At 47.2% G+C, this 230,686-nt stretch carries 180 protein-coding genes, 1 tRNA gene, 3 CRISPR repeat arrays, 3 riboswitches and 1 other annotated feature (1 of these 188 only partly in view); of the genes, 30 read left to right on the forward strand and 151 right to left on the reverse strand.

Going from position 1 to position 230,686, the window contains the following annotated elements:
* Nucleotides 1–175: 175 nt before the first annotated feature.
* From xdh to ssnA, 6 genes are all read right to left on the reverse strand, one after another.
* Complete coding sequence (gene xdh / locus BN1938_RS14715; RefSeq protein WP_050641325.1) at nucleotides 176–2,731, reverse strand: selenium-dependent xanthine dehydrogenase; 2,556 nt, start codon at nucleotides 2,729–2,731, stop codon at nucleotides 176–178.
* Between the two features lie 63 nt (nucleotides 2,732–2,794).
* Nucleotides 2,795–4,153, reverse strand: a complete 1,359-nt coding sequence (gene yqeB, locus BN1938_RS14720) for a selenium-dependent molybdenum cofactor biosynthesis protein YqeB (RefSeq protein ID WP_050641326.1) — start codon at nucleotides 4,151–4,153, stop codon at nucleotides 2,795–2,797.
* Nucleotides 4,150–4,971, reverse strand: a complete 822-nt coding sequence (yqeC, locus tag BN1938_RS14725; protein ID WP_050641327.1) for a selenium cofactor biosynthesis protein YqeC — start codon at nucleotides 4,969–4,971, stop codon at nucleotides 4,150–4,152. Before yqeC ends, yqeB begins: the two co-directional genes overlap by 4 nt.
* Nucleotides 4,972–4,984: 13 nt before the next feature.
* Nucleotides 4,985–6,370 carry a dihydropyrimidinase gene (gene hydA / locus BN1938_RS14730; RefSeq protein ID WP_050641328.1) on the reverse strand — a complete coding sequence of 462 codons (1,386 nt, stop codon included), beginning with the start codon at nucleotides 6,368–6,370 and terminating at the stop codon, nucleotides 4,985–4,987.
* A gap of 88 nt (nucleotides 6,371–6,458) precedes the next feature.
* Nucleotides 6,459–9,452 carry a putative selenate reductase subunit YgfK gene (ygfK, locus tag BN1938_RS14735; protein WP_050641329.1) on the reverse strand — a complete coding sequence of 998 codons (2,994 nt, stop codon included), beginning with the start codon at nucleotides 9,450–9,452 and terminating at the stop codon, nucleotides 6,459–6,461.
* A 104-nt stretch (nucleotides 9,453–9,556) separates the two neighbouring features.
* Entirely contained in the window at nucleotides 9,557–10,888 is a 1,332-nt protein-coding gene (gene ssnA, locus BN1938_RS14740; protein ID WP_050641330.1) for a putative aminohydrolase SsnA, read from the reverse strand.
* A gap of 342 nt (nucleotides 10,889–11,230) precedes the next feature.
* Between ssnA and BN1938_RS14745 the strand changes: the two genes are divergently transcribed.
* The 7 genes from BN1938_RS14745 (at nucleotide 11,231) to BN1938_RS14775 (ending at nucleotide 18,628) form a co-directional block, all read left to right on the forward strand.
* The gene (locus BN1938_RS14745; RefSeq protein WP_050641331.1) at nucleotides 11,231–11,887 is read left to right on the forward strand and encodes a PAS domain-containing protein; all 657 of its coding nucleotides are present in this window, start codon (nucleotides 11,231–11,233) and stop codon (nucleotides 11,885–11,887) included.
* 84 nt (nucleotides 11,888–11,971) lie between these two features.
* Nucleotides 11,972–13,177 carry a diaminopropionate ammonia-lyase gene (gene dpaL / locus BN1938_RS14750; RefSeq protein ID WP_050641332.1) on the forward strand — a complete coding sequence of 402 codons (1,206 nt, stop codon included), beginning with the start codon at nucleotides 11,972–11,974 and terminating at the stop codon, nucleotides 13,175–13,177.
* Between the two features lie 45 nt (nucleotides 13,178–13,222).
* Nucleotides 13,223–14,533, forward strand: a complete 1,311-nt coding sequence (locus BN1938_RS14755; RefSeq protein WP_050641333.1) for a YgeY family selenium metabolism-linked hydrolase — start codon at nucleotides 13,223–13,225, stop codon at nucleotides 14,531–14,533.
* A 101-nt stretch (nucleotides 14,534–14,634) separates the two neighbouring features.
* Nucleotides 14,635–15,828, forward strand: a complete 1,194-nt coding sequence (gene ygeW, locus BN1938_RS14760) for a knotted carbamoyltransferase YgeW (RefSeq protein WP_050641334.1) — start codon at nucleotides 14,635–14,637, stop codon at nucleotides 15,826–15,828.
* A gap of 82 nt (nucleotides 15,829–15,910) precedes the next feature.
* Complete coding sequence (locus BN1938_RS14765) at nucleotides 15,911–16,294, forward strand: RidA family protein (RefSeq protein WP_050641335.1); 384 nt, start codon at nucleotides 15,911–15,913, stop codon at nucleotides 16,292–16,294.
* A gap of 1 nt (nucleotide 16,295) precedes the next feature.
* Entirely contained in the window at nucleotides 16,296–17,243 is a 948-nt protein-coding gene (gene arcC / locus BN1938_RS14770; protein ID WP_050641336.1) for a carbamate kinase, read from the forward strand.
* 14 nt (nucleotides 17,244–17,257) lie between these two features.
* Nucleotides 17,258–18,628, forward strand: coding sequence for a uracil-xanthine permease family protein (locus BN1938_RS14775; protein WP_050641337.1), 1,371 nt, complete (start codon nucleotides 17,258–17,260; stop codon nucleotides 18,626–18,628).
* Nucleotides 18,629–19,360: 732 nt separating this feature from the next.
* Here BN1938_RS14775 and xdhC read toward each other — a convergent pair.
* The 9 genes from xdhC to BN1938_RS14825 form a co-directional block, all read right to left on the reverse strand.
* Entirely contained in the window at nucleotides 19,361–19,888 is a 528-nt protein-coding gene (xdhC, locus tag BN1938_RS14785) for a xanthine dehydrogenase subunit XdhC (protein ID WP_050641339.1), read from the reverse strand.
* Nucleotides 19,881–20,768, reverse strand: coding sequence for a xanthine dehydrogenase subunit XdhB (xdhB, locus tag BN1938_RS14790; protein ID WP_050641340.1), 888 nt, complete (start codon nucleotides 20,766–20,768; stop codon nucleotides 19,881–19,883). Before xdhB ends, xdhC begins: the two co-directional genes overlap by 8 nt.
* Before the next feature lie 49 nt (nucleotides 20,769–20,817).
* Nucleotides 20,818–23,115: a xanthine dehydrogenase subunit XdhA gene (gene xdhA, locus BN1938_RS14795; protein ID WP_050641341.1), complete on the reverse strand. Its 2,298-nt coding sequence runs from the start codon at nucleotides 23,113–23,115 to the stop codon at nucleotides 20,818–20,820.
* A 48-nt stretch (nucleotides 23,116–23,163) separates the two neighbouring features.
* Nucleotides 23,164–24,444, reverse strand: a complete 1,281-nt coding sequence (locus BN1938_RS14800; RefSeq protein WP_050641342.1) for an amidohydrolase family protein — start codon at nucleotides 24,442–24,444, stop codon at nucleotides 23,164–23,166.
* 47 nt (nucleotides 24,445–24,491) lie between these two features.
* Nucleotides 24,492–24,587, reverse strand: a riboswitch (purine riboswitch).
* A 1,031-nt stretch (nucleotides 24,588–25,618) separates the two neighbouring features.
* The gene (locus BN1938_RS14805; RefSeq protein WP_050641343.1) at nucleotides 25,619–26,635 is read right to left on the reverse strand and encodes a molybdopterin-binding protein; all 1,017 of its coding nucleotides are present in this window, start codon (nucleotides 26,633–26,635) and stop codon (nucleotides 25,619–25,621) included.
* Between the two features lie 39 nt (nucleotides 26,636–26,674).
* On the reverse strand, nucleotides 26,675–28,603 hold the full coding sequence (locus tag BN1938_RS14810) for an NAD(+) synthase (protein ID WP_050641344.1): 1,929 nt from the start codon (nucleotides 28,601–28,603) through the stop codon (nucleotides 26,675–26,677).
* Nucleotides 28,604–28,647: 44 nt separating this feature from the next.
* The gene (hslO, locus tag BN1938_RS14815; protein ID WP_050641345.1) at nucleotides 28,648–29,523 is read right to left on the reverse strand and encodes an Hsp33 family molecular chaperone HslO; all 876 of its coding nucleotides are present in this window, start codon (nucleotides 29,521–29,523) and stop codon (nucleotides 28,648–28,650) included.
* Nucleotides 29,524–29,525: 2 nt separating this feature from the next.
* A complete protein-coding gene (locus BN1938_RS14820) occupies nucleotides 29,526–30,305 on the reverse strand; it encodes a class I SAM-dependent DNA methyltransferase (protein WP_050641346.1) in 780 nt (259 codons plus the stop codon).
* A 228-nt stretch (nucleotides 30,306–30,533) separates the two neighbouring features.
* A complete protein-coding gene (locus tag BN1938_RS14825) occupies nucleotides 30,534–31,205 on the reverse strand; it encodes a GntR family transcriptional regulator (RefSeq protein ID WP_050641347.1) in 672 nt (223 codons plus the stop codon).
* Nucleotides 31,206–31,417: 212 nt separating this feature from the next.
* Between BN1938_RS14825 and BN1938_RS14830 the strand changes: the two genes are divergently transcribed.
* Entirely contained in the window at nucleotides 31,418–32,263 is an 846-nt protein-coding gene (locus BN1938_RS14830; RefSeq protein WP_050641348.1) for a MurR/RpiR family transcriptional regulator, read from the forward strand.
* 64 nt (nucleotides 32,264–32,327) lie between these two features.
* On the opposite strand, the gene larA is transcribed toward BN1938_RS14830, so the two are convergent.
* The 5 genes from larA to BN1938_RS14855 all read right to left on the reverse strand — a co-directional run bounded on the left by larA (nucleotide 32,328) and on the right by BN1938_RS14855 (nucleotide 37,810).
* A complete protein-coding gene (larA, locus tag BN1938_RS14835) occupies nucleotides 32,328–33,614 on the reverse strand; it encodes a nickel-dependent lactate racemase family protein (protein ID WP_050641349.1) in 1,287 nt (428 codons plus the stop codon).
* Between the two features lie 92 nt (nucleotides 33,615–33,706).
* Nucleotides 33,707–34,249, reverse strand: a complete 543-nt coding sequence (locus BN1938_RS14840; protein WP_050641350.1) for a TRAP transporter small permease — start codon at nucleotides 34,247–34,249, stop codon at nucleotides 33,707–33,709.
* Nucleotides 34,250–34,266: 17 nt separating this feature from the next.
* Entirely contained in the window at nucleotides 34,267–35,352 is a 1,086-nt protein-coding gene (locus BN1938_RS14845) for a DctP family TRAP transporter solute-binding subunit (RefSeq protein WP_050641351.1), read from the reverse strand.
* 27 nt (nucleotides 35,353–35,379) lie between these two features.
* The gene (locus tag BN1938_RS14850) at nucleotides 35,380–36,666 is read right to left on the reverse strand and encodes a TRAP transporter large permease (RefSeq protein ID WP_070102362.1); all 1,287 of its coding nucleotides are present in this window, start codon (nucleotides 36,664–36,666) and stop codon (nucleotides 35,380–35,382) included.
* A 22-nt stretch (nucleotides 36,667–36,688) separates the two neighbouring features.
* On the reverse strand, nucleotides 36,689–37,810 hold the full coding sequence (locus tag BN1938_RS14855; RefSeq protein WP_050641352.1) for a tyramine oxidase subunit B: 1,122 nt from the start codon (nucleotides 37,808–37,810) through the stop codon (nucleotides 36,689–36,691).
* 330 nt (nucleotides 37,811–38,140) lie between these two features.
* Between BN1938_RS14855 and BN1938_RS14860 the strand changes: the two genes are divergently transcribed.
* The 4 genes from BN1938_RS14860 to mgtE all read left to right on the forward strand — a co-directional run bounded on the left by BN1938_RS14860 (nucleotide 38,141) and on the right by mgtE (nucleotide 44,783).
* Nucleotides 38,141–39,544: a glycerate kinase type-2 family protein gene (locus BN1938_RS14860; RefSeq protein ID WP_050641353.1), complete on the forward strand. Its 1,404-nt coding sequence runs from the start codon at nucleotides 38,141–38,143 to the stop codon at nucleotides 39,542–39,544.
* A 4-nt stretch (nucleotides 39,545–39,548) separates the two neighbouring features.
* On the forward strand, nucleotides 39,549–40,823 hold the full coding sequence (locus BN1938_RS14865) for a phosphopyruvate hydratase (RefSeq protein ID WP_050641354.1): 1,275 nt from the start codon (nucleotides 39,549–39,551) through the stop codon (nucleotides 40,821–40,823).
* Nucleotides 40,824–40,848: 25 nt separating this feature from the next.
* Nucleotides 40,849–42,111 (forward strand): Glu/Leu/Phe/Val family dehydrogenase, encoded by a 1,263-nt coding sequence (locus tag BN1938_RS14870; protein ID WP_050641355.1) that lies wholly within the window; start codon nucleotides 40,849–40,851, stop codon nucleotides 42,109–42,111.
* Nucleotides 42,112–43,141: 1,030 nt separating this feature from the next.
* A riboswitch (M-box (ykoK) riboswitch) is annotated at nucleotides 43,142–43,309 on the forward strand.
* Nucleotides 43,310–43,451: 142 nt separating this feature from the next.
* Nucleotides 43,452–44,783 carry a magnesium transporter gene (mgtE, locus tag BN1938_RS14880; protein WP_050642709.1) on the forward strand — a complete coding sequence of 444 codons (1,332 nt, stop codon included), beginning with the start codon at nucleotides 43,452–43,454 and terminating at the stop codon, nucleotides 44,781–44,783.
* A 235-nt stretch (nucleotides 44,784–45,018) separates the two neighbouring features.
* Here the strand turns inward: mgtE and rbsD are convergent, their stop codons facing one another.
* From rbsD to BN1938_RS14930, 10 genes are all read right to left on the reverse strand, one after another.
* Entirely contained in the window at nucleotides 45,019–45,426 is a 408-nt protein-coding gene (gene rbsD, locus BN1938_RS14885) for a D-ribose pyranase (protein ID WP_050641357.1), read from the reverse strand.
* 165 nt (nucleotides 45,427–45,591) lie between these two features.
* The gene (locus BN1938_RS14890) at nucleotides 45,592–46,620 is read right to left on the reverse strand and encodes a uroporphyrinogen decarboxylase family protein (RefSeq protein WP_050641358.1); all 1,029 of its coding nucleotides are present in this window, start codon (nucleotides 46,618–46,620) and stop codon (nucleotides 45,592–45,594) included.
* Between the two features lie 154 nt (nucleotides 46,621–46,774).
* Entirely contained in the window at nucleotides 46,775–48,037 is a 1,263-nt protein-coding gene (locus BN1938_RS14895; RefSeq protein WP_050641359.1) for a hypothetical protein, read from the reverse strand.
* 11 nt (nucleotides 48,038–48,048) lie between these two features.
* Nucleotides 48,049–48,606 (reverse strand): D-lyxose/D-mannose family sugar isomerase, encoded by a 558-nt coding sequence (locus BN1938_RS14900; protein WP_050641360.1) that lies wholly within the window; start codon nucleotides 48,604–48,606, stop codon nucleotides 48,049–48,051.
* 124 nt (nucleotides 48,607–48,730) lie between these two features.
* Nucleotides 48,731–52,027, reverse strand: a complete 3,297-nt coding sequence (gene yicI / locus BN1938_RS14905; protein WP_050641361.1) for an alpha-xylosidase — start codon at nucleotides 52,025–52,027, stop codon at nucleotides 48,731–48,733.
* Between the two features lie 2 nt (nucleotides 52,028–52,029).
* Nucleotides 52,030–53,109 carry a uroporphyrinogen decarboxylase/cobalamine-independent methonine synthase family protein gene (locus tag BN1938_RS14910; protein WP_050641362.1) on the reverse strand — a complete coding sequence of 360 codons (1,080 nt, stop codon included), beginning with the start codon at nucleotides 53,107–53,109 and terminating at the stop codon, nucleotides 52,030–52,032.
* A gap of 9 nt (nucleotides 53,110–53,118) precedes the next feature.
* Nucleotides 53,119–55,824: an alpha-mannosidase gene (locus BN1938_RS14915; protein ID WP_050641363.1), complete on the reverse strand. Its 2,706-nt coding sequence runs from the start codon at nucleotides 55,822–55,824 to the stop codon at nucleotides 53,119–53,121.
* Between the two features lie 4 nt (nucleotides 55,825–55,828).
* Nucleotides 55,829–56,665 carry a carbohydrate ABC transporter permease gene (locus BN1938_RS14920; protein ID WP_050641364.1) on the reverse strand — a complete coding sequence of 279 codons (837 nt, stop codon included), beginning with the start codon at nucleotides 56,663–56,665 and terminating at the stop codon, nucleotides 55,829–55,831.
* Nucleotides 56,662–57,537, reverse strand: a complete 876-nt coding sequence (locus BN1938_RS14925; RefSeq protein ID WP_050641365.1) for a carbohydrate ABC transporter permease — start codon at nucleotides 57,535–57,537, stop codon at nucleotides 56,662–56,664. Before BN1938_RS14925 ends, BN1938_RS14920 begins: the two co-directional genes overlap by 4 nt.
* 112 nt (nucleotides 57,538–57,649) lie before the next feature.
* Nucleotides 57,650–58,987 (reverse strand): ABC transporter substrate-binding protein, encoded by a 1,338-nt coding sequence (locus tag BN1938_RS14930; RefSeq protein WP_050641366.1) that lies wholly within the window; start codon nucleotides 58,985–58,987, stop codon nucleotides 57,650–57,652.
* Nucleotides 58,988–59,233: 246 nt separating this feature from the next.
* Between BN1938_RS14930 and BN1938_RS14935 the strand changes: the two genes are divergently transcribed.
* Genes BN1938_RS14935 through BN1938_RS14950 form a run of 4 tightly spaced genes read left to right on the forward strand, consistent with a single transcriptional unit; the run spans nucleotide 59,234 to nucleotide 63,943 of the window.
* The gene (locus BN1938_RS14935) at nucleotides 59,234–61,222 is read left to right on the forward strand and encodes a beta-galactosidase (protein ID WP_050641367.1); all 1,989 of its coding nucleotides are present in this window, start codon (nucleotides 59,234–59,236) and stop codon (nucleotides 61,220–61,222) included.
* A complete protein-coding gene (locus BN1938_RS14940; RefSeq protein ID WP_050641368.1) occupies nucleotides 61,219–61,923 on the forward strand; it encodes a hypothetical protein in 705 nt (234 codons plus the stop codon). The genes BN1938_RS14935 and BN1938_RS14940 overlap by 4 nt, the downstream gene beginning before the upstream one ends.
* A gap of 28 nt (nucleotides 61,924–61,951) precedes the next feature.
* Nucleotides 61,952–62,827, forward strand: a complete 876-nt coding sequence (locus BN1938_RS14945; RefSeq protein ID WP_050641369.1) for an aldose 1-epimerase family protein — start codon at nucleotides 61,952–61,954, stop codon at nucleotides 62,825–62,827.
* 36 nt (nucleotides 62,828–62,863) lie between these two features.
* The gene (locus tag BN1938_RS14950; RefSeq protein ID WP_050641370.1) at nucleotides 62,864–63,943 is read left to right on the forward strand and encodes a LacI family DNA-binding transcriptional regulator; all 1,080 of its coding nucleotides are present in this window, start codon (nucleotides 62,864–62,866) and stop codon (nucleotides 63,941–63,943) included.
* Between the two features lie 266 nt (nucleotides 63,944–64,209).
* Here BN1938_RS14950 and BN1938_RS14955 read toward each other — a convergent pair whose 3' ends face one another.
* The 13 genes from BN1938_RS14955 to BN1938_RS15015 all read right to left on the reverse strand — a co-directional run bounded on the left by BN1938_RS14955 (nucleotide 64,210) and on the right by BN1938_RS15015 (nucleotide 76,049).
* Nucleotides 64,210–65,271 (reverse strand): branched-chain amino acid aminotransferase, encoded by a 1,062-nt coding sequence (locus tag BN1938_RS14955; RefSeq protein ID WP_255350420.1) that lies wholly within the window; start codon nucleotides 65,269–65,271, stop codon nucleotides 64,210–64,212.
* Between the two features lie 146 nt (nucleotides 65,272–65,417).
* Entirely contained in the window at nucleotides 65,418–65,927 is a 510-nt protein-coding gene (gene ilvN / locus BN1938_RS14960) for an acetolactate synthase small subunit (RefSeq protein WP_025655305.1), read from the reverse strand.
* Between the two features lie 20 nt (nucleotides 65,928–65,947).
* Entirely contained in the window at nucleotides 65,948–67,666 is a 1,719-nt protein-coding gene (ilvB, locus tag BN1938_RS14965; RefSeq protein ID WP_050641372.1) for a biosynthetic-type acetolactate synthase large subunit, read from the reverse strand.
* A 222-nt stretch (nucleotides 67,667–67,888) separates the two neighbouring features.
* Nucleotides 67,889–68,141 (reverse strand) — a binding site (T-box leader).
* Between the two features lie 182 nt (nucleotides 68,142–68,323).
* On the reverse strand, nucleotides 68,324–68,953 hold the full coding sequence (locus BN1938_RS14970) for a lysoplasmalogenase family protein (protein ID WP_050641373.1): 630 nt from the start codon (nucleotides 68,951–68,953) through the stop codon (nucleotides 68,324–68,326).
* 21 nt (nucleotides 68,954–68,974) lie between these two features.
* A complete protein-coding gene (locus tag BN1938_RS14975) occupies nucleotides 68,975–69,802 on the reverse strand; it encodes a metal ABC transporter permease (RefSeq protein WP_050641374.1) in 828 nt (275 codons plus the stop codon).
* The gene (locus BN1938_RS14980) at nucleotides 69,792–70,505 is read right to left on the reverse strand and encodes a metal ABC transporter ATP-binding protein (RefSeq protein ID WP_050641375.1); all 714 of its coding nucleotides are present in this window, start codon (nucleotides 70,503–70,505) and stop codon (nucleotides 69,792–69,794) included. The genes BN1938_RS14975 and BN1938_RS14980 overlap by 11 nt, the downstream gene beginning before the upstream one ends.
* The gene (locus BN1938_RS14985; RefSeq protein ID WP_050641376.1) at nucleotides 70,492–71,514 is read right to left on the reverse strand and encodes a metal ABC transporter substrate-binding protein; all 1,023 of its coding nucleotides are present in this window, start codon (nucleotides 71,512–71,514) and stop codon (nucleotides 70,492–70,494) included. The genes BN1938_RS14980 and BN1938_RS14985 overlap by 14 nt, the downstream gene beginning before the upstream one ends.
* 42 nt (nucleotides 71,515–71,556) lie before the next feature.
* Nucleotides 71,557–72,048, reverse strand: coding sequence for a dihydrofolate reductase (locus tag BN1938_RS14990; RefSeq protein WP_050641377.1), 492 nt, complete (start codon nucleotides 72,046–72,048; stop codon nucleotides 71,557–71,559).
* 109 nt (nucleotides 72,049–72,157) lie between these two features.
* Nucleotides 72,158–73,006: a thymidylate synthase gene (thyA, locus tag BN1938_RS14995; protein ID WP_050641378.1), complete on the reverse strand. Its 849-nt coding sequence runs from the start codon at nucleotides 73,004–73,006 to the stop codon at nucleotides 72,158–72,160.
* A gap of 75 nt (nucleotides 73,007–73,081) precedes the next feature.
* Nucleotides 73,082–73,516, reverse strand: a complete 435-nt coding sequence (locus BN1938_RS15000; RefSeq protein ID WP_025655297.1) for a MarR family winged helix-turn-helix transcriptional regulator — start codon at nucleotides 73,514–73,516, stop codon at nucleotides 73,082–73,084.
* 115 nt (nucleotides 73,517–73,631) lie between these two features.
* Nucleotides 73,632–74,915 (reverse strand): homoserine dehydrogenase, encoded by a 1,284-nt coding sequence (locus BN1938_RS15005; RefSeq protein ID WP_187376318.1) that lies wholly within the window; start codon nucleotides 74,913–74,915, stop codon nucleotides 73,632–73,634.
* 156 nt (nucleotides 74,916–75,071) lie between these two features.
* Nucleotides 75,072–75,740 carry a hypothetical protein gene (locus BN1938_RS15010; protein ID WP_050641379.1) on the reverse strand — a complete coding sequence of 223 codons (669 nt, stop codon included), beginning with the start codon at nucleotides 75,738–75,740 and terminating at the stop codon, nucleotides 75,072–75,074.
* A gap of 236 nt (nucleotides 75,741–75,976) precedes the next feature.
* Nucleotides 75,977–76,049: transfer RNA gene (locus BN1938_RS15015), tRNA-Gly, on the reverse strand.
* A 317-nt stretch (nucleotides 76,050–76,366) separates the two neighbouring features.
* Between BN1938_RS15015 and BN1938_RS15020 the strand changes: the two genes are divergently transcribed.
* Nucleotides 76,367–76,591, forward strand: a complete 225-nt coding sequence (locus BN1938_RS15020) for a helix-turn-helix domain-containing protein (RefSeq protein WP_154253319.1) — start codon at nucleotides 76,367–76,369, stop codon at nucleotides 76,589–76,591.
* A gap of 138 nt (nucleotides 76,592–76,729) precedes the next feature.
* Here BN1938_RS15020 and BN1938_RS15025 read toward each other — a convergent pair whose 3' ends face one another.
* The 21 genes from BN1938_RS15025 to BN1938_RS15130 form a co-directional block, all read right to left on the reverse strand.
* Complete coding sequence (locus BN1938_RS15025) at nucleotides 76,730–77,482, reverse strand: copper homeostasis protein CutC (RefSeq protein WP_148487228.1); 753 nt, start codon at nucleotides 77,480–77,482, stop codon at nucleotides 76,730–76,732.
* A gap of 72 nt (nucleotides 77,483–77,554) precedes the next feature.
* Nucleotides 77,555–78,685, reverse strand: coding sequence for an N-acetylglucosamine-6-phosphate deacetylase (gene nagA, locus BN1938_RS15030; protein ID WP_050641381.1), 1,131 nt, complete (start codon nucleotides 78,683–78,685; stop codon nucleotides 77,555–77,557).
* 169 nt (nucleotides 78,686–78,854) lie between these two features.
* Nucleotides 78,855–79,559 (reverse strand): SIS domain-containing protein, encoded by a 705-nt coding sequence (locus BN1938_RS15035; RefSeq protein ID WP_050641382.1) that lies wholly within the window; start codon nucleotides 79,557–79,559, stop codon nucleotides 78,855–78,857.
* A gap of 21 nt (nucleotides 79,560–79,580) precedes the next feature.
* Nucleotides 79,581–80,393, reverse strand: a complete 813-nt coding sequence (locus tag BN1938_RS15040) for a PTS system mannose/fructose/sorbose family transporter subunit IID (RefSeq protein ID WP_050641383.1) — start codon at nucleotides 80,391–80,393, stop codon at nucleotides 79,581–79,583.
* Nucleotides 80,374–81,177 (reverse strand): PTS mannose/fructose/sorbose/N-acetylgalactosamine transporter subunit IIC, encoded by an 804-nt coding sequence (locus BN1938_RS15045; protein ID WP_050641384.1) that lies wholly within the window; start codon nucleotides 81,175–81,177, stop codon nucleotides 80,374–80,376. Before BN1938_RS15045 ends, BN1938_RS15040 begins: the two co-directional genes overlap by 20 nt.
* 18 nt (nucleotides 81,178–81,195) lie before the next feature.
* On the reverse strand, nucleotides 81,196–82,089 hold the full coding sequence (locus BN1938_RS23130) for a PTS sugar transporter subunit IIAB (RefSeq protein ID WP_082203026.1): 894 nt from the start codon (nucleotides 82,087–82,089) through the stop codon (nucleotides 81,196–81,198).
* Nucleotides 82,090–82,102: 13 nt separating this feature from the next.
* Nucleotides 82,103–83,437, reverse strand: a complete 1,335-nt coding sequence (locus BN1938_RS15055) for an alpha-L-fucosidase (protein ID WP_050642713.1) — start codon at nucleotides 83,435–83,437, stop codon at nucleotides 82,103–82,105.
* A gap of 1,017 nt (nucleotides 83,438–84,454) precedes the next feature.
* The gene (locus tag BN1938_RS15060; RefSeq protein WP_050641385.1) at nucleotides 84,455–85,273 is read right to left on the reverse strand and encodes a MurR/RpiR family transcriptional regulator; all 819 of its coding nucleotides are present in this window, start codon (nucleotides 85,271–85,273) and stop codon (nucleotides 84,455–84,457) included.
* Nucleotides 85,274–85,284: 11 nt separating this feature from the next.
* A complete protein-coding gene (gene aspS, locus BN1938_RS15065; protein ID WP_050641386.1) occupies nucleotides 85,285–87,069 on the reverse strand; it encodes an aspartate--tRNA ligase in 1,785 nt (594 codons plus the stop codon).
* A gap of 76 nt (nucleotides 87,070–87,145) precedes the next feature.
* Complete coding sequence (hisS, locus tag BN1938_RS15070) at nucleotides 87,146–88,411, reverse strand: histidine--tRNA ligase (RefSeq protein WP_050641387.1); 1,266 nt, start codon at nucleotides 88,409–88,411, stop codon at nucleotides 87,146–87,148.
* On the reverse strand, nucleotides 88,402–89,703 hold the full coding sequence (gene hemZ / locus BN1938_RS15075; protein WP_369794801.1) for a coproporphyrinogen dehydrogenase HemZ: 1,302 nt from the start codon (nucleotides 89,701–89,703) through the stop codon (nucleotides 88,402–88,404). The genes hisS and hemZ overlap by 10 nt, the downstream gene beginning before the upstream one ends.
* 5 nt (nucleotides 89,704–89,708) lie before the next feature.
* Nucleotides 89,709–89,756, reverse strand: a complete 48-nt coding sequence (locus tag BN1938_RS24255) for a hypothetical protein (protein WP_369794802.1) — start codon at nucleotides 89,754–89,756, stop codon at nucleotides 89,709–89,711.
* Between the two features lie 157 nt (nucleotides 89,757–89,913).
* Nucleotides 89,914–90,534: an MBL fold metallo-hydrolase gene (locus BN1938_RS15080; protein ID WP_050641389.1), complete on the reverse strand. Its 621-nt coding sequence runs from the start codon at nucleotides 90,532–90,534 to the stop codon at nucleotides 89,914–89,916.
* Nucleotides 90,535–90,538: 4 nt separating this feature from the next.
* Nucleotides 90,539–92,842, reverse strand: a complete 2,304-nt coding sequence (locus BN1938_RS15085; protein WP_050641390.1) for a RelA/SpoT family protein — start codon at nucleotides 92,840–92,842, stop codon at nucleotides 90,539–90,541.
* Between the two features lie 279 nt (nucleotides 92,843–93,121).
* On the reverse strand, nucleotides 93,122–94,834 hold the full coding sequence (gene recJ / locus BN1938_RS15090; protein WP_050641391.1) for a single-stranded-DNA-specific exonuclease RecJ: 1,713 nt from the start codon (nucleotides 94,832–94,834) through the stop codon (nucleotides 93,122–93,124).
* A gap of 846 nt (nucleotides 94,835–95,680) precedes the next feature.
* Entirely contained in the window at nucleotides 95,681–97,906 is a 2,226-nt protein-coding gene (locus BN1938_RS15095; protein ID WP_050641392.1) for a protein translocase subunit SecDF, read from the reverse strand.
* On the reverse strand, nucleotides 97,893–99,314 hold the full coding sequence (gene scfB / locus BN1938_RS15100) for a thioether cross-link-forming SCIFF peptide maturase (protein WP_050642714.1): 1,422 nt from the start codon (nucleotides 99,312–99,314) through the stop codon (nucleotides 97,893–97,895). The genes BN1938_RS15095 and scfB overlap by 14 nt, the downstream gene beginning before the upstream one ends.
* A gap of 189 nt (nucleotides 99,315–99,503) precedes the next feature.
* Complete coding sequence (gene scfA / locus BN1938_RS15105) at nucleotides 99,504–99,647, reverse strand: six-cysteine ranthipeptide SCIFF (protein ID WP_009002406.1); 144 nt, start codon at nucleotides 99,645–99,647, stop codon at nucleotides 99,504–99,506.
* Between the two features lie 149 nt (nucleotides 99,648–99,796).
* Nucleotides 99,797–100,183, reverse strand: a complete 387-nt coding sequence (locus tag BN1938_RS15110; protein ID WP_050641393.1) for a TIGR04086 family membrane protein — start codon at nucleotides 100,181–100,183, stop codon at nucleotides 99,797–99,799.
* Between the two features lie 1,066 nt (nucleotides 100,184–101,249).
* Nucleotides 101,250–101,795 (reverse strand): stage V sporulation protein T, encoded by a 546-nt coding sequence (gene spoVT, locus BN1938_RS15125; RefSeq protein ID WP_025655277.1) that lies wholly within the window; start codon nucleotides 101,793–101,795, stop codon nucleotides 101,250–101,252.
* 85 nt (nucleotides 101,796–101,880) lie between these two features.
* Nucleotides 101,881–103,512: a Na/Pi cotransporter family protein gene (locus BN1938_RS15130; RefSeq protein WP_050641396.1), complete on the reverse strand. Its 1,632-nt coding sequence runs from the start codon at nucleotides 103,510–103,512 to the stop codon at nucleotides 101,881–101,883.
* 313 nt (nucleotides 103,513–103,825) lie between these two features.
* Between BN1938_RS15130 and pduL the strand changes: the two genes are divergently transcribed.
* Together pduL and BN1938_RS15140 are read left to right on the forward strand one after the other, a co-directional pair.
* Nucleotides 103,826–104,473 carry a phosphate propanoyltransferase gene (pduL, locus tag BN1938_RS15135; RefSeq protein ID WP_025655276.1) on the forward strand — a complete coding sequence of 216 codons (648 nt, stop codon included), beginning with the start codon at nucleotides 103,826–103,828 and terminating at the stop codon, nucleotides 104,471–104,473.
* Between the two features lie 75 nt (nucleotides 104,474–104,548).
* Complete coding sequence (locus BN1938_RS15140) at nucleotides 104,549–104,995, forward strand: GatB/YqeY domain-containing protein (RefSeq protein ID WP_050641397.1); 447 nt, start codon at nucleotides 104,549–104,551, stop codon at nucleotides 104,993–104,995.
* A gap of 362 nt (nucleotides 104,996–105,357) precedes the next feature.
* Here the strand turns inward: BN1938_RS15140 and BN1938_RS15145 are convergent, their stop codons facing one another.
* From BN1938_RS15145 to rhmD, 6 genes are all read right to left on the reverse strand, one after another.
* Complete coding sequence (locus BN1938_RS15145) at nucleotides 105,358–106,509, reverse strand: zinc-binding dehydrogenase (RefSeq protein ID WP_050641398.1); 1,152 nt, start codon at nucleotides 106,507–106,509, stop codon at nucleotides 105,358–105,360.
* A gap of 13 nt (nucleotides 106,510–106,522) precedes the next feature.
* On the reverse strand, nucleotides 106,523–107,029 hold the full coding sequence (locus BN1938_RS15150) for a NanQ anomerase/TabA/YiaL family protein (protein ID WP_050641399.1): 507 nt from the start codon (nucleotides 107,027–107,029) through the stop codon (nucleotides 106,523–106,525).
* A 40-nt stretch (nucleotides 107,030–107,069) separates the two neighbouring features.
* Entirely contained in the window at nucleotides 107,070–107,966 is an 897-nt protein-coding gene (locus tag BN1938_RS15155; RefSeq protein ID WP_025655273.1) for a dihydrodipicolinate synthase family protein, read from the reverse strand.
* A 4-nt stretch (nucleotides 107,967–107,970) separates the two neighbouring features.
* Entirely contained in the window at nucleotides 107,971–108,726 is a 756-nt protein-coding gene (locus tag BN1938_RS15160; protein WP_050641400.1) for an IclR family transcriptional regulator, read from the reverse strand.
* A 246-nt stretch (nucleotides 108,727–108,972) separates the two neighbouring features.
* On the reverse strand, nucleotides 108,973–110,355 hold the full coding sequence (locus tag BN1938_RS15165) for a GntP family permease (RefSeq protein WP_050641401.1): 1,383 nt from the start codon (nucleotides 110,353–110,355) through the stop codon (nucleotides 108,973–108,975).
* Nucleotides 110,356–110,381: 26 nt separating this feature from the next.
* Complete coding sequence (rhmD, locus tag BN1938_RS15170) at nucleotides 110,382–111,575, reverse strand: L-rhamnonate dehydratase (protein ID WP_025655270.1); 1,194 nt, start codon at nucleotides 111,573–111,575, stop codon at nucleotides 110,382–110,384.
* A 359-nt stretch (nucleotides 111,576–111,934) separates the two neighbouring features.
* On the opposite strand from rhmD, the gene BN1938_RS15175 reads away from it, so the two are divergent.
* From BN1938_RS15175 to BN1938_RS23135, 3 genes are all read left to right on the forward strand, one after another.
* Entirely contained in the window at nucleotides 111,935–112,855 is a 921-nt protein-coding gene (locus BN1938_RS15175; RefSeq protein WP_050641402.1) for an AEC family transporter, read from the forward strand.
* 65 nt (nucleotides 112,856–112,920) lie between these two features.
* Nucleotides 112,921–114,051: an MGDG synthase family glycosyltransferase gene (locus tag BN1938_RS15180; protein ID WP_050641403.1), complete on the forward strand. Its 1,131-nt coding sequence runs from the start codon at nucleotides 112,921–112,923 to the stop codon at nucleotides 114,049–114,051.
* Complete coding sequence (locus tag BN1938_RS23135; RefSeq protein ID WP_082203028.1) at nucleotides 114,051–114,656, forward strand: glycerol-3-phosphate acyltransferase; 606 nt, start codon at nucleotides 114,051–114,053, stop codon at nucleotides 114,654–114,656. The genes BN1938_RS15180 and BN1938_RS23135 overlap by 1 nt, the downstream gene beginning before the upstream one ends.
* A 398-nt stretch (nucleotides 114,657–115,054) precedes the next feature.
* On the opposite strand, the gene BN1938_RS15190 is transcribed toward BN1938_RS23135, so the two are convergent.
* From BN1938_RS15190 to BN1938_RS15265, 16 genes are all read right to left on the reverse strand, one after another.
* Complete coding sequence (locus BN1938_RS15190) at nucleotides 115,055–115,888, reverse strand: carbohydrate ABC transporter permease (RefSeq protein WP_050641405.1); 834 nt, start codon at nucleotides 115,886–115,888, stop codon at nucleotides 115,055–115,057.
* Nucleotides 115,885–116,751: a carbohydrate ABC transporter permease gene (locus BN1938_RS15195; protein WP_154253423.1), complete on the reverse strand. Its 867-nt coding sequence runs from the start codon at nucleotides 116,749–116,751 to the stop codon at nucleotides 115,885–115,887. Before BN1938_RS15195 ends, BN1938_RS15190 begins: the two co-directional genes overlap by 4 nt.
* Before the next feature lie 2 nt (nucleotides 116,752–116,753).
* On the reverse strand, nucleotides 116,754–118,034 hold the full coding sequence (locus BN1938_RS15200; protein ID WP_050641407.1) for a sugar ABC transporter substrate-binding protein: 1,281 nt from the start codon (nucleotides 118,032–118,034) through the stop codon (nucleotides 116,754–116,756).
* A gap of 264 nt (nucleotides 118,035–118,298) precedes the next feature.
* Nucleotides 118,299–119,294: a DnaJ C-terminal domain-containing protein gene (locus BN1938_RS15205; RefSeq protein ID WP_369794774.1), complete on the reverse strand. Its 996-nt coding sequence runs from the start codon at nucleotides 119,292–119,294 to the stop codon at nucleotides 118,299–118,301.
* 1,136 nt (nucleotides 119,295–120,430) lie between these two features.
* Nucleotides 120,431–122,122, reverse strand: coding sequence for a histidine kinase (locus BN1938_RS15210; RefSeq protein ID WP_050641408.1), 1,692 nt, complete (start codon nucleotides 122,120–122,122; stop codon nucleotides 120,431–120,433).
* Entirely contained in the window at nucleotides 122,119–123,657 is a 1,539-nt protein-coding gene (locus tag BN1938_RS15215; RefSeq protein WP_050641409.1) for a response regulator transcription factor, read from the reverse strand. The genes BN1938_RS15210 and BN1938_RS15215 overlap by 4 nt, the downstream gene beginning before the upstream one ends.
* A gap of 74 nt (nucleotides 123,658–123,731) precedes the next feature.
* Nucleotides 123,732–124,559, reverse strand: a complete 828-nt coding sequence (locus BN1938_RS15220) for a carbohydrate ABC transporter permease (protein WP_050641410.1) — start codon at nucleotides 124,557–124,559, stop codon at nucleotides 123,732–123,734.
* Nucleotides 124,552–125,418 (reverse strand): carbohydrate ABC transporter permease, encoded by an 867-nt coding sequence (locus BN1938_RS15225; protein ID WP_050641411.1) that lies wholly within the window; start codon nucleotides 125,416–125,418, stop codon nucleotides 124,552–124,554. Before BN1938_RS15225 ends, BN1938_RS15220 begins: the two co-directional genes overlap by 8 nt.
* A 23-nt stretch (nucleotides 125,419–125,441) precedes the next feature.
* Entirely contained in the window at nucleotides 125,442–126,737 is a 1,296-nt protein-coding gene (locus BN1938_RS15230; protein WP_197278221.1) for an ABC transporter substrate-binding protein, read from the reverse strand.
* An 11-nt stretch (nucleotides 126,738–126,748) separates the two neighbouring features.
* Complete coding sequence (locus BN1938_RS15235) at nucleotides 126,749–128,899, reverse strand: hypothetical protein (protein ID WP_050641413.1); 2,151 nt, start codon at nucleotides 128,897–128,899, stop codon at nucleotides 126,749–126,751.
* A 510-nt stretch (nucleotides 128,900–129,409) separates the two neighbouring features.
* Nucleotides 129,410–130,213, reverse strand: coding sequence for a type II toxin-antitoxin system HipA family toxin (locus BN1938_RS15240; protein ID WP_050641414.1), 804 nt, complete (start codon nucleotides 130,211–130,213; stop codon nucleotides 129,410–129,412).
* A 115-nt stretch (nucleotides 130,214–130,328) separates the two neighbouring features.
* Nucleotides 130,329–131,465 (reverse strand): ComEC/Rec2 family competence protein, encoded by a 1,137-nt coding sequence (locus BN1938_RS15245; protein WP_050641415.1) that lies wholly within the window; start codon nucleotides 131,463–131,465, stop codon nucleotides 130,329–130,331.
* Nucleotides 131,466–131,605: 140 nt separating this feature from the next.
* The gene (locus tag BN1938_RS15250; RefSeq protein ID WP_050641416.1) at nucleotides 131,606–131,923 is read right to left on the reverse strand and encodes a YbjQ family protein; all 318 of its coding nucleotides are present in this window, start codon (nucleotides 131,921–131,923) and stop codon (nucleotides 131,606–131,608) included.
* On the reverse strand, nucleotides 131,904–132,131 hold the full coding sequence (locus BN1938_RS15255; RefSeq protein ID WP_153920964.1) for a hypothetical protein: 228 nt from the start codon (nucleotides 132,129–132,131) through the stop codon (nucleotides 131,904–131,906). The genes BN1938_RS15250 and BN1938_RS15255 overlap by 20 nt, the downstream gene beginning before the upstream one ends.
* Nucleotides 132,131–132,763, reverse strand: coding sequence for a cytidylate kinase-like family protein (locus BN1938_RS15260; RefSeq protein ID WP_050641418.1), 633 nt, complete (start codon nucleotides 132,761–132,763; stop codon nucleotides 132,131–132,133). The genes BN1938_RS15255 and BN1938_RS15260 overlap by 1 nt, the downstream gene beginning before the upstream one ends.
* 258 nt (nucleotides 132,764–133,021) lie before the next feature.
* A complete protein-coding gene (locus tag BN1938_RS15265) occupies nucleotides 133,022–134,932 on the reverse strand; it encodes a GGDEF domain-containing phosphodiesterase (protein WP_050641419.1) in 1,911 nt (636 codons plus the stop codon).
* Between the two features lie 354 nt (nucleotides 134,933–135,286).
* Between BN1938_RS15265 and BN1938_RS15270 the strand changes: the two genes are divergently transcribed.
* The gene (locus tag BN1938_RS15270; RefSeq protein WP_050641420.1) at nucleotides 135,287–136,183 is read left to right on the forward strand and encodes a YitT family protein; all 897 of its coding nucleotides are present in this window, start codon (nucleotides 135,287–135,289) and stop codon (nucleotides 136,181–136,183) included.
* A gap of 164 nt (nucleotides 136,184–136,347) precedes the next feature.
* Here BN1938_RS15270 and BN1938_RS15275 read toward each other — a convergent pair whose 3' ends face one another.
* The 5 genes from BN1938_RS15275 to BN1938_RS15295 form a co-directional block, all read right to left on the reverse strand.
* The gene (locus BN1938_RS15275; RefSeq protein WP_050641421.1) at nucleotides 136,348–137,733 is read right to left on the reverse strand and encodes an MATE family efflux transporter; all 1,386 of its coding nucleotides are present in this window, start codon (nucleotides 137,731–137,733) and stop codon (nucleotides 136,348–136,350) included.
* Between the two features lie 267 nt (nucleotides 137,734–138,000).
* The gene (locus tag BN1938_RS15280; protein ID WP_050641422.1) at nucleotides 138,001–138,921 is read right to left on the reverse strand and encodes a class II fructose-bisphosphate aldolase; all 921 of its coding nucleotides are present in this window, start codon (nucleotides 138,919–138,921) and stop codon (nucleotides 138,001–138,003) included.
* Nucleotides 138,922–138,953: 32 nt separating this feature from the next.
* Nucleotides 138,954–139,925 (reverse strand): aldose 1-epimerase family protein, encoded by a 972-nt coding sequence (locus BN1938_RS15285; RefSeq protein ID WP_050641423.1) that lies wholly within the window; start codon nucleotides 139,923–139,925, stop codon nucleotides 138,954–138,956.
* 89 nt (nucleotides 139,926–140,014) lie between these two features.
* Nucleotides 140,015–141,547 carry an FGGY-family carbohydrate kinase gene (locus BN1938_RS15290; RefSeq protein WP_050641424.1) on the reverse strand — a complete coding sequence of 511 codons (1,533 nt, stop codon included), beginning with the start codon at nucleotides 141,545–141,547 and terminating at the stop codon, nucleotides 140,015–140,017.
* 144 nt (nucleotides 141,548–141,691) lie between these two features.
* Nucleotides 141,692–143,092, reverse strand: coding sequence for an L-fucose/L-arabinose isomerase family protein (locus tag BN1938_RS15295; RefSeq protein ID WP_242843868.1), 1,401 nt, complete (start codon nucleotides 143,090–143,092; stop codon nucleotides 141,692–141,694).
* A gap of 425 nt (nucleotides 143,093–143,517) precedes the next feature.
* Between BN1938_RS15295 and BN1938_RS15300 the strand changes: the two genes are divergently transcribed.
* Entirely contained in the window at nucleotides 143,518–144,366 is an 849-nt protein-coding gene (locus tag BN1938_RS15300) for a PocR ligand-binding domain-containing protein (RefSeq protein ID WP_050641425.1), read from the forward strand.
* Nucleotides 144,367–145,339: 973 nt separating this feature from the next.
* Entirely contained in the window at nucleotides 145,340–146,194 is an 855-nt protein-coding gene (locus tag BN1938_RS15305) for an AraC family transcriptional regulator (protein ID WP_050641426.1), read from the forward strand.
* Nucleotides 146,195–146,219: 25 nt separating this feature from the next.
* On the opposite strand, the gene treC is transcribed toward BN1938_RS15305, so the two are convergent.
* The 11 genes from treC to BN1938_RS15360 form a co-directional block, all read right to left on the reverse strand.
* Nucleotides 146,220–147,863 carry an alpha,alpha-phosphotrehalase gene (treC, locus tag BN1938_RS15310; protein WP_050641427.1) on the reverse strand — a complete coding sequence of 548 codons (1,644 nt, stop codon included), beginning with the start codon at nucleotides 147,861–147,863 and terminating at the stop codon, nucleotides 146,220–146,222.
* Between the two features lie 95 nt (nucleotides 147,864–147,958).
* The gene (gene treP, locus BN1938_RS15315) at nucleotides 147,959–149,392 is read right to left on the reverse strand and encodes a PTS system trehalose-specific EIIBC component (RefSeq protein WP_050641428.1); all 1,434 of its coding nucleotides are present in this window, start codon (nucleotides 149,390–149,392) and stop codon (nucleotides 147,959–147,961) included.
* Between the two features lie 149 nt (nucleotides 149,393–149,541).
* Complete coding sequence (gene treR, locus BN1938_RS15320) at nucleotides 149,542–150,255, reverse strand: trehalose operon repressor (protein ID WP_050641429.1); 714 nt, start codon at nucleotides 150,253–150,255, stop codon at nucleotides 149,542–149,544.
* A gap of 458 nt (nucleotides 150,256–150,713) precedes the next feature.
* Nucleotides 150,714–151,916 carry a glycine C-acetyltransferase gene (locus BN1938_RS15325; RefSeq protein WP_050641430.1) on the reverse strand — a complete coding sequence of 401 codons (1,203 nt, stop codon included), beginning with the start codon at nucleotides 151,914–151,916 and terminating at the stop codon, nucleotides 150,714–150,716.
* Between the two features lie 143 nt (nucleotides 151,917–152,059).
* Nucleotides 152,060–153,094, reverse strand: coding sequence for an L-threonine 3-dehydrogenase (gene tdh, locus BN1938_RS15330; RefSeq protein ID WP_197278224.1), 1,035 nt, complete (start codon nucleotides 153,092–153,094; stop codon nucleotides 152,060–152,062).
* Between the two features lie 232 nt (nucleotides 153,095–153,326).
* A complete protein-coding gene (locus BN1938_RS15335; protein WP_242843869.1) occupies nucleotides 153,327–156,050 on the reverse strand; it encodes a glycosyl hydrolase in 2,724 nt (907 codons plus the stop codon).
* A complete protein-coding gene (locus tag BN1938_RS15340) occupies nucleotides 156,047–157,117 on the reverse strand; it encodes a uroporphyrinogen decarboxylase family protein (RefSeq protein ID WP_050641432.1) in 1,071 nt (356 codons plus the stop codon). The genes BN1938_RS15335 and BN1938_RS15340 overlap by 4 nt, the downstream gene beginning before the upstream one ends.
* A gap of 21 nt (nucleotides 157,118–157,138) precedes the next feature.
* Nucleotides 157,139–158,308 (reverse strand): trans-sulfuration enzyme family protein, encoded by a 1,170-nt coding sequence (locus BN1938_RS15345; RefSeq protein WP_050641433.1) that lies wholly within the window; start codon nucleotides 158,306–158,308, stop codon nucleotides 157,139–157,141.
* Between the two features lie 9 nt (nucleotides 158,309–158,317).
* Nucleotides 158,318–159,160 carry a carbohydrate ABC transporter permease gene (locus BN1938_RS15350; protein ID WP_050641434.1) on the reverse strand — a complete coding sequence of 281 codons (843 nt, stop codon included), beginning with the start codon at nucleotides 159,158–159,160 and terminating at the stop codon, nucleotides 158,318–158,320.
* Nucleotides 159,161–160,039 carry a carbohydrate ABC transporter permease gene (locus BN1938_RS15355; RefSeq protein ID WP_050641435.1) on the reverse strand — a complete coding sequence of 293 codons (879 nt, stop codon included), beginning with the start codon at nucleotides 160,037–160,039 and terminating at the stop codon, nucleotides 159,161–159,163.
* A gap of 222 nt (nucleotides 160,040–160,261) precedes the next feature.
* Nucleotides 160,262–161,635, reverse strand: coding sequence for an ABC transporter substrate-binding protein (locus BN1938_RS15360; protein WP_050641436.1), 1,374 nt, complete (start codon nucleotides 161,633–161,635; stop codon nucleotides 160,262–160,264).
* Nucleotides 161,636–162,036: 401 nt separating this feature from the next.
* Between BN1938_RS15360 and BN1938_RS15365 the strand changes: the two genes are divergently transcribed.
* Nucleotides 162,037–164,127 carry an alpha-amylase family protein gene (locus tag BN1938_RS15365; protein WP_050641437.1) on the forward strand — a complete coding sequence of 697 codons (2,091 nt, stop codon included), beginning with the start codon at nucleotides 162,037–162,039 and terminating at the stop codon, nucleotides 164,125–164,127.
* Nucleotides 164,128–164,910: 783 nt separating this feature from the next.
* On the opposite strand, the gene BN1938_RS15370 is transcribed toward BN1938_RS15365, so the two are convergent.
* On the reverse strand, nucleotides 164,911–165,771 hold the full coding sequence (locus tag BN1938_RS15370) for an AraC family transcriptional regulator (RefSeq protein ID WP_050641438.1): 861 nt from the start codon (nucleotides 165,769–165,771) through the stop codon (nucleotides 164,911–164,913).
* A 124-nt stretch (nucleotides 165,772–165,895) separates the two neighbouring features.
* On the opposite strand from BN1938_RS15370, the gene BN1938_RS15375 reads away from it, so the two are divergent.
* A complete protein-coding gene (locus BN1938_RS15375; protein WP_050641439.1) occupies nucleotides 165,896–167,008 on the forward strand; it encodes a uroporphyrinogen decarboxylase family protein in 1,113 nt (370 codons plus the stop codon).
* A gap of 172 nt (nucleotides 167,009–167,180) precedes the next feature.
* On the opposite strand, the gene BN1938_RS15380 is transcribed toward BN1938_RS15375, so the two are convergent.
* The 4 genes from BN1938_RS15380 to BN1938_RS15395 form a co-directional block, all read right to left on the reverse strand.
* Nucleotides 167,181–167,888, reverse strand: coding sequence for a FadR/GntR family transcriptional regulator (locus BN1938_RS15380; protein WP_050641440.1), 708 nt, complete (start codon nucleotides 167,886–167,888; stop codon nucleotides 167,181–167,183).
* Between the two features lie 264 nt (nucleotides 167,889–168,152).
* The gene (locus tag BN1938_RS15385; RefSeq protein WP_242843870.1) at nucleotides 168,153–169,112 is read right to left on the reverse strand and encodes an indoleacetate decarboxylase activase; all 960 of its coding nucleotides are present in this window, start codon (nucleotides 169,110–169,112) and stop codon (nucleotides 168,153–168,155) included.
* 214 nt (nucleotides 169,113–169,326) lie between these two features.
* The gene (locus BN1938_RS15390; RefSeq protein WP_242843871.1) at nucleotides 169,327–170,640 is read right to left on the reverse strand and encodes an MFS transporter; all 1,314 of its coding nucleotides are present in this window, start codon (nucleotides 170,638–170,640) and stop codon (nucleotides 169,327–169,329) included.
* Between the two features lie 97 nt (nucleotides 170,641–170,737).
* Nucleotides 170,738–173,380, reverse strand: a complete 2,643-nt coding sequence (locus BN1938_RS15395; protein ID WP_050641442.1) for an indoleacetate decarboxylase — start codon at nucleotides 173,378–173,380, stop codon at nucleotides 170,738–170,740.
* A 438-nt stretch (nucleotides 173,381–173,818) separates the two neighbouring features.
* Here BN1938_RS15395 and BN1938_RS15400 point away from each other — a divergent pair, with 438 nt between their 5' ends.
* Nucleotides 173,819–174,541: a LuxR C-terminal-related transcriptional regulator gene (locus BN1938_RS15400; protein ID WP_050641443.1), complete on the forward strand. Its 723-nt coding sequence runs from the start codon at nucleotides 173,819–173,821 to the stop codon at nucleotides 174,539–174,541.
* A gap of 25 nt (nucleotides 174,542–174,566) precedes the next feature.
* A complete protein-coding gene (locus BN1938_RS15405) occupies nucleotides 174,567–176,522 on the forward strand; it encodes an ATP-binding protein (RefSeq protein ID WP_050641444.1) in 1,956 nt (651 codons plus the stop codon).
* A 100-nt stretch (nucleotides 176,523–176,622) separates the two neighbouring features.
* On the opposite strand, the gene BN1938_RS15410 is transcribed toward BN1938_RS15405, so the two are convergent.
* The gene (locus tag BN1938_RS15410) at nucleotides 176,623–176,817 is read right to left on the reverse strand and encodes a helix-turn-helix domain-containing protein (protein ID WP_330377684.1); all 195 of its coding nucleotides are present in this window, start codon (nucleotides 176,815–176,817) and stop codon (nucleotides 176,623–176,625) included.
* 181 nt (nucleotides 176,818–176,998) lie between these two features.
* On the opposite strand from BN1938_RS15410, the gene BN1938_RS15415 reads away from it, so the two are divergent.
* A complete protein-coding gene (locus BN1938_RS15415; protein WP_050641446.1) occupies nucleotides 176,999–177,895 on the forward strand; it encodes a response regulator in 897 nt (298 codons plus the stop codon).
* A 117-nt stretch (nucleotides 177,896–178,012) separates the two neighbouring features.
* Here BN1938_RS15415 and BN1938_RS15420 read toward each other — a convergent pair whose 3' ends face one another.
* The 43 genes from BN1938_RS15420 to BN1938_RS15635 form a co-directional block, all read right to left on the reverse strand.
* Nucleotides 178,013–179,323 carry a hypothetical protein gene (locus BN1938_RS15420; protein WP_050641447.1) on the reverse strand — a complete coding sequence of 437 codons (1,311 nt, stop codon included), beginning with the start codon at nucleotides 179,321–179,323 and terminating at the stop codon, nucleotides 178,013–178,015.
* Nucleotides 179,324–179,505: 182 nt separating this feature from the next.
* Entirely contained in the window at nucleotides 179,506–180,519 is a 1,014-nt protein-coding gene (locus tag BN1938_RS15425) for an SIS domain-containing protein (RefSeq protein WP_050641448.1), read from the reverse strand.
* An 88-nt stretch (nucleotides 180,520–180,607) separates the two neighbouring features.
* Nucleotides 180,608–181,243 carry an HAD family hydrolase gene (locus BN1938_RS15430; RefSeq protein ID WP_050641449.1) on the reverse strand — a complete coding sequence of 212 codons (636 nt, stop codon included), beginning with the start codon at nucleotides 181,241–181,243 and terminating at the stop codon, nucleotides 180,608–180,610.
* The gene (locus tag BN1938_RS15435; protein WP_050641450.1) at nucleotides 181,240–182,109 is read right to left on the reverse strand and encodes a PfkB family carbohydrate kinase; all 870 of its coding nucleotides are present in this window, start codon (nucleotides 182,107–182,109) and stop codon (nucleotides 181,240–181,242) included. The genes BN1938_RS15430 and BN1938_RS15435 overlap by 4 nt, the downstream gene beginning before the upstream one ends.
* A gap of 62 nt (nucleotides 182,110–182,171) precedes the next feature.
* A complete protein-coding gene (locus BN1938_RS15440) occupies nucleotides 182,172–183,170 on the reverse strand; it encodes an SIS domain-containing protein (RefSeq protein WP_050641451.1) in 999 nt (332 codons plus the stop codon).
* Between the two features lie 30 nt (nucleotides 183,171–183,200).
* Nucleotides 183,201–184,022, reverse strand: coding sequence for a PTS system mannose/fructose/sorbose family transporter subunit IID (locus tag BN1938_RS15445; protein ID WP_050641452.1), 822 nt, complete (start codon nucleotides 184,020–184,022; stop codon nucleotides 183,201–183,203).
* On the reverse strand, nucleotides 184,009–184,776 hold the full coding sequence (locus tag BN1938_RS15450; protein WP_050641453.1) for a PTS mannose/fructose/sorbose/N-acetylgalactosamine transporter subunit IIC: 768 nt from the start codon (nucleotides 184,774–184,776) through the stop codon (nucleotides 184,009–184,011). Before BN1938_RS15450 ends, BN1938_RS15445 begins: the two co-directional genes overlap by 14 nt.
* A gap of 10 nt (nucleotides 184,777–184,786) precedes the next feature.
* Nucleotides 184,787–185,260, reverse strand: a complete 474-nt coding sequence (locus BN1938_RS15455; RefSeq protein ID WP_050641454.1) for a PTS sugar transporter subunit IIB — start codon at nucleotides 185,258–185,260, stop codon at nucleotides 184,787–184,789.
* 12 nt (nucleotides 185,261–185,272) lie between these two features.
* Entirely contained in the window at nucleotides 185,273–185,689 is a 417-nt protein-coding gene (locus tag BN1938_RS15460) for a PTS sugar transporter subunit IIA (protein WP_050641455.1), read from the reverse strand.
* Between the two features lie 157 nt (nucleotides 185,690–185,846).
* The gene (locus BN1938_RS15465) at nucleotides 185,847–186,569 is read right to left on the reverse strand and encodes a GntR family transcriptional regulator (RefSeq protein WP_050641456.1); all 723 of its coding nucleotides are present in this window, start codon (nucleotides 186,567–186,569) and stop codon (nucleotides 185,847–185,849) included.
* Between the two features lie 65 nt (nucleotides 186,570–186,634).
* Entirely contained in the window at nucleotides 186,635–187,420 is a 786-nt protein-coding gene (locus BN1938_RS15470) for a GntR family transcriptional regulator (protein ID WP_242843872.1), read from the reverse strand.
* Between the two features lie 504 nt (nucleotides 187,421–187,924).
* Nucleotides 187,925–188,220: direct repeats of the CRISPR family, unit length 32 nt; unit sequence ATTTCAATCCACACTCCCGCACAGGGAGTGAC.
* 481 nt (nucleotides 188,221–188,701) lie between these two features.
* Entirely contained in the window at nucleotides 188,702–189,550 is an 849-nt protein-coding gene (locus BN1938_RS15475) for an aldo/keto reductase (RefSeq protein WP_050642719.1), read from the reverse strand.
* A 59-nt stretch (nucleotides 189,551–189,609) separates the two neighbouring features.
* The gene (gene cas2, locus BN1938_RS15480) at nucleotides 189,610–189,900 is read right to left on the reverse strand and encodes a CRISPR-associated endonuclease Cas2 (RefSeq protein WP_050641458.1); all 291 of its coding nucleotides are present in this window, start codon (nucleotides 189,898–189,900) and stop codon (nucleotides 189,610–189,612) included.
* Nucleotides 189,901–189,911: 11 nt separating this feature from the next.
* The gene (gene cas1c, locus BN1938_RS15485; protein ID WP_050641459.1) at nucleotides 189,912–190,943 is read right to left on the reverse strand and encodes a type I-C CRISPR-associated endonuclease Cas1c; all 1,032 of its coding nucleotides are present in this window, start codon (nucleotides 190,941–190,943) and stop codon (nucleotides 189,912–189,914) included.
* Nucleotides 190,940–191,605, reverse strand: coding sequence for a CRISPR-associated protein Cas4 (gene cas4 / locus BN1938_RS15490; protein WP_050641460.1), 666 nt, complete (start codon nucleotides 191,603–191,605; stop codon nucleotides 190,940–190,942). Before cas4 ends, cas1c begins: the two co-directional genes overlap by 4 nt.
* On the reverse strand, nucleotides 191,605–192,495 hold the full coding sequence (gene cas7c / locus BN1938_RS15495; protein WP_050641461.1) for a type I-C CRISPR-associated protein Cas7/Csd2: 891 nt from the start codon (nucleotides 192,493–192,495) through the stop codon (nucleotides 191,605–191,607). The genes cas4 and cas7c overlap by 1 nt, the downstream gene beginning before the upstream one ends.
* Complete coding sequence (gene cas8c / locus BN1938_RS15500) at nucleotides 192,496–194,226, reverse strand: type I-C CRISPR-associated protein Cas8c/Csd1 (RefSeq protein ID WP_050641462.1); 1,731 nt, start codon at nucleotides 194,224–194,226, stop codon at nucleotides 192,496–192,498.
* Nucleotides 194,223–194,885, reverse strand: a complete 663-nt coding sequence (cas5c, locus tag BN1938_RS15505) for a type I-C CRISPR-associated protein Cas5c (RefSeq protein ID WP_050641463.1) — start codon at nucleotides 194,883–194,885, stop codon at nucleotides 194,223–194,225. Before cas5c ends, cas8c begins: the two co-directional genes overlap by 4 nt.
* Nucleotides 194,886–195,083: 198 nt before the next feature.
* The gene (locus BN1938_RS15510; RefSeq protein ID WP_050641464.1) at nucleotides 195,084–195,527 is read right to left on the reverse strand and encodes a hypothetical protein; all 444 of its coding nucleotides are present in this window, start codon (nucleotides 195,525–195,527) and stop codon (nucleotides 195,084–195,086) included.
* On the reverse strand, nucleotides 195,511–195,747 hold the full coding sequence (locus tag BN1938_RS15515) for a DUF3990 domain-containing protein (protein ID WP_330581604.1): 237 nt from the start codon (nucleotides 195,745–195,747) through the stop codon (nucleotides 195,511–195,513). Before BN1938_RS15515 ends, BN1938_RS15510 begins: the two co-directional genes overlap by 17 nt.
* A gap of 26 nt (nucleotides 195,748–195,773) precedes the next feature.
* Entirely contained in the window at nucleotides 195,774–197,915 is a 2,142-nt protein-coding gene (locus tag BN1938_RS15520; RefSeq protein ID WP_050641465.1) for a CRISPR-associated helicase/endonuclease Cas3, read from the reverse strand.
* 107 nt (nucleotides 197,916–198,022) lie between these two features.
* Nucleotides 198,023–198,847: a CRISPR direct-repeat array (repeat unit 32 nt; unit sequence ATTTCAATCCACACTCCCACGCAGGGAGTGAC).
* 536 nt (nucleotides 198,848–199,383) lie between these two features.
* Nucleotides 199,384–199,701, reverse strand: coding sequence for a type II toxin-antitoxin system RelE/ParE family toxin (locus BN1938_RS15525; protein ID WP_050641466.1), 318 nt, complete (start codon nucleotides 199,699–199,701; stop codon nucleotides 199,384–199,386).
* Complete coding sequence (locus BN1938_RS15530) at nucleotides 199,685–199,972, reverse strand: type II toxin-antitoxin system Phd/YefM family antitoxin (RefSeq protein WP_050641467.1); 288 nt, start codon at nucleotides 199,970–199,972, stop codon at nucleotides 199,685–199,687. Before BN1938_RS15530 ends, BN1938_RS15525 begins: the two co-directional genes overlap by 17 nt.
* Nucleotides 199,973–200,301: 329 nt before the next feature.
* A CRISPR array of direct repeats spans nucleotides 200,302–201,717; the repeat unit is 32 nt; unit sequence ATTTCAATCCACACTCCCACGCAGGGAGTGAC.
* A gap of 1,433 nt (nucleotides 201,718–203,150) precedes the next feature.
* Nucleotides 203,151–205,781, reverse strand: a complete 2,631-nt coding sequence (gene ppdK / locus BN1938_RS15540) for a pyruvate, phosphate dikinase (protein WP_050641469.1) — start codon at nucleotides 205,779–205,781, stop codon at nucleotides 203,151–203,153.
* 274 nt (nucleotides 205,782–206,055) lie between these two features.
* Nucleotides 206,056–207,498 carry an aminopeptidase gene (locus BN1938_RS15545; protein WP_050641470.1) on the reverse strand — a complete coding sequence of 481 codons (1,443 nt, stop codon included), beginning with the start codon at nucleotides 207,496–207,498 and terminating at the stop codon, nucleotides 206,056–206,058.
* A 240-nt stretch (nucleotides 207,499–207,738) separates the two neighbouring features.
* Nucleotides 207,739–209,106, reverse strand: a complete 1,368-nt coding sequence (locus BN1938_RS15550; protein ID WP_050641471.1) for an aminopeptidase — start codon at nucleotides 209,104–209,106, stop codon at nucleotides 207,739–207,741.
* 212 nt (nucleotides 209,107–209,318) lie between these two features.
* The gene (locus BN1938_RS15555) at nucleotides 209,319–210,710 is read right to left on the reverse strand and encodes a glycine--tRNA ligase (protein WP_050641472.1); all 1,392 of its coding nucleotides are present in this window, start codon (nucleotides 210,708–210,710) and stop codon (nucleotides 209,319–209,321) included.
* A 1,022-nt stretch (nucleotides 210,711–211,732) separates the two neighbouring features.
* On the reverse strand, nucleotides 211,733–212,473 hold the full coding sequence (gene recO, locus BN1938_RS15560) for a DNA repair protein RecO (RefSeq protein WP_242843873.1): 741 nt from the start codon (nucleotides 212,471–212,473) through the stop codon (nucleotides 211,733–211,735).
* On the reverse strand, nucleotides 212,415–212,600 hold the full coding sequence (locus tag BN1938_RS15565) for a hypothetical protein (protein ID WP_050641474.1): 186 nt from the start codon (nucleotides 212,598–212,600) through the stop codon (nucleotides 212,415–212,417). Before BN1938_RS15565 ends, recO begins: the two co-directional genes overlap by 59 nt.
* 256 nt (nucleotides 212,601–212,856) lie before the next feature.
* The gene (gene era, locus BN1938_RS15570; RefSeq protein ID WP_050642720.1) at nucleotides 212,857–213,756 is read right to left on the reverse strand and encodes a GTPase Era; all 900 of its coding nucleotides are present in this window, start codon (nucleotides 213,754–213,756) and stop codon (nucleotides 212,857–212,859) included.
* Between the two features lie 204 nt (nucleotides 213,757–213,960).
* Nucleotides 213,961–216,888: an insulinase family protein gene (locus BN1938_RS15575; protein ID WP_050641475.1), complete on the reverse strand. Its 2,928-nt coding sequence runs from the start codon at nucleotides 216,886–216,888 to the stop codon at nucleotides 213,961–213,963.
* Between the two features lie 492 nt (nucleotides 216,889–217,380).
* Nucleotides 217,381–218,139, reverse strand: a complete 759-nt coding sequence (locus BN1938_RS15580; RefSeq protein ID WP_050641476.1) for an ABC transporter ATP-binding protein — start codon at nucleotides 218,137–218,139, stop codon at nucleotides 217,381–217,383.
* A 15-nt stretch (nucleotides 218,140–218,154) separates the two neighbouring features.
* Nucleotides 218,155–219,213, reverse strand: coding sequence for a FecCD family ABC transporter permease (locus BN1938_RS15585; RefSeq protein WP_242843874.1), 1,059 nt, complete (start codon nucleotides 219,211–219,213; stop codon nucleotides 218,155–218,157).
* Between the two features lie 30 nt (nucleotides 219,214–219,243).
* A complete protein-coding gene (locus BN1938_RS15590) occupies nucleotides 219,244–220,263 on the reverse strand; it encodes an ABC transporter substrate-binding protein (protein ID WP_050641478.1) in 1,020 nt (339 codons plus the stop codon).
* Between the two features lie 338 nt (nucleotides 220,264–220,601).
* Nucleotides 220,602–220,790, reverse strand: a riboswitch (cobalamin riboswitch).
* Nucleotides 220,791–220,998: 208 nt separating this feature from the next.
* Nucleotides 220,999–222,714, reverse strand: coding sequence for a putative 2-aminoethylphosphonate ABC transporter permease subunit (locus BN1938_RS15595; RefSeq protein WP_050641479.1), 1,716 nt, complete (start codon nucleotides 222,712–222,714; stop codon nucleotides 220,999–221,001).
* 124 nt (nucleotides 222,715–222,838) lie between these two features.
* Nucleotides 222,839–223,861: an ABC transporter ATP-binding protein gene (locus BN1938_RS15600; RefSeq protein ID WP_050641480.1), complete on the reverse strand. Its 1,023-nt coding sequence runs from the start codon at nucleotides 223,859–223,861 to the stop codon at nucleotides 222,839–222,841.
* Nucleotides 223,862–223,872: 11 nt separating this feature from the next.
* Nucleotides 223,873–224,955: a putative 2-aminoethylphosphonate ABC transporter substrate-binding protein gene (locus BN1938_RS15605; protein ID WP_050641481.1), complete on the reverse strand. Its 1,083-nt coding sequence runs from the start codon at nucleotides 224,953–224,955 to the stop codon at nucleotides 223,873–223,875.
* Between the two features lie 973 nt (nucleotides 224,956–225,928).
* Nucleotides 225,929–226,741 carry a PHP domain-containing protein gene (locus BN1938_RS15610; RefSeq protein ID WP_050641482.1) on the reverse strand — a complete coding sequence of 271 codons (813 nt, stop codon included), beginning with the start codon at nucleotides 226,739–226,741 and terminating at the stop codon, nucleotides 225,929–225,931.
* Nucleotides 226,741–227,451 carry a phosphonate C-P lyase system protein PhnL gene (locus BN1938_RS15615; protein ID WP_050641483.1) on the reverse strand — a complete coding sequence of 237 codons (711 nt, stop codon included), beginning with the start codon at nucleotides 227,449–227,451 and terminating at the stop codon, nucleotides 226,741–226,743. The genes BN1938_RS15610 and BN1938_RS15615 overlap by 1 nt, the downstream gene beginning before the upstream one ends.
* 8 nt (nucleotides 227,452–227,459) lie before the next feature.
* Nucleotides 227,460–228,647 carry a phosphonate metabolism protein PhnM gene (gene phnM, locus BN1938_RS15620; RefSeq protein WP_050641484.1) on the reverse strand — a complete coding sequence of 396 codons (1,188 nt, stop codon included), beginning with the start codon at nucleotides 228,645–228,647 and terminating at the stop codon, nucleotides 227,460–227,462.
* A gap of 169 nt (nucleotides 228,648–228,816) precedes the next feature.
* Entirely contained in the window at nucleotides 228,817–229,647 is an 831-nt protein-coding gene (locus BN1938_RS15625; protein ID WP_050641485.1) for an ATP-binding cassette domain-containing protein, read from the reverse strand.
* A complete protein-coding gene (locus BN1938_RS15630; protein WP_050641486.1) occupies nucleotides 229,647–230,492 on the reverse strand; it encodes an alpha-D-ribose 1-methylphosphonate 5-phosphate C-P-lyase PhnJ in 846 nt (281 codons plus the stop codon). The genes BN1938_RS15625 and BN1938_RS15630 overlap by 1 nt, the downstream gene beginning before the upstream one ends.
* On the reverse strand, nucleotides 230,493–230,686 hold the end of the coding sequence (locus tag BN1938_RS15635; protein ID WP_050641487.1) for a carbon-phosphorus lyase complex subunit PhnI. It continues 985 nt past the right edge of the window; only the last 194 of its 1,179 coding nucleotides appear in the window; the start codon falls outside the window, past its right edge; it ends in the stop codon at nucleotides 230,493–230,495.

Below are 230,686 nucleotides of genomic sequence, written 5' to 3' on the forward strand. Positions count from 1 at the left end.
TTTCTGGTGATGTGTCAGTAGTGCTCCTTTTTCGGGGCTGTTTCCCGCCTAGAATTTCTTAGGTCCGCGGCCGCATTTTTGAAAGGACATGGATGTTCTCCGGGAGGTTTTCGGCTATCCCTTCATGGAGCGTCCCCATCCGCGCCGAGACTATAGCTCGTCACTAACTCCCGATTTACTTCTTTTTGGTATATGGAGTTCCCTCCAGCGGCAATACAGTCTGAAACTCTCCATTCCATTTATAATAAGCCCCTGCAACAGCCGGCGCCGTTGGTATGGATGTGATCTCTCCAATTCCAATAGCCCCATACCCCACGTCCACGCCTGGTTTTTCCACAATAAGGGATACCAATTCCGGCACCTTATCCGCCTTAAACAGCCCCAGCGTACCAAATCTGGATACCGGATACCCTTCCTTGATCTCATATCTTTCCGTCAGTGCGTATCCCATTCCCATCACAACGCCGCCTTCTATCTGGCCTTCCACGCTGACCGGGTTCACGGCTTTGCCCACATCGTGGGCCGCCACCATTTTCTTGACCGTTCCATCCTCATTCAGGACACATACCTGAGTAGCATAACCATAGGCCACATGAGACACCGGATTTGGCACATCGCTGCCCATCCTGTCGGTCTTGGCGAGATACTCACCGTAATACTCTTTTCCTTCCAGAGCTGCCAGTGTCTGCCCTGCCAGCTCTTCTCTCAGATCTTCCGACGCCCGCTTCGCGGCCTCCCCGGTAATCAGTGTCTGCCGTGAACCGGAGGTAGTTCCGGAATCGGGGGAATCCGCGGTATTGGGCGGACAGTACTTGATACAGTTAACCGGCAGGCCGGTCGTCTCGGATACCACCTGTGTCAGAACCGTTCCAAGCCCCTGCCCGATGCAGGACGCACCCGCATGGATCTGTATTTTTCCGTCCTTTACCAGCAGGCGGCAGCGGCCCCAGTCGGGCAGTCCCACGCCTACGCCCGCATTTTTCATGGCACAGGCAATCCCTGCATAGGGTTCGCTCTCATAGATGTCTTTTACGGCTTCCAATGTTTCCGCAACACCCGTGGAATCATCGGCAATCTGTCCATTCGGCAGCACCTGTCCCGAACGGATGGCATTACGGTAACGGATCTCCCAGGGAGAAATGCCGGCCATCTCTGCCAGCAGGTCCAGATTCCGCTCGGATCCAAAGCAGGTCTGGGTTACTCCGAAGCCTCTGTATGCACCGGCAGGCGGATTATTCGTGTACACCGCCTTTCCGTCTATATCGATTACCTGGAAATTATACGGCCCCGCGGCATGTGTACAGGCACGCTGCAGCACAGGCCCGCCCAGGGATGCGTAGGCCCCTGTGTCCGATACGACTACCGCCTTCATCGCGGTCAGTATGCCGTTCTCGTCACAGGCTGTTGTGATATCCATCCACATTGGATGACGTTTAGGATGGATGACAATGCTTTCCTGCCTGGATAGCTTTACTTTTACGATCCGTTTGGTCAGGTACGCCAGAAGCGCTGCGTGATGCTGGACGCTGACATCCTCTTTTCCGCCAAATCCGCCGCCGACCAGTTTGTTTTCCACAATCACCTTCTCCGGAGGGAGTCCCAGCATGATACAGCATTCGTGCCGGGTATCGTATGTACCCTGATCTGTGGAATAAATAAATACCCCGTCGTCAAAAGGCATGGCGACCGCGCACTCCGGCTCCAGAAATGCATGCTCGGTCCATGGTGTTTCGTAATGCTTTGTTACTTTATATTTCGAATTGGCAATGACCTCGTCGGCATTTCCCCGGACCAGATGCTCATGTGCCAGAATATTTCCGGATGCATGGACAAGCGGCGCATCCTCTTTCATGGCGTCAAAGGGGCTGAGCACCGGTTCCAGCACTTCGTAATCCACCTTCACAAGGCTCTTAGCCCGTTCAAGTATCTCCGGTGTTTCCGCCGCCACAAGACAGATCGCATCCCCGAGGTAATGCGTGGTTTTCCCGACCGGAATCATGGTATCCCAGTCCTGCTTCAGGTGGCCCACCTTTACCTGCCCCGGAATGTCCTCTGCGGTATAGACTCCGATCACGCCTTCCAGCGCCTGAGCCTCCTCCGCGTGGATCGCCAGTACTTTTGCCCTGGGATATTCGGAACGCACTGCGCTGCCGTAGATCATGCCGTCGAGATAGATATCGTCCGGATATTCTCCGGTTCCCAACACCTTTTCTCTGGCATCGATCCTCTGGATTGCATCGCCTACCAGTGCAATGCCGCTGTTGTCCGCCACAGGGAGATTTTCCCGGAATATTCTGGCGCTGAGAAGGATTCCGTCGATAATCTTCTTATACCCTGTGCACCGGCAGATGTTATTGCGGATCGCGGCTATCACTTCCAGGCGGGTCGGATCCGGGTTGACATCAATCAGGCCTTTTGCGCTCATGACCATGCCGGGAATACAGAAGCCGCACTGAACGGCGCCGGCCGTGGCAAAAGCATAAGCATACACTTCTTTTTCTCTTTCGCTTAATCCCTCAACTGTTACAATGGATTTGCCCTCCATCTTAGAAATCATGGGAATGCACGCACGTGTTGTCTTTCCGTCTACCAGAACCGTGCAGGTGCCGCATGCGCCCTGGCTGCACCCGTCTTTCACGGATGTCAGACGGAGGTCGTCACGCAGAAACCGCATCAGCTTTTTGTCCTGCTCTGCCTGATAATCTTTCCCATTTACATGTACTGTGAACATATAATACCCTCCTTTTCCCGGTAACAGTTCAGGCAAGCCTGAACTGTTACGTTTCCCGGAACTTTATTCTGAAAGATCTGACCGGAAGTCAATATCTTTTAATTCTTCTTCCTGTGCTTCCACATATCTTACTTTGTCCTGCAGACCGGACATAATCTGCCGCCCTCCGTTGTCTCCGGAAAGCCGCCTGAGATCGTGGAAGAACTTTTTGTCCCAGAGAACCGGATTGCCCGGCCGGCCCTTATGGCAGGCGCTGATAATCTTTCCCCTGTGGAGCCCTGCTGCATTGAGTATCCGCTGGATCGTGGCCGCATGCAAAGCGGGCTGATCACACACGGAAAAAAGAATGCCCTGAATATCAGGAAACTGCTCTGTACAGGCTTCCACTCCCAGCCTGACGGAACGGGAAATCCCCCGTCCAGGCTCATCGTTTCTCACAACCCGTATCCCCTTTCGCCTTGCTTTTTTTTCAATCTCTTCATATCCCGTCACAATATATGTGGGAAAGGCTCCGAACGCGCTGATTTTGTCCAGCATGTATTCAAACATCTGTCTGCCGGAGATCTGTGCCAGGAGCTTGTTTTCCCCAAACCGTGTGCTTTTTCCTGCCGCAAGCAAGACAAGGGCATATTTCCCCTTCATGTGTTCATGCCGGGTTACCGCTTCCAGTACGCCTCCGCCCACGGCCCTTGCTTTGTCAGAAATGGTGAAGCAGTGGGACTTTTCGCAGCGCGCATCGATATCCCCTATTTTCAGTCCTTCACTTACACGGACGCCGGACTGAAGCATTCCCCGGATCACACCGCTCATCCGGGCATATACTTCTTTTCCACCGGTAACGGCAACCGCCTGGCCTTTTTCTACGATATCCCCAATGGCTGCCAACGGCTGCATCTCCCCCTCTGCTGCGGCGCGGATCAGGCGTTCTGTCGTATAACCTCCCACATCCCCCGGAATTCCGGTGTTTGGAAGCGCACTGCCAGAATAAAAGATATTCCCCAGTGTGTGCCCTCTTTTTGTCTCCACAACACAATTGCAGTCAATTCCCGCAGTAAATCCCGGGCCCACCCCAATCACAAAGGGGGCGTCTGTTATTCTTGTCCCGGTATTTCTTTTCGCCAGTATTGCATCCACAATGACATCCGGCTGAAGTCCAGCGGCTATTTTAGCGTTTGCGTCCACAATCACCGCGATATTCCCGTCCGCCAGAACCTGTTCTGCTTCCTTTTCCGAATATACAAGAACGCCTTTCATATCCTCTACGACGGCCGTCCCCTCATAGACAGCTCTGGAAAGCGCCGCCATTCTGCGCACCGTCAGAGGAACTGCGATCTCTGTCATAACAATCTGGTGCCCGCTGTGATAGAGGCGCGAAGCGATTCCTGTTGCCAGATCCCCCGCGCCTTTAATTAGTATTTTCATCTCTGTATCTGTCTTCCTCCTGCTGTTACTGTGATCTGTGCGAATCCCCTTTTTTCTGCCAACCTGCAGATTTCCAGGGCCTGTGCCTCTTCCTTCGCGCCGTCGGCTTTGTTCAAAACCAGATGGTAAGACATTTGGGGCATTACATGCTTTTTTCCGGCCCGGCTGTCCAGCGCCAGATCTACAATATCTTCCTGCGTGACCGGATCCGTTTTTTGTTTATGAAGCAGTCCGGCAGCAATTTCAGGCCGGAAACAGACTTCTTCCATGGGCTTTCCAAGGCTGTCCAGTCCGCAGACATTGATCACATGTGTCGTCTCGGGGAGCAGCACCGGCTCATGGGAAGCCGGCGCTTTGACCGGGAACCTCTTCGCACCGTCTGCCTCGATCAGCAGCGGGTATCCCTTTTTCAAAACCTGCTGCAGAAACCCGCGGGGCGGAGCCTGCATTTTCCCATCACCGGCGGGCAGGCCCAGCCATACCATGCCTTCGTCAGCCAGGATTCTTTCCATCTTCTCTGCCGAGGGTTCCAAAAGAAACCACGGGTAATCCCAGGCCATCATGTGGGTAGTCGTTGTCACGACAACTCTGGTTCCCCTTCGCAGATACTCGCCTGCCATCCGTGTAATCAGTGTTGTCTTGCCTCCCGCTCCTGTGAATGAGAGAACGGGAGCCGTTGAATTTTCTATATTTAATGCCTCCAGAAGAGAGGGGAACTGTACCAGTTTTCCCTCCCGGTATACCCAAAGGGCATCCCGTAACGCATGCCCTTCGGGCGGATCCGCAGTAAACTGCGGATTAAGGTATGCTTTTATCATGTGCCGCCCTTCTTTAATTGTCAGCTTCCTTCGTGACTCCATGCTTTATATACTGCCCTGCATTTTCTATTTTAATTTCCCCGTTTTCCGCTATCAGCCGGCCCCGCAGAAATACCTTTTCTGCCCTGCCTTTAATCTTGGTGCCTTCCATTGGGCAATAGTCGATGTTGGTCTGCTGTGACTCTTTTGACAGAATCCACTCGGTATCGGGATTCCATACTACGATATCTGCATCGCTTCCCGGAGAAAGCGTTCCTTTCTGTGGATACATGTGGTATAACTTTGCTGGATTCTCGGACAGATATTTGCACATCTGTTCTATAGTGATGCGTCCCTCGTTTACGCCAAACTGGTAAATCAGGCCAGGACGCTCTTCTGCGCCTGGCATTCCGCACGGTGTCAGAGAGAAGTCTTCGATCCCCGCGCTTTTTTGTTCCAGATTAAAGCTGCAGTGGTCTGTACAGATTGTCTGGATCCTGCCCTCCGTAAGCGCCTTCCACAGCACCTCCTGATTCTTCTTTCTGCGCAGCGGCGGCGCGATCATGTATTTCCTGCCTTCCCCATCCGGCAGGGAGTACTTGCTGTCATCCATAAGGAGGTACTGGGGACAGGTTTCCACATAGACCGTCTGCCCTTCTTCCCTGGCCCGCTGGATTTCCCGGTAGCCTTCTGCCGAACTCAAATGCACCACAATGACGGGTGTATCCACACACTTCGCTATCTTAAGCAGCCGGTTGATGGCCTCCGCTTCTGCTGCCGGCGGCCTCGTTCCCGGATAATCAGAGACATCCCTGCGGTTTCCTTTTTTTTGCAGAACTTCTTCCAGCCTTGCATCTATGATTCCCTTATTTTCACAATGTACTCCTGCGATTCCGCCGAGTTCTTTCAAACGGGACAGGATTTCATACATGGTCTTGTCATCCACGACCATATTGTCGTATGTCATATACAGTTTGAAAGAAGAGATTCCTTCCGCCACAACCTGCTCCAGTTCACGGCTGACGTTCTCGTTCCAGTCGGATAGCGCCAGATGGAACGCATAGTCGCATGAGGAGTGTCCGTCTGCTTTTTGGTGCCAGTTATCCAGCGCCCGGGCAAGTGTCTCTCCTTTGTTCTGTGTGGCAAAATCTATGATGCAGGTGGTTCCTCCCGCAATCTCCGCCTTGGTTCCCGTGTCAAATTTGTCTGCAGTTATGGTGTTGCTGACTTCCAGAGCCATATGGGTATGTGCATCAATAAATCCCGGGAAAAGGTACTTGCCCCGGACGTCTTCTATCTCGGCGTCCCTGAATTCCAGATTTTCACCGACTGCCAGAATCTTTTCGCCTTTTACCAGGATGTCCAGCTTCTTTTGTCCTTCGCCGCTGACGATGATTCCGCCTTTAAACAAACGTTTCATAACCATTCCTTCTTTCTGTCTTTCTGTGCATGGGCGCTTATTGGATACTATTCACGGGGCCGTGCCCCGCCTTTTATGCTGTGCTCTTTTATCCCAGGAGGTAGGGGTAATCTTGAACGACTGTTTCAATCAGCTGCTGCAGTCCCGCGGGCAGCTTTGTCTCTTCCCCCTTTGTCCAGGTAAAAGTATCTCCAAGGTATCTCACCCTGCATACTCCCTTTTCCCTATCCACTACCGTAAATCCCTGGTTTCTGCTGTCTTCCATATCTTTTTCTCCGGCAAAGAGCGTGAACTTATCCAGATAAGGGGCGCTCTCATATGGGCAGAAGCTCTTGCAGTTACCGCACTCATTGCACATATAGTCTATATGGATAATCTGATGTTTTGCCATACCCGGCACCCGGATGGCGATGTTTGCACGGTTTGGACATACTTCCACACAGTTTTCACAGATACTGGAGCATCCCAGGCAGCGCTCTGTCTCTGCCTTCCCGTTCTCCATATCCCGCAGGATGCCGCGGCGGCTGTAGACCTTAGCCTCGTCCGCCTGCCTGTCGAAATCTTTCGCCAGGCTCCGTCCAATCACTGCTTCTGCCGCCTTCCGGCCGTCTCTTATGCCCTCTACTACCGTTGCCGGACCGCCCAGGCCGTCTCCGATTACATAGACGCCTTCCAGGTTTGTCTCGCAGGTTTCCGCGTTAACCATTGCTTTCCCGCGCTCATTTACATGGATACCATTCGCCTCGTACAGCTCTGTCGGAACCTTTTCACCCACGGCGGCAATCACGGTGTCTGCCAAAACTTCCCGGATCTCTTCGGTTTCAATCACACTTCTTCTGCCGGAATCATCGAAATCGCCAAGCTGCATTACTCTGCAGACCAGTCTGCCATTTTCCAGTTTGACAGGGGAAAGCAGTTCCTGAAATTCCACACCGTCCTCAATTGCCAGCAGCAGTTCCTCCTCATCCGCCGGCATATAGCGTTTGGTTCTTCTGTAGACCAGAGAAACCGTCTCGACGCCTTTGGTCCGTTTTGCGGCTCTGGCCGTGTCCATTGCGGTGTTTCCCCCGCCGATGACAACGACATGTTTCCCGATGTCCAGGCTGCCTTCTGTTTCTTTAAACGCCCCGAGGAACTCCAGCGCATTCATCGTCTCGCCGGCCTCCAGTTTCAGCATACCCGATTTGTATGCGCCCACTGCAAATATGACCGCACCATACCCTTGTTCTTTTAACTGCTGCACGCTTTCTACTTTTGTATTGTATTGAACATCAACGCCTGCTGCCTTAAGAATTTCTGCGTCTTTGTCAATGGAGCTTCCCGGGATCCTGAATTCCGGGATCACGTGGCGCACCACTCCGCCCAGGGAGCCGGTCTGCTCAAAGAGGGTAACTTCCATGCCGCCGCGTCTCAGAAAATATGCCGCTGCCATACCGGCAGGGCCGCCTCCGATGACGGCAGCTTTCCCTTTCTCTGTCAGGGGCTTTGGCGACACATCTGCCAGCCACGCCTCATAGCCATTTTTTGCAGCCTCCAGCTTCATAGCGCGGATATGTACCGGTTCTTCGTAGAAATTTCTGGTACATTTGCTCATGCAGTTATGTGCACAGATCGTTCCGGTAATAAACGGCAGTGGGTTCTTCTCTGTAATGACCTCCATTGCCTCCTCATATTTTCCGGCATTCACAAGCTGCAGGTATGTGGTGATATCCTGGTGGATCGGGCAGCCTTCTTTACATGGCGCCACGAAACAGTCCAAAAGCGGTACCTCCTTGTTCATCTTGCGGGATGGTAGCGGTTTGACCGCCTTCACATGATGGGGACTCACGATTGCGGCTTCTGCCAGTGCTTTTGATCCTTCGATGCTTACGCCTTCAAATACAGCGCCCTCTGTCTCCAGGATACGGGCGATCTGGCACATTCTCTGGTATCCGCCCGGCTTCAGCAGTGTAGTGGCAACGGTGACCGGCCAGATACCTGCGTCCACGATGCCCTTTATATTGTAGAAATCGGCTCCGCCGGAAAATGAGATCCTGAGTTTACCGCCGAACTCTTTTGCCAGCTTTGCGGCCAGAGAGATGGAGAGCGGATACAGGGATTTTCCGGACATATACATTTCTTCGCTGGGAAGCTCGTTCTGTTTGACATCTACGGGGAACGTGTTGGTGATCTTCACGCCGAATTCCAGGTTACGCTCCTCACACACTTTCATCAGCCTGGTGAGCATCGGAACGGCATCCACGTACTGCAGGTCATCCCTGAAGTGGAAGTCCCCGAATGCCACATAATCGTATCCCATCTCATCCATGGTCTTTCTGGCAAATTCGTATCCTAATAAGGTAGGATTACATTTGATAAAGGTGTGGAAGCCCTTTTCCGTAACCAGGTACATTGCAATCTTTTCAATCTCCTGCGGAGGACATCCGTGCAGTGTGGAGATTGTGACGGAGTTGCAGATCTCTGATGAGATACTCTCAATATCTTCCTCTGTTACTTTTTGGAATCTGTCCGCATGCTCCAGGAGATATGCTTTGCAATCCCTGAAGATTTCAGAATCTCCGGCATCCTTCATGGTGTTCAGAAAACGGTCTATCTTTGGAGACTGAATCCCCTCCAGGTCATACCCCACGCTGATGTTAAACTGGAATCCGTCCATGCTGCCAAGCTCAAACTCCTTTGCCATCACCTTGAGCAGGAACCACGCCTTAATGTATTCCTCCATTGCCTGCGGCACGTAGAGTTCCGTAGACCACTCACAGTTATAACATTCATCGTCAGCCTTGATGCACGGCTTACTCACGCATGCCGCCAATTCGGCGCCGTCCATCACCTGCACGGTCTTCAGTTCAAAGAAACGGCTTCCGGTATAATAAGCGGCTGCAATATTCTGTGCCAGCTGCGTGTGCGGACCGGCTGCCGGGCCGACCGGAGTCTCCAGCGGGCGTCCGAAAATTGTCCTGTTATATCTGGAATCGGCCTGATAAGGTGCATGCTCTCCGAACACAGTGCCTGACTTCTCACGCTCCGTCATCATCCAATCTACTAAATGCCCGAAAGACATCGGGGTCATAATATCACTCATTTGCGTAAACCTCCTAAATAATTTGAATATTCTGAAAACGGTAGTACAAGGGGGTCAGACCCCTCTGCAGAGGGGTCTGACCCCCTTGCAACACTTTTCCGCTTTTACTTGTTAATCCGTCCCCAAAGTTCTGCCGCAGCCTGTCTGCAGTCCGCCATCACCTTTGCTTCGTCGATATGCTGCAATTCTCTGTCCTTCATCAGGATTTTCCCGTTAGCCACCGTAGTTACTACATTCCGCCCGTTCATACCAAACAGGATATGCCCGTTGCAGTTCTCTGCTCCGAAGGGGGTCAGCGGATCGTAATCTACGATGATGACATCCCCTGCCGCGCCCTCTTCCAGAACGCCGAGTTTCTGTTCAAAGTATCTGCCTGCGATCTGAGCGTTGCCGTCAAAGAGCATCTGCGGTACCTCGCCCCATGCCGCCGTCGCATCGCACAGGTGGTGTTTGTGCAAAACATTGGCTACTTTATAAGACTCCGTCATGTCGTGGGTATATCCGTCCGTCCCCAGACCGGTCAGGATGCCTCTGTGCACCAGTTCCATCGTCGGCGGGCAGCCGCAGGCGTTGCCCATGTTGGATTCAGGATTATGTACAACCATGGTATTAGTGTCTTTAATCAGCTCCATCTCGTGTCCGTTAATGTATATACAGTGGCCCAGTAAGGTCTTCTCCCCCAGAATATTCCAGTCCATCAGCCTGTCAACGATACGCTTCCCATAGTGTTTCAGGCAGTGGTGCAGATCCTCAATCCCTTCGGCCACATGGATATGGTAACCCACACCGTCCGGCTTATTTGCTGCTGCCAGTTCCATGGTTTCATCTGATATGGTAAACTGTGCGTGCATCCCCATCATTCCGGCTATCATCCCGCTTCCGTCCTGCCGGGCATAGCGGATAAATTCTGCATTTTCCATCACAGATTCCCTTGCCTTCTCCCTGCCGTCCCGGTCGGATATCTCATAGCACAGACAGGAACGCACCCCTGTTTCCTTAGCTGCTTTTTCTATATGGAATAAGGACTCCCGGATTGATCCAAAACTGGCATGGTGGTCAAATATGGTCGTCACTCCGTTCTTAATACAATCAATATACGTAGCCATAGCGCTCAGATATGTGTCCTGCAGTGTGAGATTCCTGTCTATGGTCCACCACATGCCGTTCAGAATATCCAAAAATCCCTTCGGGTCATATCCCTTTACAGAAAGCCCTCTTGCAAAGGCACTGTAAATATGTTCGTGCGCATTAATAAATGCCGGCATAATTACTTTTCCTCCGGCATCAATAAATTCCGCCTCCGGATATGCCGCTCTGACTTCACCTGAGGATCCCACCTTTTGGATGGTGCTTCCCTCGATTGCCACAGCGCCGTTTTCCAGATACGGATTCATCTCGTCACGCGTGATTACCCTGCCGTTTCCTAAAATAAGCATACTATTCGTCTCCTTTTCTTAATGAAATGTCCTAAAGGTTTCCGGTGCATGTCACCGCGTATACAAATTCTACAAGGGGGTTGGTTTCCTTGCACGTCGCACTATATTTTGTATATCCTTTTGTAAAAACAGGCCTTTCTTTTTCGCACAGATTTTTAAGGACTGCTTTTGTTGTATATAGAATACCATTTATATAAGATAATTGCAATACAGAATCTCAAAAAAATTTAGGTAACCTAAAAAATTTTTAGAAAAAGTATTGATTTAATTTTTTTTTATGCTATGATGAGTTTAGAAGCAAAAAGTTTTCGGGATCATTTCCCATACTCACACGCGAAAGGAATGGTAACTTTGAGCCAGAAATTAGACTTATTAAAGCAGATCGCCCACGGCCTTGCCGTACAGTTTGGCAGTTCCTGTGAGATTGTTATCCACGATCTGAGAAAGAAAGAACTGGACAGCTCCATTGTCTATATCGAGAATGGGCATGTATCCAACAGGAAGCTTGGCGACGGACCGTCCAGCGTGGTTCTGGAGACACTGAGCCGGAAACCGTCACAGATTCAGGACCGTCTTTCCTATCTCACCAAGACAGAAGACGGTAGGATTCTCAAATCCAGCACCATGTATATCAGGGATGATGATGACAGCATCGCTTACATATTTTCTCTTAACTATGACATCACCTCACTGCTCACTGTCGAATCCGCCATCCATTCATTCATCAGCACGGAACAAAAAAAGGAACAGGAAACCGATAACAACCAGCCCCCAAAAATCACCCACAATGTAAACGAGCTGCTGGATACCCTGATCGAACAGGCTCTTGCACTCGTTGGCAAACCGGTTGCTATCATGAATAAGGATGACAAAGTCGCAGTCGTTCAGTACCTGAACAACGCCGGCGCTTTTCTGATCACTAAATCCGGAGACAAAATTGCTTCTCTTTTGGGAATTTCAAAATTCACACTTTATAGTTACATGGACGCAGGCAAATAGAGTACTCGCGGAAAATCAGCCGCAAAGATGGGTGCAAGATAGTTCCCGTGAGTGCTCAAATAGTTAGAAGGAGGTTTTTCACACATGGAATCAATCAAATGGGCAGTGAACCATATGCCTAAAACAGACGATGCACAACTGAAGGTTATGGCGCTTAGCCAGGTTGAAAAAGCACGGGCTTTTCATGAAAGCTTTCCACAGTACAGTATCACCCCGCTTGCCAGGCTGGATCAGATGGCCAAACGGCTGGGCTTAAAGGAAGTATACGTAAAGGATGAATCTTACCGGTTTGGCCTCAATGCTTTCAAGGTGCTGGGCGGCTCATTCGCAATGGCGCGCTATATCGCCAAACAGGTGGGTAAAGATGTTTCTGAGCTTCCTTATCAGGTGCTGACTTCCGAAGAACTGAAAAAGGAATTCGGCCAGGCAACCTTCTTCACGGCTACGGACGGCAACCACGGACGCGGCGTTGCATGGGCGGCCAATAAGCTGGGGCAGAAAGCCGTCGTGCTGATGCCCAAGGGCACCACACAGACCCGCCTCAATAACATTCTCGCCGAAGGCGCACAGGCAACGATCGAGGAATACAACTATGATGAGTGTGTGCGCATGGCTGCGGACATGGCATCGAAGACTGAAAACGGCATTATGGTGCAGGATACTGCATGGGACGGCTACGAGGAGATTCCGGCCTGGATCATGCAGGGATACGGAACCATGGCAATGGAGGCGAATGAACAGCTGAAGGAATATGGCTGCGGCAGACCAACACACGTATTTATCCAGGCTGGCGTGGGATCTCTTGCAGGAGCTGTGCAGGGATATTTTGCCAACCGTTATCCGGAGAATCCTCCGAAAGTTATCGTAGTGGAGGCCGAAGCCGCTGCCTGCCTCTACAAGGGCGCTGCCCTGGGGGACGGAAGCATCCAGATTGTGGATGGAGATATGGTAACGATCATGGCCGGGCTGGCCTGCGGAGAGCCGAACACGATCTCCTGGGATATCCTGAAGAACCATGTGGATACATTCATCGCAGCGCCTGACTGGGTAGCCGCAAAAGGCATGCGTATGCTGGCAGCGCCGGTAAAGGGAGATGCACCTGTTACTTCCGGGGAATCCGGAGCCGCACCGTTCGGCGCGCTGGCGTGCATCATGTGTATGGATGAATATAAAGACTTAAGAGAGCATCTTGGACTGAATGAAGAGTCAAGAGTCCTTCTCTTCTCCACCGAAGGAGATACAGATCCGGAGAGATACGAATCCATCGTGTGGGGCGGAAATGACCGTTAAACGAAGCAATTTCAATATAATAAATTCTAAAAAGGAGAAGTAATCATGGATTTTAACAAAATCAAAGAAGCTGCACAAGGTTATCAGGCTGACATGACCAAATTTTTAAGGGACATTGTAAAATTCCCGGGCGAGAGCTGTGATGAGAAAGCACATATTGAACGGATCGCCGAAGAGATGAGAAACCTGGGTTTTGATAAAGTGGAAATCGATCCCCAGGGAAATGTTCTCGGCTACATGGGAACAGGCGAAAAGATCATCGGATTTGACGCCCACATCGACACTGTAGGTATCGGTAACATTGAGAACTGGACTTTTGATCCGTACGAAGGATATGAAAACGACGAAGAGATCGGCGGCCGCGGTGTATCCGACCAGTGCGGCGGTATTGTTTCTGCCGTATACGGGGCAAAGATTATGAAAGACCTGGGACTGCTGAGCGACAAATACACCGTTCTCGTAACCGGAACTGTCCAGGAGGAAGACTGTGACGGTCTCTGCTGGCAGTACATTATCAATGAAGATAAGGTACGCCCGGAATTCGTTGTATCTACAGAGCCGACAGACGGCGGAATCTACCGCGGACAGCGCGGACGCATGGAGATCCGTGTGGATGTCAAAGGCGTTTCCTGCCACGGTTCAGCACCGGAACGCGGTGACAATGCAATCTATAAGATGGCCGATATCCTGCAGGATATCCGTGCTTTAAATGAAAATGACGCTGAGGAAGGCACGGAGATCAAAGGCCTCGTCAAGATGCTGGAGGAAAAGTTCAATCCGGAATGGAAAGAAGCGCGTTTCCTGGGCAGAGGAACTGTCACGACATCCGAGATCTTCTTTACCTCTCCCAGCCGCTGTGCAGTTGCAGACTCCTGTTCCGTATCTCTGGACCGCCGCATGACGGCAGGCGAGACCTGGGAGAGCTGCCTGGATGAGATCCGCGCACTTCCAAGCGTGAAAAAATACGGTGATGACGTAAAGGTTTCCATGTACAACTACGACAGGCCCTCCTACACAGGACTTACCTATCCGATCGAGTGCTACTTCCCGACATGGGTCATCCCGGAGGATCACGCCGTAACAAAAGCACTTGAGGAAGCATACACAAGCCTCTACGGCGACACCAGAATCGGAACCGCAGAGACAGAGGCAATGAGAAAAGCCCGTCCGTTAACCGACAAATGGACCTTCTCGACAAACGGCGTATCCATTATGGGAAGAAATGGAATCCCGTGCATCGGATTTGGACCTGGCGCAGAGGCGCAGGCTCATGCTCCGAACGAGAAAACATGGAAAGCAGATTTGGTAGTATGCGCTGCTGTATACGCTGCACTGCCGACACTTTATTGCAAATAATTTAACAAACAGGTGCAAGGGGGTCAGACCCCTCTGCCGAGGGGTCTGACCCCCTTGCACACCATATTCAGAATATTCACAAAATTTAGGAGGATTTTACGATGAAAACATTACAGGATTACATTGATAAGCTGAACGCACTGAACTTTAAGGAAATGTACAACGGAGACTTTTTCCTGACATGGGAGAAGACAGATGATGAACTGGAGGCAGTATTCACTCTTGCCGACGCGCTCCGTTTCATGAGAGAAAACAATATCTCCACAAAAGTATTTGAGAGCGGACTTGGCATCTCACTTTTCCGCGATAATTCTACACGTACCCGTTTTTCTTTTGCTTCCGCCTGCAACCTGCTGGGACTCGAAGTTCAGGATCTGGACGAAGGGAAATCTCAGGTAGCCCACGGCGAGACCGTCCGCGAGACAGCAAATATGATCTCTTTCATGGCTGACGTTATCGGTATCCGCGATGATATGTACATCGGCAAGGGAAATGCCTATATGCATGAAGTGGTTGACTCTGTAACACAGGGCAATAAAGACGGCATTCTGGAACAGAAACCGACACTTGTGAATCTGCAGTGCGACATCGACCACCCGACACAGGCGATGGCAGATATGCTTCATATCATCCACCAGTTCGGCGGCGTTGAGAATCTGAAGGGCAAAAAACTGGCCATGACATGGGCTTACTCTCCGTCTTACGGAAAACCTCTGTCCGTTCCCCAGGGTATCATCGGTCTGATGACACGTTTTGGGATGGATGTTGTCCTGGCTCATCCGGAGGGATACGAAGTATTCCCGGAAGTAGAAGCCGTTGCTGCGGACAATGCTAAAAAATCCGGCGGTACCTTCACAAAAACAAACGATATGGCAGAGGCTTTCAAAGACGCAGATATCGTATATCCGAAGAGCTGGGCTCCTTTCGCTGCCATGGAAAAACGTACAGAGCTCTATGGAAACGGTGACTTCGACGGCATCTCTAAACTGGAAAAGGAACTTCTTGCACAAAATGCTGAGCATAAAGACTGGGCCTGCACAGAAGAACTTATGGCAACTACCAAAGACGGAAAGGCACTCTACATGCACTGCCTGCCGGCTGACATCACAGGCGTAAGCTGCGAGACCGGAGAAGTGGACGCCAGCGTATTCGACCGCTACAGAGATCCTCTCTACAAAGAGGCAAGCTACAAACCATACATCATCGCAGCCATGATCTTCCTCGCAAAATTCGCAGATCCTGCCGATGTTTTAAAGAAACTGGAAGAAAAAGGAACTCCAAGAGTTTTTGAATAAACCCTTGCCGTACCGTAAACATAAAAAGCAGCACACACAGTAACTGGTATAATAAGAAGAAAAACATTAGGAGGTATTTGACATGTTAAAATATGTTGATACAAAAAACGCACCAGCAGCAATCGGACCATACTCACAGGGCATAATCGTAAATGATATCGCTTTCTTTTCAGGGCAGATCCCGCTTTCACCTGAATCCGGCGAAGTAGTGGGCACAACAATCCAGGAACAGACCGAACAGGTAATGAAAAATGTAGCCGCCCTTCTGGAAAGTCAGGGTGCAGACTTCAAAGACGTTGTGAAAACCACCTGTTTCCTCGCGGATATGGGCGACTTTGCAGCATTCAATGAGATATACGCAAAGTATTTTGTAGGAAAACCGGCGCGTTCCTGTGTTGCCGTAAAGGATCTGCCAAAAGGAGTTCTTTGTGAAGTAGAAACCATCGCATATGTCGGAGGAAAATAAAATGGCAAAAAAGAAACGCATCGTCATCGCGCTGGGCGGAAACGCCCTTGGCAATACCCTGCCCGAGCAGATGACGGCGGTAAAGATTACTGCACGTGCCATTGTAGACCTGATTGAAGAGGGCTGTGAGGTCGTGGTCGCACACGGCAACGGCCCACAGGTTGGAATGGTAAACAACGCAATGCTGGCACTGACCCACGAAGACCCGCAGCAGCCCAATACGCCGCTGTCTGTCTGCGTGGCAATGAGCCAGGCATACATAGGCTACGACCTGCAGAATGCCCTGCGCGAAGAACTGCTGAACCGCGGTATCAATGATATCCCGGTGGCAACCATGATCACACAGGTGCGCGTTGACGCGGACGACCCTGCATTTGGCAATCCCGCCAAGCCGATCGGACGTTTCCTAACAAAAGAACAGGCCGATGATATGGCAGAAAAATATGACTATGTCATGAAAGAAGATGCAGGCCGCGGTTACCGCCGTGTGGTAGCATCCCCGAGACCGCAGGAGATCATTGAGATCGGAACGATCCGTACCATGGTAGAATCTGGCGATCTTGTCATTGCATGCGGCGGCGGAGGTATTCCAGTTACCCGCCAGGGAAACCACCTAAAAGGCGCCAGCGCCGTGATCGATAAAGATTTTGCAAGCAGCCTGCTCGCACGGGAACTGGATGCAGATTTTCTGATCATCCTGACCGCTGTGGAAAAAGTGGCAATTAACTATGGAAAGCCGAACGAGAAATGGCTCGATAATATCACTGCAAAGGAAGCAAAACAGTACATGTCTGAGGGACATTTTGCCCCCGGATCTATGCTGCCTAAGGTACAGGCTGCCGTAGAATTCGCGGAATCCGCGCCGGGACGCCAGGCTCTGATTACCCTTCTTGAAAAAGCCAAAGACGGAATCAAGGGAACCACAGGCACCAGAATCAGTCAGGCTTAAAGGGGGATAAACGCATGAAAAAAGAAGTGACCCGTTCCACTATATTTGACCTTAACGGTGTGCCTAATTTCAAACAGGCCTTTCCTCTTGCCCTCCAGCACGTTGTTGCGATGATTGTGGGTTGCGTAACGCCCGCAATCATCGTTGCTGGAGTCGGCGGCCTGTCTGAAAGCGACTCCGTAATACTGATCCAGGCAGCGCTGATCGTATCCGCACTGTCCACATTACTCCAGCTGTTTCCATTTATCAAAACAAAGTGGATTGCTATCGGCTCGGGACTTCCTGTCATCATGGGCATCAGCTTTGCCTACCTGCCCAGCATGCAGTCTATCGCCTCAGACTTTGATATCCCCACCATACTCGGGGCACAGATTGTCGGCGGCTGCGTGGCAATTCTGGTAGGTATATTTATTAAAAAAATCCGCAGGTTTTTCCCGCCTCTGATCGCCGGGACTGTGGTATTCACAATCGGCCTTTCCCTGTACCCTACCGCCATCAACTATATGGCCGGCGGAACAGGCAGCCCGGATTATGGTTCCTGGCAGAACTGGCTGGTTGCGATCATAACACTCGCAATCGTAACCGTATTAAACCACTACGGAAAAGGAATCTGGAAACTGGCCTCCATCCTGATCGGAATCATTGGAGGATACATCGTAGCCCTGTGCTTCGGAATGGTAGACTTTACCCCCATCGGCCAGGCCTCCGCTTTCCAGCTCCCCATGCCGCTTCACTTTGGAATCAAATTTGAGATCTCCTCCTGCGTAGCGATCGGACTGTTATTCGCCATCAACGCCATCCAGGCCATCGGAGATTTTTCAGCCACCACAAGCGGCGGATTAAACCGTATGCCATCCAGCAATGAACTGCAGGGCGGGATCGTCGGCTACGGAATCACGAACATCATCGGCGCTCTCCTGGGCGGCCTTCCCACGGCAACCTACAGCCAGAACGTCGGGATCGTTGCTACAACAAAGGTAGTCAACCGCTGCGTCCTCGGCCTGGCCGCGGTCATCCTGCTGGTAGCAGGCCTGATTCCCAAGTTTTCATCCCTGCTGACCACCATACCATACAGTGTCCTTGGCGGTGCAACCGTATCTGTATTCGCCTCCATTGCCATGACAGGTATGAAGCTGATCAACACAGAAAATATGTCCTACCGCAACACATCCATCGTAGGGCTCGCCGCCGCACTGGGAATGGGGATCTCACAAGCAAGCGGCGCGCTGGCAGCATTTCCGGACTGGTTTGTCACAATCTTCGGAAAATCACCGGTCGTAATCGCAACACTCATAGCGGTCCTGCTAAACATCATCCTGCCAAGAGACAAAGAGGTTCCGCTGGAAGCGGCTCCGGATGATGCAGGTAGTGGAGACGCTAAGTAAAAGGTGAGGCAGACTCCCGGGGGAGCTGTCCATGCCATTTCAATATCCTGTCCGTTTGCGGAGAATCCGTTAGAGAAAAAACAGGGAACTTGGAGGGTGCTTGCCGCAGTTGGCCCGAATGCCGATGCATTCGCGCCGCCGGCGGCAACAGAATTTGTTTTGGAAAACAAATTCTGCCCTCCAAGTTCCCTGTTTTTTCTCTAACGGATTCTAACCGCGCTCTCTATGGACTTTGAAATGGCATGGACAGCTCCCCCGGGAGTCTGCCTCGCCTTTTACTTAGCTTTGTCCGCACCGGACAGTAATAGGGAAGCCGCTTTAGAATGGCGGTGTGACGGGGGGCAGCGTATTGAACTGGCAAAACGACCCGTGTTCGACCCAGTAGTTTTAGGTTGGGAATGTGGGGGATATGCAAAGGGGGACTGTTTGGCAGGCTCGTGTACGGGCAACTTGACAGTGCCCGCTCTCGCGGTTCGATGAATTGCTGGAAGGGTTTATGTGCTGGGTAGGCGGTTTAATACGCTGGCCCCGCCTGGCGGTTCCTTCTGGGCTGCCGGCCCTCCGATTGGAGGCACCTAGCCTGTCTGAGACGGGGAGCGTGCTGCCGCCGGGATAAAAGTGTATGGGGGCTGGGAGTTTAGAACGCATGGTTTAGAAGTACTTACGTAAAAGGCGGCGTCTTTTGCGTTAGTACTTCTCCATAAGTGGGTTACTCCCAGCCCCCATACACTTTTATCCCGGCGGCAGCACGCTCCCCGTTTCAGACAGGCGACCTCCACCCCCTCTCTCCCGCATTGTTTTCTCTACCGCGTTGAGGATGTTTTCGTAGCCGGTGCATCTGCATAAATGGCCGGACAGTAATTTTCTTAGTTCTTCTCTTGTGTATTGTTTTTGGGATTCGAGGATTTCTACAGCGCTCATGATGATTCCCGGGGTGCAGAAGCCGCATTGTACTGCTGCTTCGTCTATGAAGGCCTGCTGGATGTCGGAGAGTTCTCCTTCGGGGCCCATGAGACCTTCCAGGGTTCGGATTTCTTTTCCGTCCGCCCATACGGCCAGGTAGATACAGGAGTTGTAGCATTCTCCGTCTATGATGACGTTGCAGGCTCCGCATTCTCCTACTTCACAGCCTTTTTTTACGCTGGTCAGACGGTAGTCGTTACGGAGCATGTCAGTCAGGGATGCCCTTACATCTACCATGGTTTCCCGCTTTTCTCCGTTGATTGTGCATTTTATAAGCTTATATTGCTTTTCACTCATGATAAACACCTCCTGCCAGACGGATCGACTCTTTCAGGGCCCGTTTGCACAGGACCTTTGAGATGTGTTCCCGGAAGGCCTTGCTGGCTCTCCAGCTGTCTCTTGGGGTTACGTCTTCCAATACGGTGTCACCGATTAATTCTATAGTAGAATCTTCGATCTGCCGGCCTTTGCCGGCCTGTTCTGCGTGGACGGCACGCATGGGAATCGGGCCGGCTACACCGTAGGCGATCCTTACATCTTCTATTTGCTTTTTGTCTTCCGAAAGCTTTACGTTAACCGAACAGCCGAGGGTTGCTATGTCCATGGCTCCCCGCATGGCGTACTTGATGTAATGCCCGCAGTATCCCTCGTACGACTTACGGGGGATGAGGATTCCTGTCTGTATTTCTGCCGGCCTTAAATCGACTTTCCCGGCTTTGATGTAGAATTCCCGGATCGGCAGCTTCCGGATCCCTTCCGGACCGGTCAGCTCGATGATGGCATCCCATGCAAAAAGTGTGGATGCGGAGTCTGCAGAGGTAACGCCGTTGCAGGTATTGCCTCCTATGGTACCGATGTTGCGGATCTGGGGGCCTCCTACCTTGTCTACGGCCTCCCCCAGTACGTTGATATATTTTTGTATAATTGAATCTTTTGTTATATGGGAAAAGCTGGTCAGGGAACCGATGCGGATGGTTTTGTCCTCCTCCAGTTTTACCCCGCGCAGTTCATCCAGGCCAAACAGGCTTACCAGTTCTGCTCCTGCGCGCTTGCCCTCTCTCATCTGTACCAGAACGTCGCTTCCGCCGGCAATGATCTGGGCCTGCGGATGCTCCTGAAGCAGCGCAATGGCATGGGCCACGCTCTCTGCCTCGTACAGCGCTTTCATATCATACATATCTCGTATCCTCCCTTCACGAACAAGTATAGCGGACTATACTGCTGTACTAGATCAGTCCTTCTTCTTTAAACCGCCTGAAAAGTATATGCGGTGTCAGCGGAATCTCATCTATGGCCACCCCGGTCGCCTGCAGCACGGCATTTCGGATTGCCGGAGCAACGGAACAGACCGGCGGCTCTCCAAGCGCTTTCGTACCATATGCACTGGTGGGCTCATAATTTTCTACAAAATGGCCTTCCAGGTGCGGATGATCCATAAAGGTAGATAACTTGTAGTCAAGAAGGTTATTATTCAGCGGTTTTCCTGTTTTTTCATCAAAAATCAGTCTTTCCGACAGTCCGTACCCGATCCCCATGCTCATGCCCCCGTGCACCTGGGCCTCGGCCAGGGCCGGATTGATCAGCTTCCCGCAGTCATGCACGTTGACGATATTCGTCAGTACCGCCCTGCAGGCCGGGATATCTACTTCTACCTCCGCAAAGGTACATCCAAAGGAATACGCATTTGTCTTCGCCTGATAGGTACTCTCCGCGGTCAGATGCCCGTTGTTCGTCAGGCTGTACAGCTTTTCTGTGGCCAGCTCCGCCAGGCTCATGAGAATCTCCCCGTCTCCTTTCCGGATAATATTGCCGTCTATAAGGTCCAGGCTTTCTTTTGTATGCCGGGTCAGTTCCTGGGCCGTGTCCAGAATATGGCTCTTCAAAAGCGCCGCCGTCTGGTTGATTGAGAAGCCTGCCATATAGGTCTGCCTGGATGCATATGCCCCGGTTCCAAACGGAGTGATATCCGTATCCTGCACGGTCATGACATGGACTTGTTCGAATGGTATTCCCAGCGTCTCCGCCGCCATCTGACCGAATGCCGTATCCGCACCCTGGCCAATCTCCGTCTCCCCCACCTGTACCTGTATGGAACCGTCCTGGTTGAGCACCATCCGGCAGGAAGAGGTTTCCAGGGAGATGGGCCACACGCCCGTATTATACCAGAAAGCCGCCACACCGATGCCTTTTCTGATCTCTCCTGTCTGTCCGCTGTATTCTTGAAGCTTCCTGTCGTAATCTATGTATGCTTTTCCTTTTCCCATACACTGATGGAAGGTATCATAATAGTTCTTATTTTTAGAAAATCCGTCCGTAAATCCTTTTGGCATCAGATATTTCCACCGGAATTCATAGGGCGGGATTCCCAGCGCCTTTGCCACATCGTCCGTATGGCTCTCCACCGCAAACATTGCCTGCGGGATGCCGTAACCTCTCATGGCTCCGGACACCGGCTTATTCGTAAATACTGTGTATGCGTCCCCCTCCACATTCGGACAGGGATAAAGCTGCGGAAATGCACCCAGCCCCTTTGCCGCAATGCTGTGCCCGTGGGAAGCATAAGCCCCCTGATCTGAGAAACACTCGATCTTCCGGGCCGCAAAACTGCCGTCGGGCCTCACGTAGGAAATGATATGGGTGCGTATGGCGTGCCTTACCCGGTTGGATACAAACGTCTCCTCCCTGGATACATCCAGCTTTACAAGACGTCCCCCAACAACTGTACTCAGATATGCACAGAGCGGTTCATATAAGATATCCTGCTTATTGCCGAACCCGCCGCCTATGTATGGCTTGATCACTCTCACCTGCCCCCAGGGGATCCCCAGAGCCTGCCCTACGACTCTGCGGCAGATATGCGGGATCTGTGTGGAGGAGACGAGCACAATCCGCCCCTGTTCCATATAGGCATAGCAGATAAAATTCTCAATGTGGCAGTGCTGTACCGTAGGTGTGTTATACCAGCCCTCCACACGGATCAGGCCCGGTTCTTTCTTCGCTTCCTCATAATTGCCGTTCCTGATCGCCGTGTGCTTCAGAATATTCCCCGGATACTCCTCGTGGATCAGCGGGGCATCCGCCTCCATCGCCTTCTGGACATCCAGCACAAACGGCAGTTCCTCGTATTCTACCTTGATCGCACGCACGGCCTGCACCGCGGCCACTTCGTTCTCAGCCACCACAGCCGCCACATCATCCCCGTAAAACCGCACATGGTCCGTCAGGATCAGACGGTCCTGCACGTCCTGGTGTGCGGGATCTGTGGACCACGGATGTCCCGCCGTTGGAAAATAATTCTTTGGAACGTCAAAACATGTCACAATCTTTACAACACCCGAAATCCGCTCCGCCTCTTTTGTATCAACGGATTTCACAATACCGTGTGCAACCGTGGAATGCAGTATCTTAGCCACATAAGAGCTCTTATCGCACAAGTCGTCCGTGTACTTGGCGCGTCCTGTCACCTTCTCAAAGGCATCCACCCGCTTAACACTTTTCCCTACAATGTGTTCCCTTTCCTCCATATTTCCACCTCCGCATCCTATCATTCACATGACAGACTGTTACCTACGTTAAAACAGCCTGCTGCCTTCTACATATTTTGCATAGATCTCTCTGTCATCCGAGAAATAAATCATCCGCTCCAGTCGTTTTTTCACATCCAGCGGCTGGGGATGTTCCAGCCTTGTATCATCCAGCACAACCGCGTCCATCTCATAGCCTTCTTCAAAGCTTCCAACCCTGCCGAAGAACTCTCCGCCGCCTTTTGTGGCCATATAAAATGCCTCTTCCACGGTCAGCGGCTTTAAGGAATCGTCCAGCAGCCGCCAGCGGAGCTTGGATGCCTGGATGGCGTGGGCCATAGCCGTAAAAATGCTCTCCGTAGAACCTCCGGCCACATCGCTTCCCATCCCCACATGAAGTCCCTCAGCCAGGAACCTTCTCACGGGAGCCACACCGGAGGCAATGTTCATATTGGATTCCGGACAGTGCGCAATATATACGCCGTTCTCCTTCATCCTGGTTATTTCTTTCTCATCCGAATATACGCAGTGTGCCATGATCGTCCGGCAGTCCGAACCAAAAAGGCCGAACTTGTCATAAGCATCCCCATAGAACTCTGACCATGGGCAGAGCTCCTTCACCCAGGAAATCTCCCCCGGATTCTCCGACAAATGTGACTGCAGGGGAAGTTCATAGCGCATCTGAATCATTTTCAGCCGCTCCATCAGGTCATCCGTACAGCTCGGCGTAAAACGGGGCGTCAGGATCGGCCTTGTATGCTTATATTTCTTATGCAGCACATCCTTGATCCATTCCACAGTCTCCGCGGCAGATACTTCCGCCGACTCTTCCCGCAGGTAATCCGGGCAGTTTCTGTCCATATTCACCTTGCCGACCATCGTACTTAATCCGGCTTCCTCCAGCATATCCATCAAAAGAAGGGTTGCCTCTCTGTGCACAGTGGCAAAGATACATGCTCTGGTGGTAGCACTTCTGCGCATACGATCCACGAAAATGCGGTATGCCTTCTTCGCGTACTCCGTCTCCCGGAACTTCGCCTCCTCCGGAAATGTATTCGTCTCCAGCCACTCCAGAAGCTCCATGTCCATTCCCAGTCCCCGGTACGAATACTGCGGTGCATGCACATGCAGATCCACCAGACCCGGTATAATCAGCCGGTCCTCATAATCGGTAATCGGAATTCCTCCATACACAAAGGGCAGAGTCTGGTACACCCCCTTCACCCGTCCGTTTTCACAGACCAGATAGCCGTGTTCGCATATCTCCAGTTCCTCTGCACTCCTGCTGTATACAATATTTCCTTTTAATATAAAAATAGATTCATTCATCTGCTGACGCCTCCTTCCCGCATCCCTGCCGCACAAGTAACTGCAGAGATGCCTCCGCAGATACTTATAGTCAACTATTACGGTAGTTGGTAGAAACGTCCATCCGATTATGAACCTATATAAGTATTCTCTCATTTTATTATTCTATATATATAATCCTAACACCTCAGAAATTTACTGTCAATATAAACTTTGCAGTTGGCAAGCTTTAGACTTGGCGACGGATGGGGGCGCGAAATAAAGGGATCGCCGCAAGTCTTCCAAATGCGTATATGCCGTTGCGTTGTGCGGACACGGACCCAAGAAATTCTAGGAAACCGACAGACAAAAAAGCAGGGCACAGGCGGCACATCACGAGAAATCCGATGATTTCTCGCGCTGGGCCGCCTGATTTTGTGATTTGGTGATCACAAAATCTCCCTGCTTTTTCGTCTGTCGGTTTCCAAGAATTTCTAAGGCCCGCTTTAGCACTACGCAACGGCATATACGCATTTGGAAGACTTGCGGCGATCCCTTCATTTCGCTGGGTTCATCCAATCGGGAGTAAAGCGCGTCAACAGGGGAGGCGCTATAACGGGGCCAGCGTATTGATTCGCTTGGTGGTATAAAATAGCTCCAGTAGGTAAAGAAGATAGCATGTTCTTTAGACAATAGGATTAGCGCAATAGTCTTATACTGAAATTACATATATACACTCTATATATAGCAGCAGTTATAAAAAAGGTAACATAATCCACAATAACATACCGGGCCTTACACATTCCGCCAATCGAATCAATACGCCGCCCCCGTTTTAGATCCCCTCCTGTGGGCGGGTTTTTCCCAGCGACCGGATGTACCAGCTGAAAAACCGGGAATCCTGCCCCATGCCGGGAGCATCTATGCCATTTTAAAAGTCCTAGAGTTTACGTTAGAGGCCCTTAAGGAAAAAACACAGAAAATGGTGGGCAGAATTTGACGTCTCACGTCAAATCCTGAAGCGGCCTAAGGCCCGAAATTATCAAATTTCGGGCTGCATGCCGCTGGACCGCCATTTTCTGTGTTTTTTCCTTTAGGGCCTCTTACGTAAACGGAGCGGATTTTTAAAATGGCATAGATGCTCCCGGTATGGGGCAGGATTCCCGGTTTTTCAGCGTCCCCCACCCATCGCACCCCCAAAACCGGCCCCAAATCTCTATTTCCCAAACCCACAATTCGGAAACATGCACTGCGGGCATGACAGGCACAGCCCGCCCTGCCCCAGCACCGTAAAGTCTTCTTCCGTCAGCCTTTCCCCCGCCACGATCCGCGGCAGAACCAAATCAAAGATGGTTCGTTTGGCATACATGACGCATCCCGGCAGCCCCATCACGGGCACATCCCCGGCATAGGCAAGCATGAACATCGCGCCCGGCAGAACCGGCGCCCCATATGTGATGACTTCATCCGCGGCATTGCGGATAGAAAGGGGGGTCCTGTCGTCCGGATCCACGCTCATACCGCCGGTACAGACCACCATGTCCGCCTCCTGCCCGAGCCACTCCCGGACGGCTTCGGTCACCATCTCCGAATCGTCATTGCACACGGTGTTTCCAAGAACCTCGATCCCGTACTCCTCAAGCTTTTCAATCACCACAGGGGTAAACTTATCCTGGATTCTCCCATAATATACTTCACTTCCTGTTGTCACAATTCCTGCTTTCATATTCCGGAAAGGCAGAATCTGAAAAATAGGGCCGGCTCCGCATGCCTGCCTCACCTGCTCCATCTTCTCTTCCTCAATCACCAGCGGCACAACACGCATGCCGGCTATCTTATCCCCTTTTCTGACCGGAAAATTCCCGTGCCGGGAAGCCACCACAATCTGCCCCATGCCGTTGATCCGGTTCAGTTTATCACGATCGACTTTCAGAAGACCGTCACAGGCAGCTGTCAGCTCGATTTTTCCTTCCTTTACCTCCGAGGGTTCCATATAGCTCCCCTGGCATACCTGGCGCAGGATCTCGGCAGCATCGTTTTCGTGGAGCATCCCCTCCTGTTTTTCCCACACAAACAGATTCTCCTTGCCCACGGACAGCAGCACCGGAATATCCTCCTTTGTCACGATATGCCCTTTCCGAAATACCGCATCTTTTGTAACTCCAGGGATAATCTGTGTGATATCATGGCACAGCACACATCCCTCTGCCTCCTCTGTTCTGATCAGCTTCATCCTGCAATTCCTCCTTATCCCCAACCGTACTTTTTATTTCTACAGCGTATCCATCAGCGAAATATTTTCCAGATCCTTCAGCCACACAGCCACACACGCATCGCTTGGCATCCTCCAGTCTCCCCGCGGGGAAAGTGCCACGGTTCCCACCTTCGGCCCGTCCGGCAGACAAGAGCGCTTGAACTGTTGGGAGAAAAATCTCCTGCAGAATGTCTCCAGCCACTTCAATATCGTAACATTGTCGTAGCTGTCCTCAAAAGTTTCCACAGCCAGGCGGAAGATCTTGCTCGGCTCATAGCCAAAACGCACAAAATAATACAGGAAGAAATCATGCAGTTCATAGGGTCCTACCAGATCCTCTGTCTTCTGCGCGATATCCCCGTCCTTCGGCGGAAGCAGTTCCGGGCTCACAGGCGTATCGAGAACATCATATAATACTTCCTTTAGCTGACCGTCTCTGGTCACATCTGCCGCGTACTTCACAAGATGGCGCACCAGCGTCTTCGGCACGGACGCATTGACTCCGTACATGGACATATGGTCTCCGTTATAAGTCGCCCAGCCCAGCGCCAGTTCCGACATATCGCCGGTTCCGATAACCATACCGCCCATCTCATTTGCAAGATCCATCAGCACCTGGGTCCGCTCCCTGGCCTGCGCATTTTCATACGTTACGCTGTGATCCTCCGGATCGTGCCCGATATCCCGGAAATGAACGCTTACTGCATCGGCAATCCGCACCTCCTGCAATCTGGCCCCCAGCTGAACCGCCATCTTGCAGGCATTCTGATAGGTTCTGTCCGTGGTTCCGTAACACGGCATTGTCACGGCGATGATCTCCTTTTTGTCTCTTCCCAGCATTTCAAAAGCCCGTGCAGTTACAAGCAGCGCAAGCGTGGAATCCAGCCCGCCGGAGATTCCCACGACAGCGCATTTTGCATGGGTATGTGCCAGCCGCTTCTTCAGCCCCATGGACTGAATCGTCAGAATCTCGTCACACCTTCTTGCCCGCTCCTTCTCATTAGAAGGAACAAAGGGCTGCTTCGGGAAATGCCTGGTGAGAGCCGTTTTCTCTATATCCATATAGAACGGCACCCGGATAAGGCTGCGCTCACCGGTTGTCTTAAATGTAGTATTCTTTCTCCGCTCTCCTGTCAGCCGGTGAATATCCAGCTCAGAATAAATAATATCATTGCAGTAACGCTTCGCCTCTTTTAAAACAGCCCCGTTCTCGGCAATCAAATTGTGTCCTCCGAATACAAGGTCTGTGGTGGATTCCCCCTCCCCTGCATTGGCATAGATATAGCCCGCGATCAGCCTGGCTGACTGCCCCTGGATCAGTTCTCTGCGGTAGCGTCCCTTTCCGATTGTCTCATCGCTGGCGGAACAGTTCACGATCACTACGGCTCCCTCCATAGCCGCGTGAATGCTCGGCGGGATCGGAGACCATACGTCCTCACAGATCTCGGCCGATACGATCAGTTCCTCCATCGTTGTTGCCTGGAATAGAATCTGAGGGCCAAAGGGAACGAGGCTCCCGTCAAACAGGATCTCTCTGGCGGTATCCGGTCCGGGAGTAAACTGGCGCATCTCATAGAATTCACCGTAATTTGGCAGGAACATCTTGGTCGTCAGCCCCAGCACTTCGCCTCGGTTCAGCGCTGCCGCTACGTTATAAAGCTTTCCGTCTACACAAAGAGGAAGACCCACAAAGACCAGAATATCTTTATCCGCCGTAAATGCTGCGATTTTCAAAAGTGCAGCTTTTGCGTCCCGCAGCAGCACTTCCTGGGTAAATAAATCCCCGCATGTATATCCGGTGATGCACAGCTCCGGAAATACCAGGATCTTAGCCCGTTCCTGCGCCGCTTCCCCGATTGCCTCACAGATTTTCTTCATATTATATGGCACATCTGCAACCCTGATATCCGGTGTTGCCGCTGCAACCTTCACAAATCCTTGTTTCATTGACTTCCTCCTTTTTTAATGCAGAGTGCTCATTTACCGCGTCTCTATCTGCTCTTTTTTAGCAGTTCCTTCAATTCATCCACCGTATAGTTATAAGCGGTATTGCAGAAATGGCATTTTACCTCGATATCCTTTCCGTCATCAATCATGGACTGGATATCCTTTTTCCCGATGCTGATAATCGCTTTCTCAATCCGCTCTTTGGAACAATTGCAGGAAAAATGTGCCGGAAGTGTATCCACGATCTCCAGCTCCAGTCCCTCCAGAACCTTTGCCAGCATGTCCTCAGGCGTATGACCGTTGTCCAGCATTGCTGTAACGGACTGGATATTCTGAATATTCTTTTCCAGACGTTCCAGCACCTCATCCTCAATAAACGGCATCACCTGTACGATAAATCCTCCTGCACATTTGACGGTATTGTCCTTTTCCATCAGGACTCCCAGCCCCACGGATGAGGGCACTTGTTCAGAAGTTGCAAAATAATAGGTCAGATCCTCCGCAATTTCCCCTGTCTGAAGTACAGTCTGCCCGGAATATGGCTCTTTCAGCCCCATATCTTTGATTACATTTAAAAAACCTGCCCCCAGAGCTCCTCCGACGTCAAGTTTCCCGTTTTTTGGGGGTAGAAGCACATCCGGATTATTTACATATCCTTTTACATTCCCCTGACTGTCTGCTGTTACGGTAAGTCCGCCTATGGGTCCTGCGCACTTCACCTGCAGCGTCAGGATATCGGTAGGATTCTTCATCATGCTCCCCATCATCACGCCTCCCGTCAGAAGCCGTCCCAGCGCTGCACTCGCCACCGGACTTGTATTGTGGCGCTGTCTTGCCTGCTCCACCAGTTCTGTTGTCGATGCGGCAAATGCACGTATCTGCGCGTTCGCAGCGGTTGCTCTTACAATATAATCTTCCATTCCTATTCTCCTGTTCTCTGTCCTTTTCCTGCAATCACATAAATTCTCTCGCTCTCAGTGTTCGGAGCCTCTTTGGTAAATGCGTCATACACAGCTAAAAGCTTAAGCCCGGACGTCTTCACAAGCTCCCGCATCTCCTCCAGGGTATAGCCCCGCTGGAAATGCGTCTCCTGGTATCTCCGGTAGATCTCAGCACCACCCGTTGAGGATTCCTGATCCTTTATAAACAGACTCAGCTCATATTCGTTGATCTGCTCCTCTTCATAATAATAATTATCCCAGATAAAGCTGCACTCCTCCCGGTTCTCTGCAATGGTCGTATCACCCAGTACCTCCCGGTACTTATATTCTGTGTTAAAATCAAAAATAAAAACCCCATCCGTGTCCAGATAATTATTCACCCAAAAGAACACGCGGCGCAGCTCGTCCGGCTCCGTAATATAATTCACCGAATCGCAGATACTGATGATCGCGCGAACCGTCCCGTAAAGCTCAAATCCCCGCATATCCTGCAGCAGATACAGGATATCGTGCCCGGACTCCACCTTTTTTTCCAATGCAATCTCCAGCATATCCGCAGAGTTGTCCACCCCGATCATATCATATCCCAGATCCGCCAGCAGCTCCGTCATCGTCCCCGTCCCGCAGCCCAGATCCAGCACCAGGCCGTCATTGATCCCATATTCTTTTAAAAGACCGTGCAGATATTCTCCCCATTCCTCATAGGGCACATCGTCCATAAATGTATCGTACACGGACGCAAAACTCGTATAAGCCTCCACCTGTAAGCCTCCCGATATTTCAGAAAAATCCTTTTGTCATAACTTATATAGTATATCACAAACATTCGGCACAAGACAACTGTTTCCCCTGTCTTCAGCGTGGATTCAGCGTGGAGTATGCGTTACTGTACACGCCCGCAGGTTGTAAACAGTCACGAGTATGACAAATGGTGAATAGAAGAAAACGGATCCTAAATAAAACAGATCCGTTCCTCTACACCCAATCTCCTACACATTTTTATTCAACTCACGGATCGACAATGCCGTCCTGTCCCAATGTTCCTTTGCAAGTACAGAAGCCAGATAACTGTCTTTCATTTCCAGCACCTTAATCATCCTTTCATGCTCCTCCACAGATGCTTCCAAAGGAGTGTCCCGGAAGAAGCTGTATTCCAGTCTCTGAATATGTATCCACAGCACATCGCAAAAATCCGTAATGTATTCATTTCCAGCTGCCTCCAATATACAGCTATGGAAAGCTTTATCCGCTTTTAATATAGGCATGGGCTTTTCCTGTTCTTTTATGCACTCTTTGAACACATCACTCAGCTTTTTGAGATGATTTATATGGGCCGGTGTAATCTTCTCTACAGCGAGTGTGATCGCCAGCTGTTGCAGCATGGCCATCGGCAGATACCATTTTTCAATATCGTCTTTCTCTAATTCTGTTACAATTGTCGCTTTCCCCGGGTAAGATTTCACCAATTTCTGCGCTTCCAAAAGCTGCAGCGCCTCACGTACCGGAGTCCTGCTGACTTTAAAATAATCTGCGATCTCAATATCCGAAACCTTTTCCCCAGGTTTAAACTGCCCTTCAATAATCCAGTCTTTTACGGTCTCGTATACCCTCTGTTTCGCTGATGTCCTTTCAAACGCTAACTCTTTGTTTGGCAATGGCATACACAGCACCTCTCTTTCTTTTTTCAATCATACCAGAAATCAATTCTACATTCCAGATTTTTATATTATTTCCTCACAACGCAGGAATAACATTGTTACTGTTCTCACGCTTCGGGCGTGAACAGCAGCAAGACGTTTTCACTTCATTCGTTGACACCCCTTTCAACAAATGATAGAATCTACATATATTACACATAGGCAGGGGATATGGTATGTCAAATTTTTTACAAGCCTTAAATAATAACTATAATGATTTTACACGCTCTCAAAAAGTAATCGCAGATTATCTATCCAATAACCTAAACTCCATTGCATTCTGTACGTTAGAAGAACTTGCAGACCGTATTGGCGTCAGTACTACGACCGTCATACGTTTTTCAAGAGCGCTTGGATACACTGGTTATTCAGAAATGCAAAAAGATATTCAAAACGGGTTCCAGACAAAAGTCAGCCTTCCAGAACGATTATTACTGCACAAAGACTATCCGTCGAACACGCTATTGGCTGATTCTTTCCAAAACGATATCCATAACATTCAGTCTACACTGGAGGCACAAAATGTAGAAGATCTGCAAAAGGCGATCGATCTGATCTCTACCGCGCCTACGGTGTATGTTTTGGGAATGAGAAGTTCCTTCTCCATATCCTACTACACAGCTTCCCGTTTAAGTGAAATTCGGGAAAACATTCATCTGATTCAATCCGTAGGAATGTTGTATCCGGAAGAAATCGTAAGTGCAAAGCCAGGAGATGTCTGTGTTGCTTATCTGTTTCCCCGATACTCAAAGCTAAGCACCACTGTACTTTCATGGCTGAAAAACGAGGGGGTCACTATCATACTTTTTACCAGTCAAAACTATAGTGCTGTTCAGGGATATGGCGATGTCATCCTGCCTTGTTCCATTTCCAGTCTTTCCTACAAAAATTCTTACGCAGCTCCTTTGAGCCTTTCCAATTATCTCATTGCCGCCATCGCTCAGAAGAACTATGCAGAGTCACAAAGAGTTCTCGAACGGACAGAATCTATTCTAAACCAGGGATTTTACCTGGGGTTATAAAAACGCTGCAGTTCCTGGAATATTTTCAGTCCAAGCACTGCAGCGCCTAAAATAGAATGAATCCCTATTCCAAAACCGGCAACCCGGTCTGAGGTCTCGGATAAAACAGAATCTCGCCTTCCTTCTTCTCTGTAAGCTTGACTGCCTCGTCAACCGCATCTTGGAGCGTCTTACAAGGAGTCATGAACATTTCCCTGATTTCTTCATCAAAAACATTTTTACAGCATACAAAAATATCAACATTTTTCTTCAAAACCTTTGAAAGCAGCAAAACATGATCCATTTGAATTTTATAGTTTTCTTTCGTATAAGAAATTACTTGTTCAAGACTCTCTCCACTTCTAAAAGCTCCCAGCATATCTTCCGAATTCACTCCTTCCGGACATTCGCAGTACAATACCACTTTCGTTTTTTTATCGAGAACTTCTGTAAGAGCTATCAGTGCCTTTACTGCCTGATAAAAATCAATATCCAATGGCTGCCCCGGTGTAGTTACCAAAATGTCCGGAGCCTTCATTTTGACGCCAAGATATTTTTTGATATATTCTATCGCTGCCAAATGGCACCTCGTCATATCCCCTGCAAAAACCGCGGAAAGTTCCAGCCGATTGTTGATAATACAGTTAACTCCGAAGTCAATCCTGAATATTTCCGCACTCTCCACCATGTCCTCATGAACCGGATTTCCTTCCAGCACCCCTATGACTGCATTTTCCGATAGGATCATTTTCGGCCTGTGATTGATCAAGATTGTTTCTTCCCCACTGACGCCCGGTAAAACAGATTTTCGCCCACCTGAAAATCCCGCAAATTCATGGGGTTCTACCTTTCCGATCTGAATATGCAGATCACAATTATATGCTTTCCGGTTAACCCAGACAGGTGTACCATGACTTGTCTCGCCTAAAAAGATCAAATTAGACTTGTCAAAAGGCGTATGATTTTCAATGGATATCCTGCCATAAAGATCTCCAAGAAAACTTTTCATCTCCATTTCCGTTGCTTCCCGATGGACACCAATTGCCACAAAAACGTAAATCTGATTATAAGGAATACCTGCGTTGAGCAGCTCTTCTGCCACATATTTCAGCATTCGCGCGGTGGGAACAGCTCTCGTCGCATCCGATACTAAAATACATGCAGATTTTGCATTTTTTTCAACAACCAGATTTTTTACCGATTTTCCATAAACAGGGCATTTGATCGCCTTCTTTACTGCTTCCTCATCTTGCAGTGCCGGCAGCCTGGGCGTCTCCAATTTGACCGCGTTCCAGCCTGAAGGTACTGTGACCATCATATCAAGTTCCCGGTCTGTATAAATCCACTGATCCTTTTTTTCTAAATGATACATCTTCCACATTCCTCCATACAAAAACTGGCACAGCGTTTCTCTGCTATCCGCATAAAAACCGCTGTACCAGCAACATAAGAATCCGCTTCTGTTTAATCCAGCTTCATATCACTGCCGCCTGTCAAATCTTCTTCTTTTTTTTCAATTGCGGCATAATTACCTTTGCCGGTCAGATCTACGATCAGATTACGAAGTTCAAAAATCGTTACAAAGACAAAAGATACCGGAATTGATGCATATGCATATCCATATGGCAGACGAAGTGCAGGTGTGGGACGATGTCCGGCTGCAAGTACATATTGTATGCCGACGTAAATGACGATCAGACAGATCACAACTGTAATAATCTGTGTCAGCTTAGTAAGGGCTACGGACATTTTCTTGGGCATATGCTCTTTAAAAATCACGATCGATACATGCTCTCTTCGAACAGCTAAGATCGCCACACTCATCATCCCGAACCATACAAGCAGGATTTTTAACAGTTCTTCTGACCAGGTCAGAGAATTGTTCAGAACATAACGGAAAATAATATGAGCCATCAATACACCAACCATTGTAAGCAGGACAACACATAAAATCACCTTTATAATTTTATAAAGAACCGTTATTACTTTGTCAAATGCTTCAATCATTTCTAACCCTCTCCCGATTAATAATCGCTAATTTCATTAAGTACCTTCTCAACATCAGCAAGATATGCATCTACCTTATCCTGGCCGATATCCTTTGCAACTGATTTCATTGCCGCTGGCTGTGCAACAGCTTTCATCTCTTCGCGTGCCGCATCATCCAGTTCATTTACTTTCATTCCGAGATTGGTCACTTCATCTAAGATTAGTTCTTCCCTCTCTGCGTTACAGAACCGGCTGTATTCCATACCAAGTACGGCCCCTGTTTTCACGATGCCCTGATATTTTCCAGGCAGGCTTTCAAAAAACTTAAGATTGCAGACTAATGGCATTGCGTCATAGATATGTTTTGTCAGCGATAAATACTTCTGTACCTCGTAAAGTTTCTTATCTGTAACGTTTGCGATCGGGTTCTCCTGAGCATCTACCGTATTTTGAGAGAGTGACATATAAAGTTCAGAAAAAGCTACCGGAGTCGGGTTTGCACCTAGCGCTGCAAAGAATTCCATATGGTTATTATTCTGCATCGTACGAATCTTCAGACTATTCAGATCAGCTATGCCGGTAATCGGAGCCTTGCTGCTCGTCACTTGTCTGAAACCGTTCTCCATAAATGCAAGGCCGATCATGTCACATTCTTTTAAAGAATCCAGCATATCTGTTCCAATGTGGCTGTCTAATACCATCCATGCCTCTTCATATGTATTATATACAAACGGAATATCCATAACTTCAAATTCCGGATCATAGGTCACCACAGGAGCAAAAGATGCAACTGCCATTTCCAAAGAGCCCTGAGCTACCTGCTCCAGAGTTTCTTCCTCTCCTCCCAGCTGACCGCTTGCATAAATATTTACCTCAACATTACCATCTGTCTCTTTTTCAATATATTCCTTCATGACCTCAAGTCCAAGAGTCGCAGGATAGGTTTCTGAGTTCTCACACGCGATACGGATCACGTAATTTCCGGAAACATCCTCCTCTGCAGCCCCTCCGTCCGATGAACCGCCGGAGCTGTTCGTGGTCTTCATCTGGCACCCGGCTGCTGAAACACTGAAACAGAGGACAAGAGCTGCTGCTAAAAATCGTTTTATATTTTTCTTCATAATCTTTCTCTCCTTAATATTCTATTCTTATCCTGTATATCCCATCAGACTCGGCAGCCAAAGTGCCACCTGAGGCACAAACGTGATTAACAGTAATACTCCAATCGTCACTGCCAAAAATGGCAGGGACTCTCTGGCCGTTTCCTCCAATTTTACCCCTGCTACAGGGCTTGTAACGAATAAGGTGATTCCAAATGGCGGAGTCGCAAGTCCCACAACCAGATTGACACAAAATACCACTCCGATATGTAACGGATTGATTCCAAGAGCCCATGCAATCGGTCCAATAATAGGTGCAAGTATGACCGTAGATGCATAATCATCCATGAACATCCCGCAGATCAGCATTACTATATTCACAATCAGCAAGAACACCCACGGCGGAAGAGCTGACATTGGTCCGATCAGCATATCCATCACTCGTTCATTGGCAATTCCCCATGCCATTGCAGTTCCCGCACCTGCCAAGATCAATACCAGGCCGGATGTTGAAGCCGCTTCGATTATCATATCCGGTATATCTTTTAACTTCACACTCTTGTTCACAAAGAAAGCAAGAATAGCACTATAAACAACTGCTACGCCAGATGCCTCAGTGATAGAGAAAATGCCGCTGAATATACCGCCCAGAATAATCACTGGCAGCACCAGTGCCGGAATCGCTGACTTTGTGGCATGCATCTTCTCCGACAAGGTCGTCTTACCATAAGACGCATAATCCCTTTTCTTGGCAACACGGTGCGCCACCATACATTGCAGCAGAGCAATCAGTATGGCTGGTGTTACGGCGGCCATAAAAATACCAGTAATGGAAGTCTTTCCCACTGCCGTACAGTAAAGGATCATCAAAACACTTGGTGGCATAATTGGTCCGAGCAAGGAAGCTGAAGACATGACAGCTGCTGAAAACGGTGCTGAATACCCCTCTTTTTTCATCATTGGAATCAAAAATGCTCCCAGAGATGCCGCCGATGCCACTGCAAGCCCCACGATCGATCCCATCAACAGAGATGCCCCGATCGTAACGATCGCAATCGCCCCTTTAAACCGTCCGAACCATGCATTTACAAACTTAATCAGCCGCTCCAGCAATCCGCCCCTGAGCATGAGCTGTCCTGTTAATACAAAAAACGGAACCGCCAAAAAGGAAAAGCTGTTCATTCCTCCATACATTTTGATTGCCATCTGGATTGGATCAAATCCCGCGACCATTGTATAAACGAGTGTCGTGACGATCAGATTATATGCGATGGGCAGGCCAATTACCATTAGCAGTAAAAAGCATATGATCATAATAAGTAAAGATAAAGACACTTTTCATTACTCCCTTCGCACATTATTTTTGATACGGATCATCCCATAACGTTAATTTCGTTCCGATACCTTCCTTTAATGCGGTCTGGTATAGATCATACCCCAGACCTACATCAAATGTAGCCATACCACAAGCAACAAATGTAATTCTTTCTTTCTCATCCGTTCTGCCTGGCTTGCTTCCCATGATCACTTCTCCGATACTGGCAGACTCCTCCAGAGACGGCATCTTGCCGTCATCAATCAAAGTATAAATAGGACCTCCAATCACCCCTTTATAATAACCTGCTTTATCCCCGGATTCGATTGCTTCCTGCACGTAAGCCTCATGAAGTCTTACATTATCATAGATCAGTTTTGTATTGATCCAATAAGAATCATCTGTCTGCATTGGTCCTGTGATCAGCAAAGTAACGCCATCTTTCATCCACTCGTCTTTCACATATAATGGTTTTAGTCTTGAGGCAGCGACTGTGATCACATCTGCATCTTTCAATGCTGCTTCCAGATCCAGTTCCACAACACCGTCAACTCCCAGCTCTTCCTTCTCCCACTCCAGGAACTTCTGTGCTGCAGCTTCAAAAATGTCAAAACACACAACTTTCTTAACATTGGGCAGCTGTGTTAAGATCGAACGTAAGCATGAGCGATTGATCTGACCACATCCAAGTACTGTTATCACTTCTGAATCTTTCCTCGCCAGATGCCTTGCAGCTACACCAGGAACAGCTCCCGTTCTGGCGGCACTCAAGAGATTGGCTGACATAAAAGAAAGCGGTTCGCCTGTATCCTTATCATTAAGGGTTACAGTCAAAACAGATCTCGGCAGTCCCTTCTTTGGATTCTCGGCATTCGATCCATACCACTTATTTCCGCATACATCAAAACGTCCGCCCAAATAAGCAGGCATTGCTACAAATCTTCTGTCCGGCCCCGCAACCGGCATATTCGGAAATGGAGTTTCTTTTGGAAATACAATACCCAATCCGTGACTGTTATGATTACTGCCTCCCATCAAATAATCCCCTTGGCTTAATAAAGTAAAGACCTCCTCTGCATTGTCGATACATTTTTCCGCATCAAGAACCCCTGCCGCAATAGTGTCGCTTTCTGATAAATATAGAAATTCTGTTTTGTGTGACATGTTTTTTCTCCTTCCATACTAAAACAATTTGTCTTTCATTTCGTTCCCTTAAAATGTTTTATTTAATACATCCATTTTATATTGATATATTGCATATGTCAATCGAATTATCTTATTTTTTGTTCACTTTTCCATTTTTACCAAATTATACGCTCATTTTTTATGCATTAACACCAATATGATTTTATTTTTCAGAATTAACATTGACATATTTGATATATCGCAATATACTTTAAGTATAATTTGATACATTCCTTCATTTTTATCCTGTTTTTTGTTTTATTTAATATTTTAACCAGCTAGTTGTTAGATTTAAAGGAGATTCTATCTATGAAAAAAATCAAGAATTACGACAAACTGATTGACCACGGAGATGTGGAGTCGAGGAAGGTAGTCCTCGAAATCACAGATAAGACATTACAGCGTCTCGATGCGTATTACCGCATAAAAAGTATTATGAAACTCAACGGCGATATATTGCATATCGGTTCCAAATCATGGGACTTATCTAAAAAGAAACATATTTATCTGCTCGGAGCAGGGAAAGCCTGCAATCATATGGCAATGGCTGTAGATGAAGTTCTTGGTGATAAATTGACCAAAGGGATCGCAATTGTAAAAGTTGCGGAAGAAACAGACCATTTTCAAAACACAGATGTATATGTAGGCGGCCATCCATTGCCAAATCAAGCCGGCTACAAAGCCTGCCTAAAAATCCTAGATCTGGTAGATCATGCCGGACCGGATGACTTATTTATCGTTGTGATCAGCGGCGGCAGTTCTGCTCTTATGAGCTGTCCTATCGAAGGAATCACTTTGGAAGATGAAATCAAAACTACAGACGTCATGCTGAAATCCGGTGCGGGAATCTATGAGATCAATGCCATCCGGCGTCATATTTCCGCCATGAACGGCGGGATGCTCGCAAAACGGATCCAGTCTGTCGGGGCAGAATTGATTGGATTTGGTATCAGCGATGCTGTGGGCAATCCAGCAACCGGTGATATCGGCGTGCCCTACGAAAAGTATGCAAGTACTCCAATGGGACCTGACAAGACCACTTTAGAAGATGCCAGGAGAGTCATACGGGACTACAACGTTGCCGAACGTCTTCCTAAAAATGTCGTAGATTATCTCATGAACGTCGGACCAGAAGGAGAAACACCAAAGGCTTTTCCGGACAACACCTATTTTCTGCTGAACACACTGCCTGATTCCTGCATTTATGCAAAGGAGATCGCAGAAGAGATGGGGATACCAGCTATCATACTTTCTTCCTTTTTAGAAGGGGAAAGTAAAGACGCCGGTTCCTTCTTCGCTTCCATCGCCAGAGAAGCACAGGCATATGGTAATCCAATCAAACCGCCTTGTGTCATTTTAAGTTCCGGCGAAACTACAACACAAATTCTGGACAACAGTACAATCACCGGACATGGCGGTCCGGGACAGGAACTGACTTTAAGTTTTTCTATTCTTGCAGCAAAGACAAAAGGGGCCTGCATGCTGTCCATTGATTCCGAAGGAACAGACGGAACTACTCCTGTAGCCGGAGGTATTTGTGACTCCAGAAGCTATCAGCAGGCGCTTGATAAAGACGTCGATGTATACGCCGCCCTTCGGGGCCATGCCTGCTATGAGGCATTAGAAGCAATAGGAGATACTGTATTTACCGGCAATACAGGAACAAATCTCTGTGACTTTAACGTACTATATATTCCGAAAGTTGAGGGTTAAGGCTATGAATTCAAATATTAAATCAATCCATGCCCGGCAAATTGTAGATTGTAAATGCAGACCTATGGTAGAAGTGGATGTCGTAACTGAGGACGGATGTCTCGGCAGAGGGTGCGCCCCCACCGGTTCTTCGGTAGGCATGTCTGAATCCTATGTTCTGCGGGATAACAATCCCGACGAATACCATGGTTTGAGTGTACATAAAGCGGTTGACAATGTGAACAATCTGATTGCGCCTGCATTATGCGGTATGGATGTCACCAGGCAAAAAGAAATCGATCAGATCATGATCGATCTGGACGGCACACCAGAAAAAAAGAGTCTGGGCGGAAACGCAATTTACTCCACTTCCATCGCAGTATTTCGTGCTGCTGCCGAGGCATCCCGCCAGACATTATATCAGTATATCGCCGGTGATACCATCCAAACAGTCCCGGTTCCAAGTTTTAATGTAATAAATGGCGGTCATTACGCAGACTTAACACAGCCATTCAATGAGTTTATCATCATGCCATACGGTGCATCGGATATTTACGAAGCAGTTGAAATGGGCATCAATACATTCCAAGAGCTGGAAAAAGTAATTGAAAGGTATTTGGGACATAAACCAGTGGTTGCACCTTCCTATGGATATGCATCACCGTCTGCCGATCCGGAAGTGAATTTGAATCTGATCTCTGAAGCAGTAGAAAAATGCGGTTACACAGGAAAAATCGGTTTTGCCTTCGATTGTGCCTCCAGTGAAATGTACGACCGGAAGAACAATACATACCTTTTAAAGGGAGAGCGCGTGACTGCCGAAACCCTGATCGATTATGTGAAGATGCTGACTCAGAAATTCAATTTTGTATTTATCGAAGATCTGCTGGACGAAGAAGATTGGGAGTCTTATCCAAAAGCACATAAGGAAATTACCAGAACGAATATCATCGGAGATGATTTTATTGTAACAAACTTAGATCGTTTGAAAAGAGCTTATGAACTGAATGCTCTGGACGGTTTTATCCTAAAACCAAATCAGGTCGGCACCATCACAGAGGCTATGAATGCCTATAACTTTGCAAAGGAACATGGTCTGCTTGCAATTCCTTCCGGAAGAGCCGGAGGCGTTATTGGAGATGTAGTGATGGATTTCGCCGTAGGACTTCAGGTTGGCTTCATCAAAAACGGAGCTCCCCGCTCCGGTGAACGGATCGATAAGCTGAACTTTCTAATGCGTGCATGTGATTTAAACCCCGGATGCCAGCTTGCAGACATCTCGTCCCTGCTGAAATTTTAAAGCAAACAGAAAGGAGATAATTAAAATGGAAGCAAAATATAACCCCTACGAAAACATGCTCTCTGTTGTAAGCAATGCAGCCGAAATACTCGGCTATACACCCAGCGACTATGAGGCTGTGAAATACCCGGAACGAGAACTGAAGGTTGCCGTACCGGTCCGGATGGACGATGGCAGCGTAAAAGTCTTTGAGGGGTTCCGCGTCCAGCACTCAACATCACGCGGCCCTGCAAAAGGCGGCATCCGCTATCACCAGAATGTTGACCTCGACGAAGTCAAGGCACTGGCAGCCTGGATGACCTTCAAGTGTGCCGTTGTTAATATCCCTTATGGCGGCGGAAAAGGGGGTATTATCTGCGATCCCACAAAGCTCTCGGAAACCGAGCTTCGAAGCCTGACAAGACGCTTCACAGCCATGATTGCCCCCATCATAGGGCCAGACCAGGATATTCCCGCACCTGATGTCGGCACAAATGCGAATGTCATGGGCTGGATCATGGATACGTACAGCATGCTGAAAGGCCACTGCGTCCCCGGTGTTGTCACCGGTAAACCAATTGAACTCGGCGGAGCACTGGGAAGAAACGAGGCAACAGGGCGCGGCGTCATGATTACAACCCTGAACATTCTAAAGGCTCTGGGGATGAATCCGGAAAATACAAAAGCCGCCATTCAAGGCATGGGAAATGTAGGCAGTGTGTCCGCAAAGCTCCTCTCTGAAAAAGGCTTAAAAATCGTCGCTGTCAGCGACGTATCCTGCGCCCTGTACAACCCGGACGGACTGGATATTCCTTCCATCCTGGAGTACCTTTCCCAGAAGCGTGGCAACCTTCTGGAAGGATATCACGACGGAAACGCCATCCATCTTTCCAACGCAGAATTACTGGAACTCGATGTAGACGTACTGATCCCTGCCGCACTGGAAAACCAGATCAACACTTCCAACGCCGATAAGATACAGGCCCGGGTTATCGTAGAAGCCGCCAACGGCCCCACAACCATTGACGCCGATGAGATACTCGATAAAAAAGGAATCGCCGTTGTTCCCGATATTCTCTCCAATGCAGGCGGCGTTGTCGTCTCTTACTTCGAGTGGGTCCAGAATATCCAGTCCATTTCATGGAGCGAGGAGCATGTAAACGAGCAGCTGAAGCAGATTATGGATCAGGCATTCCAGTCCGTATGGGATATCGCCAGGGAAAAGAAAGTCTCCCTGCGTACAGGGGCATATCTAATCTCAGTTAAGCGCGTCATTGACGCCAAAAATATGCGGGGAATCTGGCCTTAGAACATGGGAGGGGGGGCGCGAAATAAAGGAATTGCCGCAGGCCGCCCAAATGCACATATGCCGTTGAGAAATGCGGACACGAACCTAAGAAATTCTAGGAAGCCAACAGCCAAAAAAGCAGGGCACAGGCGGCACATCACGAGAAATCCGATGATTTCTCGCGCTGGGCCGCCTGATTTTGTGATTCGGTGATCACAAAATCTCCCTGCTTTTTCGGCCGCCGGCTTCCAAGAATTTCTAAGGCCCGCTTTAGCATTTCTCAACGGCATATGTGCATTTGGGCGGCCTGCGGCAATCCCTTCATTTCGCTAGGCGCATCCAATCGGCAGTTAAGCTCGTCGACCAGAAGCGGTTCCGTAAGGGGGACAGCGTATTGATTCGTCTGGTGGAACAGAAAGGCTCCATTAATTGAAGGTAAGAGTATAAACTTACAGAAACGGGAATAGTTGCACTGAAAGCACATGAAAGTTCTCCTTGGCATAGTTCACATTTAATGTTCAATATTTTCGCACCACCTGAACAGAAAACGCACAGTGTACCGGAGCAATCCAATACCGCCAAACGAATCAATACGCTGCCCCCGATTTGGAGTCACTCCCAGTTGACGATCTTTACTACCGATTGGATGTGCCCAGCGATATGAAGGGATAGCCGCAAGCCGCCCAAATGCACATATGCCCTTTGCGGAATGCTAAAGCGGACCTTAGAAATTCTTGGAAGCCGGCAGCCGTGAAAGCGGAGAGATTTTGTGATCACCGAATCACAAAATCGGCTGACCCAGCGCGAAAAATCATCAGATTTTTCGTGATGTGTCATGCCCGTGCTCCACTTTCACGGCTGCCGGCTTCCTAGAATTTCTTAGGTTCGTGTCCGCATTCCGCAACGGCATATGTGCACTTGGGCGGCTTGCGGCTATCCCTTCATATCGCGCCCCCCAACCATCGCCCCCCCCTAAAGCCCGTCAACTAATCTCCAGTTTTTTCTTGACACATCTCTGTTGTTGATCTACAATGGGTAAGGATAATTAAATAAAACATTTCGGTAGGTGAGGCTACCACAGGGATTTGGATTTTCCTGAGATTGCTGCCGCGAGATTGTGGAGACACAACGAGCTGGTTAGCAGGCTATGTCGTGAAGGCATAACCTAATGCAATTGATATGCCCTGTGATGCTAAAGCTTGAACGGTGGATTTTTATATACGGGTATGCTATGCTTCCGTCACTGTTCAGGCAGTGACGGTTTTTTTCATTATAGAAAGGTGGTGAGGTTATGGACGCTGGTGCCAGTTATCATTCGTGTAAGAAACTAGAATTGAATACAGATTGGAGATGTTATTATGATGGACAAAGTTATATTTGTAGAACTCCTTACGCAGCACCACTACAAAGCTGTAAGGAGCATTTTGGATGTCATGAACGAAGTGGACATAGCCTCCCTTCTTTCGGACTTAGACGACAGGGAACTGGCACTTGCTTTCCGCCTGATTCCCAAGGATAAAGCGGCAGAAGTATTTGCCAATATGAACAATTCCATGCAGACTTATCTGGTGGAAATGTTTACAGAAAAAGAATTAAAAGAGCTGTTAGATGACTTATATATGGATGATACCGTGGATCTGCTGGAGGAACTTCCGGCTAATCTCGTCACCAGGATTCTGGATACAGTAAGCCAGTCAGAGAGAAACATGATCAATCTTCTCCTGAATTATCCGGATGACAGCGCAGGAAGCATCATGACGACGGAATATGTGGGTCTGCGCCAGTCAATGACTGTGGAGGAATCCATGGCCCATATTAAAAGAACAGGAATTCACAAAGAGACGATCTACACCTGTTATGTAACTGATAAGAGAAAACTGATCGGCATTGTGACAGCCAAGGAACTGATGACCTCGGATGACAACCTGCTGATCCGGGATTTGATGGAAACAGAAATCATCTCTGTCTCCACACACACCGACAAGGAGGAAGTGGCTCAGCTCTTCCGCAGATATGACCTGCTCGCTCTCCCGGTACTGGATGCCGAGGGACTGATGGTGGGAATCGTCACGTTCGACGATGCAATGGATGTCATGGTGGAGGAGGCTACCGAGGATATCACAAAGATGGCCGCCATGAGCCCAAGCGAACAGTCCTACTTCGAGACCTCCGTGTTCAGCCACGCAAAACACCGTATCGCATGGCTTCTGATCCTGATGTTCTCTGCGACAATCACGGGGACTATTATTACAAAGTATGAGGATGCGTTTGCTGCTATCCCTCTGCTCGTTTCTTTTATACCTATGCTGATGGATACCGGCGGAAACTGCGGATCCCAGAGTGCTACGCTGATTATTCGGGGAATTGCGCTGAATGAGATTCAGTTCCGGGATATTTTCAAAGTAATATTCAAAGAATTCAGGGTATCCCTCATCGTCGGGGTTGCACTGGCAGTGGCCAACGGAATTCGGATCCTGATTATGTACCATGATTCGATGCTGGCTCTGGTTATCGGGTGTTCCCTTGTTATCACGATCATCCTGTCCAAGCTGATCGGGTGTATCCTGCCGCTGCTGGCCAGAAAGGTGAACCTGGATCCGGCGATTATGGCTTCACCGCTTATTACTACTATGGTAGACACCTGCTCTATACTGGTATACTTCAGTATTGCAACCAGGGTATTTAACTTATGACATTGCTTTTTTATATATCTACGTGTATGAATTACAAAGTACCCTTTGTTACATTGAATTACCGAACGAATTTGTCCAAAAGAATGAAATCCTAATGATTAGATATAAAGAATGTTTGAAATGCACCCGGATATTTCCCATCCGGGTGCATTTAATTTAGCATAATCTTCCTGCGAATTCAAGAAAAATTCTATTAAATTTGTTTACTAGACCTTGCTGCGATACCTGCACCTATTTAAAACCTGCATCCGGACTGCAGAATGATATTTGAATAAGGTGTCGCTTCCCCTGTACGGATCACCGCCCTGCATGTCTTAAGCCGAAGTTTTAATTCTTCATGTGAAATATATTCCACCTTGCACGGCTCCGGCAGATTTCCACAAAGTTCAAGGATCTGTTCCAGAACCATCGGATTGTCAGTCCTGATCTCCTCAGCCAGAACAATTTTCTCGATTTTCATATCAGCCGAGACTGTCTCCAGCACGTCCATAAAGGAGGGCATCCCCTCTCTTAAAGCCAGGTCAATCCTTTCTGTCTCTTCTGGCACAGGCAGCCCACAGTCTCCAATTGCTATGGTATCTGTATGCCCCATATACGAGAGTACTCTTGAGATATCGCTATTTAGAATTCCTGATTTTTTCATACTTCCTGATCCTCCTTTTATCCTATACCCGAAGGGCACCCCGTAATACATGCCCCTTCGGGGCGGATCTGCAGCACAGCTGCAGAATAATGTATACCCAAAGGGCACCCCGTAACTCATGCCCTGCGGGCGGGTCTGCGGCATAGCCGCAGAATAAGGTATACCTTATTCTGCTACTCCAATCATTGCATAAATATTCTCCCGAGGAATTGACGAAATCAAAGTGTTACATGTTGACAAAATATATCCCCCATCCGCTCCTGCTTTTTTGATGGTTTCTTTCACGGAAGCCCTGACTTCATCCGGTGATGCATGGCACATTATGTAGTCTAAATCAATATTCCCCCACAGACACAGTCTGTTACCGTATTTCTTTTTTACCTCGCCGATATCCATCCCAGCAGATGGCTGAAGCGACTGAATCCCATCAAATCCCGCTTCTGTTACTTTTTCCAAAACAGCATTTACATTTCCGTCACTATGCAGAAATACAGGGACATTTTTATAGGCTTTTATCTCTTTTACAGCCTGATTCCAAAATGGAAAAACATTCTGCTCCATAATATGGGGCGGGAGAAATACACCGGTATTAAAGGCCACATCGTCCCCGATTACGATCCCGTCGGCCCCGTTGTCAAGAAAGATCTTGGCTTTCTCAATCTCATATTCCATCACTTTTACCGCAATCTTATGCATATCGTCTGTATTGGTCAGACTGTAAACCATAAAATCTTCCATACTAAACATTTCATCAAGCTGTGTGACAGGTCCGCCAATCTGAGCAAACACAAAAAAGTCCGTCTCCTGTGCAAAACGCTTTACAATCTCCCCCGTTACTTTTGAACTATCGGGCTTTTTGTATGCCTCTGCATTTTCTATTTCTTCTACAGCCGCTCTGACAAGCCGCCGGCTTCCTGATCCCATCTCGTAAATCTGGCCGTAAACAGTCTGTATCAGATGCTTCCCATTTTGTCCTGGCGAAAGCTCCCACTCCGGCCATTCCCCTACATTAACCAGATCCATCCGCAAAAGTTCACGAATCGCCTTCTCCCGCTCAAAACACTCATAGGTCAGCGGATATTCCCTGCCCAGAAGCCGGTTTGCAAGTTCCGCGTCAATATGCAGTTCGCCTTTTGGAACCCGATCCGTTTTTTGATGCCGGATTGCCGCTGATACTCTCTCTTTTTTTGTCATACTGACGCCTTTCTTTTAATATCCTCTCTGGTTATCATATGGATACGCACTTTGCCCCGCCGCAATGCAGCATTGCAGCAATATATCTTTTCGCAGCATGTGCATCCCCCCTGAGGGGTTTGTGATATAGGAAATTTGTCTGGAAGTTGCTATATTACGAAAACGCCTTCCTGGCCAGTTCTATAAACTTTACAAGATGCCTGTTTGTATGTCCGCATGTCCGTATATCTTTTAAGATCACCTCCATATAACAGTCCTTTGTCTTTATAGCAACTTCTTTCAGATACTTCCGTATTTCATTTTCGTCAAATCCCGTGCATATTTTGGACGGATCCGGCTTCCACGAAAAGATTGCTTTTTGGCCTATCTGTTCTGCAGCTTCATCTATATCCGACCATGGACTGACGCTCAGACGTCTTATGTTTGTGATATGTCTGTATATAGCCTCATACTTGTGGTCCAGAGGCTCACAACAGCCATAGCATCCCCTTCCAAATAAATTCAGCCCAATCTTCTGGTTGGCAATTGCGAATTTTTCAAACATCTCCGGGGAAACATTACTGAATTCCTGGGCATCTGCAAATCCCCACATATCCTTCAGCTTCACGTCTTCAGGCTCTTTCCAGGGAGCATTCGTGTAGCCTAAACTCCCGGAACCCGTATAGATATTAATCCGGTTATCAAATAAAAGCCGCTTTTCTTCCAGACTTTTCAACAGCCTTGCCTTACTCTCTCCCATATGTCTGAACACACTGTTCAGAAGTTCAGGCTCATCATACAGATCATACATCAGATTTTCCAGGCCTCTTAAATGTACCATTTCTATCAGATGGCTCTGTACAAGAACACTGTAGGGAAGCTGAAACTCAAAATCCAGAATCCCCTCCAGTACGTCTCCGGCTTTCTCCTGCATCGCATTCTTTGTCTCTATATCAGGCAGGAAATCCACTTCATGATTCAGAAGGGTTTCATAGTCTTTTTCTGTTTTCAGGAAATTATCAAGGTGGTATGCATTCGTTCCAATCTCCGGTTTTACTATGGAAATCCCCCATGCCGTCTCCTGCCTGGCATTACCATAGAGATACCCGGTGTATGTGCCCGGATAAGAAAAATAGAGACGCTTTTCAAACACAAAATCATCTTTCAGGTATCGGGCCTGGTAAAGGTACTTTTTGATTTTATTCTCCATATCCCTCAGAAGGGGATCTTCACACTGCAGGGAAGACTCCGGGACAAGTTCCAGCCACCCGCCGTCATCATCCGGACAGACCCAGATTAACGGCTGCTGAGGGGATCTCAGATCGTTATGATCTGCCCAGCGTTTCCGCTTACTGATGTTCTCTTGTGTATCAGGCAGTTCTGCAAGCTTTTTGGCAAGTTCTCTGATATAGGCTGCCTGACTGCTGTAATCCTGCATACTTCTGCCTCCTATTCTCCGACCTGCGGCATGCGGTTTATGTGAATATCTGTAAAAATGTCAGCCTCGTCTACGCTTCTGGTCGAAAATTCCGAGACAATACATCCTTCTTCTCCTGCCTGGAACCAGTGCAGGGTATCTTCCGCAAGTGTGTATTGTTCTCCCGGATGCAGACAGATCTCATGAAAAACAGTAAAGTATTCTTCCATATCTTTTGGAATCTTCCCGGCAATCCCTTCTTTTTGTCCGCTGTCTGCAAATCCGCCTACATACAGGAAGACCGTTCCCCTGCGGCAGCGGAATGTCTCTTCCTTCCCTTTCAATTCGTCAATTTCCGGATGTCTGTGCTCCGGACAGATCTGGTAAGGCATCAGAACCAGTTCCTTTGCGCAGCACCTCTGCGTATTAACATAGGTAATAACCTGCAGCCCGATTTCATCCAGCCGGTTCAACCCGAAATCAGCAACTTCAACCTGATTCTTTTCTTCTTCAGTAAGGGCAATGCCTGCCTTATCGAGTGCAGAAAGCGTATTCACTTTGTATTCTTCATACTGTTCTCTCGCTATCATAGATACCTCCTTTATTTTCCTCTCATCAAATAGAGTTTCTCCCACGAAACCCGTGCCTTCGGCGGCCGCATCGCAGCAGCAGCCTCCTACGCTGCAGTGCGCCCCCCGTCAGAAAGATTTTAAATTAATAAAAAATATGTTTAGCTGCATCGGAAAAATAGCGCAGGTTTTGAGGCGGCACTTCAAAAAAATGATCACAGGCAGACAGAATGTATCCTCCGTCCAGACCAAAACTTTCATAGAGCCGTCTTACCTCTGTTTCGATCTCTTCTTTTGTGCCCGTCTCCAGAATATGGAACTGGTCCATTCCCCCGATCAGCCCCACAAACGGATGAAGTGCATTGTAAACTTTCTGCTCATCCGCCCTGTTACCGATGTCCCCGCCAACTGCCACAGGAGAAAGTGTCTCCGATACGCTGCAGTGATTTTTTGCTATCAAATCCGCAATCCGTGTCATCCCCCCGCATGTGTGATAGACGGAACGAAACCCGTGCTTTTTCAGGGCGTCATGCATTTTTATATCGTAAGGAAGACAGAATTCTTCGTGGATATCGGGTGAGATCACGGTGTTGCTGGAAGCTCCGCCTCCGGTCTCCACAAGGTCGAAGGGCATCCCCGGCAGATTTTCCTCAATATAAGCCAGCTTTTGCTCCAATAAAATCTGAAGCAGCTCGTGTACCCACTCCGGATCGTCATAGGTCATCAGTATCAGGTTCTCGACACCATACAATTCACAGGCGTCCTGCCAGCAGCCGCCCTGTTTTCCCCATATGAAGGTTCTTAATATACCATCCTCTCCCAATGCATCATAAGTCTGCACAGCTAGTTTTCGATCCAGTTTTGGAACGGGCCGGTATTTCCTGAGAAGATGGATATCCTCCTCCTTTTTTATCAAATGTTCCATCACCCAGCTGGTCATGGGACTGATGCCTTCTGAGGTCGTCAGTATTCCATCCGGCGTCTCAATCGTGTAGTGCTTCACATAAAAGCCTTCCCTCTGCTCCCGTGTACTGCTTACTTTCCACGTATCGCTTTCTTCGCCTGACACAGAAAATACATTGATCGAAGCATCCAGACCACACGCTTTATTTGCCTCAATATCACTCATTCCGTTCATATATGTTTTTAAATGATACGGCTGCCATTGATGAACCGTCACCGGCAGTCTGTCAGGGATCCCACCCTCAATTGCACAGAGCATTCTTTCTTTTGATGTCATCTTTCTGTTACTGTTCAGACCGTGCCGTGCACCTCGCTGCACGGCATCGGAGCCGCTGAAGTGATGGTCTCGGGGTATCTGCCCCTCGCCGTAGGCGACTTTAAATGGGCAGATGCCGTTACTGTGCACGCCCGTAGGGTGTGAACAGTAACATCTTTCATCCTCCACATACATTTTAACAGCTTCCGTTTCAATGACAGCTTCCTTTCTTGCAAAAACAGGCATATAATCCAGCGGACACGTGAAAGAATACCATTTTCCCCCCATATAGGTCCGTTTATCCCCCAGCATCTCCACCCAGGCTCCTTCAGGCAGATATACCTGCCTGACAGCATCTCTGCCGCCGAAAACAGGGGCCACAAGGATATCTTTTCCGAAGAAATACTGGTCATACATCCCTCTTACATTTCTGTCTTCGGGATATTCCAGTACCATGGGGCGGATAAACGGAAGTCCGCTTCCTGCACACTCGGATGCGGTTTTCCAGATATACGGCATCAGCCGGTAACGCAGACTGATAAATTGTCTGAGAATGTCAGTCGTCTCCTCATCGTAAGCCCATGGCTGCCTTGTGGTTGTACCATGCAGGCGGCTGTGCGATGTAAACAGACCGAACTGCGACCAGCGGATAAAGATTTCTTTTGTTACGTCACCATAAAACCCTCCCATGTCATGACTCCAGAAGAGGACTCCTGACATCGCCATAGAAAGGCCTGCACGCAGTGTTGCAGCCATCCCTTCGTAGCTGGAATGAGGATCTCCGGACCAGCAGACCGGAAACTGCTGCATACCTGCACAACCGCTTCTGGCCCAGACAAGAGCATTTCCCGCTCCCTTGCATTCCTGTGAAACCTCAAATACCGCCTGATTATAAAGCCTGGAATATACATTCCTCAGTTCTTTTCCTGTCATCCCGTTAGAAAACAGAGCATCATAAGGAATGTCTTCGCCAAAATCAGTCTTCAGGACATCTACACCTTCCTTTAGCACAGTTTTCAACTTTGCCTTAAACCATGCAGATGCCTCCTCATTGGTAAAATCCAGAAGGACGCAGGGCGACAACAGTCCGTGCCATAAGTCCGCCTCATAAGGTTCTCCTTTTTTGTTCTTTGCAAAGTAACCCTTTTCCTTTCCTTCCTGATACATCTCCGTGGTAATTGTCACGTAGGGATTGATCCACAGGCTGATTTTGTAGCCATTTTCCTTCAGTCCGGCTATCATAGCGCTTCGGTTCGGATACTGCGCTTCATCCCACACAAAATCACACCATTTATCTTCTCTGAGCCAGTAACAGTCAAAATGCATGACATCACACGGAATCTTTTCCGACCGGAAACGCTTTGCGTCCTCCTCCACATTTTTTTCGGAATTCCCTTTAAAGCCCGTTGAGTACCACAGCCCAAAAGACCATTTCGGAGGCAGTACAGCCGGCCCGGTCAGATTTACAAAGGCAGAAAGTATCTCCTTCGGGGACGGTCTGACAATCAGATAGTATTCAAGCGAGCTGTCCGGAATATGAGCACTGAGTGTAGCCGCTGATTCACTTCCGATATGAAAATCAAAGATTCCGTGATGATGCACAAAAAGTCCATAGCCATAGCTGCTCATATAGAATGGAATGTTCTTATATGCCGTTTCATCCCTGCATCCCAGGGTGTCAAAATTCCGCATGGACACTGTCTGCCCCCGCTTATCGAACTGTGTAAAATGCTCGCCCAGTCCATAGATACTTTCATCATAATGAAGCAAAAACCCCAGATTCATCCCCTTTAATTCGTCTCCGTCCATGCTGTACCCTGCCGGTGGTATCTGGTTATATCCGTCCCCCACAGAATCCACATCGTTTTGGCTCTCCCGGCAGGCAATCCTTCCGTCTGCATGGCAGATCCGGAAGCTAAAAGGGGATTTTTTTATTTCTATCCGGTATTCTTCCGTAGTGATGCAGTACATTTCCTCTGTCTCTTTTGTTTTTACAGATGCCTCCTGCAGAAATTCTCTTCTGACTACCGGATACTTCACCGGTGTGAATTCTCCCCTGGCAATCCTTACCCGTATGATCCCTGACTGAAATGCGCTAAGGCAGAGGTTGATTGATTCCCCGAAATTATCCAGCGCTTTGATTCTGAAGTTTCCGCCTTCCGTTTCCACCCCCTTCAGAACCGCCGGAAAATGATGCTGATATTCTTTGTATCTTTTTTCCATATCTATTCCTTTCCGTGTTTCTCTACATATTTTATAATCTCTTTTGCGGACTCCATCTCCTCCGTCTCTGTATGAATATACAATCCCTTCCCGGAAAGATGTTCAAGCAGGATTGGGACATCAGACGGAGGCGCCATGATAATCAGGGCTTTCCCCGCCTCCTGCATGCGCTTCAGAATATGCAGGTAATGGGAGGCCGGGGGCTGTCCTGCGACATGAGTCCATTGAATTGCTTTCAATTTTTCCAGGCCCAGTATGTAATCCAGATGCTGTTCCTGTTCAACACCGTCAAAATGGTACACGGGGTATTCCAGCCATTCCATCTGTTGTTCCAGTTCATCCACCACGAATTCTCCGTACATCTCTTTCGAGAACATCACCGACATATCGCACTGCATATGCGCCAGTCTCCCCGGAGCAAGAAGATGCATCCAGGCATGTGCCCCGCCTCCATTGAGCTGCTCGGTTATCCCATAAAACATTTCATTCGTTTTTATCCATCCTTCATTCAGAATCCGGACTGCTTTCTTTACTTCTTCCGGCTGGGAGAGCATATCCATCAGAACGTTTTCCGTTCCGTAGAGGTGCCCCAGTGCATCCAGTGTTCCGCTGCTGTCCGGCATTCCTATAAAGTAGCTGTCTTTGGCGTGTTCCGTCAGACAGCGGGTGATTTCAAGATGTTGTTTCAGGCGTATTTCCGTATAACTGCCCTCTGCTTCAGATAAATCCTCCCACACCGGGTCAAACCAGATCGTGTCGTTCCCATAAGCAGGGACAGCCCCGTAATAATTACAGTGCCCGCTGGTTCCGTAATTCTGAAAGATAATGGGGAGAGTTTCGCCCCCTAAGAACGTATTTTCAAGCCTTTCCATGTTATTTCGGTATATTGTCTCCGGATCTTCCCAGTATTTCCGAAGCTCTTCGGGCTTTCCTGTAAGATCTTGGGAATTATGGAACATGGAAATATTTTTCCCCTTTTCTTTCGGGGCTGTCACTGATATCAGTACCCTGTCTATCATCTCTCTGTCCCAGAATGCATACAGTCTTTTTCTTACTATATCAATATCCTCTTTGAATCTCATTTCCGCCTCCTAAGGTTTTGTATCGATATATAACGTTATAATCTGTCCGGGTTTGATATCAAATCTTATTTCTCCGTTTCGCACTTCCAGTTTTTTCTGCTTTTCCTCCGCAAGGTTCGCCATGTATACCTTATCCATTCCGGGCAGCACCGGCAAAACCACTTCCTGCCTGTTGTCCAGAATGCTGTAGATCCTCAGGATAACTCCATCCTGCCTTTCCGAGATCTTCAGGGCTGAAAGCTGAACGCCTTTTGGCAGCTTATTCATAAAACTGCCCGTATGTTCTTCAGTCAGGAGACTCCTGCACCCGCTTTTTAAAGACTGCGTATAGACAGGGCAGCGGAATCTCTCTATCACATCAAAGGCTTCGGCCGTGCGGTTTGGATGATATACTACACAAAAATCAAAGCTGTGGTTCCCGATACACTGCGCTTCCTCCGTCTCAATTGTCCAGCCTCCGTTTCCATGCCGTGTCAGCAAATCCGTTCTGGAAAGCCACCCCACGCACCGGAGAAGTGTCAAATTTACGGCTGTTCCCGCTTCTGTCTGTACTGCTTCATATTCCGGAAGCCCTGTTGTTCCCACACTCATCGCCTCACAACTGTCATGAACTCCAACATAACCGTGATTAGGATGTGTGGACTGGGGATATTCCATCCATTTTTCCGGAACTTCTACTTCAACGGGACGCTCTGTTATATCAAAAATCTGGTAAGACTCACTGGTTTCCGTCCGTAATCCTGACGGAAACTGTACCTGGAGCCTGTGATCCCTTGCATTATTTTCAAAGTCCAGATGACAGTCAATCCGATTTATCCCGGTGTATAGGGTGATTTTCATGGCAAAAGAACATTTGGCCATCGTCTTTTTCCTTGACCTGCGGTCTTCACTGAGTGCTTCCGGAAGTATCATATTTCCGCGGAGTATCAGGCTCTGGCAGATACCCGCCTGAATTTCTTTTTCAACCTCCAGTGCAGAACCGTCTATTGTACATTCGCGATCCACTTCCGGCCATGAATATGTATATTCATCACCGGCATCCCCCTTATCGATCATTCTGGCAAATCCTTCGTGTTCCGTCTGTGTCCTTTTATCCAGCAGGAGCAGCCCTTTTTCCCCTGCACTCAGACGGTAGAACTCATTCTCTATGGCACTGCCCTCTGTCCTGACCGCCCAAACAGACGGTTCATCAAAAGGCGCTGCCGTCAGCTGGTGGCAGCCATATGTAAAGCCGGGAAGCATCACGCCCACGCGGAGCTTATTTACCTTATAAATCTCCGGCATGGTATGATCCTGGTACAAGGTATTGTAATCCTTCTTCGCCTCCAGAATAACATGTGGTATCTTCCTTCCCGCCTCATCCGTAATTCTGATTCCCGCCGGGATCTCCGGATGGCAGATACGATTCTCACAATCTTCAATCACAGACTTCGTATAGTCAACAGACTGTACAAGCGTCTCGTCCAAACAGATCTCCAGTTCCGCATAGGCCGGCTGTTCTTTGACGCACGGTTCAAACAGAGAGATTTCTGCTGCCCTCGTGTCTGTCCGCTGCCCCTTCGCTTCATTTCTCACTATAGTGTCGCGCATCAGCGTATCTTCCAGCTGTTCTACACAGGCGTAGCGTGTCATCATCTCCCGGTGCACCTCATCAATACTGCATCCGCAGATGCTGTCATGGGGATGATTCTCCAGAATCTTCTTCCAGATATAGTCCAAATACCCGCAGCTGTCGAATTCCCGTCCACTCAGTTTTTCAAGCGCAAGCAGGGGCTCCAGATAGCGTTCCGCTTTATTCTGTACAATATCATTTCTCTGCTTCAAATACATTCTGCTTGACAGTGTGCCTCCGAGCAGCATTGAGCGCTCGCCCGAACGAATCTCACCGCGGAAGGCTGTCAGTTCAAAGGGGTCAGACCCCTTTGTACGTTTCTCTAACTGTTCCCGAAGTTCATTCAGGTAATTTTCCATAGTGGACAGTTCAATGCAACACTCCGGTATCTGCTCGTTCAGCTGTCTGACTACCTCACAGATATCTTTCTGCCCTATGATATGATCCGAGCCGTTCATCAGAAGAACCACATCTGTTGTTGATTTTGCCCCCAGGCTTTCAAGGAGTTCTTTCACCCTTGGCACGGTAATATCCATATCACTGCTCAGGTTCCCGCTGTTGCCATAGCCATGGGGCATATGGACACAAAGGACACTCGAGTCCGGAAAAGGAGATTCCCAGTAAAATTCCGTCTTATCCATTTCACTGGAAGCGCCCCGCCAGAATACCACTGTATGCATCCCCAGCCCCTCTGCTATCTGAGGCATCTGTGCCGGATGCCCGAAGGAGTCCGGCAGGTAGGCCGTCGCCATTTTATGCCCTGCTTCCGCCGTTACCTGGGCGCCTTTCAGATAATTCCTTATATGAGACTCCCCGCTGATTAACAGTTCATCCGGCAGAACATACCATGGTCCACAGATAATTTTTCCCGTCTTCAGCGCGTTGAAAAGACGCTCTCTGCAATACGGTTTTATCTCCAGATAATCTTCGATCGCTATTGTCTGCCCGTCCAGCATAAATGAAACATATTCCGGAACCTCTTCAACCAGATCCAGAAGCCCGTCTATGAGCCTGACCAGTTTTGTCCTGAATTGTTCCCGTGTCAGATACCATTCCCTGTCCCAATGGGTATGGCAAATCATGTGTGCCTTTAATTTCTTCATAGTTCTATCCTTTCACTGCTCCGCTTGTCATGCCGGAAATAAAATGCTTCTGGAATATGATAAACAGCACGGCAGGTATAAATATCGCAATCGCTGTCGCACAGGTGATCGGGCCCCATTTTACGCCCTGTTCTGTCATAAATGTGTACAGTCCGATTGACATCGGCTGGATCTTTGTGCTGGACGTCAGCGTCATGGCAATGACAAATTCATTCCAGCAGGTAAAAAATGTAATGACCGAAGTTGCGATAACTCCCGGCATCGTAAGCGGTAATAATATTTTCGTAAATGTTCCGAACGTAGAACAGCCGTCAATCAGCGCCGCCTCGTCCAGTTCTTTTGGTATGGAATCGTAAAACGATTTGAGTATCCAGACTGAGAACGGAATATTTATGGATACATATACGGCTATAATCCCCGGAAATGTATCCAGAAGCCTCATATTGTTCATCATAACGTACAGCGGAACAATCAATACACTCGCCGGTAGCATCTTCGTTATCAGAAGCAGAAGCATCAGCGGTTTATTTGCCTTGAACTTATATCTGGAAAACCCATACGCTGCCAGTACAGACAAAACCCCCGCAATCAGAACAGTCGCAGAACTGATAATAAAGGAATTCCGAAATCCTATCGGCATCATGGTTTCAAACAGCACCTTTTTATAATGGGCAAGGGTTCCGTTAGACACATACCACTGCGGGGGATAAGCAAACATATCTCCGGGCTGTTTGAAGGACGTGATGATTACCCAGTATATTGGTGTTAGAAAAGCTAATATTACAAGGATATACAATATGTATACTCCGACCGGCCTGGCTTTCTTTTTCCATTTTCTCATTCTTCACTTTCCCCCTTAAATACAAACATATATACAACGGTAAGTATCAGGCTTATGAGGAGCATGATGACAGCCATAGCCGCTCCCTGCCCAAGCTGGTGGAACTTGAATGCCGAATTATACATGTACAGCGGCAGTACTTCTGTGGCATTTTTAGGTCCGCCCCCTGTCAGGGCATATATAATATCAAAGTACCCGATGGTACCGATTGTGATCATAATCAGGTTAATCAAAAATGTACTCTTCATCATAGGTATTGTTAAATATATAAATTTCTGAAACCCGTTTGCGCCGTCTATGGCGCCTGCTTCATAAAGCTCTCCCGGAATCTTCTGCAGCCCCGCCATCTCAAGCATAAAGGTAAATGGAACTCCGATCCAGACAGTGACAAACATTAAGGTAGTCAGGGCCATATCACTGCCAAGCCAGTCTTTAGGACTGCCGCCGAGCTGGATTAATACCGCATTCAAAAGCCCCATTTTTCCGCTTCTTAGAATCCATTTCCACATAAGGCCAAGAGCCACCGGCGGTACGACCCACGGCAGTATGACGCTTGTTCTCCCGATACCAGAAAAAGGTCTCTTTTTCTGAAAAAGAAAGGCAAGTGCAAACCCAAGAGTAAACTGCCCCACAACTACAACTGCCGAGAACTTAAGCGATACAACACAACTGTGTATGAAATCTTTGTTCTGGAACAGTTCCACATAATTCTTCATGCCGATGATTTCCTCAGTCCCCATCCGAAGTAGATTCAGGTCTGTTACACTAATATAGAAGGAATAGAAAAACGGATAAATCGTAAAAATCCCAATCCATATTAATGCAGGTAATATGAAAACCAGGTATATATGCTTCCTAATAAATTTTCCCATCTTGCACCTCGCTATTATTGGAAAATGGTAAAGGTTCAAACCTGTCTGAACCTTTACGTAAAATGGCTCATTTGCAAATTTGAAATGAGCCATTTCCACGTTCGTTCAATTTCTACTGCTTCATAATCTCATCAGCCGATTTCTGTGCTTTCTCTGCTTCTTCTTTGATAACGCCCTCCAGATCAGTCTCTCCGGTAGCCGCACTCTGTACAATCTCTTTAAAAGATTCGTCTGCAGCACTGTAGAATGCTACTGCATCTCTTGGCTTAGCCGCATAGAGGCCCTGGGAATACGCCTGCCAAACAGGGTCATTCTTGAATTCATCCTGCTCATATACTTCCAACAGACTTGACATCTGTCCGATTCTGGTGAAAAGTGTCTGTACCTCCACACTTCTGTAGAAATCTATGAAGCTCCAGGCAAGCTCCTGCTGCTCCGGGTCATCGGTAAACATAGCAAGTGTCCAGCCTCCGGCTGTTGTGCACGGCTCCTGCCCCGGAACTGCCGGAATATCCGCAATGCCAACCTTAGAGATAAACTCTTCGCCGCCGGAATCTTTCATCAGAGGATAATGCCAGTTTCCAAGAATAGCCATAGCCGTCTGACCGCCTACAAAATTAGCTTCTACGTCTGAAAACTTCACAGATGCAATATCCTCGGCCACGATCTTCTCATCAATCAGTTTCTGAATGAACTGCATGGTATCAAGCATCGCATCAAAGCTCTTGCCTTCACCGAATATCACTTTTTCTTTTCCGTCTGTCAGCTCAGCGCCTTCACCATGCCCCCAGAACCACGGCAGGAGTGTACAAGAGGTAACGGCATCCGGAAACGCAGGAATCCCAAGCCCATACTGGTCAATTACGCCGTCGCCGTCTTCGTCAACCGTCAGCTTTTTCCCCATTTCCAGCAGCTCGTCCCAATCTTTCGGAGGTGCGTCATATCCCGCCTCTTTTAAAATGTCTTCTCTGTAATAAAGATTCCAGAGACCGCCGTGGAACCAGACTGCTTTTGCTTCCCCATCTACCATGCTTCCTTCTGCAGCGTAGGGATAATGTTCCGCCCTTTTCTCTTCGGTAAACCACTGATCCAGAGATACCATTGCGCCGGTTTTGTCTACTTCCGCCAGATTCGAGCCGTCTACCATACAAATATCGGCCACATTGTCTGCATTAATATCCTGCAGAAGCTTTGGAAGGTAATCATCCGTTCCTATCGTGATTTCAAGTTCTGCATTATTCTCCTCCTCCCATTGGTCAAATAGCTCCTGCAGACCCGGAACGTTCTGCGGCGCAGCCCAGGAGTTCGTATTAAATGTCAGAACTTTTTTTCCGCTGTCTGCCTTGCTTTCCGTGCTCTCTGATTCGGGAGCTTTTGTTTTACAGCCTGTAAACATGGTTGCTGCCATTGCTGCGGTTAACAGAACCGCAATCATTCTCTTTTTCTTCATTGTTTCTCCTCCACTTTTGTTTTGTACACGTGTAATATTGTTTCATTTATCATATCGTACATTTCCTGTCCTGTCAATTGATTTTTTATGTGCAAATATGCCAATTTATAACTGTTTTTTTCGTCAAAATAGCAGATTGAGTTTTTTAATATTGATTCTTAATATTACAAATGTTATAATACGATTATACAAATCCTTGTTTTGTAACATCTTGTAACATTCAATTTTTAAAAAGGAGTACGTATCATGATAAAAAGAGCAGAAGTTACACCTCAAGGCATTTCGCTGGATGGCGAACTGCTACCACTCTACTCCGGCGCCGTGCATTACTGGAGGCTGGACCGCACGTTATGGAAGGATATTCTGGAAAACGTGAAGAAAATGGGTTTCCATATTATAGAAACTTACATTCCATGGTCAGTACATGAAATCTCCCGCGGGGAATTTGATTTCGGAAGGATTGATAAAAGAAAGGATCTGGATGCGTTTCTTACGCTGTGTGAAGAGCTCGGTCTTTTTGTTCACGTCCGCCCGGGTCCCCACATTAACTCGGAGATGACTTATTTTGGCTACCCGAAACGAATCGTGTATGATACAGCCATTCAGGCCCGTTCCCCTTTTCGTACGCCGGTAAACCTCCCTCACTCGCCCAAGGTGATCCCGGTGCCCAGTTATGCCAGTGAGGCTTTTTACCGGGAAGTTGAAGTGTATTTCGATGCGCTCGCTCCGATTATAAGAAAACATGCCTATCCAAACGGAAATATTATTGCACTACAGTCTGATAATGAAACCTGCTATTTTTTCAGGGAGCGGCCTTATGTTTCCGATTACCACCCTGACTCTGTGGCGCTTTACCGCACAATGCTGAAGGACAAATACACTTCCATCGAGACTCTGAACAGCGTATACAGAAGTTCCTGGAAGGAATTCAGTGAGATAGAGCCGCCACATGGCTTCTCTGGTTCCTGCAGAGAGGATCTTCCTTATTATTTGGACTGGGCAGAATACAAAGAATTTCAGATATGCATGTGCCTGCGCCGTTTTGCAGATATGTGGAGGGAAAGAGGGGTCTGCCTGCCTTTTTATCAGAATACCGGGTACCATTACTACACGCCTGTTGATAACATCCGTATCGAACGCGAATGCGTGGATATCTGCGGGATTGACATGTATCCGAACCGTACCGCCCTAAAACCAATCAGGGAAAAGATACGCTATATGAGCGGAAGCAGTATACTGCCCTTTGTGCCGGAATACGGAAGCGGGGTCTGGTTTGAATTTCCCGAAACATTTCTGCCGGAAGAGGAGGAATTTACCACATACTATGCATTTATGAACGGACTGAAAGCAATTAATTATTATATGCTGGTGGAGAGAGACCGGTGGCAGGGCAGTCCCATTACAAGAGATAACCGAATACGCAGCGGTTACTTCGAATTCTACAGGCGCTTCCAGAATTTCTTATACGAGAACAGATACTGGGAATTCTTTAGAAAACCCAAAGTCCTTGTATTGAAGAATTATGACTGTGCCCGGATAAAAGCCGTTTTATCCTCCATGGACTTTGCCCCTTTGGATGTGAATACCTTCGCTCCCGGATTCAATCTTCCTTCGGAACTGTTTTCCATCGGAAATATATTTGGTTTCGAACACTTTGATGAAGATAACTCGCACTGGGCTTCCGAATTCTGGATCGAAAATACAATCCGGGAACTTTCGCTCCTGCAGATCGATTTCAACATCAGCGACACCCACCTTCCCTTCCAAAAAATGCTTTCGTATGACTATATTTTTGCATCCTCCTACGACTTCATGTCCGAAGCTGCACAAGATGCTCTCGCTTCATACGCACACGCCGGGAAAACACTGATTCTGGGGCCCGGACTTCCTTATCTTAACATGGAAATGTTCCCCTGTAACATTTTGGAAAAGGCTGCAGGACTGGACAATGTCCGTCTCTGTAGCAAGGTGGATGCCCAGCTTTTAAATGAACTCGATATTCCCGTTCCATTCAAAACCCGGGACGAGGGGATTGAACTTAGCTGCCATTACCGGGATGAGACGGTTTTCCTTTGGGCTGCAAATACACTCAGCCGCACACAGGAATGCACCATAGAATTCTCGGGAAAGAAAACCTTTAACCCCAAATACAATGCCGGCTGCAAAGAGGGCACCGATGCCATTTCTCTATGTATGCCCGCCTACTCGATCAGCATATGGGAGGTACTGCCATGATTCATCCTGACTGTAAATATTTAGACATTTATCCTTACACCTGGCGGCATTTGGGTGAACTGATGGAGTATCTGAATCCACGCCGCAAAATATTGTATATCCTGCATGATCAGGGAATTATTAGTAAAGCTGTAGATTCTGATAATACGACCTGCGCTCTTCCTTTTTCCAAATATCAGGCAGAAGAATTTCCTTCCTGCCGGCTTTTTGAGCTGTATCCTGATATCGACGAAATCCATGTGCTTGAATACGCTGCCCTTGTCCGCTACTACACCTCAGTGCAAAGTATCAGCCTGGAAGAGAAGAATACAATGCAATATCTGGACTTCATTACAGATTATTACAGTTGCCATAAAGGGATCGACATTTATTCCCGCAGAAAGTGTTCCGGCACATTTTACCGGAAAGCTCTGGATTATGCCGGAAAATTTTTAAATGACAGGCAAATTGTATTTTTTGTTGTAACAAAATCAGAATTTATCTGGTTTGATGTTGTTTTATTGGTAGAAAATGGTACAATAACGGAAATTAGAACTTTAGACACACTGAAGAGTGAAGCGTGGTATACGTCTCCCTGTACTGCTCTCAGTGAAGCTGCCCAAAAGCTCGCAGAAAAGTTCAGCCGTCCGGTCAAAATCATTCACTATGAGCACGAGGCGCTGCCTTTACTCACAGCGTTCTGGGAAAAGTATTGTGTCTGAAGCCCATCAAACAAGGAGGATTCTATACATGAACTATACGATCTGCAATCCATTTTTAAATGTTAATGTCTCATCACACGGCGGCGAACTTCAATCCATCTGCACGCCAGATAAAACACAATACCTCTGGCAGGGTGATCCGGAATACTGGGCGGACCGTGCGCCTAATATTTTTCCTTATGTTGCAAGATTGACGGACGGGAAGTATACTTACCGGGGTAAGACTTATAGCCTGGATATTCATGGATTTTTAAAAGATTCCGAAATGTTATGCGAAAGCCGCAGCGACAGCCGGCTTGTACTGTACTTCGAGGATACGGAAGAAACGATCAGGCAATACCCTTTTTCCTTCCGTTTTTCTATCTGCTACGAATTGAAAGAACAGACACTTCATATCACCTACCACATCGAAAATCACAGCGATGAAACCATGTACTTTGGCCTGGGCGGGCATCCCGGATTCCTCGTCCCTCTGGATCAGACGCTGTGCTTCGAAGACTATGTTCTGCAGTTTGAGTCCGGCTGCCGTCCGGAGCAGCTGATTTTTTCAGAAGATTGTTTCGTAACTGATGCGGCAGAGGAATTTAAGCTTGCCGCAGACAGCAGACTTGCGCTGAGACACAGTTTGTTTGACCGAGACGCACTCATACTTCAAAATGCCGGTTCAGAGATCACTCTTGCTTCAGATAAATCACCTCACTCTGTGAACGTACAGTTCGACGGCTTTCCTTATCTGGGACTCTGGCACTGCCCGAGAACCGAAGCCGGCTATATTTGTATCGAACCCTGGTGCTCCCTTCCTTCCCGAAAAGGAGTTATCGAAGATCTGGAACAGCAGAAAAATCTGATTTCATTGCCTTTGGGCTGCTCATGTGAAAAGTCATGGAGCATCACCATCCGGTAGACGTCTGTATAAAAGCAATAAGTAAAGGAGTTTAGAATGACAACCTCAGAAATAGCAAAAAAATTAGGAATTTCAAGGGGGACCGTGAGCCGTGTGCTCAACAACCACCCCAATGTAAAACCCGAGACACGTAAGAGGGTACTGGAAGCGCTCAAAGAACTGAATTATATTCCGAATGAAACCGCCCGCTCACTGGTGATGCAAAAGGAATTCCACATTGCAGTCATTGTCTTCTCCCAGCCGGCATTTTTCTGGGCCCAGGTTCAGAGCGGAGTCAGCACTGCCCAGAACGATCTGGCGTCCCAGGGCGTTATTGTGGATTATTTTGTAACTGATATGATGAAACCGGAAGAGCAGCTGGAACTAATCCGCACTCTTCCTCAGAAAGGATACGACGGAATAGCCGTTGCTCCGAATAACCCCCGGATGCTGGCAAGCGAGATCGACCGGCTTTCCAACAGCGGATTCCCGGTTGTCATCATCAACGTGGAGATCCCCACAGCCAATCAGCTCTGCTATATCGGTTGTGACTATATTCAGTCAGGCATCCTTGCAGGGGAATTATTTTCCCGGTTTCTTCCGGACCGCTCCGATCTGCTCGTGCTGACCCTGAAAGATTCGGTTTATGCAATCGAACAGAGGATCACCGGTTTCCGTAAGGAACTCTCCAAGCATGAGCACCTGAATATCAAACGCATTGAACGTTTCAACCGTGACGGTTCCCGCGTATATGAGGTACTGCTGGATCTCCTGAAGGAATCCCCGGATTTCCAGGGTATCTATGTCAGTTTTGACGCACTTGTACAGACGGCCGATGCGGTGCAGGCTCTCAACCTAAACCCTGCTCCCGTGATTGTCGGCTATGATTTAAATGAACATATATTTGAACGGCTAAAAAATAAATATATCACCGCTACCATCTGTCATGAACCTTTTAACCAGGGATACTTTGCCGTGAAAATTCTTCACCGTTATCTTCTTAAAAAGGTTCACCCGTCCAGTTCGCTGATGTATAACAAACTAGAGGTTGTAATGGCATCCAATGCAAAATACTACATGAATGAGACACTTCAGACAGAGCTGTTCGCAACCGGTTCTCCGAGAGATAATCTATGACAAAGCGGGCAAGCCCACATGGGTTTCCCCCCTCACTCATGAGGGGCTTGCACGCTTTGGCGCCGCCGCGATGCCGCCTTGCGGCTATATACCTTATCGCAGCGTGCACATCCCGCCGGGAGGGCCTTTGTATCTTATAGGCTTTCCTATAAGATACAAAAAGCAATCCCTATTCGCTGTCAACAGCCTGTCGGGATTGCTTTTTCATATAATGTTACAATTCTCTGATAGTTCAGGCAGGCCTGAACTGTTACACAATTTTTTTACTATACAATTACCTGAATCCACCCCTCCGGCGCCTCAATCTGTCCCATCTGGATACCGGTCAGTGTGTCGTACAGTTTCTGGATTGTCGGCCCCATCTTCTCCATTCCGCTCGGGAAGCAGATTTCATTCCCATGGTCAACAATCTTTCCAACCGGAGAGATAACAGCAGCAGTACCGCAGAGTCCACATTCCGCAAAGTCTTTTACCTCCTCCAGATAAACATCCCTCTCCTGCACTTCCAGGCCGAGATAGTGCTCTGCCACATAGAGCAGGGAACGTCTTGTTATAGAAGGAAGGATCGTATCTGAATGCGGTGTCACGACCTTGTTGTCTTTCGTAATAAAGATAAAGTTCGCTCCCCCGGTTTCCTCCACCTTTGTTCTTGTTGCAGAATCCAGATACATGTTCTCGTCAAATCCGTTTGCATGTGCTGTTACGATTGCGTGAAGGCTCATGGCATAATTCAGTCCGGCCTTGATATGCCCGGTCCCGCATGGAGCCGCACGGTCAAAATCAGATACACACAGGGTAAGAGGCTTTACTCCCCCCTTAAAATAAGGGCCGACCGGTGTTGTGAATACCCGGAACTGAAACTCATCAGCCGGTTTTACACCGATCACCGGGTTGATTCCGAACATGTAAGGCCTGACATACAGGGTTGCTCCTGACCCATAGGGCGGTACATAGGCGGCGTTTGCCTTTACGGTCTGCACCACCGCCTCTACGAAACGCTCAGCCGGAAATACAGGCATCTCCAGTCTCTTCGCGGAGTCCACCATACGCTGTGCATTTAAATCAGGGCGGAACGCCACGATATGTCCATCCTCCGTCGTGTATGCTTTGAGCCCCTCAAAGATTGTCTGTGCATACTGCAGGACGCCCGCACACTCGTTCATCGTAATATTAGGGTCGTCAATCAGCCCTCCTTCGTTCCATTTGCCGTCCTTAAAGTCAGCCACATATCTTTTGTCCGTTTCAATATAGGCAAACCCCAGGTTCTCCCAGTCAATGTTTTTCTTATCCATCTGTAACTCCTCCGATCCTCTGCTTTCATTCTGCAAATCACTGTTTATGAGCCAATTATAATACTTCTCCCATTAAAATTCAAGAGTGCGCTCTGTTTTTTCTTAACAAGCTATTCCACTGGCGTAACAGTTTATGCGAGCCAGAACTGTTACACATCTAACCGCCCGGCTTCCGGCACGCTTTAACGCTCCATCATACTAATGGATTCGATGCCGACGCTGCCCCCGCGTACGACTTCAATGTTCTTAAACTCTTCCTTCATGAGCTTAATGACCGCATCATTTTTTGTAGCTGTCTGAACGAATTCCAGCAGGAGGCTGTCTTTACCATAGTCAATCACTCTCGCCTTGAATGTTTCTGCTATCTGAAAGAGCTGCACCTTATCTTCCGGTGTGCATTTTCTGACCTTTACATACAAAATTTCCTTCATTCTCACAAAAATGTCTGTAAAATCTATGACTTTAATTACCTCCACAAGCCGGTTCAGCTGTTTCTTAATCTGTTCAAATGTCTCATCATCGCTGACAGTTGCTATCGTCATCCTTGAAATGGTAGGATCCTCTGTAGTCCCCACTGTCAGACTGTCCAGATTATAGGATTTACCGGAAAATAAACCGGATATTTTAGACAGGACACCCACCTGGTTTTCTACGAATAATGAGATCCATCTTTTTTTTGTATTGTTCTCCATGCTCTTCTCTCCTTTCGATGCTAACAGTCCACAATCATCTCTTCCAGAGTCCCTCCCGGCTGGATCATCGGGAATACCATCTCTTCCTGATCAATGATAAATTCTATCAGGGTCGGTGTTTTCGTGTTCTTCTTTGCCTCTTCAAAGGCAGCAGAGATTTCTTCCGTTTTGGTGACTCTGATCCCCTTTGCCCCATAGCTCTCTGCCAGTTTTATAAAATCCGGTGTGTATTCGGGCATCTCTTTTCCATCGGTCCTGCGGAAAAGCGCACCGGAGCGCAGGTTTGTCATGCCGTATCGCTTCCCGTAGAACAGCTTCTGCCACTGCCGTACCATGCCGAGATATGCATTATTGAATACGCAGAGGATCACCGGCAGTTCTTCCAGCACCGCAGTTGCGAACTCCTGGATATTCATCTGCATACCCCCGTCCCCGGAAATAGCGATGACCGGCGTATCCGGATTACCCAGCTTGGCGCCGACCGCTCCCGGAAAACCATATCCCATGGTACCCAGCCCACCGGACATGATGATCCGTTTCTTCTCGGTGATCTCCGCATACTGCGCAGCAAACATCTGATGCTGTCCCACGTCTGTTACAATAATGGCCTCATCAAACTGCCGGTTGATCTCGTCTATAATATCTTTCGGGCCCATCTCTGCATGCTTCTTCATATCCAAGGGGTGGTTCGTCTTCCATTCGCCGATCTGCCCCAGCCATTTCGTTGTATTGCATGGCTCAACATACTCCTGCATTTTCAAGATTGCTTCCTTAGCATCAGCTACAATCGGGATATCTACATGAATGTTTCTGGAAATGGCCGCCGTGTCGATATCGATATGTACAATCTGTGCTTTTGGGGCAAATGCATGAAGCTTACCCGTAATACGGTCATTGAATCTGGTTCCTATGGAAAAAAGCAGGTCGCACTCACTGACTGCCATATTTGCTGCATACGCACCATGCATTCCCAGATTGCCTATGTACAGCGGATGATTTGTCGGAATCGCTCCGCGCCCCATAACCGTCGTTATTACCGGTACATTCGTCTTCTCTGCAACCTCAGTAAAAATGCTGTTTGCTCTGGCGATATTGACTCCGCCGCCTGCAAGAAAGAGTGGTTTCTTTGCCTTGTTCAGCATCTTAATCGCCTTCTTTAGCTGCCCGATATGTACATTAGTATTCGGTTTGTACCCCCGGATGTTGACATCAGAAGGATATTCCGGACTGCCCAGTTCTGCCATCACGTCTTTCGGCAGATCAATAAGAACCGGCCCCGGTTTCCCTGTACTGGCTATGTAAAAAGCTTCTTTTATAATCCGGCCCAGGTCCTCTCTATTGCGGACCGTCACCCCATATTTTGTGATACTTCTGGTGATACCTACGATATCAACCTCCTGGAATGCGTCGTTTCCGATCAGGTGTCTGGCTACCTGCCCCGTAAAACATACAAGCGGCACACTGTCATAATTAGCCGTTGCCAGGCCAGTTACCAGGTTGGTTGCCCCAGGCCCGCTTGTAACCAGGCATACGCCGACTTTTCCAGTTGTCCTGGCATAAGCATCCGCTTCGTGCACAAGGGCCTGCTCATGCCGCGGAAGGATCACTCTGATATCATCCTGTCTGTATAGTTCGTCGCTCAGGTCAATCGTACATGCCCCCGGATAGCCAAACAGGGTATCTACCCCCTCTTCCTTCAGCGCCTTAACCAATAATTTGTTTCCTGAAATCTGTCTCATACTTATACCTCCTTGAATTTCCTAAATCAAAACAAAGCGGGCAAGCCCACATGGGCTTCCCATTCCCCCACTCATGAGGGGTTTGCACATTTTGGCGCCGCCGCGATGCCGCCTTGCGGCTATATACCTTATCGCGGCGTGTGCATCCCCCGGAGGGTTTTTATGATATAGGAAATTCCAAAGGAATTTCCTATATCATAAGAAAACCCTAAGCTATTGCTAGCTTAGGGCGAATATCCAATCCGTGTTACCACCTAAATTCAGAGAAATCTTCTCTGCACTCTGTCAGTACGGGAACCACTGTCCGATACTGCTTCCCTGTAACGTAGGAATCACGTTGGAGCTTACTTGGGCTTCCACCTGTTCGGTCCACTGCTCAAAGGCTACTTCCACAATCCCTTCACGAAGACTCGCACCTGCCGCCTTCTCTCTTAGCTTCCGGTAATTATGTACTCCTCCTTATCACTGCATTTCACAATCCATATTCCGCAGTATATAAAAATCTGCCCGCAGGGCCTCTGTTATACAATTCCCTTTGGGTAAGCTTTAAACTGCTGAAAGTTATACTTATTATAGTGTCTGCTTTTCACTTTGTCAATGATAAAATATAATCGGAATTCGAATCATGAGCTTTTGCCCCGGGAGTAAAAGCCCTCCTCAGTACAGGCTGACCGCCAGAAAATATACAGCCAGATAATAAAGCATCAGAAGTACCGCGCTGTGCCAGCGGGCTCTTTTCCCGCTCAAATAGCTCCAACCCAGAATCGTATCCGATATAACAAAAAAGATCCCTCCTGCTCCTCTGATGATCCCCGGCATACTGCCGTCATTCATCCCCCAGGACGCCATAAAAGCCGCCATGAAGCAAAGCAATGCCGCATAGACAAAACCCGGAACCAGCAGCCGTCTTTCCAGTCTGTTCAGGTGAGGCCTGAGAATCAAAAACATAAAACCATACAGAATTACAAACAAAATGACTGTGTTCCGCCAGCCACACCCATCCAGCAGAATACCGGTTATCAGACAGATGTGCCCCACTCCGAAAGAGGCAACGCCTGCCAGAAACCATATTTCCAGAAGTACGTCCGCAGCCATATAGCAGACAATCCCAGCAAAGGTCCACCAAGCCATAGGAGTCTGCGAAGATACGGCAAAAGAAAGCGCCATCAGTACGGGCATAAACGTAGCCAGTGCCTTAAATATGAGCGGTTTCCTGCTGCCGCTCTCTTTTCGGAAAAAATAAACCAGACCGAAGACTGCCATGAATACTGCCTCCATCCCTAACATACGCCCTCCCTTTCCATCCGTTTACTGAAAGGTTTTATTCTTCACTGCCCCCACAATCGTATAGATCAACAGCGCACCGATATTTACAATAACTACACTTGCGCCCGCCGGTGTTGCCCATACGTAGGAGACAGTAATACCGATAAACAGACATACGACGGCGATGACCGCCGAGTTTATAACCACACTTTTAAATGTCCTGCACACCCTCATGGAAGTCAGTGCCGGGAATATAATAAGGCTTGAAATCAGCAGCGCCCCCATCATGCGCATGCCCAGAACAATAGTAACCGCTGTGAGAACGGCGATCAATGTATTATAGAGATTGGCTTTTACCCCCGTTGCCAGAGCAAAAGTCTCATCGAATGTGATTGCAAAAATCTTATGGTAAAACAGAATATATAAAATCAGTACTGCCGCAGAAAGGAGGACACTCATTCTGACATCCCCGCTGCTCATGGCCAGAATGCTTCCAAACATATAATTATAGACATCTGTATTCATGCCCGTGGTCATTGATATCACCATAACTCCCACCGCGAGAGCGCTCGTTGAAATCAGTGCAATAGCCGCATCCCCTTTGATTTTGCTGCTGCCGCTGATCCGCAGCAGAAGAACCGCCGCCAGAACCACCACCGGAATAGCCACTGTAAGCGGTGCAGCATTGGCTGCGGCTGCAATGGCCAGGGCACCGAATCCCACATGGGACAAGCCGTCCCCGATCATGGAATACCGCTTCAGCACGAGGCTGACTCCCAGAAGGGCAGAGCAAAGCGATACCATTGTCCCCACCAGTATGGCCCTTACCATAAACGGATAGGAGAACATTTCAATTAATTTATCTAACACGCTGTCCACCTCCCAGAAATGCCTTTCCAATCTCGCTGTTCCTGTATTCTTCTGCCGTCCCGAAGAACAGGGCCGTCTCCTGGAGGTGCAGTATATGACTGGCATATTCCATTGTACTTTCAATGTCGTGGGATACCATAACCACTGCAATCCGGGAATCTCTGTTGATCTGTTTAATCAGCTGATAAAACTCCTGGGTCACAATCGGGTCCAGGCCGGTTACAGGCTCATCCAGGAGCAGTAATTTCCTGGTAGCACACAAAGCCCTGGCAAGCAGAACCCGCTGCTTCTGTCCACCGGACAAATCCCGGAAACACTGTCTTTCCAGTTCCCGGATACCCAGCAGTTCCATATTCTCTTTTGCACTGCGCTTGTCCGCTCCGGTATAAAAGGGACGCATCCCCCGGCCGTTCAGCCGCCCCGACAGTACCACTTCATAGACACTTGCCGGAAAATCTTTCTGTACATCCGTCTGCTGCGGCAGATACCCGATCTCATTCTGGGAAAGGCCGTCTCCCAGGATAATCTTCCCCTTTACCGGGTTCTTCAGCCCCAGAATGCTTTTCACCAGAGTACTCTTGCCGGAACCATTTTCCCCGACAATGCAAAGATAGTCATCTTCACTCACCTGAAAAGACAGGTCATGCACAACCGTCTGGCCTTCGTATGCAATTGAAATGTTTTCACATTTAATCAGTGCCATCTGACAATGCCTCCCTTAATGTCTCTACATTTTTTTCCATCAGGCTCAAATATGTTTCGCCATTCTGAAATTGTTCCGCGCTGATATTATGGCAGCTGTAAAACACTTTTACTTCCGTCCCTGTTGCCTCTGCAATGGCCCGGGAAATATGATCACTGCTCAGTTCCATTTTTAGAACGACCGGTATTTTTTCTTCCTTCACTTTGTTAATTAAAAAAGCCATGGTGGCCGCACTGGGTTCCGTATCCGAGGCGCATCCGGGAAATGCAGCATAATACCTGAGTCCGTACTCATCCGCAAAATAGCGGAACGGAAACCTGTCCCCAAACAGAATGGTATCCCGGTCAGATTCCTCCACCGCTTGCCTGAACTGTGCGTCCAGATCCTCAAGTTTGTGTATATAGGTTTCTGCATCCTGCTTATAGGCATCCGCATTATCAGCGTCTGCACTGCACAGCAGTTCCGTGATGTTATCCACAATCTTCACCGCATTTTTAGGAGATGTCCACACATGTTCATCATATTCCCCCGGATTATCTTCCTCTTCCCGGTGATTTTCCTTCATCCCAGCTACATGTTCTTCCTCCACAGTATCCACACAGTCTACCAGGCGGAGTGTTGCCATCCTGCCTGTGTCCATTGAGGACAGGATGTCCTCCACCCATTCGTCGTTTTCCCCGCCCACATAGATAAAAAGGTCACAGTTCTGGATGGCTATGATATCCTGAGGAGTAGGCTCATAAGAATGGCTCTCCTCCCCGGGCTTCAGAAGCATCTTCAGGTCTGCCCTGCCGCCTGCAATCTGCCTGACAAAATCATACTGGGGAAATATGGTTGTAACCACTTTGATCCTGTGGTCATCCGCGCTTGTTCCTTCCTGCTGCTTTGCTTTAGAGCAGCCTGACAGAAAGCAAGACATACCGAATAACAGACACATCAGCAAAACGGTTGTCCTCTTCCGGCAAACCGCTGCTGTTGTTTTTCCATTTCCATTGTAAATGCCGGCCATGTAACACCACTTCCTTTTCCCAGCAAGATAACTGCTGCATTCTTATGCCTGCCTCTCGTATTTGGTGAATCTGAATTCCAGGTCAAAGCAGGTCTGCTCCTCCCCTTCCTCTGTCATCGTCCACTCTTCCAGTTCATCCAGATTCGGCAAAAATGTGTCCGCCTGAAACGCGTGGTCAATCCGGGTAATATACGCGGTATCGCAGAGAGGAAGAAGCTGGCGGTAAATTCTTTCTCCCCCGATCACATAGATATCATCCGACTGGTAACGTTTCAATTCTTCCTGCAGTTCCTCTAGAGTATGGACAATAACCGCGTCTTTTACACGGTAATCTTTGTTGCCCGTCAATACTATATTAGTTCTGTTTTTTAAAGGCAGCCCGTTCGGAAAACTTTCCAGAGTCTTACGCCCCATCACTACAATCTTCCCCGTAGTCGTCTGACGGAAAAACTTCATATCCGTCGGAATGCTCACCAACAGTTTATTTTTAAAGCCAATTCCCCAGTTCTTATCTGCTGAAGCTATCAATTTCATATATTATCCTCCTGTTTTATCCGAATTTTCAAATGCCGTATTTGACGGCAGTAAACCAGTAACTTTGTAAAAGCCTTCCGTCTACGTTCTGCGCTTTCTGACTGCCCCTCTATACTGCAATCGGAATATTTTTAATCTGAGGATGTGTCTCATAATGGTCCAGCCTCACATCATCCGTCGTAAAGGCATAGAAATCCTTCACTTCCGGGTTCAGCCAAAACTGCGGCGCCGGAAGCGGCTCCCTGGAAATCAGCTCTTCAATCAGAGGTATATGCCTGTCATAAATATGAGCATCCGCAATCACATGTACAAATTCCCCCGGCTGCATATCACAAACCTGCGCCAGCATATGGACAAGCACCGCGTACTGGCACACATTCCAGTTATTAGCCGCCAGCACATCCTGAGACCGCTGATTCAGAATCGCATTCAGCGTCAGCTTATCGCTTCCATTTTCCTTTGTCACATTAAACGTCATACTATAAGCACAAGGATACAGATTCATCTCATGCAGATCCTGATGTACATAAATATTGGTCATGATCCTGCGGCTGTAGGGATTATTCTTCAGATCGTAGATCACCCGGTCCACCTGGTCCATCATCCCTTCCCGGTACTGGTGCTTCACGCCCATCTGATACCCGTAAGCCTTCCCAATCGAACCATCCCCGTCAGCCCAGCTGTCCCAAATATGGCTGTTCAGCTCATGAATATTATTCGACTTCTTCTGCCAGATCCAAAGCAGCTCGTCCACACAGCTCTTAATCCCCGTCCTGCGCAGCGTAAGCGCCGGAAACTCCTTCCTCAGATCATACCTGTTCACAACCCCAAATCGTTTTACTGTATAAGCCGGCGCGCCATCCTCCCACACGGGACGCACCTTTTCCCCCTCCGTACTGGTGCCATGATCAATAATATCCCGGCACATTCCAATAAAAACCTTATCTGCGTAACTCATGTCGCTCCTTCCTCAAAGGGGTCTGACCCCTTTGCTTACCATATTCTGAATATTCTGAAAATTCCCATCTATTTTTTATGGGTCTGAGATGTTATAAAGCATCTTCTCCAGACCTCTGTTTAATGCCGCAATCTCTTTTTTTGTCATTCCTCTGGTCATCTCTCTGTCCATCTTTCTGCGGTCAGCTTCCATCCTGCGCTGAATATCATATGCCTTTTCTGTCAGATAAATATTCTTTCTCCGTTTGTCAGCTGCGTTGGGGACACAGAGAATAAAACCTTTTTCATCCAGCCTCTTTAAGAGTCCGGTTACCGTTGGATTCTTCAGACTCAGATGGCGTTCTACATCCCTCTGGTTCACTTCTTCTTTGTTCGTATGAAACAGATAATCCAGCACCGCACACTGGGAAGCTGTAATTCCAATAGTTTTAAGCTTTCCGTTCAAGTCTTTCTCAAAGACGTTGTTGATCTGTTTTATAGTAAATCCAATCGGCTGGTTTCTTCGCTCCATGGTTTTCTCCTTTCCGTACTGGCAATATATAGCTTGCTATACACTGTTATACCATTATAAAAGAGGTGTGTCAACTTCATCACACCCCTTTTATGAAAGTCCTGTATTGCCGGATCTAGTACTCGCGGATAATACTACTGATTTCCAGTATACTCTCCATTTCCTTTAGTCCGGTCAGAGCATCCTGTAAATGATATTCTTTTACCTTTTCTGTCACGATAACAAGTTCCGCCTGGTTCTCCTTTACATGCTTCTGGACAACCCTTGCAATGCTTACCTTATGGTCTCCAAAAACCTGTGCGATACACGCCAGCACGCCTGGCTGGTTTTTCACCTGCATCCTCAGAAAAAACTTATTCCTGACCTCACTAAAATCTTTAACCGGCAGTTCCCTGTAACATGTACAGCTGATTCTGCCCATACAGCCATACTGCAGGTCTCTTGCCACATCAATGATATCACCGACAACCGCACTGGCTGTCGGCAGCTCACCTGCCCCTCTTCCATAAAACATCGCGTCATCTACCGCATCGCCATGAACAAATACAGCATTAAATGAATCCCGCACGGATGCAAGCGGATGTTCTTTGTTCAGCAGCATGGGATATACCCCCACCTCGATCCCGGTTTCCGTATTATGTGCTACGCCAAGCAGCTTAATAACACTATCAAATTCTTTCGCATACGCAATATCTTCCGGAGATATTCTCGTGATCCCCTCTGTATAGACATCTTTAAATAGCACCCTGGAATGAAATGCTATAGATGCCATGATCGCTACCTTTCTTCCCGCATCAAGCCCCTCCACATCCGCAGTTGGATCGGCCTCGGCATATCCAAGTTCCGTTGCCTTCGCCAGCGCTGACTCAAAACTCATATTCTCTTCAAACATCTTCGTCAGAATATAGTTGGTAGTCCCATTTACGATCCCGATCACCTCAGAAATATCATTTCCTGCCAGACACTGCTTCAGCGGACGGATGATCGGAATCCCGCCTGCAACAGCTGCCTCAAATAAAAAATCACAATGATTCTCCTCCGCAGCGTCCAGTAGTTCCCGGCCATACTCTGCCACCAGATCCTTGTTGGCCGTTACTACATGCCTGCCGGCTTGAAGAGCCTCCAAAATCATAGTCCTGGCCGGCTCGATTCCACCCATCACTTCGATCACAATTGTTATGTCTTCATCCGCGAGTATCTCCTGCCAGTTATCAGTCAGAAGTGAGGGAGCGATCCCTTCCCTTTTCTTTCTCATATCATGCACGAGTATCCGTGATATCTCCAGTTCCGCACCTATCGTGCGTTCCATTACATCTGCTCTTCTCTGAATCAGTTTATAAACACCCTTCCCCACCGTACCCAGTCCGAGCAGCGCTGCCTTAATCTTTTGTCCCTTCATTATAACACCCCGTCTGTGCTGCGGAAATGAACAGCCTGCCAAAGAAACACCGATCCTGCTTCATTTACTTAATAACTTAACAGACTTTACACCTTCGCATGTACTATGTAATCCATATAAATATAAGCCTCAGGACACGAAATCAGTGTCCTGCAGTTATGAAATTTTCTGTTCCAATCCTTTTACTCTTGTCTCTAAATCTGAATACTTTTCCGCCAGCAGATTAATCGTACTGCTTTCTATTCTGATTGCATTTACCGCTGACTCCAGAGAAACCATCCGGTTCTCAAGCCTTTCAAAATGTCTGTTGGCTTTCTCCTGCACAAAATCAAGTTCCTCAAGAAGATTATTTTCGAGTCTATACAGACTATCAGCCATTTCTTTTTTCGTCGGCATCTCCGACAGCCTTGCATCCAGTTCTGCTTTCGTCGGCATCTCACACAGCCTTGCATCCAGTTCTGCTTTCGTCGGCATCTCACACAGCCTTGCATCCAGTTCCGCTTTCGTCGGCATCTCACACAGCCTTGCACCTAGTTCCGCTTTCGTCGGCATCTCACACAGCCTTGCATCCAGTTCTGCTTTCGTCGGCATCTCACACAGCCTTGCATCCAGTTCCGCTTTCGTCGGCATCTCACAGAGCCTTGCACCTAGTTCCGCTTTCGTCGGCATTTCACACAGCCTTGCATCCAGTTCTGCCTTCGTCGGCATTTCACACAGCCTTGCATCCAGTTCTGCCTTCGTCGGCATCTCACACAGCCTTGCATCCAGCTTTTTATCCATCATATCGGAAATTGCCTGCAAAAACTGTTCTTCTGATATGAACATGCTTACCACCTCACCTTTTGTGTGGACATTATAACACATGCCCCGGTATAAAGTCTATTAAATTATCAAGGTACTTCCCCTTGGAAATCAGCTGAAAATTCAATGCCTGAACGACAGAAAATAAATAGATTTATGTAGAGAATCTGATATACTAAAATGGGCATTAAAATAATCACCTAATTTGCTTAGACAATTATTTTAACACCCATCCATGTATCCTTTTAAGGATAACTGAGAGCGATAGACGGGATTCGAACCCGCGACCCCGACCTTGGCAAGGTCGTACTCTACCAACTGAGCCACTATCGCGTATCTTGTGTGTTCCCTGACCGGAACAATAATTACTATACTATATGCAGTCCGTATTGTCAACAATTTTTTCAAACTTTTTTAACTTTTTTATTTTTTCTGCAAACTTGCTTTAATCTGCCCTCACCGGCCGCTTTGTCTATTTCTCCATAATGCCACGAATATACCAGTGTTTTCCATTTGTATTTCTACATCCCGTAATATAAAATAGACACATTGCGTCTTTTAATAAAATACCTGCAGATCATCCCTGGGTACGTTCGAAAGAATCCCCCCCGGGACGTCCATAAATTTTCAAATTAGATTGGGTAAATACGATGATTACTAATGATTCAATCGGCCAGAATATACGGCGCCTGAGAAAAGAACGTAATATGACACAGTTACATTTAGCAGAAAAGCTTCATCTCCACCGGGCCACTTTGTGCTCCTATGAGTGCGGCAAACGGCTCCCCGATATATTTATTCTGATATCGATTGCAGATACATTTCAGGTAAGTTTGGATACACTTGTAAACAGAAATATCTGTTTTACTGAATAGGCCTGTCTGGTTCCGGAAATCGTTTTCCTAAACCATAAACAGGCCTGTATCATACTACATTGCAAAGCAGGATGTATCACTTTTATGCTTTATCGCATCAAGCTCCTATATCGCATCATGCCGTCCCGATATCGGCTGCTAACCACACATCTTATGCAGCACCGCCGCAGCCTGTCTGACAGCCTCCTCAGAAGTTTTCCAGAGCAGATACTCATTTCTCTCCGGCAGGCCCATGCTGGCTCCTTCCATGCGGAATTGCATGGCGCTTTCTACCTCCTGTTTTCCAGACATATGGAAGGAGGTTATCCCGGCAGCCGGTACAAGTTTCTCAATCACCCCGGCCTGTATTCCACCGGCCGCCAGAATCTCGATTCTGCCTGCGCTCTTCTCCTCCAGCTTGGCCAAAACATCCCGGCCATCCAAACCGGTTTCTTTCTGCCCGCTGGTCAAAATCGTCTTCATCCCTATTGATACCGCCTCTTCCAGCGCTTTATATGGATCCTTGCATACATCAAAGCATCTGTGCAGTGCAACGTCCATATTTCCTGCCGCTTTCACCAGTTCTGACATTCTTCCGGTATCGAGCGTGCCGTCCGGATTCAGCATGCCGACAACCGCCCCGGAAGCTCCAAGTTCCCGGTACATCTGCACTTCTTCTTTCAATTGTTCAAACTCATAATCATTATAGCAGTAATCCCCGTATCTGGGACGTAGCAGCACACGTACACGAATATCCGTATATTTGCGCACCAGCTTGAATAACGCCTGTCCCGGCGTCACACCCCCGATCACCAGATTGCTGCACAGTTCGATCCTGTCTGCGCCTCCTTTTTCCGCTGCTATTGCGGACTCTACGCAGTCCGCACATACTTCCAATACATACTTTCCCATTTTTTCTCCTTTCATGCCCACTTCTGCCTTAAATAAATATCCGAATTGATTATCACTGTCTGCCCATGTATTTCAGCCACATATTAATTTACCACAGCTGAATGTGTTCTTCAAATGAAATTCTCCGTCCAGAACAAGGATATCCGCATCCTTTCCCACAGACAGCATCCCTTTGTGCTCCAGCCCAAACTCTTCTGCCTGGTTAACAGAACTCATCTGAACAGCATCTTCCAGTGAAGCCCCCGTGAAGTCCATGATATTGCGGAATGCCTGAATAAATGTCAGAACGCTTCCTGCTATCGTACCGTCTTCCAGCCTGGCTGTCCCATCCTTTACATACACCTTCTGTCCGCCCAGCTCACTTAAACCTTCCGGCATCCCCTTGGCTCTCATGGAGTCCGTGATCAGTTCAATCCCGCCGCTTCCTTTTATTTCATAGGCAAGCCGCACCATCTCCGGTACAATATGAATTCCGTCACAGATAATCTCAGCCTTCACCCCCGGCGTCAAAAGGCCGTATCCGGTCACTCCCGGCTCTCTGTGGTTTAAGCCTCTCTGTGCATTGTAAAGATGGGTAATATGGCTTGCACGGCTGCGTCCAAGCTCTGCATAAAGTGCATTCGAATGCCCGGCGCTTAAGACTACCTTGTGCTCCTCACACCAAGCCTCAAACTGTGTGTCCGCTTCCTCAGGAGCATATGTCACAAGCCGGATCATTCCGCCGCTGATCTGATTCCACTCCTCCAGCACTTTCTCATCCGGTTTTTTAATATAAGAGGCATCCTGCGCACCTTTAAACTTTTCGGAAATAAACGGTCCCTCAACATGGATTCCCTGGATGATCGGGTTCATTTTTGCCGCACTGCAGATATTTTTCATCGCTTCTTCTATCTTATCATAAGTTTGTGTCATGGTTGTACAGAAATAGGAAGTGATCCCTTCCTCTGCAGCCATTTTATTCACCATGCTGCTGATTTCTCCAGGCAGTGCATCCATATTGTCTTGACCATATCCGCCATGGCTGTGGACATCAATAAATCCCGGAATCAGAATATTCCCTTCCGTCGCAACCTCCTCGTCGCCGGCCTTTTCCGTAAAGCTTTCCATATCACCTACTTCTGTAATTTTCTGGTCAAATCGGATATATCCCCGGTAAATCACTTCTTTGCCGGTGTATATTTTCTTATCTTTTATTAACTTCATATCATCCTCCATTCTGCCGCTTGCCACGGTCTTCTTATTTTTTGTCCGGTTCTCGTTTTTTCAGCGCAATGAAAACGCCGTAGCATAATAGCACTCACCGTTTCTCCTGTTTCATATAATACATCAAATAGAAAAAGAACCGTAAAAACGGCCCTCTTTCTCTATATCTTTAAATATGCCAGATTCTGTCCGCATATTTCTGTTCCAGGACATTGTTAAACTCCCTGCCGCCATCTATATTCGCACTCTTATAGACCGGAGCCTCATATCCCTTTTCGGTCATGTCTTTCACAGCCTCATAAATTGTCTGCTGCAGAAGAAGGCATGTACTGAATGAGGATGTACCGCACACCTTGCTGTCAAGCCCTTCTATGTCCAGAGAGGCGTCTCCGAAGGTGGACTGGTTGTCCAGAACCACATCGGCAAATTCATATAACAGTTTTCCTGAAGAATGTCTGGAAGTGGAACTGCTGGATACTTCCAGCGCTGTCACTACAATTAACTTGTTGCCTTTTTTCTTAATATGTTCTGCCATCTCGATCGTCATTGGATTTCTCCCTGAGTTGGAGATCAGGATGAAAATATCGTTTGGCTGTATGTCTACGCAGCGCATCAGGAACGGCGCAACGCCTTCCACGCTTTCATACATGCCTTCTGCTCTGTCTCGTATAACCTTGCTTGGTATCAGACCGCCTGCTCGTCCGCACACTTCAATCGCCCCGGCATAGGAATGCCCGCTGCCGAATGCCTGCAGAATACCGCCTTTTTGGATCGATTCTGAAATCAAAAGTGCGGCTGCATGAATATTCTCTGCCTGCGTATTTTCCAGTTTCTCCATAACTTCTTTTGCCTTGTCAAAAAATTCCAGTCCCATAACGCTCTCCTTGTCTTTCAATTATGCTAATAATCCGATAGCATAGAATACGATAGATGCCACCATAATAATTAAAATTGCTTTTGTTGAAGTCATTTTTTTCTTGCCGAGCAGGAAATAAATCCCAGCTACTACAAGTACCGGCACGAGGCTTGGCATAATCTGATCCACAATTGCCTGGCCTTCCAAAGTTACATCACCGGATTTAAAGTTTGCCGCAATATTGGCCTTTACAACTGTAGGGATCAGCGCACCCACAACGGTTATTCCAAGAAGGGTGGCTGCGTGTGTAAGAGCATCCAGCTTATCCTTTGCAGAGGTAACCAGCTTTGTTCCCTCGCGGTAACCAATTCCTGTTGTAAAATATCTGAAAATCAGTATTGCAATATTGACAAGCAGCCAGATCACAACACCTGTCACATTTCCATTCTGTCCCATATAAGCTGCAATAGAACCGAAAATGGTTGGGATCAGTACTCCGAAAATAGTGTCGCCCACGCCTGCAAACGGTCCCATCAGACCTGTCTTGATACCACTGGCTGCATCCTTCGCCGTTTTACCGCCTGACTCTTCTGTCGCTGCATCAATTCCCAGTATAAATCCTCCCATATGCGGTGTGGTGTTAAAAAACTGCACATGGTTTCTCATCATCTCTTTTAAGTCCTCGGACTTTTTGTATAACTTTCTCAATATAGGCAGGATCGCATAGAGATAACCGACACCCATCATTTTCTCATAATTCCATGTAATCTGGGATGCCAGAATCCATCTTTTGCTGACCCTTTTAATATCCTGATCTGTAATCTTCTCCTGATTAATCTTCAAATTCTCCATCTAACAATCCCTCCTGAGCTGATCCTGTATTAACCGTAACTACTTTCTGGTTTTTCTCCAGAAACTGTTTAAATGCAACGACTGCCAATGCTGTACCTAATATTGCCACTCCGACCATAGGAACACTTAAATATGCAGCAGCAAAAAATCCAACCAGAAGATATGAGATATAACTCTTCACCGGAAGGTATCTCAGCAGGATTGCGATACCGACTGCCGGAAGCAGTCCGCCTGCAACTGTAAGTCCGCCCATCAGCCATTCCGGCATGTAGTCCACAATCAGATTGACCAGATTTTGTCCGAAAATCAACATTAAAAATACGGGAAGTGCTCTGGAAAGCCCCCAGGACAAAGATCCCAGCCAGGTATTTCTTCCAATGGCCTTAAAGTCCATTCTCTCTACAGCCGCCTCTACTCTTTTCGCAAAGAATACGTTGCTGAATCTGGCCAGCACGTCCAGCTGTACCATCAAAAGTCCTACCGGAACCGCAAGTCCGATACCAAAATCCATTCCTTTTCCGGATGTTACTGCAAACACCGTACCGATAATTGATCCCGTCATGTAGTCCGGCATGGAAGAACCGCCGTAAGTACCAACACCCAGAATCATCAGCTGCAGGGTTGCTCCAACAGCCAGCCCCATCTTCATGTCCCCCATGATGATTCCGGCAATCGTACCTATAATAACCGGCTGGTTTCCCAGAACTGATGTGGATAAGTTTTCACAAATTGCAAAGAATGCAAGTGCTGTCAATGCAAGAATCTGCCACATTTGAATTTCCATTTTTTGTTTCCTCCTCTGCTATTTTAAATAAGATGCAAATTTCCTTTTCTCATCGTTGGGCACCATCTGTGCATATACAGGAACCCCGGATTCTTCAATGGACAGAATTGTCTGCAGCTCTTCCTGCGTACAGTAGACAGACTTTTTAATCTGTTCCCTGCCCTCTTTTATTCCCATATTTCCTATATTGACTTCTTTAACCTTAACGCCATATTCAAGTAGTTTTACAATCGTAGAGGGGTCTTTGACAATTAAAAAGACTCTTTGTCCTGCATAAATACCTTCATTCAGGCGCTTTGCAGCATTTTCAGCAGTCAGCACGCTTAGCTTCATACCCGCCGGAACTGCAGCCCTGAGTGCATTTTTAGCGATCTCGTCATTTACGATGTCATCTCCGACCACCATGATTCTGGTTGCTCCCAGTGTCCTTGTCCAGTAAGTTGCCACCTGACCATGGATCAGACGTTCATCCAGTCTGAGGTTTACAATACCGTTCTTTTCAACAGGCTCTTTATGCTCCTGTTTCTTTTCCGGCTGGCTGTCATTTTTAACACCTTCGCCCATGATCGTTTCCTTTGCCTGTTCCATCGCACTGTACAGAGTATCACCTGTATTCAGCGCTATAAGCATTCCCATGCACAATCCTGATACCAGCGCGATCCGGCTGTTTTCATGTATAACAGGTGCAGCCGCATTGAACGGTGTGCCGCCCGGCACGTCCGTAATGATGGCCTCACACTGATCGGCCCCGTTCTCTGCCAGTATTGCCCTGTAAGCCTTTTCCACAGACTCTTTTGTCATGTCTTCGGTAAATGTGACCACAAAGAACTGCGGTGCAGCCCCTGTTATCATTTCACAGCTTGCTTTGCAAGCCTTTGCATATTCTCCGTGTGAAGCAAGGATATAATACATATGTCTTCCTCCTCTAGTCTTTCAGGATAAATTCGATGACCGGTACAAGCACATCCGGTCTCTGCACCGGCAGGGTTACCAACAGAGAGTTATCCTCAAACTTGTCTTTAATATGAATCTCGGTTACCTCAGCGTTTAAATCTTTATGGGATTTTCTCTTGCCGGAAAGCCCTTCGTCCTGAATATATTTTATTTCAGAATTATCATGGACCAGCTGTGCATAGGCAACCTTTCCTCCCAGCTTTTCGATCAGCAGCGTTCTGTACGGCCATGAGAAAAGGTGCAGGTAGAGGCGGTTCCCATTCTGTGTAAAGCGTGCATCTGCCGGGACATCGTACTCGCTGGCCCCACAGCCATATATTGCCCTGCCATGCAGCCGCATCCATTCACCGACCCGGTTCAAAATCTCTTCCGTCTTTGCATCCCATTCGCCGCGGGCGTTCGGTCCGATGTTCAGCAGCATGTTACCGCCCTTGGAAACAGTATCAATCAATAACTTCGTTACCATCTCCGGTGTCTTCCAGTCCAGATTGTCTCTGTCATAGCCCCAGCTTCCGTTCAGCGTCTGGCATGCCTCCCAGACAAGCTGCTTTTTGCCGCTTTCCATCCTGGCATTACGCTGATACTGTTCCGGAGTTCCTACGCCCCGCCCAAGATCCAGGCGGTCATTCAGAATAATGTCGGGCTGAAGGGAGAGGATCATTTTCTCCAGATCCTCGGATTTCCAGTCTTCCCTGCCTTTTCCGACGGAATCTCCCCAGTCTCTGTTTGCATAGGAAAAGTCAAACCACAGATAATCGATCTTACCATAATTGGTCAGAAGCTCTCTGACCTGCCCATGCATAAACTTTGTATAGGACTCCATATCCCCCGGATGATTCTCAATATATTCTTTGTTATTTCTCTCCGGATGATACCCGTCTACCAGGAAATCCGGGTGGTTCCAGTCGATCAGAGAAAAATACAGGCCAACCTGCAGGCCCTCTGCCCTGAACGCCTCCGCATATTCTTTCACCAGATCGCGGCCATAGGCCGTATTGGTAATCTTGTAATCACTGAGTGCTGTGTCCCACAAAGCAAATCCTTCATGGTGTTTTGCTGTCAGCACCGCATATTTAAAGCCCGCTGCCTTTGCCTTTTTTGCCCATTCCCTGGCGTCCAGCAGATCCGGATTAAAGTTGTCAAAATACTTCTGATATCCATCCTTTCCAATCTGCTCCAGTGTCATTACCCATTCATGTCTGGCCGCGGCCGAAAATAATCCAAAGTGTATGAACAGCCCGAAGCGGTCCTCCATAAACCATTCAGGATTCCCATAGTCATCCGGCCATTCAAAATTCTTAATCATCTCCACACTCTGTCTCCCTTCAAATAAATTTATTATGCATAATAGATTGTCCTAATTATAAACAGATTATTTTTTTAACGTGTAAAATTTCGCAATTTGGAAACTTTTTTATGCAAATTGCAAGCATAGGATACCCCAAATTTGTGTAGTCTACACAAAAAGATGAGGGAAGGGGCGCCTGACAGAGACGGAGGGGGTGCCGGAGGGGGAAACTTTGCAGGCCTTTTTAGCGGCTGTCCGTTTGCCAAGTATCACTAGATAAAAACCGCACCGGATGAGAAGGCACCACCGGCATTCACCCCGCAATTCTGATGAATTGCGCGGCTCAGGCCGGCTTAAACTCTGCTTCGGAAGCAGAGTTTAGCCTTCTCATCCGGTGCGGTTTTTATCAAGTGATACTACGGCGCTCTCTATGCCGCTCAAAAAGGCCTGCAAAGTTTCCCCCTCCGGCACCCCCTCCGCCCCTGTCAGGCTGGGTCCATCCGGACGGGAGTTTGGGTTTATCTTTGCAGATGGAAGCGGCTTGGACGGGAGCAGTGGATCAAATTGACTGCACAGGCATATCCGGCTGCAGAATTAAGATGAGGATATATATTGATCAAATGCACAATAACCAACCCGGTGCTTTTCATCCTATACCGGCACCCTTCCCGCATCCCCATCCAAAATCCGCCTCTCCCGCCTAAAAAACTCTCAGTTTCCCCGCTAAACTCCCGCCCCCGGAACGCCCCAGCAGTACAGCGCATAGAACGCCGTCCACCGCTGGAAACGGAGATAGGGGGATTGGGAAGCGTAGGTTCGGTTGTTAGCTGGAGTAAAGTAAAAAAGAAGGAAAACCGGGGTAATTTTTGTGATTCCGAATCACAAAAATTCCTGGCCCCAGCGCGCGAAGCCATCAGGCTTCGGGTGATGTGGCCAGGTTACCCCGGTTTTCCTTCTTTTTTACTCTACTCCAGCTTACAGCCGAACCCCCGCTTCCCAATCCCCCTATCTCCGTTTCCAGCGGCGGACGGCGTTCTATGGGCCTGTACTGCGCCCCCCTCCAATACATTTAAACTCCTCGACAATCATCTGGGCTATGATTCGTTCTATGAAGGGATGGTTCTGCACCCTGGTTGTGAAATGATACAGTACCGGATAGCTGACGCTTGGATCGGATGCAGCCTCCCGGTTGGAGGTGATCAGGGCAATCCTGCCCTTTGTTTTGCGAACGAAGGACCTGGACTGATCCAGGGGCTTCATCCCGTTTTCGTATATATACTGTCCTGAATTTGAGAAGATGATAATGAGTGTGTCCTCATCGGCCTCGTTGATATATTGTTCCTGCTTGACATCATAGATATTGGTCTTGATGTATTTACCCACTCCGGCTATTTCGTACATAAAATCCATTGCAACGGTCTCGGAATATACAGAACCGAATGCCGCCACCTTTTTATACTGATGCAGGGCTTTTGCGAGTTCCCTGATCTGATTTCTGTCTATGCCCGATAAGAAGTGTTCGATATCTCCCGAGAGAACGCTCAGGAATCTCTCGATACCGTATTGTTCAATGAATCTGTCCATGGGGACTTTTTCTTCGTAGTTATGGTATCCTGCCCTCTTTTTTTCATTGCGTGCATTGTCACGGAATTCCTTGTAGTCTTCAAACCCCAGTCTTTTTACAAACTTGGACAACGTGGATTTTGATATGTGGCATTTGTCCGCGACCTGGTCTATGGGCATGTGTTCGATATCTTTGATCATCCCCAGCAGGCTTTCCGCAATGTGGGCTTCTGTAGAATCATATTCCGAATCATTGAGCAGGTTAATCAGCCGATAAGCAACAATATACATGGTCCACCTTCCTATTCAGCGCTTTTAAGTTCCAGTCCCAGTTCTCCCAGCTGTTTTTCATCCACAATATTCGGCGCTTCTGTCATCAGGCAGGAAGCGTCTTTTACCTTCGGGAAGGCCATTACATCACGGATGCTGTCTTCTTTTGCCATTAGCATTACCATACGGTCCAGTCCGTATGCCAGTCCTGCGTGAGGCGGAACTCCATATTTGAAAGCATCCAGAAGGAATCCGAACTGCTCATGGGCCTGCTCTTTTGTAAATCCAAGCACCTCGAACATTTTCTCCTGCACGTCATTCTGGAATATTCGGACACTGCCGCCTCCGATTTCATTTCCGCTCAGCACGATATCGTATGCCTTTGCGCGCACTCTCCCAGGGTCAGAATCTAAATACTGCAGATCCTCTTCCATCGGCATGGTAAACGGATGGTGCATTGCCACATAACGGTTCTGCTCCTCGCTCCATTCGAGCAGCGGGAATTCCGTGATCCACACAAACTTGTACTCATTTTTATCCAGGATTTCCGTCTGTCTTGCAATTTCCAGGCGGAGATTTCCCAGAACGTCCCATACAACCTTGTTCTGATCGGCCGCAAAGAGCAGCAGATCCCCCGGCTCGCCGGACATTGCCTGTACAAGGCCCTGCATTTCATCCTCTGTCATGAATTTGGCAAAGGAAGACTTCATGCTGCCATCCTCCTGCAGTGCAATATAGGCAAGTCCCTTAGCGCCAAAGTCTTTTGCAAAATCGACCAGTTTATCGATCTTCTTGCGCGGCATGCCGCCCTGGCCTTTGGCATTGATGCCCCGGACTGTCCCGCCATTCTCCACGGCGCCTTTGAATACAACGAACTCACAATCTTTGACCGCTTCCGTCACATCCACGAGTTCCATGCCGAAACGGGTATCCGGCTTGTCGGAACCGTAACGGTCCATCGCCTCCTGCCATGTCATTCTTGGAATGGGCAGCGCTACATCCACATCCAGCACCTCTTTAAAGAGTCTTGCAAGAAGTCTTTCATTTACATCAATTACATCGTCTACGTCCACAAAGGAAAGCTCCATATCGATCTGGGTAAACTCCGGCTGTCTGTCCGCACGGAGATCCTCATCGCGGAAACATTTTGCGATCTGAAAATAGCGGTCATAACCCGAACACATCAACAGCTGCTTAAAAAGCTGCGGAGACTGGGGAAGCCCGTAAAAACTGCCCGGATGAACACGGCTCGGCACCAGGTAGTCCCTTGCGCCCTCCGGAGTGCTCTTACCGAGTATCGGAGTCTCAATCTCCAAAAATCCCTCTTCAGAAAGGAACTGTCTGGTAAGTGTAGCAATCCGGCTTCTCATCATCAGGTTCTTCTGCAGATCCGGCCTTCTCAGATCCAGATATCTGTATTTTAGGCGGAGTTCTTCCTTTGTTTTGCTGTTCTCTTCAATCGGGAACGGAGGGGTCTCTGATTCGGAAAGGATCCGCAGTTCATCCGCCCTGATTTCAATCTCTCCTGTTGCAAGGTTTTCATTCACAGCGCCGCTGCGCGCTTCCACCCTGCCCACAACGGCAATTACAAACTCACTGCGCAGCTTCGCAGCTTTATCGATCAGGGCAGACTTATCCTCCCCCTCAAACACAATCTGCAGAATACCGGAACGGTCTCTCAGGTCCACAAACACAATCCCGCCCTTGTTTCTGTTCTTCTGGACCCAGCCCATAACCGTTACCATCTCACCGATATTTGAACTGGACAACTCACCGCAGCGGTGAGTTCTCTTTAATCCTTTCATTGATTCAGCCATTTCCTATTCATCCTTTCTTCATAGGGGTCTGACCCCTTTGCAAAAGGGTCAGACCCCGTTCACACTTTTTTCACATTTAGAGAGTATCTATGGAATCCCGATAACATTCTACGATGTCTGCGTATCCCTGTTCTGTCAGCTGTTCCTTCTGGAACTTTTTGTTCTTCTTCATATTGGCGATCATAACCTGCCGCCCTGCCGCGCGCTCTGCTTTTGCCAGGTTCAGCACTTTCAGCATACCTTCCTGTGGCATATTTTTCTCGATCAAAAATGCCTTTTTATCCCGGCTGGCCGGCACCTGATAGCCCCGCTCCAGCAATAACATGACAATCCGCTCGAAGCCGATGGAGAACCCTACCGCCGGGGTGTTCTGCCCGGTGAATTTTCCGATCATCTCATCGTAGCGTCCTCCGCCGCCAACAGAACCACCAAACTCATCCATGGAGATTTCAAATATAGTTCCGGTATAATAAGACATGCCGCGCACCAGTGTGGGATCAAATGTGATTCTGAAATCCGCTTCTTTTGCACTGTCTACGCTCGTAATAATCATTTCCAGTGAAGCCGCCGCTTCATCCTCGAGAAAGCCTTCCAGCTTCTCTTTGCAGTAGCGTACGCCTTCCACGTCCCCCGTAATTTCTTTAAATAACTGAAGATATTTTTCCACCGTTTCTTTTGCATAACCGCAATCCTCTAATTCTGCTGCCACACCGTCCATTCCGATCTTGTCCATCTTGTCCAGTGTAATGAATACATTTTCATAGTCTGTTTCCTGAAATCCGCTGTATGCTGCCATTGCCTTTAAAAATCTTCTGTCATTGATGCGGATGGTAAAGTTTTTAAAATCCAGCTTTCCAAGCAGGGTGGATGTGGCAAGGATCAGTTCGATCTCGGCCAGGTTGCCCGGCTCTCCTAAAATGTCAATATCACACTGCATAAACTGACGGAAACGTCCTCTCTGGGGTCTGTCGGCACGCCATACATTTCCCATCTGCAGCGCCTTAAAAGGGGATGGCAGGTCGTTCGCATTGTTGGAGTAATAACGGCACAGCGGCACAGTCAGGTCATAGCGCAGGCCGCCGTCCACAAGATCCGCCTCTTCCCGGGCCGCATCAATTTTCAGCTTTTCTCCTCTTTTCAGGATCTTAAAAATCAGCTTTTCATTATCTCCGCCCTGTTTGCTGCACAGATTTTCAAGATGCTCCACGCAAGGGGTCTCGATCGATGAAAATCCGAATGCCTTGTATGTTTCCTTAATGAGCCCGATACAGTAATCCCTGATTTCCATTTCTCCGGGCATCATGTCCTTCATTCCGGTAACCGGTTTTTTCTTTAACGCCATAACCATTCTCCTTTTCTCTCTATCATCTCATCAATGCGGCCGATATACTCCGCAATGTCCTTCACATTTTCAATTCTCACCAGACTTGTCTGCCTGCCGTTCTCCAGGGTAATCTTCTCCGGCAGCACGATTTTCGTGGAAGCACCGGCTCCGGCAGCCAGGATTGTCTGCTTTTCTTCCATAATTAGTATATTGTATATTCCGGCTTTGTCAACCTTTGCATAGCCAACATTTTCAAAATTTCCTGCAATATTCTTCTGCCGGTACAGATAATAAGGTAAAAGGCCCATTCTTTCCGCGGTCGCGGCGCTCTCTTCCACCATCTGCTCAATCCCGGAATGCAGGTCTATTTCCCGGTTCTCCTGCCCAAACTTCGCGGCTCTTTTGATTGCAAGCGAGTGAACCGTAAGACTGTCCGGCCCGAGTTCCTCGATCTGTCTGAGCGTATCGCGCATATCCGCGGCGTCCTCTCCGGGGAGCCCCGCAATCAAGTCCATATTAATATTCGTAAATCCCAGTCTCCTGGCCTGCCAAAACACGTCTTTCACGTCCTGGGCACTGTGTCTTCTTCCAACTGCATCCAGCGTCTTCTGCTGCATGGTCTGCGGATTCACCGAAATCCGGGTCACCGGATGACGCGCCAGTACCTCCAGCTTTTCAACCGTAATACTGTCCGGTCTTCCCGCTTCTACCGTGAATTCCAGCAGATTGTCAAAAGAAAATTCCTCCTCCAAAAGGCTTAGCAGCTGATCAAGCTGCGCTGCGTGGAGCGTGGTTGGGGTGCCTCCCCCGATATAAATCGTATTCAGCTTTCGGCCCGCTGCCGCCCTGCCGATGGCCGACACCTCTTTACACAGGGCTTCCATATACAGATCCATCTTGTCCGCCCACCGGTTAAGCGGGGACGATCCAAAGGAACAGTATGAGCAAATACTGGGGCAGAATGGGATACCTACATAAAGGCTCCAGCCATTTTTGCAGTCCAGCCGTCCCAGGAGATCCCTTTCACGCTGCGCAATCTCACATCCAAGCGCCGCTTTTTGTGGGCTGACCCCAAATACATCCTCCAGAGATCTGATCGTCTCCTCTTTGCTCATACCGTTTTCCAGCTTCTGCATTGCCAGCTTCGTCGGCCTGACGCCGGTCAGCATTCCCCAGGCAAGTGTCCTCCCGGTCACGCTGCTGAGATAATCATAGGTCTGTTTTGTCACATGCCGTTTCGTCTCCTGCCGGTCCCCCGAATGCCCGGCTTGCTCCTTCGTAATGGAAAAGCAAGAGCCCCCTTCCAACACTAGTCTTACCAGGGGTTCTTGCCTGTCATCCACCTTCTGCCTGATTTCCTCATTCGGAAAAAAGGCTTTTACGATATGGTACAAATTGTACATATACAATGTATCATTACTGCTGATCTCTATCATAATAAACTCAAATTCCTGACTATACGTTATTTTTGGAGAGTTACTGGCCATGTAGTAAAGGGATTTCCAACCGGATTTGCCATATCAAATAAACGGATTGTGTATCTTCTCAAAACCAATCGTAGTCTCCTGCATATGCCCCGGATAAACCTTGGTCTTCCCGGGAAGGCGCATCAGCTTATCCTGAATGGACCGCACCAGCTCGCTGTAGCTTCCTGTGGGCAGATCCCCTCTGCCGATGGAAGTCCAGAACAGGGTATCCCCGCTGAACAGGACTCCTTCCGCAGGAATATAGTAACAGCATCCGCCGATTGTATGTCCCGGCGTATACAGCACCTCGATCTCCATCCCCGCGGCTGTCAGCTTCTGGCCGTCTTTTAAATACTCGGCATCGGAAAAGGTATAGCCTGGTCCATATTCTGCCGAGGCATTCAGCACAGAATCATTTAGCAGCCCCTGCTCCTCCTCGTGCGCATAGACGGGAACCGGAAATTCCTTCAGGAATCCATCAAGCCCCATAATATGATCAAAATGCCCGTGGGTCAGCAGAATTGCCTTCAGCTTGAGTCCCTCGCTTTTTATATGGCCCACCAGCTCTTCCGGACAGATGGACGGATCCACCAGAAAACATTCCTTTGATTCTTCATTCTGTACAAGATAACAATTCGTCTGGAGCATTCCAATAACAAACTTCTCTACTTTCATCGCTCTACCCCGCCGTCCTTTCAATATCCATCACGCCTTCAATCTGGCGCAGCTTCTCAATTACCCGGTTCAGTTCCTCTCTGCCATGGACAATAAATCCCATATCCAGAGAAGCCGTTCCCTTCTTGCTCGTTCTAATATTCATAGACTTCACGTCAATCTTAGCCTCTGTGAAAATCTTGGAAATCTCCATCAAAAGCCCCTGCCTGTCATGGGCAAACATCTTCAGTTCCGCCAGATACTGACCGCCGTTTTCTTCCGCTGCCGTCTCTTCCCACTCGGCATCAATCAGCCTCTCTCTCTCGGTCTCGGAGAGATGAATCATGTTCACACAGTCTGTCCTGTGAATCGACATGCCGCGTCCCCTGGTGACAAAACCAACAATCTCATCTCCGGGCACCGGATTACAGCATTTTGAAAAACGCACCGCCATATCATCGATTCCCTTAACCACGATCCCGCTCCTGGACTTAGCGATATGCACCTTCTGGTTATTCGCCTCGGAGATCTTCTCCAGGATTGTTTCATCCGTGATCTCTTTCTTATGTTCTTTCTCATACTCCTCCACAAGGCGGTTCACGACCTGGCCTTCCTTCACACCGCCGTGCCCGAGCGCCGCAAGCACCGCATCCCAGTCGCGGAATCCGTACTTTTGCTGCACAATCTGCTGATATTTCGCTTTCATGATATTCTGGGGATTGATAGACTTTGTCTTGCAGTAGGCAGCGATCAGCTCTTTTCCCCTGATAATATTGTCTTCTTTAAATTCTCTCTTAAACCACTGATTAATCTTGTTCTTCGCCTGGGTGCTTTTGACAATATTCAGCCAGTCCCGGCTGGGCCCCTTGGAATTCTGTGAGGTCAGAATCTCAATTCTGTCCCCGTTCTGTATCTTATAGTCAATATTGACCAACTTCCCGTTCACCCTGGCGCCCACCATCTTATTCCCCACCGCACTGTGGATCGCATATGCGAAATCCACCGGAGTGGAGCCGTTAGGCAGATTCTTTACGTCCCCGTTGGGGGTAAAACAATATACATCCTCTGCAAATAAATCCAGGTCGCCTTTTAGCAGGCTTAAAAACTCCCGGTTATCCGACATATCACGCTGCCATTCCAGAATCTGGCGCAGCCAGCTCAGCTTTTCTTCTTCCTGCGCTTTCACGCTCTTTCCGGCGCCGCCTTCTTTATACTTCCAGTGCGCCGCGATTCCGAATTCCGCCGTCTTGTGCATCTCTTCCGTGCGGATCTGTATCTCAAAAGGCTGCCCGGAAGGTCCCATCAGTGTTGTGTGCAGGGACTGGTACATATTGGCTTTCGGCATGGCAATATAGTCTTTAAAACGCCCCGGTATCGGCGTGTACATCTCATGAATCACGCCAAGCGCAGCATAGCAGTCCTTAACCGAATCCACAATGATGCGCACGGCAAACAGGTCATATACCTGATCCAGCGTTTTATTCTGGTTTACCATCTTTTTATAAATACTGAAAAAATGCTTAACCCGGCCATATACCTTAGCCTCGATGTGAGAGTTTTTCATATGGGTGGAAACCTCAGCCACGATCTGCTGTACAAACTCCTCCCTCTCAGTCTTGCGTTCATTCAGATCCCTCACCAGGTCAAAATACACTTCCGGCTGGGAATACTTCAGCGACAGGTCATCCAGTTCCGTCTTAATCTTGGAGATACCGAGCCGGTGTGCGATCGGGGCGTAAATGTCCATCGTCTCCCGGGCTTTTTCCTTCTGCTTAGCCGGGGTCATAAACTCCAGTGTACGCATATTGTGCAGCCGGTCCGCCAGCTTAATAATGATCACACGGATATCCTTCGCCATGGCCAGAAACATCTTACGCAGATTCTCGGCCTGAACCTCCAGCTTATCCTGGGAGTAGGATAACTGTCCCAGTTTCGTGACCCCATCGACCAGAAGTGCTACCTCCTCGCCGAACTCTCTTGCCACATCCTCCAGTGTCATCTCCGTGTCTTCCACGGCATCGTGCAGCATACCTGCAACAATCGTCTCCTTATCCATCTCCAGATCGGCAAGTATAATGCCCACCCAGAGAGGATGTATAATATACGGCTCGCCTGACTTGCGCGCCTGATCCTTATGCGCGCTTTTAGCCGTCCTGTAGGCCTTCTCAATCAGGGTAATATCTGCGGATGGGTGATACTTCCTGACTCTGGCTATCAAAGCCTGATATAATTGTTCAGGGTCTTGATAATCTTCGGGTGCTTTCACAGCATGCCCATCCACAATCTCCAGATTTTTATTCAGTAATTCATATTCCGGAGTTCCCGCCATATCAATTCCCCCTTTCTTCTATGGTAAGTTTCATACCCCTAAGTATAACATTATTTTAACAATTTTCAAACTATTTCCCCATAAATAGACGCAAAAACGCATAAAATTGGAAACAGTTCAGACAGACCTGAACTGTTGCGCATCCAGTTCATTTAAATTCGCCTCCTGCGAAGAGCCGGATGCCTGCTGCTGCCATGTTTTCGTACGGTCTTCGCAGTAAATACCCAAACCTGTCTGAATTGCTGCTAAAATTACTATATACAGTAACTTAAAATGGCGCTATTGATAGTTTACTACTGTAATCTGCAGCGTTTTCTTACCCATATAGTCATTCACAGACGGATAGAAAGTAAATGACAACTCGTCTTTCCGCTTTATATAATCCAGGCAGTCCTGCGCATCCCCAAAGTAAATTGCCTCCATCTGGTTTCCCCGCCTGTCCTGGACACGAAATTTCAAAACATTCTGATTTTTTCCGATAATCCTGGGACTGAGCACCTTCAGATTCTTTTCTGCGAACAGGGGTTTCGTATTCCCTTTTCCAAAAGGCTCTAAAAGCTCCAGTTCGGATACCAGCGATTCGGTCACATATGCAAGAGGAAGCTGCATGTCAATGGATACCTTCGGCAGAAGATCTTCCTCAGATAAAACAGCCAGCTCGTTGATTGTTTCACGGAATCTGCCCACATTTTCCTCCTCCAGGGACAGCCCTGCCGCCAGCTTATGCCCCCCGAACTTCGTAAACAGCGCCCGGCATCTGCACATCTCCTCAAACATATTGTAGGACTCAATGGACCGCCCGGAGCCTTTCACGCCCTCCTCGCCCTGGGTGAGCACAAAAGTGGGACGGTAATATCTCTCCTTAATTCTTCCCGCTATGATGCCCGCTATACTTTCATGGCACTCCGGAAGATAAACAACCAGAACCTTATCCTCCTTCAGAGAAGTATTCTCAATCTGCTCCACCGCCTGCTCCACGCCCTTTTCCGTCATCTCCTTGCGGCTGTCATTGAGAGCCTTAAGATCCTCCGCCAGCATCACTGCTTCTCTGCGGTTCGGTGCATTCAAAAGCTCCAGCGCGCGTTTTGCCGTGTCCAGACGGCCGCTGGCATTAATGCAGGGCCCCAGCACAAATCCGATATGATAAGCCGACAGTCTGTCCACAGGGACTCCCGTACACTCAATCAGCGCCCTCAGTCCAAGATTACCGGTACGCTTCAGCATTTCCAGCCCCTGCTTCACAAAAATCCGGTTTTCACCGGTCAGATCCATCACATCCCCTACAGTAGCTATGGCCACATTTTCCATCAGATAATCAATATCATCCACATCTTTCTGCATCACCTCATAAAGCGCTTCCACCAGTTTGTAAGCCACTGCCGCCCCGCAAAGCCCTTTAAAAGGATATTCACAATCCGCCCGGTGCGGATCTACCACTGCGTCCGCCTGGGGCAGCAGATATTCCTTCACACCGCCTGCCTCCAGATATGGCACCTCGTGGTGATCCGTCACAATAATCGTAAGTCCCCTCTGCTTGCCATAAGCAATCTCCTCCGCAGCCGCAATCCCATTATCGCATGTAATAATCGTATCGATACCATCCTCCAGGGCGCGGTCAATCAGCATCCTGTTCAGTCCATACCCATCCCGTATCCGGTCCGGAATATCCGTATCTACATCACCGCCCAGCTTAGAGATCCCTTCCTGCAGCACATAAGTCGCATTCACCCCGTCAATATCATAATCCCCGATAACACGGATGGCCTCCCCTCCCCGGATTTTCTCCGCCAGAATCTCCACCGCCTTATCCATATCCTTCATCAGCATTCCATCATACAAATCCGCAATCGTCCCATTCAAATAAAACCCAATCTCCTCATCCGTCATCAAATCCCGGTTCCGAATCAGCCGCGCAAGAATCGGAGAAACATGGTACCGCTCAGCAATCCCATTAAAATCCGCCTTCTTCATAGAAACAAACCACTTCTCCACCTTTTATCCTCCTCGTACACATTATACCGCACCCCAGTGCACATCTATTGCCTTCACCCATTAGCCTGGTCAAACATCACCACATCCGCACACCCGTACATAACATAACAACTCACTGCCGCCCCTAAAAGCGCATCCCCCAAAACATCTCCGAATTACACATATCAGTACCATATTATCCACAAACACACCCCACTGTCAACAAGAACCTGTCGTAATTTGTCGACGCAGCATATAAACAGTTACTACTAACGCCCCAGGGGCCGCGCATAGTAACTATAAACTCTCTAAAAAGCTCCCCCGTCTCCCAACCCAATCAGCTGCCCCCGCCAAACCTCCGGGCAAGCCCCCCCTCCCGCAAGGATGCGTCCAGCCTGAGAAAATCGGGATGCTCCGCCGCTGTCCGGTGAGGCTTATGCTGATTCCGGAAGCCTATAGCGTGCCATAGAAGCGCTAACTGCGAAAAAGCCGCATTTTATGGAGGATAATTGATTCCGAATCAATTATCCAGAGCGTCTGAGCTTAGAAAGCATCGGCTTTCAAAGTGAATACGCTCGGTTCCATAAAATGCGGCTTTTTCGCAGTTAGCGCTTCTAGTACGGCGTTGCATAATTAGCAGTGAATAAAGTGCCTGCTATCTGCATCAGGTGTGCGTCTGCGAAGCGACGGCGTAGCGGTTCCTACGTCTAGCTTCGCAGACGTGCTCCTGTTGTAGATAGCAGGTGCTTTATCACTGTTAATTGCGCAACGCAGTACTAGGCTAAGCGCCCGGTTTCCGGAATCAGCATAAGCCTCACCGGACAGCGGCGGTGCATCCCGATTTTCTCAGGCGCCCCCGCCGCCACTCTACTTGCTTCTCTTCTTCATCACATACCAAAGTGCTCCCGTTACGCACACAGATGAATAAGCTCCACATACAATTCCCACCATCAGCGGCAGTGCAAATTCTTTGATTGAACTTACACCCATAATATAAAGAACCGCCACCATTACAAATGTTGTCAATGAGGTGTAAATACTACGCGTCAGTGTACGGGTGATGCATCTGTTTACAAGAACAGCCAGATCCTCCCCGCGCTTCTTCGTCTTCATCTCCTCACGGATTCTGTCGAAGATTACGATGGTTGCGTTGATGGAGTAACCTACTATAGTCAGCATACATGCGATAAATGTATTTCCAACGGATACTCTTGCGATCACGTAGAACGTCAGTACCACAAGAACATCATGCAGCAGCGCCAGTACCGCGCTGGTTGCAAAGCGGATATCCTTGAAACGGAACCAGATGTAAAGCAGCATGCAGATTGTTGCAATCAGAACCGCGATGACCGCGTCCTGTCTCATCTCTGAGCTGACCGTTGAACTGATATTTTCTGTCGTAATCTCATCCTCATTTACCTTGAAATTATCGACCATAGCCTTATTAAATGCTTCCCGCTTATCCAGTTCGAGAGTCTGTGTCTTGAAGATGACCTGGTTTGTTCCTTCCACCTTCTGAACCTGGACATTATTGTCGCCGGTTGCGTCCTCAATTAGAGGTACGATATTTTGATCAATCTCCTCCAGGCTGTATTCCTGATCAAAGGTCACATTCGTTGAGGTACCGCCCTTAAATTCCAGGCTGTAATTCAGAACGCCCTTCCCCTGGCCTCCATTGATTCCCATAAAGACAAAACCTACTAAAACCAACGCGATGGAGATTCCGAAAAACACCTTTCTCTTTCCGAGGAAATCGATAGGTTTGCGTTCCGCTTTCACACGTCCGTATACTTTCTCATTGTGAATACCCACGGCATAGAAAGCATATACGATGAGACGGGTAATTACAAGCGCAGTAAACATAGAAACCACAATACCCAGGGCCAGCGTCTGCGCAAAACCTTTGACAGTGCCGCTTCCCTTGAGCCACAGGACTGCCGCCGCAATCAGTGTTGTAATATTGCCGTCCAGAATGGCTGACATTGCCTTATGGAAACCTGCATTCAGGGATGCCCTCACGGACTTGCCGGTCGTCAGTTCCTCCCGCACTCTGGCAAAGATAATTACGTTCGCATCCACCGCCATGCCGATGCCAAGGATGATACCCGCAATACCCGGCAGGGTCAGTGTAATGTCAAATGCATTCAGCAGAACCAGGATCAGCCCTGTATAAATCAGCAGTGCGATACTTGCCGCCAGTCCGGGAAGCAGATAAACAACGCACATAAAGATAAATACAATAGCAAGGCCGATAGCTCCCGCCTTTAAACTCGTGCTGATTGCCTCTTCACCGAGCTGTGCCCCCACTACATTTGAACGGAGTTCTTCCAGTTCCAGGCTCAGCCCGCCGATCCGGATCGTAGAAGCCAGTTTGTCCGCCTCCTCGAAGCTCATACTGCCTGAAATCTGAGCCTCGCCGTCCTTAATCTCGGAATTCACACTCGGAACACTGATCAGCTCTCCATCGTAATAGATCGCAATGGTCTCCTTAGCCGCCAGCGCAGCCTTTGTAGCCGCGGCAAACTTCTCTGTCCCTTCTTTTGTAAAAGACAGCTGTACGATATTTTCCTTATTCTGCAGATCATCCTGGGTGGTCGCTGCCTGCGCATTCTTAACATCCGTACCATTCAGAACAATGGAGCCGTCTTCCTGCAGCTCTTCAATTGTCTTGTCCAGTTTGTATTTGCCGTTGGAATCCAGACTGTAGTTTGCATTGCCTTCACTGTCTTTCTCCCGGATAAAATACAGGGAACCGGGCTGACCCAGCTCATCAAGGATCTTGTTGGCATCCTTAACTCCAGGGATCTCGATGCTGATCCTGTCCTCACCTTCCTGGTAAACTGTTGCTTCTGTACTATACTGTTCTACACGCCTTTGCAGCTTGTAGATTGTATCATCCATGTCAGACTGGGACGGCTTGTCCCCTTTTACCTGATAGGTGATGCTGACACCGCCTTCCAAATCCAGCCCAAGTTTAATGTTCTTTGCAGCGCCTGAACCTGTTTTCCCGAATCCTACAATCGTTGTAAAGCCCAGAAGGGCAATCAGGACAACCGTCAGAATCAGGCTGATAACGCCTTTACTTTTCTTCATGAGTCACATTCCTTTCTTCGTCTGCCAATGCAGCCTTTATCATAATCGCGCACTCCACACGCTTACGTTCCATCTCACAGCTGACATCATAGGTATCGTGGATTGTATTATGGAATTTGTATGAATTAGCCATACAGCCGCCGCTGCAGTAAAATCTTGCAAAACAGCTGCGGCACTTCTCCTTTGAGTAAACGCTGCAGCCGCGGAATTCATCTGCAATCTCCGGCTTCACAATTCCGCTGTCCACATTTCCCATTAAAAATGCTTCATCCCCCACAAACTGATGGCAGGGGTACAGATCCCCCCAAGGCGTCACCGCCAGGTACTCGGTTCCCGAACCGCAGCCGGACAGACGCTTGGCCACACACGGTCCGCCTTCCAGATCCAGCATAAAATGGAAGAATGTAAATCCTTCGCCATTTCGCTCGCGTTCCACCATTGTCTTTGCCAGCGTATCGTATTCGCTGAAGATCTGCGGCAGGTCGCTCTCGCGTATGGCATAGGGATCCGTCTCTTCCCCCACCACCGGCTCGATAGATATCTGCTGGAAACCTAATTCCGCAAAATGCATCACGTCCTTCGAAAAGTCCAGATTCCCCCGGGTAAATGTTCCGCGTATATAGTATTTCTCCTGATTTCTGCTCTCGGCCAGCTTCTGGAACTTAGGCACAATCAGGTCATAACTTCCCTTTCCGTTGCGGAAGGGCCGCATGCTGTCATTCACTTCTTTTCTGCCGTCGAGGCTCAGCACGACATTATCCATCTCACGGTTCACAAATTCCTGAACCTCATCATTGAGAAGAACGCCGTTCGTGGTCAGGGTAAAACGGAAATGCTTGTCATGCAGCTTTTCCTGTTCTCTTCCGTATGCTACCAGGTCCTTTACCACCTGCCAGTTCATCAGAGGCTCGCCTCCGAAGAAATCCACTTCCAGGTTCCTTCTGCTTCCGGAATTGGCAATCAGAAAATCCAGCGCCTTCCTGCCCACTTCATAGGACATCAGCGCACGTCTCCCGTGATATTCCCCCTCTTCCGCAAAACAGTACTTACAGGCCAGGTTGCAGTCATGTGCGATATGAAGGCAGAGCGCCTTTACCACCGTTTTCCGCTGCTTTACCTCCCCAATATAATCCTCATAGATGTCCTCCGTAAACAGCTGTCCGGCTTCGGTCAACCCGATCACCGCTTCCAGCACTTCCTGCAGATCCGATTCGCTCAAGGACCCCCCCAGAGTCTCCTTGAGACACCGGTATGTTTCTTCTGACTGCAGAGACTCCACAGTATGGGAAGGATTCATTGCCTCGAGACATGCTATCACATCATATGCGGCCTTGTCCACCACGTGGACAGCACCGCTGTTCACATCAAGGACAATGTTATATCCATTATTCTGGTACTGATGTATCACAACAGATACCCTCACTTTCATCATAATTCAGGCCATTACCGGTTTTGATTCCCGGTAACAAGCGTAAGGCAGCGGCCGAGGTCGCTGCCCTGATTGGTACTTTTAAATACTCTGAAAGCACAGCACACGCCCGACCATCCGTCGTTATGTAAGTGCTGTGCTTATATTCTGTTTCCCGTTGCAAATATATTACTTCTTATGTTCGCAGGTCTGGTTTCCCACTGTGCAGGAAGTCTTGCATGCAGACTGACAGGATGTCTGGCATTCTCCGCAGCCGCCTTTTTTTACTGTATTGTTTAAGGTCTGTGTATTCAGTGTTTTAATATGTTTCATGTTCTCTCCTCCTATATTCATGCTGCAGGCATGTATTTACCTCGTAACATTATAGCACAGTGCCTGTAGTTTTTAAAGTGTTTTTTTCGTGAACGGTATCGGCTGTCTATAAGCGTTCCCGCACGTATTCTCCTGTATATCTTAATTCATCAGGAGACCATGCCCCCCAGCATCCCTCCGCCCGCACAGAGCAGGAATGTGGTCAGTATATTTGCCCCGCTTCCCTGCATGGAGCGGTACACTCCAAGAGAGATCAGAAGCAGCAGACCAAAATACAGAATCCCGATCGTCAGCCCCCATGCAAATTTACGGAATTTTGCCATCTTCCCTGCCGCAAAGCCGCCTACAAATGTGGAAACAACATAAATAACGATAATCCCTCCCGTTACTTTCCCCTCATCCAGGTTCAATTTATAAAGCAGCAGAGTCAGTAAAAGCAGAAGGATTCCCGTCACCACATAAGCACACAAAAGAGCCTTTAAAAGCCAGACGACTTTCCCCTCGGCCCCCCGCCCCTTATTTGTCTTATTCTCCATCTAATTCCTCCTCGTCCATCTATGTACTATTACAACATATGATTGTCCTTCCCGGAATATGCATTTATCCCCAAAAAAGCGGAGTGTGACGGGCAAGTTTCGTTTTTGGGGGGCGCAAAATAAAGGAACCGCCGCCAGCCTGTCTAATGCACCTATGCCGGTGAAAAGTGCGGACACGAACCTAAGAAATTCTAGGAAGCCGGCAGCCAGAAAAGCAGGGCACAGGCGGCACATCACAAGAAATCCCATGATTTCTCGCGCTGGGCCGCCTGATTTTGTGATTCGGTGATCACAAAATCTCCCTGCTTTTCTGGCTGCCGCCTTCCAAGAATTTCTAAGGTCCGCTTTAGCACTTTTCACCGGCATAGGTGCATTAGACAGGCTGGCGGCGGTCCCTTCATTTTGCTAGATGCATCCAATCGGAAGGAAAGGTTGCCTGCCGGGAGGGCTCCGTAACGGGCGCAGTGTATTGATTCGCCCGGTGGGGCATATAATCCCCATTGCTTTATTCACTGCTTAGGGGTGCTTTAGCCAAACTGCAGAATACGGTATACCCAAAGGGCACCCCGTAACTCATGCCCTGCGGGCGGATCTGCAGCACAGCTGCAGAATAAGGTATGACTCTTCTTTTTATCTACCGGAGCTATGATGTACCATCAAAAGAATCCATACGCCGCCCCCATTAATGATCCTCCCCATTTGCGCCCTGCCCTGCCGATTGGATGCACCCAGCGAAAGGGAGGGATAGCCGCAATCCGCCCAAGTGCACATATGCCGTTGCGAAATGCTAAAGCGAGCCTTAGAAATTCTAAGAAGCCGGCAGCCGGGCTAGCGGGGGGATTTTGTGATCTCCGAATCACAAAATCTGCTGACCCAGCGCGAGAAATCATCCGATTTCTCGTGATGTGTCAGCTGTACCCCGCTAGCCCGGCTGCCGGCTTCCTAGAATTTCTTAGGTTCGTATCCGCATTTCGCAACGGCATATGTGCACTTGGGCGGATTGCGGCTATCTCTTCCTTTCGCGTCACCCCGCCATCCCAACTTGCCGGGGAGTAAATACCTCTATCTATTGTTCCATCTGCCGTCCCAGAAAACCTGCCGCGCTCATTGCGACTTTTTGCTCCAGTTCGCCAAATTTTTTCTTTTCGTCCTTATTCAGGAAAACAACCGCGCCTATGGCATCTCCCTCGCAGAGGATCGGACACACGACTTCCTCTTTGAATTCTTTTTCATCCTGCACAACCCCCGCATATTTGGCACTGTCGGATTTTGCCAGCAGCTGTTCTCTTGCCTGAATTACTTTCTCCAGCTCTTTGCTGATATACTTATCCTGCAGATCCTTTTTTCCGCTGCCTGACGCAGCCACGATCTGGTCGTTATCGGTGATGCACACTGTACATCCCATTGTCTGGGCAAGGCTTTCTGAATACTGTTTGGCAAGTGTGCCAAGCTCCCCAATCGGGGAATATTTCTTAAGTATTACTTCACCTTCCCGGTCTGTAAATATTTCCAGCGGATCACCTTCCCGGATCCGCAGGGTTCTTCGTATCTCCTTCGGAATAACAACCCTTCCCAGATCGTCAATCCGCCTTACGATTCCTGTAGCTTTCATAAAGAAATTCCTCCATTTAACGTCTTAGTAATCATTAGCACTTCTACTAGTATTTGTTAAATAGAGGAAAATATTCGTGCTCCAGTCAGTTTTCCATTTCCACGTATTGTTCTGCTATATTTTTCACATGATCGCCGATTCTTTCAAAATCTGTCAGGATCTCTGTGAACACAATTCCTGTCTGCGGACGGCATTTACCTTTTTTCAGACGCTGCATCTGCTTTTTAAAATATTTTTCTCTGGTGTCGTCTATTTTCTGCTCCATCAGAGCCGCCTGGTTCAGGATAACGGCGGGAACATCCTCTTCCTGCCTGTTCACGATACGCAAAGCTTCCAGGCACTGCTTTTTCATATTTTTCAAATCGTCCCTGGCAATATCCGAAAATTCACCGTTCCATTTTTTTAAGTCTTGCGCATATTCCGCCAGATTGACCGCATGGTCCCCGATCCGCTCCAGGTTGCTTATGATCACATAATATCCATTAATCTGCCGGGAGTCGGACATGGACATTTCGTTGGCCATAAGGGATACTATATAAGCGGATATTTCCTGATTCAGATAATCGATGTAAGTCTCTCTTTCCCGGATCTTTTTCATTTCTCTGTCATCGTATTTCATGAGTATATCGTATGCATGCGAAATATTTTTTTCTACCATCCCCAGCATTCTTCCCACTTCATTCCCCACCTGGGATATCGCGACGGCGCTCTGTCCGATGGCATACGATGGTTCGAATCTGGCAATATATTTCAGCCGGTAATCTTCTTCCTCCTCTTTTTTGCTGTCCGGCAGAATCTTTACCGCAGCCTGGGCCATGTATTCGCCGAACGGAAGTAAAATCAGGGTTGTTACGATATTAAATACGGTATGTACATTGGCGATCTGGGATACCGGGTTTCCCGGAACCAATGCCTCCATCCATGCTACAAACGGTGTAAACATACAGATCAGAGTGAACAGTACCGAACCGAATATATTAAACATTAGATGGATCACGGTTGTACGCTTGGCATTGACTTTCATTCCGATGGAAGCCAGAACCGCTGTGATACAGGTTCCGATATTCTGTCCAAAAAGAATATATACCGCACTGGACAGCGGGATCATACCGGTACCCGCCAGTGCCTGCAAGATTCCTACTGATGCGGAAGAGGACTGGATCACTGCGGTAAATACCGCCCCAATCAGTATACCCACCAGTGGATTTTTAAATGTAGTCATAAACTGAATAAATGCCGGTGAATTCTGCAGCGGCTCCATGGCGCTTCCCATCATATCCATGCCCATGAACAGGATACCAAGTCCGGCAAAAATACTACTGATATGGTGGACCTTTTCGTTTTTTACAAACATGATGGCCGCAACACCGCCGATGGCAAATATAGGGGCAATGGCGCCGATGTCAAGTGCAATCAGCTGACCGGTGATTGTCGTCCCTATATTGGCGCCCATAATCACCCATACAGCCTGTTTCAATGTCATCAGCCCGGAATTTACAAAGCCGACTACCATAACAGTCGTAGCGGAGGAAGACTGTATGACCGCTGTGATGCCTGCTCCCACCAGCACCCCTTTTACTCTGTTGGATGTTAGTTTTTCCAGAATTGATTTCATCCGGTTGCCCGCCGCAGCCTCCAGACCGTTGCTCATCATCTGCATTCCGTATAAGAAGAGAGCGAGCCCTCCCAGTAATGCAAGTAAATCCTTAATTCCCATCTCTCATACTTCTCCTTTGCATGCCTTAATTTTTACGCACTCTTAACACAGATTATCATAGCCAAAAACACGAGGTCAATCTGACCGGCACGTTTCTTAGCGGTATCTTAATTACTTACTGGAGCTTTTGCGTTACATCACACGAATTCATGCACTGCCGCAGTCAAAGTGCAACTGCCCGCGAACGAATTTTTGCTCCAGATCGGATGCGCCATCTGCAAAACCGCCAGGTAGATATTGAAAACCTCATTATATTCTGCTAAAATTTACATGTCATGAAATAAAAAAGTATACGCAGGATGGAGAAAACAATATGAGCCTGAAAATTCCAATAGAAACTTCCGCCAGGCATATCCATGTCTCCCAGGAAGACTTTGAACAACTGTTTGGCCCCGGCGCACGTTTGAACTATACAAAGGAGCTCAGTCAGCCCGGCCAGTATGCATGCAAAGAAAGGCTGACCGTCATTGGCCCCAAAGGGCGCTTTGAAAAGGTCATCTTACTGGGCCCGTTTCGTCCCGCAACCCAGGTCGAAATATCCGTTACAGATGCCCGCAGGCTTGGCATACCAAGCGTCATCCGCCAGTCCGGAGATATCGCCGGCACACCGGGATGCACTCTCGTGGGCCCTCACGGAAAAGTAGAGCTGAAGGAAGGTGTCATCGTAGCCAAACGCCACATTCATATGACGCCCATCGATGCCCTCAGGGCACATGTAAAGGACAACGATATCGTTTTCGTCATAACCACAAGCTATGAGCGTTCCCTCATTTTTTCCGATGTGGTCGTCCGGGTCAGCCCTAAATTCGCATTGTCCATGCATGTGGATACCGACGAAGCCAACGCATTTGCCAACGAGGATAACCCAACCGGCGTGATTTTAAAACTATTTGACGGGCATACTTATAATCTGCAGACATGGGCAGATGAACTGCAGTCCGGAATCAACAGGGGGGTCTGACCCCTTTGCAAAGGGGTCAGACCCCCGTGCAAATCCGACACTATTCTGACAATTTCAAAATGGAGGTATTTTAACATGAGTAAAATCGATGAAGTAAGAAGCGCTATGATGTCCGCTATGAAGGCCGGCGACAAGGAAAGAAAGGCAGCTCTCTCTTTTCTGTTATCTTCCCTGAAAAATAAGGCGATCGACAAGCGGGCAGATCTGACGGAGGAAGAGGAAAACCAGGTAATTCTAAGAGAGATTAAACAGACAAAGGAAACACTGGAAATGACTCCCAAAGACCGCACGGATATTATTGAGGAATGCCAGAAGCGTCTTGCTGTTCTGGAAGAGTATGCTCCGAAGATGATGGGCGAGAATGAGATCAGAGAAATCGTGATGGGTGTGCTTGCCGATCTTGGTATAGAGACTCCAACCGCAAAGGATAAAGGAAAGATCATGAAAGAACTGATGCCGAAGGTAAAAGGAAAGGCTGATGGGAAACTCGTAAGCACAATCGTGGCGTCATTAATCCAATAAAATATAAGAGGGCCGCCCGGGGAACAGGGGCGTATGGGCTTTTCTGGGGCGGGCGAAAGACGTGAGATTTACTAAAAGTCCAAATAGGCCGATTGCAGGCACCTTTGACATGCCATCCGAAATCTGATGATTTCGCATGTCAGGTCAAAGTAAAAATATGATTTGGAAATCATATTTTTATCCTGCAATCGGCCTATTTGGACTTTAAGTAAATCTAGCACGTCTTTCTTGACGCCCCTGAAAAGCCCATACGCCCCTGTTCCCCGGGCTGGGTGCATCCTGCCGGGAGACGGGGAGCGGTGGATCGGGCTGAATTGGCGGAGCGTTTTTGGAAGTAGACGTAAATGATGAGATAAACACTTCTATCTGTTAAATACGGCTATTGCCAGACCCTCGCCTCTTATGGCTGACCAGTGGGCCTCGTTGATTTCTTCGAGGCGGTAGCGGTGGGTGATGAGGCGGTAGAGGGGGAGGTCTTTTTCGGCGGCTTTTTTCATGAATTTGAAGCATTCTTCGTAGTCGCGGGTTGTGTAGTATCTTCCTCCTGCCGGCATGGAATCTTCATAATGTTTTACGGCTGTTTTGGACTTGCCGAGGACGTATTGCAGTTCGCAGATGCTGCCGCTGTTTTTTGCGAAACGTTTTGCAGTGCTTCGGCCCAGTGGGGATGCGGTGCATTGGAATACGGCGTCTGCAAGGCTTCCGCCGAAGTACTTCTGGATCTTTTCCAGTACGGCTGATATGCCGTTTTTGTTACGGTAATTGATGCTTTCCCTGGCACCGAATTCTATAGCCAGTTTGAGAGCCTGTTCGTCTCCGTCTATTGCGATTATGTTGTATATGCCCATACAATTCAGTATGGCGATGGCTGTGAGGCCTTCCAAGCCGCAGCCCAGTACGATAACACGTTTTGAAGAATCCAGATGTCCGAGCTTGACAGTCCTCTGTACCGCGCTGTTTACCGCAATGACCGTCTCTGTAAGCAGACGGGACTCTAAATCCAGATCGTTTACCTGGTAGATCTGGTTATCGGCTCTGAGCACTACATAGTTGGAATACCACCCGTGAAAGCCGCTCCCTGCACTGCCGCGGTTTGCACCGAAAGCGGTGGCCGCTCCGCCGGCCTTTTTTACGGCAACGACTCTGTCACCGACCTTGAGGGCTGTTCCTGCCGCATCCTGCAGAGAAGGGCTGCCCAGTTTCACGATGCGGCCGGTTCCCTGCTGTCCCAGAAGGGACGCCTGGCCCACTCTCTTTTCTTTCATGAATTCTATCGTATCGGAAGGTGACACACAACAGCCTTCCACTTCCACGAGAATCTCTTTTGCGCCGATCTCCGGCAGCTTATATTCTTTCAGTTCATAACTTTCAGGAGACACCAGCACGGCACTCCTCCCCGTCTCATTGCCCGTAAGCACCGGCATTCTTTCCAGGGTAAATGCTGTCCTGTTCTCTTTGTGTGTCCCAACCTCAGAGAGAACTTGTTTTACTATATCATCAATCTTTAAATCCATCTTCGTATCTCCTTTACCAGGATATTCGCCTGTGCTGCATTCCGGATCTGCCTGTATTCACTCCGTGCAGCAGCTTGTCAATCTTGATCTTCACAACGACCTTCCTGTAGGAGGAAGGTATACGTTCATGACAGCAGGGTTTATGTCCGTCCGTGGGATAAACCAGGTAAAACATTCCCGGCTTCATCTGTATTCTGTCGCCCTGCCCGGTTAACCATTCTATATCTGTGTCGGGATCATATGGTGTCTTCACCGTCAGATCCGCCTTGTCCGCGTATTCCCACATCTCCGAGCCTTCCAGAAGAATCTGCACATCCAGATACTTGTCATGGGTTTCAAAATCCGCTTCCTCAAAGCTCCGGGTCTGTCCCTCCTGAACGAATGCGAACCCCTTTCCGACAGGGTATCTGCCAGCCGGCAGGCGTTCCTTCTCCACACGTTCCACAAAACGCACCGCATCCCACAGTTCGGGCACACACCGCTGATAATAGCGGAAATGTTCCAGCTTATCCATTATCATATTATGCTACCTCTCCAATCTGTCAAATCTGCGTCTGCATCTACAGCAGTTTCAGTTCTCTCATCTTATTATATACATTAGCCTTAGCCTCTGCATCCAGAGAAAGAGCCGGCAGCCTCTCGTGGCCGTCCTGATTCAGCACGCGGTAGTACATAGCCTGTTTACATGCCAAAAAGAGCGGCGTACTGTAACCATAGATGTCCATGGCATTCACCATCTTTTTAAACCAGAGAGCTGCCTCATTATAGTCACCCCTCTTTGCGGACTGGTACGTATTGACCGTAAACTCAGGAGCAAAGTTAGCGGTTGCATTGATAAATCCGTCCACACCGCAGACCAGAAGTCCCATAGCCTGGTTCTCATAGGCTGAGAACACAGAAAAATCAGGATTCACTTCCTTCACCTTCTGCATAGAAAGAACATGGTTAAAATCATTGATCGTATCTTTGATTCCCACAATATTCGGGTTATCCTTCACAAGCTTGCTCACCACATCCGCATTGAAACAATAGCCTGTCAGATCCGGGAAATTGTATATTATAATAGGAAGAGACGTATGGGAAGCCACATAACCAAAATATGCCTCCACCATCTCTGAGCTGTATACACTGAAATACGGATTAATCAGAAGTACGCCGTCAGCGCCGGCAGCCTCCACATATTTTAGCAGCTCCATTGTATTCTCAAGGCAGGTATCTCCGACACCTACGATCACATTCACCCGCCCATTGACATGGTCTATCATTTCTTTAATAAAATTCTTTTTCTCTTCTACAGTCATAATACTGAACTCTCCGGATGTCCCCAGATATGCCAGTCCGTCCACACCCTTTGAGATCAGGAAATCCGCCTGTCTCTTGCTTGCCTCAATGTCTATCTTACACTTTTCATCAAATATCGTGATGACCGGCGGATTCACGCCACACAGTTTCTTCATTATACTATTCCTCCTTCTGATACCCAAGCTCTCTGGATAAACTCTTTCCGGCCTTCAGCATCTCTGCTATGATTAGTTCCTTCTTGTCCATCATGCGCTCTTTCGGGCCCGATACACTGAGGGCAGCAATCATCCTATGGTAGCCGTCATAGACCGGAACTGCCAGACACCATAATCCTTCTTCGATCTCCTGGTCGTCCGTCGCATAGCCCTGGAGACGAAATTCCTGCAGTTGCTTTCTCAATTCTTCCACGCCCTTCACCGTATTTTCCGTAAATGCGGTAAATTTCAGCCCATTCATTATATCACGGCTTTCCTCCGGCGGAAGAAAGGATAGAAATGCTTTTCCCAGACCGGTGCAGTAAACCGGCTTTCTGGATCCGATTTGTGCATTTGTATTAATCGTCCGCTCGCAGTTTTCCTTCGCAATATACACAATCTCTCCCTGCGAGAGAACCCCCAGGAAACAGGTCTCACCCAGCGTCTGCATGAGATGCTTTAAATAAGGTGTAGCCATCCTCCCGATATCGAATCTGGATGCCGCTACCGCTCCAAGGCTTACCAGCTTGCCCCCCAGTGAATACCGCTTCTGCTCATCCACCGCCAGGTAACCGTTTTCCGCCATTGTCTGTAAAAGAGCTATCGTACTGCTTGGAGCATAATTCAGACGAGTGCTGATATCCTTGTTCGTCAGCCCATCGGAGCTACCCTCTAAAAGGTCGAAAATTTTCAATACTCTTTCTGCCGATTTAACCGCCATATAAAACACCTGCTCCTTTCATTTTCAAAGGGCGACTTCCCCATTTTCAATATAAAATTACATTACCACGCCCAACTTTTCTTGTCAACTTTGAAGAGCTCTGCATGGCTCTTCTATACTGCCTCTTTTCCTATTAAAAAGAGAATGACTAAAATGATGATAAAGTGCACAAGCCCCTCAATTCTGAGGGGCCTGTACATTACGGCATACTGCCGTATACCTATGTCATACCTGATGCATTTTGCACTAGATGAACAGGCATGATATCAAACCTACAATAATAATCAGAATAATACCTACAACCGAAGCAATTGCCTGCCCCAAAGTATATGTTTTCAATCCGCCGGTAAAATTAAATCCGGTCATATTTGATACAATCCAAAAGCCTGAGTCATTAACCGTTGCGCCGAACAGTGCGCCGTCCAGGCACGCCAAGGCGATAAATACCGGGTGGATAGCTACGGTTGCTGCAACGCTCTGCATTATCGCAAATGTGGTCAGTGAAGCCACTGTACCGGATCCGGTGATCTGTCTGAACAGCAGTCCCAGAATCCAGCCAATCAGCAGAATCAGCACGATATTGTTGGAGATATTGGATACCATATTCTTAATTGCTTCACTCACGCCTGAGGCAGTGATTACAGAGGAGAAGGAACCGCCGGCTCCGGTAATCAGGAATACAAGCCCGGCAGATTTCAAGGCTGTAGTCGCTACTTTTTCTGTCTTTGCCAGTCCCAGGTACTTAATAGAGATAACCATACCAGCCAGAGTTCCCAACAGCATAGATGTTGTCTTCTGTCCAAGGAAATCAATCCAGGTCGGAACAGAATCCATCATAGCGCCTGCTACTGTATTCAAAAGAATGAAGATGATCGGAAGCAGGATCGGGAGCAGTGAAACGAAGAATCCCGGCATTTTTTCCGGAAGTTCCAGCTCATTGATGTCCAAGCCGTTTCCATTCTCATCTTTTTCTGCATTCCAAAGCCCTTTCTTCATTAAGAACCCATGAATCGTAACGGCAATCAGTACCATAGGAATACCGAACAGCAGTCCTGCTGCGATCATAATACCAAGATCGAATCCAAAATACTCCGGAGCAACCAGCGGGTTTGGCGTCGGAGGAACCAGGGTATGCGCAACACCGGCACCGATAGAGATTGCTCCTACGATATAACCGATTCCCTTATTCAGCTTCTTCATCAAAGCTACACCGATCGGGATCAAAATTACAAATGTTACATCAAAAAATACAGGGATGGAAAGTACGAATCCGGCAAAACCTACCGCGTACATTGCCCATTTGTTTGGAAATACAGATACCAGTTTATCAGCAATTACACTTGCACCGCCGGTATCACTTACGAACTGGCCGAGGATGATACCAAGGCCGATCGGGAATCCGATACTTCCCAGCATGCTGCCGAAACCATTGTTAATCACGTTAACCAGGCCGGTTGTTACCGTCCCGTCAGCGGCTGTGATATCCACCAGCGGTACTTTAGTCAGAACACCAAGGAGCAGAGAACCAAGGATCAGGGCGATCGCCGGATTCATCTTGGCCTTGATAATAAACAATACAACAACTGCGATTGCGATTATTAAACTTATAATTAAAAATGCTGTTGACATTTTACCCTCCTACATAAAGGCTGCTTTTACAGTCTTGTTCCCTTTTTTACTTCAATGAGTGTCTTATCCTTATTCAGTTCCACACCAAATCCCGGCTTGTCGCTGACTTTCAGCTTACCGTTAACCGGCATTGGCTCATCCTTCAGCAGCGGATAATACTGCGGAACCACCTTATCAGCCTGCGGCGCCATCATCAGGCACTCTGTGATCGGTGAATTTGTTTTTGTTGTTACATAATGATAACTGTATGTACCGCTTCCATGAGGAATTACCAGTTTGCCGTGCGCTTCTGCCATGTTACCGATCTTAATCAGTTCTGTCATACCGCCGCACCAGCCGACATCAGGCTGAATGACATCCAGGTCGCAGTCCTCGATCAACATGCGGAAGCCGAACTTGGAAGCTTCATGCTCACCGCCTGTTACCATGATCTGGTTACCCGCTGCTTTCTTAAGGTCACGGTATGACCAGTAATCATCCGGGTTGAAACACTCTTCAATCCAGTTAAACTTCAGGTCTGCAGAAGCCTGCATCAGGCGTTTTGCATAGTAAAGGTCAAGCGCCATCCAGCAGTCCCACATCAGCAGGAAATCATCCCCGCACTTTTCACGCATATCAGCCGCCAGTTCAATGCTCTTCCTCAGGCCTTCCATTCCATCTGCCTGTCCGTAAACAAGCGGAATCTTGCCTCCGACAAATCCCATATCCTTTGCAAGGTCAGGTCTCGGCCCTGTAGCGTAGAAAGTCAGTTCCTCGCGAACCTTACCTCCCAGCATCGCATATACAGGTTCCTCTCTTAACTTGCCGAGCAGATCCCAGAGCGCCAGGTCGACTGCAGATATCGCGTTCATTACCACGCCTTTACGTCCATAGTAAAGAGAGGCACGATACATCTGATCCCAGATGATCTCTATCTCATTGGCATCCTTGCCCACAACAAAGCGGTCAAGATGATTCATAACCAGCCATGCCGCCGGATATCCGCCCGTTGTAATACCGAATCCAGTCACACCGTTATCCGCCTCAACTTCCACTACAAGAGTCTTCAGCGCATTAATTCCAAAGCTGGATCTGGTTGCCTTATACTCCGGATAAATGCTCATAGGAGTTGCAATCTGCTTAACAATCCAATGATCTTCACTCTGATCATGATAATCAGCGCCACCTCCTTCGACAACATAAGCACGGATTGCTGCAATCTTTCTTCCCATTAATGCCATAATAAGTACCTTCCTTTCTTTTCTTTAAAATGACACATTTAAAGTTTACTCCGTTCCACCGATTCGTATATGTGAATCAGATTCTCATTTCATAAACAGTTTATCATTTCTTTATAATTAAGTCAAGATTCAACGATTTTTTCCACACTATACTCAAAAACCGCAGTACGTTTTTGTGCAAGATGTACAATCTTAATGTAACCGTCCACTTTTGCAGGATTGATTTTTTAAGCATTATAAAGTATACTGATTGAGTTGTTAACTGACGGTCAGGCATACCGGTATTCAGCCTGTTTCGCTGAAACATTGTATTCGCTGCCGGAGCTGTAGTTCTTATAGGAGAGGGTAAAGTATCTATTATGTTTCTATTAATTTTTAATCAACTGCTGAAAATGCTCATTATTATGATATTGGCGTTTGCCTGCTACAGGCTGAAGATCGTAAGCCAGGAAGGAAACAGAAGTATATCCAATCTGCTCCTTATGATTGTCAACCCCTGCCTGATTATTACCGTATATCAGACAGACTATGACGCCAGACTTGTCAGAGGGCTTTTGATCGCATTTGCGGCCGCTTTTGCTGCCCATATCATAGCCATTTTGATTGCCCGCTTTCTGGTACCTGAGAAAAATAACCCGAATTATTATCTCGACCGCTTTGGCTCAATCTATTCCAATTGCGGCTTTATCGGAATTCCACTGATCTACAGTGTGCTGGGAAACGAAGGAGTCTTCTATCTCACCGCCTATATGACCATGTTCAATCTGTTTACATGGACTCACGGGCTCAGCCTGCTGGAGAATAAGTTCTCTTTGCGGCAGCTGAAGGAGGGGCTGTTATCGCCTATGATCATTGCTACCTGCGCCGCTCTGATTCTGTTTTTTGCACAGCTGCGGATTCCTTCCGCTGTTCTGGATTCTATGAATTATATAGCAGATATGAATACGCCTCTTGCCATGATGATTGCAGGTTTCTCTGTTGCACAGGCTGACCTGAAGAAAATATTCGGACATTTGCACATCTACTGGGTCAGCTTTCTGAAGCTGATCGCTGTGCCGCTGGCAGTCACCGTATTTTTATACCTGCTTCGTATAGACCATGACATTGCATATACTACATTAATCGCAGCGTCATGTCCCACAGCTACCACAATGACAATGATGTCAATTCGTTATAAAAGAAACTATACATACGCTTCAGAAATATTTACATTTACTACCGTTTTGTCTATGGTGACGATTCCTTTCGTTACTTTTGTTGCCGGATTTTTAATAAAATAGAAATTTCTAAGGGAAAATGGATATCCTGTAAGAGAGACTACTAATCAGATTCAGAGAGAGTTTATATGAAAGTTTTAATTTTATCATGCAGCACAGGAGAAGGACATAACTATGCAGGAAAAGCACTTCAGGAGTGTATCCGCCTTCACGGTGATGAAGCGGATATGCTTGACATCATGCTGCTTGCGGGTAAACGTGTGTCCCGTTTCGTGGGCGGTGGGTATGTGTCAATTGTAAAACATGCTCCCCGCTTTTTTCATTTTTTGTATAGACTGGGAGGGGTTGTCAGCTCATCACACCGCAAGTCTCCCGTATACTATGCGAACGCTATGCTCGCCAAACCCCTGAAACGCTATCTGGAGGAACACCATTATGATGTCATCGCCACACCGCATCTGTTCCCTGCGGAGACACTTACCTACATGAAGCATAAAAAGATGCTGTCCCATAAAGTAGTTGCTATTGAGACCGACTATACCTGCATTCCATTCTGGGAAGAAACGGACTGCGATTATTATATAATCCCGCACAAAGAGCTAAAAGAAGAGTTTGCTGCCAGGGGGCTCCCTGCACACAGGCTGAAACCTTACGGCATACCGGTCCGGCAGGCATTTTCGGCTCCCCGGGTTCCAAAAGCAGCAAGGCAGATGTGTAAGATACCTGAGAACGCACATGTCTATTTGATCATGAGCGGCAGCATGGGTTTCGGAAAGATCCAGCTGTTCGTCGCGGAACTGCTGCGCAGAATTCAGCCCGATGAATACATCATCGTCATCTGCGGCGCCAACAAAAAATTATACCATATTCTGACGGGAGAATTCGGCCGTTCTGCCAACGTCAGGATCGTGGGTTATACAGAGCACATTGCCGCCTACATGGACGCCTGTGATGTGCTGTACACAAAACCCGGAGGCCTGACCAGCACAGAAGCAGCGGTAAAAGGAATCCCTATCGTCCACACCACGCCCATCCCGGGTTGTGAAACAAGAAACCGGGAATTCTTCTCCGTCCGCGGGCTTTCCGTTACTTCAGACAAATTCTACGGCCAGATAGCCGCGGGCCAGAGCCTGCTGCGGGACCCCGTCCGCTGTGAAGCCATGCGCACCGCCCAGTCAGCAGCAATTCCGGGGGACGCGTCACTCAAAACCTACAGACTCCTGCGCCGTATCTGCAGAAAATCCGGAGGTGAAATATAATGTATTACCTATTTATTCTGCTGGGTTACTTATCCGGCAGCATCCTATACGCCCAACTGATTCCCAGGCTGTTAAGCGGAATCGACATCAGAGAGGCCGCCAGCGACCACAATCCTGGAGTCTTTAACGCATTCAAACTGGCCGGCAGAAAAACCGGAGCCATCGTCCTCATCCTGGAGCTGGCAAAAGGATTCCTCCCCATCTGTGCAGCCGCACATATTCTGGATGTCCACGCCCCTCTCTTCGGCATCATACTGGCAGCCCCAGTCATCGGCCATGCCTTCCCATTCATGCACCCCACAAAAGGCGGCAAAGCCATAGCCGTCTCCTTCGGCTGCCTGTTGGGCCTCCTCCCAAACCTATACCCGTTCTTCCTGCTCGCCTTCTTCTACCTCCTATTCTCCCTGCTGATCATCATCCGCCCCCACCTCCTGCGCACAATCATCACCTACCTCTGCTTCAGCATCACCAGCATCCGCCACCTCCAATCCCCCACGCTCCGTTGCGGAACGCTGCTAATATCCTCCATAGTAATCCTAAAACACCTCCTAAAACACAAAAAATCCCCCATCAGCATCCGCCTCCCAGGCCGCCAAAATCACTAAAATAAGCTCCCCCGCCCGCCACGCCAATCCACGTCAATCCCATCCGCCTCTCCCGTCTTCCTGCAGGATGCACCCAGCTTGTAAGGATGAGCTCCAGGATGCCGCACAGCGGCAGGAGGACACATATGCCCGGGTGAAGTGCATAGAGCGCGCTTAGGGATTCCGGGACGGAAGAAGGCAGGGAAGGTGGACGAAAACGTAATCACCAAATTACGTTTTCGGCTGACCTGACGCGCGAAATCCATCAGGATTTCGCGTGGCATGTCAGCCCGTGTCCACCTTCCCTGCCTTCTTCCGTCCCGGAATCCCTTAGCAAGCGGGCAGCATCTCACCCGGGCATATGTGTCCTCCTGCCGCTGTGCGGCATCGTGGAGCTCATTCTTACAAGCGTACCCCCCTTACTCCTTCACAGCTCCCCCCATGATCCCCGCTACAAGAAACCGTTTCATCCCCAGTGCCAAAGCCGCCGACGGCACCACAGCGCATATTCCCGCAGCCGCGGTGATTCCATACTGGACGGCATCTTTTGTCATAAACTCCGAGGTAACAACGGCAATGGGTTTGGTAGCCAGCGATGAAGCCAGAATCAGCGGAATCTGAAACTGACTCCAGGTATTCAAAAACAGGATCAGTGCAGCCGATACAATTACCGGTTCGGAAGCCGGCAGAATAATACGTAAAAACGCACGCATTCTTCCGCACCCATCCACCAGCGCGGCCTCCTCCAGTTCTTTCGGTATGGTGGCAAAGTAGTTCGATATAAGCCATGTTGTCACCGGCAGCAGAGCGCTTACATAAATCACGCTCAGCCAGAACATATTGTCGAGCAGCTGATGATCTGCAAATATTTTATAAATTGGTATAATAGTGGCCATAACCGGAATTACCATGGTAATCAGCAGCATATTTTTGATCAGGATTCTCCCCTTGAATTCCATCCTCGAGAGCGCATATGCGGATGCCAGCGCCGTCGGCATCCCCAGCAGAAGCGTTACACCCACAGCCTTCAGGGAATTCAGCATCCCCGTATAAAACAGCTGCCCCTGCTGCCCTGTCCCTAACAAAAGATTCCGATAGTTCTCCCAGGTAATATCCCCGGGCAGCAGATTTGCAGACCTTCCAAACATACCGTACTCGGGAGTCACGGAAATCAGAAAGGCCCACAGAAACGGCCCGATTGTAAAAAGCAGAAAAAGAATCATAAACAACCAGTACCCTTTTTTTCTTTTCATCCGTACATCACCTCCCTGTTCAGATTCCTCAGATAAAATATGCCAAGAATGCCGGCCAGAAGCATTACCAGATATGTGATAGCGCTTCCCTTCCCAAAATCGAGGAAGGAAAATGTGGTCAGATAGCTCTCAACAACTATATTCTTACCCAGATCTCCCATACCGGACAGCGCCACAATTTCATCGAATACGTTTACCGCGGTGATCGACGTGCTTGTCATTCCGATTCCTACAAACGGAAGCATCAGTGGCACAGTGATTTTCCGAAAAATCTGCAGGCTGCCGCCACCGTCGATCTTAGCCGCCTCATACAGGCTTTCCGGCAGAGCTTTTCTTCCCGCAAGGCACACCAGGGCCATAAAAGGAATGCTCCGCCAAGTAACCACAAGAGAAACCGACAAAAGCAGGAGCCACCGCGAGGAGAGCCACTCCACCGGCTGATCCACAACATGCAGGGTAATCAGCAGCTTGTTCATGAATCCATACCCGGAGTTCAGAATGAACTTCCACAGCACCCCGTTGACATACGGCGGAAGCGCCCAGGGCAGCACTGCCACGGCAAGCATGAGTCCGGATACACGGGATTCCACATTCAGAAAAAGCGCAACGGCTATACCGATCACTGTTGTAAGCAGAACGATCATCACGACAAGAAACAGGGTATTCTGCAGACTGTACCAAAAAGAGGATGACTTTAATACACTGATATAATTGGCAGGACCGATGAATTCGATCTCTCCGGGCGCTGTCAGCTTCCACTTTTTCAGGCTATATGAAAATGTTACAATCACAGGGTAAAATACCAAGACACCCATGATAATCATCATGGGCGCCAGTAATAGATATGGTAATGCTTTTTTCATCACTATTTTCCTGCCAGTTCCGTAATCTTACTGTCCATCTCTTCAAAGGCTTCTTCCGCAGTCAATTCCCCAAGAGCCATTTTATTCACCGCATTATAAATGGCATTGCTCATCTCTGCATAATAGGACGGTACCCCGTTGGGGAACGGAGACGAGATCCGCTCAGCCTCCTCCAGCATAGCGCCGGAGTCTGTGATTGAACCGTCGTTTATGAGCTCTTCCAAGATCGTATTATGAGTTGGGATCGCGCTTTTCGTTTTATAAAGTTCTTTTTGGATCTCCGGCGACGTATACCATTTTACAAATGTCTCGGCATCTTCTTTATTTTTGGAGAACTTCGTGATTCCAATCGCCTCTGGAAGCGCCATGGTATGCTCTGAAGTACCGGTCTTTCCCGGCACCAGAATCGGCTCGATCTGTCCTACAATACTGCACTCCTCGCTGTTGCTGCTTCTCGCCACAAAGGATGTAGGCCCTGTCATAAAACTGGCATCACCTGATAAAAGCCTCCGGTATGCATCCATACCGGACGAAGTCTTATCGGCCGGGTCAATCAGTTCTTCCTGAAGCATCTTCTCCTCATAACTGAGCGCCGCCAGCACGGAGTCCTTAATCAGCGTACCGTCCTCATGAAATACTGCGCCATTCATTGTATACGCCAGCCAGATTAACGAAGTCGTCGCCGCTTCTTCCGCATTCAGCGGAATCGCAAACGGATATTCAGACACACCAGCTTCTTTCAGCTTTTTTGCATTTTCATATACCTGTTCCCATGTCTCCGGCGCCGACTGGATCCCGGCCTCTTTATAGTGCTCGGTATTATAATAAGACAGCCTGTAATCATTGGCATAAGGAACAGCCAGTACTTTCCCTTCTATAGTAAATGTATCCAGCGTAGGCATGTCGGCCTTTTCTTCTTCTGAAAGCCGGATCTCCTCCAGCCAGTCTGCAGCATAGAACTCCCCTACCCAGGACCAGTCCACTTCCACCACATCCGCAGCAGATGAACCGCCGGAAGCTGCAATTGCAATCTTATCCCGGATATCATCCCAGCTTACCTCGTTGATCACAACATCAATCCCGGTCTCCCCTGTAAAATCTGCCAGCATCTCATCCGGCGGCACCCCCCAGTCCGGAATCATAAAGGTAATCTGACGGTCTCCCTTTTCATTCTCCGTTATATCCTCTGCTTCTTTTTTTTCATCCTTCTCCTTCGCACCGCATCCTGCCAGCATTCCCACAGCCAGACACAGACACACCACGAAACTGATCACTCTTTTCATACCTTTTCCTCCTTTAAGCTCCATGTTTTTGAGACCTACGGCTTCACCCCTGCCAAACAGAGCTCAGCCATCCTGCATATACTGCAGAGCCCAAAACATATTCGACACTTTCTCTTATGATACCACCAATAAACCAAAGGATACAACCCATTTTCGACACATAGATAAAAAATGGGTACGCCTGATGGAAGCAGAGAGCAGCGGAACGGAAGATACTTCCCCTCCGTCCTGCTGCCCGCTCCCATCAGGCGTGCCCCAACATTATCAGGCAGACTGTCTTCCCCCTCGCTGGGCCGCCTCAAACTCCCTTAATTTCTCCCTGGCTTCTCTGTTCAGGTTCTGCGGTACTTGTATCTGCACGCATACATACTGGTCACCGTGCACCTCCGGATTCTTCATGGACACAACGCCCTTTCCCCGGAGCCGTATTTTCGTCCCCGACTGCGTTCCCTCCCTGATCTTGCAGAGTACGTTTCCATAAAGAGTCTCAACCATCACTTCCCCGCCGAATACTGCGGTCGTAAACGGGATGTAAGCCGTCGTATAAATATCCTGCCCCTTTCTCTCAAAGCCTGCCTTCCCGCCGACCTGTACTTTTAAGAACAGGTCTCCCGGTTCACCGCCGCCTGCGCCTGGCATCCCTTTGCCCCGCAGCCGAATGCTCTTGCCGGTCTCAATACCTGCCGGAATGCGAACCTGCAGGGACTGCACAGGTGCTGTCATACCATCCTGATTCTGAAGCGTAATAATCTTTTCACATCCAAAAACCGCCTCGTCAAAAGTAACTGCAACTTCCGCATGCAGGTCTGCGCCCTTCCTGCGGAACGTTTTTCTGCCATATCCTCCGCCGCCAAACCCACTGCCGGAATAATTATGGTATTCGAATCCCTCTGAACCGCCGCCCCTGAACATATCGCCAAAAATATCCCCGAAAATATCATTCATATCGCCGCTTTCAAAATGATATTCCCGTGTTCCTCCATTCTGACGGCTGTATGCCTTGGCGGCATCGGCATCAAACCCTCCTTCAAAAGCAGCATGGCCGAACTGGTCATACAATTTACGTTTTTCTTCGTCACTTAAAACCGTATACGCCTCTGTAACCTCTTTAAAATTCTGTTCAGCCTGGGCGTTACCCGCATTTGTATCCGGATGGTACTTTTTGGCAAGCTTCCGGTACGCCTTTTTTATCGTGTTTTCATCTGCACTCTTATCAATTCCCAAAACTTTATAATAATCTCTCTTTGCAGCCACTGCCATCACCTCCTGGTCCTACCTTCTGGCTTCTTGTTTTAAGAGATTCATCTCTTCCCCATAGCGTAGGGAGAGTCCTCTTATCTTGTTAAATCTGTGGGGAAAAGCCCCGTACCCAATCAAAAAACATCCCCGAAAATACTTCCGGGGAATCATGCTGTCCAACAATAGATTCATAATCAAGCCCCTATTGTTCTATTTGTAATATAACATGCCACATCAGAATTGTCAATAAAAAAATTGGGATTTAGTTGGCTAGCTTTAGACTTGTCGACGGATGGGGACGCTTTATGACAGGGAGGCCGGGGAGGTGCTGGGGCTGTATATGCCGTTGCGATATGCACCCATGCTGCTAAGTGATTCTAGAACACCCGATGCCGGATAGGCGGGTACGCTGAACACATCACGGGAAATCTGATGATTTCCCGCGCTGGGTTCAGCAACAACTTGATTTGGAGATCAAGTTGTTCCCCGCCTATCCGGCATCGGCTGTTCAAGAATCACTAAGCGCACTCCAGCATTTCGCAACGGCATATACAGCCCCAGCACCTCCCCGGCCTCCCTGTCATAAAGCTGGCTCATCCAATCGGCAGGAAAGCTCGCCAACCGGGTGGGATCCCGGACCAGGGCAGCGGATGTGGATTGGCTATGCGTGTCTTTTCATCTTCAAGATGTGTATTGAATTATTTTGATACTGGAACCGTATCCCTTTGCTTATGTACACCTACTGGGGACATAAAAGTCCCGCCAATTCTATATCCATACGCTGCCCCCGTTTGAGGCCCCACCTTAGGAACGAGTCCTTTTCCTGCCGGTTGGATGCGCCAGCTCCATGAAGGGATAGCCGAAAGCCTCCCGGAGAACATCCATGTCCTTTCAAAAACGCTCAAAGCGAACCTTAGAAATTCTTGGTGGGAAACAGCCCTGAAAATGGAGAGATTTTTGGATTCCGAATCCAAAAATCAGCTGACCCAGCGCGAGAAATCATCGGATTTCTCGTGATGTGTCAGTGGTGCTCCATTTTCAGGGCTGTTTCCCGCCTAGAATTTCTTAGGTCCGCGGCCGCGTTTTTGAAAGGACATGGATGTTCTCCGGGAGGTTTTCGGCTATCCCTTTATGGAGCGCCCCCATCCGCGCCGAAACTAAAGCTCGCCGCTAATTCCAGATTTGGATGGTATATATATGGTGATGCATGTCCCCTCCTCCCATTCACTTTGTATCTGCAGTCCGCTTTTCTCCCCATACATCAGTTTCAGTCTCTGGTGGACATTTTTCAGTCCGAAGCCGCCCTCATGGATATCCTTCTCTCTGATTTCCTCTGACTCTAAATCTGCCATGAGCTCCGTAAGTTCCTGCGGCAGCATGCCGATCCCGTCATCCCGAACACATAAGACCAGGCCGCCGGCATCCCGATATGCGGATATCTGTATATGCCCTTTTCGGCCGGCATCCCGGATACCGTGGTAAATGCTGTTTTCTACCAGGGGCTGCAAAATAAACTTCATGATTTTGATCTCTTTCAGCCCTTCTTCAACGGTGACATCCCATGTGATTTGTTCCGGAAAACGAATATTTTGTATTTCCAGATAACACTCCGCATATTCCACTTCCTTTTCGAGTGTCACAAATTCCTGTCCGTGGCTTAAGCTGATCCTGAAAAAGTCAGAAAGCGCAATCACCAGTTCTTCGCACTGTTCATCATGGTTCTTCCGGGCAAACATACTGATAGAATCCAGTGTATTATAGAGAAAATGGGGATTAATCTGATACTGCATGGCTTTTAGTTCCAGAAGGCGCTGGTTGGTTTCTTCACGTCTGATCCTTTCCACCAGCTCTCCTATTTTTTTCGACATTCGGTTCATGGTGGCTGCGAGCTGTCCGATCTCATCCTCTCCGCTGACAGGCACCTCTGCCTCCATATTGCCTTTTCCGATCTGCTTCATGGCACTTCTGATGTCTGATATGGGCCTGGTAATCCTGCCGGAAAGATAAATTACCATACATACGCTGATTACAAGCAGAACCATCAGCTCCAGAGCCAGTATTTTGAAAATCAGATAAATAGAAGCATATGCCTCATCCTTATTTATCCATGTTTCCAACCTCCATATCCGGTTATCTTGCGAACTGATAATATATTTTTCTGCGGAAAATGTGTCCCTGTCTGCAGCAGACGAGATCCGGAAATTGCCGTCCGCGCTTTCCAGGCAGTAGTTCTGTGTGTCTTCCAGAAGGAGCTGCTGGATGCGGTCCACAAAAAGACTCTTATCAATTACCATGCAGATGGCGCCGATCTTACGCTTCAGATCCGTTGTATTGTTGTTCACAATCCGGTACACAACGATGCTGCTGTCATCAAAATCCGTAAACCATACGGCAGATGCGTCGCTTCTTTCTCTCAGTTCCTCTTTTGACTCCAGGTATCCTGATATGGCCTTATGGGACAGGTTACTGTACATCCTCCCGAAATTATCGATCAGATAAATCGACCGAATCGCACTGTCATAATCCGTATAGGACAGAATCCGGTTCCGCATCTCGGCCGTCATAGAAGGCACATAATTCCTGCTGCTGTTATCCGCGGATTCCAAAAATTCCTGAATGTCGGAATCTCCGATCATATTCACGGTATAATTTTCAATCTTCATCTTTGCCGATGTGACTTCCCAGAATGCGGACTCCGTAAATTTTTCCAGATGTTCTTCATACATCTTCGTCAGGGACGGACGCAGGTGGAAAACCGCAAACAACGCCATAGCGGCGATCTGAAAGACCGCCACTCCGATAAAAAAAACCATGATCCTGTTTTTTATGGATTTAAATCTGCGTTTCACCCTTTTCTCCTTTCCCGATATTCTTTCGGAGACAGCCCGGTGTATTTTTTAAACATTGCGCTGAAATAATTTGCATTTTTATATCCCGTTTCACCGGCAATCACATAGCTTTTTTTATCCGTATGTTCCAGCATCTCCTTTGCAGCATTCATACGTACCTTTGTGATATATTCGATACAGGTCTCGCCCGTCATGCTCCGGAATATTCTGGACAGGTAATTAGACGTCAGCGCAAGCCGGTCGGCCAGGCTGTTAACGGAGAGATCGGGATTGGAATACTCCCTGTCAACAATCTCTTTTACCTGTTCGGCGATCACTTCCGCATATCTTCTGGTAGAATTTCTTTTTTTTCGAATCATCCTCTCTGCCATTTGATGAAAGGCCTCTTCTATCCCGTCAAAGTTCATGATACTGCTCTGGGTAACTCTGAACTCGTCAAGTTCATCTATCCCCATATCGTTTGCGGTGCGGTTCATAGCCACCAGCAGCTGGAACAGCATAACCTGTGACTCCTCCACCGGGTACTTGGGAGGCATGACCTTATGGAAAAATGTCCGCAAAAACCGGTCATTTAAGGTGTCATGAAACCGCAGCATATCCAGGATCTGCTTCTCATCCGCATAGGGATATTCCGGTTCGCCCACACGTTTGAGGGCGATATCTGCAAAATAAAGGTAATACACCTCTTGTATGTCCCGGATCGACTTTGCCGCTTCGACTGCTTCCCTGGCAAGTCGGCCGATCGTTAACGGCTCCTTTCCCGTTTTGCTGATGCCAAAGCATACGTCCAACCCCAGATTCTGCGCAATGGATTCCTTCATGATTTCCAGCTTAAACTGGAACAGCCTGCCTTCCATGATCACCAGCTCGGTACCGTCATAGGGCATCAGGTAAATAGCTGCATCTCCTAATATCTCCTCCACAATCTGCCGCAGAGCAACCTCCCTTGTAAGGCTCGACTCCTGATGAAAATGACGGATAGCAACACAGGTAATCTCCCGCTTCGGAAGACAGACTGAAGCTTTTTGTGCGCCCAGTTCCAGCTGTTCCCTGTCCGCAAAACGTTCCCCCAACAGGTCATTCCAGAATTGGTTTCGCAGAACCGGAAGATATTCTTCCAGCTGTTTCTCGGCAATCGCAATCCAGTCCATGAGCTTCATCCGCTCCGCAATGTCTTTCCTGATGTCCGCGAGTACCTGCTTCAGCTTTTCGGGGGATACCGGCTTTAACAGATACCTCTTCACCCCCAGCTCCACGGCTTCCTGCGCAAACTCAAACCGGTCATGCCCGGTCAGAATGATGATGTCGCAGGTCAGGTTCTCCTTCCGTATCATCTTGATAAACTCCAGGCCGCTTAAGACCGGCATGTAGATATCGGTCAGAACAACATCCACTTTTTCCGTTTCCAGATATTCGAGCGCTTCGATCGCCCCCCCGAAAAGGGCAGGCGGGTCAAAGCCCGCTTTCTTCCAGTCCAGAAGAGAGACCAGTCCCTCACGAATATTATCCTCGTCTTCCACTATCATAATTTTCATAAGACATTCTCCCTATACAACCAGAGGGGTCTGCCCCCTTTGATTTATACTCGAAGTATTTACGCCGGGATGCACTAGCCTTTCACGGCGCCGGCTGTCATCCCCCCTATAATCTTGTCAGTCAGCATTGCATAGATCACAATGGTAGGAAGTATGGAAATCACCATCGCAGCAAACGCATAGGCATAATTGGCCTCAAAGGTTGTTAAAAAGGATCGGATCGCCACCTGGATCGTTCTGGAAGAGTCGCTCTGGTTCAAAAGATTTGCAAAGAGCAGTTCATTCCATGAATTGATGACGATAAATACACATGCCGTAACAATGCCGGGTTTCGAAACCGGCAGTATAATCCTCCGAAAGGCCTGTCCCGCAGTTGCGCCGTCTATCTTTGCCGATTCCAGAAGCTCTCCAGGAATCGTCTCCATATACCCCCGTATAACCATCAGGCTCATTGGCAGGTTCACGCCCGCATACACCAGCGCTATGCCAAGAATGTTATCATAAAGTCCGATTTTATTGATCATGACATAATACGGAACCAGAAATGCATTGGTTGGAATAAACAGGCACATGGAAAAAAGTACGGTCAGGATTTTTCTGCTGCTGAATCTGTACAGCATGGCGTAGGATGCCAAAGTGGCTGACAGGATCGAAATAACCGTTGCCAGGGCTGCCACTCCCACCGTATTGAAAAAGTATAATACCATCGGATGGCTTTCCATCACTGCCCTGAAGTTCTCCAGCGAAAGATGTTTCGGCACCGCAAACGGTTCGTTGAACAGATCCGCGTTGGGCCGGAAGGAAGAAACCAGCAGCCATAAAAACGGTACCAGCATAAAGACAAGCACCACAGCAAGAAATATGTACATCACTGTGCGCCCCGGTGTTCTCCTGCTATTCATGACGGCTCCTCCTTTCTCTTTGAAGCACATTAACCAGCAGCATAATCCCAAAACCAAGCAGTACGGTAATCAGTCCTGCTACCATAGATATCCCATACCTGTTGGATCCGACCATCTCCCTGTAAATATATAAAGAAAGATTCGTTGTACTGTTAGCCGGCCCGCCGCCCGTCATCAGAAACGGATACTCGAATGTCCTGAGGCAAAATGCCAGGTTCAGCATAATATTCGTAATGACTGCCGGTTTCATCATTGGCAGATATACATGAATATCAATCTGAAATCCTGTGGCGCCGTCCACCATGGCAGCCTCTTTCAGTTCCTTCGGCACGGTAGACAACTGGGTCAGGAATATAATCATTGTCAGCCCTACATAGAAAATAAACGGAACCTGATTACAGATCAGTGCGGTTCCCGGATCATTCAGCCATGCATGTGCCAGCTTTCCCAGCCCAAGGCTTTTCAGCACACTGTTTAAGAGTCCCACATCAACATGATAGATAAAATACCACAGAAAGGCAACTGCCGTCGTTGAAATTACATTGGGAATAAAATACATCACCCGCAGAAATTTCCATCCCCTGGGCTGCTTATTTAAAAGCAGCGCCAGAAGCAGCCCGAAGGGAATGTGTAAAAACAGGGCTGACAGAAGCCAGATAACAGTATTTTTAAACGCCATCCTGAATACCGGATCTGAGAATACATAGCGGAAGTTTTCGATTCCTACAAAAGTCTTTGGCCCAAGTCCGTTCCACTCGAAAAAGCTTACATATCCCAGATAACAAAGCGGCCCCAAAAAGAAAGCAACTATCAGAATCACTGCAGGCGCCATATATAATACGGTCTGCCGTCTTTTCATCGTTCGTCCGCCCCTTTCTTTTTCTATTGATTTTCTTTGGACAGCTGCTCTATGAATTCATCCGGAGTTACACTGTCCAGTGCAAGGCTTTCCAGAAGAGACGGAAGTTTTGTATTTGCCGTAGTCGTCAGGTTTCTCTGGATATTAACTGTACTTCCCTCTACCACAGAATTCAGGGCAAGATATTCTCCAAGAAGCCCTTCTGTATTCTTTACATCCGGGTCTTCCATATTCAGCTTCGGTGAAAGGAAAACTGCACCTTCCAGTGTCAGCTGTTTCACGCTTTCTTCAGAGGTGATATATTTCATAAATGCAACGATGGCCTCTTCTTTTTCCGGATCATCTGTCTTAGCTGCTGCCCACGGTGTCTGTGCGTCCGTCACGAGATAATTCTCAGCCACTTTTCCATCGCCAAATGTAGGCGCCTTCGCAATTCCGATTTTATCCTGTATTTCTGAAAGGGAGCCGATCAGCCACGGTCCATCAATAGCAATGGCTGTCTTGCCGGAAGCAAAATTATTCATGGCTACGGAGTAATTGGCCCCGATTGCATCCCCTGTCGTATAATCCCAGAATTTTCTTAGCATTTCCGCCGCCTGTTTCATTTCCGGAGTGTCAATGCTTCCGCCCTCATTCAGCGTCTCTGTTCCTGCATAACTTGCCGCAAGATAAGTGAATAAATTACATGTATACCAGGCATCGTCCGCCGTATACAGGGAAAATGGAGTGATTCCCTTCTCTTTTAATGCTGCGCATGCATCCAGAAGTCCGTCCCACGTGTCAGGGAATTCTTCGATTCCTGCCTGCGCAAAAAGTTCTTTGTTGTAATAAAAAACTGCTCCCGCCTTTTCAAATGGAATGGATGAGATTTCCCCGTTCACGGTCAGTGTCTCAAGATCCCCTTCACCGAATCTTTCCGCCCACTCATCATCCATATACTTTGAAAAATCCATCAGCTTGCCGGATTCCTGCCTGGACAGATCGTTCGGGTTAAAATTATAATGGAAGATATCCGGCGTTGTATCTGTGGAGATCATGGTCTTTACTTTTTCCTGATATGCCGGGAAATCCGGATTTACGGTCACTTCCACCTCGATCTTTCCCTTATTCTCTTCGTTAAACTCCTGAATCAGCTTATCCAGTGCTGCGCCCCTTTCAGAGTCAGTACTCCAGCTGTGGTACATATTCAGGACAACAGCTCCTGAATCCGACTTTTCTGTTTTCTTCTGCTCTTCCTGTTTGGATGAACCGCACCCTGCCAGCATGGTAACTGTCATAGCTGCCGCCAGCATCAAACTCAATACTTTTTTCTTCATCATTTTTCCTCCTTTTATTCTGCCTGAGGCAGTTCTCTTATATATCTATCCACGCCGTCTATTCCGGCGGAATAAATCCATCCGAGTGTTCCCCAGATATCTCCTTTTTGTATCATTCCCTCATCCATTCCCTGGGGGCATATGCCGAATCCTTCCGGCTGCATCCCGATATCTGCGAATCCCATCCGGTCTCCCGGCCAGGACATGATCTGATGTGCGGCCGTGCTGATCCAGTCGGCCATCCGGATCATAAATTCATCCCCTGTCTCCCGGCCCGTTAGATACAGCTCCCGGATATGGAACAGGGAGTAGATATCGACCACGCCTCCGCACCAGATGGAATTGATGGCTCCCATTCCCTTTGTCCGGAACTTTTTTTCAGCAAGAACTGTTCCCGCTTTCACCGGTGCATTCCAGATATAATTCCATGTCACGAACTGTTTCCCGGCCGTCACCGCACCATCCAGAAACCGTTTCTCACCGGTTTGTTCATATAAGCGCCAGCATCCGGCCATCGCATATTGTGCCGCCTCTTTATCCACCACATTGGGATTATCCAGCGTGCCTCCCTGAAAGAGTTCTTCCCTGCATCCCCTGGAAAGGACATATTCACCGGCCCTCACTGCGGCGCGCAGATAGACGGATCGTTTCGAACCGGCCGGCTCTGTATTCGCAGCATCTGTACTGAACTCCCCTTCGGACAGATATTCTGCCAGGTTACAAAGAAACACGATCGGAATGGCTGACGCGGCTTTTCGGCCCCGTTCTCTTTCCTGCTCTGTCATCCACGGTTCCTCCAGCATAAAAACAGGAGTACCGTCCGGTTCGTACGCCCGGTACCAGGAACCATCCTCATTCTGCAGAGAGACCAGCAGGTCTGCGTAGCGCATGACAGCCTCCAGCCATTGTTGCTTAACACGCCCCTGTTCCCGATACCATTTGCAGTATTCCAGTACATCATTTACCGGTTCCGTCATTGTTCTGAGATAGTTCCCTTTTGCTCCCCGGTAATCCATATAATGAAGCTTTGGAGCATCCGGATCCCCAAAGGAAAAGAAAGGCTCCTCCCGTTCCAGGTCATAAAGTGAATACACCCATCCGTTCTCCTTCATGCAGTGCTTCAGGAAAAAGTCCACTACTTTCTCCCCCTTTTCGATCCATTCACCGCCTTTATCTCTGGCCAGGATCAGCGCCGTATGATTCTGCCGGCCGGTAAAACCGTATTCCAGAATGTGTACATACGTGCTGTGGGGTATTGTATTGAAAGAGGTTCCAAAACCGGACGGTTCGGAACCGTACCCCTTGCGCGGATCAAAATGAAAGAAAAATCCCGCCCCGTCATCTCCAAATTCCCGATAGCTCCGCATGAGGCTTGTCTCACGGCAGATAATTTCTTCCTCCAAAGTAAACGGAAGGCTGACTGTACGGTGTCCTTCAGTTTCAAAGTGCTCTGCCAGCCCCTTAAAAACGTGATACAAACCGTCAGTAAATGTTCTGTCACAGGTTTGCTGGAGTTCATAATGCAGCTCCATCTCCCAGGCATTCCCGGTTATAGGGTAAAAGGCCTGAACAGGGGTCCCCTTGGCATCCAGCGCCACACTCTTTTCCATCTCCTCATATGGCCAGCGGGCACACAGGATATTTTCCCTGCCTTCCTGCCATTCATATCCAAGAGATCCCACCTCCGTCTCGTGCAGATAGCGGGAGTCTCCTGTCTTTCGTTCTTCCTTTCCCGTATCCGCAGGCGGCCTGGTCCTGGCCACAGATACTGCTGTCCTGGCACTTTCATCATATGCCATAATGACCGGTGCCGTCAGCCGCTCCTCCATATAAGTATGTTTCCCCGCCTGTCCCGAAGAATACCGGCAGGAAGGAATGCCGTATCGTAACTGTTTTCCCTCCCCGAGTAGAATCTCCATACCGAATGCAATCCCGTTTTTTTCAATTCCTGTATCTGCTTTTCCATTTGAACGAACACGGCGGATGACCTTAACCTTATCATCCTTTTGTAAAATAGCATCTTCAACCGTAATCTCGCTGCCTGAAATCTGAAACATATGAACCGTTCTCATCTCCCGCTTATCCAAAACAGTCTCCGCATAAACCTTCGGGCCATCCTCGCCCAGAAACGTTTCATACCAGCTGATGAATTTCAGACTGTGCATGCTTCATGCCCCCTTTCTTTGCTTTTCATCTGATACGGATCTTATTTTCGCCGTCTCCTATTACGTCTTAAAATTAATAACCGCTCTGATGAGTATAAAATCTTAATAAGATATTTCTATTTTATATTCACTAGTTAATCAAAAAAATCAACATATCCGCACAAAACATGATATTTTTCTTTCATTTTCTTATCATTTTTCCAAAAACCCAAAAAACTTTATACAAATTGCACAAAAATAAGTTTTTGCCTGCGAAACTCGTGCCTGCGGCGGCCGCATAGCGGCACCTGCCTCTTACGCCACAGTGCACATCCCGCCGGGAGAGCATTTTTATCTGATAGGCAAACTTCCCTATAAAATAAAAAGAGCCTATCCATAGTAATCGGCACACTGCCCCAAACTACGAATAGGCTCTGCTTACATTTCATGAAATACACGTAACAGTTCAAGCAGGCCTAAACTGTTACAAATACACTCCTGCACACATCATTTACATTTTATACGCCCCGCCTACGAATATGAATCCAGAATTCCCCTTAATTCATATGCCACAATCTCTTCCACTTCTCCTGCGATCCTCATCGCTCTGCTTTGCGCAATTCCTGCCGCCGTCCCTGTCCCGACAAGCTCTTTTACTCCTGGATTCTTTCCATTCCCGCTTACACAGGTTGCATGTTCTCCGACAATAGAATTACTGTAAGTTAAGTCATACGCCGGAGAAAGTATCCATCTGCTGTTCTCTTCATCATATAAAAATGAGAAGTTCTTTGCGTGGTCGTCCCGGTTATGTGCATAGACATTAAAGCACATTCTTCGATACATCTCTTCCAGCTGGCGATTATCTTTTGTCAAAATATATGTTAATTTCATCAAATCCCTGTAATCCAGATTGGGGATTCTATGGGAAGTTTCCAGCAGCCCGCTTACCGTAATCATGTGCACTTTGCCCCTGCTTCCCCTGTCAAAGCGCTTTACTGCAAAATACCCCTTACCGTACTCTGATGGAAATAATCTCACTTCCGGTACATCTATTCCGCATTTTCCGGCACACTTCATATAACAATATTCCTCTTCCCCTATTGTCCTGCGGTCATATAAAGAAGGGAACTTCACGATCCATGAAGCACCGTCCACGGAAACTAATGCCTTTGGCCTTGCTCCGCCTGATGATCCGCCTAATTTAAATAATGTATCCAGTTCATTACTCTCTTCTTCTTTCAAAATCTTTTCACATTCCTGAGACAGCCTGTCAAAATTCAATCGCTGCGCAGCATCCAGCTGCATTAATTCCGGATAGTACTCCAATGCCCCCATACCGGCACTCCCAACAATACCAAGCCGCTCTACAGGGCGGACAACCGCAGGAGATATCCCTTCAGACAGTAAGACCTTACAGTCCGCCTGGCGTCCCCCTAATCCTATTCTGTGGTTACAGACATTTTTTACACGGACTATACCCGTCCTTTTTCAGTTCCTCTATCTCTTTGTCCGTCTCTTTTTTATTTTTTTCCGCCATCTTTTTTACGCTGCTGCAGGAAGGCCGATGGATTTTCTTTGTACTGGTATTTAAAATATATCCATCCACACTCCTGGTACCTGCTGCCTTTTTCTCTGCCTTTTGCACAGTGCCCGGACTACCGCTGTCCTGATCGCCGGCGGTTCCCTTTGGTTCACCGGCCTTCCAGCTATCGTCCGGGGACATGTTCCAGGTGATTTTCCTGCCGTCGGAAACAGCCACAATGGTACCCTGCTCGTCTGTACGGAATACCTGGACGCCTTCCCGGCGCAGCAGATTCAGAACCTCTGCGTGGGGATGCCCGTAGGAATTGTCTTCCCCGCAGCTGATCACGGCATATTTGGGATCTACTTTCTCCAGAAATTCTTCGGATGTTCCCGTTTTACTCCCATGATGGCTCACCTTATACACATCGGCGCTGATATCCTGCTTACTTTTCAACATCTCATTCTCGGAATCCTCCTCTGCATCACCCACAAACAAGAATGCATTCTTTCCGTACTCAAGCCGTACTGCAATCGAATAATCGTTGGCGTTGTCAAATTTTTTATCAGCCGGCGCGGTTACGGTAAATACCGCGTCTCCCAACTGATAAGTATCCCCTGCTGCCGGATGCGCCGCCCGATAGCTTTTAGCTTTTAAAGTGTCTTCTACTTCGTCATAGGTTTTCGTATTCTTCTGGTAATCCGGGAGCAGAACCTTTCCGCAGTCAAATTTGTATATGATAACGTCAAGCCCCCCGATATGGTCGGCATCCGGATGTGTACCGATCACATAATCCAGTTTCTTGATGCCCTGTTTCTGCAGATAGTTCTGAACCGCCGTACCCTTACCGTTGTTTCCTGCATCGATCAGCATGGCATGGCCGTCCGTCATAATCAGTGTGGCGTCCCCCTGCCCTACATCCATAAAATGCACTTCCAGCCTGTTATTCCCACCTGCTGCCTTTACCGTGTCGGCCTGCTGCGCACCTGATGCAAATCCAAAAAGCATCAGAAAGGCCGGCAGTATAAGAGCCAGAATTCTCTTTTTCCAGTTTCTTCTGTCCATTGATCCATCCCCTTATTATAATTCTGTCTTTTCCGGTATCCCTCTTCATAAGCCCTGCGTATACGCAAAGGAGACTCTGCCATATCAGACAGAATCTCCTGCTCTGCATATCTGATTCTTCATAAAAATACAGGCCTTGCTTACGGTTCCGTAAACTTCACTGCAGTACCGTAGGCCATAACTTCTGCAGCCCCGGCCATAACTGCGGAGGAAGCATAGCGGATATTAATAATGGCATCGGCTCCCAGATTCTCCGCCTCTTCCGTCATGCGCTTTGTAGCCAGCGCCCGCGCGTCATTCATCATCTCATTGTAGGCCTTCAGCTCGCCGCCGACCAGGGTTTTAAAGCCCTGTGTTATATCTTTTCCCACATTCTTTGACTGGATCGTACTTCCCTTTACAAGACCCAGCATTTCAAAATTCTTTCCTGTAATATAATCAGTATTTACTAAGATCATCTTCTTCTCCACTCCTTATCTCTTTAATCCGCTGGATACATACTCCCAGCGCCACTCCTGCCAGTGCAAGAGGTATGACTGCGCCAAAAATGCATACTGCTAGAGGGGGCCTCAGCATAAATACCACCGCCGCAAACCCGATAAAATACAGCAGCAGCAAAATCGTTATAATGACTGGCGCTATCATCTTCTTTCCATGTTTTTTCATCACTTTCTGCCTTCCCAGGTTTTATAAATTGCTTCCATTGCGTCCACAACTCCATCCACTCCCAGCAGACTGGCATTGAACAGGATCTCATGTGACTCACTGCTGCCCCATTCGCGTCCGGTATGCGCTTCATAATAAAGCCTGCGCTCCTTATCCACTTTCTTGATCTTATCCCATGCCTGTCTTTCAGTCAGCTTATAGATATTCATGACCCGGCGTATTCTGTCATCCTTAAAGGCATGAATAAAAATATTGATACAATTCGTATAATCTCCCAGCACATAATCTGCACACCTGCCCACAAAAATACAGGAGCTCTGAGCCGCCAGCTTCTTAATGATCTCCGTCTGCGTCTCATACATCCGGTCGCTTAAAGGCACACCATAAGCTTCCTGGCTCATAAATGCCGTATAATCTCCTGTCCCGACTACATATGCGGATAAAAACCTCCCCAGTATAGTTTCATCAACACGGGATGCCTCCTCATCGCTTACCTTCAGCTCTTTAGCCGCCATCCGGATCAGGTTGTGGTCATAAAGCGGAATATCCAGCCGTTCTGCAAGGCGGTTCCCAATTTCGTGCCCGCCGCTCCCAAACTGTCTGCCAATGGTAATAATGTTGTGGTCTGTCATATTATCAACTCCTTATCTCTGACATTATAACACCGCCTCATTGTTAATTATATTATACCCCATCGTGCACGCACAGTTCAATCATTATCATCTATTTCCAGAAATAATCGTAATCCTGTTAAAAATGGCCACACCTCAGCCTACAACTGCACTGGAATCTTCACTCAAATTTCATTCAAAAGTACTTTTCCTTCTCCTTTTTCAAATTTCACATTAACCGTTCGATCTGGTAGTTTATTGGAAAGAAGTACAATAGTTTCAACTATACTCCCTTGCAAATATATCCTGGGGCAAAGGCCTGCTGTAATAATATCCCTGTATCCGGTCCGCTCCTATTACCCCGAGCAGCTCCGCCTGTGTTTTCTCCTCAACCCCCTCCACAACAACTTGATTGCCGATGCTGTGGAAAAGTTCGGTTAAAGTCCTGACCATCATCTCAGCATCCGGATTCCCAGGAAATTCTTTGAGCAGGCTCTTATCCAGTTTTACACACTCAAACGGGAACTCCAGCACGCTGGAAAGGTTAGAATAGCCGGTACCGAAATCATCCAGATAGAACCCAATGCCTGCTCTGTTCATATCCCGCATGACATGCTTCATATACCCCATATCCTGAAGAAGCACCCTCTCTGTCACCTCTATTTTCAGTTGATCCGGACTCAGGCTGTGACGTTTAAGACATTCCTGAATCCGCTCAGATATCCCAATGTCGGCAAACTGCTGCATTGACAGATTGACAGATATGCTTTCTATCCGTTTAGAATTGCTCTGTTCCAGAAACGAGCACACCTCCTCCAGAACGATCCAGCTCAGCTCATCAATCAACCCAGATTCCTCCGCGATTGGAATAAACCTGGATGGCGGCAGCGGGTTACCCTCATAGTCATCCAGCCTCAAAAGCGCCTCCGCGGACCGGACTCCCGCCCCAAGATGATACACCGGCTGGTACCATACCTTAAAGCGCTTCTGTTCCACCGACTGCTGCATGATCTCCAGAATCCGCTTTTCTTCTTCATATTCTTTCAGCAGCGCATCTGTAAAATGAATACAGGCTCCCGGCTTCTCTTTTGCTTTGCGAATACCGTATTCCAGATACTCCATCATCTGCGAAGGTGTACACGGCTCTCCCCGATATTCCAGATACAGAAACACGGTGCGCACGTGAGCGTGTATATCTCCAACGGTCCACGTCTGCCCACACCGTTTTTTTACTGTTTTGAAATTAGATGCGGCCTCTTCTGCCGACTTCAGAGGAATAATCATAGCAAAATCCACATTCCCAAACCGGAATACTTCTCCTCCCGGTATCAGGCGGCCAAGTCCGGTCGCAATTGTATAAAGAATCTCATCCCCTTTTTGATGCCCGTAATTCTGATTTACAAAATCATACTGCCGCAGAGACAGAAGAATCAGCTGGAACTCCTGTTTCCCGGCCAGCCTCAGCGTAAGGTTCTCATAAAAACTCTCCCGGTTGCCCACCATAGTCAGATAATCCCTTCTGACTGCTCTGTTCTGAAATCCGATAAACAGAACCAGATTGGCTACCGCCATGGCGGTCTCATTCAATATAATCTCAGGAAAGAGCGCCTGGAACATGCATAAGAGAACCGTAACCGGCGGGATCGTACAGATCACCTTTACCATCGACTTGCTGACGCTGGGACGGTTCTTTATGTAACAAAAATATATCATGCCAATTTCCACTGCCAGCACTGCGTAGCCCAGCCCGTTCAGCCTTCCCCTGTGATAGATGCCAGCACTGTCAATATAAAAAAGGATACCGGACTTTATATTCCACAACACAGCAGCCGCATACAGTATATTTACAACAAAGAGCCCCGTAAATGCACGTCTCAGGCAGTGTTTTTCATAGACATGCTCCATCATCATCATAAATACAAACGCCGCCACCATCGAGCATGCAGCCACAACCGCCAGAAAGTAAGCGCTGTTCAAAAGTATATTCAGCCACCCCGGCACTTGTTCCGGATATTGAAGCAGCACCACACTGGATACATTCAGGCCAATGCAGAGCATGGACATCCAAAGGCAGTTCCGGTACAGCTTGTCCCTGGCATTTACGGCCAGACGCCTCTCATAAAAATACAGCATTAGAATTACGATAACTATAAAAGCCCAAAATTCCCCCGCCAGTGACCATTGAGTCATAAGTACACCTCTTATCTTTTTAGGAGTGCTCTTTAGGCACGCTCTTTAGTAACCATGAAATAAGATAATTATATCATGATTTTTTTCCACATTAAACCATTTTATTTTCTTTCACTATGCGCATTTTTCCATATATGTAACAGGTAATGCAGGCAAGAACAGTTACATATATTACTGCTCAGACCGACTACCTCCATGTGCGGCGTACGCCGGGGATTTCCCTTATAATGGCTATTTATACACTCATAATGAACTATTATAAGATTTTGCAGTATCTTGTCTTGTATTGCCGAAATCAAAGTGCTAGAATATATACACATCGGTAACTTTATCGCTTTAGTGGGGGAAAATAATATGTCATTTTTTAATTCTTTAAGTGAGCGGCAGAGGCAGCGTCTGTTTGGTATGGGCTACGCAACTGCGGGCTCTGTCATGTTTGCATTTGGACTGAATGTATTTATCATACCGCTATCTTTATATAATGGCGGCTTCATGGGAATCTCCCAGCTGATCCGTACCTTAGTGATTAAAGTACTGCCCTTTTCTCTCGGGCAGACAGATATTGCAGGTATCATTTACTTTCTGATCAACCTGCCCCTGATCTATTTGGCATGGAGTAAAATGGGCAGGATTTTTTTTGCACGTTCCATTATAACCATTATTATCCAGACCGCAGCGCTCACCTTTATCCCGATTCCATCCAGCCCGGTCATTGACGATTATCTGACCGCCTGTGTCATTGGCGGTATTATCGCGGGAACCGGATCCGGCATGATCCTCCGGGGAGGCAGTTCCGGAGGCGGACAGGACATTCTGGGCATCTACTTTTCAAAAAAATTCCCTGGATTCAGCGTCGGCAAGGTCTCCATCATCATCAACTGTTTCGTCTACGGAATATGCCTTTTGATGTTTAACATCGAGATCGTGATTTATTCTTTGATTTACGGCGTTGTATATTCCATCGCCTGCGACAGAGTACATATCCAGAATATTAATATGAGTGTCATGATATTTACCAAAAAGCTGGGCATCTCCCAGGCTATCATCGAACAGATGGGGAGGGGAGTCACCAACTGGGACGGAGCCGGAGCCTATACAAATCAGGCCTCCTACATCCTGTTCGTTGTGATTTCAAAATATGAGGTCAGCCAGTTAAAAAGAATTGTGCGGGGAATTGATCCCAATGCATTTATGATATTTACCGAAGGCTGCTCGGTATCCGGTAACTTTGAGAAGAGGCTTTACCCCTGACTTTATAAAGCTGCATTACCTGATGGCTGAACTCCTAGACCAGAGCACATCATGATGACTTTAAACTTTATACTTCACTTACAGGATTGATTTTTCATAGTAAAACCCCGGTCAGTAATTTAACATTGACCGGGGTTTTACTATTTTTATGCTACAGGCAATTTTCAGGCGGCATTGGTTTCAGCTTTCCTGCACACACTGCCGGAATCCGCATTTCCGTTTCCGGCAGACAGCCGCCGCATAGTCAAAAAGTATGCCGCTGCCAGTGGGATACATGCCCCCGCCCATGCCAGCGGGTTGGCCCAGCATGCCCCGGCAAAGCCGACAGCCGCAGTCAGATATACCGCAGCAAATGTCCTCATAATCAGTTCCATCACACCCGCCACAGTCGGCATAACGCCTTTCCCCAGCCCCTGCAGGGTAAATCTGAAGATAAACAGCAGTGCCAGTACAAAGTACATAGCCCCGTTAATCTGAAGGTAAGTCTGAGCCATAGACTGTACCGTCTCTTCCCCGGCCCCGACAAAGAAGCCTGCCATCTGATAACCCGCAAATATGTTCAGAAGCCCCACAGCAATACTGAATCCTACCGATATCAGGCTGCACTGCAGAACGCCTTTCTTAATTCTGTCTATCCGCCCTGCCCCATAATTTTGAGCCGCATAGGTAGCCATTGTGGTGCCAAAAGAATTCATAGGCTGACCGGCGATCTGGTCAATTCTCTGTGCCGCAGAAAATGCTGCCACAGCGGCGGAACCAAGCCCGTTAAGTACGAACTGGAGCACCACAGCACCGATGGCGATAATCGACATCTGGAATCCCATCGGCATAGAGATCCGAAAGTGCTGTTTCAGATCCCATGCGGATACCTTCCAGTCATCCTTCGTTAAATGCAGAATCGGCAGCTTCTTTTTGATGTACCACAGGCAGAGGAGTGCCGATACCATCTGTGAGATAATTGTGGCCCAGGCCGCGCCGGCAACCCCCATCCCTCCCCCAAGTATGAACGCAAAGTCCAGAATAATATTCAATACACATGCAATAACCAGGAACAAAAGCGGCGTCCGGCTGTCCCCCAGCGCCCGGATAATATTCGACAGAAAATTAAATAGCATACAAGCTATTATTCCCCAGAATATTATAACAATATAGTCATACGCACCGTCAATTATTTCGGGCGGCGTATTCAGCAGTTCCAGAATCTTCCTGGTCATAGGAACGGAAACCGCTGTCAGCACGACCGTAACCATAAGGCTGATCCAGGCTCCTGAGGCCACGCTTCTTCTGACCCCTTTCTCATCCTTTGCGCCAAAGCGCTGTGCCGTAATAATTGCCAGTCCTGCGCTCACTCCCATTGCAAAACCGAGGATCAAAAAATTGATGCTCCCCGTGCAGCCCACCGCCGCCAGGGCATTGACCCCCAGGGTCCTTCCCACAATCAAAGTATCTACCATGCTATATAATTGCTGAAAGATATTTCCGATCAGCAAAGGTATCGTAAACATTACAATCAATTTTGCCGGGCTGCCTTCTGTCATTTTTTTCGTCATATCCATACCTCCTGTCTTTTTCTAAACATACTCTATTATAAGCATTAATTGAAAAAGCAGAATGTAGTTTCTTGTTCAATGAATGTAGTATTTTGCACGAATACCGATGCGTATATAGCACGGAGGGCAGAATAATTTTTATATAAAAAATAGAACAAGGGTGCTGCAAACTCATCATTTTGATGATTTTGCAGCACCCTCTTAAAAATGTAGAAAACCACATGTGTTTTCCTGCCGCCTCTTTATGTATAGTTAATCAGAACTCTCTTACCTCATAGCAAATATCTCCATCGCCTCCTTACAATTCCTTTTCATAGCTTCTGTCCCATACTGCACAATATCATGGTACATAATCGGCGTATCCTTATCGCTCTCGATCAAAGAATAGCAGTATTTATAATGCCGCCCGCCTTTTTCAACCGGAATACACCCCGTTTGGAACTGGCTTGCTATCTTCTCACCTCCCGCCATCGCCATATATGTATAGTAATTAACCTTGCGCACCCCGCTCTCAATGGCCATGCGGAATTCTTCCGGGCTGACACCGGAGCCTCCGTGCATGACGACTGGAATGTCTACTTTCCTGCGCACATTTTTTACTACATTAAAGTCTAACTTGGGTTTTGTAATATACACCCCATGTGTCGTCCCGAAGGAACAGGCCAGAGCATCTATCCCCGTCTCCTCCACAAAGAGCTTTGCCTGCTCCGGATCTGTATAAATCTTCTCCGGATCCGGCCCGTTTCCAGTTGTTCCTGCTCCGGTTTCCCGTTTTCCCATGCAGCCGATCTCCGCCTCCACAGAGGCCCCTGTCTGTGCCGCAAATGAAACAACCATCTTTGTATTAGCCATATTCACTTCAAAAGGCTGAACCGAACCATCGTACATCACAGAGGTAAAACCGATGTTCAAAGCTTTACATACATATTCTAATGTCTCTCCATGGTCCAAATGCACGCACACCGGTACTTTTGCCCTCCCCGCAAGCTCCAGCATGATCGGCCCGATAATCTCAATCGGCATAATCTCCTCATGCACTTCTGCATGCTGGATCACCACGGGCACGTCCAATTCCTCTGCTGCGCCAATCACTGCCATAACCGACTCGAGATTCGGCGTGTTAAAAGAACCTGCCGCGCATTTTTTTGCTTCACATAGATTCAATATCTGCTTCAGCGATACTAACATTTTTGTTTCACCCTTTCTAGTACATCCATATTTTACAAACGCTCAAACATACGCACTTTCACCTGATACGTTTTTTTCTCTCCCGGTTCCAAAAATTTCAGCATCCCGGTCTTTCTCATCACATCGCGCCCATCGGGATAGCAGTTGCCGCACTCCAGCCCCAGCACGTAATCGCGGACTCCCATCATCTTCCATTCTACAAACCCATCCAGTTCCTCTGCATCAAAGGTAATCTCCAGCCCTTTTCCCAGCTTTGGCTGGTATATGCCGGCTTTTCCGTTTCTATCCGGGAACTTATGGTAGTAGCACCGCTCCACATATCCTGCCTCCGGTTTCATCATGTGCATCCAATTCCCGATATCCTCCGCCGCATGCTCATCCCGGGGCAGCACTTCGGCAGACGGAATCTCCAGTATGCTGTCCTCATCAAGCATTGGATAGCCCATATTCATATGATACAGAATCTCAAAGGGCTGCTTTGTATCTCCGGTATTCTCGATGGTATCCTGAATCGAAAATTCATTACTCCTAAGGCTGACTCTGATCTCTCTGGACATTCGCAGTTTCGGTGCGAAAATCCCCTCGTCCCTAATCGTCGCGTAAACCACCAGCTCCCCCTCTTCTTCCAGCCAATATACCTGTTCTGCCGGCATATTGGCGATGGAACCATGCAGGGGCAGCTCTTCCCCCTCATCCGTGCAGGGAGAGCCGACCGCCTGCAGCCCGCAGGTAGTCAGATAACCGGCAGTAAATGATTTCAGCCAGTTTGCCCCTGCTGCATCATAATACGCCGGGGCCACATAGCCGCAGGGCGAGAAGTAAGACAGATTAACCCCTTTGTAACGCAGCCGGGAGATGTCTGCACAGCGGTCCAAAACAACCGTCAGTTCCGCCCCTTTTCCGTTATTTATTTCCAGAAGACGCATTCCATCGCCTTTACCGCCCACCAGGCGGTGTTCCTCGATTCCATACACTTGGGAATCATGTCCGATATATGGGTTCATCAAAATTCTCCTTTCACGCGGTAGTTCCGACAATGCCGAGCTGCTGTCCTTTCACACGGCAATTCATACACTTCTGAACTGCTGCCCATTCATACCAAAGGGCGCACTGCCTTATACAGCTGCCGGTATCTTTTATAAACTTCCCTGTACTTCTTCGTCATTTCCGGATTTGGAATATAAGTTTCGGTCTCCTCTACCATATGCGCCGCCGCATCCTCCAGGTTCTGAAAGCATCCCACCGCAATTCCTGTCAGCATCGCGCTCCCTGCAGTTCCCGCATTCACTGTTTTTAGCGCAGTGATCTCTACATTCAGAGCATCCGCCTTCATCTGCATCCAGACTTTTGATTTTGCGCCGCCCCCCGTGGCATTCAGCCGTTTCATTTGAAGTCCCGCATCTTCCAGGCATTCCATATTCAACATCATTTCGTAAACAACACCCTCCATACATGCGCGGTATATGTCACTGACTGTAGTCGCGGCCGTCACTCCCACGATTGCCCCCTTTGACCCGGTATCCATATAGGGCGTGGCCGCCCCGGCAAAGTGCGGCAGAACCAATATTCCCGTAGGAGGCATGGGAACATCCGTACCGGCTGCATTTTCCGGGCATTCATGCTCTGCCTCATACAATTGCTCTAAGAACTCGTTCACCGAAATGCCCTGTGCCTCTGCCAGCTCTTTCTCCTTTTTAGCAAGTGTATCTGCACACCACTGAATCAGCGCTCCGCCGGTGTAAGAGAATGCATAGCAGACATATTTTCCCGGCAGCACATACGGGACAACCGCGTAATTTCCCTCATACATGACCTCCAATTCCGGTATACTGTCGTAAACAGGTGTCATGCACTCGACCGTACCGGCTCCATCCACCGCTTTATCGGATGAAAACACCCCGGATCCCACAGCAGCAGCCACCTGGTCATGGCTCACAGATATGATCTGCATGTCTTTGGAAAGGCCCGTCTTTTGTGCAATTTCCGGCCGGATTCTTCCGGCGCTGGTTCCCGTGGGCACCGGCTTTGACATCAGTTCCATGTCGATTCCCGCAAGAGCAAAGATCTCACGGCTCCATTTCAACGCCGTAATGTCAAATGCCATCGTCCTGGCCGCCAGAGAATAATCGATCTGAGCCCGGCCGGTCAGCGCAAACACCACAAAATCCTCCATCAGGAAGATATGCTCTGCCCGCCCGTATATCTCCGGCCTGTGCTTTTTCATCCACATCATTTTGGAAATGCTGTACATGACATGCGGTTTTACCCCTGTAATAGAAGCAATGGTCTTCCCATCCATCTGCTCTGTCAAATAGCGGCACTCCTCCTCCCCGCGCGGATCCGTATACAGCATCGCCGGATGCAGGGGATTCCCTTCTGCGTCTGCCATAACAAAGGTCTCCCCAAAACTGGTCACCCCAATCCCTGCAATGTCCGGATGCGTGCGCGTTATTGCACGGATCACCCCGAATACGCTCTCCATGATTGCAGCCGCATCTATTTCATGCGCACCATCGTTCCTTTTCGCAGAATAGTCCTGATAGGATTCATCCAGATAAGTACCATCTTCGTCAAAAACTGTCAGTTTACAGCCTGTTGTCCCGATATCCAGCCCCGCCACTTTCATAATCTTCCTCCTCCCGCAGCTATTTTTTCCCGCCGGCAGCCGCTCTTAACCGCCCGCAGCTGCTTTTATCTGCCGGTAACCGCTCTCAGCCACCTGCAGCTGCTTTTTGTCCGCCGGCAACTTTATCCTTAACTATACGATGTACTAGTCGATTTCTACCCATTCATAACCAAGATAAGTAGTAAATGCCTCTTTCAATATTTCTTTCATATGTCCTGCGCCTATGGAAGTATGATGTTTAAATCCACCTCTGGCCAGCTTCATCAGCTTGTTCTGCAGATCAGGAATTTCCGCTACCCCGCCGCACCCGAAAAATGCATCTTCTATCGGGTCGTCTGTAAATCTGGCCTCGCTTGCATATACGATAATTTTCCCATCCCTGGTCTGGCAATTGGAAAGCGTAGTATCAAAGGCCCTGATCCGCCCCTCATTGCATCCCCAGCCGGATCCCGGATCGTTCTTTGCAAACATCTTGTGCTCGGTGACCGTCCCCTTTCCGGTCATCAGAGACTGCGCAACCGGCCCGCAGTGGAACAGAATCACCTTATTCTCATCTTCGCCATAATTATTATTCCAGTCCAGGACGGCCGTCGGCTGTTCACTCGCCAGGCTCATAGCCCGCATGGTCAGCGCCGAACACATATCAATTTCACAGGAGGCTGCAATTCCCCTGTCATTCAGTTCACTGAGCAATACGCACGGGCATACCCGCATCTCCGTCTCCATCTCGTTCCAGCAGCGCAGCGCCAGTGCATCCAGATGATATTCTTCAATGTACTGGTCAATCACTACCCCAATCTTCGCCAATGTCAGCATATTACTCTCCGGAACAAGGGAAAAATCACTGTAATTTTTCAGGCGCTCTATTTTGGCAGTAACTGCCTCATCATCGTCCGCCATACTTCTTACCTTGAAAAACACCTCGGATAAGTCAAACGACTCCACATTGATCCCGTATTTCTGCATTGCAATCTCATCGAACCGCACCGTCTTGAATGCCGTGGTCCTTGCCCCAATACAGCCAAGGTTAAACCGTTTCATGCCATTTACTACCCGGCAGACCGCAGCAAAATCCTTCAAATTTCCGGCAAATGCTTTCGACAGCGGATGAACGACATGGGGTTTCATCACCGTAAACGGCACGCCATACTGCGTAAAAACATCGGTTACGGAAAACTTGCCGCAATAAGCATCCCTTCTGTGCTGGAAATCCATTTTTCCAATTTCATCCGGATATGCCTGCATTAGAATCGGCACTCCCGCGTCCTGCAATGCGGTAATGGCTCCGTTCTCGTCCGCAAAAATGGGCATTGAGAATATCACGCCATCATACATTCCCTCATGTTCTTTCAGCCATTTTGCGTATAAAAGGCCCTCTTCCCTTGTCTCGACCCCGCCATACCGGGTCAGTTCTGCATCCATGGCTATGTAATCATATCCCGCATCCGTGACCGCTTTAATCATGTCTTCCCTTGCCTCATAAATCAGCTCGCCCGGCATAAATCCTCTGTTGCAGAAACACAGTGCAAATGTCATTTTTTTCATATTGTGAATCCTCCTTTGATTTTGTTCTAAAAAGTAGGTTTCGCCAACCCCTCAGAACAGCTCTTTTTTGTATAACAATTCAGGCAGGTCTGCGCATTTACTGCACAAACTGTAAGAAAACATAGTGGCTTCAGGCATCCAGTTTTTCGCCGTAGACCAATTTCAATGGCTTGGATGCATAATAGTTCAGTCCTTTCGTGAACTGTTAACTTTATATTTACCACTTTTACCTCAGTTCGGATTTAAACATTGTTTTCTATCTGTTATGAATCTATTTTATAAACTCCTTTTGTCGGATGATATAGGCATTTGTTCTTTTTACTTTGATTTTGTTCGTTTTACATGGTATTATACAAATAAACAGAAGTATATTTGCTGCCTTTCAGAACGTTCATAGTCACTCACACTTCAACAGGAGGTTTATTATGATTTCCACCTTTAATCTGCAAAAATTAAATTCTCTGCTGCAGGACTTTTACACGCTTACCCATATCCGCATCACAGTATTTGATGAGACCTTTCGTGAACTAACCGCTTATCCGGAGCAGATAGCCCCCTTCTGCCGGATTATCCGAACCGATGCCAGGGCCGCAGCAAATTGCAGGGAATGCGACCGCAATGCCTGCAAAACTGCCGTCGGAAGGCGCTCCGCATATACCTACCGGTGCCATGCCGGATTAACAGAAAGTATCATGCCCCTGTATTTAGGAAACATCCTGATCGGCTACCTCTTCTTCGGGCACGTATTCTCTTATACAGCACATGAAGAAGGCTGGAAAAACATCCAGAAACTATGCGGGACATATCATCTCGACTTTTCTGCGTTAAAAGCCGCATGTTATAAGCTTCCCATCATATCAGAGGACTTTATCATATCCGCCTCCCATATCTTACAGGCGGTTGCCTCATACCTCTGTCTGGAACGGATGGCCGTCATACGCCAAAAAGACCTGCCCGTACAGATCGATGAGTATATTGCGAACCACTATACCGAGGACCTGAATACGCAGATGCTCTGTGAACATTTTCAAATCGGGAAAACTACGCTTTATGAGATTGCAAAACAAAACTATGGGATTGGGATCGTAGATCATATCCGGTACCTGCGTATTGAAAAAGCAAAGGAGCTTCTTGTTGAGAAGCCTAAAATGCCGATAAGTGAAATCGCCTTTGCTTGCGGGTTTCATGATTATAACTACTTTATCACAGTCTTCAAACGGGTTACGGGGATGCCGCCAAAACAGTACCAAAAAAATCGGGATTTAGTCGGCTAGCTTTAGCCTGGTCGACGGATGGGGACGCTTTATGACAGGGAGGCCGGGGAGGCGCTGGGGCTGTATATGCCGTTGCGATATGCACCCATGCTGCTAAGTGATTCTAGAACACCCGATGCCGGATAGGCGGGTACGCTGAACACATCACGGGAAATCTGATGATTTCCCGCGCTGGGTTCAGCAACAACTTGATTTGGAGATCAAGTTGTTCCCCGCCTATCCGGCATCGGCTGTTCAAGAATCACTAAGCGCACTCCAGCATTTCGCAACGGCATATACAGCCCCAGCACCTCCCCGGCCTCCCTGTCATAAAGCTGGCTCATCCAATCGGCAGGAAAGCTCGCCAACCGGGTGGGATCCCGGACCAGGGCAGCGGATGTGGATTGGCTATGCGTGTCTTTTCATCTTCAAGATGTGTATTGAATTATTTTGATACTGGAACCGTATCCCTTTGCTTATGTACACCTACTGGGGACATAAAAGTCCCGCCAATTCTATATCCATACGCTGCCCCCGTTTGAGGCCCCACCTTAGGAACGAGTCCTTTTCCTGCCGGTTGGATGCGCCAGCTCCATGAAGGGATAGCCGAAAGCCTCCCGGAGAACATCCATGTCCTTTCAAAAACGCTCAAAGCGAACCTTAGAAATTCTTGGTGGGAAACAGCCCTGAAAATGGAGAGATTTTTGGATTCCGAATCCAAAAATCAGCTGACCCAGCGCGAGAAATCATCGGATTTCTCGTGATGTGTCAGTGGTGCTCCATTTTCAGGGCTGTTTCCCGCCTAGAATTTCTTAGGTCCGCGGCCGCGTTTTTGAAAGGACATGGATGTTCTCCGGGAGGCTTTCAGCTATCCCTTCATGGAGCGTCCCCATCCGCCCCGGGACTAAAGCCCGTTGCTAATTCCCGATTTTCTCTTTTCATCCGGCGGATCATGGAGTATAATGCATCTAAATACTTTTTAGGAGGCCTCAATATGTGCAGACCGGAATATGATCTGACCTACGATGATTTGAACCCCACGTTTTTGTTTTTTTGTGAACTTAAGCGCACGGAGTCTGAAAACAATTACCACTGTCATGAACACATCGAATTGTCGATTGTGAAGAAAGGACATTGTACTTTTTACATAGACGGCAAAGAATACCCGGTCAAACAGGGCGACCTGATCATCCTGAATCCGGGGGCCTACCATAAGAGCCTTTACACCTGCCCCGACGATAGTGCCGTTGAATATTATATTGCATTCTCGGATATTCATCTGCGGGATCTGCCTCCCAACACATTCCCACTCCCCGGGGGGAATGTGATTCTTCCCATGAAGGAAGTCATCCGGCAGGAGGTGTTCCGCATTTGTGCATCTATGGGGAAAGAGTTCCAGGCCTACCGTCCGGGGCGCTATTTTATGCTGAAAGCCTACCTCATCCAGCTGATTCTTCAGCTGCTCCGGGAGCAGAAGGAGGCGGCTGAGGGGATCAAGAATACGAAGGGATGTATCTTTGAATCACCGAATAAAAAATACGTTGTCAATCAGATGATCCGCTATTTTAATGAGCATTACCAGGAAAAGATTTCCCTGGACCGGATTGCCCGTAATATGTATCTGAGTACGTTTTACCTTTCTAAAATATTCAAAAGCGAGACCGGCGACACGCCCATCAATTATCTGATTGAGCTAAGGATGGAAAAAGCCCGGGAGCTTCTCGAAGCAGCTCCCGGACTCAGTATCCAGAATGTGGCGGAAATGGTGGGGTATGACGATGCTTACCACTTCAGCAAATTATTTAAAAAACATTATGGAGAACCGCCCACTAAGTATAAGCGGAGTTAGGAAGCCAAACGGCCATCACCGCTTCCTATTCTTCCGTTCCAATCTCCCGATACAGCATAACTGCCTCATAAGGCCGGAGCACGGAACGACTGCTCCGGGGATAGTTTGACAGGATGATTCTGCAGTCTCCCGGTATTTCCATTGGTATTTCTACATTCCCGGGATAATAGTTGCAGAACACGTAAAGTTCGCTGTCTGCATTGGCCCGCTTATAGGCCAGGATCTGCGGATGGTCTTCGAGAAGTGCTTCAAAGGTTCCGTCCGCAATGACCGGATAGGTTTTTCTTAGTTCTATAAGTTTTTTATAATATTGGAAGATAGAGTCTTCCCGGTTTCGGTCCAGTGTGTTGATCTCTTTATAATTCTGGATTACGGATATCCACGGGGTTCCATCGGTAAACCCTGCCTGTTCTGTGTCATCCCACTGCATCGGGGTGCGGGAGTTGTCCCTGGATTTTTTGCCCAGAATCTCGTAGATCTCCTGCTCGCTCTTGCCTTCCTGCTTCAGGATGTTGAAGTAATTCAGGGACTCTATATCCCGATACTGGCCGATCTCCGTGTATCCGGCATTGGTCATCCCGATCTCTTCCCCCTGGTAGATATAGGGGGTCCCCCGCAGTCCGTGTATGGTTGTGGCAAGCATTTTTGCGGATTCCAGGCGGTATTCTTTGTCATCCCCAATACGGGATACGATTCTTGGCTGGTCGTGATTGCACCAGAACAGCGCATTCCATCCTCCGCCTTTTTCCATCTCCCTCTGCCAGGTAAAAAGATTTTTCTTCAGATCGTGGAATCTAAAAGGCTCCACCGCCCATTTATTCCCGGACGGGTAATCTACTTTCAGATGGTGGAAGCTGAAGATCATGGACAGCTCCTCTGATTCCGGGTTGGAATAGCGGATGCTGTTTTCCAGGGTTGTAGACGACATCTCTCCAACCGTAACGATATCGTCGTATCTGCCGAATGTCTCCCGGTTCAGCTCATGAAGATACTCATGGATCTTCGCGCCGTCCGTGTAAAATGTATGCCCATCCCCAATCAGGTCGTCCTCGTATACCTCTGGTTTGGAAATCAGGTTGATCACGTCAAAACGGAACCCTTTTACCCCTTTGTCCATCCAGAAGCGTATGATATCATAGCATTCCCTTCGCACATTTGGGTTTTCCCAGTTCAAATCCGCCTGCGTCACATGGAAAAGATGCAGGTAATACTCGTCTGTCTCAGGCAGATAACTCCATGCATTCCCTCCGAACTTGGATACCCAGTTCGTAGGGGGCAGTCCGTTTTTTCCTTTTCTGATGATGAAGAAATCACGGTAATATGGATCTCCTTCCAGCGCTTTTTGGAACCATTCGTGGCGGGTGGAGCAGTGGTTGAACACCATGTCCATCATCAGATACATATTCCTCTTTCCCGCCTCGGCTACCAGGGTTTCAAATTCTTCCATCGTGCCGTAGCGGGGATCAATCCTGCGGTAATCCGCTATGTCGTACCCGTTATCATACTGGGGGGATACAAAAAAGGGCGTAATCCAGAGGTAGTCTGCTCCCAGCTCTGCCAGATAATCCAGACGGCTGATGATCCCTGCCAGGTCTCCAAAGCCATCCCCATTGGAATCCTGGAATGACTTTGGATAAATCTGATAAACGACTTTATTTCCTAAATTCATATATCTTCTCCTTCTCACAGTCTCCTGATCATAATGATTATCGATTCATAATCTTCATTTTAATTCATGTTCGTTTATGTTCATTGAAGTACTTCTTATTTATTTCCGTAATCTTTCAGTTTGGTCTTAGACAGTAGAATGGTAAATAAAAATGCCAGAACAATGTCAATCACAATACATACGATATAGATCAGCATCTTATCTCCGCGCATGGATAAAAATGCAGGGATACCGCCGACTCCGACGCTGTTTGCAATCACCCCAAATACGCGGGATATAATCCCCATGACGCCGCTTGCCAGCATAGCTCCGATAAATGGATATAAATATTTCAAATTTACACCGAACATTGCCGGCTCCGTAACTCCCAGGAACCCTGATACAAATGAGGGAATCCCCACTTCTTTGACCCTTGCGTCTTTTTTATGAAGAAATACAAAAGCCATAACTGCGGAGGCCTGTGCAATGTTGCTTAAAGCTACAACCGGGAATGTATAGATTCCGCCCATGGCCGCAACGGTCTGAAGATCGATCGGCAGCATAGAGTGGTGCAGCCCGGTAATCACCAGCAATGGATACAGGAGCCCGTAAATTCCGCTGAAGAGCCAGCTGAATGAGGAGCTGAACCCTGCCATGATAATGCTTGCAAGGCCGTCTCCGATCATCCTTCCGAACGGGCCGATTACGGTATGTGCCAAAAGCACCGCCGGTACAAGGGAACAGAACGGCACGACAATCATGGAGATCATTTCCGGCACACGTTTTTTCAGGAACCGGTAGAACACCGCGAAAACAAGGCCGACTAAGATGGCCGGTATGACCTGGGACTGGTATCCCACCATGTTGATGTGGAATGCCCCGAAGTCCCATGTTTTCACCGCTTCGCCGGCTTCCACAGCAGCAATGTAATCACTTGCCGACATCAACTGCGGGGAGACGAGTGTGATACCAAGCACGATGCCCAGCATCTGGTCCACATTCATCTTCTTACATACGGACCATGTGATACCCACCGGCAGGAATACGAATATGGCCTCGCCGATCAACCACAGGAAGTTGTAGATTCCCGCCCATATCTGGTACACTTCGGTGATGGATTTGGTGCCGTCCTCCAGAAGCTTGATATCACCGATGATATTCCGAAATCCCAGGATCAGACCGCCGACAATGATGGCCGGAATGATTGGCGCAAATATCTCCGCAAGGTTCGCAACGCCCCTCTGCAGAAGGTTCATCTTGCCTTTGGCCGCCGCTTTTACTTCCTGTTTATCTACGCCGTCCATCCTGCTGATTCTGGAAAACTCATCAAAGAAAACGGATACTTTGTTACCTATAATTACCTGGAACTGGCCTCCCTGTGTAAAACTTCCCTTTACAGAAGGCAATTCCTCGATCTTTTTTACATCTGCCTTTTTCTCATCTGCGAGAACAAAGCGCATTCTGGTGGCACAGTGGGTGAAAGAGACCACATTCTCTTTCCCTCCGATCAATTCTAACAGCTTTTCAGCGTCTTTTGAAAACTCAGCCATTCTCCCTATTCCTCCTATTTTGAAGTGAATCTCCTTTATTAACTTATACGTATATGTTAATATAAAGCTATCATATACGTATTTGTTAGTCAAGCATTTTAGAAAATAAAAATGGTGCCGCACTCATTTTTGGCACCATTCATAAATTTCTATTCTTTTCTTTGTGCAAATCCTACAAAGCGGAAGTGATCCGGTCTGTGTCTCGATTCGGTAAACTGGAACAAACAATGGTCCCGCATGTACGTATAACTTTTCACTACAACCACCAAGTTATATTCTCCCAGATCCAGATACTTTTTATCCTCATCATTTGCTGTTTCCACGGATATCTCTTTTGAGGCATAGCCTATCCGGATTCCCAGCTCCTTCTCCAGGTATGCATAAACAGAATCCCTGCAGGCCCTGAGAGGAAGGTTCGTCACCACGCTTCTTTTGAAATAATCATGGTCGATAATCACCCGTTCGCCTTCGATCTTCCGGATGCGCAGCAGCTCATAGACTTCTTTTTCCCTGTCATCCTCAAAAACTGCCATGATCTGCTTCTTATCCGTCAGAATCTCCAGGTTCTCCACCTCTGTCTCCGTCCGCCGCCCCAGATTTTCATTCAGCTCCTTAAAGCTGGCAATCTCAGCGAACGGAAACTTGTAGTCCTTTTTCTCAACAACAACCGCTGCCTTTCCTCTGGACTTCTGGATATACCCCTGGTTTTCCAGCATCCCTAGCGCCTTGCGCACCGTGTCCCTGGATACCATGTATTCCTGCATCAGCTCCCCTTCCGGGGGAATCAGCTGGCCTACGCCATATTCTCCAAGCTCAATCTGCTTTTTTAATGCACTGTAGACTTTTACGTATTTGCTTGCCATAAAGCAACATCCCAACTTTCCTATATGTTTATACTTATAAGTATAACTATTTTTTTTAAAAGGACAAGTAGGAATTATCACAATCCAAAAAAAAGCTCCAAATAGCCCACCCAAATACGCTGCCCCCGTCCATCACTCTCCCGTGAAGCCGCCCTCCCGCCCGGATGCGCCCAGCGTAGTGAAAGGCGAGTCTGGTTTCCTGCCGGGGAAGTGTATGCCATGTCAAAGTCCATAGAGTAAGCGTTAGAATCCGTTGGTGAAAAAGCAGGGAATATGGAGGGCAGAATTTGCCTTACCAGGCAAATTCTGTTGCCGCCGGCGGCGCGAATGCATCGGCATTCGGGCCAACTGCGGCAAGCACCCTCCATATTCCCTGCTTTTTCGCCTACGGATTCTTCGTGAACGGAAAGGACATTGACATGGCATACACTTCCCCGGCAGGGAACCAGACTCGCCTTTCACTCAGCGTCCCCCTTCACCTCATCCCGCACTTCCTTAAAGCACTTCACAATATAATCAATATCATCTTTCGTATGTCCCGCACTAACCTGTGTCCTGATCCGCGCCTTCCCCTTAGGCACAACCGGATAAGAAAATGCCACGACATAAATCCCTTTCTCCATCATCTTAGCAGCCATCTCCCCCGCCAGTTTCTCATCATAAAGCATCACCGGCACAATTGGATGCGTACTCTCGATAATATCGAACCCCGCCTCTGTCATCTCTTTTCTGTAATAGGCCGTGGTCTCTTCCAGGTGATCCCTCAGAGAAGTATCGCTCTCCAATATCCGGAACACTTCCAGGCTGGCCCTGGCAATAGCCGGTGCAAGCGTATTCGAAAAAAGATAAGGGCGGCTGCGCTGGCGCAGTAGGTCTATGATCTCTTTTCTTCCGGTGGTATACCCGCCGGATGCTCCGCCCAAAGCCTTTCCAAGGGTCCCTGTGATCACATCCACTCTGCCTTCGGTTCCACAGTGTTGTGCTGTCCCGCGCCCTGTCCTGCCCACAAAACCGGCCGAATGGCTGTCATCCACCATTACAAGCGCCTGATATTCGTCCGCCAGATCGCAGATCCCCTTCAGGTCCGCGATGATACCGTCCATGGAAAATACGCCGTCCGTGGCAATCAGTTTGATTCTTGCACCCGCTTCATCCGCCGCTTTCAGCTGTTCCCGCAGGTCTTCCATATCGTTGTTCTTATACCGGAACCGTTTTGCCTTGCACAGACGCACGCCGTCGATAATACTGGCGTGGTTCAGCTCATCACTGATCACCGCGTCATCCGCCGTCAGAATGGTCTCAAACAGCCCGCCGTTAGCATCAAAACAAGATGAATACAAAATTGTATCCTCCGTTCCGAAAAAGCGGCTGATGGCAGCCTCCAGTTCTTTGTGCACATCCTGCGTCCCGCAGATAAATCTTACAGAAGAAAGCCCATATCCCCTTTCCTCATAGGATTTGGCAGCAGCTGCCATGACCCTGGGGTCATTGGCAAGTCCAAGATAATTATTTGCACACATATTCAGAAGCTCCCGGCCGTCCTCCAGTTTTACTTTAGCCCCCTGCGGTGATGTGATCAGCTTTTCGCCCTTAAACAGGCCGGCTTCTTTTATAGCATCCACTTCTTTTTTATAGTATGCAAGAGCGTCCTCTCTTTTCATTTCAGTCTTCCTCCCAATATCAATATATTCTATACCGCTAAAACGTGTATAATCGTAACAGTTCATGCAAGAATGAACTGTTATTAAATGAGCATTCCCGCTTACCGGACAACCGGCAGGGCAAATGAATTGTCAGACACGCTCTAATACAAGGATGTCCAATCCAATACTACTTTGCCGGAATTTCCGCTGTTCATAACGGCAAATCCCTCTTCGTAGTCCTTAATATTGAACCTATGAGTAATAATTCGCTCAATATCCAGCCCGCTCTGAAGCATAGTATCCATCTTGTACCATGTCTCCCACATTTCTCTTCCGTAAATCCCCTTGATGGTCAGACCGTTGAAGATCACCTTGCTCCAGTCGATCTGGGCATTGGATTTCTGAAGTCCGAGAAGCGCAATCTTTCCGCCGTTTTTCATATTATTTACCATATCGTTAAAGCCGGCTTCATTTCCGGACATTTCCAGCCCCACATCGAAGCCTTCCTTCATCCCCAGCTCATACATCACGTCTTTCAGATTCTCTTTTGCGATATTGACGGCACGGGTGGCCCCCATTTCCCTGGCAAGCGCAAGACGGTATTCATTCACATCCGTAATCACCACATACCTGGCCCCCACATGCTTACTGATCGCAGCCGCCATAATGCCGATGGGGCCAGCCCCTGTTATCAGGACATCTTCGCCGATTTCGTTAAAGGACAGGGCCGTATGCACCGCATTCCCCAAAGGATCAAAGCAGGAATACAATTCTTCTTTGATCTGAGGAGAACACTTCCACACATTCGTTGCAGGGATTACAAGATACTCCGCAAACGCCCCGTTCCGGTTTACTCCAACTCCCTGCGTGTTCCTGCAGAGGTGGGGAAGTCCTGCCAGGCAGTTCCTGCATTTGCCGCAGACAATGTGGCCCTCCCCGGATACCTTTTCTCCGACATAGAATCCCTCTACATTTTCACCGGTTTCAACAATCTCGCCGACATACTCATGTCCTGCCGTCAGGCCGATGGGGATTGTCTCCTGCGCCCATTTGTTCCAGTTGTATATATGTACATCCGTTCCGCAGATGGAAGTTTTCAGGATCTTGATCTTTACCTCGTTCTTACCGACCTGCGGAATCTCCACGCGTCTCATCCAAAGCCCCGGTTCCGGTTTCTCCTTCACCAGCGCCCACATTGTATTCTGCTCTGCCATACCAACCACTCCTTTTCACCTCTGCCCCGGAGAGTGTTTCAAACCTCAATGCAGCAACATCCAGTTTCCTGCACTTTACACAGCTCCCGGCAGTGTATTCTATACCTAATTCTGCAGCTATGCTGCAGGCCAGCCCGCAGGGCATGAATTACGGGGTGCCCTTTGGGTATACCTTATTCCGCAGCTTGCTGCGGATCCGCCCGCAGGGCATGAATTACGGAGTACCCTGCGGGTATACATAATGCTTCTGTCTCAGGCCCATGATCTTAATCTTCCCCCAAAGCCCGGATGGAAGCGGTTCCTTGATCATCTCTCTCTCCCGCCAGTTAAAAAGCCTTTCTTTTCTGCACTGATCCAGCCCGCCGGTCGCATATGGCCACTGGGGGATCATCTTTTCGAGCTCTTTTTCCGGATACCCCGGATCTATCATCCTGTTAATCAATAGGTTTGCAGCGACAATTTCAATTTTGTTCTCTCCCGCCTGTAACAATCCGGTAATATCCGTCTGATAAGGACGCTTGATCAAGGTATCTGCCAGTTGACCATTCACATAGATTTCGGCTGTTTCCCCAACATGCTCAAGCTGCAGCAGAATCCTGTCCTGACCCGAAAATTTCTCCCACTGACCTTCCTCAATCCGGAACTCTTTCACATATTTGCCGCTTCCGGAATAATACTTAAGCTCCGGCTCCTGTTCCCAGCTTTCCAGCTGGTCATAGCTTCTCTGTACAGATCTCTCCGGTACTTCCAACGTCCATCCGCAGGAAATATCCAGAAGTCCGCTCTCCTCAGGCTTCGTCTCAGTCAGAGGCTGTTCCATCCCGCTGCCAAATACAAAGATCAGGGATTGAAATGCTTCCAGATATAATTTAACTTCTATTCCGTCCACCTCTTCCGATACAGACCGTATCGCTTTTTCCTGACCGCTCATGGGATCAAATACGCAGAATCCGTTCCTCTTATTTGTAAATTTAATAGTTTCTTCATAACCTTTTTTATTGATATTAGATATAAAATAAATATCCTCCGTCTCTGTTCTGCGATGCACATATCCCACCATATCAGGGTGCATTCCGATCCTGACATCCGGTACTTTCACCCTGCGCAGTTCCGCGATGAGGCTGCCATATTTATCTTCCGTAACCACCACTCTGCCGCAGCTTTGCAGTTCATGTCCAATCTTCAGGACCTCTTCTGTATTTTCCTCGTACCCAATGCGTCCGCAGGATTTCTTCGGAAGCCGGCCTGCTGCAATCACCTTACCGCCATGCTCCGCGAATTCCCGGATTCTTCTCATTGTACTGATCGGAATTCTGTCACATTCTATAAGGAGCAGGGTGTCGTACAGATATGCATCCCAATGTTCCAATACATCGTCATTTACATAGTCAAACCAGTAGCCCGCTTTATGGACCGCATCTACACAGGCCGCATCCAGTCTCTCATCCAGCTTCATGCACATATGCGTATCCGCAAGGGGGGTCTCTGCCCAGATATCATGCTGGGGCAGATAGACCGCCGTCGTAACAACTGGCTCGCCGCGCTGCATGAAGTCACATACCCGGTTGATATAAACGCTGATATTTTTATAGTATTTCCACCATGTATTGGTATGGTTGATGTTGGTAGATGCATAAAAAGCCAGCATCTCATCACCGTCCGCCCGGCTATAGCTATAGCCGTGATTGACAATCTGGTTGATTCCATCCAGGAATATGCTGTCTGCGGCCGCCTTGATATTCTCAAGTGATACCACAAAGCGCGGAAAACGGAGCCATGTGAAGGATTCATTGGATATAACCGGCCTGTGATATACATGGCCTGCGGAAACAGCCAGCCTTCTGTGCACCGTATTGACTTCATATCTGTCAAAGGCCGAGAAGGTCTCTCCCTCCGGTATATCTGCCGCGCCATATGCCTGCAGGATATCCCCCCAGGTTCCATGCGCCTGGATTCTGGAGAGCGCGCCTTTCTCATGGCACCAATCCGTCAGTTCCCGGAAGAAATTCTCCACCGTCAGCTCTGCCATGGTCTTCTGAAAATCATATCTTACCTGCTCTGTCATCCCGCGGATTTCTCCCCAGAGCGCATAGATATACGGCCTGAGTTCATATCCGCGCCTCTTTTTGAATTCTTCATAGAGAATATCCGTCCAGTTATGCCCGAATACTTCGATGGAATCACAGAAAAAGTTCCCGATCTTCCCCTCTCCCACTGCTTCCACAATCGGGTCTCCGCCGTATTCCAAAAATGCCCGCAGAGACTCTTTTCTGTTGTGGTCAATAATCAGCCCGTCACCTCCGCGCAGGGGTTTGAGCACCCGCTGTTTCTTATCACTGGAAACAAACAGTACGATCTTATGCAGTCCTTCCGGCACCTGGATCTCGCCAATCTCTGTTCCCCAGGGCCAGTTAAACAGGTACTTATCCACCACCCGCTCCGTAATATCCACAATGGTTTCCGGAAGCATACGGGCTCCTTCCATCTTGCCAAGCACGGCCCCGACTACTTTTCCATAGATAACCGTAGTCAGATCTTTATAAAAGGTGCAAGGCCCTTCTACATCAATCGTAAACGGCAGAACGCTCTGTCCGCTTAACTCTTCCTTAAGGAACGGGCCTCCAAAAGGCCAGGACGAACCAAGGGTCAGATCAAACTGCATGTCTCGCTTTGCCGCCTCATCCGCCGCAAACCGTATCATATCCATAAATCCCGGCGACAGATATTCGTAATTATGTATGCCTTTCTCCTCATCATCCGGCTGCAGTGGATAAAGTATCTGAAGCTCCACTCCGCCAATCCGGGCCTCCTGCATCAGATCCAGTTCCCGTACAATTTCTTCTTTATCTGCCGCACAGCCGTACCACCACCATCGCGTCCTGCCCCTTGTCTCGCTGCGGGGATGGCACAGCTGGTCTCTAATCTCCTTTTTATTCAATGATTCAACCTCCCTGCCTGTTTCATAACTTCCTGCAGCCTGCTGATATAGTATCTGTAATGATCCAGAGAAGTAGAAGGCGCCACCTGATGGTCGGCCCCGGGTATATACCCGCCCTGCCTGATCACCGGCAGAATCCGTTCGAATTCCCTGTCTATTGCCTCCGGCCCTTCTGCAATGCAGAGCTTATTAAAACCGCCCACGAACTTCAGGTTTGGGAAGCTGCCGCGCACAGCAGCAATATCCATGCCCGCGTTCACATCCATGGGAAGAAATCCGTCTACACCTGCGTCAATGAATTCAGGAATCAGCTTCATAAAATCCCCGTCCGTATCCACAAACACATTGCCGCAGCCGTGTTTTTTCAACAAAGGAATTAATTTTCTGTAATAATTACCCACAAACTCCCTGAAACAGTCCGGCGATATCATCGGGCCGTTCTTCCCGCTCAGGTCTTCCTGAATATAGATCAGATCGGGCTGTATCACAGACAGCACTTTTGGAAGATATGTTTCATATATCTCCAGGGTAAAACTGTTAATTTCATGAATGAGTTCCGGTTCGTCATAAAAAGCATACAGATGCTCTTCCACGCCCAGCAGTTCCCGGGGTACCCAGAAAAAGCCCTCTATATTCATGCGCACAGAATAATCCCCGTCTTTATGCCCTTTTGCAAGGCTTCCATATACCTTGCCTATGTTTTCATCGGTAAACCAGCGCGCGACTTCTTTTTCAGAGGTCTCCCGAACCGCCTCCCAATCGCTTGAGGACGCAATCCGCAGTCCGGAATCACCGCCATGGGGAAGCAGAAACTTCGCCCGCCTGACCGGATCAAACCCGAGATAAGATTCGTACGCCAGCACCGGCTCTCCAAAACTCACTTTAAAATACTTTTCACAGGCTTCCTCTTCCTGCTGTATAAGCCCTTTCCAGATTGCTTCGGGAAGGCCCTCCCCGTGAAATCTGCCGACAGTCAGATCCCATGGATAGAATGTCTCCTCCACAGATCCGCGCCCCTGGGGCCGGCCGAAATTCAAAGTTGCCTGTTCTCTCTCTCGATTTGTCATAGATTCCCTCTCTAAATACCGTTACCTCGCCTGCAGCGCCTGCTCCAGATCCTCGATCAGCACATCTGCGCCTTCCAGCCCGCAATGAATGCGGATCAGACCGCTGTCATGTGCATGCAGATTTAAAAATTCCAATTCTTCCTGGCTGTAGTGCAGCAGAGGGCACAGCGCCAGACTCTCAAACCCGCCCCAGGAACATCCGATCTCAAATACCCTCAGACGGTTGACTGTCTCCGCCGCCTTTTCGGGCGCCTCCCTCAGTACAAAACTCATAAGGCCTGTGTGTCCCGTCTGCTGCCTTTGAATCAGTTCAGCCTGCGGATGCGACGCCAGTCCCGTATAATATACTTTTTCTACCTTCGGATGCTTCTCCAGATACTGAGCCACAGCCATGGCGGTCCTCTGGTGTTCTTCCACCCTCACCTGCAGAGTACGCAGCCCGCGAATCCCCAGCCACGCCTCCATCGGCCCGAGAATGCCCCCGAAAAGCGCTCTGACGGTTTCCTTCAGATATTTCCCCAAATTCTCATCTTTTACAACGAGGATACCTCCGATAATATCACTGTGCCCGCCAATGTATTTTGACATCGTATGCATCACGATATCAATGCCCATTGTCAGCGGTTTCTGAAACAGCGGCGTACAGAATGTATTATCAATATAAGTTCTGATTCCATGTGCCCTGGCGATTTCCGCCGTCTTCGCTATATCTGTTACCGTAAATACAAAGGTTGCCGGGCTTTCCAGCAGAATCATATCCGTATTGTCCTGAATCATCCCCTCCAGCACATCCATATCGGTTCCGTCCCAGTACGAAACCGACATGCCCATGCGCGGGATAAAATAGGTGTTCAGTATATTTTTTACCGGCTGGTAGACATCCCGCATACATATAATATGGCTGCCTGCACGGCACACGGCCAGGATTGCCGCCGATGCCGCCGCCATTCCGCTGGAAAATGCAATCCCTCTGCTGCCCTGCTCCAGGGCAGCCACCTTTTCTTCCAGGATGTTCACCGTTGGATTCGCCGCCCTGCCGTAAACATAGGCCTCGTTCTCCCCATGAGCCGCATAGGATTCCAGGCTGTCAAATATATGCAGAGAATTCATAAAGACCGGAGGAACCACCGCATTTAAATACTGGCTCTGGTCTTCCCCCAGATGTGTCACTGCCAATCTGTCTTCTCTCATAGATTCCACCTATTCTTTCACGGCTCCGGCCGTCATACCTTCCACAATAAATTTCTGCATGGCCGCAAACATGACCGCAGTAGGAAGCAGCGCCATAACACCGCCGGCCATCAAAAGGCCCCATTCTACATTGTATTTTCCGATCAACGTCTTCAATCCCACCGGAATCGTCCACATCTCCGGGGTGCTGATAAAGATAGAACCGGCAATCAGCTCGTTCCATGCTCCGATGAATCCGAATACAAATACGGACACAATTCCCGGGAACATGATTGGAAATACAATCTTAAACAGCGACTGCATCTTTGTGCATCCGTCTACTCTGGCGGCTTCCTCCAGGGTTACCGGTATCCGTTCAAAGAAACTCCGCATCGTAATGACACAGAACGGAAGATTCGCCGTCACGTAAAAGATAAACAATCCAATATGGGTATTGATCAGCCCCATCTTTGAGAAAATGATGTACAGCGGGATTATAACCAGAATCCCGGGGATCATCTGTGTTACCAGGAAAAAGAGGATGACTGTCTGTTTTCCTTTAAACTTATAACGAGCCAGTGAATATCCGCCCAACATGGAAAATACAGTTACGACCAGTGCGGAAGCCACAGATACCAGGAGGCTGTTTTTCAGCAGAACACCATAGTTAAACTGCTCAAACAGATCCGTATAGTTTTTCCACGTAAATGCCTTTGGAAAATAGGTGATGTTATTCAGGTCCAGTATTTCGCCGCTGGATTTAAAGGAGGTAACTACGATCCAGTAAATGGGCAGCACAACCAGTAAAAAGAAGAAAATTAAAATCAATACACGTATGGTTCCGCCAATTGCATTCTTTGTTTTTCTGCTCATTTAAAAATCACCTGCCTTATCATATTTGGTAACCTTGAGGAATACCATCGCATAGATTCCCAGTATCAGCATCAGAATCACACCCAGCGCCGCCGCAAATCCAAAGTCATAGGATCCAAACGCCTTTGAATACATGTACGCCGGAAGCGTCTGCGAGGTGTTTGCGGGTCCGCCGTCCGTGATAATCACCACCAGGTCCAGGGAATTGAAGATCCAGATCGTCCGCAAAAGAACCGTCGTAATCAGTGTTGGCTTTATGTATGGGAGCGTAATCTGGAAAAACTGCCGTATCGTCCCGCAGCCGTCTACATCCGCCGCCTCATATACATCGGAAGGGATCGACTGCAGCGCCGCCAGTATCATAATGGCAAAGAACGGAATTCCCATCCAGATCATGGCCATAATGACAACCGCCAATGAGAATCCCGGCGTGCCCAGCCATGCGATGTTATGATCGGTCAAGCCGAATTTCATGAGAAGGTTATTCACAACACCATATTCCCCATTAAAGGACCAGCGGAAGATCAGGCCGACTACAAACCCTGAAAAAGCCCAGGGAAGAAATACGATGGACTGGTAAATCCCTCTGCCGCGGAACTGTTTTTTCAGCGCCAGCGCCAGCATCATCCCAAGCAGGAACTGCCCGAGAACGGATACAATCACATATATGAAGGAATTTTTCAGGATCATCATGCTGTCCGGATCACCAAACAACTTGGCAAAGTTCTCAAGCCCGTTAAACTGGATATCATTTGGCGCAGTCAGCTTATAATTTTGAAACGCCATAATAATACTGTTAATCAGCGGATAGCCAAACAGCAGAAGCAAAATAACTAGTACTGGAAGTAAAAATAACCACGGTTCCATTTTCTTTTTCATGCAGGTATCACTCTCCTTTGTCGGTTCGTTTTCATGTATGCCCCGATACTCCCGCTGCGAGGCGCAGCCCAAATGGTTTTAACTATGAAGCTAAAACAGGGGGATTAATGTTTTTAAGTTTCCACATTAAATCCCCCTTTTAACTCTTATCTGTAACAGTTCAGGCAGGCCTGAGCTGTTACTCATATCTCACTTTACGATTAATTATTTCCTTTCCAATGCCTACTGCATCGTCTTGGGTGATTCAATCGTAGATCCTTCATTATCTGCCAGGTATTGTTTCATTCTGGTTGTAAGCTCATCTCCGATGTGGTTCAGCACATCTTCTGCTGACTGCTGTCCAAGCAGGTACTTCTGCAGTTCAGTATGGAACATATCCTGGTGCAGGTCTGTATAGTTGAATGGGCCATACATCGGCGGAACTGTAAAGTTCGGGTCATTCAGCTCGTCTAAGAATACTGCATAAGGTCCGTCTTCACCATATGTATCATCGTCGCCGACATCATTTTTGATCGGAATCAGGCCGCCCATCTTGCAGTACTCAATGTTATTGTCAGGTCTAACCAGGAAATCAATCAGTTCCAGCGCCTCATCCGGATATTCAGAGGTCTTTGCAATCGTGTAGGAATATGGGCTTCCTGCTGTGTTCATCATCTTTCCGTCTACGGTTGATACCGGCATCGGAAGTACGCCCCACTGTTCCGGATCCATCTTCTCTTCACAAGCCATTGCCACTTCTGAGTCATTGGAAATTGTACCTGTCAGGCCGCCGGTAAAGTTATCGACCATCTCAACAAATCCCCAGTTAACAGAATCTTCCGGCACATAGCCGTCTGTATAGATCTCACACCATTTTTCTACTGCTTCTACGCATTCTGGTGTGTTCAGTATGAAGTTTCCTTCCTCATCGTATACATAACCGCCCGTAAATGACTGTAAGTAAGCAAGCAACGGATCAAATGCGCCCCTGGCGCCTCTGAAAGAGTTGCCATAACGCTTCTGGTCTTTGTCCGTCAGAGCCTTGATCAGATCAAAATATGCATCGTATGTCCACTTATCCCCTGTTGGGATCTCATATCCAATCTCTTTTACCCAGTCTTTTCTGTAGAAGATACCCTTAACCATAAAACCGTCCGGTACGGAGTATACATGTCCGTATCTCTCTTTTTCCTGCGCCCAGTTGATCTTCTGTACTGCCTCTACGAACTGGTCGCCGTTTTCCTCTACATAATCATCAATCGGAATTACCCAGTCAGCTTCGGTGAACTGTCCCAGCCAGAGCGGGTGTGTTGTAATAACATCCGGCAGCTGTCCGGATGTTCCAAGCACGGTCAGTTTATCTGCCGCATCATCCCACGGAACACTCTCATACTTAACCGTAATGCCTTTCTCCTCTTTGAACTTCTCAAATACGCCTTCGTAATACTTCTGACGCTGAGGGCTGGGGCTGACATCGATGAAACGCAGTGTTACTTCCGATTCTGTTTTTGCCGTATCTGAGTCGGTCTTTTCCTTCTTCTCGGATGAACCGCATCCTGCAAGCAGACCGCCTACCATTACCGCTGCCATGAGTGCCGCCAATAATCTCTTTTTCATACTTTCCTCTCCTTTTTCTGTTTTTTCAGACCACAATACCAAATGATCCGAACTCTTTTCCTTTTTTGTAACACTTCTCCCTTACCTGGTCCTGCCGGTCACTGGTGTGAGGTATTTCCGGTCTGACCACTTATGCAATTATACTAACATCTAACCAATTAATTGTCAATAAATTTGTAATTTTTATACTTTTTATCTAATTTATCTGCATCATTTTTGGTTATTTTTTATCACTCATCTTCTAAAATGCGCTTGACAACCCTGTTTAATTTTTATATTCTTAGCTTAATATACTTCCCCTTATCTGCTCTCACTTCTTAAGTTTTTTAGCACTGCTATTTTCCAAATTTCAGAAAGGAGCAGGCAATACACAGTTTTTACTGTCTATTGCTTAATAAAAGATGAGTAAAAAATACACTGCCACAAGGCGATGCTACCTGATTGACCATCATTCTCCGCAGCCCCCCGATGTTTTACTTAACCATCTGGATATCAAAGAATACGAGGATTTTTTTGAGACTGCACATATAGACTCTCTTATGGTATACTGCAAGGACCACTGGGGGGTAACTTATTATCCAAGTAATATCAAAGGAGCCCAGAAGCATCAAGGGATCAAAGGAGACTGGATCCGCGAGGTCAGTACTCTTTTGAAAGAAAAAGACATTGAATTTGTCGCCTACTATTGTATTGAATATGATGAGGGTGCTGCCCGAAGATTTCCAGAATGGCGTGTAAGGCAGCCGGACGGCTCTCCGCTGATCCGGGACGATGAATTCGCCAAATGGAGCCTCTGCTGCTATCAGACCGGGTACAGAGAATACTGCCTCGCGCAGCTGGAAGAAATCGTTAAAAATTACACACCGGACGCTCTGTTTCTCGATATTTTCGGCGCTTCACTCTGTTATTGTGATGCCTGCCGCAGTAAATTTGCTTCTGTTTACCACTATCCGCTTCCTGAAACCACCGAAGATATTCTGGCACACAAGGCCGATATCGTACAGTTTTTAAATCAAAACGCAAAAGATTTTCTGGAGGAACTAAAGCAGCGGGTTAAGGCCATTGATCCGGGACTTGCTGTTACGATCAATTTTTCCTGCCACTATCCGCAGGAAATCCGTGACATGCTGGACTATCAGTTTTCCGAGCCTCTGCTCAAGGACAACTGGTTTTCCTCCGCCTACGCGAGGGACACTGCCATCGGACAGTATCCGATCCTGGTGCCCGGGGAAGCGTCCCAGGTCTACAACTACAGTTCCGTTAACGAATACATCTGTGACCTTTCTTCGATCGCAGCCCAGGGCTGCCGCGTCGGAATGTACAGCGGCTCCCAGCACATTGACGGCACCCTGGATTTTGAGGAAGCCCGCCGCCTGGGAAAAGCATTTACCGAGATCGAAAAAATGGAGCCCTATCTGACGGGACGCAGCCCTGTTAAGTGTGCCGGCATCCTGCAGAGCGATCTGTCCATGACCGTGAACCTGCCCGCGCTTCATCCGGATGCCATTATCCGCATGAAGCGGCACAACCCGCACCAGAATGCCGTACTGGGTGCAATGCAGTTGTGCGAACATGCCAAGGTTCCCTACATGGTTCTGCCGGAGCGGACATTAACCCCGTCACTCCTGGCGCAGTACGATGTGCTTCTCTTGCCGGAAGTTTACGTCATAGAAGAAGACACCGCCGCACTGTTAAAAGAGTATGTGGCAAACGGCGGCCTTCTCATCAGTTCAGGCCAAAGCGGCCTCTGGAACGCCGATTCCACGAAGCGTCCCGCATCCTCCATCAGTGAGCTGTTTGGAACGGGAAATGCTGCTATTAATACCGAATATACCGCGAACCGCTGGTCCGCTTACCTGAAAAACACAGAAACCAGAAGTTTTTCGGGCCTGCTGTCCTGCACCACTCCACCGGTGAGCGAACACTTTATAGAAACAGAACCGGCTGCAGCAGCAGAGACACTTTTAACTTTCGTGCTCCCCTGTGTTGCCTGTGACGCAGAACACTGGGTAAACTGGTGGAGCCCGCCGCCGGGAAAAGATGCAGGACTTCCGGCCCTGCTCTGCAACAGCATAGAGAAAGGCCGAACCTACTACATGGCCTTTGACTTTTTCACCATGGCATCCCTGGAGAGCTTCCAATATCCACATGAACTATTCCGGGATCTTCTGGAAATGGAAGAAATCACCCCCGCAGTCCGGAACCGAACTGACCTCCCCGAGGTCATAAGGACCGCTTATTTCGAGACCAAAGACAGCTGGATCATCCACCAGATTTCCATGGTTCCCAAGCGTTTCCACGGGGATGCCTATCCCTTAAGCGGAGGAACCCTTGAGATCACACAGCCTGTTGGACAGATCGAAATGGTATATCCTGAGACCCGGATTCTGGAAACAGAAAAACAGGATGGAAAAACAATCGTCAAACTTCCAGAATTCACCCTTCAGCAGATCATTATATGCGGGAAGGGGGGCAAAGGAGTGAGTGCGTAGGGGGGGACGCGAAATAAAGGGATGGCCGCAATCCTCCCAAGTGCACACATGCCGTTTTGATGCGCGGACACGGACCTAAGAAATTCTAGGAAGCCGCCAGCCAAAAAAGCAGGGCACATGCGGCACATCACGAGAAATCGGATGATTTCTCGCGCTGGGCCGCATGATTTTGTGATTTGGTGATCACAAAATCTCCCTGCTTTTTTGGCTGTCGGATTCCAAGAATTTCTAAGGTCCGCTTTAGCGCTTCAAAACGGCATGTGTGCACTTGGGAGGATTGCGGCCATCCCTTCATTTCGCTGGTGCATCCAGACGGCAGGGATAACTCGTTTGCCGGGGGCTTCTTTACGGGGGCAGTGGATGGATTCGTTTTTTTTGGGGTGCGTAGCCCCGGTTGTAAAAGATTCTCCCATTATGCTCCCCTGGCGCCCCTCCCCCTACCGGCTCGTTCCACCCAGGAGGCACCTAGCCTGTCGGGAGCGGGACTTCTGCCGCGGCCCGGGAAACTTCTGTGTCCCTTTCCGGATGCATAGAGTGCGCCGTAGGCTCTCTTAATAAAAACTACATCCGATTGGGAGGCTAAATGCTGCTTCCGAAGCAGCATTTAAGGCGGCCTGAGCCGCGCAATTCATCAGAATTGCGGGGTGAATGCCGCCGGTGCCTCCCAATCGGATGTAGTTTTTATTTAGAGAGCCTAGGCAAACGGCCCGCAGCCGGAAAGGGACACAGAAGTTTCCCGGGCCGCGGCAGAAGTCCCGCTCCCGACAGGCGACCTCCCCCCCCTTAAACCGCCTTCTTCCGATACCTTAGCGGTGTTGTCCCCACGCATTGTTTGAAGTTTTGGATATAGATATTTACATTTTTATATCCCGTCATGTCTGCGATCTGGCCCACGGAATAGGCCGTTTCTTTTAACAGCCGCTTGGATTCATTGATACGGCAGCATTTCAGATACTCATAGGGGGATATCCCCGTTGCTTTCTTGAAGACTCTTATAAAATAATACTTGCTCATGGATACTTTATCTGCCAGTAGATCTACTGTCAGGTCTTCCTGATAATGTTCCTGTATATAATCGGTTATTTCCATAATCGCTTTTCTGTGAAGGATATATGCTTTATCCTGTTTGGGATTCAGCTGTTCTACCAGAAGTTCTGCAAAAATATTTTCCATGGTACTGGCTGTCCTGATGTCCGCGGATCCTCCGCTCTTGGCCGCCCAGCTCTTTAGTTCTTTCAGGAGTTCATTCATCCTGATGGGATCCGAAATATTCAGAAATACTGCTCCCTGGGTTCGCAGCATCTCATAGTATTTATCGGCGGAGCTGCCATAAAAATGGATATATTTGAATTCCCAATCCTCAGACTCTGTGCGGTAAAACTGATGTTCGCTGCAGCTGATCAGCGCCGCAGTATCCTTCGTCAGAAAATATTCCCGCTCCTGATATTCCAGATACCCCTGACCGGATAAAGTAAATAAAAGCAGATAGGTATCGAGCCCTTCTCTGTCGGTGTAGTATCCCGGATATGCATGGTAATGCCCCAGCGAATCCACATGAAAATTCAGGTTCTTTGCAATCGCGCCAGACGTATGCCTCACATCGTAGGAATCTCCCGACAATGCATAATGATATTGTAGTTTCATCCCGTCTCCTTTATAGCAATTTTCCTATATTTTAAAGCAACAATCCAAAACATTTCCTTTGTTATAGATGATAATATTATATAAAATGATAGTGCATAAATCAATTATTTTATAGGAGGTCATTATGAACAACCGTGAACGTCTGCACGCAATTATGAATTATGAAAAACCGGACCGCATGCCCGCTGTACACTTTGGATTTACGCCGGAGGTCGTTGAAAAATGGGTCCGGGAGGGACATGTCAGCAAAGACATACTGGATCTCGAAGAGTACTCCTTTGAGGCCGAGGCCATTCTCTCCGAAAAGCTGGGGTTTGATTTCGGATGGCATGCCAACCGTATAACCACGACGGAATTATTTCCTTTCTTTGAGGAAAAAGTAGTAGAACACCTGGACAATGGCTTTGACAAATATCTGAACTGTGACGGCGTCTATGTCCTCCAGAGAACCGGTGCAAAATCTATTCCCGCCGAAGTAGACCATCTCTTAACCGACAGAGACTCCTGGGAAAAACATTATCTTCCCAGGCTCACCTACACAGAGGAGCGATTTTCTCAGGCCGAATTAGAATATGCAAAGGCAGAGCAGGCCAAGGGGCGCCCCATCGGCCTCCACTGCGGCAGCCTCTGCGGCCGGATCCGGGATTATCTTGGAATCGTAGGCCTCAGTTATCTGATGGCCGATGACGAAGAGCTGCTGGAGGAAATGTTCCGCACCGTGGGCGATCTCTGCTATCAGTCCGTAAAGCGTACACTGGAAACAGGCGTGCAGTTTGATTATGCACATTTCTGGGAAGATGTCTGCTACAAAAACGGCCCCCTGCTCTCTCCCATGATGTTTGAAGAATACACCGCCCCCTATTACAAAAAGATCACAGATCTTTTATACACGCATCATATCCGCATCGTCAGCGTAGACTGTGACGGCCTGGTAGATTCCCTCCTCCCCGCCTGGCTGGAAAACGGAGTCAACACCATGTTTCCCATCGAAGTAGGTACCTGGGACGCCAGCATATCCCCTTGGCGTTCCAAGTATGGAAAACAAGTGAAAGGAATCGGCGGTATGCGCAAACACCTCCTGTCCCTTGATTATGCCGCCATCGACGAAGAAATCCAAAGGCTAAAACCAATGGCAGAAGAATTGGGCTATATCCCCTGTCCGGATCACAGAATTCCCGAAGACGCAAAGTGGGAAATTGTACAGTACTACTGTGAGCGGGTGAAAGATATCGTTTAGGTGTGCTATAGAATCAGTAACAGAAAAAAATAGAGGGCAATATTTGATGACCGCATCAAATATTGCCCTCTATTTTTTTCTGTTACTGATTCTAAACACACAGTGCGGGTTCTGAAATAACATACACAGATCCGGCCGGAATCTGGTCTCCTTTTGCTCAGCGCCCCTCCCCCTACTCGATCCGCTTATAAATCTCCAAATCCAGTGCCACTATTTTATCGTATCGTTTCAGTGCTTCTTCCACGTTTCTTTCTTTCATCATCTGAACCATTTCCAGGTGGTAAGGGAACGTCTTTAGAAGGATCTGGAAGTAATCAAAGTCTTTTTCTTCAAAATATCCGTACAATTCATCATCAAAAGTCTCGTACATCTCGATCATATTACAGACCAGATTGGTCATCTCCTGGTTACCGTAGCACTCGAGAATATATCTGTGAAAATGATGGTCCATCTCTTTGGGCATAATTCCGGTGGACGCTATGGCATTCATTTGGACAGCCATATCTTCCAGCTGGTTCAGGCGCTCTTCTGATATGTTGGGAATCGCTTTCTCCAGGCTGTAACGCTCTAATACCGTCTTTACTTCAAACAATTCCAGAAAATTCTTTAAAGCCAGGTGGATGCTGAATTGTCTGCCTTCCACATAGTCTGTGACGAATGTCCCTTTTCCCACTTCCGCATGGACAATTCCCTGGTTCTCCAGCTCCCTGATCGCTTCGCGCAGGCTGGGACGGCTTACTTTCCATTCTGCCGCAAGCTTCCGCTCCCCGGGCAGTTTGTCTCCGGGACGCAGGTTCTCATCTTTTATATATTGATAAATTTTATCCGACAATTTAGAATATAGTAATCTTTTGTTTTCTGTTTCTCTATTGTAATCCATATTGCTCCTTACCGGTCTGACCGCTTTTTATTTGATTATAAGTCAGCATCGGAGCCGAGTCAAGTCATATTCATTTAAATTCTTTTGGCATATCCCGCCAAATATCAGTTTGGCAGGACGGGAGAAAAGCCTGATACTGCAAAAAAGATTTATGACAATGAAAGGGCAGTGCCGGTTCATTGTAGATTGCCGCGGCACTGCCATATAGGGAAAAGAATTTGTCTCTGTTCAGAACCAGGAACGGTTACATGATTTTCCTTTTACTCAATTAATAATACACTTTACCGCATAGGATTCCAATATATCCGCAATGCAGCGCATTTCTTCATCCCCCGGCGCCTGTACATCCGGAAGAAGATACGTACTTCCCAGCCGTTCATGTTTCGACGAGCCCAGTTTATGATATGGCAGAATATTCACCCGGCTGAAGCCATTATCCCTGCAGAACTTTCCTATTGCATGAACATTGTCCTCACAGTCCGTACAGCCTGGTATGATCGGATAGCGGAGACATGCCTTTTCCGGACAGGTATGCCCGATGAAACGGAGATTCTCCAGGATCTGCTTATTGCTGACTCCGGTCATCTCTATATGTTTCTGCTCGTCTATAATCTTAATATCTGTCAGATACAGATCAATATACGGCATGACTAGTTCCAGGTTCCGGCACGGTACACACAGTTCGGACTCAAGAGCCGTATTGATTCCTTCATTCTTGCAGCGCCGCAGAAGTTCTGTCACAAATTCGGGATAGATCAGAGGATCCCCTCCGGATAGTGTAACTCCGCCTTTTCCCGCATAGTAAGAAGCGTCTCTGTGTACCTTTTCCATAATGTCATCAACCGTCATCCATTTTCCGGTAATCTCCAGAGCATTCTGAAGGCACATTTCCACACAGTTATGCGTCTTACATTTATCGCATTTTTCCCTGTCATGACGGACAAAACCATATTTTTCGATCTCTTCAGGCGTCTTATATGCCGTAACTGCATCATGGGGGCATACTTTTGCGCAGAACATGCATCCTGCACATTTCATCTTTGTGTAGAATAATTGCGGTACTGCCTTCTGCCCCTCCGGATTGGCACACCACAGGCAGGTGAGCGGACATCCCTTAAAGAAAATATTAGTTCGGATTCCCGGTCCATCATGGGTCGAAAAGCTCTGAATATCAAAAACCAATGCCTTCATCTCATCTTTATTTTCCATATCTATACATACCATCCTGCTATCCTCTTTCGAGTCCGGCGGACGGCTCTCCTTTCTACCAGCTTAGTACAAAATTTTCAAATTATAAACCAGAGCGTCTAAAGTTGAGCAGGTTATTCACGTTAAGTATTCTTTTTTATTAAAATCATGCTCTAAGCCGCGCCGCAGGGGGGGCATCGGGGAATCCGAATTCCCCGCCCCTGCTGTCTAATCCCAGGAATCTAATTGTCTACTTATCGCCCCACACCTCTTCACTCGACGGCTGTTTCGCTATATTAACAAATACACACGCTACAAGGTAGAATATTACGGAAATCCAGATCGCTACAAAGTAGCTTCCTGTCGCATCACGAAGGGCGCCTGCAACGTAAGGACCCATGCCTGCTCCGCCTGCCATTCCGACCAGTGAGATAAGCCCCCAAGCAGGCGGCATCTCTTTTCGGCCAAGGATAACTCCGACGTAGCCTGCTACTGTCGGAATGTACATTCCATATACAAGACCGAAGAGAATTGCATAGGCCAGGAACGCCCAGTGACTTTGTCCGCCATTTGCAGTAAGCCTGACTCCATAATTCAGCCACAGCGCCATAATTGCACATCCGACATAGGAGAATGTAAGAACTCTCTTACGCGCCTTAACCGGATCACTCATCTTCTTCGTCAGTTTATCAACATAACCGCCTACCACTACTGCTGAGATAATGAACATCAGACCGATGATGCAGTATATATAGGTTGCAGAAAGTTTATCATAACCAAGATCCCTTGTAACATAGTTAATAGAATGTGAAAATACGATAAATTCAGCAAAGTTAGAGAAGAACCATAACAATGCAAGTGTCCAGAAAGATTTGTGTTTTACTGCCCATTTAAATGGGACATAGAACTCTTCTTTTTTCTTGCCGGTATCTGCTTTTGCCATCTTTGCCATGAAGTTGTCATATCCCAGCGGTTTCTGGCCAAAGGCCTCTGGTTTACTCTTGGTAAACTGTGCCGCAATTGTAATACCTATCATCAGGACAATACCGAATACTCTCATCATGATCTGCCATGAAGCCGTTGAAATCAGAATCATGGACAGAAGAGGCCCGATACTCATGGCAACACCGGCAGCGGCTGTTGTAAGGCCCATTGCAAGACCTAACTTATCCATGAACCACTGACGAACCATAGAGGTAATAGGAGCCCAGAACGCACCAGAACCGATACCGGCAATTACACCGTAGAATAACCAGTACTGCCATGGCTCTTTTGCGAAACTGCAAAGGAATAAACCAACTCCCATGATAATACCATGCATCGTGTAGGTAACACGGCAGCCAAGCTTATCAATATATGTCCCAACGAAAAAAGCAAAGAGCCCGTACATCACCATGAAGATTGAACTGCCTGCTGAAACAGCAGCGGTTGACCAGCCGGTTGCTTCAACCATTCCATTGATTAACGTTGCAAATGAACCGCGGATTGTCATATGGAACAATACAATCACAAATGCCGCCCCCGTCACTGACCAGCCAGAGAATTTTACACTTTTTTCACTCATTTTCATTCCTCCTCACCGAAATTTTAAAGAGGAGGAGAAACCACTCCCCTCCTCCAGGCTGAAAGACTTATCTAAATTAGCTGATGAATCATCTGGTTTATACCTGATTGTATTCCGTACGGGCAATAACTTCATCCTGTATAGGTTTCCCAAGCTCGCACCAATAAGCACTGAATCCGGCAACACGAACCATCAGTTCACGGTAGTTTTCAGGATGCTTCTGGGCGTCGCGGAGCATATTCGAGTCAACGATGTTGAACTGTACGTGATAGCCGCCATTATTGAAGTATGATTTAATAAAGTCTACAAAGTTTCTGCTTCCTTCGTCCCCGCGGATCGCATTCGGATGAATCTTCATGTTGAGCTGAACACTGCGATACTCTGTAGGATCCAGTTTCACTCCGGAATTGAGAAGCGCTATCGGCCCGTTTGTATCCGTACCAGGCGATGCTGAGAGAATACCATCACAAAGAGTAACTCCTGACAGACGGCCATCTGCCGTAGCCCCGGTAACCCTGCCATGAGGCCCATGAGCAGATATAGATAATGCCGCCGTCAGCCAACGATATCCAAGATATGTAATCTCTGATGCACAGACTCTGTCATAGTCGTGCCACAGATCTACAAAGATATTGTCTACATAATCATCATCATTGCCGAACTTCGGCGCCTCCAGGATATCCTTATGGATCTTCGCATATTTCATGTGTAATGAAGGCTCGATTTCCTGATTAAGCATAGAGAAGTTACCTGCAACAGCACCAACCTTATAACCAAAGTTGTTGTCAATCGCCTCTTTAAATTCTTCAAATGTATATTTCTTTTCATCCCAGATCAGCTTCTTCATTGCCGCAAGGCCATTGCAGACATTTACTGTTCCGGAATCAAGCAGTGTGACTGACTTATTGTAACGGCATCCATTGTCATCCTGCGGACGTCCAACCGCTACACAGTCATGCATCAGTACGGAACCTGCGATCTTCGGATGAATCCCGCGGCAGATACCGATTACGAAATCCCAGTAACGCATGTAAACTCTCATATAATGCTCACGGATCATAATAAAGTTATCCCAGACATCCTGATAACAGGTGATCGGTTTACAGCCTGTGAAACAAACTTCGCCGGTTCTCGGGTCAACACCGTTATTTAATGCCAGTTCGAATGTTTTTCCTTCATTATAGAATGCAGGATGGTTAATGCCATGTGTGGTACCCTGCATACCAATCTCAACACATCCGGCAATACTAACGTCTCGTGCATCCTCCAGCGTAATGTTCTCCTCCGCATGGCACCAGAGAAGGTGCTGAACCTGCATATCATAATTGAACCATGCGGGATAGCCGCACCCGGCCTTCGTTGTCTCTGCCGCTTTCAAAAGCAGATGTTCCGAAGTCTTGGAGCTTACAAGAATACCCAGGGTCGGCTGCGGTGTCGGAATATTCACCCCTGCCTCAAGAATCATATCCTCTAGTTCATTATCAATACACTGTCCAGTCTTCGGATCCAGCCCGCCTACCGTCATATGCTGGAAGGAGTTGGAGGATGCCATAGCAGCCCATGCTGATGGCGTGATATATTCTTCAGAACTGAACTTAATTCTCATGATTTCCCAAAGCTCAAGAGCCTCTTCTTTTGTGATACGTCCGGCTTCAAGATCTGCCGCATATAACGGATATAATAATTTACCCCAGTGCGCAGGTGACAGTCCAAGAGAAATGGAATCGTTCCATACCATCAGATGTCCGAGCCATGCAGCCTGCAGCCCTTCTCTAAATGTACGGGCCGGTTTGGCCGGAGCCCATTCAAGGCCTTCCGCCATCAGAAGCAGCTCGCTCTTACGGGGCTCAGCTGCAGTCTCCGCCTGGCGGCGTGCGTCCTCGGCATAATGTTTTGCCCATGTAATGATTGCCTCACAAGTATAAATACAAGCCTGCCAGAAATAGATTTTCTCTGCTCCCTCTTTTTTGATCGGCTGTTCTTCTTCCAGATGACGCTTACATTCAGCAATCACATCTTCCAGGCCTCGCTCAACGATAATGTCATATGCCGGTGTCCAGCGTCCGTCACATCCGGATGCAAGGCCGGAGCCAGGGAATATCCCCACTTTCTGTGCCAGTTTCAAATCTTTATAATATGGGAAGGATTCTTCCATTACTTTCTCAGATACATCTTCTATAGAACGTGTGCTCCAATACTCGAGGCACTCTTTCATCGGCGCTACTTCTTCTTCACGGATAGAGAACAACTGCCCCAGTTTGATCCAGCCCTCTTCTTTAATATTGTGAGCCTCATCATCACCGCTCACAGAAAAGAGTTTTGCTTCCTCATCCTCCGCCTTATTCAGGAAATCAATCATAAATTTTGTAGAGAACTGAGGATACATCGTTGCACCACGCGTAAAACGTGTCTTTGAGCCAACGATTACTTCGTCTTCTTTTACGGTAGCGTCCATATTCTCAATCATATACTTATATGAAAGACCTCTTCGGATATACAGCGGCATGCCGTCATACTTTTTCCACGCTTCGGTATATAACAATGGCATCTGTCCGTCAAAACGGCATTTTGAATTCAGAAAATGGTCGAACAGCCTCTGTGTACGATCAGTAGACGGCTTTCCTACCACTTCTTTTTGGACAAAGTCCGTTAATTCCCTATCTGCATTTGCTGTAGGCGGCCATGCTACCGTTTTCCCCGTTTCCAGCATTTCAAGAACGCGAGATTTTGTTTTTTCCATACTTTGTAATACCTCCTCTTATTTTCTCTTTTTTTCACTCGAAAGTCTGGATTCTTTCTATGCGATAATCTATATTTTCAGTATAATTCAAAATAATATATTTGAAAATTAGGATATTTACCTATTTTTTTCTGATAACTTCCACAAATAGTCTTATTTATCTATGCTTTTTCTCTATATAGCTATAATGTGCTATTCCCCTCCTGTATCTGGTCAAAAGTATTAGATTTAGCCCAATCTAATACTTATTTCTAATTTTTTTTTTACCGTATCTATGGTATTGTATGATTGATGGAGTATTGATCCAAAGACGTAATGTTTTTCCTGAACCCCTGAATTTTCCGGATTAAAGACATGAAACAGCACAGGCAAGCATTACGGATTGCTTTTACTCTGAAGATCCCGTAAACGACTCATTTTGAAAGAGGAGGACTCCCAATGACACCCAAACAGACAAGTTTTGCATACGCCCTGGCAAAAATACAACAGCTGCAGGATATGTATTCCAAATACTTTCAGGTGTCGATCACCATTTACAATGTGGATAACCAGCCTGTCACAATTCCCTCCAACCAGATCCCTTTCTGCAACAGTAAACTCACGGATACCGACAGCGTATGTCAAGTTTTTTCCAAACGGCTGACACAGCGGCCTCCCGAAGCATTAACCGTTACCACCTGTCCTTATCAGTGTTTTTATGCGATTGCCCCTCTGGGTCTTCCACTGGACATCTCCGATACGGATAACGCAAATTTTTACATTATCATTACACAGCCGCAGCATCAGAATACGGAAGCACTTTTTACTTCATTTCATGATATCGAATCCTTCTCTTCCGATCCGGAAACCACCGATTTCTACGAGCTTTCCAATCTGATCGTGTCCGGTTTTGATATCATATTCTCCCTGATGTCTTCCAACGACCTGGCACTGACATTCCACAAAAAGGACAAAATCAAGATTAATAAAGAAGCTCTCAGTGAACTGACTTCCCGGGAACAGGAAATTATCCATCTTGTAAGTATCGGTATGTCTAACCAGCAGATCGCGGGCCATCTGCAGATCAGTGAGCATACGGTAAAAGCACATATTAGCAACATTCTAAAAAAACTGAGTCTCAGTAACCGAACACAGCTCGCAGTTTACGAAATGCTGAATTAGCTGCCCTGTCGGAAAGAGAGGTATTATGAGGAAAAAACCGATTGCATTCTACATCTATATAGCATTTTTATTTATCCTTGTCCTGACACTCGGAACTCTTGGCAGTATCATCGCTTACCATAATTATAAGACAGCCAATAAAGGAGTCCTGTCCCGCCTGGATGTGGCCCTCAGCGTAGCCAAAGACCAGATGCTTATCCACGAGACAGCCATTGAGCAGACCTTAGCCGGAATCTGCAATTACAATGACCTGAATGCACTGATTGCCGGCAAAGACTATCAGGCCTTAGATGAACTCCTTAAGCTCGCAGATAAGCAGGAACCCGGTTATTACCTTGTAGTAGATGAACATGGCAGAATTCTGTGCAGTGCGGACCACCAGACAGGTACAGAATGGGAACTGGATTATCTGCTTCAATTTTTTGAAAACGATACTGCCCCCATACATACAACGGAGATACTATCGGCAGAGTCTGTCAATCGGGCTTCTCCTTCCTTCAGGCAAAGCGTTCGGCTAAATGCTAATACAGAAAACATCCCGGCAATGCTGCACCTGGTCCTCTTTCCGCTCTATGATGGAACAAGGCTGCACGGAGCCATTGTCGGCGGCTTCCTTATTAATAACAATAATACCCTGGCACACAATTATACTTCCGCAGTCCCCGGTACATACTTGTCTGTCAGCGCAGAAAAAGGGCTTCGAATCTGTTCCAATATCGATATCGATGACTTTTCTTACCTGGAAGGCTCCTTTCAGAACAGTGAACTCTACGAAACAACAAATGCAGGGAAACGCTGGCAGGGAAAGATCCTAATGGATGAAAGGAATGGATATGGAATCATTGTGGCCGATCCGCTGTATAACATAAAAAATGAAGTAATCGGGAATATCGGGGTCGGCGCACCTACTTACCTGTTTGCCGATCTTGGTTACGGTGATCTGCTGTTTATCAGCATAATAACCCTGCTGTTAATCCTCATTGCAGCTTTTGTCCTCCGCGTTCTCTGCGGCCGTATTACAGCTCCCCTGCATAAGCTGCAGAGATTCTCACGCTCGATTGCCAAAGACAGCACACCCCCGGAAAATATCTCCTGGGATAACTGGTTTGTTCCAATAGAGATTCAGGAACTTACGGATGACCTGCTCACGATGTCCCAAAAATTAATTGCGGAAAATTTGATTCTTGAAAAACGTGTTCTGGAACGGACTGAGTATCTTATACATACGATTGACGAGTTAAAAGAAGCTAACAAGTGCAAATCCGCGTTTCTTGCCAATATGTCCCATGAGCTTAGAACACCGCTCAACTCCATCATCGGTTTCGCCTCTATTCTTCATGACGAATTATTTGGGGAGCTCAACGAAAAGCAGAAACAGTACATATTTGTTATACTGGACAGCGGCAATCATCTGCTCGCATTAATAGACGATATATTACATTTTGTTAAACTGGACAGACATGTTGAGACCCTTTCCCTGGAAGAGGTAAATGTGGCTGACATCATAGAAAGCGTTTCCGTATCAGTCATGCCATTAATCCAGAGCAAGGACCAGCAGCTTGTAATCGATATAAAATCGGAGGATACCGGCCTCACAGCCATGTGGGATATACAAAAGATCCGTCAGCTGCTGTTAAATATGTTATCAAATGCGATCAAATTCACTCCAGAAAATAAAGAAATCTGCATTCGGTTCCGCCCCGTTAATGAAACCATCTACTCGATCAGCGTAATTGATCATGGTATTGGAATAGAAGACGAATTTAAAGAAAAAGTTTTTTATCCATTTGAGCAGGTAAATTCAAGTTTTACCCGCAATTATCAAGGTGTGGGCCTGGGGCTGGCCATATGCAGGAGTCTTGTTGAGATGCATATGGGTAAAATCTGGCTGGAAGATAATCCCCCCAATGGGCTGGTTGTCCAAGTTGTGCTGCCTGTCTGTCCATCTATACCTGAGAATAACAGTCCTGCAGAGTCCTAAAAATTCATACATGCCATCTTTTGAAATACTCGCGGAAGTTTTTTCTTATCTTATAGGCAGACTTCCTTATAAGATAAGAAAAAGCGCTGCAGTATATTCACTACAGCGCATCTTCCGTGGTCAGCCATTCCATGCTTACCCCAAGAACCTTTGAAAATGTTTTCAGCTCATAATCTGTTACAAACCGTGTTCCTTTCTCTATGCGGCTTATGCTGTCTCTTTCCAGTGTGATCCCCTCGAGCTGAACCCTGGCAGCTAAGTTGCTTTGTGTAATCCGCCTTTTTAATCGTGCCATTCGAATTCTTTCACCGCATAAATTTTTCTTTCCCCTGTACATGTAAATTTTCATTTTCATCACCCACAGAATGTGTTAATAATCAGAATTTTTCTTGACTTTAACACATATTACACTCATAATTGTGTTAAAGGTCAGAATTGCTCGTTTTTATTTATGGAAGTTATGAAGGAGGACTTATATGTCTAAAATATTAGTTGTCGAAGATGACATAGCCAGTCAGATGCTAATGACAGATATCTTAGAAAAGTACGGATATACCGCCGTAGTTGCGACGGATGGCCTGGAAGCGATCAGCCTCGCAGAGAAAGAAAAACCAGATCTGGCAATTGTGGATATTATGCTCCCCACTCTTAATGGTTATCAGGTATGCGAGCGTCTGCGATGTCTGCCACAGTGCAGAGAACTTCCGGTCATCATATTGACCGCTCTGAATGAAGACCAGCATAGAATCCGCGCACTTGAAGCCGGAGCCATTGATTTCCTGAGCAAGCCCTTCAAACGCATCGAACTTCTGACCAAGATCAAAGCCGTACTGCTCATGCAGGAGGATAAGATGAACATGATCTCTTTCGAAAAGATTACGCAGGGATTTTTATGTGCCCTTTCACAGCGTAAACCCGATATCCAGATCAGTAATCTGCGGTGTGCCTACTTTACAAAACGTCTTGGCATAACGCTGGGGCTCTCAACTAAAGATCTGCTGACCCTGCATTATGCGGTTCTTCTGAGAGATATCGGATACTTATCGCTTCCCGGTGAGATAACCGATCTGGGAAATGACAGCGACAGACATAATATACTGGGCGCTGAAATCGCAGAAAAATTCCTGCCGGAAGATATACATACGATTATTCTCTGTCATCACAGTAATCTGAAAGATACGGCCTTTCCCAAGAACCTTTCCGAACCATCTGCAACACTGCTTAACATTGCAATTGTATGTACTCGTTTTGAATACTTAATGAAGTCTGGAAATGCTTCACTGGATGAGGTGCATCATATTCTGCGCCACGAAGGCGGTCTTGGACTGTGGCCTCAAAAGGAACTGGATCTGCTGCTTCAGTTGACGCAGTAAATCCTGTTTTAACCTGTAAAAGCAAAACGGGCAGAACCCTCATTCCTGAAGGTTCTGCCCGTTTTACGGGTATATACCATGTCCATCAGACGTGTATCACGAATGATCAAACACTTATTAAGCCATATCCAATATAATCTGTCTGCGCAGTTCTCTGGCATAGGATAACTTTCTCTTCCTCTCCATACGGATATGGAAAAGAAAAAAAACAAATCCGATAACCATGCATGCCCCAGCCGCGGAACCTGCTGCAGCCGGTGCCGGTATCCTTATGTGGGTACCGCCGGAATTTTCCTTTGGCACTGCTGCCGGCTGAATCTTTGTAAAAGAGACCTGGATCTCACAATCTTCTCGTATATCGGTGAGTGAATACCCATCCTGATATTTTGCAATATCCTCTTCCACTCCATTGACCAGGAGTGAGGATAATTCATACCCCTCCTCTGCCTGGTAGGTAACGGGGAAACTTTCCCCTCTCAAAACCTTACCGCTCTCGCTGACCGTTCCGTTTTCGCCCTTAACAGTAACCTGAAAATAGTAGGGCATCTCCGTCTTGTAAAACCGTATCTTTCTCTCACCGGCAGTGTTCGTAACATTGACCGCAGCAAGAAATACGCCTGGTTCGATCTCGCACAAAGATTCAGGTTCATCGTGTGTAATATTATCAAAACGAAAATCCAGCTGCGGCGCAGTTACCATCGTTCTTCTTGATATGGAATATACGTGCAGAAAATCGCCGGTTCCCCAATCAAGTGTCAGCGGGAAATTAAAAATGTAATCGCCGCACACGGCCAGATCCTGAAAATTATAACCCTTAGCAGATTCCGGGAAACTTCCCAGCTCGTCCACAACCTGGAACTCCGAATTCAGAATCTTAAAACTATATCCGTCATCCACATTCGTCTGGATGATATACTGATCCGTATCCTCTTTATAATCGATCCCAAGGATATTATAATTGTCACTGATCTTTATCTTGCCCTTAAATCCAAGTGTATCCGGATCCATTACATAAAGGCATCCCCTGTTCTCAGGATCAATATTAGTATACAATGCAACATAAATCTCATTCTTACCGGGGTTGTAGGCCATTCCATTACCATGCTCCCAGTTCATGTCGTTTACCCGTTTTGCCAGTGAATACTGTTCCACCGGGTTGCCATCCTTGTCCACTTTATTCTTATAATAAGCAGAAACGACATCCGGATCCTGATTCTCTCCCGTGTTCTCAATACAGATGATATAATCATCCGTAGCACAAATAGACTGGACCACTCCCACAGACCCAATCAGATTCTCCTCAAATACCTGCTCCCAGGCAAGATTGGAAAATGCATCGTCCCCTGCAATCTCCGCCTTACATTCCATACCAGAAAAAGTAAGGAGGGCGGCAAGCGCAAGAAACCCCTTAATTAATTTTTCTTTCATTCAGTTGTACTCCCCTTTGTAACTATTTCTCCCGTTAATTTATAATTATACCAAAAATGCAAAAAAATGGCTACTGTTTTTTTACATAACTAAACAAAAAATGGACAATGAAAGTGAACAAAAGGGTGCAGACCCATCTGCACCCTTTTGTACTTCTTATATTTTATTCAGTACCTACATTATTAATATTCCATCTGACGGTAATATCTTCTGGTTGTCAGTGGGTGGTTTCTCTCTTTTTCCAGATGGCAGCTCAGTCTTTCTGTCATCGCATACATAACCATCGGAGAAACGATCTTTCTGTATTCAGCCTCTGTAAACGGAAGCTCGATTTCTTTTGTATCAAATACATTGATCACCTTTGTGATTTTCTGGCTGAAGTTCATCACACGATCCATCAGCGGCCTTGTCTCATCTTCTCCATAAAACAGGATCAGGCTTGTGTCTTCTTCCACCAGTTCCAGTGTTCCGTGGAAATATTCTGCCGCATGGATTGACTTGGTCTTAATCCACTGCATCTCCTCCAGGATGCACATTGCATAATCATAAGCTTCTCCCCAGAGCATACCCGAACCGATTACCATATGGTACCCTGTATCTTTATGCTCCGCCGCCATCTTCGCACATTTGTCTTCATACTGTTCTTTTGCTTTCACAAGGTACGGTACGATCCAGCTGTACTGATCCATGAATTCTTCATATTTGTCAAATGTTCCCGCATTTTTCAGGAATCTTCCGAGCAGTGCAATCATGTATGTATAGATCGCTTCGCACAGGCAATCGTCTTCTGCAAAACTGAAAAACTTGTAATCTGCATATTCACAAGCCGGTGTATTATCATTCGATACATATACCATTGTACGTGCGCCCGCCTCCTTGCAGTATTTGATGGCTGCTACTATTTCCTTTGTATTCCCGCTTCTGGTAGAAAAAACACATACGGAATCTTTCGTAAAGCGTTTATGTCCCGCTGCCATGAATTCTGCTGCAATCACACTGTGCGTCTCGATGTCGGAAGTCGTGTCAAGCCAGTACTTCATCGGAAGTGAATGCGCATATGTACCCCCGCATCCGATAAAGAAGATATTGGAATATCCCTTTTCACAAATCTCATCTACAGCCTTTTCAATCTGGGGCCTAAGTGCAATCGCATCTCCTACTACTTTCTCATACCGTGGAATGTCAAAATTAAACATATTATTTCCTCCTTGTTTTTTGAATTTGTATTATGTTGTTATAATACATCATAATACATTATATGTAAAGAGGTTTTTTAAAATTTTTTTAATTTTTTTCAGCACACTCTAATATGTTTAAAATTTCCATTGGTTTTTCCACAAGATAATCCGCTTCACGCAGTTCTTCATGTGTTCCGCAGCCATATAAGCAGCCCACAGATTTAATTTGATTTTCCCGCGCCGCCTCAATGTCATAAATCCTGTCGCCGACCATAAGTGCAAATTCCGGGGTCGTGTCCTCCAAAAATACCTTCAGGGAATGCACTTTCTCCTTCCCCGGTATAATTGGCCGGATTTTATCTATCTTCCTATTCAGTTTCAGCCTCTCCAAGACTTCCTCAATATAATTCTGCTCTGCGTTAGAACAAACGGCAGTATGGTAGCCTTTCTTTCGAAGCTGGTCCAGCATTTCGGGGATTTGGGGGTATGTGCACATCCTGCCGATATAGACCTCCCTCTGATAATGCTCTACGCATTTCCAAAAATGCCCTGCTTCTTCACCGTCTTCTTTTCCGAAAAGCCGCAGATTGGTTGCCTCTACCCGTTCTCCTATGGTCGTTATAATGTCTTTTTTCTGCCATACAGGCATGCTGCACGCCTTCATGGCGTCCTGTATCGCAGGAACCATAAAACTCTCCGTACAACTCAATGTGCCGTCTAAATCAAATATAATCCACTTCATGCCACACCATGTCCTTCTATATAATTTTTAAAACCAAATCCCCCCTCCTGCAGGCAGTTCTGCGCAGAATAATTTGCTGCCACGTCCATAGCCCCACAGATAACAGACCGCTCCAACACCGCGCCCTTTTTCCAGCCGGATTTCAACAGTTCCACGAGCAGCGCCGCAAGATAGGAATCACCGGCGCCCATTGTGTCAAGCGGTTTTACATAGTACGCTTTTCCTGTAATAAATTCTTTCCCATTATAAAAAATCTGCCCCCGGCTTCCCATTGTTGCTAATACATTCCTGCAGCCATGTGCATATGCCTTCTTTAAAAACTCCCTGATCTCCGGCTCCTCCATATGGTCACAGGAAAACTGCCCTAATTCCAGATATGGACAGGTCATATCCAGAAATTCCTGTGTCCTGTACTTATCCTTCACCGAAAAATCGAAGGTTACCATCCCTTTCAGATCCTTTAACTTATAAATATCGCCGTGCAGTTTTGCATTACAGCTTGTATGCATGACGTCAAATGAGCGAAGATACTCCACATCCTCATCCCGGATCGTTGTTGTATGAGCCCATTTCCTGCCTTCATCGGCGCCAATATAGCTTCTTTCGCCATCGTAGACATTCACATCACATTTTTTGGTTGTTGCTTCCGGATCAAAAATGCATTGGGACAAATCCACATGAAGGCTTTCCAAGGCCTCCTTTAGTATTTTCCCTTCTTTATCTGCGCCAATGCTTCCGACATATGCTGCATCTGCGCCGAGCTTGCTGGCATGGGCTGCAACATTGACAGCATTCCCGCCCGGAAACATAACGCCCATATTCATATAACGGTCCATTACATTATCACCGATACCTGCTATTTTCATATTTTTCCTCCAAAAAAGAAGACGCCGCAAAATTCTTAGAATCCTTTGCGACGTCCCCAGAATTAATATTCAACTTTTCTATAATAACGTCTGATTTCCAAAGAGTGATTTCTAATTTCTTCAAAATTCTTGCTGACACGAGATAACACAGCATTTATTACAACCGGCGACAACATCCATCTGAACTGATCACTGATGCCCGGGAGCTCATAGTCCGCAGTGTCAAATACGGTAAAATCATCCGTATACTGAGAAACAAAATTCTTTACTCTCTCATCTAACTTTCTTGTTTGCCCTTCTGTCATATTCAATGCCACACAGACGCCTTTTTCCACCAGTTCAATTGTTCCGTGGAAAAATTCAGGAGAGGTCACTGATTTCGTGCGGAGCCACTGTGACTCTTCCAGTACGCACATCGCAAAGGAATAGGTCGGCCCCCAAAGATTACCTGAACCAATCCATATCTGGTACGGATCATCTTTATATTTCAAGGCATACGTCCGCGCTTTTTCATCGCTGGCTTTTCCGACAGAAACAAGTGCCGCCGGCAGATTAATCAATTCATCTGCGAACTGGTCATAATCATCAAAATAGCCTGTGTTTTTTAATAATTTCCCAATTAACATATATAGTACATATTCCTGCGGGCGTCCGTCTTTGTATACGACGGAATAGTCAGAAAGCCTGCCAAGCGGAGAATCCTCCACCCCAAGTACAGATACAATCGTTGCACCACGCTCCTTCACATATTCTGCCGCCGCTATCGTCTCCTTTGTATCGCCCGATTTAGACGCCATAAATACCAACGTTTTATTTGTAAGATGGTTGTTTCCAACCGCCAGCAGTTCAGCAGAAATCTGGGACTGTACGTTAAGGCGGGACATAACGGAAATCATGTAGTCAAAGGGCTGCATCATTGCAAGCGATCCGCCTGAAGAGGTGAACAAAATGTTGTCAAATCCTTTTTCGCACACTGCATTTGCAATTGCTTCAATTTCCGCTCTTTTATCATAGATATATTTTCCGTTTTCTAAAATTTTATTTTCGTCAAAAGTCACCATATGTAATAATCCTCCCATTTTTCACAATATTTAAAAGATCTTAAAGAATGCGCCGATAATTCCCAGCAAAGTCAGTATCAAAAGTATCCATGATACTTTTACCTTCTTCTGCAGCAGCCCGTATATTCCGAGGGTCATTGCAAATGGTATCAGATTCGGCATAATGCCATTCAGAATATCCTGCACTGCAACTGCTGCATCGCCACTGCCCAGAGCACCGGCAATGTTGACGGTAATCATATTTGGTATCATTGCACCAATTACCATCAGACCAAGAACCGCCGCTCCATATGTAAGCTTTGGCATCAGGCCTGATTCTTCCACCTTGTTCAGGAAGCTGGTTCCAAAGTTATATCCGAATTTCAGACATAAATAGCGGACGGCAAATGCCGGAATATTATAAATCAACCAGAAAAGAATCGGCCCCAGAATATTTCCCTGAAGAGCCAGTGAGGTTCCGATACCGGTCGCGATAACACGGAGAGTCCCCCAGAACATGGAATCGCCGATACCCGCCAGCGGTCCCATCAATGCCACTTTTACATTGTTAATAGAGGACGTGTCAAAATCATCTGTTTTCTCATTGCTTTCTTCCATTGCCGCCGAAATGCCCATTACGGCAGTTGACACATAAGGCGTTGTATTGAAGAATTCCATATGCCTTTTTGCGGCTTCTATCTGTTCTTCTTTTTTATCATAGATTTTCCGAATAACCGGAAGCATTGCAAAGCAGTACCCCATATGCTGCTGACGCTCATAATTCCATGAATATTCCAGGGTAAGGGAACGAAAAAAGATAGAACGAAGGTCTTTTTTTGTTATCTTGCTTTCATTATTATTAGAAGTCATCATCTTCTACCTCCTGTACTGCTGTTGAACGGTTTTCCTGTAACTGAACAAGAATGATTGCAAGTGTTCCTGCCATAATGGCAATACCGAGCATTGGAATCTTTAAATATGCACTGATTGCAAATCCTAATACGAAGAATACGGCTGTCTTTTTGGTCAGGATCATTCTTGCAAGAAGAGCAATACCAAGCGCTGGGATGAATCCAGCCGCTGCCACAAGCCCTTCCTGTACAAATGAGGGGATCGCTTCCAAAACCCGGTTCATGACCGGTGTCCCAAGATAGAATGCCACTCCGCAAATAATCCCACGAGGCAGGCTCTTTACGACAAATCCTCCCAGAATGTGCATTCTTTCCATCCCTTTGAAATCCCCTTTTTGTACGTAAGAATCTGCTTTATGTACAAAAAAAGGAAGTACGCCCAATGTAAGCACGTTATCAACAATCAAATAAAGTGTTGCAATCGGAAAAGCCAGGGCAAGCGCCACATCTGCACCGTTCCCTGTGGATATTGCAAATGCGGCCCCCAAAATACCGCCGGTTATTACATCGGGCGGCACTGCTGCCCCGAGCGTGATAGAGCCGATAAATATCATTTCCAGTGTAGCCCCAAGGATAATTCCTGTCTGCAGATCTCCCATAACCAATCCTACCAGTACGCCTGTTATAATTGGACGAGAGCCCAGGTTGGTTCCCAACATCCATTCGAATGTTACGAACATTCCGATTAATCCGATTAAAATAGCCTGAACTAACATAGTTTCCCTCCTACATATTCTCTTTTACTAAAAGTTTCTGGTCGCCAGGCACCTGCCTGATCTCAACCTCGATCCCATCGCTTAACATCTCTTTTAATAATTCTCCATCCCGCTCTGTAATAGGAATCGTCTTATAAAGTGTCTTTACCGCAGTTTCTTTTGGCTTGCATCCTCCCAGGTTGACCGACCGGATTTTCTTATATCCGGAAGTCAGCCTATAAGCATCTTCAATGCTTTCCACGATAATGAATAATTTATACTTATCCGTTACACCTTTGTTTAGTGCAGCGATGGAATCCTCCATATTTTTAATTACCAGCTTTACTCCATTTGGCTTTGCAAGCTTCAGCGTTGTTTTCCGAATGTCGTCCTTTGCAACAGCATCATTGGCAATCAGCATACAATCTACATCCAGCGATTGTGTCCATGCCATTGCAACCTGTCCGTGCAGCAATCTGTGATCTACTCTTACCAGTTTAATCATCTTCGTTCCCTCCTAAAAATCTTCATCCTCTTCATCCTGTTCCCGCATGTCCGTACAATACATAAGCGCTTCTCCCGCCCCTGACACAGCCTGTCTGACCGACTCTTCCGTCAAGTCCCCGGATTGTGTCAGCACAGCGAGGATAAGCGGCAGATTCATACCGCTCACCAGATAAAAGGAATCTGTCGCAGCCCGGTTCATGAACTCATTGTTTACACTTCCGCCGAATAAATCCGTAATCACCAGCCATGTATCCTCTTCCCTTTTTTCTTCCTGCCACTTATCAATCATCTTTTGCAGATCCTTAGAATTTTCGTCTACATATGCACACATATCATAAAGATTCTCGGACTCTCCCAATAGAAACTCGGACGTTTCTTTCATTGCCTTTGCAAGTGGGCCATGGCTTGCCAGTAATATCTTATTCATCCTTACCCATCCCTTTCTTATAATAATACATCATATGACATCTCGTTACATCAAGTTTACTATGAAGATGTTTTTCTGTCAATAATAAAAGCAGCATTTTTAACTTTTTGTTAAAAATGCCGCTTTTGGAATTAATTTTCTTTAAAAATACGTTTTCTTAAATATAAAATTTTAGTCGTTCTGTACAATAAACTTGTCTGGAAACAAACAAAGGATTGCCATTTTCTTCATGATGCCTATCTGTAAATAGTAACAGCGCATCTCCTGTTTTAACTTTCAGTAAGCTTGCTTCATGAGAATTAGCATAACCGACCTCAAGCGTCCTAATACTATTGCCCATTTCGATTTTATGCTTACGCAAAATGTCAAACAACGATTGGCTTAAATCTTCCTTTTCCAAAAAAGCAAACTTGCTGTTATAATGATTCGTTTCGATCATGGTAGGAACGCCGTCTACATAACGGAGTCTTTTTGTGCACAGGATAGTGGTATCTTCTTCAACCATAAGGAACTCTACATCTGAAAGCGTCGGATAAACCCAGGATACTTCCAGTACCTCTGTCCTGGCCGTCTTCCCTTCCTGCTGACATGAATGTGTAAAACCAATCCTGTCATCCGCAGAATACAGTTCTTTTTTCGATGCAACGAATGTTCCTTTTCCACGCGATCTGACTATCAGCCCTAAGTCTTCTAATTCACTTATAGCAGAACGGATCGTAATACGGCTCACCTGATAAGTTTCCACTAATTCTGCTTCTGAAGGCAGCTTATCTCCTGGTTTCAATTCGCCGCTGGCAATCTTATCATTTAGAATATTTATAATCTGCTTATACATTGGCACCATGCTCTTGTGATCAATTTTCTTATTAACCTCTCCCATTTTTCTTCTCCAATCTTTCTAATATCTTCTAATTATACTGTAACAGTTTAGATTAATCAGAAGTGTTATAATATATTACCGTCCTTTACCTTTTTCCAATTCATGGATAACTGATTGACTTTATTTGACATAAAAAACTTAAAATATTCCCCCGATAATATCTGCTTGGTAACATGAACGGGTTTACCTGTATTCATATAAATCGTCTCAGTTAGGACAAACACTGCATCCGGAGCCGGAAGCCGCATTAATTCACGCTCTTCCTCTGTTGTCAAGCTTGTCTCCAGCATAATAGACGTATAACAGTTATCCTCCAGCCTCAGACCCGTATGTTTTTCAATCTCTTCATATAAGGATTTATTTTCCATATCCGTGTTCATTAAAAATTCAAATCCTTTGTACGGCAGATATACATGCTCAATCATTACAGGCTTTTCGTTCACATGCCGAAGTCTTTTTAGATATATGATACTGTCTTTAGCATCCAGTTCAAGCTTTTTACTAATCATCGCGGACGCTTTCTGCTTCTCTACTGCCAACATGTGAGTGTAAGTTTTTATATTATTTTCACTACAAAAGTAAGTAAATCCTTTAAATGTACTCAAGCTGGACGATATCTTAGGAGTTCTTACAAATGCACCTTTCCCATGATACGTTACAAGAATTTCCTGTTCGACCAAATCTGCAATCGCATTGCGCACCGTAATTCTACTGACCTGATACTGTTCACATAATTTGGCTTCGCTGGGTATGCTCTGCCCTGAAAGAAATTCCCCCTGCTCAATTCTTTTCTTCAGGTCTTCCGCAACTTGCTGGTACAACGGCACTGCGCTGTTTGCTTCTAACATCATTTCTACCTCTCTAATCTTAAATCATCTCATATCGTAATAAGTCTCCTGCTAGTCATAGTAAAATAAGTAACGGCCCCATAAGCTGAGATAAATTTTCGAGAATGCTGCTCCACAAACGCAAGCGTAGTGGGCTACGCTGAGGCTTGTGGAGCAGTGCTATCGGAAATTTAGGTCGGCTTATGTGGCAGTTAATTATTATACAATGTACTAGCATGAAATGTATTAATACATCTTATGTGTTTATATTATAGCAGACATTTCTAAAAGAATGAAGTTTTTTCTAAAATTATCTTTTCTTTTTCTGTAAAAGTATAACAGCAAGGCTCATTTATTACCTTGCTGCTGAATCTTACGACAATTATTTTTACTTCCATAGATGTTCTCAATGTCTTCATCATAGTTCCTTCTAACTCCAACTCCTTTTTATCTCTTCATATATACGACAAAACCTTTGGCATTTTTTGTATCATACGCGCTTCTGCAACCATTACTTTTTTAATCTTTCCTATAATCTACACTCCCGCACAGGGAGTGACGAGTCAATCTGGCTCTGCAGCTCCTTAAAATTATCATTTCAATCCACACTCCCGCACAGGGAGTGACGAGTCAATCTGGCTCTGCAGCTCCTTAAAATTATCATTTCAATCCACACTCCCGCACAGGGAGTGACGGTTACTGTTATTTAAAACCCTCCTGCGCTAATATTTCAATCCACACTCCCGCACAGGGAGTGACTAATCCTAATTTGATCCACACAGGACAGGTTTTATTTCAATCCACACTCCCGCACAGGGAGTGACAGCAAAATTGCACAATTTTTATTCAAGAAAATTATACAATTCTCCTATAATTCTATAACATTTTCCTAGAAATTACAATTATTTTAGCTCACCCCTCCTTTTTTCTCGTTTCAAAATAACACTTTACAGATTTATATGGTGCGAATCTCCCAGGGAATTTATGTTTACTACACATTCGCACCAGCAATTGTTTTTGATATATTAACAGACTACTGGTATTTATCTTCCCCAAGTTTTCCATGGTGCAGCCTCTCAGTGAACTACATTTTCCTTCAGTAATATTGTAATCGAAAAGCAATAGTTTGGCATATCTGTTACGCATCTAGCCCATTGAAATTCATCTATGATGAAGGGTGCTGTCATTAGTAGCGTATATATAGCACGAAACGAAGATAGAATACATGAAACCGTCATTTTTTAGTACGATCCGTGTAAGAAGTACACAGACCTGACTGAACTTTTACAAAGAAATATCTGCCTCTCAAACAATATCCAGGTAAGTCTTTCGCTTCGGAGCCGGAAAAGCTTCATCCAACAAATGATACTCTTCCTCCGTCAATTCAATTCTCCGCACATCCCAGTTTTGCAGAACATGTTCCTTTTTTCCACTGCGCGGAATCGCTATTACATTTTTCTTATACAGCACAAATGCCAGCAGAACCTGCATTTTTGTAATTCCATGTGTTTCTGCGACCTTGCGGACGCTCTCATCAGATAACAGTTCTCCTCTGAGATCTCCCGCCTGTGCCAGAGGGCAGTATGCCATCAACGGGATTTTATGTTCTGTCAACCACGGAAGCAAATCATGCTCCACTCCTCGGGAGCCGAGATGATACAAAACTTGATTCACAACACAGTTTCTACCAGCCGGAATACTGAACAGTTCCTCCATCTCATCTGTATCGAAATTAGAAACGCCCCAGCTTCTTATTTTCCCGTCTTTCACCAGTTGTTCCATACAGGATACCGTTTCCTCCAGCGGAATTGATCCGCGCCAGTGAAGCAGATAGAGATCCAGATAATCTGTTTCCAGATCCTTTAATGTCATCTCAATACTTCTAAAAATATGCCGTTTCCCGGCATTCTGCGGCAAGACCTTTGATACCAGAAATAAATGATCCCGATTGTATCCTTTTATCGCTTCACCAATGAGCCTTTCTGAGCGGCCATTCCCATACATCTCGGCAGTATCAATCAGACGCACGCCTGCATCCAGTCCGGCCTGCAGTGCCTCAAGTTCTTCCGTTTCCGTTTTTTTACTTTCACCCAAAAGCCACGCGCCCATGCCAAGGCGGGGCATATGAATCCCATTCTTTAGTTGTAACTCCATAGTAAACTCTGCCATCAGTCTACGCCTTTCTTCCTTGTTTAATGAGAACCTATAGGATGCTACATAATCAACGTCTGATCAGCAGAAGTTCCCCTTTCGACTCCAAAATGTTCAACCTTGGTCTTATAATTATTGCCCAAATAATAAAATCTAAGACTATCCACGTTCTCATCAATGATTTCCGATAATATTGCCTTCAGCCTGACACACTGTGCATGATCTAGTATACACTCAAATACTGAATTCTGCACCCGTCTTCCATAATTGACACATTGTTTCGCCACTTTTCTCAATCTGGTTTTTCCGGCAGCCGTTTCCGTATTCACATCATATGTAATCAGTACCAGCATTGCCCCCCACCTCACTTCCACATGAACACGGGATATCCGTCTAAGTCACCTCTAAGGTACCTGGCAAGCAGCATCGCCTGTACATAGGGAACCATACCCCATTCAACCTTTTCTTTCAAGTATGGATGCGTTAAAGTTTCCTTCTTTTTATTCTGCCATTCCGTCAAAACAGTTCTACGTAGCTCATCATCCATAAGGACCGCGCCATTTTCTTTTTTATCAAAATTCTTTCCGCTAATAATCTTTTTATTGATCAAAGACAGTACAAAGCGATCCGCTAACACAGCACGAAGTTCTTCTATAAGGTCTAATGATAATGATGCCCGTCCCGGACGTTCAGTGTGCAGATATCCGATACACGGATCTAATCCTACGGTTTCCAGCGCAGAGGTTATTGTATTCGTTAGTAATGTATAAACAAAAGAAAGCAATGCATTTACATTATCCAATGGCGGTCTTTTATTCCTCCCCTGAAAAGTAAACTCCTTTTTCTGCTGCAAGATCAATTCGTCAAGCACGCTGAAATAAACGCTTGCTGCTTCTCCTTCAAAGCCTCTCAGCTGCTCTTTTGAATGGCATGACTTAATAAGTTCTAAGGATTTCCTTAATTTATCGGACGCACTTTTAACCTTTTCAACATCGATCTGCATGCTATGGTCTCTTGTGGCCCGCTCAAGTACCCAGCGGGCATTATGTACTTTTCCTATAATACAATTCTTTGCGATTTCCAGACTTTTCTCTTCGCTCTGGCTGCTTGCATACTGCTGCTCTCTTAAGATGACGTTTCCTTTTACTTTTCCCGAAACTCTTGCCAGAAATTTTCCCTGCGGCGTCAGGTAACATAACGAAATATTCCGGTCTGCGCAGGCTCCCATCAGAGCAGGGCTTGTACCACGGTAACCAAAGGAAACAATTCCTTCCAAATTATGCAGAGGAAGTCTGCCAACTTCTTTCTCTGAATCCAGCACTACAATATTTTCTCCATCCAAAGATAAATAGCTGTTTTCAGATGTAACGTAAAGTGTGTTTAGTAGTTTTTTCATTCTTCCCCCTCCTTCAGCATCTGATCCATGTATTCCTTCACGGAAACAGCCTTTCCCAATTTAGGAAGACAGATATCTTTAAGAGAGCATGCATTACATGCTTTGCTATAATTCACTTTTGGGGTGTATTGTCTGTTGTAGTATTGGTGCATCTCCAGAAACATATCCTTCACTTCTTTTCGAAGCTCCTCGGTTATTTGAATGATTTCCCGTCTTCTCGTCTCACCGTAGAATATTGCCCCCTCGGGGACTGGAATGGAAAACATTTCTTCCAGGCAAAGTGCCTGTGCAGTAAGTTGAAGCTGGTCCTCTTCGGTTACTTTCGGTTTTCCTTTTTTATATTCAATCGGATAGACTTTATATAGCCCGCGATGTCCGTGCAGTTTGATTCCATCTTCACTTTTTTGGAACTCTACCACATCACACTCTCCGCTGACTCCCATGATCCTGGAAGACACTGGAAGCGCCCTCGTGATCAGTACATCTTTCCTCTTCTCCGTTAAATATGGATCATGGACTTTTTTGTGCATTAATTCGCCTACCACCGTATGGACATTTTCATCCCATTGCTGTTCAATATGAATCAAAGCCCACTGCCGCCGGCAAAATTTAAAATGCTGTATTCCTGATATCATCAGATAATCATCTTCTGAATATTCCATTATATCTTCCTTGTCACCTCTATAGAATCCGGTATCATGTCTTTATGTATCTCTACAGTATAATCCTGATACTTTCTCGGATACTGAACATCCGCCTTTCTCTTCACTTCCACTGCATCAAATAATTTGTAAGCCGGGCAGTCGCCCAATTCTTTGCTGTGTTTAAATACAATCAGTTCCCGGACTGCCATCTTCCCTCTGGCGGCAGAGCGGTCATGCTCAAACATATTAATGACTGCCTCCCACAAAAGTTCAAGATCTTCCTCGGAAAATCCAGTTACCTTTCTGGCCAGGTTGGCAGAAATATACCCCTCCACACGATACAGTGCATATGGAACAATATTTTTTCTTCCCATTTCTGTGCTCTTATTTTCAGCATCTTTTTCCGTTGTAATAGCAACTCTGGTAATTGTTACTTCCTGACTGATAATAGGGTCAATACTTCTTGCAAAACCAAGCTGTACCGGGCCTCTGACTTGACCACAGTTCAGCGCCGCTTTCACAAAGGTAGTCATCACAGCTCCAAAAGTTCTGATGTCATAAAACTTCTCACACATAAAATCCCTGATTTTCACATCTGCATCAGGATCTTTCTTTTTCAATTCTTTTATTGTTTTATCATTCACGCCCAAATGCGTATATGCTTCATTATCGCTCCTGTTTAATGGAACATCTTCTTTGATATATATCCTGTAGCCTTCCGCATCCTCTTTTACAGTCTCTACATAATTCCTGATTTTTCTTTTCAGACATACATCTGTAACAATACCATATCCGCTCTCCGGGTCGATTCTCGGCATATTACCTGCATCAGGGTCTCCGTTCGGGTTACCATTTTCTACATCAAATAATACGACGAACTCATACCTGTTTTTTATCACTTCGCTCATTTACTTATCCTCCTTTTTCTCATACCTTTTCTGTACCTGATGATAGTAACCTAACATAAATCTTCCCTGCTCTTCCAATGTCAGGCGCTTTGGATACTGATCCAGCTTTCCCATAAGATTCGTAAGAAGTTTTTCATAGTACACTTTTGCAGCTTCTTTTGTTCTATCTATTTTTTTGATATGACTATTCTTTAATTTAATCAGGATAGGAAAAATAGATTCCGGTGTAGTACATGCCGCATTGAAGTATCTGTCCCGAATGGTTGCATTTATTCCCGGGTTCGCTTCTTCCTGAACCGCTTCCAATACAGAAAAAATTCGTCCCAATACATATGCCGCATCATTACATTCTTCATTTAATCCCATAAAATCATCTCCTTTACCCCATGTGCAATTCCTTATTAAATAAGCCTTTATAATCCCTGCCCTTCCCCATGTTATCTTTCCCTGTTCTGCCCGGATTCGGATCATGGTATTGCTGTATAGATTGGCCGGGTATCTGCCGCCGGATAAGACAGCCTGCAATACCATCGCCGCCATATTCGGTACAGGTTTCTTATCTTTTGATTTTTGATTCACCGTCTCCTGGAGCATCTGGCCTATTCCCAAGTATTCACGTTCCTCCCAGGAAGGCTTTACAATTTTCATTCTTTCATAATGCCTGGAAATATTATTTAAAATATTCCCAAAAGAGTTCTGATAGAAAAACCGGACAGCCAGCCGGGCAGCATTGGGAGCTAAACCTAAAATATAGAATTCCTGCTCCGTATTTATCTGAATTCCGTCAATATCTATTGCTTCCTGTTTTTTTAATGCATCAAATACCCCGCGTACCGTCTCCTGATTATCCGGTTTCGGATCCACTGACCAGGAAAATATATCCTGATAAACTTCATTCCCATCTTCTGCCCAAAATACAACCATCGTGTCGCCAAACTGAAAGGTGTAATTCCTCTGGGCCAGCAGATAATTCAATGCTGTTGTATATGCAAATGCAGCATATTTACCAACCGGGGCGTTGTAACTCTGCTCCTTCCCATATGATTCAAATGCCGGAGCATTAAAAGATACCAGCGCCGCCCCGCTGGACTGCGCTCCTGGCACGCCTTTAATTGTGTTATGTATTCTCGTAATTTCCGCTTTCTCACCTGTTACCAGGCATGTCCCTGTAACCTGTTCTGAGCCTGCTGCCAACACCTGCTCCCATGCGCTCTTTATTTCACTGTCGTCTTGCGCATAGTCTAAGCCCATACAGAATATTAAGTTACCGCCTTCCGTTATTTCATCCCAGTCTTCCAGCAGTTTTGGATTGTCAGCCGCATGTTCAGGTTCCCATTTTTCGAAATACTTTTTGACCGCTTCCGCCATTTCACTGTGGACATTGGCTAATAATGACAGGTGTTTTTCCTTTGCCGCCTGAAAACAGTCCAATACCCTTTGATTTGTCCCCTCCGCATCAATACCCAGCAGATATTTAGAATTGTCGCACAAAAAATTGGCAGACACTCCTGATGACCTTGCAACCATCTCCGGAACTATAATTAAAGAAGGAAGCCACACTGTTTTCTTTCCTCGCTCCGCTTCACGTTTTAGTGATATAATCCCTTTTATATCTCCGTCTTTTGAGAGGTTAATTCCAAATGACACTTTCGCATGGCACCAGCCCTGCCTTGTAACTTTATCTGCATCCGCAAGCGTCTCATAATGCTTCACCAAAGCCTGTAAAATCATCGGATCACCTCACAGTCTCTTAGATCTAATACACCTTTTTTCATAACAGCCCGGAAAAACATGGGTCTGATCTCCCCATCGGCTAAATATTCCATATCATACAGCATAAACCCTAAATCTTTCTCTTCCACATCCTCATAAGCCGTTGATATTTCTTCTTCCTCACAGAGCTTGAAATTAGCCGGAAATTCTCTGCATCCAAAATAGGGGTTGTGAAAACACTCCCCCCTTCTCAGCCGCCTCATGATAATGTCTTTAAACTTCCCAGGATTATCAGTTGCATTGGCTTTTTCCGTCATATCGAAATGCGCTTCGATCACATATTCCACATCGCACAAAAGCAGAGATGCCCTTTGTACAATGTCTTCCTTGGTGCTGATAAAAAGCGGTTTTTTCCCGCCATTATATGCCGCCAGTGCATTGCTGGCGGATATTTTGCTTTTCACCTCATTCCTGCGTATGCTGGTAAACTGTATGGGGTTTACCACATAGATCCGGTCAATCACCCAGCGCATGCCGGGATGCCAGTATACAGCCTCCAAAATCCCTCTGGCTGCTGAAGGCGTCATGACATCGTAGGAGCATCTTTCCACTTTCATCTCAGGTCTGCCGAAGAGTGCATACTCCCCCCAGACCCTTACTTTCACGCCTATCCCCATACTTCTTCCTCCTTCCCGTATTTTCTCAAGTACGCCTTGGCGTCCTTGCGGCGAGGCACGCGCATGCTCCGCATGACATAATACCTCTACATGCCTCTGCCATCCACCGGCGGCTTTACCTTGAAAGGAGATTAGACTCCCGCCAGAACGAACTTATTACTTACCTGCCGCTTATAGCGGTGGGAGTCTTATCTGCTTTCAAGATAAAATTTCACCCGAACGATAGCATGCAGCTATATAATCCCTTGGCTGATAATAGAAATCCGTATTATAATCTGACAGATGATCATCAATCCAGGAATGATAAACCTCCCAAATCCCATCTGTTATCGCTTCATTTGAATACGAATCTTCTATCAGACGTTCATACACCTCCCCCATGATCCAATAATCAGGAACTCTATATCTGCACTCCTTTTCATTATCAAAATCACCTTGCGTTATTCCATATTCTTCTATAAACTCCACTGCTACCGTTTCTATTGGTTCACAATGAAAAACATCTGCGTACTCGTAAATTCTTTCAATAGCCTCTTTCCCAAGCTCATCTGTAATTTCTTTTCTTGTCCTTTTCATCCTTCTTCCAATATATTCAATTAAGCTGCATGTAAAAAATAGTTTATTATTATTTTTTGTTCCCATACACTACCTCGCTTCCAATAAAGTCTAGAGTATCAAGAGCAGAAATAGTATGGAAACTAATTTGATGAGTTGGATGATTAAACTTTACAAGTTCCCAAAATGCTGCCCTTGATCTCTTCCCATCCATAAAGTTCTGAACATAGTTAAATATTGAATCATCAGCCATAGGGCCTTCTACAATATCATAACTGTAAGACTCTCCGTTTCTGCAAGCGATAATAACATCCTAATAGTACCCCTTACTTTTTATAAAATAACTGCCCGTCCAAACTCAACATCCAAAACCAGCCCCATTTCTTCTGTATACTGCTCTTCCGTACGCAGCAAGAAAAAATCTTCTTTCATGTCTTCCGTAATTTCCTGAAGCATGCCCGCTGCAAAGAGTTTCTGAAATTCGTTGTCATATACATTGATGCAAAACTGCCCTGCCTGTCTCATTAGTCTTTTTGTAAAACCTTCATATTTTAATCTTGTCAGTATCTCATCCGCCGCTTGTTCTCCATTTATAAAAATAGTCTTTGTATTCTCTTCTATGATTTTAAACTCTCGGCTTACTTTAGCGAAGGGGAATCTTCCTTTTCTAAATTCTCCTAAAATATCTTTTTTGTCCAGACTTTCTCCCCGGAAATGATACAGCATTCTAAAATATTTAGACACGGAGTCCAACGAAGATATATCAACTTCATCCTCCAGTAAATCTTTCGTAACCGCAATCTGTTGTTTCTGTCCCGGAACATATTCTTTTTCAACAAATTGGAATATATAAGTCTTGCTCTCCCCGACGCCTCTTTTCCCCTCTCTATTGCATCTTCCCGCTGCCTGAATGATGGAATCCACTCCGGCTAACTGTCTGTAAACTGATTGAAAATCTAAATCCACTCCGGCTTCTACAAGGCTGGTTGATATCACGATACATCTTTCTCCATCCTGCAAGCGCTTCCTGATCTCAGCCAACACGCGTTTTCTGTGGCAGGGGTACATGCACGTGGAGAGATGATATACTCCTTCTTTTCCCAGTCTTTTATAGATGATTTGTGCCCTCTTTTTCGTATTCACTATACATAGTGCCTGGCTTTCTGTTTCCAGTCTGGCAACTAAATCGTCCTCCGATATCGTTTTCAAATTTTCAAAGGATACACGTTTAAAAAACTGGAACTGTTCCTTGCATCTGGGACACAATTCTTTTGGTGTTATATCTTCCTGAAAAAATTGTGATAATGCCGGCTGTGTTGCTGTACACAGAACAATGCTTGACCGATAACGTTTTAAAAGTTCTTCCATCATGGCTATACATGGTTTTAAATAATCATTTGGCAGCATCTGCGCCTCATCAAAAATAATCACACTGTTCGCAATATTATGGAGCTTCCTGCATTTAGATGATTTATTTGCAAATAGCGACTCAAAAAACTGGACATTTGTCGTAACAATCACCGGCTTATCCCAGTTTTCTGCTGCCAATTGCATTGGCTTTAATTCTTCATCACTTTCATAATCTACATTGCAATGATTTTCCAGGACATTATTCTTGCCCAGAATCTCACTGAAAACTTTGGCATTCTGTTCAATAATGCTTGTATAAGGAATCACATAAATAATTCGCTCCATATTATTCTTAACGGCATGTTGGAGGGCAAAGGCCAGTGAGGCCACTGTTTTTCCGCCTCCAGTTGGTACTGTAAGGCTAAAAAGTCCTCTGTCTGAATTTCCCATATCCAGACAGTTTTTAAGTATTTCCGTCCTTCTGCCGTTTACCGTATCAATATCCGTATTAGCCAGCCAGCCTAAAATATGTTTTTTTAGTCTGCCAAGCAATATTTCAACGGAATCACCTGAATTTCTGGCTGTTTCCCCTAGTTTCATAAAATTTTCAGTATCTAAAAAATCAGCATCCACCAGACAAGAATAGAGCATTCTGATAAAAGTACTTAGCGTAAAATCTATATTTGGGGCGTCATTTGGATTAAACGGAGGATTTGACAAAGACGGGACACTAATTTCTTTTTTATATGCCTGATAGTCTTTCACGTTTTTCTTCAGCCTTCCCTTTAAGGTAGACGCCGTACTTGTATTCGAGTCCTCTCCCGTATCTGGCAAGCCTGCATGATGCCCCGCTATACAGTAACTAAGAAAGCCATACATGCCGCCTATTTCATAGCATAATTTTGCCCCAGCGGTAGAATGGTCAACACGTATATCGCTTCCTGCCAAACGTTGCTGAAATTCCTTGGAATATTTTCCAATATCATGCAGCATGCCACAACAATAGCCCCAATCATAGCAGCCAAAGGCCTTTGCAAATTCTGCTGATAAATCGGCTACATTTGTCAAATGCTCCTTTAACGTTTGTTCTCCTGAATCTTCTGCAATATGCGCTAAATATCTCATTGAGTTCCTCCTTTTTTCTAACATAGTGAACATAATAAATCCAAAGCTAGTACTTTAAAGAAGATCTCCTTTTCTTATCATGGCTCAACTTGTGCCTTCATATCGGCATCTTGTACCTTATTGCTGAGCAGGGAGTGGCGTGGTCCGGTATTGTGCTTTGCAGTATAAAGGTCAATTTCAATCCACACTCCGATGCAGGGAGTGACGCTATAGAAGAACGGGAAAAATACATTGAAAAAATTTCAATCCACACTCCCACGCAGGGAGTGACGAATTAGGAAAATACGATGACACATTTGGGACTGATTTCAATCCACACTCCCACGCAGGGAGTGACTTCGCTTCTCTAAATTGTTCATGCCACTTGTCATATTTCAATCCACACTCCCACGCAGGGAGTGACGTAAGGAAGAAAAAGTGAAGGAGGTGGTATAGGTGATTTCAATCCACACTCCCACGCAGGGAGTGACTGTATAAGATCTTGCGACCGCTCATCCTTACCACCATTTCAATCCACACTCCCACGCAGGGAGTGACGGAAACCTTCAATCAAATACGGACATTTGCAAGGATTTCAATCCACACTCCCACGCAGGGAGTGACGCATTACATCCCTTACACGGATCTCCCTGACTCTATTTCAATCCACACTCCTACGCAGGGAGTGACCGTCTTCCTTTTCCATAATCATATGGTTGTAGACGATTTCAATCCACACTCCCACGCAGGGAGTGACTTTGTTAGAAACTTATCATATTTCTAGAGTATATTTCAATCCACACTCCCACGCAGGGAGTGACTCAATGGGGTACCGGATGTACCAAGCACTGGTGTATTTCAATCCACACTCCCACGCAGGGAGTGACTATTAGTCCCGGCTGTAAGAGTCAGTTCCTTACTATTTCAATCCACACTCCCACGCAGGGAGTGACAGCAAAATCACACAATTTATGCATAAGAGAATTATGCTTTTCCCCTAAAATTTTATACCATTCTCTTAAATATTACAATTCTTTTCGCACAAATCCCCATTTTTTTGTATTTTATATTACAATTTATACTTTTATTTGGTGCGAATCTCCCAGTAGATTCATGTCCACTTAGCATTCGCACTTTATAATTCGTATAATAATTTTACCATTTACTCACATCCCAAGTAGGTAAACCTCAGTGCCTTGACAAAATAAGATAATGTTGATGGAGCCGAAAAATATAAACAAACTTTATGACAGAGCCTTCAGCCCCGTAGCCGTTACGCCGAAAAATACACCTATAAATACCTATAATTTGCACACAGCTCTGTCCATCTGTTTCTATTCATCAAAACAACCTTTTAATTCATAAACCATATGAAAATTTAAAAAGGTCCCTATATCAAGCTGTAATCAGTCAATATAGGGAACTTCTGTTTGACGAAAAAACGTCACCTGCCATAGAGTGACAATATCCTGTTCTGTTTATTCCATTCTTATCTGATAAGCCAACTGTAATCCTGTCTGCAATCTACCACATAATCGGCATAGACTATATCATCCACTATCTGAAAGATTATCACATAGCGTTTTTCAAACAGAATAAAACGGTAAGCATTTCTGGGAATATATTCACCTGTAAGCCACGGACATCTCTGCGGCATCATCTCCAACGAATTTGCGGTCTTTTCAAATTCAACTGTCAACCGTTCTGCCGCTTCAGGGCTAACCTGTGTCAAAAATGCAGCATGAGAAATAAGCATCTGCGCTGCCCTTTCCGATATAATGACACGGTATTTATTCTGCTGTTCCACGACCTGATGCCTCCTTGACTGCACTACGCATCATCGTAGTAACTTCACTGACAGAGTATCCTTTGCTACCATGCATCCTGTCCTCCTCGACGGCAAGCAATTCCTCACGAAGCTTCAGCATTTTTTCCCGTCTATTATAGGTTTCAATATCCATAACAACCAAATCACCCTCGCCATTTTTAGTAAGGAAAACCGGTTCTGCGGTTTTTCTACACATCTCCGCAATCTCATTGTAATTCTGACGTATTGCTGCAGATGGACGGATATTCATAACGGCACCTCCTTGATTTTGTAATGGTAGTAATATTCTAATCATATTATATCTATTTCATACTACAAAGTCAATTACAACACATAAATTTTACAATTACAAGTCCATCATCTCTTTAACGACACAATCTTCCATTCTTCCCGCACTGGCAAGGACATGCATATTGGACACAAGCGCTTACGTTCTTCCATATCAGACTTCCGTATTTTAGATTTTTAAGAATAGACTTCAAAAAGTCTAAAAGCTCTAGCACTAATTTTTAGTGGAAAAGAAATACACCATATATTTGACGCTTACTTAAGGATAGCTGGTTATGGTTTTGTAAGCGCATTTCAATCCACACTCCCACGCAGGGAGTGACACCTAAAAAGAAACGTAAGAAATTGATGTGGGTTATTTCAATCCACACTCCCACGCAGGGAGTGACTGAGCCAGGTTAAAGCGATCTCTGGCGCCACAGGTATTTCAATCCACACTCCCACGCAGGGAGTGACAGCACCTTGGAGACAGGGTGCTTTTTCTATATACAATTTCAATCCACACTCCCACGCAGGGAGTGACAGATTTCAACATGGCCAGTATCCGTGTAACTTGTTATTTCAATCCACACTCCCACGCAGGGAGTGACTTTACGAGCGCTGGACAAACTTTCGATAAGGTCGATTTCAATCCACACTCCCACGCAGGGAGTGACGCCCCCTACGTCCATAATGGCACAGGGATATATGCATTTCAATCCACACTCCCACGCAGGGAGTGACGATATTATATCATACCCCATTTATAATAAAAAGAATTTCAATCCACACTCCCACGCAGGGAGTGACCTGGCTGTCATGCTGCCGATGCTGCTGAACATGGATTTCAATCCACACTCCCACGCAGGGAGTGACCACACGGGCCGTTATCCCATTTTTTGTGCCTCTATTTCAATCCACACTCCCACGCAGGGAGTGACCCATTTCCTGTATAAGTAAATCATATCTATCAAAATTTCAATCCACACTCCCACGCAGGGAGTGACGGCTCTGATTAAGTGGTGCAATAACAGAGGGTATATTTCAATCCACACTCCCACGCAGGGAGTGACGCACCCAGACAGCCTTAGATTTTTACATGATTGTATTTCAATCCACACTCCCACGCAGGGAGTGACTTTGCATCCCTCCATGATTTTTTAAGTGCGGAGATTTCAATCCACACTCCCACGCAGGGAGTGACAATTTACGGAGGAGTTATTATGTCAAAGGTGTTATTTCAATCCACACTCCCACGCAGGGAGTGACATACCCACTTTCCATTCGGATGAATACTCCCTTATTTCAATCCACACTCCCACGCAGGGAGTGACATTACTGGTGATACTTCATAGCCGGATGCTAATATTTCAATCCACACTCCCACGCAGGGAGTGACTTATTCGTTTTGTGTTATAATTAAAGTAAGAATATTTCAATCCACACTCCCACGCAGGGAGTGACTATGTTTTTCCGTGACATACGCCCTTTATTTTTTATTTCAATCCACACTCCCACGCAGGGAGTGACGCTATTGCCTTAAGTAACGCTGATCCTTTAAAAATTTCAATCCACACTCCCACGCAGGGAGTGACTAGTGAGACTAGGAGTTATGTATATTATGACCTAATTTCAATCCACACTCCCACGCAGGGAGTGACGTTATAACGGAATTTGGCAGCATAAAGGATATACAATTTCAATCCACACTCCCACGCAGGGAGTGACGGCAAAATTGCACAATTTAGATGTAAAATAATTATGCTATTCTTCTAAAATTTTATACTATTCTCGTACATATTACAATTCATTCCGCATAAATTTCTAATTTTTTTTATCTCTATACTATATCTTACTCTTTTAATTGGTGCGAATCTCCCAGGAAATTTATGTTCACTTCACATTCGCACTTTATACTTTTACTACATAAGATTAATGATTACCATTTTACTCGCAGACAATTGTTAAATCGCGACCTCATTAATTATACTGTTTTTTTGCTTCTTTTATATAATTTTCTCTCTACAAATATAAAAACGTAATAACCTCACCAACAAATCCACAACTCACAAAGAAGATGATTTGCAGCCGCTAGATATCAGATTAACCTAATACCCTTTTTTAACTGTCCTGTTATATTCCAGGAATATCCTTCTTCTTTTTTCCAGGTGATACGGTTGACATTTCCGAAATCACCTGCGGGTTTCTACCACGTTTTATCTGACTTTTAGCGGGAAACCACACTATCTTCTTAAGGAATTCCATTCTATACTCATCCTTCAGAAAGTCTTTTCCATCCCCTTAACTCCCTGTGCCTCATTTCCCTTGCCCTCTATCAGAAACTACGCGATTTCTGCAGCTCTTTCAAATTTCTCATGTGGCCCCGCTTTTCCCGCTTCAAGACTATTTTCATGCCCTATATTAATGTCATGTTCTAGAAGATAGGCAGCCCTACGGAGCCGATCTAGCACTTAATTAACCCTACCAACATCAATAGCCTGCCCTTTGAAACTTGTGGTATTGAACTTTATATTACAGAGAGCAATACCAAACTTCTCTATCCGCTCACGAAATGATGACAGGTTTACTTCAAAATCTCCCTGACGTTGCCTCTTAGAAGATAGGGTATCAGATGTTCTTCTAAGCTCCACCCCAATTCTCACTGGATACATTTCTTGAAAACTCCGCCTTAAACGCATCGTTTCCTATAAACTCCTGAAAAAAGAAGTCGTCTTCTCAAATCACTAAGCCTCTATACCGTATACAACAAAAGTACGTTTCCAAAGTCAGCTATAACATTTTGGGATAGGATATCCCAGCTGTCCCAATAAATGAATTATTTTCTAAGAACCAGACCATCGTAGAACCGGTCATCACTCACTTTAAACTCAATATGTGCATCAATAGGCACAGATTGTGTCATCATGTTGCTGCAAAAACAAATGTGTCCCTCGCCTGGAAATTCACAGTGATCGATTTCCATAGGCAAAGTTATCCACAAATGAATTTATGAAACTCACCTATTCTGCTCATAAAGTTGATGGTAAAATAAAAAAAGCCCTATATTAACCTGCAATCGGTCAATATAGGGGCTTTTTATTTTTCTTCAACGAATAGACTAATTGATAAAAATCTCTATTTAAATTATCAACGAAACTTGACTATGCATTCTTCTTAGCAATTGCAGCCTGAGCAGCAGCCAGTCTTGCAATCGGAACACGGAATGGTGAGCAGGATACATAATCCAGACCAATTGTGTTGCAGAATTCAACTGAACTTGGGTCTCCGCCGTGCTCGCCGCAGATACCTACGTGCAGACTTGGATTAACCGGTTTTCCTAACTTCAGTGACATTTCCATTAACTTACCAACACCTGTCTGGTCAAGTTTTGCAAATGGGTCATTCTCGAAGATCTTGGTGTCATAGTAAGCATCTAAGAACTTACCAGCATCATCACGTGAGAATCCGTATGTCATCTGTGTTAAGTCATTGGTTCCGAAGCAGAAGAAGTCAGCTTCTTTCGCAATATCATCAGCTGTCAGGCAGGCTCTTGGAATCTCGATCATAGTACCAACTTCATACTTAAGCTCGATTCCAGCTGCTGCGATCTCAGCGTCAGCTGTCTCAACAACGATATTCTTTACAAACTTAAATTCTTTGATATCTCCAACCAGCGGAATCATGATTTCCGGGCAAACGCTCCAGTCAGCGTGTGCTTTCTGTACGTTGATAGCTGCACGGATGATCGCCTTTGTCTGCATCTTAGCAATCTCTGGGTAAGTTACTGCAAGACGGCATCCACGGTGTCCCATCATTGGGTTGAATTCATGAAGGGAATCAATGATTGTCTTGATCTGCTCTACAGTCTTGCCCTGAGCATCTGCAAGTTTCTTGATATCCTCTTCTTCTGTAGGAACGAATTCATGAAGCGGTGGGTCTAAGAAACGGATGGTAACCGGGTTTCCTTCCAGTGCTTCAAACAGACCTTCAAAGTCACCCTGCTGTACAGGAAGGATCTTTTCGAGTGCTGCTTCTCTTTCTTCTAATGTATCTGAGCAGATCATTTCACGGAATGCGTCGATTCTGTCGCCCTCGAAGAACATATGCTCTGTACGGCAGAGTCCGATACCTTCTGCCCCGAGTTCGCGAGCTTTCTTAGCATCTTCCGGTGTATCTGCGTTTGTACGAACTTTCATGGTTCTGTACTTGTCAGCCCATCCCATGATTCTTCCGAACTCACCAGCGATTGTAGCGTCTACAGTCGGGATTAATCCGTCATAGATGTTACCTGTAGAACCATCCAGTGAGATTGCATCTCCTTCGTGGTATTCTTTTCCGCCAAGTGTAAACTTCTTGTTTGCTTCGTCCATAACGATGTCGCCGCATCCTGATACACAGCATGTACCCATTCCACGTGCAACAACGGCAGCGTGAGATGTCATACCGCCGCGTACTGTCAGGATACCCTGAGCAGCTTTCATACCTTCGATATCTTCCGGTGAAGTTTCAAGACGTACAAGTACGACCTTTTCGCCTCTTGCAGCCCACTCTTTTGCATCGTCAGCTGTAAATACAACTTTACCGCAAGCAGCTCCTGGTGAAGCTCCGAGTGCTTTGCCAACCGGTACGGCAGCTTTCAGCGCAGCAGCATCAAACTGTGGGTGAAGCAGTGTATCTAAGTTTCTAGGATCGATCATTACAACAGCTTTTTCTTCTGTGATCATTCCTTCGTCTACTAAATCGCATGCAATCTGCAGAGCAGCCTGAGCTGTTCTCTTACCATTACGTGTCTGCAGCATGTAGAGTTTTCTGTCTTCGATCGTGAACTCCATGTCCTGCATATCTCTGTAGTGGTCTTCCAGTTTATCACAGATTGCTACAAACTGATCATAAACTTCAGGCATAACTTCATGCAGCTGAGAAATCTTCTGAGGTGTACGAACACCGGCAACAACGTCCTCGCCCTGTGCGTTCATCAGGAATTCTCCCATGAGCTTCTTCTCGCCTGTAGCAGGATCACGTGTAAATGCAACACCTGTACCTGATGTGTCGCCCATGTTACCGAATGCCATCATCTGTACGTTAACAGCGGTTCCCCATGAATACGGGATATCATTGTCACGACGGTATACGTTAGCTCTCGGGTTGTCCCATGAACGGAATACGGCTTTGATAGCGCCCATCAGCTGTTCCTTCGGATCAGTTGGGAACTCTTCGCCGATCATAGCTTTATATTCATCTTTGAACTGTCCGGCCAGAACCTTCAGATCTTCTGCCGTCAGGTCAACGTCCTGTGTTACGCCTTTTTCTTCTTTCATCTTATCGATGAGCTCTTCAAAGTATTTCTTACCAACTTCCATAACTACGTCAGAGTACATCTGGATGAATCTTCTGTAGCAGTCCCATGCCCAGCGCGGATTGCCGGACTTAGCAGCCAGTACGTCAACTACTTCTTCATTTAAACCAAGGTTCAGGATAGTGTCCATCATACCTGGCATAGAAGCTCTTGCTCCTGAACGAACGGAAACAAGAAGCGGGTTCTCTTTATCACCAAATTTCTTTCCGGTTACTTCTTCCATCTTTGTGATGGCATCCATAATCTGATCCATAATCTCGTCATTGATCTTTCTGCCATCTTCATAATACTGGGTACAAGCTTCTGTCGTGATTGTAAATCCCTGTGGTACAGGAAGACCCAGGTTTGTCATCTCAGCAAGGTTAGCACCTTTACCACCAAGCAGGTTTCTCATGGTTGCATTACCTTCCGTAAACATATAAACCCATTTTGCCATTTTTTAATGACCTCCTAAATAATTTTTTCAAATAAAACTGCACTAAGTCGCATATAATATTCTAATGGTTTTGGTTATGCTCGTCAAGCATTTTGTCCGTAAATTTGCACAAGATTTGCAAGTTTTTTTTGTGTAATATTCCTTTTTTCGATTTCTTTTCAACTTTTCTTCGGAATTATTCACAATTTTCTTTTTGGTATCAGGTTAAAACCGGGCAAATCTCACTGTACACAGGAGTTTCCCCGGTTTTCACGATTTCTTTTTGTACCTATTATTATGCGTCTTTTAAAAATGCAAGATATCCTTTCAGCGCTTCATAAATATCGGCTTTACTGGAGACTTCCCAGGGCGCATGCATGTTCAGTACAGGTATCCCGCAGTCAATCACATTCATCCCATAGTCGGCCATCAGATAGGCTATGGTACCGCCTCCCCCTTTGTCTACCGCTCCCAGTTCCGCCGTTTGGATAACGACCTTATATTTGTCCATAATCTGCCGCAGCTGGGCCATATATTCAGGATTTGCGTCGTTTCCGCCGGATTTACCTCCGCTGCCGGAATATTTGTTAAAGACCAGGCCGTTTCCGAGATATGCGGAATTCTTTTTCTCATAATACTCTTCAAACATAGGGTCATAGGCTGCGCTGACATCCGAGGAAAGCATCTGGGAATGGCTCAGAGCCCGGCGCAGCTTCAATTCGGAAAAGTCACCGCACAGATCCATAATCTCTGCCACTGTATTTTCAAAAAAATGAGAGCGCATACCTGTGGCGCCTGTGCTGCCGATCTCCTCTTTGTCTACCAGAAGACAACACGAGGTCCGCCTGGACATCTTCAGTTCCAGAAGTGCAAGCAAAGAGGTAAAGGCACAGCTTCTGTCATCTTGCCCATATGCCAATATCATACTCCGGTCCAGGCCGCAGTCTCTGGCCCTGCCGGCAGGCACGATCTCCAGTTCTGCAGAAATAAAGTCTTCTTCTTTGATCTGATACTGCTCCTGAAGCAACTTTAAAATTGTCTGTTTTACCATTTCCGTTTCTTTTTTATCATCATCGCTGTTTATAAATTCCAGATGTTTCTTCGTATTACTCTTTTTGAGCTCCGTCTTTGCACATGGCAGATTGCCAATAAGAAGATCCAGTTTTTCGGCGTCAATCAGTTCCTTTACTTTCTTTTCATTCTGCTCTCTCCCAAGATGGGGCAGGAGGTCTGTAATGACAAATACCGGATCCTTCTCCTTTTCTCCGATTTTGATCTCCGTTTTGGTGCCGTCCTTTCTGACAACTACGCCATGAAGTGCCAGAGGCAGCGCCAGCCACTGATACTTTTTGATGCCTCCGTAATAATGCGTGTCCAGATACACATTCCCCTTTTCCTCATAAAGCGGAACCTGCTTCACGTCGATCCGCGGGGAATCGATATGTGCACCCAGTATGTTCATACCCTTTTCAAAAGGCTCTGTGCCGATCTGAAAGAGCACCACGGTTTTATCCATCTGGCAGGCATATACTTTATCCCCGGGCTTCAGCGGCTCCTTTGCCTCCCGGATCTGATCCAGATCCCGGTACCCCTGGGCCCTGGCGAGTTTGATCGCCGACGCTGCACACTCCCGTTCCGTTTTACTGCAGTCCAAAAAATGACAGTATGCATGGCAGATATCCTCCACACGTTTTCTCTCCTCCGCACCGTAATAGTTCCAGGCATTTTTTCTCTCCATAACTACTTCCTCTTTCTACTTTTATATTCTGCATCATTGCTTTTACTAAAAGATAGTATGGATGATTCTGCCAGAATCTATTCTTTCTGCATAGGAAAAGACGGGATTTCAGTCCTGCCGCGGCGGCGGCTGTTCCTTCATCCCGTCTTCCTGTTACTTACCTGCCGGGCAGTCTTACTGCCTGTATTGCGGCATTGATTTTGTCAAAAACGATAGGCACTGCTATTTGCGCAGCCAGGATTAAATCATATCTTTTAAAAATGCGCAGTATGCCCTGTAAGCCTCATAGACATCCGCCTTGCTTGACACCTCCCATGGTGCATGCATGCAGAGCACTGCGACTCCGCCGTCTATCACTTCCATTCCAAACTGAGCCAGTATGTATGCTATAGTGCCGCCTCCTCCGACATCGATCTTGCCCATCTCTGTCATCTGGAAGGCAACCTGATTTTTATCAAATACTCTGCGCAGCTTTGCGATATACTCCGCATTCGCATCGTTGGAACCGCTCTTTCCCCTGGAGCCCGTGTGCTTCTTGATCACAAGTCCGTTTCCAAAGAAAGAAGAAGATTTCTTATCATACACATCTGCATACATTGGATCATACGCGGCCCCTACATCGGAGGAAATCATTGTTGAATTCGCAAGTGCATGGCGGAGCTTCAGTTCAGAGAAAACGCCCATCTTATCCAGCAGATCTGCAACTGCATTTTCAAAGAAACGGGAATGCATTCCGGTAGCACCGACGCTTCCGATTTCCTCTTTATCTACCAGGATACAGCAGGAAGTGCGTTTCACATCCTGAACATCCAGCATAGCAGCGAGTGAGGTATAAGCACATACGCGGTCATCCTGACCATAAGCCATGATCATACTTCTGTCCAGTCCGCAGTCCCTGGCCTTTCCTGCCGGTACAACTTCCAGCTCGGCAGACATCAGGTCTTCTTTCTCAATATCATAAGTCTCTTTCAGAAGCTTCAGAATCTGTGCGGCAGCCGCGTCCTTTTCCTCGCCTGCCAGCGGCCTGCTTCCAATCAGGATATCCAGGTTTTCCCCCTCCACCACGGTGTTTGCTTTCTTTTCCAGCTGCTTGCCTGAAAGATGTATCAGCAGATCCGTTACTACAAAAACCGGATCTTCGTCTTTTTCTCCAATTGAAACCTCTACCGTAGTTCCGTCTTTGCGTACTACTACTCCATGGATTGCCAGCGGAATCGTCACCCACTGATATTTTTTAATGCCGCCATAATAATGTGTATCAAAATACGCGAATCCACTTTCCTCATACAATGGATTCTGTTTCAGATCCATGCGCGGGGAATCGATGTGTGCACCGAGAATGTTCATACCATTCTCAACCAGTTCCTCCCCGATGTTAAAAAGCGCAATTGATTTGCCCATCCATGCAGCATACACCTTATCTCCGGGTTTCACTTCATTTGCCTTGGAGAGTTCTATGTAACCGGCAGCCTCAGCCTGTCTGATGACTTCTGTAACACACTCGCGTTCTGTTTTCCCTGTATCCAGAAACTTTTTGTAGTCACCTGTCAGCGATTCCAGTTCTTTTAACTGATCTTCTGTATAAACTTCCCACAAATTTTTTTCCATATCCTTTACCGCCCCCTGCAGATACTTGCAGTCTACGGATGCTCCAGTATCCGAAGGGCGCAGACACTGTATGCAAAATGCGTGCCTGCGTTATCCTTTCTTTTAATTTTATATTTACCGTCCGGAGAAAATGCCCCACACGTTTTGTACCAGATGCTGCTGATAGCAGATTAGGACGCAGCTCTTTTTCTAAAGAGTACGCCCTAAAATTGTTAAAATCTTAACTTTTCCTCGAAGTATGCTTTCAGATCTTCGATTTTGATTCTTTCCTGTTCCATGGTGTCTCTGTCTCGTACCGTCACAGCACCGTCTTCCTCTGAATCAAAGTCGTAGGTCACACAGAACGGTGTTCCGATCTCATCCTGACGGCGGTAACGTTTTCCAATATTTCCACGGTCGTCGAATTCACAGTTATAAAGTTTGGACAATTCTGCAAATACCTTTTCCGCACCCTCGTTCAGCTTCTTGGACAACGGCAGAACACCAATCTTCACCGGCGCAAGCGCAGGATGAAAATGCAGAACAGTACGCATGTCTCCGCCCTCCAGCTCTTCCTCGTCATATGCGCTGCAGAGGAATGCCAGTACCATACGGTCCGCTCCCAGTGACGGTTCGATTACATACGGGATGTATTTTTCTTTCTTCTCATCATCAAAATAGGACATATCCTGCTTCGATACTTCCTGATGCTGTGTCAGGTCATAGTCGGTTCTGTCCGCGATTCCCCACAGCTCGCCCCAACCAAACGGGAAAAGGAATTCCACGTCTGTAGTTGCCTTGCTGTAGAAGGAAAGTTCTTCTTTGTCGTGATCACGGTATCTGACCTCATCCTCTTTGAGCCCCAGTGAACTCAGCCAGTCAAGGCAGAACTGCTTCCAGTATGCAAACCAGTCCAGATCGGTGCCTGGCTCACAGAAGAATTCCAGCTCCATCTGCTCGAATTCTCTTGTACGGAAGGTAAAGTTACCGGGTGTGATCTCATTTCTGAAAGATTTTCCGATCTGTCCGATACCAAACGGGATCTTCTTTCTGGATGTTCTCTGGACATTTTTAAAATTCACAAAAATACCCTGGGCAGTCTCTGGTCTGAGGTAAACTGTGTTTTTCGCATCTTCCGTAACTCCCTGGAAGGTCTTAAACATCAGGTTAAACTGACGGATATCCGTAAAATTATGCTTTCCGCAGGAAGGGCACGGAATCTGGTGCTCTTCTATAAACGCGGACATCTGTTCCTGTGACCATGCGTCAACCGCGCCTTCGATTGCGATATCATGTTCCGCACAGTAGTCCTCAATAATCTTATCTGCCCTGAAACGCTCATGGCATTCCCGGCAGTCCATCAAAGGATCTGAAAATCCGCCCAGATGTCCGGATGCAATCCATGTCTGTGGGTTCATAAGAATCGCACAGTCCACGCCCACATTATAAGGGGACTCCTGAATGAACTTCTGCCACCAGGCTCTTTTCACGTTATTCTTTAGCTCTACACCGAGGTTTCCGTAATCCCATGTATTAGCAAGTCCACCGTATATCTCGGACCCCGGGTAAACAAATCCTCTTGTTTTGGCAAGAGCCACAATTTTATCCATCGTTTTTTCTACCATAATACTGCTCCTCACATTCTATTTCATCTCAATTGGTAACTATTATAACGGCTATGGGGGAGATTTTCAAGCCGTTTGCCCAAAAATCGGGATATAGTTAACGAGCTTTAGACTCGTTGACGGAAGCAGGACGCGAATGACGAGGTGAGTCCGGGCGCTGGCGGGGCAATGTCTGCTGGTGAAATGTCCTGACACTGCGCGAAGAAGCTGTAGAAGAAAACGGAACGGGAAGGGAGGTACCACCGCATTTGGCCCGAATGCCGATGCATTCGCGCCGCAGGCGGCTTCAGAATTTGCCTGGTAAGGCAAATTCTGCCCTCCCTTCCCGTTCCGTTTTCTTCAACAGCTTCTAATCGCTCGCTTTATGGACTTTTCACCAGCAGACATTGCCCCGCCAGCGCCCGGACTCACCTCGTCATTCGCTGTTGCATCCAGACGGCAGGTAAAAGCTCATTCCCCGGAGGGGTCCCGTGCGGTTGCAGCGGATGGGATAGAATTGGTGGTTCTGTTATGTCGGCATTAGTTAATGCTATCTAACCAAAAACAGTTCAAAAGATTCCATGCATAAAAGCTCTAAAATTCATTTAAGCAGGATGCCTGATACGCATAGCCCATTCCATCCGCCTCCCCCGTCTAGGTCGCCACCCTGGCAACGACTTCTTTCCTGCCGATCGGATGAACCAGCCAAGCGGACTGTAAGCGGCAAGCCCTCCGGCCTGTAGGGTCGGTTTCAAACGCCTTATAGCGGACGACTAGAAGCTCTTAGAGAGCCGGAGACACCCGGAAGGGCTGAAAATTGATTCTCCAAAATCAATTTTCAATCCGGCCTGTGCTGAAAAAATATCAATTTTTTCAGCGCATGCCGGATGTGCCCTTCCGGGTGCCTCCGGCTCTCTTAGAGCTTCTTCGTTAAGCGGTCAGGATTTGAAACCGACCCTACAGGCCGGAGGGCTTGCCGCTTACAGTCCGCTTGGCGTCCCCCCCATCCGCGCCGAGGCTTAAGCTCGTCGCTAACTCCCGTTTTATAGGAGAGTCTCAAGTATCTCCAGTGATTTAAACCGTTTATCTACGTAGACTTCCCTGTATCGGTCCAGTACCCGGGACAGTTGATCCAGCACTTTATCTGTCACATTAAATGTATACAACTTCTCTATTTTACTGCTTTCTATATATTGCATGCTATATAATGTCGAATTATCCAGATGGATGCCGTCTATGAGATCTCTGTCACATTCTGTGCATACTAGGCCTCCTTTTCGGACGCTGAATACAGCTGGGCGTTCCTTATCTCCGCACGACACGCACTGGAAAACTTCCGGACCCTCTCCGTTGATGCAGTAGGCCTTTAGTTCAAATATGTATCGGATGAGCCTGTTGGGAATATGCGGATTGGTCAGCGCTCTCATGGTCTGATATAAAAGTTTCAGCATTTCTCTCTCATCATTTGATTCTTTTGTATAATAATTTGCAAACTCGAGAAAATAAAAACCGTAATATGCGCCCATGATATCTTCCCGGAGTTCTGCAAAATAGTTCAGAACATTGACAGACTGTATCGTATGGGAAGAGCGACCCTCATACATGGTGAACTCCCCAAATGTAAACGGATTAACTGCGCCTACCAGAGGGCTGTTTGGACGCCTTGAGCCCTTGGCAAACGCAGCTAACTTTCCCTGTTCTTTTGTTAAAATTACTACTCTTCTGTCATATTCCCCAATTGGCGCTGTAGACAGAACCATACCTGTCAGTACAATCTGATTCACAATTGCTTACTCCCACACTTTTTTCCTTCATCTGCCCTTTCTTGTCTGCAGATTCCTGCATCTTATAGGACAGATAATCCTTCACACTTCCGGTTGCAAAAAACTTATTCCAGTATTCTTCTTCCATCAGATCACCTCTTCTTATGTGGTACATAATTCTGCGGCTTTGCCGCAGATCCGCCCGAAGGGCATGAGTTACGGGATGCCCTTGGGTATACATAATACTGCGGCTTTGCCGCAGCCCCGCCTGCCGGGTACTTGTTATATAATACCCTTGGGTTATACTATTAGGTTCTCCGATTCAAACAGCACTATACCTCGTAAAATCTGCCAGCACATTTTGGACAAAATGCCTTGACACCCTTATTTTTTCTGGCTTTGCTCTATCTTTGCTCGTCCTGGTAGCCAAAGTTTTTCATCATAAAATCACTGTCACGCCAGTTTTTCTGCACTTTTACCCAGAGTTTTAGATTTACCCTGCAGTCGAGCAGACGCTCGATCTCATACCTCGCGGTGCTGCCGATTTTTTTCAGCATACTTCCCTGCTTTCCTATGATAATTCCTTTGTGTGAATCTCTCTCACAGATGATCGTGGCGTCGATATGCATGACCCGTTTTTCCATCTTCATACTGTCAATCGCCACGGCGATTCCGTGGGGAATTTCTTCCTGCAGGCAGTGCAGGGCCTTCTCACGGATGAGTTCTGCTACGATTTGGCGCTCGGGCTGATCCGTAATCGTGTCTTCATCATAAAATTGCGGCCCGTAAGGGAGATGCTGCATAATTACCTTGACCAGCTCATCTGTATTATCACCATTTCTTGCAGATACCGGCACGATCGCGGCAAAATCATACGCCTTACTATATGCATCTATAAAAGTCAGGACTTCTTCTTTTTTTACCATATCTGTCTTATTGATCACAAGGATAACCGGTGTCTTAACATGCTTCAGTTGTTCGATGATATGCTGCTCTCCGGCGCCTATAAAGGTGGACGGCTCCACGAGCCACAAGACTACATCCACCTCGTTCAGCGTCCTTTCTGCAACATTTACCATGTATTCGCCCAGCTTATTTTTGGCCTTGTGGATCCCCGGAGTATCTACGAATACAATCTGGCCTTCCTCCGACGTCAGAACCGTCTGAATCCGGTTTCGGGTAGTCTGCGGTTTATTGGATGTAATCGCAATCTTCTGGCCGATCAGATAGTTCATTAAAGTAGACTTTCCCACATTTGGACGTCCGATCAAAGTAACAAATCCTGACTTATAATTTTCTTTCATTCTTTCACCTTTCATTTTGGCCTGAGTCAGAGTGTACATGGGCATTCACCGCCCCCGGCGGGCATCCGCTGCTGTGCGGACCGCCCCGTGCATAAACTGCACCACGGCGGATCTGCAGTTACTATACACGGCACTTAGCCGTGAATAGTAACAATCTGCAGCGCAAAACGGCCTGTGCCGGAGGCATGATCTGCCAAATACACGCTAAAACAATGTCTTTACCTCGCCAAACATATCTTTCTGTTCTTCTATTTTTTCTTCGCTTCCGATTACGCACAGCTGGTCTGCAGCAAGTACCGCCTCCACAACGCCTGCGAGTGCACGGATATCCTCCTGTTGCGCCCCAAGTATTTCCATGCGCTCTTTCCGGATCATGTCCGCCGACACATGATTCATATAGAGATTCATCGAACGGTCTCCTTTTGTGGCCGGAGTCATCGGACGGTCAATATTGCTGATGGTGCCGATGATATACTTATTCATGTCTCTTTCATCTACAGTAAACTTTCTGAGATAATCCACAACCCCTTCGTAAGTCTCCATGGTTTTCCTCAGATTCGGATCGCGGTAGGAGATAAAGTATCCCTCCCCAATCCGGTTGAAACTGCTCATGCAGCCGTATGCCCCGCCTTTAACGCGTACATTCTGCCACAGGTAGTCATAGCTTAAAATGACTTTCAGGATCTGGAGTGCTCCGTTGTAATCCGCTCCGTGGTCAATAAAGTTGCCCACCCTTGCAACATACTGCACTTTGGATGATGTCTTAAAGCCTTCATTTCTCTTTTTGCAGTGAATGATACAAGGTGTTTCCTCAGACTTTGGCTCCTCGTGAAGACCTGATTTTATTTTTCCGACCCCCGGTTTGATAGATTCCAGTCCTTCCTCTGCGGAAGTATAGCTTATCATCATATTATCTGCGCGGAAGATATCCATGGCAATCGCTTTGAGGTTCCAGATCAGTTCTACTTTCTTTTCTTCAAAGTTTTCTTCGATTTCCTTTACGGCCTGATAAAATCCAATGCCCTCCGTATCATCCTTGAACTTAGCAAGCGGTGAGTCATAGGACAGCGCACGCAGAGCCGACGTTGTATGGCCGGAGGACTGGAAGCTCATCTGCATCCTGGATTTCAGCATAGCCAGGATCTCTTTCAGACGCTTTTCATCATCCAGTTTGGATTCCATCAGAATCTCGCGCATCATGGCAAGCAGGATGTCCATCTTCGGATAAAGGGCCTTTCCTTTCATCTCCAAAGTGGCGCGGAATTCCTTTTCCTTTACTTTCGTTACATCTGCATACAGTTCCAGGGAAGTTCCGATTCCCCCGGTGTGGACATTGATCTCATTAAATAATTCTCCATAACCGTAATGATTGGTATCGATCATTCCGAGCACCGCCTGCAGCAGTCCGGCATATACCAGTTTTTCCTCCGGCACGCCGGATAAATCAAACATCAGTGTGATATACCCGATGCCATTTGTCTCCACATTGTGATGGATCATTTTAATGCCGTCCAGCTCTTTTTCTTCATTGCAGATCGGCGCAATTTCCCTGGAAATATCCTCCGGGCTCAATACCGGTATCTTCTCCTGATCCTCTTTCGGAGATTCTTCCTCCTGGTATGCGAGCAAGGATTTAGTGTCTTCTACTAATTTATTTATTTCTTCCCGACTTAAATTTCTCTTATAAGCCTGCAGTTTATCAGCCAGCTCTTTGTCCTGCCGTGCTGTCCTGCCCTTCTCCGGCTTCACCACTACGACAGAGGCGTGTGTATTGTCCAGAAGATAGGTCTGAATCAGTGACTCAAAATACCCGGTGTCCATCTGCTCTTTCAAAAAGTCAAAAGTCGGAATTGCCTGCATATGGATGAATGGTTTTTCTTCGTCGTAAAGCCAGCTGTCAAACATCTGAAGGCCGTACATGAGCCCCTTTGGATAGTTTCCAAAATCAGCTTCGCGGAAGCGGAATTCGTGGTAATTGATTCCGGCTTCCAGTGCCTTTTTATCGATTCCCTTCTCTACAATGTCTTTCAGTGTACCTTCAATAATTGAAAGGAACGCTTCTTTTTGCTCCACATTGGCATTCTTTGCAATCACCGAGAATATAGGCTGGTAGATCCCATTGTCATAGGACCCCATAATATCCTTGCCAATTCCGGCATCCACCAGCGCTTTCTTCAGCGGGGCTCCCGGTGCGGAAAGCAGCGCATAGTCGAGAATCTGGAATGCCAAATACAGCTTTTCATCCAGGCTCGTACCAATGACTTTGTTGTAGGACAGATACGTATTATCCTCCTCACCCTCCTCGCTTGAAATAGAATACTCGATCTCAAGTTCCTTCACTTTTTCGAAAGGCTCCTGGTATTTAATCTCGGAATCCAACGAAATCTGATCGAACCGGCTCAGGTATTCCCGGTCCAGCCACTGAAGCTTCTCTTCCATATCCATATCACCATACAGATAGATATAGCTATTAGAAGGATGATAATACTTTCTATGGAAATTCAGAAATTGCTCATATGTCAATTCGGGGATAAACTCCGGATCTCCGCCCGACTCATTTGCATAGGACGTATCCGGGAAAAGGGAATTCAAGACTACCCGGTCCAGCACTCCCTCAGGAGAGGAAAACGCCCCCTTCATCTCGTTGTAAACAACACCATTGTATTCCAGGTCCGCATCCGGGCTGTCCAGTTTATAACTCCAGCCCTCCTGGCGGAAGATTTCTTCGTGCTCGTAGATATTTGGATAGAATACCGCATCCATATATACATGCATCAGATTCTGGAAATCCTTGTCATTGCAGCTCGCAACCGGATAAACCGTCTTGTCCGGATAGGTCATGGCATTCAAAAAAGTGTTCAGGGAACCTTTCACCAGTTCTACGAAAGGGTCCTTAACCGGGAAGTCCCTGGAACCGCACAGTACAGAATGTTCCATGATGTGCGGAACACCCGTGCTGTCGGAAGGCGGGGTGCGGAATCCAATGGAAAATACCTTGTTCTCGTCATCGTTTTCCATTAACAGAACTCTCGCCCCGGTCTTTTTATGTCGCAAAAGGCTGCCCTTCGATTTTAAATCTGATAAGTCTTCTTTTAATATCAGTTCGTATGCATCCAAATCATAAATACTCATAGTACACCTCTCTTTTTATTCGATGTGAACATTATAGCATCTAAATCGTTACAATAAAAGGGGGCGGTTTGGGGGGAGGGAAGTTTTTTGGCTGGGTGGTTCGCGAAGTGTGCGTCAGAATGTCCGGCCGGGTGCAGATAAACATGCTGTGTGAGAAATGCGGGCGCTGCGCTAAGCGGCAGTAAGGAGGAAACGGACAGAAACGTATGGCACCGAAAGCATTCACCGTCCAGGCTGATGCCTGAACGGCTCAGGCTTTCTTGAAAACTGATTCGGAGATCAGTTTTCAGCCATACGTTTCTGTCCGTTTCCTCCTAACTGCCGCTAAGCTCGCTGGGAGCATTTTTCACACAGCATGTTTATCTGCACCCGGCCGGACATTCTGACGCACGCTTCGCTGGGCTCATCCGGGCGGAAAGCTTGACTCCCGGGGAGGGGGAACCGCTGTGGGGGTGGCGGATTGGAGTGAATTGGCGGACAGGTGTTTAACATCTACTGGGGGTGGAATAGGATGTGTTTTTGGTTGGTTTGGTCTGTGTATAGGGTTGCGTGTACTCCGTATACTTCGTGGATTGTTTTTTCTGTCAGGACTTCCTGGGGCGGGCCTTGGGCTGCTATTTGGCCGTTTTTTAGGACGTATATGTAGGTGCAGTAGAGTGCGGCTATGTTTAGGTCGTGGATTGCGGCTATTATGGTTTTGTTTTGGGCTTTTACCAGATTCATTAGTTCTAGCTGGTATTTGATGTCCAGGTGGTTTGTGGGCTCGTCCAGGATCAGGCAGGGTGTGTCCTGGACGAATGCGCGGGCTATCAGGACTCTTTGTTTTTCGCCTCCTGAGAGGGTGAGAAAACTCTGATTGCTTATGGAATGGAGTCCGATCTTTTTTAAGATTTCTTGTACTGTTTTTTTGTCGGTTTTGTCTTCTGATTCCAGCATCTTTTTTCTGGCGTGGCGGCCCATCATTACGACTTCTTCTACGGTAAAGTCAAAGCTTGATTCCTGCTCCTGGATGAGGACCGATAATTTTTCTGCCATTTCACGGTTGCTTATGGCTGTTAGATCTTCCCCCATGAGGAAGATGCTGCCTTCCTGTGGTTTGAGGACTTTGTATATGTTTTTTAGAAGTGTAGACTTTCCGCTGCCGTTCGGGCCGATTATGCCTACAAATTCTTGCTTTTTTATGTGCATCTCAATCTGGGATAGTATTTGTCTGTCCCGGACTTGATAAGAAAGTTCTTTGATTTCTATCATTTCATACTGATCCCCCTATTTAAATTCGTATTGACGCACCTTTATCATCCATAGGAATAATGGCGCCCCGATAAATGCTGTCAGGATTCCTATGGGGATTTCCGTCGGCGGATGAAGCATTCTGGCTCCCACATCTACCCAGATCATGAATAGGGCGCCTGTAAGAACTGAAAGCGGGATTAGTTTTTTGTGATCTGCTCCTACGATGGAGCGGACCATATGGGGAACTACCAGCCCGATAAAACCAATACATCCGCTTACTGCAACTGCAGAGGCTGTCAATAAGGCAGACACAATGATGAGAATCCGCCTCACAATATTTACGTTTACTCCAAGTGTAATGGCTGAATGTTCTCCCATCAGCAGTGCGTTTAAGGCCCTGGACAGGTACATCAGGCACAAAAATGCCGGGATTATGAGTATCCCCAATAAAGGGATATCGCTCCATGCTGCGCTTCCCAGTCCACCCAGCATCCAGAAGGTTGCCTCTCTTACTGCCGCATCATTCGGAGCTGTATATACGATGTAATTCGTCAAAGCGCTGAATAAAGATGAAACAGCGACTCCCACTAGTATTAAACGGATTGGAGTCACTGTATTTCCTGTTCTTGCCAGAGTGTACACAAAAAGCATTGATACAAGCGCTCCGGCAAAAGCTCCTGTGGAGACAGTTAACCTCCCGCCCCATGGAAGCCAGACCCCGGCAAGCATTGCCAGTACGGCTCCCAGAGATGCGCCGGATGAGATTCCCAGCACATACGGTTCTGCAAGCGGATTCTTGGTAAATGCCTGCATACAGATCCCGGAAAGTGTTAGACCCGCTCCTACAAGGCCGCCCAGCAGAACCCTGGGCACCCTTAAAAACCAGACGATATTCTGTGTACTGCTTTTCATTTCTTCTATAGAAATCAGATGCTCCAGGCCAATGTACTGGGATATGTTATACAGTACAATTTTCCAGACGGAAAAAAAGTCTATGGTAACCGGCCCGATTCCGACGGCCAAAATAATAGAAATGATAAGCAGTATACAAAGAATAATCGAGCTTAAAACGCTATGTTTCTTTATAGTCATACAAATATTCTTCATACCTGTGCATCACTTTCATTCAAAACAGTCCGGATGGAATGCCTTTGCAAATTTTTCAATTGTATCCCCCGTCATAGAGCTTGCGAATACCTCGCAAAGATTTACAGAAATAATTCTGTCATTTGCAATTGCCGGTACGGCTGCCAATGTCGGATTCTCTTTTAATTCGGATATTTTCTGTTCTAAGGAAGTATCGCCGTAATCGTCTATTACAATAACTTCCGGGGCACGCTCCACTACTTCTTCCCAGCTTACATTTGCCCAGGTCTTATCCATATCGGAAAAGATATTTTTCCCTCCTGCGTGTTCAATCAGTTTTGCAGTAAAATTATTTCCGCAGGTATATGCTCCGCCATCTTGCGCCATATCATAAACAAATACTTTTACGGTTTCCTGACCCTTCACCGCATTTTCTGCCGACTCGATCTGAGCTTTCATTGCATCTACGATTTCTTCTGCTTTATCTTCCAGATCAAAGATGCGTCCAAGGTTATAAAAATCTTCATATACAACATCAACATCTGCACCGATGGTATACCCTTCAATAGACGCTAGTGACATGATACCATAGCCGTTTAATGTCTCGTGTTCTGTATTATTTTTTTCAGAAAATGCACTGGACCGCCCATAAATAAAATCCGGCTCCTCAGCCAGAATTGCCTCCAATGAGGGGGCTGACTCTGCAAGTTCCGGAATCTTCAAATACTCATCATTCCACTTCGGGTTGATTTTAGAATTTGTATATGCCCTGCCTATAATTTTGTCTCCCAGTCCCATTGCCATTAATTCGTCACCCGTGCATGCATTTGCTGCAATTACTCTTTCAGGCACGTGTGTAAATGTAACTTCAATATCATCCTGCGTTTTTAATGTGAAAGGAAATTCCCCCTCAGATTTAGATTCTTCTTCCTGTGCCGGCTTTGCCTTTTCCGCGGCTGCTGCATCCGCATCGGAAGCATCTTTTCCACATGCTGTAATACTCATTCCTAATGCAAGCACCAGCATTATGCTAATCAGTTTGTTTCTCAATTTCATACTTTTTCTCCTCTTTTCAATAATAGTTTAAAACTATCCTCATAGATATCCATCTTCATTTTCTCCATTTTGCTTATAACTGCATAAGAATAGAACGGGCTAGACCACTTTGCGCGCCGCCGCGATGCCGCTTTGCGGCTATATACCTTATCGCGGCGTGTGCATCTTTGTGATATAGGAAATTCCTCTGGAATTTCCTATATCACAAAAAAGACATCTGCCCGAAATTAGCAAATGTCTAATACATGTGTATCCATTAGGTATACACAAATAAAGTTGTTTTCAAAAATGTACATAACAACTTTAAATATTCAGACAGGACGCTTTTAACCGGAAGTTTCCTCTCTTATTCGTCAAACAGGTTTCCTGACTTCCAGATTATCGCTCATGCTGTGCCTTCTCACAAAATAAAGATTCTGCAATGACATCTTACAGCTTTCACTCCCTGGATACAGTGGCCGGACCGTTCAGGCTTTTCACCTGATTCCCTTTTACCTCTTACGAGCATTTGATGAATAGTATGATTCAGTTTTTCCAGACAAACATACCCTGAAATAAGAAAATTGTCAATAAAAGAACGGGGATCTGATAAAAAATTACAAATAGTTCTTATATTTTTCGTAATAACGCGAATACCCGCCCCGTTGCAGATACACATGCTGCGGGACAGGTATTCTGACGTAACAGTTCGGGCCTGCCTGAACTGTTACATTCTGACTGGGCTTTGCGGAAACATCAGGATGATAAACCTGCCTTTTGCCCTTTATGCCTGCTGGCTTCGTAAAGGCCCCTTACTATCAGGTTTATGAAGAGGAGGAGCATGCACATAGCTACGGCAGGAGCGGTCTGACCGGCGCCTTCGAGGCTTACTATGGCTACGGAGGCTATGGGGGCGGTGGGGGTAAACAGGAATACGACCGCGGATACGGTAACCAGGGAATTTACGAAAAAGTATACCCACATTTCGCAGATTGCGGGCGTGCACAGGGGGAGGGTGACGCGGCGCAGGGTCTTGTAGAATGGGACTGCGAGGGATTCGGATACAGTTTCGAATTCTTTGTCAAGCCTTTTCAGAGCGGTTGTGGCGGTGCTAAAAGGTACGGAGTAGAAGTGTATCATGTTCGCCAGTACGATGATCCAGATGGTTCCGTATATAAAGTGGAAAGGGTTTTGTAATACGTAGCCGTCTGCGAATGGGATCTTGAAGTTTGGTGCGTTGAAGAACATAATGAAACTCAGGCCTACTACGGTTCCCGGTATCGCCAGGGGGGTGATGGAGAGCAGGTAAGTAATTCTTCTGCTGACCTTGAATTTCTGGTTTTTCTCAATCAGGTATGCTCCCAGGAATGTGATGAAAGTTCCCAGAAAAGCCGATATGAGCGCTATGATTATGGAATTTTTGAATGCAGTGGTTCCGCTGCCTGATGAGATTTGCCCCAGATCATAGTTGGAAAGTGTAAATGTCAGATTATAGGGCCAGAATTTGATCAGGGAGGCAAACAGAGCGACTGCGAAAAACAACAGCATAGCCAGTGTGATCACGAGACAGAATATCGTTGCCGCCATGTCGCTTGGCCTGTGGGGTTTAATCTGGTATGGTATCGATTTTGCGCTGATCGCCGCATTCTGCTTTTTATTTGTAATCCGGTCCACTGCGAAGGACAGTACGGCCGGAAACAGCAGGATGATTCCCACTACCGCACCCATGTTAAAGTTCTGCTGCCCGACCACCTGTTTATAGACGTCTGTGGCCAGTACGTTGTAGTTGCCGCCCACAACCGAGGGGGCTCCAAAATCGGTAAAACTGTATGTAAACGCTACAAATATGGCGCTGATCAGCCCGTACTTGACGTTCGGTATGGTGATCGTAAACATTTTCCGGATCGCCGAAGTGCCCATTGTTTCCGCCGCCTCATACAGACGGTTGTCTGCAGCAGAAAATGCCACCATCAGGATCGTTGTCGCCACTGGAAAGCAGTAGATGCTTTCGGCGATGATAATCCCCACCTTGCCGTATAAAGGCACCTGCCAGCCAAGTGCGGTGAAGATGCCTTTATTTCCAAACAGGTAGATCAATGCGATACCAAGAAGCATGGTGGGGGCAAAGATCGGGATCATTCCGATGTATCTGAAAAAGCCTTTCCACGGTACATTTTTTCTCGACAGGGAATAGGCGAAGAAAAATGCCAGTGTCACTGATATGAGTGTTGATACGGCTGCAATAAAAAAAGTATGTGATATGGAATAAACCATGGATTTGCTCTGAAAATATTTTGCAAACTGGGACAAGCCTGCAAATGCACCGCTCTTATCCTGAAATGCCTTCAGGAACAGGGTGCACAGGGGGAGAACCAGGAAGAGTACCAGAAAAATCATAACCAGGTAAATCGCGGCTCCTCTGACAATGTCTTCCTTCTCTCCACTCCTTACTAATTTTTTTATACGGTTCATGTTATGTTATTTTCTCCTTCAAATGATGTTCTGGAATTGACGGGGCCCGGGTAATAGTTCATACTTGTCTGAACCGTTGCGGGGCCCGGGATATATCTGCTGATTTTCTGCCCCGCCCGCTTTATTATGCGGATTCAAATCCCAGCAGTTCTTCGCGCGGCATATTAACAAACACGATCTCGCCCACTCTGAATTTCTTTTCTTTTGCCGCCTGAAAAGGCACATCCACATACAGCACCATATCGCCGTAGACCACATGGCTTACCTGTACGGAAACACGGTTATAAAATCCTCTGAATTCAATGTCTGCGATCTTTCCGCGCAGGCTTTCCCTGCCTGCCGTTCTTTCTATTTCTATCTTTTCAGGGCGTATGGCAACGCGCTCATAATTGCCCAGATTGTATACCTGGCTCTTTTCACGGTCAATAAAATTGATGGAGCCGATGAAATCCGCTACAAAAGGATTTTCCGGGTGCTCATAGATTTCTTCCGGGGTTCCCTCCTGCATCACAACAGCCTTATTCATTACAATGATTCTGTCTGCCATGGTCAGGGCCTCATCCTGGTCATGGGTTACCATGATCGTTGTTAGACCCAGTTCTTTTTGAATACTGCAGATCTCTTTCCTCAGAGATATCCTGACCTTTGCATCCAGCGCGGACAACGGTTCATCCAGCAGCAAAAAATCGGGCTCTGTCGCCAGTGCCCTTGCCAGTGCAACACGCTGCTGTTCTCCCCCCGACATCTGTGACGGCAGGCGGTCCTTTGCATTGGTCAGTTTAATCATCTCAAAAAGGCGCCCAACCCGCTCTTCGATGTCTTTATTTTTTATCTTTTTGTTGCGCAGCCCGTATGCCACATTTTCGTATGCCGAAAGGTTCGGAAAGAGCGCATAAGACTGGAACATGATCCCAAAGTTTCTTCTGGACGGCGGAAGATTGGTCACATCTCTGTCATTGATGTATATCCTCCCGTCACTTGGCCGGTCCAGGCCGGCTATTAAGCGCAGCAATGTGGATTTGCCGCACCCGGAAGGGCCAAGCAGGCAGACGAATTCGCCTGCTTGGATCTGTAAATTCACATGATTCAATGCCACATTCTTTTCAAAAACCTTTGAAACATCACTGATTTTTAAACTTACGCTCATAGGATCTACCTCTATTCTTCCGGAGCACTCTTGGAATCGTAACGGTCAGTCCAGCTTTCCAAAATGGATTCTCTGTTCTTTGCCGCTTTGTTAAAGTCCATATCCGGGATCAGCTGATCCAGCGGATTCTGTGAATATCCTTCCGGAATATTATCGCTGGCGCCCGTTGCAACGATCGGATAATTGGTTGCATATTTTTTCATAACATTATCAGATATCGCCCAGTCCAGGAACTTTTTGGATATCTCTTTTTCATTGTCCTTTTTAATCAGAGCATTTGCTTCCATATCCCATCCGGAACCCTCTGACGGGAACACTGCCTCACAGATCTCGCTTCCCACTTCTTCTGCTGACTGAATGCAGCGGTAGCCGAAAGAGATGCCGATTCCATATTCCCCTGCTGCTGTCGCCTTAGCAGGCTGAGAACCAGAATGCATATAAACCGCTACATTTTCATGAAGCTTATCCAGATAGTTCCAGCCTTCCTCATCTCCGTAGAGGCTGAGAATTCCATTAACAGTTAAGAGTCCGGTGCCGGAAGACGCGGGATTGGACATTGCGATTAGTCCCTTATACTTCGGATCCAGCAGATCTTCATAAGATTTTGGTACGGTATCAATTCCCTTTGACTTCAGGACTTCCTTATTTACAATAAACGCAGTTTCCCATGCATCGATTCCCACCCAGGAAGGTACATCCGCGCTATCTTTGAATTCCGGGAGGATTCTGTCCGCCCCTTCCGGTTCGTATGGTTCCAGCATATCATCCTGTGCCAGTACAAGCAGACTGGTAGCCGACAGGCCCCATACTACATCCGCAACCGGATTATCCTTTTCCGCAAGCAGTTTAGATGTGATGATACCCGTGGATTCTCTTGTGACATTTACTGTGACATCCGGGTTCTGTTCCTTAAATTCTTCCAGATAATCCGTCACCTGCTCGTCCTCGAGAGCGGTATATACATTGATTACATTCTCGTCTCCTGCACTTGCCGATGTGCTGCTGCCTTCCTCTGCATTTGCCTTAGTCACGCATCCTGTCAGTGTGCCCAGGGTCATCAGCGCTATCATTCCCATTACTATAATCTTCTTCATAATTACCTCCAGATTTATTATTTATCTTCATTTCACAAGGCAATTATATCGGCTGATTATTGAATTCTTATCATCTGTTGGTTGGAATTCTGTAAAATATTTTCCTGGAAATGTTAAATTATTTTACATTTTCAGTTACCTGGAGTATAGTCGGCAAGCTTTAGACTTGTCGACGGATGGGGACGCGAAATAAAGGGAACGCCGCCAGCCTTCCCTTTATTTCGCTGGGTTCATCCAATCGGCAGATAAACTTGTCAACTAGGGAGGTCCGTAACGGGGGCAGCGTATTGAGTCGTTTGATGGCACAGCATAGCCCCGGTACATAGAAAGAGTAAATTGAGCTTTATTCTGCTGCTGACTCTTCCCCAGGTATGAATTACAGGGTGCCTTTGGATATACTTTCACTGTACAGGATGTTCGAAAATGTTGAATACTAAATGCAGGACCCATTCCAAAAATAATTTTCATGCGCTTTCAGCACAACAATTTATATTTCTATAAAGTTACAACCGTATCGTTGATAAATGAATGGGGACTTCATGTTCCACCGGTCGAATCAATACACTGCCCCCGTTACGGACCCTCCCCAGTAGACGAGCTTTACTGCCGATTGGATGAACCCAGCGAAAGGACGGGATAGCCGAAAACCTCCCGGAGAACATCCATGTCCTTTCAAAAATGCTCAAAGCGGGCCTTAGAAATTCTTGGTGGGAAACAGCCCTGAAAATGGAGAGAATTTTTGATACCGAATCAAAAATTCAGCTGACCCAGCGCGAGAAATCATCCGATTTCTCGTGATGTGTCAGCTGTGCTCCATTTTCGCGGCTGTTTCCCGCCTAGAATTTCTTAGGTTCGTGGCCGCATTTTTGAAAGGACATGGATGTTCACCGGGAGGCTTTCGGCTATCCCTTCCTTTCGCGCCCCCATCCGTCGACAAAACTGAAGCTTGCCAACTAATCTCCGGTAACCATATTCAGGGAAGAAACAGGATCTCGCTGCTTTCATGAGCTGGACAGGCTCCCAGCATTGTCTTCCCATTTTCATACCTGCCATGGAAATCACTTCCCCCTGTCATGAACAGCCGGTAGCTGCGGCAGTACTCCTCAACCCTTCTTCGGTCGGACTTCCCGTGGGAGGGGTGGTTCCACTCGATTCCGTCCAGCCCTGCCTCCGCCAACCGGTGTATCACCCCGTAGTTTCCCTGCTGCCCCGGATGCGCCAGTACCGCATATCCTTTATCGGCCTTGATTGCCTGCACCACATCCTCTGCAGCAGGGTACTCAATATCAAAGTCACAGGGGCCCTGATTTTTAAATATATTTTGGTAAACTCTCCCGAACAGCGTTTCACTCTGCCCGGTCTTTACCAGATAATCCAGAATATGCTGCTTATAAATGCAGGACCCTACCGTCCTTCTAATCTCCTCCTCGGATATTCGGTACCCGAGGTTCTTAAGAATCCCGATCTGCTTCAGGCAGTTTTCATTTCTTTTTTTCAGTGTTTCTCTTCCAATGGCCTCTATCTGTCGGTTAGTCTGATATTTATATCCAAGTATGTGAACTTTTTTATTTCTTTTGAAATCAAATGCAGACATTTCAATTCCCGGAATAGCCTGAATCCCCTGTTCCTCCGCCAACGCCTTGTGCTTTTCGGCATCAATCGTTGTATCGTGATCCGTAAAAGACAGGTGCGTAATCCCCTCCGCTTTGGCCCCGGCAAGGATGGCCTCTGTCTGCAGGCTGCAGTCAGATACCGCCGTATGTATATGTAAATCCGCCCGGTACATCACACCGCCTCCTCTGTCTGAAAGCTGCCCTTTGAAATATTGTACACGCGGTCACAAAGCCCTTCCATGAACTCAAGATCGTGGAAAATTCCTATCATAGATGTTCCTTCTGCTTTCAGCTTCATCAGTAATTCTTTTACCAGAAGCTTTGTGCCGTTGTCCAGTGATGCCGTCGGTTCATCCAGTAATAATAGCCTTGGCGCCTTTACCATGGCATGAGCCAGGTTCAGCCTCAGCTTTTCCCCGCCCGAAAAAGTATTGGGATAAATATCCCAGAGCGTCTCGCTCAACTTAAAGTAACGCAGCATTTCTTCCGCTTTTTCTCTGGACTCTTCATAGGAAAATCCAGCGTCCAGGGCGCCGTTGATCACATGCTCCCTGGCTGTGGTACGGGGAAGTATCGTCAGAAACTGCGATACATATCCGATCTCTACTTTCCGCAGATGAATGATTTTTCTTTCTTCCGCGCTTGCCAGATCCAGTCTTCCGTATGAAAGTGAATCGTACATCACGCTTCCGGTGGAGACGGAATAGGTGCGGTAAATGCAGCGCAGGACCGTAGATTTTCCTGCCCCCGATGTCCCCACGATTCCAATAAAACCGCCTTTGTCCAGCGTAAAGCTGATATCCCTGCAGCTCTTGATCTCCCTGCCCTGCTCATGCAGATAGAATTGTTTTGACAGGCCCTTTATTTCCAGTATATGCTCCATAATTCCTCCTAATCCGCCACACGGTAACGGCATTCCATAATACATTCTCCATTCACAAATACCTGCTTCACTGCAGGTTTTCCCTCTGCTGCATCTACGAGAAGCAGATCCGCTCTCTTTCCAATTTCCACAGACCCCAATTCCTGATCAAGCCCCACAGCTCTGGCGGGATTGGCCGTCACATACTGTACTGCCTTACAAAGAGGGATGCCGTGTTCCCGGTTCAGGCAGAATACCGCCTGCAGCAGGGCCTGGGGATAATAATCAGATACAAGAACATTGGCTGCACCTGCACGAACCGCCTCCAGCGCGGACAGATTACCGGAATGCGATCCGCCCAGCAGTATATTCGGCGCCCCTAAGACGGTCTGAAAGCCTTTTTTCACCGCGGCCTCTGCCACTTCCAGCGTAATCGGGAATTCACTGATGGACACGCCCAGTTCCCGGTTCATATCCAGCTTTTCTACAGTATCATCATCATGGCTCGCCACGGAGATCCCACATTTTGCTGCTGTCTCTGCCAATTTTCTCAATTGAGGAAATGATACTGTTTTTTTCCGCATTTCCCGCTCTACCAGTTCCTCAAATTCCTTCTCCGAAAGGCCTCTGCCCTCGTCTGGCTGATGTTTCCGGTAAATATCCAGATTTTTATACTGCCCCTGTCCCGGCGAATGATCCATAAAGGACAGCAGATCCACCAGGCCGCTTTCAAGCATGTCCGCTACCTCTTCATAGCAGTCCAGATTATCAATTTCATAGCGCAGATGATATCTGTGGCGGATCAGTCTCTTCTTGTACCGGTATTCTCCAATCAAACCGGCCAGTTTCTTGACCTGGGAGGACTGCCTGATTTCTTTTACATCCCAGGAGCCGTCCCGGAACATGGATATCGAGTGGAACATTGTGGTAATACCGCAGGCGGCCAGCACCCGCTCCGCTTCCCCCAAAGCCATTTCAAAATCCATAACTGCAGTACTGCGCGGCTGTATATATGTCTCAATCATGTCGGAGTGAATATCTATGATCCCAGGCATAATATAGGCTCCACCGGCATCATAGATTTCGCGGGAACCGGTTTTATCCGCATCCCCAGTCCTCCGGATGCCGGTGATCCTGCCGTTTTCTATCACCACATCATGGGCCTGCAGCATCTGCTCCTCCAGGACAATAATTCCGTTTGTTATTATTTTCTGCATGTAATCTTCCTCACATTTTCCAATTCAGCTGTTGCATCATTTTTATATCCTTTGTTACACAAATTTCATTTCAGCTGTTGCATCATTCCCATTTCAGCTATTGCATCATTCCCATTCCGGCTGTTGCATAATTCCCATTCCAGTTTTTGTATAACCCCCATTCTGCCTCTTACAAAAGGGAATGGACCAGCTGCTGGGTATATGGCTGCTGCGGGTCATCCAGAATCTGATCGGTCAGCCCCTGCTCGATGATCTTTCCGTCCAGCATGACGATTGTTCTGTCTGCCAGCATGCGTATCACCGCCAGATCATGGGAAACCAGCATGATGGAAATGTGGAATTCCTGCCGGATTCTGCGGATCAGTTCCAGCACTTTTGCCTGCACGGACAGGTCCAGCCCCGTGGTGACTTCATCCAGCAGGAGAATCGCCGGATTATTTGCCAGTGCCTTGGAGATCTGTACGCGCTGCTGCATGCCCCCGCTGAAGTTTTTCGGCGGTTCTTTCTTTCTGGACTGCAGGATTTCCACTGCATCCAGCAGTTCCTCTACGCGCTCGTTCATCCCTGCAAAATTCCGCTGGCCTGCGGCTATCAGCTTCTCGGCGATATTGCCGGCGCCTGAGTAGTCCATCCGAAGGCCCAGCAGGGGATTCTGGTAAACCATTCCCATGATATGGTTTTTTATATATTTTTTCTTTTGCAGGCTCTGTCCGAAGATATCTGCCTCCCCATTCTCAAAATCCCGGAGATACCCTTGTCCCTCCGTTATATCAAAATCAAAGTACAGACTCTTCATCAGTGTTGATTTTCCGGAACCTGACTCTCCCACGATTCCCAGTATCTCGCCCTCGTACAGAGTTACATTAATATCGCTGCATGCCCAGACGGTTTTACAATGGGGGCAGGTGTTTTTGACCAGTGCTCCGCCATTCCTGCAGTGATCACAGGTTTTTCCATAACGCACGGTCAGGTGCTGAATATCCAGTACGGGCTTTTCCATTACGCTCCACGCTCCCTTCTGCCACGGCAGAATCCGGTATCACTGCATTCGTATACCTTTTCTCCTGTGCTCTCATCTATGATTTCATCCAGATATACCCCCTGTGCACCGCACAGCCTGCATCTTTTTCCTTCAAAGTCTTCTGTTTTAAACGGAACATCCTCAAAACACATGGATTCCACATCCGTATGCGGCGGGATCGCATAGATCTTCTTTTCCCGTCCTGCCCCAAACAGATACAGGGTATCGCTGTCATTCAGCTTCTGGTTGTCATACCTCGGAATGGGGCTGGGGTTCATGACATAGCGTTCCTCCACCATGACCGGGTATTCTGAGCTGATGCTGATATCCCCGAACTGGGTCAGATCCTCAAAGAGAGAAAGCCACATGCCGCTGTACTCTGCTTCTGCATGCATCTGTTTTGTCACAGATTCCCTCGGCTCTACAATACGCAGAGGTTCCGGCGTCGGCACCTGAAGGACCAGTATCTGGTCATTTCTCATGGGAATCTCCGGTATTCTGTGACGGCTCTGAATGATACTTGCTTCTTCCGAATCTGTGGTGAGTTCCACCCCGGTGCATTCTTCCACCAGTTTTTTTATATTTACGGCATTGACACTGTCATCGCTGCCCTGATCAATGACTTTCAGTACATCCTCTTTTCCGATAATGGACAGGGTGATCTGAATGCCGCCTGTTCCCCAGCCCCTGCCGATGGGCAGCTCTCTGGAACCAAAAGGGACCTGGTAGCCGGGGATGGCCACTGCCTTTAATATGCTTCTTCTGATTTCACGCTTGGAGCCCTCATCCAGAAAGGCAAAATTATAGTGCTTTGCATCAATCATTTATTCATCCTCCGTTTCTCTGCAGAGGGGTCTGCCCTCTTTGCCATTGGTGTCTGTCTCTCTGACTCTGTCCAGTTTCGATTGGAAGGTGACATAGTGCGGCAGCTTTAGATGGGATATAAAGCCGCTCATTTCCAGACAGTCGCCGTGGGTAAGAACAAATTCCTCATCCTGGGACGGGGTGCTCCCCTCGG

Origin of the sequence: Eubacterium sp. SB2 (assembly GCF_001244405.1) — a bacterium.
Lineage (GTDB): Bacteria > Bacillota > Clostridia > Lachnospirales > Lachnospiraceae > Faecalicatena > Faecalicatena contortus_B.

Bases quoted from the DNA above. Each gene is read 5' to 3' on its own strand.
- BN1938_RS14775 (WP_050641337.1), top strand. From the start codon at position 17,258: ATGAAAAAAGAAGTGACCCGTTCCACTATATTTGACCTTAACGGTGTG.
- xdhC (WP_050641339.1), bottom strand. From the start codon at position 19,888: ATGAGTGAAAAGCAATATAAGCTTATAAAATGCACAATCAACGGAGAA.
- ssnA (WP_050641330.1), bottom strand. From the start codon at position 10,888: ATGCTTATTTTAGGAAACGGCAGGGTAATCACGCGTGACGAGATGAAT.
- BN1938_RS15155 (WP_025655273.1), bottom strand. From the start codon at position 107,966: ATGAAGAAACTGTGTGGCGTGAATCCGCCGGTCATCACGATATTTGAT.
- era (WP_050642720.1), bottom strand. From the start codon at position 213,756: ATGAAAGAAAATTATAAGTCAGGATTTGTTACTTTGATCGGACGTCCA.
- larA (WP_050641349.1), bottom strand. From the start codon at position 33,614: ATGTATCATTTAGAAAAAAAGGATCAGTGGATTTATACAGACCGGGAA.
- xdhB (WP_050641340.1), bottom strand. From the start codon at position 20,768: ATGTATGATATGAAAGCGCTGTACGAGGCAGAGAGCGTGGCCCATGCC.
- BN1938_RS15600 (WP_050641480.1), bottom strand. From the start codon at position 223,861: ATGAGCGTAAGTTTAAAAATCAGTGATGTTTCAAAGGTTTTTGAAAAG.
- BN1938_RS15150 (WP_050641399.1), bottom strand. From the start codon at position 107,029: ATGATAATGGATAAGCTGGAACATTTCCGCTATTATCAGCGGTGTGTG.
- BN1938_RS15110 (WP_050641393.1), bottom strand. From the start codon at position 100,183: ATGGAGAATAAGACAAATAAGGGGCGGGGGGCCGAGGGGAAAGTCGTC.
- treC (WP_050641427.1), bottom strand. From the start codon at position 147,863: ATGAATTTAGGAAATAAAGTCGTTTATCAGATTTATCCAAAGTCATTC.
- BN1938_RS15350 (WP_050641434.1), bottom strand. From the start codon at position 159,160: ATGAGCAGAAAAACAAAGAATGCAATTGGCGGAACCATACGTGTATTG.
- BN1938_RS15465 (WP_050641456.1), bottom strand. From the start codon at position 186,569: ATGGGAGAGGTTAATAAGAAAATTGATCACAAGAGCATGGTGCCAATG.
- hslO (WP_050641345.1), bottom strand. From the start codon at position 29,523: ATGGAAGATTATATTGTAAGAGCAACCGCTGCGAACGCGCAGATACGT.
- BN1938_RS23130 (WP_082203026.1), bottom strand. From the start codon at position 82,089: ATGTATTATATCCTTGCTTCACACGGAGAATATGCAAAGGCTTGCAAA.
- BN1938_RS14985 (WP_050641376.1), bottom strand. From the start codon at position 71,514: ATGGCCGGCATTTACAATGGAAATGGAAAAACAACAGCAGCGGTTTGC.
- treR (WP_050641429.1), bottom strand. From the start codon at position 150,255: ATGGCAAGCAAATACGTAAAAGTCTACAGTGCATTAAAAAAGCAGATT.
- BN1938_RS15085 (WP_050641390.1), bottom strand. From the start codon at position 92,842: ATGGCGGGAACTCCGGAATATGAATTACTGAATAAAAATCTGGAGATT.
- BN1938_RS14830 (WP_050641348.1), top strand. From the start codon at position 31,418: ATGTCAAATTTTTTACAAGCCTTAAATAATAACTATAATGATTTTACA.
- BN1938_RS15420 (WP_050641447.1), bottom strand. From the start codon at position 179,323: ATGAAAGAAAAATTAATTAAGGGGTTTCTTGCGCTTGCCGCCCTCCTT.
- BN1938_RS15395 (WP_050641442.1), bottom strand. From the start codon at position 173,380: ATGGAAAAAACAAAATCTCGCGTTCTTGAAATGCTGGAAACGGGGAAA.
- BN1938_RS15475 (WP_050642719.1), bottom strand. From the start codon at position 189,550: ATGGAGTTACAACTAAAGAATGGGATTCATATGCCCCGCCTTGGCATG.
- BN1938_RS14840 (WP_050641350.1), bottom strand. From the start codon at position 34,249: ATGATTGAAGCATTTGACAAAGTAATAACGGTTCTTTATAAAATTATA.
- pduL (WP_025655276.1), top strand. From the start codon at position 103,826: ATGAGCCTGAAAATTCCAATAGAAACTTCCGCCAGGCATATCCATGTC.
- BN1938_RS14915 (WP_050641363.1), bottom strand. From the start codon at position 55,824: ATGAAGAAATTAAAGGCACACATGATTTGCCATACCCATTGGGACAGG.
- BN1938_RS15025 (WP_148487228.1), bottom strand. From the start codon at position 77,482: ATGGGAAAGTATGTATTGGAAGTATGTGCGGACTGCGTAGAGTCCGCA.
- BN1938_RS15400 (WP_050641443.1), top strand. From the start codon at position 173,819: ATGACACCCAAACAGACAAGTTTTGCATACGCCCTGGCAAAAATACAA.
- BN1938_RS15375 (WP_050641439.1), top strand. From the start codon at position 165,896: ATGAACAACCGTGAACGTCTGCACGCAATTATGAATTATGAAAAACCG.
- BN1938_RS15290 (WP_050641424.1), bottom strand. From the start codon at position 141,547: ATGAAAGTGGCGGGGCTGGATATCGGGACAACAGGCTGTAAACTGACA.
- BN1938_RS15265 (WP_050641419.1), bottom strand. From the start codon at position 134,932: ATGACTCAATGGTCACTGGCGGGGGAATTTTGGGCTTTTATAGTTATC.
- BN1938_RS15430 (WP_050641449.1), bottom strand. From the start codon at position 181,243: ATGAAGTGGATTATATTTGATTTAGACGGCACATTGAGTTGTACGGAG.
- BN1938_RS14800 (WP_050641342.1), bottom strand. From the start codon at position 24,444: ATGAATGAATCTATTTTTATATTAAAAGGAAATATTGTATACAGCAGG.
- yicI (WP_050641361.1), bottom strand. From the start codon at position 52,027: ATGGAAAAAAGATACAAAGAATATCAGCATCATTTTCCGGCGGTTCTG.
- BN1938_RS15190 (WP_050641405.1), bottom strand. From the start codon at position 115,888: ATGAAAAGAAAAAAAGGGTACTGGTTGTTTATGATTCTTTTTCTGCTT.
- BN1938_RS15380 (WP_050641440.1), bottom strand. From the start codon at position 167,888: ATGGATTACAATAGAGAAACAGAAAACAAAAGATTACTATATTCTAAA.
- BN1938_RS14855 (WP_050641352.1), bottom strand. From the start codon at position 37,810: ATGTCACACAAAACAGAATTTCTATATTTATCAGAAAGCGACACTATT.
- BN1938_RS15045 (WP_050641384.1), bottom strand. From the start codon at position 81,177: ATGGAAATTCAAATGTGGCAGATTCTTGCATTGACAGCACTTGCATTC.
- dpaL (WP_050641332.1), top strand. From the start codon at position 11,972: ATGGAATCAATCAAATGGGCAGTGAACCATATGCCTAAAACAGACGAT.
- BN1938_RS15630 (WP_050641486.1), bottom strand. From the start codon at position 230,492: ATGATTGATGCAAAGCACTATAATTTTGCCTTTCTGGATGAGGGCTCC.
- BN1938_RS14765 (WP_050641335.1), top strand. From the start codon at position 15,911: ATGTTAAAATATGTTGATACAAAAAACGCACCAGCAGCAATCGGACCA.
- BN1938_RS15040 (WP_050641383.1), bottom strand. From the start codon at position 80,393: ATGGAGAATTTGAAGATTAATCAGGAGAAGATTACAGATCAGGATATT.
- BN1938_RS15300 (WP_050641425.1), top strand. From the start codon at position 143,518: ATGATTTCCACCTTTAATCTGCAAAAATTAAATTCTCTGCTGCAGGAC.
- BN1938_RS14825 (WP_050641347.1), bottom strand. From the start codon at position 31,205: ATGCCATTGCCAAACAAAGAGTTAGCGTTTGAAAGGACATCAGCGAAA.
- BN1938_RS15585 (WP_242843874.1), bottom strand. From the start codon at position 219,213: ATGACTATAAAGAAACATAGCGTTTTAAGCTCGATTATTCTTTGTATA.
- tdh (WP_197278224.1), bottom strand. From the start codon at position 153,094: ATGTGGGCGCTGGTGAAGGAGAAACCGGAACCGGGGCTTTGGATGAGA.
- BN1938_RS14810 (WP_050641344.1), bottom strand. From the start codon at position 28,603: ATGAAACAAGGATTTGTGAAGGTTGCAGCGGCAACACCGGATATCAGG.
- BN1938_RS15530 (WP_050641467.1), bottom strand. From the start codon at position 199,972: ATGAATATCCGTCCATCTGCAGCAATACGTCAGAATTACAATGAGATT.
- BN1938_RS14890 (WP_050641358.1), bottom strand. From the start codon at position 46,620: ATGACAAAAAAAGAGAGAGTATCAGCGGCAATCCGGCATCAAAAAACG.
- ygeW (WP_050641334.1), top strand. From the start codon at position 14,635: ATGAAAACATTACAGGATTACATTGATAAGCTGAACGCACTGAACTTT.
- BN1938_RS15610 (WP_050641482.1), bottom strand. From the start codon at position 226,741: ATGTACCGGGCGGATTTACATATACATACGGCGGTATCTGACTGCAGC.
- mgtE (WP_050642709.1), top strand. From the start codon at position 43,452: ATGGACAAAGTTATATTTGTAGAACTCCTTACGCAGCACCACTACAAA.
- BN1938_RS15460 (WP_050641455.1), bottom strand. From the start codon at position 185,689: ATGAATAAGATATTACTGGCAAGCCATGGCCCACTTGCAAAGGCAATG.
- BN1938_RS15145 (WP_050641398.1), bottom strand. From the start codon at position 106,509: ATGGATTTAAAGATTGATGATATAGTAAAACAAGTTCTCTCTGAGGTT.
- BN1938_RS14970 (WP_050641373.1), bottom strand. From the start codon at position 68,953: ATGTTAGGGATGGAGGCAGTATTCATGGCAGTCTTCGGTCTGGTTTAT.
- BN1938_RS15445 (WP_050641452.1), bottom strand. From the start codon at position 184,022: ATGATGACTTCTAATAATAATGAAAGCAAGATAACAAAAAAAGACCTT.
- BN1938_RS15555 (WP_050641472.1), bottom strand. From the start codon at position 210,710: ATGGTAGAAAAAACGATGGATAAAATTGTGGCTCTTGCCAAAACAAGA.
- BN1938_RS15080 (WP_050641389.1), bottom strand. From the start codon at position 90,534: ATGAAAGTAGAGAAGTTTGTTATTGGAATGCTCCAGACGAATTGTTAT.
- BN1938_RS15450 (WP_050641453.1), bottom strand. From the start codon at position 184,776: ATGTTAGTTCAGGCTATTTTAATCGGATTAATCGGAATGTTCGTAACA.
- BN1938_RS15545 (WP_050641470.1), bottom strand. From the start codon at position 207,498: ATGGAGAGAAAAAATGCCTGGAACTATTACGGTGCGGAGGAGAGAAAA.
- aspS (WP_050641386.1), bottom strand. From the start codon at position 87,069: ATGGCTGAATCAATGAAAGGATTAAAGAGAACTCACCGCTGCGGTGAG.
- xdh (WP_050641325.1), bottom strand. From the start codon at position 2,731: ATGTTCACAGTACATGTAAATGGGAAAGATTATCAGGCAGAGCAGGAC.
- ppdK (WP_050641469.1), bottom strand. From the start codon at position 205,781: ATGGCAAAATGGGTTTATATGTTTACGGAAGGTAATGCAACCATGAGA.
- BN1938_RS15055 (WP_050642713.1), bottom strand. From the start codon at position 83,437: ATGATTAAGAATTTTGAATGGCCGGATGACTATGGGAATCCTGAATGG.
- nagA (WP_050641381.1), bottom strand. From the start codon at position 78,685: ATGAAGTTAATAAAAGATAAGAAAATATACACCGGCAAAGAAGTGATT.
- BN1938_RS15580 (WP_050641476.1), bottom strand. From the start codon at position 218,139: ATGATAGAAATCAAAGAACTTTCTTATCAAGTCCGGGACAGACAAATA.
- BN1938_RS15180 (WP_050641403.1), top strand. From the start codon at position 112,921: ATGAAAGTTTTAATTTTATCATGCAGCACAGGAGAAGGACATAACTAT.
- rhmD (WP_025655270.1), bottom strand. From the start codon at position 111,575: ATGGCATTAATGGGAAGAAAGATTGCAGCAATCCGTGCTTATGTTGTC.
- BN1938_RS15410 (WP_330377684.1), bottom strand. From the start codon at position 176,817: ATGGCACGATTAAAAAGGCGGATTACACAAAGCAACTTAGCTGCCAGG.
- BN1938_RS15455 (WP_050641454.1), bottom strand. From the start codon at position 185,260: ATGATTAAACTGGTAAGAGTAGATCACAGATTGCTGCACGGACAGGTT.
- BN1938_RS15435 (WP_050641450.1), bottom strand. From the start codon at position 182,109: ATGAAAATAGCAGGTATCGGTGATAATGTAATGGACCGTTATATGAAT.
- BN1938_RS15345 (WP_050641433.1), bottom strand. From the start codon at position 158,308: ATGAGAGAAGACAGATTGGCAGTGACACATCTGGGGGAAGACCAGAGC.
- phnM (WP_050641484.1), bottom strand. From the start codon at position 228,647: ATGCAGAAAATAATAACAAACGGAATTATTGTCCTGGAGGAGCAGATG.
- BN1938_RS15000 (WP_025655297.1), bottom strand. From the start codon at position 73,516: ATGGAGCGAAGAAACCAGCCGATTGGATTTACTATAAAACAGATCAAC.
- ilvB (WP_050641372.1), bottom strand. From the start codon at position 67,666: ATGAGACAGATTTCAGGAAACAAATTATTGGTTAAGGCGCTGAAGGAA.
- hydA (WP_050641328.1), bottom strand. From the start codon at position 6,370: ATGAAACGTTTGTTTAAAGGCGGAATCATCGTCAGCGGCGAAGGACAA.
- BN1938_RS15160 (WP_050641400.1), bottom strand. From the start codon at position 108,726: ATGGCGGTTAAATCGGCAGAAAGAGTATTGAAAATTTTCGACCTTTTA.
- BN1938_RS15255 (WP_153920964.1), bottom strand. From the start codon at position 132,131: ATGAAAAAACATGGAAAGAAGATGATAGCGCCAGTCATTATAACGATT.
- BN1938_RS14940 (WP_050641368.1), top strand. From the start codon at position 61,219: ATGATTCATCCTGACTGTAAATATTTAGACATTTATCCTTACACCTGG.
- BN1938_RS15385 (WP_242843870.1), bottom strand. From the start codon at position 169,112: ATGGTATGTATAGATATGGAAAATAAAGATGAGATGAAGGCATTGGTT.
- BN1938_RS15370 (WP_050641438.1), bottom strand. From the start codon at position 165,771: ATGAAACTACAATATCATTATGCATTGTCGGGAGATTCCTACGATGTG.
- xdhA (WP_050641341.1), bottom strand. From the start codon at position 23,115: ATGGAGGAAAGGGAACACATTGTAGGGAAAAGTGTTAAGCGGGTGGAT.
- BN1938_RS15020 (WP_154253319.1), top strand. From the start codon at position 76,367: ATGATTACTAATGATTCAATCGGCCAGAATATACGGCGCCTGAGAAAA.
- BN1938_RS15140 (WP_050641397.1), top strand. From the start codon at position 104,549: ATGAGTAAAATCGATGAAGTAAGAAGCGCTATGATGTCCGCTATGAAG.
- BN1938_RS15195 (WP_154253423.1), bottom strand. From the start codon at position 116,751: ATGAAAAAAGCATTACCATATCTATTACTGGCGCCCATGATGATTATC.
- treP (WP_050641428.1), bottom strand. From the start codon at position 149,392: ATGGCTGAGTTTTCAAAAGACGCTGAAAAGCTGTTAGAATTGATCGGA.
- BN1938_RS15165 (WP_050641401.1), bottom strand. From the start codon at position 110,355: ATGTCAACAGCATTTTTAATTATAAGTTTAATAATCGCAATCGCAGTT.
- BN1938_RS14980 (WP_050641375.1), bottom strand. From the start codon at position 70,505: ATGGCACTGATTAAATGTGAAAACATTTCAATTGCATACGAAGGCCAG.
- BN1938_RS15305 (WP_050641426.1), top strand. From the start codon at position 145,340: ATGTGCAGACCGGAATATGATCTGACCTACGATGATTTGAACCCCACG.
- BN1938_RS15575 (WP_050641475.1), bottom strand. From the start codon at position 216,888: ATGAGTATTTATGATTTGGATGCATACGAACTGATATTAAAAGAAGAC.
- BN1938_RS14845 (WP_050641351.1), bottom strand. From the start codon at position 35,352: ATGAAGAAAAATATAAAACGATTTTTAGCAGCAGCTCTTGTCCTCTGT.
- BN1938_RS15260 (WP_050641418.1), bottom strand. From the start codon at position 132,763: ATGACAGACCACAACATTATTACCATTGGCAGACAGTTTGGGAGCGGC.
- BN1938_RS15060 (WP_050641385.1), bottom strand. From the start codon at position 85,273: ATGTATATTGTTGCTTATCGGCTGATTAACCTGCTCAATGATTCGGAA.
- yqeB (WP_050641326.1), bottom strand. From the start codon at position 4,153: ATGAAAATACTAATTAAAGGCGCGGGGGATCTGGCAACAGGAATCGCT.
- BN1938_RS14865 (WP_050641354.1), top strand. From the start codon at position 39,549: ATGAATTCAAATATTAAATCAATCCATGCCCGGCAAATTGTAGATTGT.
- BN1938_RS15270 (WP_050641420.1), top strand. From the start codon at position 135,287: ATGTCATTTTTTAATTCTTTAAGTGAGCGGCAGAGGCAGCGTCTGTTT.
- cas1c (WP_050641459.1), bottom strand. From the start codon at position 190,943: ATGAAAAAACTACTAAACACACTTTACGTTACATCTGAAAACAGCTAT.
- cas5c (WP_050641463.1), bottom strand. From the start codon at position 194,885: ATGGGGATAGGCGTGAAAGTAAGGGTCTGGGGGGAGTATGCACTCTTC.
- cas7c (WP_050641461.1), bottom strand. From the start codon at position 192,495: ATGAGCGAAGTGATAAAAAACAGGTATGAGTTCGTCGTATTATTTGAT.
- BN1938_RS14755 (WP_050641333.1), top strand. From the start codon at position 13,223: ATGGATTTTAACAAAATCAAAGAAGCTGCACAAGGTTATCAGGCTGAC.
- BN1938_RS15095 (WP_050641392.1), bottom strand. From the start codon at position 97,906: ATGAAGAAAAGTAAAGGCGTTATCAGCCTGATTCTGACGGTTGTCCTG.
- BN1938_RS15355 (WP_050641435.1), bottom strand. From the start codon at position 160,039: ATGAAAAAGAAAATGGAACCGTGGTTATTTTTACTTCCAGTACTAGTT.
- BN1938_RS14910 (WP_050641362.1), bottom strand. From the start codon at position 53,109: ATGAGATTCAAAGAGGATATTGATATAGTAAGAAAAAGACTGTATGCA.
- BN1938_RS15510 (WP_050641464.1), bottom strand. From the start codon at position 195,527: ATGGGAACAAAAAATAATAATAAACTATTTTTTACATGCAGCTTAATT.
- BN1938_RS15200 (WP_050641407.1), bottom strand. From the start codon at position 118,034: ATGAAAAGAGTGATCAGTTTCGTGGTGTGTCTGTGTCTGGCTGTGGGA.
- scfA (WP_009002406.1), bottom strand. From the start codon at position 99,647: ATGAAACATATTAAAACACTGAATACACAGACCTTAAACAATACAGTA.
- BN1938_RS15595 (WP_050641479.1), bottom strand. From the start codon at position 222,714: ATGAACCGTATAAAAAAATTAGTAAGGAGTGGAGAGAAGGAAGACATT.
- BN1938_RS15295 (WP_242843868.1), bottom strand. From the start codon at position 143,092: ATGAAAAAAATGACATTTGCACTGTGTTTCTGCAACAGAGGATTTATG.
- BN1938_RS15440 (WP_050641451.1), bottom strand. From the start codon at position 183,170: ATGGTGACTTTTGACGAAAATAAAATTTTAGAAAACGGAAAATATATC.
- BN1938_RS15235 (WP_050641413.1), bottom strand. From the start codon at position 128,899: ATGCACAGTCTGAAATTCATCAGCTGGTATGAAACGTTTCTGGGCGAG.
- BN1938_RS15220 (WP_050641410.1), bottom strand. From the start codon at position 124,559: ATGAATAGCAGGAGAACACCGGGGCGCACAGTGATGTACATATTTCTT.
- BN1938_RS15245 (WP_050641415.1), bottom strand. From the start codon at position 131,465: ATGGACAGAAGAAACTGGAAAAAGAGAATTCTGGCTCTTATACTGCCG.
- BN1938_RS15390 (WP_242843871.1), bottom strand. From the start codon at position 170,640: ATGAGTGAAAAAAGTGTAAAATTCTCTGGCTGGTCAGTGACGGGGGCG.
- BN1938_RS14870 (WP_050641355.1), top strand. From the start codon at position 40,849: ATGGAAGCAAAATATAACCCCTACGAAAACATGCTCTCTGTTGTAAGC.
- BN1938_RS14930 (WP_050641366.1), bottom strand. From the start codon at position 58,987: ATGAAGAAAAAGAGAATGATTGCGGTTCTGTTAACCGCAGCAATGGCA.
- BN1938_RS15325 (WP_050641430.1), bottom strand. From the start codon at position 151,916: ATGAAAAGAGAGGACGCTCTTGCATACTATAAAAAAGAAGTGGATGCT.
- BN1938_RS15285 (WP_050641423.1), bottom strand. From the start codon at position 139,925: ATGAACCCATATATCGGACATGATTCCCAAGTGTATGGAATCGAGGAA.
- BN1938_RS15365 (WP_050641437.1), top strand. From the start codon at position 162,037: ATGAGTAAAAAATACACTGCCACAAGGCGATGCTACCTGATTGACCAT.
- thyA (WP_050641378.1), bottom strand. From the start codon at position 73,006: ATGAGTTACGCAGATAAGGTTTTTATTGGAATGTGCCGGGATATTATT.
- BN1938_RS14920 (WP_050641364.1), bottom strand. From the start codon at position 56,665: ATGAGAAAATGGAAAAAGAAAGCCAGGCCGGTCGGAGTATACATATTG.
- BN1938_RS15520 (WP_050641465.1), bottom strand. From the start codon at position 197,915: ATGAGATATTTAGCGCATATTGCAGAAGATTCAGGAGAACAAACGTTA.
- BN1938_RS15415 (WP_050641446.1), top strand. From the start codon at position 176,999: ATGTCTAAAATATTAGTTGTCGAAGATGACATAGCCAGTCAGATGCTA.
- hisS (WP_050641387.1), bottom strand. From the start codon at position 88,411: ATGGCGTTAAAGAAAAAACCGGTTACCGGAATGAAGGACATGATGCCC.
- BN1938_RS15240 (WP_050641414.1), bottom strand. From the start codon at position 130,213: ATGGGGGCATTGGAGTACTATCCGGAATTAATGCAGCTGGATGCTGCG.
- BN1938_RS15035 (WP_050641382.1), bottom strand. From the start codon at position 79,559: ATGGGACTGGAATTTTTTGACAAGGCAAAAGAAGTTATGGAGAAACTG.
- cas2 (WP_050641458.1), bottom strand. From the start codon at position 189,900: ATGCTGGTACTGATTACATATGATGTGAATACGGAAACGGCTGCCGGA.
- BN1938_RS15005 (WP_187376318.1), bottom strand. From the start codon at position 74,915: ATGAAGGGACAAAAGATTAAGGCAGCGCTGCTCGGACTGGGTACGGTG.
- BN1938_RS15225 (WP_050641411.1), bottom strand. From the start codon at position 125,418: ATGAAAAGACGGCAGACCGTATTATATATGGCGCCTGCAGTGATTCTG.
- ygfK (WP_050641329.1), bottom strand. From the start codon at position 9,452: ATGAGTGATATTATGACCCCGATGTCTTTCGGGCATTTAGTAGATTGG.
- BN1938_RS14805 (WP_050641343.1), bottom strand. From the start codon at position 26,635: ATGAAGCTGATCAGAACAGAGGAGGCAGAGGGATGTGTGCTGTGCCAT.
- BN1938_RS14935 (WP_050641367.1), top strand. From the start codon at position 59,234: ATGATAAAAAGAGCAGAAGTTACACCTCAAGGCATTTCGCTGGATGGC.
- cas4 (WP_050641460.1), bottom strand. From the start codon at position 191,605: ATGGAATATTCAGAAGATGATTATCTGATGATATCAGGAATACAGCAT.
- BN1938_RS15605 (WP_050641481.1), bottom strand. From the start codon at position 224,955: ATGAAGAAGATTATAGTAATGGGAATGATAGCGCTGATGACCCTGGGC.
- BN1938_RS15340 (WP_050641432.1), bottom strand. From the start codon at position 157,117: ATGACAAATCGAGAGAGAGAACAGGCAACTTTGAATTTCGGCCGGCCC.
- rbsD (WP_050641357.1), bottom strand. From the start codon at position 45,426: ATGAAAAAATCAGGAATTCTAAATAGCGATATCTCAAGAGTACTCTCG.
- BN1938_RS15625 (WP_050641485.1), bottom strand. From the start codon at position 229,647: ATGGAAAAGCCCGTACTGGATATTCAGCACCTGACCGTGCGTTATGGA.
- BN1938_RS14860 (WP_050641353.1), top strand. From the start codon at position 38,141: ATGAAAAAAATCAAGAATTACGACAAACTGATTGACCACGGAGATGTG.
- BN1938_RS14900 (WP_050641360.1), bottom strand. From the start codon at position 48,606: ATGATAGCGAGAGAACAGTATGAAGAATACAAAGTGAATACGCTTTCT.
- BN1938_RS15275 (WP_050641421.1), bottom strand. From the start codon at position 137,733: ATGACGAAAAAAATGACAGAAGGCAGCCCGGCAAAATTGATTGTAATG.
- BN1938_RS15175 (WP_050641402.1), top strand. From the start codon at position 111,935: ATGTTTCTATTAATTTTTAATCAACTGCTGAAAATGCTCATTATTATG.
- BN1938_RS15250 (WP_050641416.1), bottom strand. From the start codon at position 131,923: ATGATCTTAGTAAATACTGATTATATTACAGGAAAGAATTTTGAAATG.
- BN1938_RS14745 (WP_050641331.1), top strand. From the start codon at position 11,231: ATGGTAACTTTGAGCCAGAAATTAGACTTATTAAAGCAGATCGCCCAC.
- BN1938_RS15215 (WP_050641409.1), bottom strand. From the start codon at position 123,657: ATGAAAATTATGATAGTGGAAGACGAGGATAATATTCGTGAGGGACTG.
- BN1938_RS14950 (WP_050641370.1), top strand. From the start codon at position 62,864: ATGACAACCTCAGAAATAGCAAAAAAATTAGGAATTTCAAGGGGGACC.
- BN1938_RS15360 (WP_050641436.1), bottom strand. From the start codon at position 161,635: ATGAAAAAGAGATTATTGGCGGCACTCATGGCAGCGGTAATGGTAGGC.
- BN1938_RS15550 (WP_050641471.1), bottom strand. From the start codon at position 209,106: ATGGAAAAAAATTTGTGGGAAGTTTATACAGAAGATCAGTTAAAAGAA.
- BN1938_RS23135 (WP_082203028.1), top strand. From the start codon at position 114,051: ATGTATTACCTATTTATTCTGCTGGGTTACTTATCCGGCAGCATCCTA.
- BN1938_RS15280 (WP_050641422.1), bottom strand. From the start codon at position 138,921: ATGTTAGTATCGCTGAAGCAGATATTGAATCTATGTGAAGCAAAAAAA.
- BN1938_RS15405 (WP_050641444.1), top strand. From the start codon at position 174,567: ATGAGGAAAAAACCGATTGCATTCTACATCTATATAGCATTTTTATTT.
- BN1938_RS15590 (WP_050641478.1), bottom strand. From the start codon at position 220,263: ATGAAATTGAGAAACAAACTGATTAGCATAATGCTGGTGCTTGCATTA.
- ilvN (WP_025655305.1), bottom strand. From the start codon at position 65,927: ATGGAGAACAATACAAAAAAAAGATGGATCTCATTATTCGTAGAAAAC.
- BN1938_RS15230 (WP_197278221.1), bottom strand. From the start codon at position 126,737: ATGATGAAGAAAAAAGTATTGAGTTTGATGCTGGCGGCAGCTATGACA.
- yqeC (WP_050641327.1), bottom strand. From the start codon at position 4,971: ATGATAAAAGCATACCTTAATCCGCAGTTTACTGCGGATCCGCCCGAA.
- BN1938_RS14925 (WP_050641365.1), bottom strand. From the start codon at position 57,537: ATGGGAAAATTTATTAGGAAGCATATATACCTGGTTTTCATATTACCT.
- BN1938_RS15205 (WP_369794774.1), bottom strand. From the start codon at position 119,294: ATGGCAGTGGCTGCAAAGAGAGATTATTATAAAGTTTTGGGAATTGAT.
- BN1938_RS15565 (WP_050641474.1), bottom strand. From the start codon at position 212,600: ATGGAAGAAGAATACTGGAATAAGTTTTTTGCAACCGGAAGTGTGAAG.
- BN1938_RS15130 (WP_050641396.1), bottom strand. From the start codon at position 103,512: ATGGGAATTAAGGATTTACTTGCATTACTGGGAGGGCTCGCTCTCTTC.
- arcC (WP_050641336.1), top strand. From the start codon at position 16,296: ATGGCAAAAAAGAAACGCATCGTCATCGCGCTGGGCGGAAACGCCCTT.
- BN1938_RS14945 (WP_050641369.1), top strand. From the start codon at position 61,952: ATGAACTATACGATCTGCAATCCATTTTTAAATGTTAATGTCTCATCA.
- BN1938_RS14990 (WP_050641377.1), bottom strand. From the start codon at position 72,048: ATGAAATTGATAGCTTCAGCAGATAAGAACTGGGGAATTGGCTTTAAA.
- cas8c (WP_050641462.1), bottom strand. From the start codon at position 194,226: ATGATTTTACAGGCTTTGGTGAAGCATTATGAGACGCTTGCGGATGCA.
- BN1938_RS15425 (WP_050641448.1), bottom strand. From the start codon at position 180,519: ATGTTTAATTTTGACATTCCACGGTATGAGAAAGTAGTAGGAGATGCG.
- BN1938_RS15010 (WP_050641379.1), bottom strand. From the start codon at position 75,740: ATGTTCATATCAGAAGAACAGTTTTTGCAGGCAATTTCCGATATGATG.
- BN1938_RS14895 (WP_050641359.1), bottom strand. From the start codon at position 48,037: ATGCAGGATTACAGCAGTCAGGCAGCCTATATCAGAGAACTTGCCAAA.
- BN1938_RS15615 (WP_050641483.1), bottom strand. From the start codon at position 227,451: ATGGAGCATATACTGGAAATAAAGGGCCTGTCAAAACAATTCTATCTG.
- spoVT (WP_025655277.1), bottom strand. From the start codon at position 101,795: ATGAAAGCTACAGGAATCGTAAGGCGGATTGACGATCTGGGAAGGGTT.
- BN1938_RS15470 (WP_242843872.1), bottom strand. From the start codon at position 187,420: ATGATGTTAGAAGCAAACAGCGCAGTGCCGTTGTACCAGCAAGTTGCG.